General features: G+C 56.3%; 210 protein-coding genes, 2 tRNA genes and 5 pseudogenes (2 of these 217 only partly in view). 93 read left to right on the top strand and 124 right to left on the bottom strand.

Translation table 11 applies throughout. The annotated features are described in order from the left end of the window. From OZ656_RS10765 to OZ656_RS10735, 7 genes are all read left to right on the top strand, one after another. Window positions 1-277, top strand: partial view of a cytochrome c-type biogenesis protein gene (locus OZ656_RS10765; RefSeq protein ID WP_011784903.1) — the 3' portion only. The gene continues 212 nt to the left of window position 1, outside the view; only the last 277 of its 489 coding nucleotides appear in the window; its start codon lies off the left edge, out of view; it ends in the stop codon at window positions 275-277. A gap of 2 nt (window positions 278-279) precedes the next feature. After that, window positions 280-1,164, top strand: a complete 885-nt coding sequence (gene ccmI / locus OZ656_RS10760; protein ID WP_169054510.1) for a c-type cytochrome biogenesis protein CcmI — start codon at window positions 280-282, stop codon at window positions 1,162-1,164. Between the two features lie 39 nt (window positions 1,165-1,203). Next, window positions 1,204-2,007 (top strand): prolipoprotein diacylglyceryl transferase, encoded by an 804-nt coding sequence (gene lgt, locus OZ656_RS10755; RefSeq protein ID WP_136630492.1) that lies wholly within the window; start codon window positions 1,204-1,206, stop codon window positions 2,005-2,007. A 50-nt stretch (window positions 2,008-2,057) separates the two neighbouring features. Then, a complete protein-coding gene (locus tag OZ656_RS10750) occupies window positions 2,058-2,585 on the top strand; it encodes a MerR family transcriptional regulator (protein ID WP_011784906.1) in 528 nt (175 codons plus the stop codon). Between the two features lie 64 nt (window positions 2,586-2,649). Then, window positions 2,650-3,186, top strand: a complete 537-nt coding sequence (locus tag OZ656_RS10745) for a TetR/AcrR family transcriptional regulator (RefSeq protein WP_014420756.1) — start codon at window positions 2,650-2,652, stop codon at window positions 3,184-3,186. 23 nt (window positions 3,187-3,209) lie between these two features. Continuing rightward, window positions 3,210-4,364 (top strand): efflux RND transporter periplasmic adaptor subunit, encoded by a 1,155-nt coding sequence (locus tag OZ656_RS10740; RefSeq protein WP_008172291.1) that lies wholly within the window; start codon window positions 3,210-3,212, stop codon window positions 4,362-4,364. 1 nt (window position 4,365) lies between these two features. Beyond that, a complete protein-coding gene (locus OZ656_RS10735) occupies window positions 4,366-7,416 on the top strand; it encodes an efflux RND transporter permease subunit (RefSeq protein ID WP_011784908.1) in 3,051 nt (1,016 codons plus the stop codon). A gap of 15 nt (window positions 7,417-7,431) precedes the next feature. Here OZ656_RS10735 and OZ656_RS10730 read toward each other — a convergent pair whose 3' ends face one another. The 3 genes and pseudogenes from OZ656_RS10730 to OZ656_RS10720 all read right to left on the bottom strand — a co-directional run. Then, window positions 7,432-8,046, bottom strand: coding sequence for a substrate binding domain-containing protein (locus OZ656_RS10730; protein ID WP_227716182.1), 615 nt, complete (start codon window positions 8,044-8,046; stop codon window positions 7,432-7,434). Further along, entirely contained in the window at window positions 8,003-9,067 is a 1,065-nt protein-coding gene (locus OZ656_RS10725; protein WP_014420759.1) for a TolC family protein, read from the bottom strand. The genes OZ656_RS10730 and OZ656_RS10725 overlap by 44 nt, the downstream gene beginning before the upstream one ends. Before the next feature lie 275 nt (window positions 9,068-9,342). Then, a pseudogene (locus tag OZ656_RS10720) lies at window positions 9,343-9,453 on the bottom strand (IS5/IS1182 family transposase); the annotation flags it as partial. A gap of 641 nt (window positions 9,454-10,094) precedes the next feature. On the opposite strand from OZ656_RS10720, the gene OZ656_RS10715 reads away from it, so the two are divergent. After that, window positions 10,095-10,382 carry a hypothetical protein gene (locus tag OZ656_RS10715; protein WP_011784910.1) on the top strand — a complete coding sequence of 96 codons (288 nt, stop codon included), beginning with the start codon at window positions 10,095-10,097 and terminating at the stop codon, window positions 10,380-10,382. A gap of 340 nt (window positions 10,383-10,722) precedes the next feature. On the opposite strand, the gene OZ656_RS10710 is transcribed toward OZ656_RS10715, so the two are convergent. Together OZ656_RS10710 and OZ656_RS10705 are read right to left on the bottom strand one after the other, a co-directional pair. Further along, window positions 10,723-11,139 (bottom strand): MipA/OmpV family protein, encoded by a 417-nt coding sequence (locus OZ656_RS10710; protein WP_379945211.1) that lies wholly within the window; start codon window positions 11,137-11,139, stop codon window positions 10,723-10,725. An 87-nt stretch (window positions 11,140-11,226) separates the two neighbouring features. Further along, window positions 11,227-11,754: a hypothetical protein gene (locus tag OZ656_RS10705; protein ID WP_278350604.1), complete on the bottom strand. Its 528-nt coding sequence runs from the start codon at window positions 11,752-11,754 to the stop codon at window positions 11,227-11,229. 171 nt (window positions 11,755-11,925) lie between these two features. Here OZ656_RS10705 and nhaD point away from each other — a divergent pair, with 171 nt between their 5' ends. Continuing rightward, complete coding sequence (nhaD, locus tag OZ656_RS10700; protein WP_228223621.1) at window positions 11,926-13,179, top strand: sodium:proton antiporter NhaD; 1,254 nt, start codon at window positions 11,926-11,928, stop codon at window positions 13,177-13,179. A gap of 49 nt (window positions 13,180-13,228) precedes the next feature. On the opposite strand, the gene OZ656_RS10695 is transcribed toward nhaD, so the two are convergent. Next, the gene (locus tag OZ656_RS10695) at window positions 13,229-13,768 is read right to left on the bottom strand and encodes a porin family protein (protein WP_011784914.1); all 540 of its coding nucleotides are present in this window, start codon (window positions 13,766-13,768) and stop codon (window positions 13,229-13,231) included. A gap of 251 nt (window positions 13,769-14,019) precedes the next feature. Between OZ656_RS10695 and OZ656_RS10690 the strand changes: the two genes are divergently transcribed. Continuing rightward, complete coding sequence (locus OZ656_RS10690; RefSeq protein ID WP_121206494.1) at window positions 14,020-15,438, top strand: TrkH family potassium uptake protein; 1,419 nt, start codon at window positions 14,020-14,022, stop codon at window positions 15,436-15,438. Here OZ656_RS10690 and glgP (OZ656_RS10685) read toward each other — a convergent pair whose 3' ends face one another. From glgP (OZ656_RS10685) to glgC, 6 genes are all read right to left on the bottom strand, one after another. Next, window positions 15,439-17,889: an alpha-glucan family phosphorylase gene (glgP, locus tag OZ656_RS10685; RefSeq protein WP_379944480.1), complete on the bottom strand. Its 2,451-nt coding sequence runs from the start codon at window positions 17,887-17,889 to the stop codon at window positions 15,439-15,441. Window positions 17,890-17,956: 67 nt separating this feature from the next. Continuing rightward, the gene (locus tag OZ656_RS10680) at window positions 17,957-18,727 is read right to left on the bottom strand and encodes an SDR family NAD(P)-dependent oxidoreductase (protein ID WP_286896029.1); all 771 of its coding nucleotides are present in this window, start codon (window positions 18,725-18,727) and stop codon (window positions 17,957-17,959) included. A gap of 42 nt (window positions 18,728-18,769) precedes the next feature. Continuing rightward, entirely contained in the window at window positions 18,770-19,132 is a 363-nt protein-coding gene (locus tag OZ656_RS10675) for a PilZ domain-containing protein (RefSeq protein WP_014421476.1), read from the bottom strand. Between the two features lie 105 nt (window positions 19,133-19,237). Beyond that, window positions 19,238-20,710, bottom strand: a complete 1,473-nt coding sequence (gene malQ, locus OZ656_RS10670) for a 4-alpha-glucanotransferase (protein WP_286896031.1) — start codon at window positions 20,708-20,710, stop codon at window positions 19,238-19,240. Next, window positions 20,707-22,419 carry a glycoside hydrolase gene (locus OZ656_RS10665; RefSeq protein WP_153740067.1) on the bottom strand — a complete coding sequence of 571 codons (1,713 nt, stop codon included), beginning with the start codon at window positions 22,417-22,419 and terminating at the stop codon, window positions 20,707-20,709. The genes malQ and OZ656_RS10665 overlap by 4 nt, the downstream gene beginning before the upstream one ends. Continuing rightward, complete coding sequence (gene glgC / locus OZ656_RS10660) at window positions 22,409-23,674, bottom strand: glucose-1-phosphate adenylyltransferase (RefSeq protein ID WP_379944479.1); 1,266 nt, start codon at window positions 23,672-23,674, stop codon at window positions 22,409-22,411. Before glgC ends, OZ656_RS10665 begins: the two co-directional genes overlap by 11 nt. 177 nt (window positions 23,675-23,851) lie before the next feature. Between glgC and glgB the strand changes: the two genes are divergently transcribed. Genes glgB through glgP (OZ656_RS10645) form a run of 3 tightly spaced genes read left to right on the top strand, consistent with a single transcriptional unit; the run spans window position 23,852 to window position 29,795 of the window. Next, window positions 23,852-25,747, top strand: coding sequence for a 1,4-alpha-glucan branching protein GlgB (glgB, locus tag OZ656_RS10655; protein ID WP_114434094.1), 1,896 nt, complete (start codon window positions 23,852-23,854; stop codon window positions 25,745-25,747). Continuing rightward, the gene (gene glgA / locus OZ656_RS10650; protein WP_153740066.1) at window positions 25,744-27,210 is read left to right on the top strand and encodes a glycogen synthase GlgA; all 1,467 of its coding nucleotides are present in this window, start codon (window positions 25,744-25,746) and stop codon (window positions 27,208-27,210) included. Before glgB ends, glgA begins: the two co-directional genes overlap by 4 nt. A gap of 32 nt (window positions 27,211-27,242) precedes the next feature. Beyond that, complete coding sequence (gene glgP / locus OZ656_RS10645) at window positions 27,243-29,795, top strand: alpha-glucan family phosphorylase (RefSeq protein ID WP_379944477.1); 2,553 nt, start codon at window positions 27,243-27,245, stop codon at window positions 29,793-29,795. Between the two features lie 4 nt (window positions 29,796-29,799). On the opposite strand, the gene OZ656_RS10640 is transcribed toward glgP (OZ656_RS10645), so the two are convergent. After that, the gene (locus OZ656_RS10640; RefSeq protein WP_278350612.1) at window positions 29,800-31,005 is read right to left on the bottom strand and encodes a 1-acyl-sn-glycerol-3-phosphate acyltransferase; all 1,206 of its coding nucleotides are present in this window, start codon (window positions 31,003-31,005) and stop codon (window positions 29,800-29,802) included. A gap of 167 nt (window positions 31,006-31,172) precedes the next feature. Between OZ656_RS10640 and recQ the strand changes: the two genes are divergently transcribed. After that, window positions 31,173-33,050 carry a DNA helicase RecQ gene (gene recQ / locus OZ656_RS10635; RefSeq protein ID WP_278350613.1) on the top strand — a complete coding sequence of 626 codons (1,878 nt, stop codon included), beginning with the start codon at window positions 31,173-31,175 and terminating at the stop codon, window positions 33,048-33,050. On the opposite strand, the gene OZ656_RS10630 is transcribed toward recQ, so the two are convergent. Then, window positions 33,034-33,588 carry a YiiD C-terminal domain-containing protein gene (locus OZ656_RS10630; RefSeq protein WP_023010197.1) on the bottom strand — a complete coding sequence of 185 codons (555 nt, stop codon included), beginning with the start codon at window positions 33,586-33,588 and terminating at the stop codon, window positions 33,034-33,036. The genes recQ and OZ656_RS10630 overlap by 17 nt on opposite strands. Window positions 33,589-33,786: 198 nt before the next feature. Here OZ656_RS10630 and OZ656_RS10625 point away from each other — a divergent pair, with 198 nt between their 5' ends. Then, window positions 33,787-34,701, top strand: coding sequence for a transporter substrate-binding domain-containing protein (locus OZ656_RS10625; RefSeq protein ID WP_011784928.1), 915 nt, complete (start codon window positions 33,787-33,789; stop codon window positions 34,699-34,701). A gap of 24 nt (window positions 34,702-34,725) precedes the next feature. On the opposite strand, the gene OZ656_RS10620 is transcribed toward OZ656_RS10625, so the two are convergent. After that, entirely contained in the window at window positions 34,726-36,612 is a 1,887-nt protein-coding gene (locus OZ656_RS10620; RefSeq protein ID WP_014421464.1) for a methyl-accepting chemotaxis protein, read from the bottom strand. 156 nt (window positions 36,613-36,768) lie between these two features. On the opposite strand from OZ656_RS10620, the gene OZ656_RS10615 reads away from it, so the two are divergent. From OZ656_RS10615 to OZ656_RS10605, 3 genes are all read left to right on the top strand, one after another. Next, window positions 36,769-38,289: a bifunctional GNAT family N-acetyltransferase/carbon-nitrogen hydrolase family protein gene (locus OZ656_RS10615; RefSeq protein ID WP_199451697.1), complete on the top strand. Its 1,521-nt coding sequence runs from the start codon at window positions 36,769-36,771 to the stop codon at window positions 38,287-38,289. A gap of 160 nt (window positions 38,290-38,449) precedes the next feature. Next, entirely contained in the window at window positions 38,450-38,848 is a 399-nt protein-coding gene (locus OZ656_RS10610) for a hypothetical protein (protein WP_199451696.1), read from the top strand. A 46-nt stretch (window positions 38,849-38,894) separates the two neighbouring features. Then, window positions 38,895-39,527 carry a helix-hairpin-helix domain-containing protein gene (locus tag OZ656_RS10605; RefSeq protein ID WP_379944476.1) on the top strand — a complete coding sequence of 211 codons (633 nt, stop codon included), beginning with the start codon at window positions 38,895-38,897 and terminating at the stop codon, window positions 39,525-39,527. A gap of 46 nt (window positions 39,528-39,573) precedes the next feature. On the opposite strand, the gene senB is transcribed toward OZ656_RS10605, so the two are convergent. Beyond that, complete coding sequence (gene senB, locus OZ656_RS10600; RefSeq protein WP_379944475.1) at window positions 39,574-40,539, bottom strand: selenoneine biosynthesis selenosugar synthase SenB; 966 nt, start codon at window positions 40,537-40,539, stop codon at window positions 39,574-39,576. 167 nt (window positions 40,540-40,706) lie between these two features. On the opposite strand from senB, the gene OZ656_RS10595 reads away from it, so the two are divergent. The 4 genes from OZ656_RS10595 to OZ656_RS10580 all read left to right on the top strand — a co-directional run bounded on the left by OZ656_RS10595 (window position 40,707) and on the right by OZ656_RS10580 (window position 44,467). After that, window positions 40,707-41,588, top strand: a complete 882-nt coding sequence (locus OZ656_RS10595; RefSeq protein WP_379944474.1) for a putative selenate ABC transporter substrate-binding protein — start codon at window positions 40,707-40,709, stop codon at window positions 41,586-41,588. After that, window positions 41,588-42,238: an ATP-binding cassette domain-containing protein gene (locus OZ656_RS10590; protein WP_379944472.1), complete on the top strand. Its 651-nt coding sequence runs from the start codon at window positions 41,588-41,590 to the stop codon at window positions 42,236-42,238. Before OZ656_RS10595 ends, OZ656_RS10590 begins: the two co-directional genes overlap by 1 nt. 18 nt (window positions 42,239-42,256) lie before the next feature. Next, a complete protein-coding gene (locus OZ656_RS10585) occupies window positions 42,257-43,723 on the top strand; it encodes an ABC transporter permease (protein WP_114434084.1) in 1,467 nt (488 codons plus the stop codon). Window positions 43,724-43,888: 165 nt separating this feature from the next. Further along, window positions 43,889-44,467: a hypothetical protein gene (locus tag OZ656_RS10580; protein ID WP_379944471.1), complete on the top strand. Its 579-nt coding sequence runs from the start codon at window positions 43,889-43,891 to the stop codon at window positions 44,465-44,467. On the opposite strand, the gene OZ656_RS10575 is transcribed toward OZ656_RS10580, so the two are convergent. Both OZ656_RS10575 and OZ656_RS10570 read right to left on the bottom strand, forming a co-directional pair. Then, window positions 44,460-44,756 carry a hypothetical protein gene (locus OZ656_RS10575; RefSeq protein ID WP_022991245.1) on the bottom strand — a complete coding sequence of 99 codons (297 nt, stop codon included), beginning with the start codon at window positions 44,754-44,756 and terminating at the stop codon, window positions 44,460-44,462. The two genes, OZ656_RS10580 and OZ656_RS10575, sit on opposite strands and share 8 nt — an antisense overlap. Window positions 44,757-44,796: 40 nt before the next feature. Next, window positions 44,797-45,246 carry a hypothetical protein gene (locus OZ656_RS10570; protein ID WP_153740055.1) on the bottom strand — a complete coding sequence of 150 codons (450 nt, stop codon included), beginning with the start codon at window positions 45,244-45,246 and terminating at the stop codon, window positions 44,797-44,799. Window positions 45,247-45,379: 133 nt separating this feature from the next. Between OZ656_RS10570 and OZ656_RS10565 the strand changes: the two genes are divergently transcribed. Genes OZ656_RS10565 through OZ656_RS10555 form a run of 3 tightly spaced genes read left to right on the top strand, consistent with a single transcriptional unit; the run spans window position 45,380 to window position 47,586 of the window. After that, on the top strand, window positions 45,380-46,300 hold the full coding sequence (locus OZ656_RS10565) for an ABC transporter ATP-binding protein (protein WP_023010274.1): 921 nt from the start codon (window positions 45,380-45,382) through the stop codon (window positions 46,298-46,300). A gap of 33 nt (window positions 46,301-46,333) precedes the next feature. Beyond that, entirely contained in the window at window positions 46,334-47,095 is a 762-nt protein-coding gene (locus OZ656_RS10560) for an ABC transporter permease (protein WP_011784940.1), read from the top strand. Next, a complete protein-coding gene (locus tag OZ656_RS10555; RefSeq protein ID WP_011784941.1) occupies window positions 47,092-47,586 on the top strand; it encodes a DUF192 domain-containing protein in 495 nt (164 codons plus the stop codon). The genes OZ656_RS10560 and OZ656_RS10555 overlap by 4 nt, the downstream gene beginning before the upstream one ends. Here OZ656_RS10555 and OZ656_RS10550 read toward each other — a convergent pair whose 3' ends face one another. Continuing rightward, complete coding sequence (locus OZ656_RS10550) at window positions 47,587-48,378, bottom strand: enoyl-CoA hydratase (protein WP_228223603.1); 792 nt, start codon at window positions 48,376-48,378, stop codon at window positions 47,587-47,589. A 148-nt stretch (window positions 48,379-48,526) separates the two neighbouring features. Here OZ656_RS10550 and OZ656_RS10545 point away from each other — a divergent pair, with 148 nt between their 5' ends. From OZ656_RS10545 to OZ656_RS10535, 3 genes are all read left to right on the top strand, one after another. Then, window positions 48,527-48,676 carry a hypothetical protein gene (locus OZ656_RS10545; protein WP_206852046.1) on the top strand — a complete coding sequence of 50 codons (150 nt, stop codon included), beginning with the start codon at window positions 48,527-48,529 and terminating at the stop codon, window positions 48,674-48,676. A gap of 196 nt (window positions 48,677-48,872) precedes the next feature. Then, window positions 48,873-49,604 (top strand): THxN family PEP-CTERM protein, encoded by a 732-nt coding sequence (locus tag OZ656_RS10540; RefSeq protein WP_206852044.1) that lies wholly within the window; start codon window positions 48,873-48,875, stop codon window positions 49,602-49,604. A 180-nt stretch (window positions 49,605-49,784) separates the two neighbouring features. Continuing rightward, on the top strand, window positions 49,785-51,377 hold the full coding sequence (locus OZ656_RS10535; RefSeq protein WP_278350619.1) for a diguanylate cyclase domain-containing protein: 1,593 nt from the start codon (window positions 49,785-49,787) through the stop codon (window positions 51,375-51,377). A 1-nt stretch (window position 51,378) separates the two neighbouring features. Here OZ656_RS10535 and OZ656_RS10530 read toward each other — a convergent pair. Further along, window positions 51,379-51,465, bottom strand: a tRNA-Leu gene (locus OZ656_RS10530). Between the two features lie 89 nt (window positions 51,466-51,554). Continuing rightward, complete coding sequence (locus tag OZ656_RS10525; RefSeq protein ID WP_014421449.1) at window positions 51,555-52,184, bottom strand: class I SAM-dependent methyltransferase; 630 nt, start codon at window positions 52,182-52,184, stop codon at window positions 51,555-51,557. A 184-nt stretch (window positions 52,185-52,368) separates the two neighbouring features. Between OZ656_RS10525 and OZ656_RS10520 the strand changes: the two genes are divergently transcribed. The 4 genes from OZ656_RS10520 to cydC are packed head-to-tail and all read left to right on the top strand — an operon-like array spanning window position 52,369 to window position 58,098. Then, complete coding sequence (locus OZ656_RS10520; protein ID WP_011784950.1) at window positions 52,369-53,808, top strand: cytochrome ubiquinol oxidase subunit I; 1,440 nt, start codon at window positions 52,369-52,371, stop codon at window positions 53,806-53,808. A 2-nt stretch (window positions 53,809-53,810) separates the two neighbouring features. Beyond that, on the top strand, window positions 53,811-54,812 hold the full coding sequence (gene cydB, locus OZ656_RS10515) for a cytochrome d ubiquinol oxidase subunit II (RefSeq protein WP_014421447.1): 1,002 nt from the start codon (window positions 53,811-53,813) through the stop codon (window positions 54,810-54,812). Continuing rightward, complete coding sequence (cydD, locus tag OZ656_RS10510) at window positions 54,813-56,486, top strand: thiol reductant ABC exporter subunit CydD (protein WP_379944470.1); 1,674 nt, start codon at window positions 54,813-54,815, stop codon at window positions 56,484-56,486. Next, the gene (gene cydC, locus OZ656_RS10505) at window positions 56,479-58,098 is read left to right on the top strand and encodes a thiol reductant ABC exporter subunit CydC (protein WP_379944469.1); all 1,620 of its coding nucleotides are present in this window, start codon (window positions 56,479-56,481) and stop codon (window positions 58,096-58,098) included. The genes cydD and cydC overlap by 8 nt, the downstream gene beginning before the upstream one ends. On the opposite strand, the gene OZ656_RS10500 is transcribed toward cydC, so the two are convergent. Beyond that, complete coding sequence (locus OZ656_RS10500) at window positions 58,099-59,340, bottom strand: saccharopine dehydrogenase family protein (protein WP_379944468.1); 1,242 nt, start codon at window positions 59,338-59,340, stop codon at window positions 58,099-58,101. 158 nt (window positions 59,341-59,498) lie between these two features. Here OZ656_RS10500 and OZ656_RS10495 point away from each other — a divergent pair, with 158 nt between their 5' ends. Together OZ656_RS10495 and OZ656_RS10490 are read left to right on the top strand one after the other, a co-directional pair. Continuing rightward, window positions 59,499-59,828 (top strand): hypothetical protein, encoded by a 330-nt coding sequence (locus OZ656_RS10495; protein WP_222562451.1) that lies wholly within the window; start codon window positions 59,499-59,501, stop codon window positions 59,826-59,828. 24 nt (window positions 59,829-59,852) lie between these two features. Then, a complete protein-coding gene (locus OZ656_RS10490; RefSeq protein ID WP_288590089.1) occupies window positions 59,853-60,308 on the top strand; it encodes a hypothetical protein in 456 nt (151 codons plus the stop codon). A 30-nt stretch (window positions 60,309-60,338) separates the two neighbouring features. Here OZ656_RS10490 and OZ656_RS10485 read toward each other — a convergent pair whose 3' ends face one another. Then, the gene (locus OZ656_RS10485) at window positions 60,339-61,280 is read right to left on the bottom strand and encodes an electron transfer flavoprotein subunit alpha/FixB family protein (RefSeq protein WP_014421441.1); all 942 of its coding nucleotides are present in this window, start codon (window positions 61,278-61,280) and stop codon (window positions 60,339-60,341) included. Further along, the gene (locus OZ656_RS10480; protein WP_379944467.1) at window positions 61,281-62,030 is read right to left on the bottom strand and encodes an electron transfer flavoprotein subunit beta/FixA family protein; all 750 of its coding nucleotides are present in this window, start codon (window positions 62,028-62,030) and stop codon (window positions 61,281-61,283) included. It abuts the gene before it with no gap. Window positions 62,031-62,348: 318 nt separating this feature from the next. On the opposite strand from OZ656_RS10480, the gene OZ656_RS10475 reads away from it, so the two are divergent. Beyond that, window positions 62,349-64,001, top strand: a complete 1,653-nt coding sequence (locus tag OZ656_RS10475; RefSeq protein WP_022991232.1) for an electron transfer flavoprotein-ubiquinone oxidoreductase — start codon at window positions 62,349-62,351, stop codon at window positions 63,999-64,001. A 122-nt stretch (window positions 64,002-64,123) separates the two neighbouring features. Here OZ656_RS10475 and OZ656_RS10470 read toward each other — a convergent pair whose 3' ends face one another. The 7 genes from OZ656_RS10470 to OZ656_RS10440 form a co-directional block, all read right to left on the bottom strand. Next, window positions 64,124-64,585, bottom strand: a complete 462-nt coding sequence (locus OZ656_RS10470; RefSeq protein ID WP_011784960.1) for a peptidylprolyl isomerase — start codon at window positions 64,583-64,585, stop codon at window positions 64,124-64,126. A gap of 201 nt (window positions 64,586-64,786) precedes the next feature. After that, the gene (locus OZ656_RS10465; RefSeq protein WP_278350621.1) at window positions 64,787-65,353 is read right to left on the bottom strand and encodes a DUF1285 domain-containing protein; all 567 of its coding nucleotides are present in this window, start codon (window positions 65,351-65,353) and stop codon (window positions 64,787-64,789) included. Window positions 65,354-65,367: 14 nt separating this feature from the next. Further along, window positions 65,368-66,264 carry a radical SAM protein gene (locus OZ656_RS10460; protein WP_114434073.1) on the bottom strand — a complete coding sequence of 299 codons (897 nt, stop codon included), beginning with the start codon at window positions 66,262-66,264 and terminating at the stop codon, window positions 65,368-65,370. Between the two features lie 41 nt (window positions 66,265-66,305). Next, on the bottom strand, window positions 66,306-66,755 hold the full coding sequence (locus OZ656_RS10455) for a histidine phosphatase family protein (protein ID WP_022991229.1): 450 nt from the start codon (window positions 66,753-66,755) through the stop codon (window positions 66,306-66,308). A 30-nt stretch (window positions 66,756-66,785) separates the two neighbouring features. Then, window positions 66,786-67,847 carry an NAD(P)H-dependent glycerol-3-phosphate dehydrogenase gene (locus OZ656_RS10450; protein ID WP_153739888.1) on the bottom strand — a complete coding sequence of 354 codons (1,062 nt, stop codon included), beginning with the start codon at window positions 67,845-67,847 and terminating at the stop codon, window positions 66,786-66,788. Window positions 67,848-67,899: 52 nt separating this feature from the next. Further along, window positions 67,900-68,391, bottom strand: coding sequence for an STAS domain-containing protein (locus tag OZ656_RS10445; RefSeq protein WP_011784965.1), 492 nt, complete (start codon window positions 68,389-68,391; stop codon window positions 67,900-67,902). A 14-nt stretch (window positions 68,392-68,405) separates the two neighbouring features. Beyond that, the gene (locus tag OZ656_RS10440) at window positions 68,406-69,614 is read right to left on the bottom strand and encodes a PP2C family protein-serine/threonine phosphatase (protein WP_011784966.1); all 1,209 of its coding nucleotides are present in this window, start codon (window positions 69,612-69,614) and stop codon (window positions 68,406-68,408) included. Between the two features lie 112 nt (window positions 69,615-69,726). On the opposite strand from OZ656_RS10440, the gene OZ656_RS10435 reads away from it, so the two are divergent. Then, window positions 69,727-71,211 carry an HD domain-containing protein gene (locus OZ656_RS10435; RefSeq protein WP_011784967.1) on the top strand — a complete coding sequence of 495 codons (1,485 nt, stop codon included), beginning with the start codon at window positions 69,727-69,729 and terminating at the stop codon, window positions 71,209-71,211. A 6-nt stretch (window positions 71,212-71,217) separates the two neighbouring features. Here the strand turns inward: OZ656_RS10435 and OZ656_RS10430 are convergent, their stop codons facing one another. Continuing rightward, window positions 71,218-72,243, bottom strand: coding sequence for an NAD(P)/FAD-dependent oxidoreductase (locus tag OZ656_RS10430; protein WP_303292636.1), 1,026 nt, complete (start codon window positions 72,241-72,243; stop codon window positions 71,218-71,220). A gap of 8 nt (window positions 72,244-72,251) precedes the next feature. Between OZ656_RS10430 and OZ656_RS10425 the strand changes: the two genes are divergently transcribed. The 10 genes from OZ656_RS10425 (at window position 72,252) to OZ656_RS10380 (ending at window position 80,709) form a co-directional block, all read left to right on the top strand. After that, window positions 72,252-73,208, top strand: coding sequence for an acyl-CoA desaturase (locus OZ656_RS10425; RefSeq protein WP_183578390.1), 957 nt, complete (start codon window positions 72,252-72,254; stop codon window positions 73,206-73,208). Further along, a complete protein-coding gene (locus OZ656_RS10420) occupies window positions 73,205-73,675 on the top strand; it encodes a nuclear transport factor 2 family protein (RefSeq protein ID WP_011784970.1) in 471 nt (156 codons plus the stop codon). The genes OZ656_RS10425 and OZ656_RS10420 overlap by 4 nt, the downstream gene beginning before the upstream one ends. Then, window positions 73,672-74,454, top strand: a complete 783-nt coding sequence (locus OZ656_RS10415) for an SDR family oxidoreductase (protein WP_278350624.1) — start codon at window positions 73,672-73,674, stop codon at window positions 74,452-74,454. Before OZ656_RS10420 ends, OZ656_RS10415 begins: the two co-directional genes overlap by 4 nt. Window positions 74,455-74,479: 25 nt before the next feature. Then, on the top strand, window positions 74,480-75,745 hold the full coding sequence (locus OZ656_RS10410) for an NAD(P)/FAD-dependent oxidoreductase (RefSeq protein WP_278350625.1): 1,266 nt from the start codon (window positions 74,480-74,482) through the stop codon (window positions 75,743-75,745). Window positions 75,746-75,747: 2 nt separating this feature from the next. Continuing rightward, a complete protein-coding gene (locus OZ656_RS10405) occupies window positions 75,748-76,650 on the top strand; it encodes a DUF1365 domain-containing protein (RefSeq protein ID WP_153739894.1) in 903 nt (300 codons plus the stop codon). Then, entirely contained in the window at window positions 76,638-77,912 is a 1,275-nt protein-coding gene (locus tag OZ656_RS10400; RefSeq protein ID WP_153739895.1) for a cyclopropane-fatty-acyl-phospholipid synthase family protein, read from the top strand. Before OZ656_RS10405 ends, OZ656_RS10400 begins: the two co-directional genes overlap by 13 nt. Then, the gene (locus OZ656_RS10395) at window positions 77,909-78,433 is read left to right on the top strand and encodes a DUF2878 domain-containing protein (protein WP_379944466.1); all 525 of its coding nucleotides are present in this window, start codon (window positions 77,909-77,911) and stop codon (window positions 78,431-78,433) included. Before OZ656_RS10400 ends, OZ656_RS10395 begins: the two co-directional genes overlap by 4 nt. Then, window positions 78,430-79,170 carry a hypothetical protein gene (locus OZ656_RS10390; protein WP_153739897.1) on the top strand — a complete coding sequence of 247 codons (741 nt, stop codon included), beginning with the start codon at window positions 78,430-78,432 and terminating at the stop codon, window positions 79,168-79,170. Before OZ656_RS10395 ends, OZ656_RS10390 begins: the two co-directional genes overlap by 4 nt. Before the next feature lie 78 nt (window positions 79,171-79,248). After that, complete coding sequence (gene xthA, locus OZ656_RS10385) at window positions 79,249-80,061, top strand: exodeoxyribonuclease III (protein WP_228223580.1); 813 nt, start codon at window positions 79,249-79,251, stop codon at window positions 80,059-80,061. A gap of 18 nt (window positions 80,062-80,079) precedes the next feature. Beyond that, the gene (locus OZ656_RS10380) at window positions 80,080-80,709 is read left to right on the top strand and encodes a TetR/AcrR family transcriptional regulator (RefSeq protein WP_023010163.1); all 630 of its coding nucleotides are present in this window, start codon (window positions 80,080-80,082) and stop codon (window positions 80,707-80,709) included. Between the two features lie 3 nt (window positions 80,710-80,712). Here the strand turns inward: OZ656_RS10380 and OZ656_RS10375 are convergent, their stop codons facing one another. Further along, the gene (locus OZ656_RS10375; RefSeq protein WP_278350627.1) at window positions 80,713-81,132 is read right to left on the bottom strand and encodes a phasin family protein; all 420 of its coding nucleotides are present in this window, start codon (window positions 81,130-81,132) and stop codon (window positions 80,713-80,715) included. 343 nt (window positions 81,133-81,475) lie between these two features. Here OZ656_RS10375 and OZ656_RS10370 point away from each other — a divergent pair, with 343 nt between their 5' ends. Genes OZ656_RS10370 through OZ656_RS10340 form a run of 7 tightly spaced genes read left to right on the top strand, consistent with a single transcriptional unit; the run spans window position 81,476 to window position 86,307 of the window. Beyond that, the gene (locus OZ656_RS10370; RefSeq protein ID WP_222180197.1) at window positions 81,476-81,913 is read left to right on the top strand and encodes a YeeE/YedE family protein; all 438 of its coding nucleotides are present in this window, start codon (window positions 81,476-81,478) and stop codon (window positions 81,911-81,913) included. 3 nt (window positions 81,914-81,916) lie between these two features. Next, window positions 81,917-82,372, top strand: a complete 456-nt coding sequence (locus tag OZ656_RS10365) for a YeeE/YedE family protein (RefSeq protein WP_272998856.1) — start codon at window positions 81,917-81,919, stop codon at window positions 82,370-82,372. Further along, complete coding sequence (locus OZ656_RS10360) at window positions 82,353-82,781, top strand: TIGR01244 family sulfur transferase (protein ID WP_114434060.1); 429 nt, start codon at window positions 82,353-82,355, stop codon at window positions 82,779-82,781. The genes OZ656_RS10365 and OZ656_RS10360 overlap by 20 nt, the downstream gene beginning before the upstream one ends. Before the next feature lie 23 nt (window positions 82,782-82,804). Next, window positions 82,805-83,917, top strand: a complete 1,113-nt coding sequence (hemH, locus tag OZ656_RS10355; protein ID WP_272998829.1) for a ferrochelatase — start codon at window positions 82,805-82,807, stop codon at window positions 83,915-83,917. Window positions 83,918-83,936: 19 nt separating this feature from the next. Continuing rightward, window positions 83,937-84,677, top strand: a complete 741-nt coding sequence (locus tag OZ656_RS10350) for a 5-oxoprolinase subunit PxpA (protein ID WP_272998831.1) — start codon at window positions 83,937-83,939, stop codon at window positions 84,675-84,677. Then, entirely contained in the window at window positions 84,674-85,357 is a 684-nt protein-coding gene (gene pxpB / locus OZ656_RS10345) for a 5-oxoprolinase subunit PxpB (protein WP_153739900.1), read from the top strand. The genes OZ656_RS10350 and pxpB overlap by 4 nt, the downstream gene beginning before the upstream one ends. After that, complete coding sequence (locus OZ656_RS10340; protein WP_199451671.1) at window positions 85,354-86,307, top strand: biotin-dependent carboxyltransferase family protein; 954 nt, start codon at window positions 85,354-85,356, stop codon at window positions 86,305-86,307. Before pxpB ends, OZ656_RS10340 begins: the two co-directional genes overlap by 4 nt. 282 nt (window positions 86,308-86,589) lie before the next feature. Here OZ656_RS10340 and OZ656_RS10335 read toward each other — a convergent pair. Beyond that, window positions 86,590-86,680 (bottom strand) — tRNA-Ser (locus OZ656_RS10335). Between the two features lie 263 nt (window positions 86,681-86,943). Between OZ656_RS10335 and OZ656_RS10330 the strand changes: the two genes are divergently transcribed. From OZ656_RS10330 to OZ656_RS10310, 5 genes are all read left to right on the top strand, one after another. Then, a complete protein-coding gene (locus OZ656_RS10330) occupies window positions 86,944-87,645 on the top strand; it encodes a Bax inhibitor-1/YccA family protein (protein ID WP_153739902.1) in 702 nt (233 codons plus the stop codon). A gap of 100 nt (window positions 87,646-87,745) precedes the next feature. Then, window positions 87,746-88,156 carry a sulfurtransferase complex subunit TusD gene (gene tusD, locus OZ656_RS10325; protein ID WP_153739903.1) on the top strand — a complete coding sequence of 137 codons (411 nt, stop codon included), beginning with the start codon at window positions 87,746-87,748 and terminating at the stop codon, window positions 88,154-88,156. Window positions 88,157-88,158: 2 nt separating this feature from the next. Next, complete coding sequence (locus OZ656_RS10320; RefSeq protein ID WP_272998836.1) at window positions 88,159-88,509, top strand: DsrE family protein; 351 nt, start codon at window positions 88,159-88,161, stop codon at window positions 88,507-88,509. A 9-nt stretch (window positions 88,510-88,518) separates the two neighbouring features. Beyond that, on the top strand, window positions 88,519-88,806 hold the full coding sequence (gene tusB / locus OZ656_RS10315; RefSeq protein WP_278350629.1) for a sulfurtransferase complex subunit TusB: 288 nt from the start codon (window positions 88,519-88,521) through the stop codon (window positions 88,804-88,806). Window positions 88,807-88,809: 3 nt separating this feature from the next. Next, window positions 88,810-89,136 carry a TusE/DsrC/DsvC family sulfur relay protein gene (locus OZ656_RS10310; RefSeq protein WP_278350630.1) on the top strand — a complete coding sequence of 109 codons (327 nt, stop codon included), beginning with the start codon at window positions 88,810-88,812 and terminating at the stop codon, window positions 89,134-89,136. 22 nt (window positions 89,137-89,158) lie between these two features. Here the strand turns inward: OZ656_RS10310 and OZ656_RS10305 are convergent, their stop codons facing one another. The 3 genes from OZ656_RS10305 to nfuA all read right to left on the bottom strand — a co-directional run bounded on the left by OZ656_RS10305 (window position 89,159) and on the right by nfuA (window position 91,522). Continuing rightward, the gene (locus OZ656_RS10305; protein ID WP_278350631.1) at window positions 89,159-89,518 is read right to left on the bottom strand and encodes a hypothetical protein; all 360 of its coding nucleotides are present in this window, start codon (window positions 89,516-89,518) and stop codon (window positions 89,159-89,161) included. A 21-nt stretch (window positions 89,519-89,539) separates the two neighbouring features. Continuing rightward, on the bottom strand, window positions 89,540-90,751 hold the full coding sequence (locus OZ656_RS10300) for a DUF445 domain-containing protein (protein ID WP_194841878.1): 1,212 nt from the start codon (window positions 90,749-90,751) through the stop codon (window positions 89,540-89,542). Between the two features lie 183 nt (window positions 90,752-90,934). Then, on the bottom strand, window positions 90,935-91,522 hold the full coding sequence (gene nfuA / locus OZ656_RS10295) for a Fe-S biogenesis protein NfuA (RefSeq protein WP_011785011.1): 588 nt from the start codon (window positions 91,520-91,522) through the stop codon (window positions 90,935-90,937). 238 nt (window positions 91,523-91,760) lie between these two features. Here nfuA and metH point away from each other — a divergent pair, with 238 nt between their 5' ends. From metH to OZ656_RS10275, 4 genes are all read left to right on the top strand, one after another. Next, window positions 91,761-95,459, top strand: a complete 3,699-nt coding sequence (gene metH, locus OZ656_RS10290; protein WP_153739908.1) for a methionine synthase — start codon at window positions 91,761-91,763, stop codon at window positions 95,457-95,459. A gap of 15 nt (window positions 95,460-95,474) precedes the next feature. Then, the gene (locus OZ656_RS10285; RefSeq protein ID WP_014421407.1) at window positions 95,475-95,708 is read left to right on the top strand and encodes a DUF2970 domain-containing protein; all 234 of its coding nucleotides are present in this window, start codon (window positions 95,475-95,477) and stop codon (window positions 95,706-95,708) included. 351 nt (window positions 95,709-96,059) lie between these two features. Then, window positions 96,060-97,712 (top strand): nitrite/sulfite reductase, encoded by a 1,653-nt coding sequence (locus tag OZ656_RS10280; protein ID WP_278350633.1) that lies wholly within the window; start codon window positions 96,060-96,062, stop codon window positions 97,710-97,712. Next, entirely contained in the window at window positions 97,705-98,211 is a 507-nt protein-coding gene (locus OZ656_RS10275; protein ID WP_014421404.1) for a DUF934 domain-containing protein, read from the top strand. The genes OZ656_RS10280 and OZ656_RS10275 overlap by 8 nt, the downstream gene beginning before the upstream one ends. Window positions 98,212-98,260: 49 nt before the next feature. Here the strand turns inward: OZ656_RS10275 and sohB are convergent, their stop codons facing one another. Further along, window positions 98,261-99,322 (bottom strand): protease SohB, encoded by a 1,062-nt coding sequence (gene sohB, locus OZ656_RS10270; protein WP_226596380.1) that lies wholly within the window; start codon window positions 99,320-99,322, stop codon window positions 98,261-98,263. 232 nt (window positions 99,323-99,554) lie between these two features. On the opposite strand from sohB, the gene OZ656_RS10265 reads away from it, so the two are divergent. After that, window positions 99,555-99,869 (top strand): SCP2 sterol-binding domain-containing protein, encoded by a 315-nt coding sequence (locus OZ656_RS10265; RefSeq protein ID WP_011785017.1) that lies wholly within the window; start codon window positions 99,555-99,557, stop codon window positions 99,867-99,869. 85 nt (window positions 99,870-99,954) lie between these two features. On the opposite strand, the gene OZ656_RS10260 is transcribed toward OZ656_RS10265, so the two are convergent. The 4 genes from OZ656_RS10260 to OZ656_RS10245 all read right to left on the bottom strand — a co-directional run bounded on the left by OZ656_RS10260 (window position 99,955) and on the right by OZ656_RS10245 (window position 103,887). Continuing rightward, entirely contained in the window at window positions 99,955-101,661 is a 1,707-nt protein-coding gene (locus OZ656_RS10260) for a hypothetical protein (RefSeq protein ID WP_022991196.1), read from the bottom strand. A 210-nt stretch (window positions 101,662-101,871) separates the two neighbouring features. Further along, complete coding sequence (gene dnaQ / locus OZ656_RS10255; protein WP_011785019.1) at window positions 101,872-102,582, bottom strand: DNA polymerase III subunit epsilon; 711 nt, start codon at window positions 102,580-102,582, stop codon at window positions 101,872-101,874. Between the two features lie 52 nt (window positions 102,583-102,634). Then, window positions 102,635-103,078 (bottom strand): ribonuclease HI, encoded by a 444-nt coding sequence (gene rnhA / locus OZ656_RS10250; RefSeq protein WP_011785020.1) that lies wholly within the window; start codon window positions 103,076-103,078, stop codon window positions 102,635-102,637. Next, a complete protein-coding gene (locus tag OZ656_RS10245) occupies window positions 103,078-103,887 on the bottom strand; it encodes a class I SAM-dependent methyltransferase (RefSeq protein WP_278350634.1) in 810 nt (269 codons plus the stop codon). Before OZ656_RS10245 ends, rnhA begins: the two co-directional genes overlap by 1 nt. Before the next feature lie 122 nt (window positions 103,888-104,009). On the opposite strand from OZ656_RS10245, the gene gloB reads away from it, so the two are divergent. The 7 genes from gloB (at window position 104,010) to OZ656_RS10210 (ending at window position 113,162) form a co-directional block, all read left to right on the top strand. Beyond that, the gene (gene gloB / locus OZ656_RS10240; protein WP_278350635.1) at window positions 104,010-104,801 is read left to right on the top strand and encodes a hydroxyacylglutathione hydrolase; all 792 of its coding nucleotides are present in this window, start codon (window positions 104,010-104,012) and stop codon (window positions 104,799-104,801) included. Window positions 104,802-104,970: 169 nt separating this feature from the next. Then, a complete protein-coding gene (locus tag OZ656_RS10235) occupies window positions 104,971-106,713 on the top strand; it encodes a LysM peptidoglycan-binding domain-containing protein (protein WP_278350636.1) in 1,743 nt (580 codons plus the stop codon). Window positions 106,714-106,725: 12 nt separating this feature from the next. Further along, window positions 106,726-108,555, top strand: coding sequence for an extracellular solute-binding protein (locus tag OZ656_RS10230; RefSeq protein ID WP_278350637.1), 1,830 nt, complete (start codon window positions 106,726-106,728; stop codon window positions 108,553-108,555). Window positions 108,556-108,598: 43 nt separating this feature from the next. Further along, window positions 108,599-109,684, top strand: a complete 1,086-nt coding sequence (locus tag OZ656_RS10225; RefSeq protein ID WP_278350638.1) for a microcin C ABC transporter permease YejB — start codon at window positions 108,599-108,601, stop codon at window positions 109,682-109,684. Between the two features lie 2 nt (window positions 109,685-109,686). Further along, on the top strand, window positions 109,687-110,709 hold the full coding sequence (locus OZ656_RS10220; RefSeq protein ID WP_011785026.1) for an ABC transporter permease: 1,023 nt from the start codon (window positions 109,687-109,689) through the stop codon (window positions 110,707-110,709). Window position 110,710: 1 nt separating this feature from the next. Continuing rightward, entirely contained in the window at window positions 110,711-112,309 is a 1,599-nt protein-coding gene (locus tag OZ656_RS10215; RefSeq protein WP_278350639.1) for an ABC transporter ATP-binding protein, read from the top strand. A gap of 67 nt (window positions 112,310-112,376) precedes the next feature. Then, on the top strand, window positions 112,377-113,162 hold the full coding sequence (locus tag OZ656_RS10210) for an enoyl-ACP reductase (protein WP_014421393.1): 786 nt from the start codon (window positions 112,377-112,379) through the stop codon (window positions 113,160-113,162). A gap of 56 nt (window positions 113,163-113,218) precedes the next feature. Here OZ656_RS10210 and OZ656_RS10205 read toward each other — a convergent pair whose 3' ends face one another. After that, window positions 113,219-113,635, bottom strand: a complete 417-nt coding sequence (locus OZ656_RS10205) for a PilZ domain-containing protein (protein WP_278350640.1) — start codon at window positions 113,633-113,635, stop codon at window positions 113,219-113,221. 8 nt (window positions 113,636-113,643) lie between these two features. Continuing rightward, window positions 113,644-115,470, bottom strand: a complete 1,827-nt coding sequence (locus OZ656_RS10200; protein WP_278350641.1) for a DUF1631 family protein — start codon at window positions 115,468-115,470, stop codon at window positions 113,644-113,646. Between the two features lie 186 nt (window positions 115,471-115,656). Between OZ656_RS10200 and OZ656_RS10195 the strand changes: the two genes are divergently transcribed. Beyond that, entirely contained in the window at window positions 115,657-116,736 is a 1,080-nt protein-coding gene (locus OZ656_RS10195; protein ID WP_011785031.1) for a 3-deoxy-7-phosphoheptulonate synthase, read from the top strand. 16 nt (window positions 116,737-116,752) lie between these two features. On the opposite strand, the pseudogene cobA reads toward OZ656_RS10195, so the two are convergent. The 20 genes and pseudogenes from cobA to leuC all read right to left on the bottom strand — a co-directional run. After that, a pseudogene (gene cobA, locus OZ656_RS10190) lies at window positions 116,753-117,559 on the bottom strand (uroporphyrinogen-III C-methyltransferase); the annotation flags it as partial. A 41-nt stretch (window positions 117,560-117,600) separates the two neighbouring features. Next, a complete protein-coding gene (gene serS / locus OZ656_RS10185; protein ID WP_011785033.1) occupies window positions 117,601-118,875 on the bottom strand; it encodes a serine--tRNA ligase in 1,275 nt (424 codons plus the stop codon). 114 nt (window positions 118,876-118,989) lie between these two features. Next, window positions 118,990-120,324 (bottom strand): replication-associated recombination protein A, encoded by a 1,335-nt coding sequence (locus tag OZ656_RS10180; protein WP_278350642.1) that lies wholly within the window; start codon window positions 120,322-120,324, stop codon window positions 118,990-118,992. Continuing rightward, the gene (gene lolA / locus OZ656_RS10175) at window positions 120,324-120,974 is read right to left on the bottom strand and encodes an outer membrane lipoprotein chaperone LolA (protein ID WP_379944465.1); all 651 of its coding nucleotides are present in this window, start codon (window positions 120,972-120,974) and stop codon (window positions 120,324-120,326) included. The genes OZ656_RS10180 and lolA overlap by 1 nt, the downstream gene beginning before the upstream one ends. A 10-nt stretch (window positions 120,975-120,984) precedes the next feature. Next, window positions 120,985-123,585: a DNA translocase FtsK gene (locus tag OZ656_RS10170; protein WP_153739922.1), complete on the bottom strand. Its 2,601-nt coding sequence runs from the start codon at window positions 123,583-123,585 to the stop codon at window positions 120,985-120,987. A 22-nt stretch (window positions 123,586-123,607) separates the two neighbouring features. Further along, window positions 123,608-124,831 (bottom strand): O-succinylhomoserine sulfhydrylase, encoded by a 1,224-nt coding sequence (locus OZ656_RS10165; RefSeq protein WP_153739923.1) that lies wholly within the window; start codon window positions 124,829-124,831, stop codon window positions 123,608-123,610. 27 nt (window positions 124,832-124,858) lie between these two features. Next, the gene (purF, locus tag OZ656_RS10160) at window positions 124,859-126,382 is read right to left on the bottom strand and encodes an amidophosphoribosyltransferase (protein ID WP_153739924.1); all 1,524 of its coding nucleotides are present in this window, start codon (window positions 126,380-126,382) and stop codon (window positions 124,859-124,861) included. 34 nt (window positions 126,383-126,416) lie between these two features. Next, window positions 126,417-126,986, bottom strand: a complete 570-nt coding sequence (locus OZ656_RS10155) for a CvpA family protein (protein WP_014421384.1) — start codon at window positions 126,984-126,986, stop codon at window positions 126,417-126,419. 93 nt (window positions 126,987-127,079) lie between these two features. Beyond that, window positions 127,080-127,751 (bottom strand): SPOR domain-containing protein, encoded by a 672-nt coding sequence (locus OZ656_RS10150; protein ID WP_014421383.1) that lies wholly within the window; start codon window positions 127,749-127,751, stop codon window positions 127,080-127,082. A gap of 92 nt (window positions 127,752-127,843) precedes the next feature. Further along, window positions 127,844-129,166 (bottom strand): bifunctional tetrahydrofolate synthase/dihydrofolate synthase, encoded by a 1,323-nt coding sequence (gene folC / locus OZ656_RS10145; RefSeq protein WP_153739925.1) that lies wholly within the window; start codon window positions 129,164-129,166, stop codon window positions 127,844-127,846. Continuing rightward, window positions 129,147-130,076: an acetyl-CoA carboxylase, carboxyltransferase subunit beta gene (gene accD / locus OZ656_RS10140; RefSeq protein WP_014421381.1), complete on the bottom strand. Its 930-nt coding sequence runs from the start codon at window positions 130,074-130,076 to the stop codon at window positions 129,147-129,149. Before accD ends, folC begins: the two co-directional genes overlap by 20 nt. Before the next feature lie 38 nt (window positions 130,077-130,114). Next, on the bottom strand, window positions 130,115-130,927 hold the full coding sequence (trpA, locus tag OZ656_RS10135) for a tryptophan synthase subunit alpha (RefSeq protein ID WP_303292589.1): 813 nt from the start codon (window positions 130,925-130,927) through the stop codon (window positions 130,115-130,117). A gap of 17 nt (window positions 130,928-130,944) precedes the next feature. Continuing rightward, window positions 130,945-132,153: a tryptophan synthase subunit beta gene (gene trpB, locus OZ656_RS10130; RefSeq protein WP_197536003.1), complete on the bottom strand. Its 1,209-nt coding sequence runs from the start codon at window positions 132,151-132,153 to the stop codon at window positions 130,945-130,947. Continuing rightward, a complete protein-coding gene (locus OZ656_RS10125) occupies window positions 132,146-132,775 on the bottom strand; it encodes a phosphoribosylanthranilate isomerase (protein ID WP_023010109.1) in 630 nt (209 codons plus the stop codon). The genes trpB and OZ656_RS10125 overlap by 8 nt, the downstream gene beginning before the upstream one ends. After that, window positions 132,772-133,680 carry a tRNA pseudouridine(38-40) synthase TruA gene (gene truA, locus OZ656_RS10120; protein WP_023010108.1) on the bottom strand — a complete coding sequence of 303 codons (909 nt, stop codon included), beginning with the start codon at window positions 133,678-133,680 and terminating at the stop codon, window positions 132,772-132,774. The genes OZ656_RS10125 and truA overlap by 4 nt, the downstream gene beginning before the upstream one ends. 84 nt (window positions 133,681-133,764) lie before the next feature. Further along, the gene (locus tag OZ656_RS10115; protein ID WP_113880129.1) at window positions 133,765-136,938 is read right to left on the bottom strand and encodes a FimV/HubP family polar landmark protein; all 3,174 of its coding nucleotides are present in this window, start codon (window positions 136,936-136,938) and stop codon (window positions 133,765-133,767) included. Between the two features lie 313 nt (window positions 136,939-137,251). Then, window positions 137,252-138,367: an aspartate-semialdehyde dehydrogenase gene (gene asd / locus OZ656_RS10110; protein ID WP_114434042.1), complete on the bottom strand. Its 1,116-nt coding sequence runs from the start codon at window positions 138,365-138,367 to the stop codon at window positions 137,252-137,254. Window positions 138,368-138,493: 126 nt separating this feature from the next. Then, entirely contained in the window at window positions 138,494-139,567 is a 1,074-nt protein-coding gene (leuB, locus tag OZ656_RS10105; protein ID WP_114434041.1) for a 3-isopropylmalate dehydrogenase, read from the bottom strand. Window positions 139,568-139,585: 18 nt separating this feature from the next. Continuing rightward, window positions 139,586-140,233, bottom strand: a complete 648-nt coding sequence (leuD, locus tag OZ656_RS10100; protein ID WP_114434040.1) for a 3-isopropylmalate dehydratase small subunit — start codon at window positions 140,231-140,233, stop codon at window positions 139,586-139,588. Between the two features lie 17 nt (window positions 140,234-140,250). After that, entirely contained in the window at window positions 140,251-141,669 is a 1,419-nt protein-coding gene (gene leuC, locus OZ656_RS10095) for a 3-isopropylmalate dehydratase large subunit (protein ID WP_014421371.1), read from the bottom strand. 362 nt (window positions 141,670-142,031) lie between these two features. Between leuC and OZ656_RS10090 the strand changes: the two genes are divergently transcribed. The 8 genes and pseudogenes from OZ656_RS10090 (at window position 142,032) to istB (ending at window position 150,871) form a co-directional block, all read left to right on the top strand. Continuing rightward, on the top strand, window positions 142,032-145,046 hold the full coding sequence (locus OZ656_RS10090; RefSeq protein ID WP_008169784.1) for a Tn3 family transposase: 3,015 nt from the start codon (window positions 142,032-142,034) through the stop codon (window positions 145,044-145,046). Window positions 145,047-145,721: 675 nt separating this feature from the next. Further along, window positions 145,722-145,940: pseudogene (locus tag OZ656_RS10085) on the top strand (ISL3 family transposase); the annotation flags it as partial. A 168-nt stretch (window positions 145,941-146,108) separates the two neighbouring features. Continuing rightward, window positions 146,109-147,413 (top strand): annotated as a pseudogene (gene istA, locus OZ656_RS10080) (IS21 family transposase); the annotation flags it as partial. Window positions 147,414-147,496: 83 nt separating this feature from the next. Further along, a complete protein-coding gene (tnpA, locus tag OZ656_RS10075; RefSeq protein WP_379945195.1) occupies window positions 147,497-147,871 on the top strand; it encodes an IS66-like element accessory protein TnpA in 375 nt (124 codons plus the stop codon). Continuing rightward, a complete protein-coding gene (tnpB, locus tag OZ656_RS10070) occupies window positions 147,868-148,203 on the top strand; it encodes an IS66 family insertion sequence element accessory protein TnpB (protein WP_022990718.1) in 336 nt (111 codons plus the stop codon). Before tnpA (OZ656_RS10075) ends, tnpB (OZ656_RS10070) begins: the two co-directional genes overlap by 4 nt. 75 nt (window positions 148,204-148,278) lie before the next feature. Then, window positions 148,279-149,844 (top strand): IS66 family transposase, encoded by a 1,566-nt coding sequence (gene tnpC / locus OZ656_RS10065; protein WP_379945194.1) that lies wholly within the window; start codon window positions 148,279-148,281, stop codon window positions 149,842-149,844. 10 nt (window positions 149,845-149,854) lie between these two features. After that, window positions 149,855-150,103: pseudogene (locus OZ656_RS10060) on the top strand (IS21 family transposase); the annotation flags it as partial. 12 nt (window positions 150,104-150,115) lie between these two features. Next, window positions 150,116-150,871 carry an IS21-like element helper ATPase IstB gene (gene istB / locus OZ656_RS10055; RefSeq protein ID WP_303911303.1) on the top strand — a complete coding sequence of 252 codons (756 nt, stop codon included), beginning with the start codon at window positions 150,116-150,118 and terminating at the stop codon, window positions 150,869-150,871. Between the two features lie 89 nt (window positions 150,872-150,960). On the opposite strand, the gene OZ656_RS10050 is transcribed toward istB, so the two are convergent. After that, on the bottom strand, window positions 150,961-151,413 hold the full coding sequence (locus tag OZ656_RS10050) for an amidase family protein (RefSeq protein ID WP_379945193.1): 453 nt from the start codon (window positions 151,411-151,413) through the stop codon (window positions 150,961-150,963). A 142-nt stretch (window positions 151,414-151,555) separates the two neighbouring features. Here OZ656_RS10050 and OZ656_RS10045 point away from each other — a divergent pair, with 142 nt between their 5' ends. Further along, a complete protein-coding gene (locus tag OZ656_RS10045; protein ID WP_100732333.1) occupies window positions 151,556-153,235 on the top strand; it encodes an IS1634 family transposase in 1,680 nt (559 codons plus the stop codon). A 31-nt stretch (window positions 153,236-153,266) separates the two neighbouring features. Here OZ656_RS10045 and OZ656_RS10040 read toward each other — a convergent pair whose 3' ends face one another. The 18 genes from OZ656_RS10040 to OZ656_RS09955 all read right to left on the bottom strand — a co-directional run bounded on the left by OZ656_RS10040 (window position 153,267) and on the right by OZ656_RS09955 (window position 168,663). Continuing rightward, the gene (locus OZ656_RS10040) at window positions 153,267-153,689 is read right to left on the bottom strand and encodes an amidase family protein (protein ID WP_379945192.1); all 423 of its coding nucleotides are present in this window, start codon (window positions 153,687-153,689) and stop codon (window positions 153,267-153,269) included. Further along, complete coding sequence (locus OZ656_RS10035) at window positions 153,686-154,075, bottom strand: heme-binding protein (protein ID WP_046617722.1); 390 nt, start codon at window positions 154,073-154,075, stop codon at window positions 153,686-153,688. Before OZ656_RS10035 ends, OZ656_RS10040 begins: the two co-directional genes overlap by 4 nt. 167 nt (window positions 154,076-154,242) lie before the next feature. Then, a complete protein-coding gene (locus OZ656_RS10030; protein ID WP_293011216.1) occupies window positions 154,243-155,136 on the bottom strand; it encodes a transporter in 894 nt (297 codons plus the stop codon). Window positions 155,137-155,200: 64 nt separating this feature from the next. Further along, window positions 155,201-155,392 (bottom strand): 4-oxalocrotonate tautomerase, encoded by a 192-nt coding sequence (locus OZ656_RS10025; protein WP_104416001.1) that lies wholly within the window; start codon window positions 155,390-155,392, stop codon window positions 155,201-155,203. Window positions 155,393-155,401: 9 nt separating this feature from the next. Next, window positions 155,402-156,196 carry a 2-oxo-3-hexenedioate decarboxylase gene (gene dmpH / locus OZ656_RS10020; RefSeq protein ID WP_178974993.1) on the bottom strand — a complete coding sequence of 265 codons (795 nt, stop codon included), beginning with the start codon at window positions 156,194-156,196 and terminating at the stop codon, window positions 155,402-155,404. Then, window positions 156,193-157,230: a 4-hydroxy-2-oxovalerate aldolase gene (gene dmpG, locus OZ656_RS10015; protein ID WP_091701789.1), complete on the bottom strand. Its 1,038-nt coding sequence runs from the start codon at window positions 157,228-157,230 to the stop codon at window positions 156,193-156,195. The genes dmpH and dmpG overlap by 4 nt, the downstream gene beginning before the upstream one ends. 13 nt (window positions 157,231-157,243) lie before the next feature. Then, complete coding sequence (locus tag OZ656_RS10010; RefSeq protein WP_303911289.1) at window positions 157,244-158,179, bottom strand: acetaldehyde dehydrogenase (acetylating); 936 nt, start codon at window positions 158,177-158,179, stop codon at window positions 157,244-157,246. Window positions 158,180-158,215: 36 nt separating this feature from the next. After that, the gene (gene dmpE / locus OZ656_RS10005; protein WP_289009129.1) at window positions 158,216-159,001 is read right to left on the bottom strand and encodes a 2-oxopent-4-enoate hydratase; all 786 of its coding nucleotides are present in this window, start codon (window positions 158,999-159,001) and stop codon (window positions 158,216-158,218) included. After that, window positions 159,001-159,870: an alpha/beta fold hydrolase gene (locus OZ656_RS10000; RefSeq protein ID WP_289009127.1), complete on the bottom strand. Its 870-nt coding sequence runs from the start codon at window positions 159,868-159,870 to the stop codon at window positions 159,001-159,003. Before OZ656_RS10000 ends, dmpE begins: the two co-directional genes overlap by 1 nt. 7 nt (window positions 159,871-159,877) lie before the next feature. Beyond that, window positions 159,878-161,338: a 2-hydroxymuconic semialdehyde dehydrogenase gene (locus OZ656_RS09995; protein WP_379945191.1), complete on the bottom strand. Its 1,461-nt coding sequence runs from the start codon at window positions 161,336-161,338 to the stop codon at window positions 159,878-159,880. A 32-nt stretch (window positions 161,339-161,370) separates the two neighbouring features. Then, the gene (locus OZ656_RS09990) at window positions 161,371-162,294 is read right to left on the bottom strand and encodes a catechol 2,3-dioxygenase (protein WP_374813055.1); all 924 of its coding nucleotides are present in this window, start codon (window positions 162,292-162,294) and stop codon (window positions 161,371-161,373) included. Then, window positions 162,291-162,587, bottom strand: a complete 297-nt coding sequence (locus OZ656_RS09985; protein ID WP_374813057.1) for a 2Fe-2S iron-sulfur cluster-binding protein — start codon at window positions 162,585-162,587, stop codon at window positions 162,291-162,293. Before OZ656_RS09985 ends, OZ656_RS09990 begins: the two co-directional genes overlap by 4 nt. Before the next feature lie 20 nt (window positions 162,588-162,607). After that, window positions 162,608-163,522, bottom strand: a complete 915-nt coding sequence (locus OZ656_RS09980; RefSeq protein ID WP_374813059.1) for a LysR family transcriptional regulator — start codon at window positions 163,520-163,522, stop codon at window positions 162,608-162,610. An 18-nt stretch (window positions 163,523-163,540) separates the two neighbouring features. Continuing rightward, window positions 163,541-164,548, bottom strand: coding sequence for a ferredoxin--NADP reductase (locus tag OZ656_RS09975; RefSeq protein ID WP_374813061.1), 1,008 nt, complete (start codon window positions 164,546-164,548; stop codon window positions 163,541-163,543). A gap of 12 nt (window positions 164,549-164,560) precedes the next feature. Then, complete coding sequence (locus OZ656_RS09970; protein ID WP_374813063.1) at window positions 164,561-165,157, bottom strand: aromatic-ring-hydroxylating dioxygenase subunit beta; 597 nt, start codon at window positions 165,155-165,157, stop codon at window positions 164,561-164,563. Window positions 165,158-165,169: 12 nt separating this feature from the next. Next, entirely contained in the window at window positions 165,170-166,435 is a 1,266-nt protein-coding gene (locus OZ656_RS09965; protein WP_374813064.1) for a Rieske 2Fe-2S domain-containing protein, read from the bottom strand. Window positions 166,436-166,437: 2 nt separating this feature from the next. Then, window positions 166,438-167,160 carry a type 1 glutamine amidotransferase gene (locus tag OZ656_RS09960; protein WP_374813066.1) on the bottom strand — a complete coding sequence of 241 codons (723 nt, stop codon included), beginning with the start codon at window positions 167,158-167,160 and terminating at the stop codon, window positions 166,438-166,440. A 15-nt stretch (window positions 167,161-167,175) separates the two neighbouring features. Continuing rightward, window positions 167,176-168,663, bottom strand: a complete 1,488-nt coding sequence (locus OZ656_RS09955; protein ID WP_374813068.1) for a glutamine synthetase family protein — start codon at window positions 168,661-168,663, stop codon at window positions 167,176-167,178. 521 nt (window positions 168,664-169,184) lie between these two features. Between OZ656_RS09955 and OZ656_RS09950 the strand changes: the two genes are divergently transcribed. Next, window positions 169,185-169,595, top strand: coding sequence for a hypothetical protein (locus tag OZ656_RS09950; RefSeq protein WP_374813151.1), 411 nt, complete (start codon window positions 169,185-169,187; stop codon window positions 169,593-169,595). Then, entirely contained in the window at window positions 169,517-169,945 is a 429-nt protein-coding gene (locus tag OZ656_RS09945) for a recombinase family protein (RefSeq protein WP_374813143.1), read from the top strand. The genes OZ656_RS09950 and OZ656_RS09945 overlap by 79 nt, the downstream gene beginning before the upstream one ends. A 63-nt stretch (window positions 169,946-170,008) precedes the next feature. Here the strand turns inward: OZ656_RS09945 and OZ656_RS09940 are convergent, their stop codons facing one another. Both OZ656_RS09940 and OZ656_RS09935 read right to left on the bottom strand, forming a co-directional pair. Continuing rightward, on the bottom strand, window positions 170,009-170,320 hold the full coding sequence (locus OZ656_RS09940; protein ID WP_153634967.1) for a hypothetical protein: 312 nt from the start codon (window positions 170,318-170,320) through the stop codon (window positions 170,009-170,011). A 178-nt stretch (window positions 170,321-170,498) separates the two neighbouring features. Further along, window positions 170,499-173,243: an ATP-binding protein gene (locus OZ656_RS09935; protein ID WP_379945190.1), complete on the bottom strand. Its 2,745-nt coding sequence runs from the start codon at window positions 173,241-173,243 to the stop codon at window positions 170,499-170,501. A 72-nt stretch (window positions 173,244-173,315) separates the two neighbouring features. Between OZ656_RS09935 and tnpA (OZ656_RS09930) the strand changes: the two genes are divergently transcribed. The 3 genes from tnpA (OZ656_RS09930) to tnpC (OZ656_RS09920) are packed head-to-tail and all read left to right on the top strand — an operon-like array spanning window position 173,316 to window position 175,654. Next, entirely contained in the window at window positions 173,316-173,627 is a 312-nt protein-coding gene (tnpA, locus tag OZ656_RS09930) for an IS66 family insertion sequence element accessory protein TnpA (protein ID WP_114435617.1), read from the top strand. Continuing rightward, complete coding sequence (gene tnpB, locus OZ656_RS09925; protein WP_114435616.1) at window positions 173,627-173,995, top strand: IS66 family insertion sequence element accessory protein TnpB; 369 nt, start codon at window positions 173,627-173,629, stop codon at window positions 173,993-173,995. Before tnpA (OZ656_RS09930) ends, tnpB (OZ656_RS09925) begins: the two co-directional genes overlap by 1 nt. A 57-nt stretch (window positions 173,996-174,052) precedes the next feature. Beyond that, window positions 174,053-175,654, top strand: coding sequence for an IS66 family transposase (gene tnpC / locus OZ656_RS09920; protein ID WP_114435615.1), 1,602 nt, complete (start codon window positions 174,053-174,055; stop codon window positions 175,652-175,654). A 15-nt stretch (window positions 175,655-175,669) separates the two neighbouring features. On the opposite strand, the gene OZ656_RS09915 is transcribed toward tnpC (OZ656_RS09920), so the two are convergent. After that, the gene (locus OZ656_RS09915) at window positions 175,670-176,038 is read right to left on the bottom strand and encodes a hypothetical protein (RefSeq protein WP_379945189.1); all 369 of its coding nucleotides are present in this window, start codon (window positions 176,036-176,038) and stop codon (window positions 175,670-175,672) included. An 85-nt stretch (window positions 176,039-176,123) separates the two neighbouring features. Between OZ656_RS09915 and OZ656_RS09910 the strand changes: the two genes are divergently transcribed. Both OZ656_RS09910 and OZ656_RS09905 read left to right on the top strand, forming a co-directional pair. Continuing rightward, the gene (locus OZ656_RS09910; protein ID WP_008169784.1) at window positions 176,124-179,138 is read left to right on the top strand and encodes a Tn3 family transposase; all 3,015 of its coding nucleotides are present in this window, start codon (window positions 176,124-176,126) and stop codon (window positions 179,136-179,138) included. A gap of 324 nt (window positions 179,139-179,462) precedes the next feature. Beyond that, a complete protein-coding gene (locus OZ656_RS09905; protein WP_286714769.1) occupies window positions 179,463-180,350 on the top strand; it encodes a LysR family transcriptional regulator in 888 nt (295 codons plus the stop codon). Here the strand turns inward: OZ656_RS09905 and OZ656_RS09900 are convergent. The 10 genes from OZ656_RS09900 to OZ656_RS09855 all read right to left on the bottom strand — a co-directional run bounded on the left by OZ656_RS09900 (window position 180,344) and on the right by OZ656_RS09855 (window position 191,224). After that, window positions 180,344-181,441: an MFS transporter gene (locus tag OZ656_RS09900; protein ID WP_379945188.1), complete on the bottom strand. Its 1,098-nt coding sequence runs from the start codon at window positions 181,439-181,441 to the stop codon at window positions 180,344-180,346. The genes OZ656_RS09905 and OZ656_RS09900 overlap by 7 nt on opposite strands. Before the next feature lie 75 nt (window positions 181,442-181,516). After that, window positions 181,517-182,611, bottom strand: coding sequence for a chorismate synthase (aroC, locus tag OZ656_RS09895; protein WP_113880133.1), 1,095 nt, complete (start codon window positions 182,609-182,611; stop codon window positions 181,517-181,519). Between the two features lie 37 nt (window positions 182,612-182,648). After that, complete coding sequence (prmB, locus tag OZ656_RS09890; protein WP_113880134.1) at window positions 182,649-183,554, bottom strand: 50S ribosomal protein L3 N(5)-glutamine methyltransferase; 906 nt, start codon at window positions 183,552-183,554, stop codon at window positions 182,649-182,651. A gap of 75 nt (window positions 183,555-183,629) precedes the next feature. Then, the gene (locus OZ656_RS09885; RefSeq protein WP_113880135.1) at window positions 183,630-184,838 is read right to left on the bottom strand and encodes a patatin-like phospholipase family protein; all 1,209 of its coding nucleotides are present in this window, start codon (window positions 184,836-184,838) and stop codon (window positions 183,630-183,632) included. 4 nt (window positions 184,839-184,842) lie between these two features. Further along, entirely contained in the window at window positions 184,843-185,751 is a 909-nt protein-coding gene (locus OZ656_RS09880; protein WP_379945187.1) for a DUF4892 domain-containing protein, read from the bottom strand. Continuing rightward, complete coding sequence (locus OZ656_RS09875) at window positions 185,748-186,662, bottom strand: alpha/beta fold hydrolase (protein WP_113880137.1); 915 nt, start codon at window positions 186,660-186,662, stop codon at window positions 185,748-185,750. Before OZ656_RS09875 ends, OZ656_RS09880 begins: the two co-directional genes overlap by 4 nt. Window positions 186,663-186,674: 12 nt before the next feature. After that, window positions 186,675-187,025 carry a PilZ domain-containing protein gene (locus OZ656_RS09870; protein WP_008171779.1) on the bottom strand — a complete coding sequence of 117 codons (351 nt, stop codon included), beginning with the start codon at window positions 187,023-187,025 and terminating at the stop codon, window positions 186,675-186,677. Between the two features lie 65 nt (window positions 187,026-187,090). After that, window positions 187,091-188,122, bottom strand: coding sequence for a DNA polymerase III subunit delta' (gene holB, locus OZ656_RS09865; RefSeq protein ID WP_379945186.1), 1,032 nt, complete (start codon window positions 188,120-188,122; stop codon window positions 187,091-187,093). Next, window positions 188,115-190,205 (bottom strand): DUF3488 and DUF4129 domain-containing transglutaminase family protein, encoded by a 2,091-nt coding sequence (locus tag OZ656_RS09860; RefSeq protein WP_379945185.1) that lies wholly within the window; start codon window positions 190,203-190,205, stop codon window positions 188,115-188,117. The genes holB and OZ656_RS09860 overlap by 8 nt, the downstream gene beginning before the upstream one ends. Continuing rightward, window positions 190,202-191,224, bottom strand: coding sequence for a DUF58 domain-containing protein (locus OZ656_RS09855; RefSeq protein ID WP_379945184.1), 1,023 nt, complete (start codon window positions 191,222-191,224; stop codon window positions 190,202-190,204). The genes OZ656_RS09860 and OZ656_RS09855 overlap by 4 nt, the downstream gene beginning before the upstream one ends. Window positions 191,225-191,478: 254 nt before the next feature. Between OZ656_RS09855 and OZ656_RS09850 the strand changes: the two genes are divergently transcribed. Then, window positions 191,479-192,090, top strand: a complete 612-nt coding sequence (locus OZ656_RS09850; RefSeq protein ID WP_114434032.1) for a hypothetical protein — start codon at window positions 191,479-191,481, stop codon at window positions 192,088-192,090. Window positions 192,091-192,216: 126 nt separating this feature from the next. Here OZ656_RS09850 and OZ656_RS09845 read toward each other — a convergent pair whose 3' ends face one another. Together OZ656_RS09845 and OZ656_RS09840 are read right to left on the bottom strand one after the other, a co-directional pair. Further along, window positions 192,217-193,035 (bottom strand): DUF6160 family protein, encoded by an 819-nt coding sequence (locus OZ656_RS09845; protein WP_228223549.1) that lies wholly within the window; start codon window positions 193,033-193,035, stop codon window positions 192,217-192,219. Window positions 193,036-193,194: 159 nt separating this feature from the next. Continuing rightward, the gene (locus OZ656_RS09840; protein WP_228223548.1) at window positions 193,195-193,743 is read right to left on the bottom strand and encodes a hypothetical protein; all 549 of its coding nucleotides are present in this window, start codon (window positions 193,741-193,743) and stop codon (window positions 193,195-193,197) included. Window positions 193,744-193,959: 216 nt separating this feature from the next. On the opposite strand from OZ656_RS09840, the gene pabB reads away from it, so the two are divergent. Further along, a complete protein-coding gene (gene pabB / locus OZ656_RS09835; RefSeq protein ID WP_379945183.1) occupies window positions 193,960-195,309 on the top strand; it encodes an aminodeoxychorismate synthase component I in 1,350 nt (449 codons plus the stop codon). A 48-nt stretch (window positions 195,310-195,357) separates the two neighbouring features. Here pabB and thrH read toward each other — a convergent pair whose 3' ends face one another. Further along, window positions 195,358-195,972, bottom strand: coding sequence for a bifunctional phosphoserine phosphatase/homoserine phosphotransferase ThrH (gene thrH / locus OZ656_RS09830; RefSeq protein WP_011785066.1), 615 nt, complete (start codon window positions 195,970-195,972; stop codon window positions 195,358-195,360). A gap of 206 nt (window positions 195,973-196,178) precedes the next feature. Here thrH and OZ656_RS09825 point away from each other — a divergent pair, with 206 nt between their 5' ends. Then, the gene (locus OZ656_RS09825) at window positions 196,179-196,904 is read left to right on the top strand and encodes a phosphoadenylyl-sulfate reductase (RefSeq protein ID WP_081496559.1); all 726 of its coding nucleotides are present in this window, start codon (window positions 196,179-196,181) and stop codon (window positions 196,902-196,904) included. A gap of 73 nt (window positions 196,905-196,977) precedes the next feature. Here OZ656_RS09825 and cysB read toward each other — a convergent pair whose 3' ends face one another. Continuing rightward, window positions 196,978-197,955 carry an HTH-type transcriptional regulator CysB gene (cysB, locus tag OZ656_RS09820; RefSeq protein ID WP_014421354.1) on the bottom strand — a complete coding sequence of 326 codons (978 nt, stop codon included), beginning with the start codon at window positions 197,953-197,955 and terminating at the stop codon, window positions 196,978-196,980. A 260-nt stretch (window positions 197,956-198,215) separates the two neighbouring features. Here cysB and OZ656_RS09815 point away from each other — a divergent pair, with 260 nt between their 5' ends. Then, complete coding sequence (locus tag OZ656_RS09815; protein WP_379945182.1) at window positions 198,216-200,966, top strand: LuxR C-terminal-related transcriptional regulator; 2,751 nt, start codon at window positions 198,216-198,218, stop codon at window positions 200,964-200,966. A 250-nt stretch (window positions 200,967-201,216) separates the two neighbouring features. Here OZ656_RS09815 and dinG read toward each other — a convergent pair whose 3' ends face one another. From dinG to OZ656_RS09790, 5 genes are read right to left on the bottom strand one after another with little or no spacing between them, the layout of a single operon-like run. Further along, window positions 201,217-203,394 carry an ATP-dependent DNA helicase DinG gene (gene dinG, locus OZ656_RS09810; RefSeq protein ID WP_379945181.1) on the bottom strand — a complete coding sequence of 726 codons (2,178 nt, stop codon included), beginning with the start codon at window positions 203,392-203,394 and terminating at the stop codon, window positions 201,217-201,219. Next, window positions 203,394-204,152: a general secretion pathway protein GspB gene (locus OZ656_RS09805; protein WP_379945180.1), complete on the bottom strand. Its 759-nt coding sequence runs from the start codon at window positions 204,150-204,152 to the stop codon at window positions 203,394-203,396. Before OZ656_RS09805 ends, dinG begins: the two co-directional genes overlap by 1 nt. 3 nt (window positions 204,153-204,155) lie before the next feature. Further along, window positions 204,156-205,844, bottom strand: coding sequence for an ExeA family protein (locus OZ656_RS09800; RefSeq protein WP_379945179.1), 1,689 nt, complete (start codon window positions 205,842-205,844; stop codon window positions 204,156-204,158). A 6-nt stretch (window positions 205,845-205,850) separates the two neighbouring features. Continuing rightward, window positions 205,851-207,338, bottom strand: a complete 1,488-nt coding sequence (locus tag OZ656_RS09795; RefSeq protein WP_379945178.1) for a DUF3336 domain-containing protein — start codon at window positions 207,336-207,338, stop codon at window positions 205,851-205,853. Window positions 207,339-207,361: 23 nt separating this feature from the next. Then, on the bottom strand, window positions 207,362-208,144 hold the full coding sequence (locus tag OZ656_RS09790) for a VacJ family lipoprotein (protein WP_022991148.1): 783 nt from the start codon (window positions 208,142-208,144) through the stop codon (window positions 207,362-207,364). Between the two features lie 88 nt (window positions 208,145-208,232). On the opposite strand from OZ656_RS09790, the gene OZ656_RS09785 reads away from it, so the two are divergent. Further along, window positions 208,233-208,640, top strand: a complete 408-nt coding sequence (locus OZ656_RS09785) for a thioesterase family protein (protein WP_014421347.1) — start codon at window positions 208,233-208,235, stop codon at window positions 208,638-208,640. A gap of 6 nt (window positions 208,641-208,646) precedes the next feature. On the opposite strand, the gene OZ656_RS09780 is transcribed toward OZ656_RS09785, so the two are convergent. From OZ656_RS09780 to OZ656_RS09770, 3 genes are all read right to left on the bottom strand, one after another. Then, window positions 208,647-209,768, bottom strand: coding sequence for a beta-ketoacyl-ACP synthase III (locus OZ656_RS09780; RefSeq protein WP_379945177.1), 1,122 nt, complete (start codon window positions 209,766-209,768; stop codon window positions 208,647-208,649). Window positions 209,769-209,894: 126 nt separating this feature from the next. Beyond that, window positions 209,895-213,815: an ATP-dependent RNA helicase HrpA gene (gene hrpA, locus OZ656_RS09775; RefSeq protein ID WP_379945176.1), complete on the bottom strand. Its 3,921-nt coding sequence runs from the start codon at window positions 213,813-213,815 to the stop codon at window positions 209,895-209,897. 127 nt (window positions 213,816-213,942) lie between these two features. Further along, window positions 213,943-215,619 (bottom strand): long-chain fatty acid--CoA ligase, encoded by a 1,677-nt coding sequence (locus tag OZ656_RS09770; protein ID WP_014421344.1) that lies wholly within the window; start codon window positions 215,617-215,619, stop codon window positions 213,943-213,945. Between the two features lie 223 nt (window positions 215,620-215,842). Here OZ656_RS09770 and OZ656_RS09765 point away from each other — a divergent pair, with 223 nt between their 5' ends. Further along, window positions 215,843-216,328, top strand: coding sequence for a MaoC/PaaZ C-terminal domain-containing protein (locus tag OZ656_RS09765; protein ID WP_011785079.1), 486 nt, complete (start codon window positions 215,843-215,845; stop codon window positions 216,326-216,328). A gap of 13 nt (window positions 216,329-216,341) precedes the next feature. Here the strand turns inward: OZ656_RS09765 and OZ656_RS09760 are convergent, their stop codons facing one another. The 16 genes from OZ656_RS09760 to OZ656_RS09685 all read right to left on the bottom strand — a co-directional run. Further along, window positions 216,342-217,313, bottom strand: coding sequence for an AgmX/PglI C-terminal domain-containing protein (locus OZ656_RS09760; protein ID WP_278350655.1), 972 nt, complete (start codon window positions 217,311-217,313; stop codon window positions 216,342-216,344). Continuing rightward, entirely contained in the window at window positions 217,306-217,794 is a 489-nt protein-coding gene (locus tag OZ656_RS09755) for a biopolymer transporter ExbD (RefSeq protein ID WP_022991142.1), read from the bottom strand. Before OZ656_RS09755 ends, OZ656_RS09760 begins: the two co-directional genes overlap by 8 nt. After that, on the bottom strand, window positions 217,791-218,321 hold the full coding sequence (locus OZ656_RS09750) for a biopolymer transporter ExbD (protein WP_278350656.1): 531 nt from the start codon (window positions 218,319-218,321) through the stop codon (window positions 217,791-217,793). Before OZ656_RS09750 ends, OZ656_RS09755 begins: the two co-directional genes overlap by 4 nt. Window positions 218,322-218,361: 40 nt before the next feature. Continuing rightward, window positions 218,362-219,012: a MotA/TolQ/ExbB proton channel family protein gene (locus tag OZ656_RS09745; RefSeq protein ID WP_014421339.1), complete on the bottom strand. Its 651-nt coding sequence runs from the start codon at window positions 219,010-219,012 to the stop codon at window positions 218,362-218,364. Between the two features lie 26 nt (window positions 219,013-219,038). After that, window positions 219,039-219,410 carry a hypothetical protein gene (locus OZ656_RS09740; protein WP_235853344.1) on the bottom strand — a complete coding sequence of 124 codons (372 nt, stop codon included), beginning with the start codon at window positions 219,408-219,410 and terminating at the stop codon, window positions 219,039-219,041. Then, a complete protein-coding gene (locus OZ656_RS09735; RefSeq protein ID WP_114434023.1) occupies window positions 219,407-219,895 on the bottom strand; it encodes a tetratricopeptide repeat protein in 489 nt (162 codons plus the stop codon). The genes OZ656_RS09740 and OZ656_RS09735 overlap by 4 nt, the downstream gene beginning before the upstream one ends. Beyond that, the gene (gene bamD, locus OZ656_RS09730; protein ID WP_278350657.1) at window positions 219,892-222,711 is read right to left on the bottom strand and encodes an outer membrane protein assembly factor BamD; all 2,820 of its coding nucleotides are present in this window, start codon (window positions 222,709-222,711) and stop codon (window positions 219,892-219,894) included. The genes OZ656_RS09735 and bamD overlap by 4 nt, the downstream gene beginning before the upstream one ends. Then, window positions 222,708-224,348 (bottom strand): lipopolysaccharide assembly protein LapB, encoded by a 1,641-nt coding sequence (locus tag OZ656_RS09725; protein ID WP_278350658.1) that lies wholly within the window; start codon window positions 224,346-224,348, stop codon window positions 222,708-222,710. Before OZ656_RS09725 ends, bamD begins: the two co-directional genes overlap by 4 nt. Window positions 224,349-224,366: 18 nt before the next feature. Further along, the gene (locus OZ656_RS09720; RefSeq protein WP_278350659.1) at window positions 224,367-224,831 is read right to left on the bottom strand and encodes an AraC family transcriptional regulator; all 465 of its coding nucleotides are present in this window, start codon (window positions 224,829-224,831) and stop codon (window positions 224,367-224,369) included. Window positions 224,832-225,260: 429 nt separating this feature from the next. Next, complete coding sequence (locus OZ656_RS09715) at window positions 225,261-226,439, bottom strand: VWA domain-containing protein (RefSeq protein ID WP_278350660.1); 1,179 nt, start codon at window positions 226,437-226,439, stop codon at window positions 225,261-225,263. A gap of 22 nt (window positions 226,440-226,461) precedes the next feature. Continuing rightward, the gene (locus OZ656_RS09710; RefSeq protein ID WP_011785090.1) at window positions 226,462-227,304 is read right to left on the bottom strand and encodes a MoxR family ATPase; all 843 of its coding nucleotides are present in this window, start codon (window positions 227,302-227,304) and stop codon (window positions 226,462-226,464) included. A gap of 18 nt (window positions 227,305-227,322) precedes the next feature. Continuing rightward, window positions 227,323-229,470 (bottom strand): VWA domain-containing protein, encoded by a 2,148-nt coding sequence (locus tag OZ656_RS09705; RefSeq protein ID WP_278350661.1) that lies wholly within the window; start codon window positions 229,468-229,470, stop codon window positions 227,323-227,325. 39 nt (window positions 229,471-229,509) lie between these two features. After that, complete coding sequence (locus OZ656_RS09700) at window positions 229,510-229,854, bottom strand: hypothetical protein (protein ID WP_011785092.1); 345 nt, start codon at window positions 229,852-229,854, stop codon at window positions 229,510-229,512. After that, window positions 229,854-230,300 (bottom strand): YcgN family cysteine cluster protein, encoded by a 447-nt coding sequence (locus OZ656_RS09695; RefSeq protein ID WP_278350662.1) that lies wholly within the window; start codon window positions 230,298-230,300, stop codon window positions 229,854-229,856. The genes OZ656_RS09700 and OZ656_RS09695 overlap by 1 nt, the downstream gene beginning before the upstream one ends. Continuing rightward, window positions 230,297-230,590, bottom strand: coding sequence for a YcgL domain-containing protein (locus OZ656_RS09690; protein WP_011785094.1), 294 nt, complete (start codon window positions 230,588-230,590; stop codon window positions 230,297-230,299). The genes OZ656_RS09695 and OZ656_RS09690 overlap by 4 nt, the downstream gene beginning before the upstream one ends. Beyond that, window positions 230,587-230,686: the 3' end of an HRDC domain-containing protein gene (locus OZ656_RS09685; RefSeq protein ID WP_278350663.1), read on the bottom strand. 1,052 nt of this gene lie beyond the right edge of the window; 100 of the gene's 1,152 nt are visible here — the last part of the coding sequence; its start codon lies off the right edge, out of view; its stop codon occupies window positions 230,587-230,589. Before OZ656_RS09685 ends, OZ656_RS09690 begins: the two co-directional genes overlap by 4 nt.

The raw sequence follows: 230,686 nt of genomic DNA, 5'->3' as shown, positions 1-230,686 counted from the left end.
GGAGCGGGTAGCGCTGATGCTTCATGAGGGGCGTGCGGATAAGGAAATTCTTGATTTCATGGCTAATCGTTTTGGCGAGTTCGTTCTTTACAATCCGCGCCTTGACGGGCGCACGTGGCTGCTTTGGGCATTGCCGGCAGCGCTGGTAGCAGGAGGCGCCCTGGTTGTGATTGCCTTTGTCCGGGCACGCAGGCACCGGCGAGTGCGGCCGCTCTCCGAGGAGGAGCGTACCCGCCTGTCCTCTTTGATTCATCGTCATCGTGAGAGGTCGGAATGACTATGCTCTGGTTAAGTATCGGCACACTGTTGCTTATAGCGCTGTGGTTCCTGAGTCTACCGTTGCGAAGAGCAAGGGCGATCCATGACTGGCAGCAGCGGTTTGAGGCCGATGATCACGCTGAGGCGCAAAACCTGGCCGTCTATGAACGCCGGCTTTCAGCCCTGAAAAGCGCCCGCGATCGCGGCGAGATTGACGTCGCCCGTTTTGAAGAAGGCCGCCACGAGCTGGACCGCAATCTGCTGGAGGACACCGAGGCCCATCGCCGAATGCCTCTCAGGCGCCCCCTGTCAGGACGTTTGATGATTCCACTGGTGATAACGGCAGTCATGGCTGCCAGCATGATCGGCTATCGATGGCTGGGTGCCGATGGCGATCTGGCGCTGCATGCCGCCCAGCAGGACGTGCTCAACACGCCCGGTGCCTCAATGAAAACCCTGGTTGGTCGGCTCGAAGAGGAAGCCGGGACTCAGCCGGATAATCCCAAGGTCTGGTCCTTGCTGTTTCCGCTTTACCAGAAGATCGGTCAACCGGGTCAGGCGATTGACGCCCTGGAACGACTGATCGAACTGGAAGGCCGCAGAGTAGATCTTCTGGCCCAACTGGCTCAGATAAAATTCTTTGTGGCCGGGCGCAGCCTGACCGATGAAGTGCATGCGCTGATCGACGAAATACTCGACAAGGATCCACGTGAGCCAACGGCGCTGGGCATACTGGGGGTCGAGGCCTTTGACGACGGCCGCTATGAACAGGCGATCAATTACTGGCGCCGGGCATTGGCTGGCTTCGGCGATAACGAGTCCGCACAGGCCATGCGCAGCGGTATCGCTGTTGCCAGGCAACGATTGGAGGAGACAGCCAATGGAGCGGAACGTGTTACTGATTGAAACCCTAACGCACGTTCACACACGAAATCAGGGAAGCTTATGCTTCAGTATCCTCAAATAGACCCGGTAGCCATTGCACTGGGCCCACTGAAAATCCATTGGTACGGCCTGATGTACCTTGTCGGTTTTCTCGCGGCCTGGTGGCTGGGGCGTCGTCGGGCTCATCGACTCGGGTTGAACGCAGACGCTGTTGAAACATTGATTTTCTACTGCGCGATGGGCGTCATTCTCGGTGGCCGCGTCGGTTACGCGCTCTTCTACGGTTTTGACAAGCTGGCAGACAACCCGCTCTGGCTGCTCAAGATCTGGGAAGGGGGCATGAGTTTTCACGGCGGCTTGACCGGCGTCCTGATTGCAGCCTTGGTCTTCGCCCGCAAGCAGAACCTGCGGTTTTTCCAACTCACGGATTTTATAGCGCCACTGGTGCCAATTGGCCTGGGGGCGGGGCGCCTTGGCAACTTTATCAACCACGAGCTCCCGGGGCGGGTCAGCGACGTGCCCTGGGCCATGGTGTTCCCGAATATGGGGTCGGCGCCACGTCACCCGTCGTCATTGTACGAGTTTGCCCTGGAAGGTGTTGTGCTGTTTGTGGTGCTGTGGTGGTTCTCACGCCACCCTCGTCGGATGGGCGCAACGTCCGGCCTGTTCCTGTTGCTCTACGGAATTTTCCGTTTTGCGGTCGAGTTTGTTCGCCTCCCCGACCCGCAACTGGGGTTCATTGCCCTTGACTGGGTGACCATGGGGCAGTTGTTGACCTTGCCGATGATCCTTGGAGGCCTTGGGTTAGTCGCTTGGTCGAAAAGCCAACCGATCAATAACGTAAAGGTGGCGACGGGCGGATAAAGGTCGACTTCATTTATGCAATAACAAATTGAGAGAGTTTCAGAGTGGTCATGCTGGCGTTTTCTCCTCTGATATATCGGGATCTGTTTCATGCGAGCGATGTGGGCACGATGAAAGTCAATGAAATTGCAAACTTGGCGGATGTCTCTCCGGACACCGTTCGTTTCTATAACCGTGAAGGGTTACTTCGGCCACGAAAAGATCCCCGAAATGGCTACAACTTGTATAATTCGGAAGACCTGTGGCGCTTACGGTTTGTTCGCGTGGCAAACAAGCTGGGATTCAACCTGCGTGAAGTCAAAGTCATTCTAAGTCATGGGACGGAGGGTGGCTTGGCTGGCAGCGACCTGAAGGAGCTATTCACAGACCGCCTTTGCAGACTGGATCAGGAGTTAAAGGAGCTCAAGAGACTTCGTGACGACATGAAAACTACAGTCCAGGTTTGGAGACAGATGCCTGATGGAGCCCCCAATGGCCATTCTGTCCAGGAATTCAGTAGGGCACCTACTTCGGTATACGCCTATATTTTCGGTTTGAAAATAAGTGAACGTGCATTTATTTTAGGCCGACCAATTTGAAGCGTTGAGCAGACAAATGCGGCAAAGAGACGACTCGAAACGAATAGCCTTCCTGGAAGCTACCGTGAGGGAAGTAGCAGATCACGGTTTTTCAGCAACCTCGGTTGGCAAGATAGCCAAGGCTGCGGGTTTGTCACCAGCCACGCTGTACATCTATTACGAAGATAAAGAACAGCTTTTATTGGCGACATTTTATTACGTCAGCGATCAGGTCATTGATGCGGCGCTGGACAGTTTTTCTCGCGGGAAAGATCTGCGTGAAGGACTGCGACGCCAGTGGCACACACTGTTCCGGATCGGCCTTGAGCGTCCGGAACTATTCCGCTACCACGAGACGTTCACGCATTCTGCTTGGATGACTCCCGAGATCCAGGCACGAAACGAAAGCCGAGCCGCAAATCTTTTGAATGCAGTTGATCAGGGAAAGCAATCCGGGCTGATCAAACCGGTACCTTTTCCACTTCTCGAAACGTTTATGTTCCGCCCGATTTACCACCTCGTTCAACGATGCCTGCAAGGGTCGTTCGAAGGTACCGATGAGCATATCGAATTAGCGTTTAATATGGCTTGGGATGCGGTTGCCGATCGTCGGAATACCTAATTTTTTCTGGAGAGTGACGCGTTATGAAATTCAAGATGGTCAGTACCGCCATGCCCTTGAGAGGCCTACAAGCGCTTGCAATGCTTTCGAGCCTCCTGGTGATGGGATGTTCGGCGGAGGCGCCCCCTCTGACACAGCAAACTGTCTACCCGGTAAAGCTCATGACGCTGGAGCAGGCGCAGTCAGGCACGCTCAATCAGTATCCGGGCAGAGTCTCGGCGTCTGACCATTCAGAACTCTCTTTCAGAGTGGGAGGAGAGCTGACGGAGCTGGCCGTTAAAGCAGGCGACACTGTGGAAAAAGGGGAGGTCGTTGCCCGCCTGGACGATCGGGACGCAAGAACCCGCCTGGAAAACGCCCGGTCAAATTTCAATCTGGCACAGGCCACCTTCGAGCGAATGCGAATATCGTTGGAGCGCCAGGCCATCAGTCAGGCCCGTTTCGATGAGGCCGAGGCCGAGTACCTCTCTGCCAGAGCGCAACTGGCCAGCGCGGAGGACCAACTTTCCTATACCGTTCTCAAAGCGCCATTTGATGGCGTCATTTCACGGGTGCCGGTGGATGTCTTTCAGGTTGTATCAGCGCAGCAGGCCATTGCCGAACTGCAACGGCCCGGCTCTATCGACGTCTCGTTCCAGATGCCTGAACAACAGGTCCGCCGCCTTCAACCACAGAGATCCAGGAACGTTCGCGCCAATGGCAACACTATCGCGTGGGTACAGTTTCCCGAGCTTCCCGATAAACGCTACGCCGCGAGCTACAAAGAGCATGACAGCAATGCCTCTCAGGGGTCGCTCAGTTATGAGGTTACCGTAACGCTCCCTGAACCCGAGGACATCACAGTGCTTTCGGGGATGAGCGCGACCGTTCTGCTTGATTACGGCACATTGGCTGGAGAGAGCGCCCCGTCGTGGCTGATACCAACCGCGGCGCTTGTAACACCTGACGCAGAACCCGGCACTAGCGTGGTTTGGCGATACGTGGCTGCTGCCGATGGTGAGAATGGCGATAACACGGGCAGCGTCGAGCCGGTGGATGTCGAGCCGGGTAAGAAAATGAACGATGGCGTGCTTGTTCGGGGAGAGCTCAGCCCGGGCGACAGAATCGTGGTTGCCGGCGCTCACCGGATGAACAGGGATCGTTCGGTCCGTCCCTGGGAAAAAGAGGGCGGGCTCTGAGATGGTCGATTATTTTCTTGATCGGAAGTCCATCAGCTGGATGGTCACGCTGTTGCTTGGGGTTGGGGGCATGTTCGCGTTTCTGGGTCTTGGCCAGCTTGAATTCCCGGAGTTCACGTTACGTTCCGCCTTGGTGACCACCCAATATCCCGGAGCAACGCCTCTTGAAGTCGAGGAGGAGGTTACGCTGCCTCTGGAAAAAGCGATCCAGCAGATGCCGGGCATCGATGACATTACTTCGGTGAACTCGGACGGCTTGTCGCAGATTACTGTCCAACTCAAGAAGACGGTCAGAGAAGGGGAGTTAGACCAGTATTGGGATATCCTTCGGCGAAAGATTAATGATGCCCAGCCTGGTCTGCCACCAGGCGTGAACACGTCCATCGTGAACGATGACTTTGGCGATGTCTTCGGCCTGCTGCTCACGTTGCGTGGTGACGGCTACTCGCTGAAAGATCTTGGTGACCATGCGGATCTCATTCAGCGAGAACTGCGATTGTTGGAGGGCGTCGCAAAAGTCAGTATCGGTGGTCGTGTCGACGAGCAGATGATCGTGTCACTGGACCGTGACCGTATGCGTGCTCTTGGCATCTCGCCAGAATACCTGGCAAGCCTTCTGAATGCGCAGAATACGGTGGGCAACGCTGGCCACCTGCGCAGTGAAGGGCTGTCGTTATCCGTTCAGCCAACCGGTCAGCTTGATTCCGTTCAGGCACTTGAGCAACTGGCAGTTGGAAGCGCTGATTCGGGTATTATCCGGCTCAGCGATCTGGCCGAAGTTCGCAGGGTGACCAATGACTCACCCGCCTTGCTTTACCACTCTGACGGATTGCCTGCTTTGACCATCGGCGTGTCATTTGCAGAGGGCACCAACGTTGTTGATGTAGGTGAGAGTCTCAATGAGGCTTTGAAACGCCTGGAAAAACAGCAACCCATCGGCATGACACTGAACACAGTGTATAACCAGCCTGAAGTAGTCGAGGAGGCAGTATCTGCTTTTCTCATGAACCTTGCTCAGGCGGTGGGCATTGTCATTATTGTGCTTTTGCTGTTCATGGGGCTGCGAAGTGGCCTGCTCATGGGGCTGATCCTGCTGATTACCATCATGGGTACATTCGTGCTTATGGCAATACACGGTATTCAGCTCCAGAAGATTTCATTGGGTGCGCTGATCATTGCGCTGGGGATGCTGGTCGATAATGCCATCGTCGTCACCGAGGGCATGATGATTGGCCTTTCCAAGGGCAAGTCCAAAAGGCAGGCAGCCAAAGAAGTGGTCTCGCAGAACCGGTACCCGCTGCTCGGCGCTACCGTGATTGCCATTACGGCCTTTGCTCCTATCGGCCTTTCACCAGACACCACCGGAGAATTCATTGGCTCCCTGTTCTGGGTTCTGTGCTACTCGCTTTTCCTGAGCTGGCTGACGGCACTCACTCTGACCCCGTTTTTCTTTGATATGTTCTATCCCGACAAGCTCGAGAGTGTCGGGCAGTCATCCGATAACGACCCCTATAAGGGAATTGTTTTCGTCGTCTTCCGCCGCCTGCTGACCTACGCGATTCATTATCGCTTCGTGACATTAACACTTGCGATCGCGCTTCTGGCTGGGGTTCTATCGTTCTCGGGACAGGTTAAGAATGCTTTCTTCCCGAATGCCACAACGCCACTCTTCTTTGTTGACCTTTGGTTGCCCGAGGGCGCCGACATCTTGCAAACCGAAGAGACCGTAAAGCGGCTGGAATCGCGCGTGAATGACATGGACCAGGTCGTTCAGGTGACCAGTGTCACCGGTGGCGGAGCCCAGCGTTTTACGTTGACGTATTCACCGGAGCAGCGATACGCCAGTTTTGGCCAATTGATCGTAGAGACCCGGGATAAGGCGTCGAGAGAGGCCCGTATGGAGGAAGTCATTGAGCAACTGCGTACAGACTTCCCGAACGTGCATTACAAAGTGCAGGCTTTGCAGGTGGGGCCCTCAGCCAAAGCCAGTCTTGAAGCTCGTATCTTTGGAGAAGATCCCGAAGAACTCCGGAAAATCGGTGTGCGCGTGCAGGCAATTTTTGAAAATGAACCTCTGGCCGACAGCGTGCGCTTGTCCTGGGGTAATCGGGAAGCCGTGATCGTACCGGAGTTCCTCGAAGAACAGGCCCGGCGCCTTGGCGTATCTCGCGAATCACTGCACCAGGCGTTGTTGCTGAATAATCAGGGGCAGCAGGTTGGAGTGTACCGTGAGGGGAGCGACCTCATTCCGATCATTATGCGGTCAAGAGAGGAGCAGCGTTTTGACATCGAAAACCTTACCTCGATCAATGTCTGGAGTGAAGAGCAGGGCCGCTATGTCAGCGCGGGCAACGTCATCAATGCCATCAATACGGAACTGCGGGATCCGTTGATAAAACGCAGAAACAGGGAGCGGATGTTGGCGGTTTATGCCGAACCCATGCCTTTGTCGGGGGAGACGGCGGCGAGTGTGCTGGAGAGGATCCGCCCGCAGGTCGACGCGCTGGAGCTTCCCCACGGCTATTCGATTGAGTGGGGTGGAGAGTACGAGACCTCATCCGAAGCTCAGACTTCGCTTTTCTCCTCGCTGCCTCTTGGACTGCTGGGGATGTTCATTATTTCGATGCTGTTGTTCGGTAGCTTCCGACAGGCTCTGTCTATCTGGATGATTGTTCCTCTCATGATGATTGGAATCATTGGTGGACTGGTATTGCTCGGCGCGCCTTTTACATTCATGGCGCTGCTCGGGACTCTGAGTCTGATCGGTATGGTACTGAAGAATGCCATTGTGCTGGTTGAGGAGATCAATATTCAGTTAGAACAGCAGGATGATGCATTCACTGCGGTGGTTGAGGCCGCGGTAAGCCGGGTACGACCTGTGCTTATGGCGGCCGTAACCACCATGTTGGGAATGATTCCTCTGTTCAGCGATGCCTTCTTCGCGAGCATGGCGGTGGTTATCGTGTGCGGTTTGGGTGTTGCAACGGTATTGACGTTAGTGGTGCTGCCAGTGGTGTACTGCACGTTAATGAGAATTTCTTATCATCAATAACGCACCCGCTGTTTTTCAGGCGTCTTTTTTTCCTCCGGACAAGCGATCCGGAGGAAAAAAGCCTCCGGCAATCATTGCATTCATCAGTTCGCCTACTTTTGCACGCAGGTCATCCCTCAACAACCTCATTGCCGGCGTTATTGACTGTCGGGTAGGACAAATCAGCCACAGCTCGGATACCGGCGGCGCATAGTCCGGCATGATTGTGGTGACACGGCCTGCAAGCAGATCATCCGACATATCAAGACACGATTTTATCGCAAGACCGCGACCAGCGACGCACCACCGGCGAACCAGATCGCCATCGTTTGAGGCGCGATCGCCCGTCATTTTGACTCGATATTCCTCGTCTCCCCGTTTGAACGTCCAGAGGTCAAATGGGATGTCCTGCAACTGATAGAACAGTCCGTTGTGGTTCTCAAGGTCATCAGGATGAATGGGGCGACCATGACGCGAAAGGTAATCAGGAGATGCGCAAAGCAGGCGCGGCACATCGCAAATTTTGAAGCCATACAGGTTGGTGTCACTGGGCGCGCCGTAGCGAAGCGCCATGTCGACCGAATCCCGGTAAAAGTCCACGTTGGTGTCAGTAATCTGAACTCTGAGATTCAAACCTGGATGCGTTGCCATCAATTCGTCGATCCAGGGCACAACGCGGTAGCTGACCGAGCAATGACCACACCGGGTTGCGCAATAGGGCGTCACTGGGCGATGTGCCTGTTTCGCTAAGCGCTGTTTCCAGGTTGATGGATGGCAGCATGTCCTTGTAGGCAACGGACGTTCGAAAATCATTTGCCCTGATAGCCATATAGGCCGCTTTAAGGTCCGGGCGACGCTGCAATGTTTGCTCTGCAAGGTCGGACAGGGGTAAAAGAACCTGCGGATAGTCGGCGGAAATGACCGTGCTAGCCTGGCTTCGCCCGAGCAACAGGTTCAACGCCCTTTGCTGTTGCTGCAGGGATTCCTGAACTGCAATCAATGTCGCCCTGGCACTGGCCGCAGAGCTTTGGGCGCTGTCCAGATCTTCAAGGTCACCCAGTCCCGAGCGGTAACGCTGAAGAATCCACTGTTCGTTTTTTTCCAATAGCTCCGCGCGTTGCTTTTCGATGGCAACGGAGCGATTCAGATTCACCAGTTTCAACCAGCCCTGCATGACCTCGGCTGCGAGCGTATCCCGCGCAGCTTGGTAGAGAGCCAGCTGTTCAGCAACGTCACTGGCGGCAGCCGACGCCTCATCAGAAATCTTCGACCACAAATCCAGCTCCCAGCTGATGCTGACGGTGCCGGTGTAGGCAGTATCTAGACCGTCAGTGTTATTCGCGACGAATCCAGCCTCGACGTCGGGGAGTTGATCCGCCTGAGTCGCTCGGTATTGAGCACGGAGAATTTGGAGTGAAAGCCGTGTTTGCTGGAAATCAGGATTGGCCGCGCGCGCTTCGACAATAAGCGCGTCCAGGTCATGGCTGTTGACCAGCTCATTCAGGTAGGCTGTTTCGAGACCAACCTCCATCTCAAACTTGGAGACGACGTTCTGACGCTCGGAATCGGCCTGAGCGAGATAGTCCGTTCTCGTGGACAACGAACTGCAGCCTGCAATAACCAGGCAGCATAAAGCAGTCAGCACTACTTTCGAGCAGGGCAAGCGATACATAGGTAAAGTCCATTCGGGCGCGGTCAAATCTGCGGTAAACGACGGGATACAGACTATCTAGGAGGTGGTTAATGGAGGGTTAAGACCTTCATGGACCTGCCTATTATCTACGGCGACGACCAATGGATGCTCCATGAAGAACAGGGCCATGCGCGTGTCACGAAGACCAAAGAAGCATTCGAAGCAGCCGCCGCCCCGACGTGGCGGAAGAGTACAAGAACTACTGCGGTGAAGGACGCATAAAATGGCTTAAAAACGGCGAACCTGTCACTCCGCATGTTGCTGAGCGCCGCGAACAGGTAGAACAGGTTGGTGTTCTTCGACAGGCTGCGATCGCGGACTTTGGCATAACTTAACTGCCGCTTGATGGTGCGAAAGGGATGCTCCGAGTTCAAAAAGTCCGTCAACTGGACCAGAGTGTTCCAGTGCAATTCCACGAATCGGCCCGTTAGGCTGGCGCTATCTTCCAAGCTGAATGTTCGCTTTGCGACCAAACCCAACTTCGCATTCAGGCATCAATGCATCCCCAATAGCCATGAAATCTACGTTTGGTTGGCCAGATTGGGAATATGACTCGTGATCTGGAGGGGCAGGGCGGCTGTCGGTGTCCGGCGCTATCAACAAGACACATAACAAATGGGCTGAAAAATATTACCTGTCAGGTACGCAAACCAGAGTGCGTTTGAGGTGGTTGAACAATAATAACAACTGCTCTTTAAAGTTGATTCGGTTGCCGTACTAACCAAGATATTTGTACCCGGCATCTTGCAACGCTTCCTTCAGTGGCTCCTCGGGAGGTTCTTAGTAAATGAGCGTGGTTGACGGTGAGACATGCCCAGCGATTTTTCGCGCGACTTTAACTGACTTCTTTTTTCATGAATGATATGCGTTATTAACGTCCTCCGGCCGCTGTGGGAGCAGGCTCGCTCAATACCTGCCCAATGCCTCTGCATGTGGGCAAAGTGTTCCTGGAGAGTACTGGGGGAATAGAGGCTTTCTTCATTGGAAGATCACGCGATTTACCACGATGCTTTTTGACCTCAGGATAAAAATCCTTCGGTTTGATCTCGGCGCCGGCCTTGGCCATGATTTCAATTCGCTGAACAAGATGGTGGAAATCGTGAACACCAAAACTGATTCGACGCGGCTGATACGTGGATTTGGACCGCTTCAACGCATCGGCACACTTAGTGTAAGCCGAAGGCAACGCAAGGATTTCCGTAAGTTTGAAAGAGCGCTGACCAGAATCCGTACTCACAGGGCCAAGCTCGGCGACGTCTTTTATCTGGAGAAGCGCGATATCCTGGACTCGTAGTCCGAGCTTGAAGCTGATACGAGTCGGCGCCGTGTTCTTTTTCGGGTATCGATGCTTCTGGATAATGCCTAACAGGTGGGCGAACTGTTCGGGAGTAAGCGCGGGTGGCTGGCCGGTTTGCTCATCGGCTAAGCTCCTGGTAAGCCGCTAGGATGCAAGGAGAGAATGCAAAGATAGAATCCGTAATACTGTTATTTGAACGGATACCAGACTGCGCATAATGTATATTATGTTAAATAGGATGTTCGGATGCATAGCTCACGCACGTTATGGAAGCTGTCACTGCCACCTCTTTGGTACAGGCGTTGAGCGCATCCCTGCGTACGCCACCAAGCCAAACCTAAAAAACGTAAATGAAGCCAGCGCCTATTTCCGCCTCATAATCATTTCGAGTGATTGGGCTGTCGGATACATCACTCCCGAACGCTTCGTACAGAGCTTCTCCGAAGATCTGCCAGTTCTGGCCCAGGTAATTGCGGTAGCTGACATTAACCCCTGTTGATCTATACCCACTATCAACATCAGTTTCCGGCAGCCCCGAATCGATGGATTGTTGTGTGGTTACGCCAAAGTACCGGTTTGCGAGCTTGCTATCGTGGAAAGTCACGGCAGCACCCACTTCCCAGCCAGTACCATCAGCCTGGCACACCAAGCACGTTCCTGCGCCGAAAATTCCGAGCGTACCAATCTCTCCTGCTGATACGCGCCCATCCAAAAAGTAACGCCAGTCGTTTGTAAGCGCGTAACGTGCTTCCAGCAGTACTGCTACGCCGGAATCCGACTCACCTAAACCATCCAGCCTTCCATCTTCAGAGTCACTCTCTTCTTTGATTGGTTTTCGGCGTTACTGGTTTCCCTGGCGCTGATTCTGAAGCATTTGTTCCATCATCAACTGCATCTGGTCCATCCGTTGTTCCATGCGCTGCAGCCGCTGATCTTCGGTCATGGCCGGGTTGCCTTGCCGCATTCCCTGACCGCTGTTGCCAGGCCCCTGATTCTTCATCTGGCCCTGACCAGGATTTCGGTTGCCCATGCCGGGGCCCTGGCCGTTCATTCCCATGCCTTGCCCCATCATTCCCGCGCCCTGGCCCATCATGCCTGGACCCATTCCGGACTCTCGCATAATCTGCAGGTGTTCCTGCATGTGCTCCATATGTTCCTGCCGCAGGCGTTGACGTTCTTCTCTGGTCGTCGCATTCTGCATCTGCTGCATGGTCTGGTTCATTCGATCCATGTTCTGCTGCATTTGCTGAATCCGTTCCTGGTTCATCATTCCTGCCTGACTGCCCTGCCCGGATCCACCCTGGGCAAAGGTAGCGAGTGGCAGCGAAATCAGGGTGGCACAGACCAGCGTTCTCAAACTGTGTTTCATGACTTTCTCTCCCCGTTGTGACTGTTCCATCAATAACAGAAAGAGCGAATGCCCTTTTGATGTGCGTCAGATTCAAGTATAGGCAGTGTTCCGTAGTTTACTAATCTTGGAGGCTCCCGCTAATGGGTTTAGAATCGCTGCCTAATCTTCCCCGGGGTTCAGGATTCCAAAATGCCGATTCTTGAAGCTGTTCTGATTGCTGTTGCCATCTTGGCGCTGCTCGGCGTCATCTTTGAAGAAGTCATTCACGTCAACAAGGCAAAAACCACACTGTTCTTTGGCACGCTCAGCTGGGTTCTCCTGTTTCTGTTCAGTTCCGGTGTAGACGAAACCGCTGCAGTTTCCTCTGGCCTTTCGGAAAGCATTGCCGAGATCGCCGGGTTATGGCTGTTTCTCGTGGCGGCGATGACATTTGTGGCCTACCTGAACAAGAAAGGCATGATCGAAAACATGATCTACCTGATCATGCCTCGTCAGGTCACCGAGCGGCGATTGCTGTTTCTGACCGGTCTGTTCTGCTTCGTGTTTTCTTCCCTGGCCGATAACATCACAGCAACACTGGTTTCCTGCTCCCTGATTCTCTCTTTAAGCCTGGATCTGAAGAAGCGGTTACAATTTATTGTTTTGGTTGTATTTGCAGTGAACTCCGGCGGCGTTTCACTGATCACCGGCGATGTCACCACGCTGATGATCTTCCTGGCAGACAAAGTGGAAATCCTGACGCTGCTGACACTGGCCATTCCCGCTTCAATCACGGTGTTTTTGCTGGCCGTGCTTCTTTCTGGCGGTCTGTCCGGCACCGTTACCCTGAAAGCCAGTTCCAATGAAGTCCGAACCGTAGACGCGGTAATCGCGGGCCTGTTTCTGGTTACAATCATTGCCACCATTACTGGCAACGCGTTATTCAGTATTCCGCCAGTGCTGACCTTCCTTTTTGGTCTTTCCATCATGTTCCTGGTGTCCCGCTTCATGAGCGACGACTCGGATCTGGACCCGATTCTCGAATACATCCGGGTTATCGAGTTTGAAACCCTGCTGTTCTTCCTGGGAATCCTGCTTCTGGTGGGTATGCTAAAAGAAATTCATGCTCTGGATTCACTGGTGGCAATCTATGATGTCATGCCCCCGGTGTACGCCAACTATCTGATGGGCATTTTCTCCGCGGTCATCGATAACGTGCCTTTAACGGCCGCACTGCTGAAGTCCGGTATCGACATGAGCCCCGGGGAATGGATGGGGCTAACCTATGCAGTTGGCGTCGGTGGTTCGTTGCTGGTAATCGGTTCTGCGGCGGGAATTGTAGCCATGAGCAAAATTGAGGGGCTCACGTTTGTGGCTTACCTGAAGTACGCGCTACACCTTCTGGCCGCGTACACAGTGGGCTATGCCGGGGTCATTCTGCTTGGCTCTGTGATGAACGGCTAACGTCGAATGCCTGCGAGGTCCCGCCCCGCAGGCATTGGTTATCTCATCGTCAGAAGTTGACCTGAACGCCCAGGCCGATGCCATCTACGGTAATATCATCGTCATCGTAGTAACGCATGTATTCGAGGTTGCCTGACAGGTTCTTGGCGAACTTCACATTCAGGCCGGCACCGTACGAGAAATCGGAATCATCGTCTTCCACTGAGCCTGCCTCAGCTTCAATACGAGTGAAACCGAAAACAGCGTAGGGTGTTACCGGGCTCTCGTTCACCACGTTCACCGTGCCGTAACCACCGAAGAAGTTGTCGATTTTAACGTCAACGCCGGCAATCCGATCGTCATCCACACCAAAGCCCGCTCGGGCCTCAACACCGAAATAGTCCGTAGCCATAACGCCGACCTTGCCAGACAAGGTGCCGGTGTCGGCTTCTGCCAGGCCATCGAAATCGGTTTCCATGAAGGTGTAATTCAGGCCGGCGTAGAGCCCGCCAACACCGGATTTATACATATCCTGGGCAGAAGCAAGCCCAGCCAGGGCCAGCCCGGCGAAGGCAGTTGATGCAACAAGAACCTTTCTTGTGGTCTTCATAGTCTTTCTCCCTGTTCATACAGGCCTTCACGGCCTGACAGTAAACGTGCATCAGTCCGACGATTCCCGCCATAGGTGCGTTCCGTATTTACCCATTTTTTACGCCGATTTAATTCCGGGTTAATACTTCTGTCCGGGGCCTGTTTCCTTGCGGTTAAGCAAGCCCGCGGGTATGCTGACGCCGTCTTTTTGTCAGCTGGCTTGAGCGTGCCTTGAGAAACCTAGCCCCTGTCGTCTTCATTGTCAGCGTCATGTTTATACTTCTGAGTGTTTTCATGACGTTACCGGTACTGCTGTTGGCTGCCACCCCTTCCGGTGCACCCAATGCCATCGCGTTTGCCGAATCGGCGGCTATTGTTTGCGTGCTTGGTGTTCTGGGGCTGTTGCTGACCTACCGTGAACCCCGCGAACTGAAACCGCGCTATATGTTCGTGCTCACGGTCTCCAGCTGGTTTGTCATCGCCCTTCTATCTGCCCTTCCCTTTTACCTGAGCGATAACGACATCTCGGCGGCAGATGCGTTTTTTGAGGGCACTTCCGGTATCACCACCACGGGGGCTACTGTGTTCACCGGCCTGGACACGATGGACAAGGATCTGCTGCTCTGGCGCTCGATCCTTCAGTGGCTGGGCGGTATCGGGATTATCGGCATGTTCGTTGCCGTGCTGCCTTTCCTGCGGGTAGGCGGGATGCGCCTGTTCGCTACCGAATCGTCTGAGTGGACGGAAAAGGCTCTGCCACGCATGAAGACTCTCAGCCGGGGCCTGCTGTTGGTGTATCTGGTGTTTTCCGTGGTTGCGGTTGTCACCTACTGGCTGTCTGGTATGTCTTTGTTTGACGCGTTCAACCATGGCCTGACCAGCATTGCCACAGGCGGCTTTTCAACCTCAGACCTGTCCATGGGTAAGTTCAACGACCTTATCCTGCTGGAAGCCACCTTTTTCATGATCATCGGCAGCCTGCCGTTCTTCCTGTTTGTGCGGGAAATGCACGGCCAGCATGGGGTCCTGTTCCGTGACCAGCAGGTTCGTCTGTTCCTGGGGATTCTGTTCGCGGTGCCGGCCATGCTCACGCTCTATCGCTGGTGGGTATCCCCGGTACCCTTCGATCCGATTCACAATTACGCAGCCACGCTTTTTAATGTGACTTCCGTTGTTACGACCACGGGCTACGCGTCTGAAGATTACTCCGCCTGGGGGCCTCTGGCCTTTGTGGTGTTCTTCTTCCTCATGTTTGTGGGCGGCTGCTCAGGCTCAACCGCCGGTGGCATGAAAATCTTCCGGTTCCAGCTATCGCTGATCATTCTGCGAGAGCAGTTAATGCGGCTGTTGCACCCACGGGCCGTATTTACCCGTAACTACAACGGCCGTGCCGTCAGCGACGAAATCATCTCCTCGATGATTGCCTATACCTTCATCTTCCTGTTGTGTCTGCTGGTGATCACCGTGTTGCTGGCATCCCTTCAGCTCGACTTTGTCACTGCACTTTCCGGCGCCCTCACCTCACTGACCAACGTTGGTCCCGGCCTTGGCGATATCATTGGCCCCGCCGGGAACTTCTCGCCTCTGCCCGACGCCGCCAAGTGGATTCTGTCAGTGGGCATGCTGATGGGGCGTCTGGAAATCCTGAGCGTGGTGATCGTGCTCTCACCGGGCTTCTGGCGTGGCTGATCAGCGCAGCCAGAGAATGTGAGCGTCTTCCAGGGGCAGGTTTAGCCTGGGTTCATGAATGCGGATGCGTGGAGTGAAATGCTCTAGCGGGCGTGGTGGCACCGTGCAGTAATATCGGTACGTCTGTTCGGCTTCCTGTAGTGGCCCGCTGAACGCCATAGACTGCACCAGGCGTGGGCCGGAGTTTGAGGATTCTGCCACCAACTCTACGGCGACCAGTTCCGGGCTCAGGCCATCCAGATACACATCCAGATCGAAACGCAGTTTTTGGCCTTCCTCCCGGGCGTCCATTGCGCCAAACCTCAGGCGTGGCCAGTGTCGGGCTATGGTTTCTTTCACAGAAACAAGTTCGTCAGCACCTACAGCGGTGCGCTCCGCGCCCTGGGCCACCATGGGCAGATAGAAATCCGTGACATATTCCCGAACCATGCGGTTGGCCGAGTATCGTGCAGTTAATTCGTTCATGCTGGCCCGAACTCTCTCCAGCCAGTTGGCCGGTAAACCCTGTTCATTACGCAGGTAGAATTCCGGTACAACGTGATTCTCCAGCAACTGATAGAGTTCTTCGGCATCAGCCTCATCGTGTTTATCCGTCTGGCTCAACTCCTCGAAGGTGGCTCCCGGCCGAATGGCCCAGCCCAGCTCCGGCTGCCAGGCTTCCGCCCACCAGCCATCATACTGCGACAGGTTCAGGCCACCATTTACCAGCACCTTCATGCCGCTGGTACCACAGGCTTCCCAGGGGTGGCGCGGGCAATTAAGCCAAACGTCCACGCCCTGAATCAGTTCGCTAGCCACCGCCATGTCATAGTCTTCAATGAATACCGCGCGCCCCTCTACTTCCGGCAGGCGGGTGAACTGCTTCCAGCGTTTGATGATGTCCTTGCCTTCGTTGTCGTGGGGGTGGGCCTTCCCCGCCAATACAATCTGCAGGGGCCGGTCCCGATTGCTGAGGAGTCGGATCAGTCGTTCCGGATCTGTCAGCAGTAAGTCCGGGCGCTTGTAATTGGTAAAGCGGCGGGCAAAGCCTAACGTCAGAGACTCAGTATCCAGAAGCAGACCACACGCCGCTTCCTCGCTGTTGCCGTAGTTGTGCTCACAATGCTGGCTCTGCAATCGCGCGCGCAGGTAATACACCAATCGGTGTCGCTGGTTTCTGCGCATCTGCCAGAGATCATGGTCAGTAGTCCCTTTCAGCGGGCGAAGGTCCTTCATAGGCTGTCGCCAGCGGTCCTGGCCACAGGCCGACGTCCATAATTCGTCCGCCTCCGGAGAATCCCAGCTCGGGGTATGCACACCATTGGTAACGTATTCTGCTGGCACATCGGCCGCCGGCCAGCGCCCGAACCACGGCTGGAAAATGGATTGAGTGACCTGTTTGTGAATCTGGCTGACACCGTTAAAACGACCGCTCATACCTAGCGCAAGCCCCGACATGTTCAAATCGCTTGAACCGCCATTGGCAACAGTCAGTATGGTCTCCAGCGACTGGCCGATCTCCTGCAACCAGGGCTCCAGGTACAATCGGGCAAGTTTCGTCGGGAACCGGTCAAAACCTGCAGCTACCGAAGTGTGGGTGGTAAAAAGGTTGGTGGCTCTGGTTGCCAGCCGCGCCACTTCAAAACTGGTCTCATTCTGCTGTTGCCAGTGCACCGCGCGCTCAACCAGCGCCAATGCGCTGTGGCCTTCGTTAATGTGGCACAGAGCGGGTTGGCGCCCCAACTGTGCCAACAAGCGCCAGCCGCCAATTCCAAGCACCATTTCCTGTTGCAGGCGTTTTTCCGGATCGCCACTGTAGAGTTCGCTGGTAATACCCCGGTCGCCGGGCTCATTCCGGGGGTCATTGCTGTCGAGCAGCAACAATTCACAGCGCCCCACCTGTCCTTTCCAGGCCCTCAGGCGAACTGTACGGCCGGGAAAAGGTACGTTTACCCTTGCCCATTCTCCGTTGCTGTCCCGTAACGGAGTAACCGGGAGCATGGTCGGATCGTTATAGGGGTGAAACTCCAGCTGCTCCCCCTCAGCGTTCAGGGCCTGCCGGAAATAGCCCTGCTGGTAGAGCAAGCCCACGGCTGTGACCGGCACACCCAGATCGCTGGAAGCCTTCAGGAAATCGCCGGCCAGAACGCCCAGGCCGCCGCTGTATAACGGCAGGGATTCCGACACCCCATACTCCATGCAGAACCAGGCGACGCCAGTGGCCAGCTGGTTGCCGCAGTTTTCAGAATACCAGGTCGGGCACTGGTTGAAGGCTTCATGGCGATTCAGTTGTTGCTGGTACTGGGCCAGGAATTCGGGGTCTTCGGCCAGCTGTTGCAGCCGTTCTGCCGAAGCGCTGTTCAGCACCAGCCAGGCGTTATGGGTTGCCTCCCAGATCTCTTCATCGAGCTGCCGCCACAACTCATCACATCCGTGGTGCCAGCTCCACTGCAAATCCAGTGCAATCGCCATCAGCCCTGACATCTGTGCTGGCAGGGCCCTCATAGTATACGCGGCCAGAGTCATGGGGCTTCAGCCGTTAATGCGCGGTATAGCCGCCGTCGATAACCAGTTCGCTCCCGGTCATGAATTTGGACTCATCAGAGGCGAGGAAAACAATGCCCCAGGCAATGTCGTTCGGCTCGCCCATATGGCCAAGAGGATGTAAAGCGGCGGTGGCCTGCTTGGCAGCTTCCAGATCCTGGCCGGTGGTTTTCAGGTGGTTTTCGACCATCGGGGTCCAGATAAAGCCCGGATGCACGGAATTCACCCTTATGTTGTCCGGGGCGTAGAGCATCGCATCTGTTTTGGTCATCAACCGGACAGCACCCTTGGACGCATGGTATGGAGGTGCGTCCGGCGCGCCGATCAGGCCGTAAATGGAAGACAGATTGATGATGCTGCCGCCGCCGGCCTTCTTCATGTGAGGAATGGCGTGTTTGGTGCAGAAAAACACCCCTTTTACGTTAACCGCCTGTACCTTGTCCCATTCTTCCTCGGTCACTTCGTGGGTCGGCTTGTTGGCGCCGGACATGCCAGCGTTACTAACCACGACGTTTAGCGCTCCGAAGTGCCCGGCCACTCCGTCCAGAGCGGCTTTCACCTGCTGTTCATTGGTCACATCACAGTGCCAGTAACCAACCTTGTAGCCTTTGTCGCTGAGTGATTTGGCGAGGGTCTCGCCTTCGCTATCCAGGCAGTCAAGAATGCCAACGGCAGCGCCCTCTTCTGCCATCCGTTCAACCGTTGCTTTGCCAATGCCCAGTGCGCCGCCGGTTACCGCAGCTACTTTTCCTTCAAGTCGTGCCATGTCAGTCGTCCCTTACAGAATCAGTTGTTGTCATTATTGAAGTCAGTGCATTTGCTTGCGAACTCGCCCGGCAAGAAGGTCTGTAGACGCCTGTTCCTGCAGGCAGGCAATCAGTTCAGAAATTGTCAGCGCATCGTTCTCAACGCCGTCAAAATCAACCCCCAGACCGCCATCATCAGTCCTAACCACATGGGCGCTCAGCGTGCAGTGCCCCCGCTCCGAACGTTCCGGAAACCGGAAGGACAGCTCGATCGTCTGGTTCAGTCTCACATCCGAATAATCGGTCGCAATAAACAGACCACGTCGGGATGCATCCCGGATCATACCAGTCGCTACTGGCATGCCACGTTTGTAGACCAGAATGGGCAACCCGCCTTCTACCCGTTGGCTTAGCCGGTGTTCCATGCCGTTTCCTCCTGTCAGCTTGCCGAGTGGATACCGCAACTCCTCCACTTTACACCTGATTAAATATTAACCATCTTGATTCTGATCAAGAGGGTGATCACTCGGCTATCGACCGTATAGGTTCACAATATTTCTCAGCCCTGGCAGGTCGATCCTCGCTCGATAATCCTCGGGTAAGGTCCATTTCCAGTTACCCTGGATCGTGCCGGGCGTGTTGAAGCGTGCCTCGGATCCAAGAGCCAGAAGATCCTGTATCGGGACGATCACCAGTCGTGATACCGAGCCCATCGCAGCCTGTATCACGGGCCATGGCATATCCGGGCTGTTAATTCTCAGATACCGGTTAACATGCTCCCGGGTTCGCTCATCCAGGCTCTGGTACCAGCCCATTGTGGTGTCGTTGTCGTGGGTACCGGTATAGACCAGATCCCATTCCTTGTGGTTATGCAATAGATGGGGGTTGGCGGCGCTGCCATCAAAACCGAATTGTATGACGGTCATACCCGGTAACCGGAAACGGTGTCGAAGGGCTTCCACATCTTCCCCGATGATGCCGAGGTTCTCGGCAACCAGCGGCAAACGGGGTAACTCCCGGAAGCAGGTTTCCAGAAAATCATCGGCCGGGCCCGGCACCCAGTAGCCATCGACCGGGCGCGGATTCTCCGCCGGAATCTCCCAGTAAGCCTGCAGCCCCCGGAAATGGTCAATTCTAAGGAGATCGAACCGTTCCTGCTGGCTGGCCAGGCGCTGCACCCACCAGTGGTATCGGTCCTCCTCCATTCGCTGCCAGTCGAATAGCGGGTTTCCCCAGTGCTGACCCTCGGGGGAGAAATAGTCCGGGGGCACCCCGGCAACCACTCTGGGCTTACCTTCACCATCAAGCTTGTACAGGTGGGGTGCGGCCCAGACATCGGCGCTGTCGTGAGCGACGAAAATGGGGATGTCGCCAAACAGCCAGATGCCCCGTTCGGCCGCATAATGACGCACCGCTGTCCATTGTATGAAAAACAGGTACTGCTCCAGGCACACCCGTTCCAGTGTACTTTGGTGGGATTCTCTCAGGGCTTCCAGGGCGGCCGGCTTGTGATCCCGCAGGTCGTCGGGCCAGTCCAGCCAGTTCACGCCCGGAAACGCCTCTCTGGCTGTCATGAACAGCGCAAAATCATCCAGCCACTGATGGTGCTCCAGAAAATTCTGATAGGCCTGTGCGTTGAGCGCTTCTGACTCACGATAGCGACCGGCATGGAATCGCTGGCTGGCATGTTCCAGGGCTTCGGTACGGGTAAAGGCGGTAAGTTCCTGGCTATCGAGAAGACCGGGCGCCACCAGTTCCTCAAGGTCGATCAGAACGGGGTTCCCGGCATGGGCCGAGAGCGACTGGTACGGCGAAAGGTCTGCATGAGTGGGCCCCAATGGCAGTGTCTGCCACACCGTGATGCCTGCCTCGGCCAGAACATCCACAAACTGCCGGGCAGCGGCGCCCAGCTTGCCGGAAACGCCAGGTAATGCGGTCGGGTGCAACAGCACACCGGCACGCCGCCTTGCCAAAACCGGATTGGATGGCATTTCTACAGTCATGAATCAGCCTCATGCCCCGGCCGCATGGCACCGCCCTTGGCGGGCTCCCCTCCACCCTGGCTCAGGGGCTGGAACAGGCTGGACGGCGCCGGGTAGCCAATACGCTCATAAAGGTTGGCCAGGTGCCGGCGATACAGCTGCTCGAAATCCCGAACCACCGCTGCCGGGTTGTAATCGCCAAACCACCAGAACCAGTCCGAGCCTTCACACAATCCGAGCTGATGTGTGGCCGCCTGCTTCTGATCCATGTTGAGGGAGCCATTATCAAGCGCCCGGTCAAAATGCTGCTTGGCCTCACACAGCAGGTCCCAGGCCCGGTTTTTGTCGGAGTCGCCTATCCAGGTGGAAAAGGTTCCATAAATCCAGCTTCCAGCCACCAGTTCCGGGAGTTGCACAGGCTCTGTGTAATGCTCTTCCTGAAGGGTCGAATAAGTGGTCAGCCGCAGTTTCGGGTGTTTCTCAAGCACCCGGTACAGCTCGTCAAGAAAATGGAAGCCGTTCTCCGGGTAGTACTCCCAGGCATTCTCGCCGTCCAGAATCACCGAGATCACCGGGTTCTTGTCTTCTCTGGCGATGTTTTCCATGTGATGCACCAGGTCGCCAACCGCGTCCCTGGCGTGCCAGTCGGCATAGGTAAAACCAATCAGATCCGATAACCCATCGTCACGAAAAAAAGCCGTTACATTGGCATCAGTAAACCGGTACGGCTGATGGATGCTGGCAGCTTCAGGCAAGGATTTATTCGCCCTGGCCTTGTTGATGCTGTTATTGATGACTGAATCGCCGGAAGCGGTCCATCGAAAGCCTTGCTCGCCAAGCAACAGCAGCGTGGCCTGGCTCAACCCACCTTCAGAGGCCCAACAACCCGCAGGTTCGGTGCCGAAAAAGCGTTTGAAGGCTCGCCTGCCCTCGGCCAGATGCCAGATGGCCCGCTCTTTCCCCCCTGGATAGTGGTCATGCTCCGGAAGCGCGATGTCTGGCATCGCTTCTCGGGCGGCACTGAAATCCAGCAGCAGAGGCACGATGGGATGGGCCCAGGGGCTCATGGCCAGTTCCACCTGGCCTGTATGCGCCAGGTGACGGTAGCGAGGGCCTATGCTGGCCATCAATTCTGCGATCACGTCCAGCAATGCCTTGCGATCGTCCAGTGTGTACTGATGGGCCTTTTCCTGAAGGCTTTGTACCACGCCATGTTTGCGGCGCACGGTTTCCGCCATCCAGCCCAGGTGGTACCACACCAGCAGATCGGCAAGAAACTGGGTAGAAAGATAACGCTGAATGTCGGGCCGGGTTCGGTATAGATCGGCCACTTCCGCCAACCGAGCATAGGCGGGAAAACGCTTGATAATCCGCTCGGCGTTTGCCCTCAGGCACTTTTCCATCAAATCCAGAAATGCCGGTGAGCCAGGTTCCGGCAGCGCCGGATCAACCAGAGCCGCAAGCAGAGGATCGCCGATGGTTTGCCCTCCATGGCGCCATCGCTCAATGTGGTACAGATAGGTCTCAATCTGTTCCAGCAGCACCGGCGCGAAGTTCACCACCGCACGGGCATCCGGGTGGGCTTCCAGGTGCGCAGCCATGTCCACATAATCCTTGATGCAGTGCAGATAGACCCAGGGGAACAGGAACTGCCCATTGCTGTGATCCTGATAATCCGGCTGGTGCATATGCCAGCAAAGTACCACTGGCGTGCGGGGGTCAGAGGCCATGGGGATAATCCTGCCCGAGCATCTCGGGAGTGATCAGCACAACACCTTTAGACGACACGTGGAAGCGTTTTTCATCTGCTGTCCGATCAAAACCAACCCGGGTGCCTTCCGGAATCCGGCAGCCGCGGTCAATCACCGCTTTGCGAATGTGGCAATCGCGTCCAATGTCCACGTCCGGGAAGATTACAGAGTCCTCCACCTCACTGAAGGAATGCACCCGAACCTGGGAGAACAACAGCGAGTGTCGAACGTGAGCGCCAGAAACGATGCAGCCGCCGGCCACCATGGAATCGACGGCCGTGCCCCGACGGTTGTCATCATCGAACACGAACTTGGCCGGCGGTAACTGTTCCTGGTAAGTCCAGATCGGCCAGTCCGAATCGTACAGATTCAGTTCCGGGCTGATACCGATCAGTTCCAGGTTGGCCTGCCACAGGGAATCGATGGTTCCGACATCGCGCCAGTATGCCACCTTGTTGTTGACTGGATCCCGGAACGGGAAAGCCGTAACCCGAAGGCGCTTGATCACCGAGGGAATAATATCCTTGCCGAAATCATGGGAAGAGTTACCGTCCATCTTGTGATCCCGCAGCAGTTCATCAAACAGAACTTTCGTGCTGAACACGTAAATACCCATCGACACCAGCGCTGTCCCCGGTTTACCCGGCATGGCCTTGGGGTGGGCCGGCTTTTCCTCGAATTCGGTAATGCGTAAATCTTCATCCACCGACATCACCCCGAACGCCGAAGCTTCTTCGACGGGCACCTCAATACAGCCCACGGTAATATCCGCCTCCTGTTCCACGTGGGCAGCCAGCATGGTGCCGTAATCCATTTTGTAGACATGGTCACCTGCCAGAATCAACACGTACTCCGGCTGGTGGCTGCGAATGATGTCCAGGTTCTGCAGCACGGCGTCTGCTGTGCCCTCGTACCAGGAGGTCTCAATGCGCTGCTGGGCCGGCAACAGTTCCACAAATTCATCCAGCTCCCCCCGCAGGAACCCCCAGCCGCGCTGAATGTGACGGATCAATGAGTGGGATTTGTACTGGGTGATAACGCCTACCTGACCAATGCCGGAGTTGATGCAGTTGGACAACGGGAAATCGATAATCCTGAACTTACCCCCGAAGGGAGCGGCGGGCTTGGCTCGCCATTTTGTGAGGTCGTGCAGTCGTGAGCCCCTGCCGCCAGCCAGCACCAGGGCCAGGGTTTGACGAGTAAGGCGACTAACGAAACGCTTGGCGGTTTGCATAGCAGCTTCCCTGTTTAAACCGGATACGCGCCGACACAAATTTGACGTTTGTTCTTTCAGAAAAACACTATCATTGAATTATGACGTACAATTGTCTTAGGTCATATTTTGTACAAACGCAAAAACGATTCATGGTCTAACCTCTGATTTCCACTTTTGTTCAGGAATCTGTGGTCTATGGAAAGCCCCGCCCTGAGTGAGTTCGACCTGCACCTGTTTGCCGAAGGCAGGCACTGGCATATCTATAATGTTCTGGGTGCCCACCTCGGGAATCAGCGAGGAATCGAAGGCGCTCGTTTTGCCGTTTGGGCACCCAACGCCCAGGCCGTGAGTGTGATCGGCGACTTCAACGACTGGGACAGCGGCCGTCATCCCATGGCGGTTAACAAAGATTATGGTGTCTGGTCGGTATTCATTGGGGGAGTAAAGCCGGGAGACCTTTACAAGTTTGCCATCACAACCCGAAACGGCCACCACATCACCAAAACCGATCCGTATGGGCAGGCCTTTGAGCACCGGCCTTCCAATGCCGCAGTGGTGACCGAGCGGGGGCAATACGCCTGGAGCGACGGAGACTGGCTTGAGTGCAGAAACCGGTTCGACTGGCAGCGGAGCCCGATTTCTGTCTATGAGGTGCATCCGGGCTCCTGGCGCCATCACGGTTCCGGGCGCTGGCTGACCTATCGGGAGCTGGCCGATCAGTTGGTGCCCTACGTGTTGGAAACCGGCTTTACGCATATTGAGCTGCTCCCGATTACCGAGCACCCGCTGGACGAATCCTGGGGTTACCAGACTACCGGCTATTACGCCCCCACCAGCCGTTATGGCAGCCCGGATGATCTTAGATATCTGGTCGACCTGTGCCATCAGAACAACATCGGCGTGATTCTCGATTGGGTGCCGGGGCATTTCCCCGATGACGACTTCGCCCTCGCCGAATTTGATGGCACGGCACTCTATGAACATGAAGATCCCCGCCGCGGGCGTCACCAGGATTGGGGCACACTCATCTACAACTACGGTCGCCACGAAGTCCGGAACTTTCTCATAGGCAGTGCGCTTTTCTGGCTGGATACCTTTCACATGGACGGGCTGCGGGTGGATGCGGTTGCTTCCATGCTGTACCTGAACTACTCCCGGAATGAGGGAGAATGGCTGCCGAACGAACATGGCGGCCATGAGAATCTGGACGCGATCCGGTTCCTTCAGGATCTGAACCGGGTATGCCAGAGCCGGTTTCCCGGCGTGCTGATGATGGCGGAAGAGTCCACGTCCTGGCCCCGGGTGACGCGGCCGCCGGAGATTGGCGGTCTTGGATTCAATCTGAAATGGAACATGGGATGGATGCACGACACCCTGCACTACCTGCAACAGGACCCCGTGTATCGCCAGTATCACCACGACAAGCTCACCTTTGGTTTGCTTTATGCCTTTTCGGAAAATTTCGTGCTGCCGCTCTCCCACGACGAAGTCGTACACGGCAAATCCAGCCTGATTCAGAAAATGCCGGGGGATGACTGGCAACAAAGAGCCTCCCTGCGCCTATTGTTCAGTTACATGTTCTCCTACCCCGGTGCGAAGCTGCTGTTCATGGGTGGTGAATTTGGCCAGCGCCAGGAGTGGAGCGAACGTCGCGAACTGGACTGGTACCTGCTGCAATACCCCGAGCACCAGGGGCTGCGTAAACTTGTTCAGGATCTCAATGGGCTCTATCGCCGCTACCCGGCTCTGCACCGCAAGAGCTTCACCGGCGAAGGCTTCGAGTGGATTGATTGCCACGATTCCACCCAGTCTGTGATCAGTTTTCTGCGCAACCCGGGAACGCCCGAGCATGGGCCGCTGGTGATTGTTGCCAACTTTACTCCTATACCCAGGCATCACTATCGCATTGGCGTGCCAACAGGAGGTAACTGGCAGGAAATTTTTAATTCAGACTCCACCTGGTATGGCGGCAGTAACCTCGGCAATCCTCTACTCTTGCAAGCTGAGCCCACACCCTGGATGGCCCGCCCGTGTTCCGTGGAGCTTACGGTACCGCCCCTGGGCCTGGTTATGCTGAGGCCAGCGACATGACCCGGGTACTGTTTGCCACGAGCGAAGTCTTTCCTCTGGTAAAAACCGGAGGTCTTGCGGATGTTTCGGCAAGCCTTCCTGAAGCTCTCTGCCGCCTGGGCTACGACTGTCAGATCCTGCTCCCCGGCTACCCTGCAGCGCTGAAGGCTGCGCGAGAGTCCGGATCCCGCCGTAAAACCCGATTTCGCTACGGCCAGTACGATGTATCCCTGTGGCAAACCCGATTGCCGGGCACCGCCGTTACCCTCTGGCTGGTGGATTGCCCAGCCCTGTTCGACCGTGCTGGCGACAGCCCCTATCAGAACGAAGAAGGCGAGGACTGGTGGGACAACGCTCACCGGTTTCACCTGTTCGGACGAATCGGTGCCATGTTGGCGCTCGGGCAACTGGGCCTGGCCTGGCGGCCGGACATCGTGCACTGTAACGACTGGCAATCCGCACTGATCCCGGTGTTTCTGGCAGATAGTCAGGACGCCCCGAAAACTGTGTTCACCATCCACAATCTCGCTTACCAGGGGCTGTTTTCCCACGAAACCTTTCGTGCCCTGGGCCTGCCGGACTCACTTTGGCGATACGAGTTCCTGGAGTTTCACGGCCAACTGTCCTTTATCAAAGGCGGACTGGTATTCAGCGATGCCATCACCACCGTCAGCCCCAGCTACGCAGATGAAATTCAGACACCCTGGTTCGGTAACGGTCTGGACGGTTTGCTGCGCCACAAGTCATCCAGGCTTCACGGCATTCTCAATGGCATTGATACCCGCCAATGGAACCCGGAAGCGGATCCACACCTGGAGTTCCACTATGGCGCGGACTATCCCGCCAACAAATCACAATGCCAGGCAAGGCTGCAGCAGGAACTCGGGCTGGAGGTTTGCGGGGCTCCATTGCTGGGGTTCGTCGGGCGCCTGGTGGAACAGAAAGGGCTGGACTGGCTGCTTGGGGTCATCAAGCCGTTGCTGGAACGAGGATGTCAGTTTGCCCTGCTCGGCTCCGGCGAACACCACTACCAGGAAAGCCTGAAAACCATGGTTCGTGAATGGCCCGGGCAATGTTCACTCACCCTCGGTTACAACGAAGGCCTGGCGCACCGGATAACCGCCGGGGCCGATATTTTCCTGATGCCTTCCCGGTTTGAACCCTGCGGACTGAACCAGATGTACAGCCTAAGATACGGCACCGTACCGGTGGTGCACGGCGTCGGCGGCCTTAACGATACGGTGTTTGACCCCAATGAGGAAACACCGGAACAAGCCAATGGTTTTGTGTTTCGTGAGGCGACGCCAGATGCATTACATGCCGCCATTACCCGTGCGCTGGCAGCGCGGGAGGACCGGAAAACCTGGCGCAAACTGCAGGAAAACGGCATGAAAGGCGACTATTCCTGGAAGAACCGGGCCGGCGAATACGCGGCCCTGTACCGGAACCTCATTACCGTCAACGACCGGATATATGAAGACTGACACGGTGCCCCTGGCCCAAGGAGGTCATCACCATGCACACCGCAACTGAATTCCGGCTGGAAGCCCGCCCCAGACTACCAGAAGCACTGGAGCGACTTGATGCGCTGGCCAATGACCTTTTCTACAGCTGGGATCATGGCGTGCGCAGTCTGTTCGCGCGGATTGATCTCCGTCTCTGGCAAAAAGTGGAGCACAACCCGAAACTGTTCCTGCGACGGGTGGCCCAGGCCCGGCTCGATCAGGCATCGGAAGACCGCGCCTTTCTCGCCGAATACCGTCGAGTATTATCCGCTTACGACGCTTATCTTGAATCCGAACCCGGCACCGAAGTGCTGGAGGCACTGAACCCTGAAGATAGCCTTGTGGCCTACTTTTGCGCCGAGTTCGGGTTTCACGAGAGTTTCCCGATCTACTCCGGGGGCCTTGGCATACTGGCTGGTGACCATTGCAAGGCGGCCAGTGACCTGGGGTTACCCTTTGTCGCCGTCGGGCTACTGTATCAGCAGGGCTATTTCATTCAGACCATTGATGCCCAGGGGCACCAGATTGCCCGTTATCAGTGCCACTCCAGCGATGAGCTGCCAATCACGCCGGTAGAGGTAGATGACAAGGCACTGACCGTCTCTGTGCCCTTCCCGGGGCGCGAAGTGCATGCACGGGTCTGGCTGGCCAGGGTCGGGCATATTTCCCTGTACCTGCTGGACACCAACACCGCGGAAAACACAGATGAAGACCGGGAACTTACCTTACAGCTTTATGGCGGCGACTCCGCTACCCGCATCAGCCAGGAAATGCTGCTGGGCATTGGAGGCACCCGGGTTCTGACCGCACTGGGTGTTCAGCCTACGGTGTGGCATATCAACGAGGGCCACGCAGCCTTCCAGATACTGGAACGGTGCCGTATGGCCATGGCCGAAGGGCTGTCTTTTGGTGCCGCCCTCGAGTCGGTAGCCGGATGCACCTTGTTTACCACCCATACTCCGGTGCCGGCGGGCCACGATATCTTCCCCCGGGACCTGGTGGAGCACTTCCTGTCGCCTTTCCTGGACCACTCCGGGCTGGAATTCGATGCGGTTTTCGGGCTGGGCAGCAAAAACGGTGATCAAAGCTTCAACATGACGAGTCTGGGCCTTCGGGGCTCCCGGTTTCATAACGGCGTAAGCCGGATTCACGGCGGTGTAGCCGCTCGGATGGAAGGCGATATCTGGCCTCAGATACCGGCGGCCGAGAACCCTCTTGGCTACATTACCAATGGTGTTCATGTACCAACTTTCCTGGCGCCGGAATGGGCAAGTCTGTTCGATATCCAGGCGCCAACCTGGAAAAGTGAACTGAGAAACCCGACATTCTGGCAGTTCATCGACAAGATCCCGGACTACCATTACTGGAGCGTTCACAAGGCCCTGAAACAGCAGATGGCCGAGTTCATCGTGCGGCGCCTGAAACGCCAGCACAAGCGCAATGGCACGGGCCATTCAGTGACTGAGCGGATGGCCCGCAAGCTGGTATCGCCGGAAAATGACGCGCTGGTGGTCGGCTTCGCCCGCCGCTTTGCTACCTACAAGCGAGCTACGCTGATCTTCTCCGATCTGCCCCGCCTGGAACGGCTGCTCACCAATCCGGAGCAACCGGTTGTGCTGGTATTTGCCGGCAAGGCCCATCCCCAGGACAAACCCGGGCAACAGCTGATCAAGGTCATACACGACCTCTCCATGCAGTCCAACCTGATGGGGCACATTATTCTGTTGGAGGATTATGATCAGGCCATGGCGCGCCGGCTGCTGAGCGGAGTTGATGTCTGGCTGAATACCCCGGAATACCCCAAGGAAGCCAGCGGCACCTCTGGTGAGAAAGCAGCCGTTAATGGTGCCCTGAATCTGAGCGTGCTGGACGGCTGGTGGGGTGAAGGCTACGACGAAACCAATGGCTGGGCGATTACGCCGCGCGACACCGAACTGGATGTAGAATTTCGCAACCGCGAGGAAGCCCGGGACCTGTTGGACCTGCTGGAGCGGGAAGTGATTCCGCTCTATTACAACCGAGCCTCACAGGGCTACTCCCAGGGCTGGGTAAGCCGTTCCAAAGCGTCCATGAAAACCATTACGCCCCGGTTCAATGCCCAGCGTATGGTGATGGACTATGTTCGCAACTATTATCAGCCAGCCACCCGGCAGGGCGCACGGTTGAGAGACAACAATGCCGCACTGGCGCAGGAGCTGGCAGAGTGGAAAGCCCGGGTGCACGAGGCCTGGAACGGCGTGTCCATCCATGTGGACGGCTGCGTGTCAGATCGCTGTCACTGGGATGAATCCGTGGAGCTGAAAGTGTCGGTGGCGCTGAATGGTCTGGCGCCCGATGATGTACGGGTGGAATGCCTGGTCGAGCCTGAGTGCACCGGCACTCACACTGGCCCCGGGCCCGACGCATTTGTGCTGGAAGCCAGCGGAGAGAAAGACGGTAAGACCCTGTTCAAAACCCGGATCCAGCCACCCTACCCGGGGTTACAAACACTGCGATTGCGCATCTACCCGCACCACAAGGCGCTAACCCACCCGCTGGAGATGGGGGCCATGCTCTGGGCATGACAACTTAGTCGGTAGTCGGGTTCAGCGGTTTCTCGTTGTTATTCGCGGCCAGTGCATTGACCACCGGATTGGCATACATATCCAGCAAATAAGGGCGGATCGCCGGTTCGCAGGCCTCCAGCCGGCGCTCCATTTCTGCCGTGGCCGCGTCCATATCGGCCGGAGACCAGGTCTCGGCGGTTACCACGCTCTCGCTCACACTGCCCGGAGTCTCATGGGCATCCGGATGAACTCCCCGCATCTGGTACGCCACCAGGTTAGAGGCGTGCAGGTGGTAATTGGCGTGCATTTCATGGTCAATGCGTGCGGCCAGTGCTTTCGGGTTGTCCGGTGAATCGGCAATCGGGGCTCCGAAATGAACATGAACGTGGCCTTTATAGCCCGTCAGTCCTTTAACGATCTGGTCTGTGTCCTCGCCTTCGGCCTTCTGATAGGCGCCAGTCCGGCCCCGCACTTCCAGTTCTTTGGCCTTGTCGGCATCGCAGGGGTCGTATTCGTAGGCAATAGATACCGGCACGATGTGAAGACGGTTCATGGCTTCATCGAACGCCAGCCCGGATTTTTTCCGGCTCATGTAGAACATCTTGATGATGGCCGGGTCGGTAGCGTCAATGCCGTCTTTGGCGCGGCCTTCGCGCTGAGCAATCCAGATGCTGTGATTGGTATCAATGCTGTGATTGATGAAGCCGGAAAGCGTGAGGTAGGCGTCGCGCATTTCCCTTGGGCTGGTCATGTTACGGCGAACCACAAAACTCTTGTTCAGCCGCATCATTTCCGCAAACACCCGATTGGAGAGCAGGTTGTCGCCAATGGCAATCCGGGTTGTGTGGAAGCCGTTCTGGAATAGCAGGTAGTTCACCACCATCGGGTCGAAAACAATGTCCCGGTGATTGGAGATGAACAAGTGGGCACTGTTTTTGCTGAGGTTTTCCAGGCCGCTGTGGGTTACACGGGTGGTGGTATTTTCCACCAGTTCTCCCACGTATTTCGAAACTCCGGCCTGCATATCATCCACCCGGGTGTAATGCCCGAAATGGCTGACCAGCCAGCGGCGAATGAACATCCTCAGAACGCCCGGCGCCCACTTTGCAACGGTTGGCGACTTGAATCGCCCCACCATATCCAGGAATTCCCGGTCGTTAACCAACCTCTGGATGGTTGGCGCGGTCTCTTCATCCGAATAGGGACGGATTGCGTCAAATTCCTGCATGCAAGCCCTGTTATTGTTCGCAGCGTTGATCACAGTGTACGAAAGGGGCGCTATTGTATCCTTTCTCTTGCCGGTTTGCCTCCACCCGAATGGCCAGTTGACCAAACATCCGGAAGGATCTGGTAGAATCGCGCTGCTTAATCACTCCGCCACGAGCCGACCACTGAATGTACATGGACCAGGACTTCGACCAACTCGCCACTGAACCACCCACCGCTGCGGGCCGAAATCCGGAGCAGGTTCTGCACGAGGTATTTGGTTACGAGAGTTTTCGGCCCCTGCAGGGGGATATTGTCCGGGAAGTGGTCAACGGCGGTGATGCCCTTGTATTGATGCCCACCGGGGGCGGTAAATCCCTGTGTTATCAGGTGCCCGCTCTGGTCCGGCCCGGCACCGCCATTGTTATCTCACCGTTGATCGCGCTTATGCAAGATCAGGTGGCGGCGCTACGCGAGCTTGGAGTGAGAGCGGCGTTCCTGAATTCCACCATGGATTTCGAACAGGCCCGTGCCACCGAATACGCCCTGGCGACCGGCGAGCTGGACCTGCTCTATTGCGCGCCGGAACGGCTGATTCAGCCGCGAACCATTGAGCTGCTGCATAACGCGTCCCTGTCGTTGTTTGCCATAGACGAGGCTCACTGCGTCTCCCAGTGGGGGCACGATTTCCGGTCCGACTACCTTCAACTGAGCATGCTGGCCCAGGAATTTCCCGGCATCCCCCGTATCGCACTGACAGCGACCGCTGATGAGCGCACGCGAAAAGAGATTGCGGAACGGCTGTCGCTGACCACCGCCCGGCATTTCATCAGTGGCTTTGATCGCCCCAACATTCAGTATCGGATTACACCAAAGACCAACGCAAACAAACAGTTGTTGGATTTTATTAAAGCAGAGCATGAGGGTGACTGCGGTATTGTCTATTGCTTGTCCCGAAACAAGGTCGATGCCACCGCCCGATTATTGAGCAGCAAGGGCTATACCGCACTGCCCTACCATGCCGGGCTGAGCGCCGAAGACCGCGCCCGCAATCAGGAGCGTTTTCTCAGGGAAGACGGCGTTATTGTGGTGGCAACCATTGCCTTTGGCATGGGCATCGATAAACCTGATGTGCGTTTTGTCGCCCATCTGGACCTCCCAAAAAGCCTGGAAGCCTATTACCAGGAAACGGGCCGGGCGGGCCGGGATGGCAAGCCGTCCACCGCGTGGATGGTGTATGGCCTGCAGGATGTCATCAAACTCCGGCAGATGCTGGAGGCCTCTCAGGGTAACGATCAGTTCAAGCGGGTTGAGCGACAGAAACTGGATGCCATGCTTGGGCTGTGCGAAGTGACCCAGTGCCGGCGACAAGTGTTGTTGCATTATTTCGGAGACAATCTGGAGACTCCCTGCGGAAACTGCGATACCTGCCTGAACCCTCCGGAAACCTGGGATGGCACGGTGGCGGTGCAGAAGGCCCTCTCCTGCGTGTACCGTACCGGCCAGCGTTTTGGCGTCAACTACGTCATTGATGTACTTCGCGGGTCAGCGAATGAACGAATCCTGCAATCCGGCCACCAGGCGATCACCACCTATGGCATCGGTCAGGAACTGTCAGCGAACGAATGGAAGTCGGTATTCCGGCAACTCGTGGCGAACGGCTACCTGCGGGCAGACCCTGAGGGCTACGGCGCGCTTCAGCTAACCGAGCGCTGCCGCCCCCTGCTCAAGGGCGCACAGGCGATTGAACTCCGGAAAGACCCGGTGGTCCGCAACACCGCTGGTGGTAAGTCATCAACGAGCCGCCGGAGCGGCCAGAACGTGCGGGACCAGATTACCGACCACGCCGGGTGGGATGCGTTGCGGGCCTGCCGCAAAGAGCTGGCGGACAAGCAGGGCGTGCCGCCCTACGTGATCTTCCACGACACAACCCTGTTCGACATGCTTGAACGCCGCCCTTCCACCCTGGAGGAGCTGGCCGAGGTCAGCGGCGTGGGCGCCGCCAAGCTGGAAAAGTATGGCGATGTTTTCCTGCAGGCGCTACGCTCTATCAATCCTGAGGCTTGAACCCCTTCTTGCGCACCCGGTAATGGGCGATGGAGGTGGCAACGTGGTTGCCTTCTTCATCTCTCAGAATGCCTTCCAGAGTAAATTTAGCCCTGCCGGTGGCGTCTGCATCGGCAAGGATGGCAGCCACCGCCTCTGGTGGTAGTTCAAATTCCACGGTCACATCTGAATTGGCCGGCTGCAGAAACTCCAGAGTCATTTCCTTCAGAATTGGCGTATAGGCAGGGCCAAGGTCGAAGAGGGTCAACACCCCACCGGGAATCTCCGCCACCAGGAAATAGGCGCCAGCATACAGGCTACCAAAGTGGTTTTTATTGCCCTTGAGGCGCACGCGGGCTTTGACGTAGCCCGGGCGAAGCTCCTCAACACTGAAGTGATTACGGGGCGCGAACGGTATCGCCATACCAATAATGCGGTTAACCGCGGCATAACTGCCGGTCTTCTTGAGCCATTCCAGCGGTTGCAGCAGCGTCGCCTTGGGGTCACTGGAGCTTACCCATTGGCCGGCGGTGCCAATCAGAGAATCAATAAGAGCCATAAAGCCATATCCTGAAGTAAACAAAAGGCGATCTTTACAGTCAGATACGGCTACTTCAAGAATCTTTTACAGTTTTTTTGAAACCTGTACGTTTCGAATAACGCTTTCTGATCTAAGCTGTAGCCAATGTCTGTAACGTTACCGTTGCTTGCAGCCGGATAACAGGGAAAGGGCACGCAGTTGTACACATTCAATAAAATGATAACGCGCCTCTGGCCAGTTCTGGCGCTTGCGGCGTGCATTCACGTTCAGCCAACGGCTGCGTCCGAATCCGAATCCAAATCGGCTCCCACACGAGACTACATACTCTGGTATCGCAACTACGATAACCCGGCGATTCGCAATCTGGTTGAACTCGCATTGCGCAAAACCTCGGAGTACGGTGAGTTCCAGATTATCCGCAGTGAAGAAATAAGCCAGGGGCGCGCCCTTCGGGAACTGGCTAACCCTCAGAGCCGGATTCTGGATATTGCGAACGTGGCGACATCAGAAGAGCGGGAAACATTTCTGAACGCCATTCCGGTACCTGTGGACGGCGGACTGCTCGGATTCAGGGTATGCCTGGTGTTGCCGGAACAGCTCAGTCTGTTTGAGGGGGTATCCAGCCTGGACGACCTGCGCCAGCGAGATATCCGTATTGGCCAGGGCGCACACTGGCCAGACACCCCGATTCTCGAAGCTAACGGCATTACCGTGATCACCCACACCCGCTATGAAATACTCTTTGGTATGCTTCGCAATAAACGCTTCGACTGTTACGCCCGCGGTGTGAGCGAAGTGCTGTTCGACCTCGAACATAACAAAGCCGACGACCTGGTAATCGAGCCAAACATCCTGCTGGCCTACGCCATGCCATCCTACCTTTTTGTGGCCCCGGACGATCACGAAACCGCGCAACGCCTGCAACTGGGTCTGGAGCGAGCGATCCTGGACGGCAGCTTCGCGGTGTATCTGAAAAACTGGTTTGGCAGAGCGGTATCATCACTGGGCCTTGATCGGCGCACAGTAATCACGTTGGAGAATCCGTATCTCAGTGAAGAATCCAGATATGTCGGGCGTCGAACCCTGGAAAACCTGGAGCGCCGCGTTGAGCTACTGAGTGTCGGAGACTAGCGGGCCATCCCTGGCCGCCACGAATTACACCCGGAAACGGGTTACCTTGTCATTCAGCACACTGCCGATAGTCTCGATGTGGCCACTGTAAACATCGTTCTCGCTGGCCGCCTTGGCCGCTTCCTGGCCCTGGTCAGCAATGCGGGTGATGGACGCATTCAACTCTTCGGTCACCGATGTCTGCTCCTCGGAGGCCGTGGCGATCTGTGAGGTCATCTGACTGATGGCGGTAATCGCCTCCACAATCCGGTTCAGAGACTCCATCGCATCCTGCGCTTTTTCCATACTCACGTTGGATACCGCCGTAGAGGCTTTCATAACGTCTACCGCATCGTTGGCGCCTTTCTGCAGCCGCTCGATCATGTTGTTGATTTCTTCAGTGGAAGACTGGGTACGCTGAGCGAGATTCCGAACCTCATCGGCCACCACCGCAAATCCGCGCCCAGCATCCCCTGCCCGTGCCGCTTCAATGGCCGCGTTCAGTGCCAGCAGATTGGTTTGTTCCGCAATGCCCTGAATGACTTCAAGCACAGTCGTAATCGACGAAACATCCTTACCAAGGGTGTCGATAACCTCGGCGGCGGCGTTTATCTCACCCACCAGCTTCTGCACCGCATCCCGCGAGGCGGTGACGGTCTCCAGGGAACCCCGGCTTTCCTGGTCTGCATTCTCTGCGGCTTCCGCAGTTTGCTGGGCATTCTGGGCAATCTCACCCGCCGCCGCGGACATTTCGTTAATTGCCGTCGCGATCATATCGATCTCATGCTGCTGGTTTTCAACACTGGAGCGACTGTCGCTGGACGTCTGTCGGAGCGACTTTACGTTCTCCTCCAGTTCGTCGCTGCCCTCTTTTACTTCTTTTACAACCTGCTGGATGTTCTCAACAAAGCTATTGAAGCTGCGCGCCAACTGCCCAAACTCATCAGACGCAGAGTCATCAAGACGCTTGGTAAGATCCGCATCTCCGGAAGCGATGCGAGACATGGCGCCATTAAGCCTGCGAACCGGCGCAAGAAGGAAGCTAATCGCAAAGTAGAGCAAGACAAGCGCAACAATCAGCCCTACCCCGGCGATGATCAGGCCCATAGTCCGAGCCTCGACGATGGGAGCACTGATCAGGTTTTCATTCACGAACGTAGCCAGGTACCAGTCCACGGCCCGGGCTTCGCTGATGGGGTGAAAGCTGACACTCCACTCGGCACCCTCGCTCTCAAATCCCTGCAGAGAACCGTCCAGAACCGGCTGCTGACCGATCATGCCGCTGATGTTCTTGCCAACAATCTCGCTGTTGGGGTGAAACAGGACCGTGCCGGAATTGTTAATTAACGCCGCATAGCCCGTCTCTGCCAGGGTAATGGTCGATAGCATCTGATCGATTGTGTTGAGACTGATATCCATACCGGCCACGCCAACATAATTGCCCCGCTTGATTGGCGCCATGGCGGAAATAATGGTCTCGTCCGAGGTTGCGTCCAGGTACGGATCGGTAAACGACGCCTGCCCCAAACGCTGGGCTTTCTGGTACCAGGGGCGTACCCGGGGGTCATAATCGGGTGGAAGCGTGGCCTCTACTTCGGCACTTCGCATCAGCATGCGGCCATCTTCGGTGCCGGCGTACACGTCCTTGATGTTGCCACCTTCGGTCATGGCTTCCATAAGAACGCGGGCGTTATCGTCGTTGCGAGTCCGTTCCAGCGCCTTCGCCGTCGCTTCCGCCATATCCAGGCGCGTATTGAGCCAATCGGCAATACTCGACGTACTCTGGGCCACTGCATCGCTCATCAGCGCGCTAACGTAGCGATCAGTCGTTGAGCGGAGCCGAATATCGTTGGAAATTGTCAGGGCGCCCATAATCAACACGATCAGGGAGCCAATTGCGATCAGCAATTTCTGGGCGAATGATAGGTTCAAGCTGACGGCCTCCAATCAGGGTCAAAAACAAATTGCATTTATCATTTAGTGTAGTCGAAACATACTCACTAACGGCAGATCCTGCGAAGTCTTGAACACTCTTTGCTAGAATGCTGAGATCACAGCACATTCGCCATACACGACAGGGAGAACCCTATGGCCCATGAAGAGCTCCACCTGAATCTGCGTAACCTGACCCTTGATGACTACGGCCAGTTGCAAGAGTTGATGGATCGGGTTTACGACGACATTGGTGGCGCGTGGCCAAAAGACACCATCAAGGCGCTGGTAGAACAGTTCCCGGATGGCCAGATCTGTATCGAAGACAACGGCCAGTTGGTGGCGGTGGCGCTCACGGTATGCGTGAAATACGAAAGATTCAGCAACCCTCACGCCTACGACGACCTGATTCTGCGTAACGAAAAAATCTGGCACAACCCCAACGGCGATTCGCTTTACGGCCTGGATGTGTTTATAGACCCCGAATACCGGGGCTATCGACTGGGGCGTCGCCTGTATGAAGCACGAAAAGAGCTCTGTCGTTCCATGAACCTGCGGGCCATCCTCGCCGGCGGGCGGATTCCCAGCTACTTCAAGTACGCCGAGCAATACACTCCGGAAGAATACATTCAGCGCGTTGATCGCAAGGAAATCTACGACCCGATCCTGACGTTCCAGCTTTCCAACGATTTCCAGGTTACCCGGCTGATGCACAAATACCTGCCGGAAGACCAGAAATCCCTCGGATATGCGACGTTGCTGGAGTGGAGAAACATTCTCTATACGCCTCCCTCATCGGTACTCAACGTCAAAAAAACCCAGGTGCGCATGGGGGCGGTGCAGTGGCAGATGCGGGAATTCACCTCGGTGGAGGAGGTGCTCAAGCAGGTTGAGTACTTCGTGGACGCACTGTCGGATTATAAAAGCGACTTTGCCCTGTTCCCGGAATTTTTCAACGCGCCGCTGATGGGGCTGACCGACCAGATGGATCAGACCCGTGCCATTCGGTTCCTCGCCGGCTTTACCGAACAGTTCCGCAACGAAATGTCGGAAATGGCCGTCAGTTACAACATCAACATTATCACCGGCTCCATGCCGCTGATTGAAGATGACCGGGTCTACAACGTCTCATACCTGTGCCACCGTGACGGTCGTGTAGACGAGCAGCGCAAGGTCCATATCACCCCTCACGAACGTCGCGACTGGGTTATTGAGGGTGGTGATAAATTCCAGGTATTCGATACCGATGCCGGTCGTGTCGCCATCATGATCTGCTACGACATTGAGTTTCCGGAACTGGGCCGTATCGCCGCCAGTCAGGATGTGGACATTATCTGTGTCCCCTTCTGGACCGATACCAAGAACGGCTATTTGCGCGTGCGCCATTGTGCCCAGGCCCGGGCCATAGAAAACGAGTGCTACGTGGTGATTACCGGCAGCGTGGGCAACCTGCCGAAAGTGGAAAACCTGGATGTTCAGTACGCCCAGTCTTCGGTATTCTCGCCGTCGGATTTCGCATTTCCACATGATGCAGTGATGGCAGAAACTACACCGAACACCGAAATGATCATGTTTTCAGACATGGATCTGGAAAAGCTCAAACTGGTCAGAAACGAAGGTTCTGTCACCAATCTGAAAGATCGACGTGTTGACCTTTACGAGCTGAAAACCCGGTAATGGGCAGATTTAGCCCCGCACAGGGGGCCAAATCCTGATTATTTCCATGAACGGGCTGCGGTAGATAGCTGACGGCATTGCCAAAAGTTTCTGGCCCGTCTATTGTTTAATTAATGTTCAGTATATATCTGGCCGACCTCAATAGCAGAGCAAGCGTTCCATGAACGAAGAACTACCGGACCTGGTCGCGCGTTTCCGAATCCGACACGGCATTTTTCGCAAGGAAACCGTGGAAGCGCGACTTTATGAACTCGACAGTTACGGCTGCGTGATGAAAACGGACAAGCTGTTTGAACCCGGGGATACCGTGGTTGTCGACCTTGTTATGGATATGCCGTTTGAAGAAATCCGTGCCGAAGGCCTGACCGGCCTGGTTACCGAAAAGAGAAAACACTGTAGCAACTTCTTCTACTCACTTGATTTTGTTGAGCTAAATGCTCGAGACGAATCGCCGCTCTCTGACAAACTGCGGCGCATAAGAGAAGTTGTTCTCAAGAAACAGAGCCTGAAATCCCGGCGTGGGTCGAGCCCCGCTTCCGGTATGCGACAAATGGCCTGATGCCCGTTCACTTCACCCGCACTTCCCTTCCGTAAGGAGACACTCCATGGCAAAGAAAGCCAAGCCAAGCGTTGATAAGATCGTCAAGAAAGTAAACAAAGAGTTCGAGAAAACATCCGCCCAGATCGAAGGGCTGATTAACGACGCACTGAAGCAGTTCGACAACCTGCAGAACCAGGTTCAGGAGCCGGTACGCAAGCTCCTGAAAGACATGGATGAGCTGCGTGATCGTGAAATGAAGCGCTTTAACGACGAATTTGAGCGCCGCATGAATGAATTCCACGAACTGCAGTCGGCATTGCTGGAGCGCCTGGGTATCGCTTCCAGGGAAACTGGCAAGTCAGTGTCCAAGTCCGGCGAATCAACCTCGAAGGCCAGTGGTACCAAGAAAGCGGCTCCGGCCAAGAAAACCGCCGCTGCCAAGCCGGCCGCCAAGAAAACGAGCACTGCCAAGCCCAAGGCCGCAGCTCCGAAGAAAGCGGCCAAGCCGGCAGATAAGTCTGACCTTACCCGCGTGAAGGGCATTGGCCCGGCAACCGCAAAGAAAATGAAAGAGGCTGGCATTACCTCCATCGAGCAGATTGCCAACCCCAGCGATGCGGATAAGCAGAAACTGGAAGCATTCAAGAGCCTGAAAGGGTTCAGCGAGTTGTCTGCCGAAGCGAAAAAGGTACTCTGAAACCTATCCAACCCAATGCCTTGAAATAAGGGGTAGGCCCGTCGGCCTACCCTTTTTTGCATCGGACCAGGGCGAGTTCCAGGCTTTCCAGCTCGCTCTCCGGGGTAAACCCGGACGCGAGGGCATTTACCTTCGCCCGCAATTCCGCCAGGAATTCCGCGTCGGTTTCCGCACGTAACATCAGCCTCGCCAGAGCTTCATCGTTTTTGACCGGAAAATAGCCAGGATAGTCATCGCCCAGCAAACCGCGGTTGCCGGGAATATCAGAGGCCAGAATCGGTAAGCCCGCCCGACAGGCTTCCGACACCACATTCGCCCCACCCTCCATGATTGAGCTGATCACCATAAGATTACTCACGGCCATCAGGTGCTCCAGCTTAGGCTTGTCCAACTCACCCAGATAATGAAACCGAGGATTGGATCGGCTTTCTTCCAGCGCCTTTTCCCGCCAGGACTCGTTGTGAGCCTTGCCGGCGCAGGAAACCACGATGCGGGATTGCTCAGGAATGTGGTAGCACGCCCAGGCAGCACGCAGAGAGTCCTTTTCTTCACGCAGATGGCCAATAACGCAAACGTGGAACTGGTCCTTTTCTGCCCGGGCGCTGCCCGCCACTGACGGCTTGGGCGCCGATTGCCGCAGGCACAGCAATTTATCGCGGTAGCGTTCGGGAATATCCTCGGCCACCAGATCATGCAACCCGATCAACAGGTCAGCGGCGTCCATGGAGGCCCGTGTGATGTCCGGAAACTCGTGCTGAAAGCGGTATATGTCTGTGCCGGTGAGTACTACTATCAAAGGTTTCTCCGGCCATGTTTCCCGGTACCGCTTAACCGCGTCAGCACTTCGCCAGGCGTGCAGGGCAATCAGGCAGTCCGTTTCCTGGCCCTGATATTCCGTCACCACTTCCACCTGATGACTGGTGGCTTCCAGCAGACTCTTCCAACGCAGCGCGGTGGCCCGATTACCTGCTTTTGAATCCGGGCCGGCTGGAGTTACTATGGTCAATCGCATGACGGTCACTTGTTCTGATTTTGAAAAATTCTGCATGTGGCACTGCGCCAGGTAAAGCCTTCCCTCGTATACCGGTTCAGACTTGATGGAAATCACGTTATCCTGACTGGGTTTTCAAGTACATGGCAACGTTTTTCACCAACCCCCACCTTGCAAAGGAATGATTGATGATGGCAATCAGCAACCTCAGAAAATGGCTGGCGACGGGCCTGCTTTCCCTGGCAGCGGCTACCACTGTTCAGGCAGACACTTTCGTATTCACCGCCATTCCGGATGAAGATGAAACCAAACTGGTCGAGCGCTTTCGTGGCGTGGCTGACTATCTTCAGGAGCAACTGGATGTTGAGGTGCGTTACATCCCGGTGAAATCCTACGCCGCTGCGGTATCGGCCTTCCGCAACAACCAGGTACAACTGGCGTGGTTTGGGGGCTTGTCTGGTGTTCAGGCCCGTCGACTGGTTCCGGGTTCCGAAGCCATTGCTCAAGGCGTTGAAGACGAAGCCTTCGAGACCTACTTTATCGCCAACACGAGCACTGGAATTCAGCCGGCCGACAGCCTGGATGCGCTGGAAGACGAACTGCGCGGCAAAACCTTTACCTTCGGTTCAAAAGGTTCGACCTCGGGCCGCCTCATGCCCGAGTTCTACATTCGGGATGTCTTCAATGAAGCGCCGGATTCCCTGTTCTCCCGGGTTGGTTTCAGTGGCAACCATACCCGTACCCTTCGCCTGGTCGAGGCCGGAACCTATGAAGTGGGCGCCCTGAACTTCCAGGTTTGGGAAAAAGAACTGGAAAACGGCAACATCGATACTGATTCCGTTCAGGTAATCTGGAAAACGCCTTCCTACCCGGATTATCAGTGGACCATCCGTGGCGATGTCGACGAGCGTTTTGGTGATGGCTTCAAGCAGAAGGTCACCGAAGCCCTGCTGAAGCTGGACGATCCTGCCTTGCTGGAGAGCTTCCCCCGCTCCGGCTTCATTCCGGCGTCCAATGACGACTACGAGCCCATTCGTGCGACAGCGGAAAACATCGGAATTCTCGATTGATGTCAGGCTTTGATTTCCATGGCCTGACCGCCAGTTTCGATGGAGAGCGGGTTATTGGCCCGCTCTCCTTCCGAATCAATGAAGGGGAACACGTTGGTCTGGTTGGCAAAAGTGGTGCCGGCAAATCCACGCTTATCCGCTTGCTTTATGACCGGCTCGAAGGCAAGGCTTCGCTCGTTCCTCAGGGCCTTGGATTGGTCAATGCGCTTCCTGTCTTCCACAATGTATTTATGGGCCAACTGGACCAGCATGCCACCTGGTACAACACGCTTACCCTGATCCGGCCCTTCCGGCGGGACAAAGACGCCATCGGGGCGTTACTGACCGAACTGGGTATACCGGAAAAACTCTGGATTCCGGCGGCGGCACTGTCTGGCGGGCAACGGCAACGGGTAGCCATTGCGCGGGCGCTCTATCGGCAGGCGCCAACACTGTTGGCCGATGAGCCCATTTCCGCCCTGGACGGGCCAATGGCCCAGCAGGTGATGACGATGCTTACCAATCAATTCACCACCAGTATTGTTGCGCTGCATGATGTGGAGATGGCACTGGCACACTGTACCCGCATCATCGGTATTCAGGATGGCCAGATTGCCCTGGACCAGCCTGCCAGCGAGCTGACAGCCGCTGGCATTTCCGTTCTCTACTGACAGGCACCCACTCTCAGCATGTTCGCCTACCCAACCGTACGAGCCAGCTTTATTTTTCTTGCCGTTGCGCTGCTCGGGCTGCTGGTTGCGGACATTGCCATTACCACAGCCAACCCCTGGCAGGATCTTGGTCGCTTCTTTCTGGGCGTGGCCACACCCAATTTTTTCAGTACCGAAGGCTTGCTCACTGCCCTGCTGCGGACCGTAGCTTTTGCCTTCGTGGGCGTAACTCTCGGGAGTATCTGCGGCTTCCTGCTGGCGCTGGTGTACCGCTTTCTGCCAGTACGAATCTTCTGCGCCTTTATCCGTGCCATCCATGAGCTGTTCTGGGCGCTGATCTTTCTTCAGTTTTTCGGTTTCCACCCGCTCACGGGTGTGCTGGCCATTGCCATTCCCTATTCCGGCATCTTCGCCAAGGTCTATTCGGAAATCCTGGAAGAGGCAGACCCGGAACCGGGCCGTCTGCTGCCACCGGGAACCTCATCCATTGCCGCCTTTCTGTATGCCCGTATCCCCGATTGCTGGGTTCAGATGCGCACCTATACGGCCTACCGGCTCGAGTGTGGCCTGCGTTCCTCTGCCATCCTGGGCTTTGTGGGGCTTCCGACTCTGGGTTTCTACCTGGAATCCTCATTCTCCCAGGGTCTGTACTCAGATGCCGGCGCCATGCTGATTCTGTTCTATGTGCTGATCGCCACCATGCCGTTATGGGTTCGCCCCAAACTACTGCCGATCTATATTCTTGCAGCGCCTTTTTTTCTTGGGGACGGTCTGCCCATTGTCTGGGGCAACGTGGAACGCTTCTTTACTGAGGACATCATTCCTTCACCGATCCGGGATGGCGAAGGGCTTGCGGCTATCTGGGCGTGGTTATCCGATGTGATGATAACGGAAGCTTTGCCAGGCATCTGGAACACCGTGGTATTGACGCAGATAGCGCTGGTTGCCACCGGCATTCTGTCCCTGCTGGCCTTCCCCCTGATCTCGAATCATTTCGGTGGCCCGGTGCGGCGTACCTCCGGGCATGTGTTTCTGGTGATCGCCCGTTCGACACCGGAATACATTCTTGCTTATATTCTGCTACAGCTGTGGGGGCCTTCCATGCTGCCGGCCGTGGTGGCGCTGGCCCTGCACAACGGTGGCATTATCGGCCACCTGATTGGCCGGCAGACCAACACCATTCACCTGCGCCCGGACGCTCCGGTGGGTTTTTCCCGCTACAGCTGGGAACTGGTGCCCCGCATCTACCGCTCATTCCTGGCATTCCTGTTCTACCGCTGGGAAATCATCATGCGCGAAACGGCGATACTGGGCATCCTTGGTATCTACACTCTCGGCTTTTACGTCGACAGTGCCATTCAGAATATTCGTTTTGATCGTGCCATGGTGCTGATTTTGATTACCGCCCTGCTGAACATCGGTGTCGACGCCCTGGGCCGTTTCATTCGTCGCAAACTGGCCCTTCAGACCATGCCCACCTGCTGATCCCCTGGGACTGCCATCACATTTTTCAAAGCTAAACCGGTCTTCAGTGCCATTTTCGGGGTTTGCCCACTGCCCTACCGGTTACGCAACGTTACAATCACCCGATGATTCAGCTTGTCGCTCCGTTTTCAGAGGAATACCACGATGGTCAATGGATTGGTCACAATGACAGAACTGGGGCTGATTGCCCTGCTGGCGCTGTTAGCCGCGCGGGTGATTAACCTGTCCCGGACAGAATCCTTTGTTCCAGCCGGTGCCGCAGGCGCCGATCCGCAAGCCGATAATTCCGGGAGTTCCGCGCGCAGGGTCGCCAGTTCGGGCAATGAAGCGCGTCGCTACAAAGGCATGACGGCACCTGATCGAACTGAACTCTTTACCCAATTGCACATTTTGGCGGGATTGCAGGAGCGGGATTGCCGGGTGAAAGGCCTGGTACTGTCAGAATCGCCAGAGGCGGTTCGCACTTATGCTGCAGCCTGGCTCTACGGTGCCAGCTGTGCCCTGAGCCCGAAACCCGTTCGCCACTCTGAGGCGCTGGCAGGTATGGTTGCGGGCATTGTCAGCCGAAAGACGGGTATTCGGCAGCCAGAGGCGCTGCAGGCTATTTCGACGCTTACCGGTAGCAGCGTGCTGATGGCGTGTTACCGTGCCGGGCTGGAAGGTGCGGAATTCTGGCAAGCCAACCATTATGTGCCTGCCAACTCGAGCCTCTACGAGGCGGTGACCAGTAACGCGTTTATTTAGCGGTTTCGAGAGTCCAGTCGCTGCCCAGGTTAACGGCCTCCCGGCAGGAATCATCGTTGGCAGGTGACCCGGTAATTGCAGGTTTGGTGAATTCGCCATCATCGGTGTAAGTCATGGATTCCACATCCACCGCCCGCACTACCCAGGACTGGCCATTGGCTGAAACCGTAGCCCGGTGGGTCAGCCCGAACACGAAGCGACAGTAATCCAGCTTGAGCTGAACGAGATCCTGCTCGGCCTTGCGGATTTTGCGCAATAGCACCTTCTGAACGCTTTCCCCGTAATCCATCACTGTTCCCTGGAAGTCATCGAAATTTGACGGGATTTAACTATTTCTCAGCCCGGAACACCAGTGCCCAGGGCACATTTTCCAATACTTTCTGGCCATCCTGCAGGTCAATGCGCCAGATCATCTCCGCACCCGTAGTGCAAAACGGAGCTGTAAAGGTTGCCTGATAGCTCAGGGGCTCCTGGCGCTCCATGGGCACCGGATATTCGCCCATATACATGGATTGCCCTCTTAATACCGCCAGAAAGCGGTCCGGCGCTTCCGGTACGGTAATCGCCAGCCGGTATTCCATGCCCTGATCGCCTTCTTCGAGCGTGCTGAGTTCCACTCGCCAGGCGCCTTCGTCGGTCTCCCAGGTGCAGGCGCGGGAAAGCAGGTCGCATTCTGGCCGTTCCTCAGCGGTGCCGGCGGTTTCCAGCCACTGTGGGCCAAACGCCAGAGCCCCAATTGCAGCCAACACTAAACCCGGAACCATGATGGTTCGTACCATACCCTGCCTCACAACCAGATCTTAAACCGGCATTATGGGGATAATTCCCGACATAGCAAAGGTTTCTAAACTGCTGCCAGCATGAGAAAATGTCCGGCTTTCTGGTCTACCATCAACAGAACAGGACACGCCCGTGCAACCGGACATATCCGTTAAGCACCTGAACAAGATCTACGAAGATGGCTTCCAGGCCCTCAAAGACGTCAACCTGGAAATCTACCCCGGCGAGATCTTCGCGCTGCTCGGCCCCAACGGTGCTGGTAAAACTACCCTGATCTCTATCATCTGCGGCATCGTCAACAAGAGCGATGGCGAGGTAAAAGCCGCCGGTCACGACATCGTAAAGCAATACCGCAAAGCCCGGGAGGCCATCGGCCTGGTACCGCAGGAGCTTAATACCGACTCCTTTGAAACCGTTTGGGATGCGGTATCCTTCAGTCGCGGTCTGTTCGGCAAGGCACCCAGGCCTGCCCATATCGAAAAGGTTCTGAAAGACCTCTCCCTCTGGGACAAGCGCAACAACCGCATCATGTCACTGTCTGGCGGTATGAAACGCCGGGTGATGATCGCCAAGGCGCTGTCCCACGAACCGCGCATTCTGTTCCTGGATGAACCTACCGCCGGAGTGGATGTCGAGCTACGGCGTGACATGTGGGAGATGGTGCGCAAACTCCGCGAGAACGGCACCACCATCATTCTGACCACCCACTACATTGAAGAAGCGGAAGAAATGGCCGACCGCATCGGCGTTATCCGCCAGGGCGAGATCATTCTCGTGGAAGACAAGAACCGCCTGATGTCCAAGCTGGGCAAGAAAGAACTTCGCCTGCAGCTTCAGCAAAAACTGGATAAGCTGCCCGGGGAACTCACCCTGGAGCCAATCGAACTTTCGGAAGACGGCTACGAGCTGATCTATACCTTCGACTCTCAGCAACAACAGGCCGGCGTGGCCCGACTGCTACGCACCCTGGGAGATCTGGACATTGAGTACCGTGATCTGCAAACCCGGGAGAGTTCCCTGGAAGAGATATTCGTGGGCCTGGTGCACGAGTAGCCACCCGCCCGAACGGTCCGCACGGAGAGAACAATGAATCTTTACGGTGTTAAAGCAATCTACAAGTTCGAGATGGCACGCATGAAACGCACGGTCATGCAAAGCGTGCTGTCGCCCGTTATCTCCACCTGCCTGTACTTTGTGGTATTCGGCTCGGCCATCGGATCCCGCATGGGCGACATCGACAACATCAGCTACGGGGCCTACATCATTCCCGGCCTGGTGATGCTGTCACTGCTGATGCAGAGCATCTCCAACGCCTCCTTCGGCATCTACATGCCGAAATTCTCCGGTACCATCTATGAAGTGCTGTCTGCGCCGGTATCCTACGTGGAAATCGTGCTGGGTTATGTGGGGGCCGCAACCACCAAGGCCGTGATATTGGGTCTGATCATTCTGGCCACCGCGAAGCTGTTCGTTGACTACTCAATACTCCATCCTTTCTGGATGTTTTCGTTCCTGGTGCTTACAGCCATGACCTTCAGCCTGTTCGGCTTCATCATCGGTATCTGGGCGGATGGCTTCGAGAAGCTGCAGATTGTGCCAATGATGATTGTGACGCCACTGGTGTTCCTGGGCGGCACCTTCTATTCCATCGAGATGCTGCCCGAGATCTGGCAAACCATCAGCCTTTTTAATCCGGTGGTGTACCTGATCAGCGGCTTCCGGTGGGCCTTCTATGGGGTTTCCGATGTGCACGTGGGCATTAGTGTAGGCATGACCATGGTATTCCTGACCATGTGTATGACCGCCGTCTGGTGGATCTTCAAAACCGGCTACCGTCTGCGTTCATGATGACTCGTTTTTTCTCCCTGCTGGTTGTGAGTACCCTGCTTGCAAGCTGTGGCTCGGCAGGGGCCAAAGATTCCGGGCACCTCCCGGTGGCCCAGGCCTGTTTCGTCACAGAGACAGCGCGACATCCAGTGGTGCTGGAAGTGGCGAGTGACAGCAAAGACCGACAGAAAGGCCTCATGGGCCGGGAAGCTCTGGCAGAAAACGCCGGCATGCTGTTCATCTACGATTATGAGAGAAGCCCGGAGCAAGGCTTCTGGATGTACCAGACCCTTCTACCGCTGGATATTGCCTTTCTGGACAACGAGGGAGTGATCGTCAGCATTCGCCAGATGCACCCTTGTGCATCATCTCGTAGCAACGATTGCCCCAGCTACCCCGCAGGCGTCTCCTACTGGCGCGCCGTGGAAATGAACGCGGGTTATTTCAACAGCCGGCAAATCGAAGCAGGAGACCGACTGGTCCGAGACCAGCCGGCCTTCTGCAACCGCTGATTACTTGTGTTGCCAGTCTGGGTCCCGCTTATCCAGAAACGCAGAAATACCCTCCCGGGCATCGTTCGCTTGCATGTTTTCCGCCATCACATTCGCCGTGTAGTCATAGGCATGGGCCAGCGGCATTTCCAGCTGCTTGTAGAACGCCTCTTTACCAATTTTCAGGGTATGCCCGGACTTTGCTGCGATGGTGGTTGCCATGCCGTACACGGTCTCATCCAGAGCTTCCGGCTCGACCGCTCGATTAATCAGCCCGATCTGTTCTGCCCGGGCCGCATCAATCAACTCACCGGTCAAGAGCATCTCCATGGCATGCTTGCGGCTGACATTGCGGGACAGAGCCACCATGGGCGTTGAACAGAAAAGGCCAATGTTCACACCTGGCGTAGCAAAACGGGCACCCTTCTCGGCCACTGCCAGGTCGCAACTGGCAACCAGCTGACAGCCTGCCGCCGTCGCTACGCCAGCAACCCGGGCAATCACCGGTTTTGGCAGGTTCACAATCTGCTGCATCACCTTGCTGCATTGCCTGAAAAGCCGCAACTGGAAATCGTGGCTGTCGAACTGCTCGCGCATTTCACGAAGATCGTGTCCGGCACAGAACACCTTGCCGGCAGCGGCAAGTACCACTACGCGCACATTACCGTCCCCGGCAATCTGCTCAAGCACCTCTGAAAGCGCTTCCAGCAGGGCCATTGAAAGACTGTTACGCCGCTCCGGCTGATTCAGGGTTACTGTGGCCACACCGTTTTCAGCGTGCAGTCGCACCAATTCATCAGATGCCGCCGTCATACAACACTCCCCTTGGTTTTTATCGGTGATTTCTTTGTGTCAGTATTCCCAACGCCGCCGTCTCTGTCGAACCGACCTTCGGCGTATGGTTGCAATGCCGCGAAACGCCCTCAGGGTAATAACATGTACCCGACACAGGAGGTGATGCATGTCTCGCTCAACGTTGCTCAAAGCCATTGTTGGTCTTGCCATTATCGTTGGCGGTATCGTCGTGATTATCAAAGACGAACCGGCCGTCCCCACCGGCGACATCAACAGCATTGAACCCCTGCCAGAACAGGACAACCCGGACCGTTAACCTCTGGGTATGTCCGTTTTCTTTACAATGCAACTGATCAAATATCACCCAATCACATAGATGACACTTCTTTCACATTGTTAAACCGACAGTTTTTAAGATCAGGCACTCCCATTGCTGATTGTCTCACGGAGCTCAGGGATTACACCTTCGAGCGACGGTAAACAAATGACGAAGCCCACAGGGAGTGTCACCAATGAATAAGAAACTATTGATCGCCAGCGCCGCCGTGGCCCTGTTTGCCGCAGGCTCAGCACAAGCTGCCGTTATCCAGCTCACTGGCGTTAGCGGTCTTTGGACTACCACCAATCCAAGTGGCCCCGCTGTTTCAGGAGGCGGTACCAATGAAATCCGCTGGGGTACGCCCGCCAATCAGCAAAATCAGCAAAGCGGGTACCGGTTTGACGGGTCAGCTCCGCCCGCCGTCAATGTAAACGAGAACATTGATTTCGATCTTGGCACGTTCACTCATTTCAATTACCCGATCACTGGCACCTCTCTGAGCAACGCATCACTCACGGTAGAGACCACCTTACTGATCGACGGCATCTCCGAAACTGTGTCATCGATTTTCGAGTTCGAGCACTGGGAGACACCCAATGGCAGCAATCCCTGTGCTAACGGCCAGGCGAACGGATCAGGTGTCAATGTAAACGGCTGCGCCGACCGGGTAACCTTCGCCCTGAATGTGGGGGCCTCAGATTCCTTTCTGATTGACGGCGTGAACTACTTCGTCGACATATCCGGGTTCTTTTTCGATGGCGCTCTGGCCAGCGAATTCTGGACCAAGGAATACTACGACAACAGCGCTACGCTCAAAGGTATTATTACTTCGCGCCCGGTGTCTGTACCGGAGCCTTCTACCCTCGCACTCCTTGGTCTAGGTCTGGCTGGCCTGGCTGCGCGCCGCCGCAGCCGTTCAGCCTAAGCCCGGAGCGCCGTCCAGCCAGCCCCACCCATTGCTGTTTTATGACGGGGCTGGCGTCTCCCGGATGTAAAGTCTTGTGTTATGCGGACATTACATACTGTTCAGACAACGCTGATTGCCACAACATGGTCTAAAGTACATTTATTGCAATACTGAACTACCCGGAGACCCCAATCGCCCATGATCAGGTTCGCACGCTCGCTGATTGGGCGCTTTCTACTCTCACTATCCGCCCTGTTGCTGGTGTCTTTGTTTGCCTTGGTTATCTGGGAACGAACCTTTGTTATCCCATCATTGCTCACCGCAGAATCGCGACTGGCGGAGAAGGAGCTCGACAGGATCGTCCTGGCTATGGAAGACAATCATGACGGGCTGGCTGCAATAACCAGAGACTGGGCTAACTGGGATGACAGCTACGCGTTCATTCAGGGACAACAGGCCAACTATACGTCCTCTCATTTCAGCGCTGAGATGTTCGAAGACATTAACGTGCAGTTGATGGTCTTCATTGATATTCAGGCGAGCATCAGATGGGTCGCAGGGCTGGATCCTGCAACAGGTGAATACAGGACCTGCTCCTCCCTTTCCGACAATTGCGAGTGGGCCGGACGCTTTATCCGGGGCTTCGACGCCTTTGATTTCCAACAAGGATATCGCCTGATAGACACGGGGACAGGCGACACCCCCTCACTGATCAGTGCCGAGCCTATTCTCAGAACCGACCGAACCGGGCCTTCCATGGGACTGATTGCCATGGTCCGTCTGATCGACGAGCGGCTCGTTGAAACACTTGAACGACAAACTGGATTGGTAATCGACATCAATACGGTGGCGACAGAGGCTCAACGGCTGAATGAACCTGTCACCAGTCGTCAGGAAACTGTCCTCACAGCACAGAAACGTATCGAACCCCAGCGAGGGACTGAAGCTCTGCTGATTACCACTGACCTGCCCCGGGAGCAAACCAATCACTATCGAAGCGCATTCAGATACACCATGGCCTGGACCGTCCTCCTGTTATTAGGCGCCCTTCTGGTGGTTCTCAGCTTATTGTGGGTCCAGGTCATCCGCCCGCTAAAGCAGTTGACAGGTTTCACCCGTAAAACCCGAAGAGACACATTCTGGGAACAGCCCGCTCAGTTTCAGGCGGTTCCACGCGCCCTTAAAACCCGTCGTGATGAAATTGGAAGTCTCGCTCGTAACTTCCAGCGATTGTTGGCGGCACAGAAAACCCGCACCAGCAACCTGGTCAAGCTTTCTCATCAGGATCCACTGACCGGGCTTGCCAATCGTCGTCTGTACGACGAAAAACTGGCACAAGCCCTTTCGCAGAGCCAGTTAGTGTCAGTGTTAATGCTCGATATCGACCATTTCAAGCTCTATAACGACCATTTCGGGCACCAGATGGGTGACGATTGCCTGGTATCCCTGGCCAACCAGATGAAGGAATGCTTCGAGCAACCGGGCTTTGTGGTGGCGCGAACCGGCGGAGAGGAATTCAGTATTCTTTTACCCGGGCAATCCGTCGAAGACGCGGAACAGGATGCAGAGCGCCTCAGAAAACTCATCAAACAGCTACGGATTCCACACCCCAATTCGCCAGTGGCGCCGGTGGTCACAGTGAGTGTTGGCGTGGCATCAACCGCCAATGTCAGGGGACTCGGCCCGGAAATGCTGATGCGCAGAGCCGATGAGGCTCTCTACCAAGCCAAAGCAGAAGGCCGGGATCGAATAAAACGCTACGCTGCCACGGTGATTCAGAGTTCAGACTGAATGGTGCCCGGAGCCGGAATCGAACCGGCACGGCCTTGCGGCCGAGAGATTTTAAGTCTCTTGTGTCTACCAATTTCACCATCCGGGCTTCGGAGGGGAGATTCTTGAAGGGCGGAATTGTATAAGGGCCGATGACGTAACGCAATTCTGTTTCCCAACCGCTCTTCAATACGCTTTCTATGCCGCCACCGGCTTGATCGCCCTGCCCTTGTAGATGTAACCCGCGATTTTGGGCGCTTTGGGGATGTAGAGGTTTTCCAGCTCCAGGATTTCGAAACCCGCTTCCCTGATCAGGTCCGCTATATGGCGGTTCAGGTGGCAGCCACCGGCCAGCTTGCGCCAGCCAGGTGTGATTCGATGTTGCCATTTGCGGGTGCCATCGTGGGGGGATTCGCCATGCTCCAGGAACAACAGATTGCCACCCGGCCTGAGTACGCGTTTCATTTGCTGCAGCGCGGCGTGCCAGTCAGGGATGGTGCATAGGGTGAAGGTCAGCAGCACGGTGTCCACGCTGTTGTCCTCCAGGGGTATTTTCTCCCCCGGCAGATCCAGCCACTCTACTTTTATGGGGGAACGTTGCAGGTTGGGTAGCGCTTTTCGGCGCATGCCTTCTGAGGGTTCCAGGCCGTAAACCAGCTCAACCTGGTCCTGGTTGTAGAACTCCAGATTGATGCCAGAGCCCATGCCCACTTCCAGTACCCGGCCCCGGGCCTGCGGAACCACCTGGCTGCGCAGCTTCATCACCTGGCCCATGGAACAGGCCTTGTCTATGATGTGGGGGAGAATTCGTTCCTCGTAAAAGCTCATCTGGCTCACCATAATTGTTTTATATCAAGGGGTGCGACAAACTGCCCTATCGAAATCTGCTACGATTTGCGTAGCATCGTAATCATCTGCCGGTAATAACAACATAACAAAATAAACTATGGCAGCGGCTGAACGGGTTCGCTGACCCGTTTGTTATGACTTGTGCGAGTTACCGGAGGTTCCTATGGAACTAGATCCTCTCATCCTATCGCGAATCCAGTTCGCGTTTGTGGTGTCATTTCACGCCATTTTTCCGGTGTTTACCATCGGGCTTGCCTCCTACATTGCGGTACTTGAGGGCCTGGCCTTCAAAACCCGTAATCCGGTGTGGACCAAATTGTCGACCTTCTGGACCAAGGTATTCGCCGTGGTCTTCGGTATGGGCGTGGTCTCGGGCATTGTGATGTCATTCCAGTTCGGTACCAACTGGAGCGCGTTCTCTCAGGCCTCGGCTAACTTCCTGGGCCCCATCCTGAGTTATGAGGTGATCACCGCATTCTTCCTGGAGGCGGCGTTCCTGGGGGTACTGCTGTTTGGCCGCGACAAGGTACCCGCCGGCGTTCATCTGTTCGCCGCCATCATGGTGGCCACCGGCACCTTTATCTCGTCCTTCTGGATTCTCGCAGCCAACAGCTGGATGCAGACACCGGCCGGTGTCGAATTCCGTGAGGGCGTGTTCCATGTAGTGTCCTGGAGCGAGGCCATCTTCAATCCGTCCTTCCCGTATCGCTTTATGCACATGGCACTGGCGTCTTTCCTTACCGGTGGTTTTGTGGTGGCGGGTGTCAGCGCCTGGTACCTGTTACGGGGGCGTGAGGTCGAAGCCAATCGCAAGGCGCTATCCATGTGCCTGTGGTTGTTGCTGTTCATTGCCCCGGCCCAGGCGGTTGTAGGCGACTTCCATGGTCTGAACACTCTGGAGCACCAGCCCGCGAAGGTCGCGGCCATGGAAGGCAACTGGGAAACTTCCCGCAATGTGCCGCTGTTGCTGTTTGCCATTCCCGACCAGGAAAACCAGACCAACCATTTCGAGATTGGCATTCCCAGCCTGGCCAGCCTGATTCTTACCCACGAGTGGGATGGCGAAGTGCCGGGTCTGAATGAAGTCGCGGTCGAAGAGCAACCACCGGTGGCGATTGTGTTCTGGTCCTTCCGGATCATGGTCGGCATTGGTGTCCTGATGATTCTGTTTGCGCTCGCAGGCCTGGTTCTGCGTGCGGGTGGCCGCCTTTACAAGACCCGCTGGTATCTTCAGGGGATGCGCTTTATGAGTATCGCGCCCTTCTTTGCCGTGCTTACCGGCTGGTTTGTGACCGAGGTAGGTCGGGCGCCCTGGCTGGTGTACGGCATGATGACCCAGGCCGAATCGGTAACGCCCTCGCTCACCGGCGGCATGGCGCTGTTCACGTTGATCGGCTATATCGTTGTCTATGCCCTGGTGTTCAGTGCCGGCGTGTATTACCTCATGCGGGTGCTTTACGTTGGTCTTGAAGATGCTGACGATGAAGAGCATGCCTCTGATCGCCCTGCCCGTCCGCTCTCTGCGGCCCATGTGCCGTTCGAGATTGAATCCGGCTCACACGGCGTTCATCAGGCAAAACCGGCTAACGAAGGGGGGCACTGACCATGGAACTGTTTGATCTCGCCCTCATCTGGGCATTCATTATCGGCTTCGGCATCATCATGTATGTGCTGATGGACGGCTTTGACCTGGGCGTGGGTATCCTGTTCCCGTTCGCTCCGTCGGAAGAGGACCGGGACACCATGATGAATTCGGTGGCTCCGGTCTGGGACGGCAACGAAACCTGGCTGGTGCTGGGCGGAGCCGGCCTGTTGGCCGCCTTCCCGATGGTGTATTCCATCTTCCTGCCGGCACTCTACATTGGTGTGTTCCTGCTGCTGGCAGGGCTCATCTTCCGGGGTGTGGCGTTTGAATTCCGATTCAAGGCTCGTACCTCAAGGTACCTGTGGAACTGGTCGTTTGCCGGTGGCTCTACCATTGCCGCATTCGCTCAGGGTGCTGTGGTCGGGGCTTACATCCAGGGTTTCAATACCGTGAATGGCGCCTACGTTGGCGGCGCGCTGGACTGGCTGACACCGTTCACCGTGCTGACAGGCCTGGGGATGCTGGCCGGTTATGCCCTGCTGGGTTCTACCTGGCTGATCATGAAAACCGAAGGGCGCCTGCAAGAGTGGGCCTACCGGGTAAGTGCACCACTGCTGATTGCCGTGTTGGTGGTGTTCGGCATTATCAGCGTATGGACGCCCTTTGTTGACGACATGGTGCGGGAGCGCTGGTTCTCCAATCTGAGCGTGATCTGGATTCTGCCGGCCCTGACCCTGCTGTGTGCCTTCCAGATCTGGCGTTCGGTACGCAACCGGTTTGAAGGTATGCCATTCGTCGCCACCATGGGCCTGTTCATCACCACCTATCTCGGACTTGTGGTGAGCAAGTGGCCGTATGTGGTTCCGCCCAACTACACCCTGTGGGATGCGGCTTCCGCCTATGAGTCCCAGCTGTTCCTGCTGCTCGGCCTGCTGTTCGTCATTCCCATTGTTCTGGCCTATACCGCCTGGACCTACTGGGTATTCCGCGGCAAGGTGCGTGCGGGCGAAGGGTACCACTGAGTGGCAGATCCGGCCCGGTCAAAGGTCCGCGCCTGGCTATCCGGTCTGGCCCGCAATAGCCAGCGCTGGATCACCGCAACCGTTCTGGCCGGTGTTCTTGCCGGGCTGGCCACCATCGTACAAATGGTGTTGCTGGCCTGGCTGATTCACCAGGGTGTGATTGAAAAAACGCCGGTTTCCGAACTCACGCCCGTATTTCTGGCCCTGATTACGGTTCTGGTGATTCGGTCCGCAGGCCAGGGGCTGCAAACCCGCTTTGCAGCCCGCTGCAGCGAGCAGGTGCGGCGCGATGCCCGCCGGCAACTGCATCATCACTGGAAAGCCACCGGCCCGGTGAATCTGGCGGACACGTCCGCTGCGTCCCTGGCCCGCGAGTGGCTGGACCACGTGGAGGCGCTGCACGGCTATTTCGCCCGTTTTCTGCCGCAGATGACCCTCTCTGTGGTGATTCCCCTGGCCATCCTCGTTCTGGTGTTCTGGCTGGACTGGCTGGCGGGTATTTTCCTGGTGCTTTCTGCGCCGCTGATTCCGCTGTTTATGGCCCTGGTGGGCATGGGCGCAGAAAAGCTGAACCAGCAGCATTTCGAAACGGTCAGCCGGTTATCCGGCCAGTTTCTGGATAAGGTTCGAGGGCTGACGACGCTTCAACTGTTCGGGCAAACCGAGGCGGCCAGCCGCACGCTGGAAGCCCGTTCCGACCAGTACCGCAAGATCACCATGAAAACGCTGAAAGTGGCATTTTTGTCGTCAGCGGTACTGGAATTCTTTGCCTCTGTGGCGATTGCGGTATTGGCCATCTATATCGGCTTCGGATTGCTGGGTTATATCGAATTTGGCCCAAGCGACGAACTCACGCTGTTCAGCGGATTGCTTATCCTGCTGCTGGCCCCGGAGTTCTTTCAGCCCTTGCGCACGCTATCCCAGCACTATCACGACCGGGCAGCCGCCCTGGGGGCCGGTGCCGAGATTCTGGCCCGGCTGGAACAGTCTGTCGACAACGCAGAGCCGATCCGGCCAGACAACAGCATTAGCAATCAAGGCATTCAGATCTCCGGGGTCACGCTCCGTTACGGCGAGGGCCCGGTCATCTTCGATAACCTGGATATCCGCATCAAGGCCGGTCAGGTGATCGCCCTTACCGGCCCCTCTGGTGGAGGCAAATCGACCCTTTTGCATCTGCTGGCTGGCTTTATTCAGCCAGAGGCAGGTGCTGTGTCAGTATTCGGCGAGGCTCCCGGCAATCAGCCGTTCGGATGGCTTGGCCAGCGGGGCTTCTGGATTCAGGGCACCTGGGCCGAAAACCTTCGGCTAACCACCCCCGATGCGACGGATATTGCCATCGACTATGCATTACGACAGGTGGGCCTGGGTGAGCTGGTGGACAGCCGGGCTGACGGCATTCACAGCCGCATTGCCGAGGATGGTCTGGGGCTGTCCGGTGGTCAGGCCCGTCGTTTGAGCCTGGCCCGTATCTTCCTGGCGGACTATCCCTTGGTTCTGCTGGATGAACCGACGGCCGGGCTGGATGCCACCAGCGAGGTGTTCATTCTGGAGGCCCTGCATAGACTCAGCGAATCCGGCAAAACACTGGTGTTCTCCACCCATCATCAGGCGCTGCTGACATTGGCAGACCGCGTATTGATCGTAAATGACGGCGAGGTGCGCGATGCCTGAACTGAAGCCCTGGCTGCCGCTGATTTTCCGTCGCAAAGGTCGCCTTACGGTTGGTGCCGGCTTGCTACTGGGCACCCTGCTTTCCGGTATCGGTCTGCTAGCGTTGTCTGGCTGGTTTCTGACCGAAACCGCGCTGGTTGGCCTGTTGCTGGCGGCAGGGATACAGGCTTACATCAATCTTTATGTGCCGGGCGGTGGTATCCGTTTTTTTGCGGTGTCCCGAACGGTGTTCCGGTATCTGGAACGCGTGTACAACCACAACACGGTACTGCAGCTACTCACCGATATTCGGGTGGCCCTGTTTGACCGATTGGCGGCCCGGCCACGAACAGAGCGCAGTTACCGTTCCGGCGCGCAGTGGCTTTCCCGGCTCACAGCCGATGTCGATGCGCTGGACACGCTTTATCTCAGACTGATTGCCCCCGCCGCCCTGGCAGCCGTGGTTACCTTACTGCTTGCCGCAATGGCGTGGTTGCTGTTTGATGGCGTGGTAGCGCTGATTCTGCTGGCGATTCTGTCGCTATCGTTCCTGATGTCCACCTGGCTGGTGTATCTGCGCACCTGCGCTGCCTCCGGGCAATTGAGCGATCAACAGGAGAGCCTGCGGAGCGAGCTGATTGAACATCTTGAAGGCTTTGCGGAACTGACCGCCGCTGGCCGGACGGGTAAGCACACGGCCCGGCTGATGCGCCGAAGCGTAGAGCTTTCCAGGAATCAGGCCCGGATCGACAGCCGAACCGGCTGGCATCAGGCCGGCTCTCATCTGCTGATCAATGTCGCGGCAGTGGCGGCCTTGTGGCTGGGTTTTCACCTGTTTCAGGAAGGTGCTTTGAGCGGTCCGGTACTGGTGCTTCTGCCCATTGCCCTGCTGGGCCTGGCCGAAGTCTACGCCATGCTGCCGGATGCCTTTGGCAAGCTGGGGGCGACTCGCTCTGCCGCGCAGCGCCTGAACTCCGACCATGGTCTGGAAACGGCCGCGGCATCAACCGCTAACCCTGCTGGCGAACTGCCGGAGGGTCTCGCGCTTCAGGCCAGCGATATCACCGTGGGTTACCCGGGGTACTCGCCGTTGCTCAGTCACTTCACTCTGGAGCTTCACCCGGGCGACACCGTCGGTATCGTTGGCGTGTCCGGCAGTGGCAAATCCACTCTGGCTGATACCCTGGCCGGACTGGCAGAGCCATGCCGGGGAGAACGTCATTCCCAGCCCAGCGCCTACCTCACGCAAGCGACCGTGGTGTTTGAAGACACCGTGAAAGCGAACCTTCAGTTAGCGAACCCCAACGCCGGGGACGGTGATATGTGGCGGGTACTGGAGATAGTCGAACTGGCAGAACGGTTAGCCCAGAACGCTGAAGGATTGGGTACCTGGCTGGGCAGCGCCGGCAACCGTTTATCTGGCGGGGAGGCCCGGCGCCTGGTGCTGGCCAGGGTGTTACTGAGTCAGGCACCCGTGCTGATTCTGGATGAGCCTTTCACCGGTGTGGACGAGGCAACCCGTACACGGATTTCGCCCCAGATCAGCCGTTGGCTACAGGGGCGCACCGTGGTTTGTCTCGGGCACGGGCCGGAAGCCCTGCTGGCCTTCGACCGTATTCTGCACCTGGGTTGATCAGCGGGTTTCGACCACTTCAAACGTCAGACCGGCATTGGCCTGCAGGCGCTCGAGCAATTTGCCATCGAGTGCCGAGGCCGGGGTCCAGAAGCCGCCTTTCACATCGTCTTTCACATCAAAGGCCAGGCACAGACCGGCTTCACCAAGCATTTTTGATGTCGAGCCGTAACCCGGGTCGCGATCGCCCGTCACCTTGGTGATCATGGTCTTGCCATCGGTGGTTTTGCCGACGAAACGCAGATCGTAGAACCCTTTTTCCTGATCTTCGGGGCTCGGGCCCTCACCGGGCTTGGGTACGAGCTTCTCGACCACCCACCGTGTTGGCTTGATGGCGGACGCGGTGAAGAACGCTCCCAGCACACCCACCATACCGTAAGCGGTCAGGCGGCCTTTCGCGCCCTTGCCCGTCATGATGGCTTCGTCGTAGGTGAACTCTTTGCCGTAGCGGGCACCCTGCAACGCATTGGAGCGGTGCACCACACGGGTGTTGATGGCGCCCATCACAAACGGGGCCAGCCAGGCGTTGAAGTTCTGGTCGAACTCCGCAGATTTCAGGCTAGGCTGGCGCTTCTCGGAGCGATGCTCCGGCGGGCAGATAGAGAACGGGTTCGCCAGTTCCTTGCGTAACTTGGGGTCGGCTCCGGCTTCCTTGGCTACGTTGATCATGGAAGCCACCGTACCTCCAGAAAGTCCGCCCTTGGCGACTTTCACTCTCATGCGCACGTCCTGACAGGGTTTGCCGAAGGTTGCTTCCGCTTGCTGCTGCAGGAACCACACGCCCATGTCCGAGGGAATCGAATCAAAGCCGCAGCAATGCACAATCCGTGCACCGCTCTTTTTAGCCTTGGCCTCGTATCGCTCGATCATCCGGCGGATCCATTGTACTTCACCAGTGAGGTCGCAGTAGTCCGTGCCTGTCTCGGCGCAGACTTTTACCAGAGTCTCGCCGAAAAGAGCGTAAGGGCCCACGGTTGAGATGACCACCCGGGTCTGGCCGCACAGATCGCGCAGCGCAGGCTCGTCTGCTGCATCCGCCAGAATGACCGGTAGTGATGCGGCGCCTGCCCCCAGATCCGACTTGAGCTGGTTCAGCTTGCCTTCAGAACGGCCGGCAATGGCCCATTTGACCTCCTTGTCTGCACCATAGTTTTCCAGAAGGTAGCGAGCCAGAATCTGGCCGACGAAACTGGTGGCACCGAACACGACAAGGTCATAGTTCGCAGCTTTGGTGTCTGTCATGGTCTGTCCTTGTTCAAACGAATGTATGAATGGATGGTAACAGGTTTATTCTGTGGTGCTACTTTCCCGTGAACTCGTGAACCGGCGTCGGGCCGGCCAATCGTTTGTCCTGCGGACTGCGGCACACTCTGCCCAGTCATTAAAGGAGGAGAGCCCCTTTGAGCGTCTTTCTGATTATTATCAGCCTGTTTCTTCTGGCTTTCAGCGCGCTGCTGGCTTGGCAAGTGCTTGAGCAGCGAAAGATCATCAAGCAAATGCTGGAAAGCGAGGATATCAGCGACACACATCAGGATCCTGAGCTGGTGCTTACGTTACGGGTACGGGATCCGATTGCCTTGGCCAAACGCGAATCCCGCACCGGACGGGTGCTGGCCGACCGCCTGCCAGTAATGACCCGGAAAATGGTCTATCAGGAAGTGATGAAAGAGCTGGAGCGGGAACTGGACGAGCGGGACATTGAGGTAGATATGCACATTGAGTATCGCTAGGACAAGAGCAACAGGAGCCCTTCCATGCTGTTACTGATCGTTAGCCTGATGTGTCTGGCCGGCAGCGCAGTGCTGTTGTTTGCTGCGTTCCGGCTTGCCAATGGCAACCGGCGCAATCTGAGAATCCTGAATGCGCATCGAATTGGTGCCCTGAGTGCGATCCAGAAAAGCCGAATGGACCTGATGGAAGTTCGCAACCGCGCCCGGTTGCTGGAAGAAACGGTGTCCGGCGGTGCAACGGCGGTCGAGAAAGTCCACAAAGCCATCGCCAACACCACGTTTGGCCTGATTGACCTGTTTTCCAGGGACGATGAGTTTCGGGACAGCGCCCGCCGGATAAAACAATCCCACCATCAAAAGAGCGAGCAGGTTTACAAAGCGGTGAGAACCTCTAACCGGGCACTGCATATCCTCGCGGATACACTGATCATCGGCAAAGCGGAAAAACGCATTGTATCAAAAACAAAGAAGGCGCCCTGAGGCGCCTTCTTTTAGTGCAACTTCAGAAAGTTACAGAACTTTCTTCAGTTCCTCTTCCAGCTGCGGAACTGCTTCGAACAGATCTGCAACCAGGCCGTAGTCGGCCACCTGGAAGATCGGGGCTTCTTCGTCCTTGTTGATCGCAACGATCACCTTGGAATCAGACATACCCGCCAGGTGCTGGATGGCACCGGAGATACCAACCGCAACGTACAGCTGCGGAGCAACGATCTTACCGGTCTGACCAACCTGCATGTCGTTCGGCACGAAGCCGGCATCAACAGCGGCACGGGAAGCACCAACCGCAGCGCCCAGCAGATCAGCAACCTGCTCCAGCATCTTGAAGTTGTCGCCGTTCTGCATGCCACGGCCACCGGAGATAACGATACCGGCAGAAGCCAGGTCCGGACGATCAGACTGGGCTTTCTCTTCACCAACGAAGGAAGACAGGCCGGCATCTTTTACCACGTCCAGCTGCTCAACAGAGGCAGAACCACCTTCAGCGGCTACCGGGTCGAAGGCGGTCGGACGAACCGTCACAACCTTGATGCTGTCGCTTGCCTTAACGGTCGCAATGGCGTTACCAGCGTAGATCGGACGCACGAAGGTGTCTTCGGATTCAACGCGGATAATGTCAGAAACCTGGGCAACGTCCAGCAGCGCAGCAACACGCGGCATGAAGTCTTTACCGGTGGTGCCGGCAGAGGTCAGGATGTGGCTGTAACCCTTGCCTACTTCAGCAACCAGCTCAGACAGGTTTTCTGCCAGGAAGTGACCGTAAGCGGCGTTGTCGGCAACCAGTACCTTGTTCACGCCTTCTGCCTTGGCAGCGGCTTCAGCGACGGCGCCTACGTTCTCACCGGCAACCAGCACGTCGATGTCTCCACCGATGGCCTTGGCAGCCGCTACAACGTTCAGAGTAGCCTGTTTCAGGCTGCTGTTGTCGTGTTCAGCAATTACCAGGATGCTCATTTAGATCACCTTCGCTTCGTTCTTCAGTTTATCCACCAGCTCAGCTACGTCAGCCACCTTGATACCAGCCTGGCGTGCAGCCGGGGCTTCGACTTTCAGGGTGGACAGGCGAGCGGCAACGTCAACGCCCAGATCAGCCGGAGACATGGAGTCCAGCGGCTTCTTCTTGGCTTTCATGATGTTCGGCAGAGAAGCGTAGCGCGGCTCGTTCAGACGCAGGTCTGTGGTAACAACCGCCGGCAGGTTCAGAGCAACTGTCATCAGACCGCCGTCTACTTCGCGGGTTACGTTAACCTTGTCACCGTCAACAACCACTTCAGAGGCGAAGGTGCCCTGGCCCATGCCAGTCAGAGCAGCCAGCATCTGGCCAGTCTGGTTGTTGTCGGAATCGATGGACTGCTTGCCAAGAATAACCAGCTTGGGCTCTTCTTTTTCAACAACAGCCTTCAGCAGCTTGGCCGCTTCGAGGGACTGAACTTCTTCGTCAGTCTCGATGTGGATACCACGGTCAGCACCCAGAGCCAGGGCAGTACGGATCTGCTCCTGAGCAGCCTTCGGGCCAATGGATACAACAACGATTTCACTGGCAACGCCCTTCTCTTTCAGACGAACCGCTTCTTCAACTGCGATTTCGCAGAACGGGTTCATTGCCATCTTGACGTTGGCGAGATCAACGCCGGTGTTGTCCGGCTTGACGCGCACCTTCACGTTGTAGTCGATAACTCGTTTTACAGCGACCAGAACCTTCATAGATTCCTCGTTCTTCTACGATGGGTTTAATGAGTCTTCACAGTCAAAGGACCGGGTTGACCCGACCTGACAATGAGACGATACTAAAAATCGACTCAAAACACACGATATTTCGGTGTATACGTACAATGCCAAAGGTTAGTGCAGATTTCAAACAAACGTTTGTTTGATTCTTCAAATGCGTTATCCTTTCGGGACAAAGAGCCGTTTTGAGCGGTTTCGGGCTGTCGTCTATACGCATTTTTGCCGGTATGATGGCGTCCCTGATGAGGCCTGCGGGCAAACAATATCCATTAAAAGCTGTTTGAGGAGACCAACGTGGAACGCGAATCGATGGAATTTGATGTTCTGATCGTCGGCGGCGGCCCTGCGGGCCTGTCGGCAGCCTGCCGCGTCATGCAACTGGCGCAGGAAGCCGGCGAAGAACTGACCGTTTGTGTGGTTGAAAAAGGTTCTGAGATCGGCGCGCACATCCTCGCCGGCACCGTATTCGAGCCCACGGCCCTGAACGAACTCTTCCCGGACTGGAAAGAGAAAGGCGCCCCCCTGAACACCCCGGTTACCCGGGATGACATTTTCCTGCTGAAGAATCAGGAAAAGGCCACCAAAGTACCCAATGCCTTTGTGCCCAAGAACATGCACAACCACGGCAACTACATCATCAGCCTTGGCAACCTGTGCCGCTGGCTGGCTGAGCAGGCCGAACAGCTGGGCGTTGAAGTGTATCCGGGCTTTGCCGCTTCAGAAACCATCGTCGAAGATGGCCAGGTAAAAGGCATTATCACCGGTGACATGGGCGTTGCCCGTGACGGTTCCGAGAAAGACGGCTACATGCCGGGAATGGAGCTGCGCGCCAAGTACACCCTGTTCACCGAAGGCTGTCGTGGTCATCTGGGCAAGCGCCTGATCAACGACTTCAAGCTGGACGAAGGCAAGGATCCGCAGCACTACGGCATCGGTATCAAAGAGCTGTGGGACATCGACCCGGCCAAACACGAGCCAGGTCTGGTTGTTCACACCACCGGCTGGCCGCTGAACGAATCTGGCTCCACCGGCGGCTCTTTCCTGTATCACCTGGAAAACGGTCAGGTTTATGTTGGTCTGATCACCGATCTTTCCTACAGCAACCCGCACCTGAGCCCGTTCGAAGAGTTCCAGCGTCTCAAGTACCATCCGGAGATCAAGAAATATCTGGAAGGTGGCAAGCGTGTTGCCTACGGCGCCCGTGCTATCGCCAAGGGTGGCTACAACGCCTTGCCCAAGATGAGCTTCCCGGGCGGTCTGTTGCTGGGTTGTGATGCCGGCACCCTGAACAGCTCCAAGATCAAAGGCTCCCACACCGCCATGAAATCTGGCCTGCTGGGCGCGGAAGCTGTATTCGAAGCTCTCAAGGAAGGCAAATCCGGTGAGGAAATCACCAGCTTCCAGAAGCGTTTCGAAGACAGCTGGCTGTACAAGGAGCTTTACGCCGAGCGTAACTTTGGCCCGGCCATGCACAAGTTCGGCAATATCGTCGGCGGTGCCATCGCCTTCTTCGAGCAGAACATTCTGCGCGGCAGCCTGCCGATCACCTTCCACGACACAACTCCGGACTACGCCACCCTGAAGCCGGCGTCTGAGTGCAAGAAAATCGACTATCCGAAGCCGGATAACAAGCTGACGTTTGACCGCCTGTCCTCGGTGTTCATCTCCAACACCAACCATGAGGAAGATCAGCCGGTTCACCTGAAGCTGACCGACCCGGAAATTCCGCTGAAAGAGAACCTGCCGAAGTACGACGAGCCAGCGCAGCGTTACTGCCCGGCTGGCGTATACGAAGTGGTCGAGAAAGACGACGGCAGCGGCAAGAAGTTCCAGATCAATGCCCAGAACTGTGTTCACTGCAAGACCTGTGACATCAAGGATCCTGCCCAGAACATCACCTGGGTAACGCCGGAAGGCGGCGGTGGTCCGAACTACCCGAACATGTGATCCACGATCACTGTTTCAGAAAACCGGGGCTTGCCCCGGTTTTTTTATGCTCGCAGATTATTCCGGCCATAAAAAAACGGCCCCCGAAGGTGCCGTTTTCTGATCAACCATCAGAAGGCATATCAGTGCACGTGGCCGTGCTCTTGCTCTTCGTCGGTTGCTTCGCGGGTTTCTACCACTTCAACGTCGAAGTGCAGAGTCTGGCCCGCCAGCGGGTGGTTGGCATCGATGGTAACGGTTTCGTCGCCAACTTCTACCACGCGAACGACCTGGGGGCCGCCCGGAGTCTGTGCCTGGAACTGCATGCCTGGCTCGATGGTGTCTACGCCCTCGAAAGCAGAGCGCGGAACCGGCTGGATGAGCTCTTCGTTTACTTCACCGTAGCCTTCAGCTGGCTCTACGGAAACTTTAACCTGGTCGCCAGCGTTCTTCTCGGTCAGCGCACTTTCCAGTCCGCCGATGATGTTCTGTGCACCTTCCAGATACGCCAGTGGCTCACGGCCTTCTACGCGGGAGGAATCGAGTTGCTCTCCCTGGTCGTTAGTGAGCGTGTAATGGATGGTGACAACACGAGGTTGGGCCATGTGATCTCCTTGCGTGTCGCAATGACTGTGTATTTAGATTGTAGGCAATCGAAAGTGATCGTGAACAGCCAGACTGCACAGAGGGACTAACGACCACCGGGCCTCGTTAGAGAGCCAGGCTCGATAACAAGAAAGAAACCACAGTTTAACAAGTGACAGACTGCGTTTTCTACCTTATTCATTGGGGTGGTCAGGCGCTTTTCAACCGTCCTGCCCGATTTCCCAGAATTTTCCGTGACTAAGCACCCCGTACACGGTTTTTCCCGCCGCTTCGGTTTCCTCGGCCAGCTCGGCCAGGTTATAGAACGCCGAGGTAACCAGCCGGGCTTCAACACCGTGGCGTACTTGAATAACTGGCCGAGGTTCGCCAGTCTCAGGGTAAGAGCCAACATGTAATCGGTGTTGCTCGCCAATCTCCAGGGTTTCGCCCATGTTGGTGGCCAGGGTAATAACCTGCTCCGCGCCCTCGCCTTTCACTTCCAGGCCATGGGCCAGCAGTGGTGCGTCCTCAACCCGGATACGCCATTTCTCGACCGGCGTAACCAGGTAGTACTCGCCGTCGCTTTCCCGCCTGAGAATGGTAGAGAACAGCTTTACCGTGGCCGCACGGGCGATGGGCTCACCTTTGAAGACCCACTGGCCGTCGCGGGTGATCACCAGATCCATATCGCCGGAAAGTTCGGGGTGCCATTTATCCAGCGGTGGCAGATCCCTGCTCTTGCCGGCATCCTCGAGGGATCTGGCAATGTCGTCGGGTGTCCGGTTCATGTTTTTCTCCCTGATCAGAGCCCACGCATCCATTCTGCCCGCAGAGGCACAGCGCCAGGCTGGGTAATGGCCATGTTTACCTGCTGCAGCAGGCGGTCTTTATCGCGGCCCAGCGTACCTTTGAGCACGAGGTAATTGGAGGCGTGATCGCTTCGGAAAATGGTGTTGTCCAGTTCCAGGTGCTCCAGAAACACACGAATTTCCTCGAACAGGGCCTGCTGGCCCAGGGGCACGAAATCCGCCCCGAAACCCTCGCGGAATCGCTCTTCACCCTGCGGGAAGCTGACCACCAGGGTAGACAGGTAATCGGGCTGGGTTTCATTGCACAGTGTGGCAGTGTTAATGGCATGCTGCCTTGAAAGAGCTTCACCGCCCAGACCATTGAGCACCATCACCGAGCTCACCAGGCCCGCTTCCCGGATCTTCACCAGGGCCGACCGGGTGGATTCCCAGGTTTCACCTTTGTTAACGCGCCGAAGAATCTCGTCGTCGCCGGATTCCATGCCCACATAGAGGATTTTCAGGCCGGCTTCCCGGAGCTGCGCCAACTCTTCAACCGATTTTTTCGCCAGGTTTCGTGGCAGGCAGTAGCTGGAAACGCGTTCCAGGCCGGGAAAAGCTCGCTTCAAGTCAGCGATTATTTCCAGCAAGCGCCGGGTGGGCAGCACCATGGCATCTCCATCGGCCAGGAAAACCCGGCGCACGTCGCCAAATGCCGCTGCTGCTTTCTCGATGTCTGCCCTGATGTCTTCGGGCTTTCGAGCCCGGAATTTCTTCTGGGGCTGAGTATACATCTCACAGAAGGTGCACTGGTTCCAGGAACAGCCATTAGTCACCGGCAGAATCAGTGATTTCGCCTCGCTGGGCGGCCGGAAGACTGGCTCAATGTAATCAATGGGAAAACTGTACATAGGTTCGTTCAGTATCAGAAATGAGTGATGTACTGATTAGATCAGGGCAGAAACTGGGCTTTCAAGTCGGCGCAGCCTGGCCCCACTACAGGCATATCCAGCAGTACAGCCTGAGACGTCATAAAGGGAATGCCCTGCCGATGGCCATCAACCAACAGAGTGGAGAAGCTACCCACGAATGGCATGTGGGAAACCAGCATCAATGGTGAAACCTGGTTGTCCAGAAGCTCATCCAGACAACGGCCAGGGTCATCATCGGGTGTGATAAAGGCTTTTTCCTGGACCGGGCAATTCAGCACTTCCGCCACAATCGCGGCGGTTTGCCGGGCCCGAACATAGGGACTGGACCAGATCTGGGCGGGACGCCACGGGGAAGAGGCAATTTGCGCCGCCACGGCTGCCACGCCGCGGCGACCCGCCTCGGTCAGCTCACGCTCCTGATCCAGCGAATGCCAGCCGGCCTCACCATGGCGCATAACAATCAGATGCACGTGCCTCTCCTTCCGGATGACAATCCCGGGTCACTGGGTAATGGTGCGCGGCAGAATGAACTCCACATCAGAATTCTGCACGGCCATCATCAGGCTGTTGATCACCGCATTGATGGAAGCGCTTTCATAGAGAATCTCGTAAAGCCCCCGTACCAGAGGCATGTAGATGCCAATAGCCTCAGATTTTTCGCGTACCAGTTTCAGGGTATAGATACCTTCGGCCACCTGCCCCAGCTCCTGCACGGCTTCTTCCAGCTTCTGGCCCTTGCCAATGGCATAACCAACCCGGAAATTCCTGCTTTTACTGGAGGTACAGGTGGCAATCAGGTCGCCAACACCTGCAAGGCCCATAAAGGTCATCGGGTTGGCGCCAAGGCTAACCGCGAAACGGCTCATCTCGGCCAGGCCACGGGTAATCAGCATGGCTTTCGCGTTCTCGCCCATGTTCAGGGCTGATGCCAGGCCAGCAACAATGGCGTAGATATTCTTGAGTGCGCCCGCCAGCTCCACACCGTAGATATCAACATTGGCGTAAACCCGAAAGTATTCGCAGCCCAGCAGTTCCTGCACAGTGCGGCGCACATCCGGGTCTTTTGCGGCGATAACGGTGGCGGTCAGTTCACGGTTGACGATCTCGCCAGCCAGGTTCGGCCCGCTCAGAACACCGGAACGACACCTGGGAAGCTCCTCCAGCAGGATTTCGCTCATCAATTTAAAGCCGTGCTCTTCGATGCCTTTGGTCAGGCTGACGACGATCTGGCCATCGCGGAATTCGCTGCTGTGTTCGCGAATGACCGACCGAAACGCTTTCGATGGGATCGCAACCAGCACAATCTCCGCCTTGCGCACCGCCTCGGCCAGGTCGGTTGTTGGCTGAATGTCACCCTGAAGGGTAACGGCGGGCATATACCGGCGATTAATGCGGGTGCTGCGTATTTCCTCTGCCTGTGCTTCATCGCGCATCCAGAAATGCACAACGTGGCCGTTCTCGCTCAGTACTTTTGCCATGGCAGTACCGAAACTGCCGCCACCAAGTACTGCCACATCGTAGGAATTCGCCCCGTGATTACCGGGCGTCGGGTTATCAGGCATAAACGTTCCGTTCTGTTTCTGTCAGGGCCGGGCCCGGTGCAGGACTGGCTTTTCAGCCAGTTTCCTCGCATTCCAGGGCCCGCACCAGATTCTTGAATTCTTCCCTGTTCCGGCTATTCATGCCCATCAGTACTTTATGGGCATCAAGAACTTTATCGCGAACCTGCTGCTCGCTCGCCTTGAGCACGGGGATTTCTTCGAGTTCTTCAATTCGGGAAGCTGGCTCACGGACAATAATGAAAATCTTGTCGAAGCCCATGGACGTAATAATGCGGGTGATATCGGGGTTGGTGGAAATCAGCGTTGGCAGAAAATGACTTTGTTTCTGCGCCGCCAGCGCAATCTTGGCCAGCAGGCCAAGCGTCGTGCTGTCGATGATTTCGGTCTCGGTGAGGTCGATAACCACGGTTTTGAATGCCGGATCACGGGTTATGGACTCAACCAGATTGTCCAGCGTCGAACACAGGTTCAGCCGGATTTCCCCAATAAACTTCAGGACGTATATTCCCTGCTGTTCTGCTTGCAGGATTTTATAACCAGCCATTTTTCACACTGCCACTAAGTCGACGACGTGTTATCTGACCCGTTTATGGTATCAGTTACCGATACTATCGCGATATCGTCAGGCAGCTCCGAGATCTTATCCAGCCCCAGAGCGTCGCTCAGCGATGCGATAGTGTGACTACCTCCTGAAACGAGTTCAAGTAGCCTGTTCTCCTTTTCATCCAGAGATTTGGCCGGGATCACTTCTAACAGGCCATCAGAGAACAACAAAAGCCGGAATGGTCGGTCCAGCTTCACCTGGTAAAGTTCCCATTCCGGCGTTTCGAACAGCCCTACCGGAAGCCCGCTGCCTTCCAGAAAACGGGTTTCACCATCCTCAAACGACAGGATGGGCATGGGGAAATGCGCCCCGACCGCATAACTCAATGTACGTTCCGTTGTTGAAATAATGCCTACAAACACGGTGACATGCTTGCCAAGCCCGGTATCCAACAGCTCCGAATTAATGCGCTCCAGGAAACGTTCCGGGTGCAGGATGTCGTCACTGGACTGGCGCCGGAGATTCCGCTGCAAACGATTTGTGAGGTTTCGCAGTAACACGGTAACGAACGCGGAACTGGCGCCATGGCCTGAAACGTCGGCGATATAAACGAGGACCTTGTCTTCACTGATGCGAAAATAGTCGAGAAAATCGCCACTGAGATACAGGGACGGCTTGATGAGGTAATCCACACTGAGCCCGGAAAGCGTGAGCTGATGGTCTGGCAGCATTTTAAGCTGCACCTTGCGGCCGGCATTCTGATCGGCCCTTAGCTCGGCAATACCGTTGCGCAAGTCCCGGTTGGCTTCTTCCAGTTCCTGCCGGTACAACTGGTTCAGGCGGTTTACCCTGACCCGGTCAAACAACTTGCCGATAACGTCGTCCAGTGCATTGCGGTCGTCATTGCAGGGTTTGAGCACGACATCGGCGGCTCCGGCCCGCATGGCCTGGACCACATCGGCGCTGGACTGGCTGCTGGTGCAGGCCACTATCGGCGTGAAACTTTCTGTTTCATCAAGGCGCCGGGACAGGTCTCTGATCGCCTCTGGAGGGAGATCTGCAAAGATCACATCCGGGATATTGTCGTCGAACAATCCTCGGGCAGCGTTTACCCCCGCTGCACCAGTTACGTAAAACCCCCGCGCCTCCAGGTAACGGGACAGATCGGCTCGGGCCTGTTCATCGGCGTCAATTATCAGAATGCGCTCGGTGCGCGAGGTCATGTTGGCTGCCCTAAACTACCAGCGGTAAAGAAAAAAGGCTTTATATGGCCTATTCTGGCATGCCCCTGTGATATAACAAGGCCGCAATCATCATTTTGGGAGAATTGTAACCATGAGACGTGCCGTTAACGATCTGCTCGGAGCCTATGACAAACTGATCATGGACCCGGTGCATGGCGGTATCCCGCTCTACCGGCACGAAATCCAGGTGATTGACCATCCACTGTTTCAGCGCTTGCGAAACATCTGCCAGAACGACATTCTGAGTCTGGTTTTCCCCGGCGCCACCCATTCCCGTTTCCTGCACAGCATCGGGGTGATGCATGTGGGCACACGGATGTTCCGGGCCATGATCGATGCATACCTTCGGGAACGGCAGCTGAGTGAGCAGACCGATCTCAGCCTGAGCCAGCTCGATGCCATTGATTACCTGGCCAAGACCATCCGGCTTGGCTGCTTGCTGCACGACAGCGGTCACTCCAGTTTCTCCCATCAGTTCACCCAGGCCCGGAAGATTCGCGACCTGATGTCTCGCCCTGAACGGTTCCGGGATTTGTGGGAAGGCGTTGACTATTCGGCCTACCACGCCAGTGAACCGGAAGAGCTGGAGCATGAACACTACTCTGTTCGAGTCGCCCATGACGTACTCTCGTCTGTGGATCTGGAGAGCGCCGGGCTGGCTGCTATCGATGTCATCGGCATTATGGAAACCACCGATGTTACGCCCAGCGAAACCTTCTGCCGCCACGCCCAGACCTTCTGGGAATTTATTGCTGGTGATGATGCCATTGCCGGCACTATCCCGCCCCGGGATGTACCACAGCTGGTGATGGGTCTGCTGTCATCCATTGTTTCGGGGGAAATTGATGCCGACCGGGCCGATTATATGTTGCGGGACGGCTTCCACAGTTCGGTCACCATCGGCGGTTTCAATCTCGATCACCTGCTGAGCAACCTGCGGTTCGGCTGGGACGTTTCTGAACCCTGGATGGGGCTTGCGATTACCCAGAAAGGCCTGGGCGCCCTGGAAGACTTCGTGTACAGCCGCCACCAGATGTACCGCAAGGTATATGCGCACAAGACCGCTCTGGGCTTCGACTGGTTGCTGCGGGAGGCCATTAACGAAGTGCTGGAGGACCCGGAAAGCTTCGACTGGGTGGATACCTGCCTGAGCAACATGAAATGGTTTGCCGAGCTGACCGATAACTTCTTCTGGGAAGCCTTCCGCAAGGTGGCCCGCCGGGAGCCCAGGAGCTACTCGTTCTGCATTGTGAACCGGGTAAAGCTGGACCACGTCGACACCCGGGAAAATCTGGACAAGACCGAAATCCTGAACCACAGCCGCTGGCTGGCATCGGAGCTGGGCATTAACCCGGACAACGTGGTTACCTGCTCCATGAAGGCTCGCTTCTCGAACATTCAGGACAACTTCAACGGCATCAAGGTCTTGGTGAAAAACCCGATCACCCGGGAGCGAAGCCTGCGAAAAATCACCGAGGTGAGTGCCTTCTTCTCAAAATTCGGCGACGGCACCATCACCCATTTCTACCGGCGGCCGGAGGTCGCAGAAAAAGCTCCCTCCGACCTGACTGAGTAGCCGCAATTACTGATCAGAGCTCTGGCCCATTGCCTGCACCAGTTGCGAGGCGCTTTCCCAGGCGCCTTCAACCCGACCGCCCGCCAGCCAGTCGCCTGCCAGGCCAATGCCAGTATTCTGGTCGAACAGATAGCCGGGGTTATCGCCGGCTTCCGAGCGTGCGTACAGCCAGCGATGAGTTACCCAGTCATCCGGAGCCTCCCCATGCCCGGTCAGTGCCTTGAATTCCGCCAGCAGAGCTTCAGCAATGCTTTCCGGAGCGTCATCCACGTGCTCATGTGTCCACCCAGGGTTGGCGTGCAGCACCCACCACTGGCCCTCGTCTTCCCGGCCGGGTTTGGAGGAGTTGTTGGCCACCCAGAACAACACGTCCGAGTTGGGGCGCGCAGCATCGAACGGGAAATCAACGGAGCGATTAAAATGGGCAGCTACCGCCCAGCACGGCAGGATATTACCCACGTGTCCAGCCAGCCCTTCCGCCATCGCATCAAGCCCGCTGTCCCGCAACAGTTCCTGAGCCTGCGCCGGTGGCGCCGTGATCACGACCTGATCAAAGCCGTCGTAGTGCTGCCCATCGGTACCGGTGAGCTGCCATTTCGAATCTTCTTTCGACAATCGGACGATTCGAACACCGGATGCCAGCGTAATGTGTTCAGAAAGAGCCCGGGAAATGGCCGTCATTCGCGGAGTACCAACAAACCGGTGTTCCTCCGGAAACGCCTGCCAGCTGGCCCCTTCCGTCTGATAGCCGAACCGGGCATTCCAGCTCTGGTAGCTCCGGGGCCCGGCCCAGCGATCCAGAAACCGGGTGAAGCCGGGATTACGGGACGTGAAGTACTGGGCGCCGATATCGGCGGATCCGTTCGCCACGCGTTTGGACGCCAGACGACCACCGGGGCCGCGACTCTTCTCGAATACCCGGACATTATGGCCCGAATCGCCAAGAAGAATTGCGGTCGTCAGCCCCGCCAGCCCTGAACCAATAACCGCGATGCTGCGTATTGATGTGGTGTCTGATGTTACTTCACGCATGGTTGTATATGACCCGAGTAAATAGTTGGTTAACAAACATTCTGAGATGGTTCGATTCCGAAGCTGGATCAGATCACCTGGATACGGACTCCCGAGCCTTTAACTGGGTACGAGTCCTGCCCTTCATCGCTCTCCACCTTGCCTGTTTGCTGGCACTTTACACCGGCGTCAGTACTTTCGCAGTGGTTTTTGCCGTTGCGTTTTTCCTGGTAAGGATGTTCGCGATCACGGGCTTCTACCATCGGTATTTCTCCCACAAAACCTTCAAAACCAGCCGGCCTGCGCAGTTCGCATTTGCCATTCTGGGGGCCAGCGCGGCTCAGCGGGGTCCCTTGTGGTGGGCCGCGCACCACCGGCACCATCACCAACACTCGGACAACGAGCAGGATCTGCACTCACCACACCAGGGTGGGTTCTGGTGGTCCCATATGGGATGGTTCACCTGTGATGCGGGCTTTGCGATGGATGAACGCAGGGTGCGCGACTGGCTGAAATTCCCGGAACTCAGGTTCATCAACCGTTTTGACTCTCTGATACCCGCTGCGTTCGCGGTCGCTATTTACCTGTTTGGCGAGGCACTGGCCCTGTGGGCCCCCGAGCTCGGCACCAACGGGCTTCAGCTCCTGGTATGGGGTTTCTTCATATCAACCGTGGTGCTTTTTCACGCGACGGTTTCGATCAACTCCCTGTCACACGTCTGGGGTAAAAGACGGTTTGAGACCGATGACGACAGCCGCAACAATTTCTGGCTGGCTCTGATCACCCTGGGCGAGGGCTGGCACAATAACCACCACCGCTGGCCGCAATCGGTACGCCAGGGTTTCCGCTGGTACGAAATTGATGTCACCTGGTACGGCCTGTGGTTGCTTTCCAAGCTGGGCATCATCTGGGATCTCAATCCGATTCCGGCTCATATTCAGAAAGAGACCCGGAAACTGGACCACAAGAGGAGGAACCGCTCATGACGACGTCTGCCTCTGCCATTGAAGTCGGGGCACCGGATTCCGGATTGCCCGTGGTACTGGAACGTTTCTGTTCGCTGTATAACGCACTGGACAAAGGCAATCTCAACAAGCTCCAGCAGGTATACGGCGAGGATATCGAGTTTCAGGATCCTTTTGGTCGGGTACATGGCCTTGATCAGCTAACCGAATACATGGCGAGCGCCTACGGCAACGTTATCCGCTGCCAGTTCCGTTTCCACGAGCCGGTCATTCAGGAATGCTGGTGCAGCCTGCCCTGGGTGATGGAGCTTCAGCACAAGCGTGTTCGCGGCGGCAAGCCGGTGTTTGTGGAGGGTATCAGCCATCTGGAGATCCGGGACGGAAAAGTTCGTTATCACCGGGACTATTTCGACGCCGGCCAGCTTTTATATGAGAACCTGCCGGTGCTCGGCCGCATGATTCGCTGGGTTAAGGAGCAGGCAGGATGAGCCAATTACTGACGTCACCCAGCAACATCTGGTTAACCGGTGCCTCATCCGGTATTGGCGAAGCGCTGGTTCACGAACTCGCCGGTGCCGGTCACAAACTGATTGTGACCGGCCGCCGGCAGGAGCCATTGGATGAGCTGTTGCAAACCTTCCCGAACCAGATAGCCGCCGCCGCTGCGGACACCACCAGCAAGAATGACTTGCAGGGGGTCAAGTCGCAGCTTGACCACTTTGGCGACCTGGACATGGTCATTCTGAACGCCGGTACCTGTGAGTATCTGGAAGTCGCGGACTACAACAGCGATGTCATTGCCAACAACGTGACCACCAACGTGATCGGCACAGCACGCTGCCTGGATTTTGCCCTGCCGGCGCTGCGGGCGACCCGTGCCAAAGGTAAACCGGCGACGCTGGTGATTGTGAGTTCCTCGGCGTGGTGGTTTCCGTTCGGGCGTGCTGAGGGCTATGGCGCCTCCAAGGCGGCACTTACCTACTTTGCCCAGTCACTGAGAGCTGATCTGGCGGCCGAGGGGATTCGGGTGGTGGTGGTATCCCCGGGGTTTGTCAAAACGCCATTGACGGACCGAAACGATTTTCCCATGCCGTTCATCATCTCAGCCGGGGATGCGGCTAGACGAATCCGCACAGGGCTTGAGAAAGGCCGGAACGAAATCGCGTTCCCGAAACGCTTTACCTGGTCCCTGAAGCTGCTAGCCGCCCTGCCCCAGGGAGTCATCGACCGCATGGCCGCCTCCATGGCCCGTAAAACCGATCATTGAAGTTTGACCACAGGAAATACCTTGCATGAATCAGGAACGTCAGCGAATTGCCGTGATTGGCGCTGGAGTATCAGGTTTAACAGCCGCCTGGCTGCTGGCCGACAAGCACGATGTGCATCTGTTTGAAGCCGGCGACTATGCCGGAGGCCACACCAACACGGAACAGTTTGAAGCTGGTGGTCGCACCTGGCCGGTGAATACCGGTTTTATTGTGTTCAACGACTGGACCTACCCCAACTTCATCAAGTTGATGGATCGGCTCGGGGTGGCCTCTGAAGTGAGCAACATGAGTTTCAGCGTGGACTGCCATGCCAGTGGACTGCAGTACAACGGCACCAGTCTGAACACCCTGTTCGCCCAGCGCCGGAATCTGTTTAATCTGAATTTCCTGAAAATGATCCGGGAGATTCTCCGGTTCAATAAGGAAACCCGTGCCGACCTGGCCGCCGCCACGATTCCGGACGGCGAAACACTCGGGGAATATCTGAACCGCAACGGCTACAGCCGGTACTTCCGAAACTACTACATTGTCCCCATGGGCGCGGCTATCTGGTCTGCGCCGGAGATTGTGCTGGAACAGTTCCCAATCCGGTTTTTTCTACAATTTTTTAACAACCACGGCATGTTATCTGTGGATGACCGGCCCACCTGGCGAGTGATTTCCGGAGGTTCGGCTACCTACGTAAACCGGATGATGGACAAGCTGGGCGAACGCACCCATCTGAACAGCCCGGTAACTTCCGTAAAACGGGATGAGGAGGGCGTTACCCTGGTGGCCAACGGACAGGAACATCGTTTTGACCAGGTCATTTTCGGCTGCCACAGTGACCAGGCCCTGGCCATGCTGGACGACGCCACTGACGATGAGAGAAGCATCCTCGGAGCCATCGCATACCAGAAGAACGACGTGGTTCTGCACACGGACGCCAGCGTACTGCCCTCGAACCGTCTGGCTTGGGCCGCCTGGAATTACATGATCCCGGAACACAGCACGCAACCGGTTTCCGTAACCTACAACATGAAGGTTCTTCAGAACTTCGACGACGCTCCGGAAACCTTTTGCGTCACCCTGAACCGAAGCCGGGATATTAATCCGGAAAAGGTGATCAAACGGTTTGAATACGATCACCCCGTCTTCACTCTGGACGCCGTTGCCGCACAGGAGCGCTACGATGACATCGGTAACCGGAACCGCACCCACTTTTGCGGTGCCTACTGGTTCAATGGCTTCCACGAAGACGGTGTGCGCAGCGCACTGAGAGTTACCCGGGCATTCGGGGTGGAGCTCTGATTATGGCCAGTGAATGGCTGGAAGGCACCATAAGGCATCGGCGCAAGCTACCGGTTCAGCATGAGTTCAGCTACAACATCGGAATGCTCGCCCTCGACCTTGACGACTGGTCCACGGTAACCAGAACCAGTCCGTTTTTTTCCCTCGAACGTTTTAACTGGCTGGGGCTCTACCGGCGGGATTACCTTGACCCGGAAGTGCCCAGCCTGCGCCAGGCGGTATTCAACCGGGTTAAAAGCGCCACCGGCTGGGCTCCGGATGGGCCAATAGAGCTGGTTACCCACCCGCGCTACCTGGGCTACATTTTCAATCCGGTCAGCTTTTACCTGTGCTATGAAAGGGGCTGCAGGCCAGACGCCGGTGCCACCCCCCGTGTGATTGTCGCCCAGATTACCAACACCCCCTGGAAACAGCGCCATGTGTACTGCATGGAATGCACCCAGCCGGGGCCGGGCTCCGATAACGCCTGGCACACCGAGCGTTTTGCTTTCAGCAAACGCTTCCACGTTTCACCATTTAATGGCATGAATCAGCACTACCAGTGGCTGTTCAGTTTTCGCGGCAAGGACATGCGCGTTCACATGAATGTGGAAGAGGAAGGCCGCAAGCATTTTGATGCCACGCTGGTAGTCCAACGCACCCCTCTTGATCGTAAAACCCTGCACAGGAGCCTGAGACGGTTTCCCCTGGAAACCATCAAAGGCGTTGCCGGTATTTACTGGAATGCCCTGAAGCTGAAATTCAAAGGGGCCCCCTTTTACACCCACCCGGACAAACTCGATGCAACCGACAGCGCCTACCAGCGCGGTACCGAGGATCTGGGGCTGGATGTAACGGAAAAACCATCGGCACAACAAGACAACGCATTTGATTCGGCAGGAAGGGTAAGCTCATGGAGAACCTGAACACCTCGGTTGAACACCAGCGCACCGGAAACACGGGGCTTTCGTTGATCAGCCGTGTCGCAAAGCACCTGGCTTGCCAGCAACTGGCGCAGCTTGGTCATGGCAGGCTGGTGATCAGAGAGGCAGGAGGTGAGGACCTCGTATTCGGTGATGGCGATGACCGCTATCCGCAGGCCGAGTTAGTGATCCACAACCACAGCACCTGGCGGGATCTGGTGACCGGTGGCAGCATCGGTGCTGCCGAATCGTTTGTGGCAGGTGACTGGAGTTCACCAGATCTGACCGCCCTGCTTCGGTTCTTTACCCGCAATATCGACACCATGAACCGGTTTGAAGACCGGTTTGCCTGGATCAGCAAGCCAGCACTCAAGGCACTGCACTGGCTGAACCGCAACACCCCGGAAGGCTCCCGCAAGAACATCAGCGCCCACTACGATCTGGGCAATGACCTGTTCCGCCTGTTCCTGGACCCAACCATGATGTATTCCTCCGCCATTTACCCCCGCGAGGATGCAACCCTGGACGAAGCGGCCGTTCACAAGCTGGATACCATCTGCCGCAAGCTGGATTTAAGGCCGGAGGACCGGGTGGTGGAAATCGGTACTGGCTGGGGTGGCTTCGCCATTCACGCCGCCAAACACTATGGCTGCCATGTCACCACCACTACCATTTCCAGGGAGCAGCTGGAGCTGACCAAGGCGCGAGTGAAAGCGGAAGGCCTGGAAGACAAGATTACGCTGCTGTTCGACGACTACCGCGATCTGCAGGGGCAGTTCGACAAACTGGTGTCCATCGAGATGATCGAAGCCGTTGGCCCCCAGTTCCTGGACAGCTACCTGTCCCAAATCAGCCACCTGCTGAAGCCGGATGGCCTGGCGCTGATTCAGGCCATTAACATGCCGGAACAGCGTTACCACCGGGCATTGAAGAATGTGGATTTCATCCAGCGTTACATTTTCCCCGGCAGCTTTATCCCATCGTTTGGCGCTATTCTTGGCTCTATGAACCGGGGCTCAGACCTGGTACTGACCCATGCCGAAGACTTCGGCTTTCACTACGCCCGAACGCTGAGGGACTGGTGTGATCGGTTCATGGTGTGCCGTCAGGAACTGGAACAGCTGGGATACGACCAGGCCTTCCAGCGCCTGTGGCATTTCTATTTCGCGTACTGCGAAGCTGGCTTCAGCGAGCGGGCGATTGGCGTTGCCCATCTGGTCATGGCCAAGCCGGCCAACAAACGCGCGAATATTCTGAGTGTATGATCACTTCAAAAAACGCCCGTAACCTGCTGAACTTTATACTGTTCCAGACAGGCTGGCTGGCCTGCGTGCTGTACCCCGGGCTAGCTACGGTTGGGCTGATCCTGGTGTTCCTGGGGCTACATCTTGCTCTGGTCAGTCAACAGCGGTTTTCCGAACTGCAGTTTATTGGCTTTGGCGTGGTGCTCGGCGGACTGATGGATACATTCTGGTTCCGAACCGGGGTGCTGGCCCTGGATTCCGGAGAAGAGGTGCTGGCGGCCCCGCCCTGGCTCATCGCGATCTGGGCCATCTTCATGACCACCCTGTGTCATTCCCTGGGCTGGATTGGCCAGCACCAGTGGTTGCCGTGGGCTCTGGCCCCCATTGCCGGCCCCTTTGCCTATTGGTCCGCCAGCCAGCTCGGTATAGTGGCGCTGCCGGACCTGACAGTTTCCCTGGTCGCCATGGCCGTCGGCTGGTTCGTCCTGTTTCCGTTGCTGCTGTTCATTCGCAAGGCCCTGTATACGGAGCTGGAAACATGAAACTCGCTGGTTCGACGGCCCTGACCGTATTCCTGGCAGCAGCCGCGTTTCCCGTGGCTGGCGAGGTATTTGAATTTTCAGGTACAGCCAAACAGGATGGGAAGGTGCTTTACCAGGAGGATCATCGAGTCGAAGGCACGTGTTCCGAAGGCGTCTTCGCCCCGGTTAATCACCAGGTTTCCTACCGGACTCCGGAAAGCCGCGACGAGTTTGCCAGCAAAATGCTGTCTTACAATAGCTCCCCATTCCGTCCGCAACTGGAATTCCGCCAGCCGACATTCGGAGAAGCTTTGACCATCACCTACCCGCAGGAGCAGGCACTCAACATCGTCTGGCAGAGTCCAGCGGGAGACACCCGCGAATTCATGGTCCCCTTTGACCAGAGCCTGGTGGTGGATTCAGGTTTTGATTACTTTGTCCGGGCAAACTGGGAACGCGTCCAACAAGGCGAGTCTGTGGAATTCCGGTTTCTGGCCCCCACCCGGGGCGATCACTACGGTTTTGTTCTGGAGCCAGCCACTTCTGTAAAGGTGAACGCAGAGGTGACCGTGCAGATCCGCCCCACAAGTCTGGTATTACGGTTTCTGGTGGATCCCATCGTGCTGGGCTATAGCTCAGACGGCGCACTGACCGACTATCTGGGGTTGACCAACATCCGGCAAGATGCCGAATCCAACCACATTGCCCACATTCGCTATCAGGTTGCCCGCTTGCCGGATTGTGAACTGACACGGTAATCCGGTCGCAGCTGCCAGACGGCACCCGGCCTGGGGTGTGTTAAACTCCGAAAAAATTTTTCCGGAGATTCTGCGCCCATGATGTTTGTGTCGTTCAATGTGAACAGTATCCGCACCCGCCTGCATCAGCTCGAAGCCGTGATTCAGCAGCTTAATCCGGATGTCATCGGTCTTCAGGAAACCAAGGTCACTGATGAGGAATTCCCGGTCGAGGCCATTCGCGAGCTCGGTTATCACGTTCACTTTCATGGCCAGAAAACCCACTACGGTGTTGCCCTGTTATCCCGCGCGGAGCCGGAAGAGGTCCTCAAAGGCTACCCCTCTGATGGTGAAGACTCCCAGCGGCGCCTGATTACCGGCCATTTCACCGTTAACGGCGAACCCCTGACCGTCATCAACGGTTATTTCCCCCAGGGGGAAAGCCGGGACCACCCTGTAAAGTTTCCTGCCAAGGAAAAGTTCTACGCCGACCTGATGGCCTACCTGGACCAACTGGCCAAGAAACCCGGCCATATTTTGGTAATGGGCGACATGAACATATCGCCCACAGACCGCGACATCGGCATTGGCGCCGACAATGCCAAACGCTGGTTGCGTTCGGGAAAATGCAGTTTCCTGCCGGAAGAGCGGGAATGGCTTGGGCAAGTTGAACAACGGGGCTTTACCGATGTATTCCGCCATCTGCACCCGGACGAAGCCAACACCTTCAGTTGGTTTGACTATCGCAGCAAAGGCTTTGAGCGTGACCCGAGGCGAGGCCTGCGCATTGACCTGATCATGGCCAGTGACAGCCTCCTGCCCAAGGCAAAAGCAGCTGGTGTGTCCTACGATATCCGGGCCATGGAGCGACCATCCGATCACTGCCCGGTGTGGGCCTCATTCGACCTCTGATTGACCGGGCCATTACGGATGAAGAAAGTCAAAACCAGGGATCGGATCCTCGACACCAGCCTGCTGCTGTTCAACAGCCTTGGGGAGCCCAACGTCACCACTCTGCTGATCTCTGATGAGCTGGAGATCAGCCCTGGCAACCTGTATTACCACTTCAAAAGCAAAGGCGATATCGTTGAGGAATTGTTCCGGGCCTATGAGGCAGAGATGCTGGATCTTCTGGCGGTGCCCGAGGAAGCAGACGTGCCCATGGACCAGTTCAGCTTCTTCCTGCATCTGCTGTTTGAAGCCGTGGCCCGCTACCGTTTCCTGTACCAGGATCTGGTCAACGTCCTGTCCCGTTACGATCAGCTTCAGGTTCGATTTCGCAGGATTCTCAAAAAGAAGGAATTGGCGTTCAACACGCTGTGTGAGAGTTTTCGCCGGCAAGGCATCATGAACATCGGTTCGGATGAACTGGCTTCGGTGTGTGAGCAGCTTACCCTGACGGTGTGTTACTGGAGTAGCTTCGACACGCTTTCGCATCTGGATGACCGGGAGTCAGTGGATCCGGGCCGCGGGGTCTATCAGATGTTGCACCTGTTGCTTCCCTACCTGAACGAAGAAGAACAGGAACAGGTCCGGCTCACCAGCCGGACCTATCTCTAGAGATTATTCTTCCTCGTCGCGCGCAGTGTTCTTGCCGCGCAGCCTGGACAGCTCACTTTCCAATGCCTCGATACGGCGCTCCATAGCTTCGATTTCTTCCCGGCGATGGATGCCCAGGCGACGGAGTGCGCCAGAAACCCGCTGGTCGAACATATGCTCGAGCTTGTCCCAGGTACCGGTGGCCCGCTCACGAACCTCGCCTACCCGATCTTCCACGGTGCGGATCTGTTTCTCGACCACACCCCGGGTTTTGCTCTCCAGCTGTTCGCCTTCCTGAACCAGACGATCAAAGAACTTGCCGGCGTCCTCTTCCGCTTTGGTGTAGGCGCCAAGCCCAGCCAGCCAGATTTGCCGGGCGGAATCCTTGATCTTGCCCGCCAGTTGCGGATCATTTTCAGGATTTTTGTCGTCGTGCTCAGACATGCATACCTCATGGGAGTCGGGCATTAGCGGTAGCTGTCATTGTATTACAGCCGGGGCCGGATTGCAGTGGTGGCCCTGAGAACCGCATAACGAAAGGCCGCAGTATAACCACTGATGCAATATGAAAAAATGTTTTCAAACGAAAGCGCCTCTCACTTGAACTGTTCGAATTATGGTCAATACTTCCCAATACCGGCATCCCTGTTGATGTCGGTTTGTCTGGAAGTCTTTCATGGATACTACTCGCACGCCTCTGCCCGGCATTCCCTGCCGGGCTTTTTTTGTTATTATTCCTCCCCATTATATGGTTATTCCAAAACCGATATTTCGCGGGAGTCTATGAATGATTGATATTGCCTGGAGCCAGTTTACCCCTGGCGCTGCACTGACTGGCGGCCTGCTGATCGGCCTCGCCGCTGCAAGCTTCCTGCTTTTGAACGGCCGCATTGCAGGAATAAGTGGAATACTGGGTGGCCTGTTGGTGCCTGCCCGCCGCGATATACTCTGGCGGGTGGCTTTTCTCGCCGGGCTTGTAGGCACCCCAAGCCTGTGGCTGTTGTTTTCTGAACTTCCACCGATTCAGATTGACGCAGGTTATCCAGCCCTGATCGTTGCCGGATTGCTGGTGGGTATAGGCACTCGCTACGGCTCAGGCTGCACCAGCGGGCATGGTGTCTGTGGATTGTCTCGTCTGTCGCCTCGCTCACTGGTCGCAACCCTGAGTTTTATGGCAACAGGATTTTTAACGGTGTTCGTAATTCGCCACCTGATGGGAGTCTGAATGATGAAGTACTCTGTCACCTCACTTCTGGCAGGACTGATTTTCGGGTTGGGGCTCATGGTATCGGGTATGGCCAATCCGGAAAAAGTGCTCGGTTTTCTCGATATCGCCGGGCTTTGGGACCCGTCACTGGCTTTCGTGATGGGAGGCGCAATCATCGTCGGACTGGTCGCTTTCGCCGCGGCGCGCAGGCGTACCCTGTCGTTCCTCGGATTCACCATGAAAATGCCGGCGAACAACCGTATTGAGCCCAGACTTGTTATTGGCAGCATGATGTTCGGTATTGGCTGGGGCATTGCCGGTTTTTGTCCAGGGCCCGCCCTGGTGGCTCTTGGTGCCGGAGAAATCAAAGCCGTGGTCTTTGTTGCGTCCATGGTGGCCGGTATGATGGCATTCGAAGTGATCGAGCGGATTAAACGACCGTCGTTGGGAGACACGCGTGGATATCAGAAAAATTGATGACAGTATTTCCGTAGCGCCACAAATCGCTATTGAGGACGTCGCCGAAATTGCGCGTCTGGGGTTTCGGACCCTGGTCGCCAATCGGCCCGACCATGAAGAATACGGCCAACCGGCCATGGCCGACATTGAGGCCGCGGCGAGAGAACAGGGCCTTGAATGGGTCTACATGCCGGTTGAGTCTGGCAATATTACCGACCAGGACGTCGAACGTTTCGCGCCCATGATCCGTGATGCCGAGAAACCCGTACTAGCCTTCTGTCGTTCCGGCACCCGCTGTACGGTACTATGGGCTCTGAGCAGTGCCCGCGACCACCAGCCTGAGGAAATCCTGTCCCGGGCACGGAATGCAGGTTACGACATTACCGGGCTTATTCCCCGCCTGATGCAGCAGGCCGGCAAGCGTTAATTTTCATCTCACGGAACGTCTCAATGCCTTACAACGGGATCGATAACTACCGCCACAATGAGCCGGATCGGCTCGGAGTGCTGATCACCAACCTTGGAACCCCCGACGCCCCTACCACCCCCGCCCTGAGGAAATACCTGGCGGAATTCCTCTGGGATCCGCGGGTTGTCGAGGTACCGCGCCCCCTGTGGTGGCTGATTCTGCACGGCGTCATCCTCCGCATTCGCCCCCGGAAAAGTGCGGAAGCCTATGCCGGTGTGTGGGAAAAGGACGGTTCTCCCCTGCTGATTCACACAGCGAAACAGGCTGAGGGTATCCGTGAGGCCATGAAACAGCGCTTCGGCACCAATGTGGTGGTAGGTTTCGCCATGCGTTATGGCAACCCTTCCATCCCCCGGGTACTGGACGAGATGCAACAACAGGGCGTGCGCAAGCTGCTGGTACTTCCGCTGTATCCCCAGTATTCAGCCTCGACCACGGCCTCAACGTTCGATGCCATTGCAAAAGACTTTACCCGGCGGCGCTGGCTGCCCGATTTCCGGCTTGTTTCCCATTACCACGATTTCCCGCCGTACATCGAAGCCATGGCGCGCCATATTGAATCCCACTGGGCCGAACATGGCCGCAAGGAAAAGCTGATTCTCTCCTACCACGGCGTACCGCTGAAATACCTGCTGAAGGGCGACCCCTACCACTGCGAATGCCATAAGACATCACGGCTGCTGGCGGAGCGTCTTGGCCTCGGTAAAGACCAGTACATGACCACTTTCCAGTCCCGGTTCGGGCGGGAGGAATGGTTGCAACCCTACACCGATGAAACCCTTAAAGCCTTGCCCGGAAAGGGGGTAAAATCCATTGATGTGTTCTGCCCGGGGTTCTCCTCGGATTGCCTGGAAACCATTGAGGAGATCAATGAGGAAAACCGGGACTACTTTATGGCAGCCGGCGGCGAAAGCTTCAGCTATATCCCCTGCCTGAACGCCACCCCGGGGCACATTGATGCGCTGGTGCAACTGGTTGAGGACAATCTGCAGGGATGGGCTATTCCCGAGAATTCGCCGGAATCCCTGGAACAGCGGGCCAGACTGGCGGAAGAGCGCAAACAGGCCACCTTCCCGGGCCGCAGCGACATCTAAGGAAAGACAGGACAGTGCCATGAAACTGAATTGCGATCTGGGGGAAAGCTACGGCGCCTGGCAAATGGGCCAGGACGACCTGGTTATGCCCCTGATCGACATGGCCAACGTGGCCTGTGGCTTTCATGCCGCAGACCCTATGGTAATTCGCAAAACACTGGCACTGGCAGCCACTCACCACGTGGCTATTGGCGCTCACCCGTCCTATCACGACCTGCCCGGCTTCGGTCGGCGCTCGATTCACCACACATCGGAAGAGATCGAAGCCCTGATGCTGTATCAGCTCGGGGCGCTCGAAGGCATGTGCCGGAGTGAAGGCCTGACGCTAAGCTACGTCAAACCCCATGGCGCCCTGAATAACGACATGATGCGGGACAATAGACTGCTTCGCGCCGTGATGGAGGCCGTACGCACCTTCCGGACCGATCTGGCACTGATGATTCCGGTCACCAGTAATTACCGCGAACATCAGCAGATGGCGGCCGACGTTGGCCTGCCCCTGCTGCTGGAAGCCTTTGCAGACCGCGCCTACGATGACGAAGGCCAGTTGGTTTCCCGGCGCCAGGCCGGCGCCGTACACGAGAATCCGGACATCATCGTTGGCCAGGCGCAGTCCTTTGCGGAAAAGGGCGGCGTATTCAGTACCACCGGCAACTGGCTTGAGCTTCCGGCCGACAGCCTGTGTGTACATGGCGACAATGACGCCGCGCTCGACGCAATCAAAGCCATCCGCCAGGCGCTCGGTAAATCCGGCCGATGATCGAGGCGGTTTCGGAAGATACCATCCTGATTACCCTGGCCCAGGCCATCGATGACGCCCTGCCTGCCCGCATTGCCAACCTCGTCGACAACATTTGGCGTGCGGGTTTTCACTGGCTGGTGGATATGGTGCCCTCATACACGACATTGATGGTGGTCTACGACCCGGTAGTCGTCGATTTCCGACAGGTAAGCGCCGAGATCTGGCCCCTCGTTCACAGGCTGAGCACACAGGCGCACACGGCGGAATTGAAAAGCCGCCTGGTGGAACTGCCGGTGTATTACAGTGCCGAGACCGGGCCTGACCTGCAGTGGCTGGCCTCGGAAAGCGGCCTGGATTGCGAGGAAGTGATTCGTCGACACAGCTCGGTTGAATACCGGGTGCATGCGCTTGGATTTGCCCCCGGCTTCGCCTTTATGGGGCAGGTTGACCCCAGCATCGCCGCACCCCGGAAAACCACTCCTCGCAAACAGGTACCCGCCGGAAGCGTTGGCATTGCCAATCGGCAGACAGCAGTTTACCCGCAGGTTTCTCCGGGCGGCTGGCAGCTGATTGGGCGCTGCCCGACACGCCTTTTTGATCCAACGAACCTGTCGCTCCTCAAGGTGGGCGATCGGGTGCGCTTTACCCCCATCAGCCGGGAGGCGTTTCTGGCCGCCGGTGGGGAGCTCATTTCATGAGCTGGCTGGAGGTCATTCATCCCGGCGTGCAAAGTTCTGTGCAGGACAGTGGTCGCCGGGGTTATCGCCACCACGGGCTGGCCGCAGGCGGCGCCCTTGATCTGATCAGCTTTACCTGGGCCAACAAGCTGCTGGACAACCCTCGCCATGCTGGCTGCCTGGAAATAATGTTAGGGGGATTCCGCGCCATTGCCCACGGCTCGCTCCGGATTGCCATCACTGGCGCCAGAACCAGCGTGACCGTGACCGGCGAACCCGTTGAAATGTGGCGAACCTTGAACCTGAACGACGGCGACGAGCTGGCCATCAGCCATTCGGCTCACAACCGGCTTATCTACCTGGCCGTGGCGGGAGGACTGGATTCGCCGCAGCAGTTCGGCAGTCACACGGTGGTTGTTCGGGAAAAGCTTGAGGGCCGGGGCCCGATAAAGGCAGGAGATAAACTGGTACTACGGGAACCGCAACGAAAAGTGCCAAGCCGGGAAGTGCCCGCGCACCAGCGCCCTGATTTCAGTTCAGAGGTGGTTCTCGGCCTGATACCGGGCTATCAGTACACTCAGTTTCAGCGGTCAGATATCCTGCGGCTGACAACCAGCGGCTACACCGTTAGCGATCAATCTGACCGTATGGGTTTCCGGCTTCAGGGTGAAGCCCTGGACTGCCCTCCGCCCGGCATCATCTCCGAAGGCATTGCACACGGATCTGTTCAGATTCCCGGCGATGGTCAGCCTATCGTGCTGCTGAACGATGGCCAGACGATTGGTGGCTACCCGAAGCCTGGCGTGGTACCGATCCTGGATTGCAGCCGCCTGGCCCAGCAACTACCCGGTGACCGTGTCCGGTTTGAATTATGCGATCTGGCTACGGCGCAGAATCAGCGCCGGCTTTTTGAGCTTCACTACCAGAACACTCGCTGGTGTCAGAATGGCCAGGCACTTGAGTGGCTTTGATTCCCCCGGCATGTTCAAGGTCGGGAACGGCCTGACAAAAGGTGCACTCTTCCGTATCTACGGCCGCGCCACCGGTCTCGACATAACGCACGCGATGGCTCGCCCTGCCTCGATTGGCTGACACTGCGAAGCGGCGGTTTTTGCGATCTGACTGTTCCTGACTTTCCGGTTCTTCAGCCATGGATGAAATCTCCCGGATATGAAGCGTGGTGTTTGGAATCCAACGGAGGGATTGGTGTAACCAGGATATTGGGGTATCAAGAGGAAAAACAAGAAGAAAAATGGCGGTGGGCCAGGGATTCGAACCCCGGGACGGCTATTAACCGTCGGCGGTTTTCAAGACCGCTGCATTCAGCCACTCTGCCAGCCCACCGTCTTGTCGAAGCATCGGGAAACGCTTCGGATAGCTGCCTTGTCGACAGCGGGAGGAATGATACCGGATTTGCCCCCTCTGTCAACGCCCTGCAATAAAAACAAAGCAAATTCCGTGGCTTCTGGTCAGAGCTTAGACAAGATTACCGCGTTTTAATGGAATCCATTTGGTGTTTCTCTGTCGTAAATGATTGAAAGTTGCGGTTTCGACATTATGATGGTCTACAGTATCCAGTTGCACTAGAGCACTAAACGGAGATGACAATGGAAGACAGACGTTTCGGCGTTCAGAACAACCAGGCGGCCTACTCGCCGGCCAGCGAAACCAGTCGCGCAGCGGCAGGTATCAGCGACGACGCCATGAAGGTGTTGCGCAACACCTACATGTTGCTCGGTATGACCCTGGCGTTTTCAGCCGTTACCGCGTTCCTGAACATGAATGGCACGCACCCGGGCTTCCTGATTACCATCGTGGGCTACATCGGCCTGCTGTTTGCCACCTATAAGCTGAAGAACAGCCCCTGGGGCATCGTCACCACCTTCGCACTGACCGGCTTTATGGGTTATACCCTTGGCCCGATCATCGGTGCGTTTGTTGCTGCAGGCGCCTCACAGATTGTTGCTCAGGCACTGACGTTGACTGCCGTCGCGTTCGTGGGCCTGTCCGCAACCGCCATCATCACCAAGAAGGACTTCAGCTTCCTGTCCAGCTTCCTGACCGCTGGTGCATTCGTGCTGATTGGCGCCATGCTGCTGGCGTTCTTCATGGAGAGCTCAGTTCTGCACCTGGCCGTTTCCGCAGGCTTCACGATCTTCGCTTCGATCATGATCCTGTTCGAGACCAGCCAGATCATCAAGGGTGGCGAGCGTAACTACATCATCGCCACCGTAGGCCTGTATGTGTCCATCTACAACCTGTTCGTCAGCCTGCTGCACCTGCTGTCAGCGTTCAGCGGCGAAGATTGATCAGTACACTCAGCCCAACGCCTTGAGAAAACCCCGGCCTATGCCGGGGTTTTTGCTTTAGGTACACTTGCAGGGTTTCCATCAGTCAGCATCCAGATTCATGCCTCAGCCACTCAGTTACACACTCGTGATTACCGGTGCCCCCTGGGCAACACAGGCTCCCCAGACTGCCCTGTCATTCGCTCAGGCCCTGCTGAAAGCGGGCCACCGTATCGACCGGGTGTTCCTGTATGGCGATGGCGTACACCTGGCGTCAGCCCTGAGCGCTCCTCCCTCCGATGAGCAACACTGGCCGCGACTGTGGTCTGAATTCCTTTCCGGGAACAACATCACAGCGGTCGCCTGCATTGCTTCAGCCCTGCGCCGCGGCATTGTCGATAAGACCGAACAGGCCCGTTACGAGCTGACTGCCAGCAATCTCAGGGCACCCTTCGAAATTGCCGGTCTTGGCGAGTGGGTAGAGGGAAACCTGAAGTCCAACCGGGTTCTTTATTTTCACGGGACACACTGACCATGACCACCCTGATTGTGATCGATCAGCCACCCTATGGCTCCTGGGCAGGACGAGACGCGCTGGACATGACCTTCTCCCTGGCGGCCTTCGACCAGCCCGCCGCCATGCTGTTTCTGGGGGCTGGCGTCAACTGGCTGTGCAAAGGCCAGGCCGCCGACGCCGTCGGCCAGAAATCTGTGGCGAAGAACCTCTCTGCGGCCGCCCTGTTCGGCGTTGAACAGATACTGGTGGATGCCCAAGCATGCGCGCAATATGGACTGGAGTTCGACGATTTGCTGCCAGGAAGCACGCCGTCGGAATCGATTTCCAAAACCCTGAGCCAGTTTTCCCGCGTTGTTTTTGCCGGATAGGACCCTGTCATGCCTGAAAACACGACCGCAACCCTGCACATCATCAACAAAGCTCCGGAACACGCCAGATTCCGGCATTGTCTGGCATCTGCTCAACAGGGTGACACGCTACTGCTGATTGAAGATGCCGTGTTGGCGCTGCTCGATCGCGGAAAGCAGTTGCCAGGGGCTTCTTATGGCCTGGAGGCTGACGCAAATGCGCGCGCCGTGGCCAATCGCGTGCCCGCAGATCAACTGGTCGACTACGCCGGTTTTGTGCAGCTGACCGTTAATCATTCACGAATCATCAACTGGTAAACCATGAGTACTTCGAATTCGCCTGAGAGAAACAACGAGGGTTTTCTGGAGGACGCGGCCACCTGGACCGATGAGGTAGCCTGGGAAATCGCTCAGGAAGACGACATTGAGTTAACGGAAAAACACTGGGAAATCATATATTTTCTAAGGAATTTTTATAAACAGCATGAAATTTCACCGCCATCGAACCGTTTGTTCGTGAAGGCCGTGAGAGAGGCGCTGGGGGACGAGAAAGGAGACAGCATCTACCTGATGACACTGTTCCCCGGAACACCCGCCAAAACTGCCTGCCGGATTGCCGGACTGCCTCGTCCTACGAATTGCCTCTGAGCCAGTGGAAAATATCGCGCTGTTACTTGTCGCGCTTTTCGGCTGACCGCGCCTGATTGGCTTGCTGTTCTTCGGCAGCGGCCCCCAGAAAAGTGCTCAGCCCGTTTTCAAACAGGTTTGAACCAAACTTGAGGAACTGGCGAGTGGATTCCCTGGTGGCACCATCCCAGGCGCTTTGGGGTATCTGCCGGATAGATTCAGCAACACCCTTCTGAACGCCGCTGGTCACCTTCGGCTCAATCTCATTGGCGGTATCAATCAAATCCTGAATGCGCTCAGCCAGCCATGGCTTTACCACCCAGAACCAGAACCCGAAGAGAACAGCCGTTACGGTGAACGCTGTCAAAAAAATCTGTGTGAGGATCTGTGCCCAAACTGGCATACGCTATTCTCCCTGGTGTGGTTAGCCCAGTACGGCCCGGGGCAAGCCGGTCATGGCAAGAAACTGAACGAGCCCGGCCACAGCACCAAACAAGCCACCCACGAACATCAGCTGAATTTCTTCCTCCCGGAACGCCGGCCTGAGTATGTCCTGGAATTCTTCCGGTCGCAGGGCCTTCATCTGGCTGGCCAGCACCCCCGCGACGACTGGTGCACGCTCACGATTGAAAGCGGGATCACTGAATACATCCCGCGTGGCCAGCACCGCTTTCTGATTCATCACACGCTTGAGCTCGGTGTAACCGGTCATGCCCACAGACACCTGGGCCGCCAGCTTCATGACCATGGAATTGTCGAGCATGGGGCGCAGGTGTTTCTGGATGATGGCGCGGGTACGGTCACCATGCTGACCGTTGATCATTGCATCGGCGACTTTCTCGACCGTGATCAATTCCTCCGCCACCAGACGCGCCCATATATCGCTGATTTCATCCTGCCGACGCAGGAACAGCCCCTGCAATTGCCAGAACAGCACTCTGCGCGGACGTACCGGAGCGAAAATCAGGTTGATGGCAATCCAGTTAGTCACGAAGCCTATAAAGAACCCGCCCACCGGCAGTAACCAGGGCTGGGGGTAGAACACGGAAACCGGCGCCAACGCGGCACCCATCACCGCTCCGATGATAGCGCCCCGATTAATAACCGACCTGAGCTCAACCGCACCGGCCTGCTGGAAGATACGATTCATCAGGTCCGGATGGTTCTGCAACTCCCGACTCAACAGCGCCTTGAGATCGACCAGCTCATCAAGATCGTCACCAAAATCCTCCACCAGCTCCTCTACCCGATTGGGTAGCTGTTGCCGCGCCCACTGATAGATCCGGGCCCGAACAAACAGCGGCAGATTATCCCAGAGTACCGGCTGGATTTCGTACATGACCTCGTCAATGTACTCATCCATGCGGGGCGTCACCTGAGCCACCACCTGTTCCACAATGCGGTTGGGCTCCAGCTTCTGGTACACAGAATTCAGGTCGCCAAACTTCTGCAGGGTGCGATCAATACAGATGTGGGCCATTTTCTCGGCCTTGCGCGGAATTACCCCTTGCCAGCCAATAACCCCAACGCCGATGAACCGGACAGGATGAAAGGACATCTGAATGGCGAGCCAGTTAGTGAACCATCCCACCACGGCAGCCATTACAGGCACGGACACAAGAGCAAGGTCAGTCAAGCGTTACCCCGAAATAGAAAAAGCATTCGCTCACACGGCACGGATAATACCCGGCCTTTGATTCTGTTTATGTGACCGATAATGAAGTATTGCGCTTAACAGGCCATTGGCCGTGTAGCCAGGCAAGGCAGGTGTTTCTGGCAGCCGCCAGAGAAGGGGCGACTGCCGGAGGAAGGGTGCAACTTATTGATAGTAAGCGTTTTCGGTATTCGAGTGGTCTGTCACATCACGCACCGCGGAGATTTCAGGTACGCGTTCCTTCAGTGTCTTCTCGACACCCTGCTTCAGCGTCAGGCTGACCGCAGAGCAGCCCTGGCACCCGCCACCAAAGCGCAACACCGCAACCGATTCGTCAACAATCTCAACCAGCGAAACATCACCGCCATGAGCTGCCAGGTTGGGATTGATTTCAGAGGCCAGCACGTAGTTCACACGCTCCGGCAGGGGCGCATCATCAGCCACCTGCGGCACCTTGGCATTAGGCGCCTTGATGGTCAGTTGCCCGCCCATCTGATCCTTGGAGTAATCGACATATGCGTCTTCCAGGAACGGCACCGAATTATGGTCCAGATACAGAGTAAACTTCTCCAGGTTGACCTGCTCATCGGTTGGCACAACTTCATTGGGCGGACAGTATGCCAGACAGGTCTCTGCGTTGCGGGTGCCGGGCTGGGTCACGAAAATGCGTACGCCCATACCTTCAACGTCCTGCTTTTCAATCAGTTGCGCAAGATAATCCCTTGCGGAATCAGTCACAGTTACCAGAGCCATGCTTCCTACCTGTTATCAAGTGTGACTGACATTTTATGAGAGATCGCCGGAACATAAAAGACCAAGTAAAATAGTCGGGCATTAATGGGGTAATCAGTTTCCCTTATCCCAACGGCGGACAGGCAAAACGGAACTTGATAATGATCATCCGTACTAAGACGCCTTTCAGCATTTTTGCTATGATCCCGCGCCAAAACGTAAAACACGACGTTAATAACGACACCCGGAAGAGTTTTCTATGACCGATCGCAATACACGCCTGGAACAGCTGCACCAAGCCCTCAAGGAGCGGATTGTCATTCTTGATGGTGGCATGGGCACCATGATCCAGAACCAGAAACTGGATGAGGCCGCATTCCGGGGCGATCGGTTCAAGGATTACGAACGGGAAGTCCAGGGCAACAATGACCTGCTGAACCTTACCCAGCCTGCCCTGCTCCGCAACATCCATGCAGATTATCTGGATGCCGGCGCCGACATTATCGAGACCAACACCTTCAACTCCACCAAGCTGTCACAGGCCGACTACGGTCTGGAAGAGCTGGCCAGGGAACTGAACGTGGCTGCGGCGAAGCTGGCACGGGAAATCGCCGACGAGTTCACCGCCAGGAATCCCGACAAGCCGCGGTTTGTGGCCGGTGCCGTGGGCCCCACCTCCCGCACCGCCTCTATTTCACCGGATGTGAACAATCCCGGTTACCGGAACGTGGATTTCCAGACTCTGGTCGACAATTACTACGAGGCGGTCTCCGGCCTGGTCGAGGGCGGCTCAGACCTTATTCTGATCGAAACCATTTTCGACACTCTGAACGCCAAGGCGGCAATCTACGCGACCCAGCAGTTCTTTATCGACAGTGGTATTGAGCTGCCGATCATGATTTCCGGAACCATCACCGATGCCTCTGGCCGAACACTTTCCGGGCAAACCACCGAAGCTTTCTACAACTCGGTTGCCCACGCAAAGCCGATTTCCGTGGGTCTGAACTGTGCTCTTGGCGCGGACGCGCTGCGGCCTTATGTGGAAGAACTGTCGAACAAGGCCGAAACCTACGTATCAGCCCACCCCAACGCCGGGCTGCCCAACGAGTTTGGCGAATACGACCAGACCCCGGAGGAAATGGCCGAGATCATTGAAGGCTTTGCCAAAGACGGCTTTCTCAACATCATTGGCGGCTGTTGCGGTTCGCGCCCGGACCATATTGAAGCCATCGCCAGGGCCGTGGCCAAGTACCCGCCGAGACAAATTCCTGAACGCCCGAAAGCACTCAGGCTCTCCGGCCTGGAACCGTTCACCGGTGACGAAAACACCCTGTTCATCAACGTCGGTGAGCGCACCAACGTAACCGGTTCCAAGCGCTTCCTGCGGCTGATCAAGGAAGAGCAATATGAAGAAGCCCTGAGCGTTGCCCGGGACCAGGTTGAGAACGGTGCGCAGATCATCGATATCAACATGGACGAGGGCATGCTGGATTCCAGGGAAGTGATGGTTACCTTCCTGAACCTGGTGGCCTCTGAACCAGACATTTCCCGCGTACCGATCATGATCGACTCGTCCAAGTGGGACGTGATCGAAGCGGGTTTACGCTGCATCCAGGGCAAGGCCGTGGTGAACTCCATCAGCCTGAAAGAAGGCGAAGAGGAGTTCATCAAACGTGCCAGGGACTGCATGCGTTACGGCGCTGCGGTGGTGGTGATGGCCTTTGACGAAGACGGCCAGGCCGATACCTTCGAACGCAAGACTGAAATCTGCAAACGCTCCTATGATGTGCTGACCGGCATCGGCTTCAACCCGGCCGACATCATTTTTGACCCCAACATCTTTGCCATTGCTACCGGTATTGAGGAGCACAACAACTACGCAGTGGACTTTATCAACGCCACACGCTGGATCCGGGAGCACTGCCCCCACGCCTCTATCTCCGGCGGCGTAAGCAACGTCTCGTTCTCATTCCGCGGCAACGATGCGGTGCGTGAGGCCATCCACTCGGTTTTCCTGTATCACGCGGTCAAGGCCGGCATGAATATGGGCATCGTGAATCCCGGCCAACTGGTGATCTATGACGAGATCGAGCCTGACTTGAAAGAACTGGTGGAAGACGTGGTTCTGAACCGCCGGGATGACTCCACCGATCGCCTGCTCGAAGCGGCCGAAAAGTTCAGAGGCAAAGGCGGCCAGGCCAAAGAGGAAGACCTTGCCTGGCGTGAATGGCCCGTTGAGAAGCGCCTGGAGCATGCCCTGGTTAAAGGCATTACCAGTTACATTATTGACGACACGGAAGCCTGCCGGCAAAACGCCAGCCACCCCATCGAGGTAATCGAAGGCCCGCTGATGGCCGGCATGAACGTGGTTGGCGATCTTTTCGGTGACGGCAAGATGTTCTTGCCCCAGGTGGTCAAAAGCGCCCGGGTGATGAAGCAGGCCGTGGCGCACCTGATTCCGTACATCGAAGCTGAGAAAACCGAAGACCAGCAGGCCAAGGGCAAGATACTGATGGCCACGGTCAAGGGCGACGTACACGACATTGGCAAGAACATTGTTGGCGTCGTCCTGCAGTGCAACAACTACGAGGTAATCGACCTTGGCGTAATGGTGCCCTGTGAAAAGATTCTGGAAACAGCCCGAAAAGAAAATGTCGACATGATTGGCCTGAGCGGCCTGATCACACCGTCACTGGATGAGATGGTGCACGTGGCCCGGGAAATGCAGCGCCTGGATTTCAGAATTCCCCTGATGATTGGTGGCGCGACAACTTCCAAAGCCCACACCGCGGTCAAAATCGAGCCCCAGTACAAGAACGACATCGCCCTTTACGTGTCTGATGCCTCCCGCTGTGTGAACGTGGCGTCCCAGCTGTTGAGCAAGACCGCCAAGCCGGCTTTCGTGGAAGCAGCCCGCACCGAATATGATGAAATCCGGGAACGCCGGAAGAACCGTGGCGACCGCACCAAGCTGGTGTCGCTGAAAGAAGCCCGTGCCCGTGCACCGGAAATCGATTTCGAGAACTACCAGCCGCCCAAGCCTGCGTTTACCGGTGTCCGGGTGTTCGAAGAGTATGATCTGAACGAACTGGTGGACTACATCGACTGGACACCGTTCTTTATTTCCTGGGACATCGCCGGCAAATACCCGGCCATTTTTGACGACCCGAAGCGTGGCGACGCCGCCCGTACCCTGTTTGACGATGCCCAGAAACTACTGAAACAGATGATCGGGGAAAAGCGGATCTCCGCAAGAGGCGTTATCGGGTTCTGGCCCGCCAATCGCCGGGGTGATGACATTGTGGTGTACACCGATGAGTCCCGAACCGAAGAGCTGACTACCCTGCACCATTTGCGTCAGCAGGATGAGAAGGCTCCGGGCAAGCCAATGATGGCGCTGTCCGACTTCGTGGCGCCGGAGAGTCTGCATCTGGGCGATTACGTGGGCGGCTTTGCGGTGACCACCGGCATCGGCGTCGACGAACTGACCACTGAGTTCAAAAACGCCCACGACGACTACAGCGCCATTATGGTGCAGGCCCTGGCAGACCGCTTGGCCGAAGCCTTTGCCGAACGCATGCACGAACGGGTGCGCAAGGAATTCTGGGGTTATGCCACCGATGAACAGATGGCCAACGAGGACCTGATCAAGGAACGCTATCGTGGTATCCGCCCGGCCCCCGGCTACCCCGCCTGCCCGGACCACACTGAAAAGGCCACACTGTTCAAACTGCTGGACGCCACCGCTAACACCAGCCTGCAGCTAACGGAGCATTTTGCCATGTATCCAACCGCAGCAGTCTCCGGTTGGTACTTCGCCCACCCGGAAGCCAAGTACTTTGCCGTTGGCAAAATTGGCGTTGATCAGGTTGAGGACTATGCTGAACGCAAAGGCCTGACCAAGGCTGAGGCTGAACGCTGGTTGATGCCAAGCCTGGCGTACGATCCGGCGGAATAACCTGAGGCGTATTCCATGAATGACGTGACCGAAAACAACAATAACAATGAACGCCCCCGCAGCCCGGGGGTTCTGAAGATCATGCAAAGCATCCTTGCCGGCGCTTTCGGTGTGCAGTCTGACAAGCGCCGCCAGGAAGACTTTTCACACCACAGCCCGCTGCCCTATATCGTTGCCGGCGTTCTGTTTACCGTCGCGTTTGTGGGCGGGCTGATCATCGTGGTCAAACTGGTATTGGCCGGGCAGTAGCCTACTGCCCGGATACCCAGACCACCGCAAAGGCCACTGCCAGCAGCACGAGCAATACCGCCGCCACTGCATCGGCCTGACTGTCTGATTGCACGGATTTTTTCATGGCACTTCCTCCTTCCTACCCGAAGTTGTTGTTTTTCTGGCTTTCCCGATCAAGTAAAGCAGCAAATTGACATTCGTCCAGTTCCGGCGGCGATCACTTATCACCTGAATCGATAATGTTATGTTGAAATAATCATTTTGAGAATAAAAACACGATGGTATCCTGCCTCGCAGGAATAAGGCCCGGTCCATGAAACCCGGCCGTAAATTTTAGCTCTTCTGATGTAGCAGGCAGGACGTTCCACTATGTACGTTTATGATGAGCACGACCGGCAGATAGCCGCAGAGCGTGTTGCCCAATTCCGTGACCAGACCGAGCGCGCCCTTGCTGGTGAGCTGTCTGAAGAGGAATTCCTTCCACTTCGACTGCAGAACGGGCTTTATGTTCAGCGTCTCGCACCCATGCTCCGTATCTGTATCCCTTACGGCATGCTTCGCTCCGAGCAGCTCCGCCGTTTGGCACGCGTAACCCGGGACTATGATAAAGGCTACGCTCATTTCACCACCCGCACCAACATCCAGCTGAACTGGCCGAACCTGGAAGACGTGCCCGATATTCTGGCTGAGCTGGCGGAAGTGGAAATGCACGCAAATCAGACCAGCGGTAACTGCATCCGGAACACCACCACGGACCCGTTCTCCGGTGTCCAGGTGGACGAAATCGCTGACCCACGCCCCTATTGCGAGATTATTCGCCAGTGGTCGACGTTCCACCCGGAGTTTGCGTTTTTGCCACGTAAATTCAAGATTGCCGTGAATGCCTCCGAGCATACGGATCGGGCAGCTATCCGGGTTCATGACATCGGCTTGCAGCTGGTGCGCAATGACCAGGGAGAACTTGGCTTCCGGGTTCACGTTGGTGGCGGACTTGGTCGTACCCCCATGGTTGGCCCGGTCATCCGCGACTTCCTGCCGGAGCTGGATCTGCTGACTTATCTGGAAGCCATTGTCCGGGTTTACAACCGTTACGGCCGCCGGGACAACAAGTTCAAGGCGCGTATCAAAATTCTGGTCAAGGCGCTGAGCCCTGAGGGCTTTGCCGAAAAAGTTGAAGCAGAGTGGGCCCACATCAAGGACTCACCTTCCCAACTGACGCCGGAGGTAGTGAGCAAATTCCAGGGCTACTTTACCGAGCCGGCATACGAAGCACTGGACAATGCTACCGACCTGCTGGCGACACAGCGCTTCGAGAACCGTGAGTTTGACAAGTGGTTGACCCACAACGTCAACAGTCACAAAAAGCCGGGCTACGCTATTGTAACCCTGACGCTCAAGAAGACCGGTACGCCCCCGGGGGATGTCACCGACTTCCAGTTGGAGCAGATTGCCGACCTTGCGGATGAGTACAGCTACGGTGAAGCCCGGGCCACTCACGAGCAGAATGTGGTGCTGGCAGACGTCCGCCAGGATCGACTGTTTGAGCTCTGGCAAAAGCTTGTGCCTTTGGGCTTCGCAACGGCGAACCTGAACACACTGAACGACGTTATCTGCTGCCCCGGCGGCGATTTCTGCGCCCTGGCCAACGCCAAGTCGATTCCTGTGGCTGAAGCAATCCAGCGTCGTTTTGATGACCTGGACTTCCTGTACGACCTCGGCCCCATCGACCTGAACATTTCAGGCTGCATGAACGCCTGTGGCCACCACCATGTGGGCAATATTGGTGTTCTGGGCGTCGACAAGAAAGGCGAGGAGTTCTACCAGATCAGTCTGGGCGGGTCTTCACACCATGATGCCACCATCGGCAAGATCCTGGGGCCCTCCTTCGCGCGCGAGGAGATGCCTGAAGTGATCAGCAAGCTGATCAATGTTTACGTGGAAAACCGGACAGAAGAAGAAACCTTCCTGGACACCTATCGCCGGGTCGGTCTGGAACCTTTCAAGGAGCGGGTATATGCCTGATGTAGTTGCCGCTGACGGCACGATTCGTAATGACGACTGGGTCGTGGTACCCCGTCCTGCGGCGGGTGAATCCATGGATATTCCCGAGGATAACCCCGCATTGATTCCTGCGGATCTGTGGCTGGCCGGCCATGAGCACTTTGCCGGAAACCCCTCCGTAGGTGTCTGGTTTGATAGCCACGACGAGCCGGAACTGTTGGGTGAGAGAGTCAATGAGCTGCCGCTGATTGCGGTGAATTTCCCGCGCTTTGTCGATGGTCGCGGTTACAGCATTGGCCGCTTGCTGCGTGAACGATTCGGTTACCGCGGCGAACTGCGAGCCATTGGCGATGTGCTGCTCGACCAGCTTCAGTTCATGAAGCGCTGTGGCTTTGACAGCTACGTACTGCGCGCTGACAAGGACATTGCAAAGGCACCGAAGTGCCTGAGCTTCTTCACCCAGACCTACCAGGCTGCGACCGACACGGACCAGCCCCTGTTCCGCCGCCGGGCCTCCTGAGACCAATCACCAGCGCATGAGTCGTCATGCGCTGGCGTTCAGTTCTGGTTTACTGCATTTTTTGATTCCGAAACGCACTCAACACTTTCCAGACGGTATGTTCGAGCGCCGCGCTGGTAGCCAAACCGAGCTTTTCCGGCAGTGTACGTTTGCGCTGGAAAGACACTGAGATCACGTCTCCCCGCTCACAAGCCTCAATCAGGTATTCGTCAGACGTTTTGATCTCATCGATCAGCTTCACGTCCAGGGCACGCTTGCCGAACCAGATATCTCCATTGGCAACCGCCTGAATATCCAGATCCGGACGCCGCTCACTCACATACTCCTTGAACAGGACATGGGTATCCTCCAGGTCCTCGAGGAATTTCTGGCGCCCCTTATCGGTGTTCTCACCAAAGATTGTCAGCGTTCGCTTGTGTTCACCCGCGGTGAGCACCTCGAAGTCAACGTCGTTCTTTTTCAGGAACCGGTGGAAGTTCGGGAGTTGCGCCACCACCCCGATGGAACCGAGCACGGCAAACGGCGAAGCAATAATGCGATCAGCCACGCAGGCCATCATATAGCCGCCACTGGCCGCAACCTTGTCGACGCAGGCGGTCAACTTGATGCCTTTGCTGCGAACACGATCCAGCTGGGCTGCCGCCAACCCATAGGCATGAACCAGACCACCGCCGCTCTCCAGGCGGATAACCACTTCGTCCGTTTCCGGATTGGCAACACTCAGAACCGCCGACACTGAACGCCGCAGGGTATCGGTATCGCTGGCTTTAATGTCACCGTCGAAATCGAGCACGTAAACCCGCGCCGTTTTCTCTTCGGTAGCGTCAGGTTCTGGCTGCTTCTTCGCGGCTTTCTTTTCAGCCTTGTCCTCTTTTTTCTTTTTCTTCTGCCAAGCCTTTCGTTCCTGGTCTGTCATCAACCTGGCCTGGATTGACTCTCTGAGCCGGCGATACTGATCGTTCAGCTTGCGTATTTTCAGCTCACCCTCACCTTCGTGATCGTCCCGGTCTTTCTGGGTTGCCGAGACAATGATGGACACGAGCACAATCGCCGCCACCACGAAAGTCGCCACCTTGGCGAGGAACAGGCCGTATTCGGTCAGAAATTCCAAAATGCAGTCTCCACACGTATTTGCAAACCCCGAAGTGTACCGCCTCGGCACAGGCCTGATAAGCCCGCGATAAAATTAAAACAAGCGTTCGATCAAGCTTGACACGAACCGGCTCTAACCATAAAGTCGGATTGCGAGGTTGGCGCTACCCCGGCTGCTGTACAGGCTGCCTCTGCCAGGGATCACTAGTCGTCACCACCATGACAAGACAACCATCAAAAAGGGTAAAACAATGTCTGTAGCTCAGGTATTTGAAAAACTCGAACAGAACTTCAACGCAGACGCAGCACAGGGCCTGGACCTGGTATTCCAGTTCGACATCGAAGACGACAAGACTTACCACCTCGTGATCAATGACGGCACCTGCAAGCTGCACGAAGGCGCACACGACGATCCTTCTGTTACCCTGATCATGAACTCTGAAACCCTGCAGGGTATCGTCTCTGGCGAGACCGACGGCATGCAGGCGTTCATGGCTGGTCAGCTACGCGCCGAAGGCGACATGATGCTGGCAACCAAGCTGGGTGAACTGTTCAACATGGGCTGAGCCCGGTTAAACACCAGCTATAAAAAAACCTGCGCAAACCGCAGGTTTTTTTTATGCCATTCAGAAATTCGGGCCACCCTGGCGTCTACAGACCGACGTCATCCAGCGAACTCTGGGCCAGCTTGAGCAGGTCTACATTCCTGTCTTCCCGCCGACCGACGCCTTCAATGTAGTACTCGAGCGAGGTGAGCGCATCCGCCAGCGCTTCCAGAACCTGAGACGCAGGGGCTTCGCGCGCATCCAGCAGGCGCTCCTGAATAGACGTCGCGACCCTGGCAATGACGTCCGCTGCGATGGGGTCGTCCACCATTTGCAGGCCACCCCAGATACTGCGCAGTGTCCCCGGCAGATTGGCCAGATGAAGCTTGTCGTAATCGGATTCGATAAATGCTGTGATCGCTCGCTTGGCAAGGGTCAACGCACTACGGGCCTCATCCGCCACAACCCAGATGGCTTCCTGCAGGTACACGGATTCGTCCCGGCTCCGGTCTGCACCAGCAAGGGCATCGGTCTCTGAGGTAATGCCACGGGTCACAATCTGCATGACGGCATCCTCTACCCCCAGTACGGAATCCGCCAGACGATAGAGCTCCTCCTCCGCCGGCAGGCGGTTTTCCTCTTCCCATTTACGCAGTTTGGCCGCTTCTTCACGGGAAATACTGGCCAGGCGGTTCAGATCGAGCATCACCAGCGTATTGGCCAGGCGCTCCAGAGTATCGGCAATCGAGGCAAGTTCGGCCAGATCCGGTTCTATTCCGCGCTCGATGATGTCCAGCTTGTCCTTCAGCTGATTAAGCTCTTCCTGCAAGGCTTCAGACAGGGATTTGAGCACATCCGTGCCAGGGCCATAGAGGCGCCGGGAATGAGCCTCAAGAAGTGCGTCCGGGAATTCGGCAGGACCGAGCTGATAAGCAGAGAGTACCCGCGTCACCTCAGGGTTGGCTGAGCCACTGCGGTAAAGCAGATAGACCAGATCTTTGATCAGCGATTCGGGGGCGTCCTTGGCGGTAGCTACCTTGCCGACATATACCACTTCCCGCGCGTATTTCTCGATTCGCATCAGCAGACGCTTGCGGGCCTTGCTAAAGCCCATGGCACGATCCAGCATGGTATCGGAGACCAACGCCAGCAGGCACCACATCTGCCCCATAGGCGCTCCCTGACACAGCCGTGCGAGACCACGGGCAGCCCTGGCAATGAGCTTCTTGCTAACCGCTTCGTTGCGCTCGCGGAGAATGCCGAGCAGTGCCACCTGGAAGGTCAGGCGCATGCGACGGGCCAGGATTTCATATTCAGACTCAGCATCATCCATGGGCCTGAGTCCCAGATCGCTGCAAAAGTCCGGGCGCTCCTTGATGTCGATATCAAAGAAGCAGGATTCGGGATAAGGTTTCTCGCGACGGGCTTCACGCAGATCATTGATCACGGGCAGCAGCAGCTCGGGATGATCTTCACGTTGCTGATGGTAGTACTCGACGTAACGGCGGAGAATGAACAGCGCGCTGTTAAGTGCTGTCAGCAGTATATTCTTGTCGTCGTTGGCACCAACTGGCACATCATTGGCGAGATTAACCGCCTCCTGGCAAAGCAGGGTTCCGCCCCGGAGCTCCACCAGAATGAAGATTCCCCGAAGCTGGTTCAGGTAATCAACACAATTCTGCAGATCTTCCCCGCTCTCGCGGTTTTCCTGAAAGCGCTCAAGGCTGGATTCTGCCTGCTTGATGGTCTGTTCGATTTCACTTTTGACCAGATCAAACGACTGCGATTTCGTCGCCAGAGACGATTGAACCATAAACGCTTCCTGTTAATTTGCGGAGACTACCGCATCCTGTTCATGAACTGCAGCCTGCATACGGGCAGGTCCTTCCTGTTCAGCGAGGCAGCCCTTGCCCATACCTGAACGGTTCGCAAAAAACTGGCGAACTTATCATTACTTATAACACAAAACTCAAGTAGCTCAAGAAAGCCGGAATGTAACAAATGGTACAGCTGAACGTGGTTCTCATTCTGTTGCCTGCAACCGGGACCACACCGTTTCGCCGGCCTGCTTCTCCATCATCGCCATGAACTCATCATGGGCAGAGGCTTCATCACTCGTGGCCCGAACCACCGCCAACGGCGCGCGCTCACCGGAGATCCGGCGAATACCGCCATCGCCACCTTCATCGCCGGAGCCGGCATCCAGGGACAGCGCGGTCTGACCGCCGGTCATCAACAGATAGACGTCTGCCAGTATCTCGGCGTCCAGCAATGCCCCGTGAAGGTCACGGTTGGAGTTATCCACTCCATAGCGCTTGCACAGGGCGTCGAGATTGTTCTTCTGGCCCGGGTGCTTTTTCCTGGCAATGGCCAGTGAATCGACAATGCCGCAGTGGTCTGCTGTTTTCCGAACCGGTTTCAGGCGGGCGAATTCGGAGTCCATGAAGCCCACGTCGAACGCGGCGTTATGGATGACCAGCTCTGCGCCCTTGATGAACTCAAAGAACTCGTCGGCAACCTCCGCAAATTTTGGCTTGTCGGCCAGAAATTCATTGGTGATACCGTGAACGGTGATAGCCTCCGCTTCTACCTCCCGCTCAGGGTTAATGTATACGTGATAGTTGCGACCGGTCAGCTCGCGCTCGATCACTTCCACGCAACCAATTTCGATAATGCGGTGACCTTCGTTCGGATCAATACCCGTGGTTTCGGTATCCAGTACGATCTGTCTCATGCAACTGCGCTCTCACTCACTGCTCATTAATCGGTTTTCCAGGGGCCAGGGTTCAGGCCCCGTTCAGTTCGCGGACTCCGCGGTTGGCCAACTCATCCGCCAACTCGTTATCAGGATGCCCTGAATGACCCTTCACCCAATGCCAGTTAACGGTGTGCCTGGCAGTTTCAGCATCGAGCTCCTGCCACAGATCCGCATTCTTGACCGGTTTCTTTGCCGAGGTTTTCCAGCCATTGCGCTTCCAGCCGCTCATCCATTCGGTAATGCCCTTGCGCACGTATTGTGAGTCGGTATACAACTCCACCTGGCAAGCGCGCTTGAGCTCCCTTAAGCCTCGAATGGCCGCCATCAGCTCCATTCGGTTGTTGGTGGTCTGCAACTCACCGCCGTGCATGGTCTTGCACGCATCGCCATAGCGCAACACAACACCCCACCCCCCGGGGCCCGGGTTACCTTTACAGGCTCCGTCGGTATACATCACTACCTTACCAGCCATTACTGCTCCTGTTCTGTTCTACGCCTGTTCACCCTGCCTGAGCTATGGCTGGCACAGCCACTGGATACCCCCACGGTTCCGGGCAAAGCAATTACCTTGCTCTTGCGCCAGGATGCCTTGGTCCGGATCCGGGCGTATTCGCGTTTGCGCGCAAGGATACAGTAATAGGCGCCCGTGGGCAGTAAATGAGGGCGGCTACTGGCGGCCAAACGCTGCCGTCTTCCGGATGCCCCGTGTTTTCGCTGCAGCGGAAGGGTACAGAAATAGGTGCCACTGTTTTCCAGCTCGAACCCCAGCAACCTGAGCCAGTCCTCCATTCGTGATCGCATCAGGAACCGACCACCCCAGGGGCCAAACCGATGGCGGGAAACCAGTCTTCGTACGCCCCAGAGACTGAGGGGGTTGAACCCAACCAGAGCGATGCGCCCCTCACCTCGCAATACACGGGCGGACTCGCGAAGTACCTGGTGCGGATCCGGAGAGAAATCGGCCGTATGATGAAGGATCACAAGATCCATGGAATCACCGGGAAACGGCAGCTCGTCGGCGTCACAAACCGCCACGCCCTCCGGCATATGGGCATGCCAGGCCGGGCAGGTAATAATCTTCTGGGCAAAATCGGTACCACTCGCCAAAGGCAATCGGTGACTCAGGCCAACCTGAAGTTGTCTTGCCCCGGTAAGGCCTTGCAGCTCCTTATCAAGTACTGCTCTCTGGCTGGCCAGCAGGGAGCGGCCAAGGGGGGTCTGCACCCAACGTTCAAAACTCTCATGTCGTGCTGAATAGTCAATCACGCCGCTGGTTGTCACGCTGGCTCCCCTACCCGGTCCACTAAAGGCTTGATTGCTCGAGCAACCTGCCGCTCCTTGGGCTGTACTCGTTGTTGCATTATCATAACAGGCACATTCATTGAACACATGGGGTGGCCACCTTGCGCATTCATCCGGTTCCGGCATTCTCAGACAACTATATCTGGTGCCTTACCAACCTTGAGTCCGGCAAGACCCTGATAGTCGATCCCGGCCAGGCAAAGCCGGTGCTGGATTATCTCAGTGACAGCGGTTTCTCAGCAGACACTATCCTGATCACCCATCACCACCCGGATCACACCGGCGGTGTGAAAGAGCTTCAGCAACAGTATCCGGACATCCGTATTGTTGGCCCGACTGATTCGCCCTTCAAGGGTGCCACAAACACGGTCCATGCCGGCGATGAAGTCGTCTGGGAAGGCATCACGTTCAATGTCCTGGCAGTTCCCGGCCATACACTGGATCATATTGCCTATTACAGCGACACCCAGGTAAATGACAAACCCGTCCTGTTCTGCGGCGACACACTGTTTGTCTGCGGCTGCGGACGACTGTTCGAAGGCACACCGGAGCAGATGCACACCTCGCTCCTGACCCTGCGCGATCTACCCGATGACACTGCGGTTTACTGCGCCCATGAATATACGCTGGCTAACCTCCGCTTCGCTCGTCATTGGTTACCCGAGGACCAGGCACTGGCCGAGTTCGAGAGCGCCTGCAAAACCCTTCGGGAGCGGGGCGAGCCTACCGTACCGACCACCATCGGCCAGGAAAAGCAGTTGAACCCATTCCTTCGATGGGACGATGCCATGGTTGTAGAAGCCGCCGAGAACTACAGCACCACGCACCGCCTGGCCACCGGCTCGGATTGTGCGGTTTTTGCAGCGGTGCGGCACGGGAAGGACCACTTCTGAGCGTGCGGGCGGTCACTGCTTAACAATTTATCTCACAGCCGTAACATGGCGCAGCTTGACCGCCCGGAAAACGCTCCCATAGAATTTCGAACAATTCTCGAACGTAACTTGTTAAATCTGCCGGCTATTTTTACAGATACCTGCCGGCACCACCCGGAACCCTGTGTTTATGCCGGTTAAACGACTGCCCTTCATCCTTCTCGCGTCAACCCTTTTCAGCGGCTGCAGTACCAGTCAGATCGCCGAAAACTGGCATACACCTTCGGCCTGGTTCGGGACCGAGGAAGAGAATCAGCAAAAAGACCCCCTGGACTCACAGCAAGTGGTTGTAGCCAAGGGCGATGAGGACCTCAAGGCTGACGTCGCTGCCGGCAATGGAGAGGACAGTGCCAGCGGGGCACCATTAGATGACGCCATCTCCCCGGAACTTCAGGCCAAGGCCCAGCAAGCTCGGGAAAAACTGGACAATCCCGCCCGGCAATCCGACGCATCCACCAGAACAGACGATCTGTGGTCACGACTTCGCGCCGGTTTCACCATGGATCACTCCGTCGACAATGCCAGGGTACAGGCTCAATTGGACTGGTACGTGCGCCACCCCCGTTACATCGATCGCGTGGTGGAAAGAGGCTCCCGGTACCTGCATTACATTATCAATGAAACCGAAAAACGCGGCCTGCCCAGCGAACTGGCTCTGTTGCCAGTGGTAGAAAGCGCCTTTGATCCTTTTGCCTACTCCCACGGTCGCGCTGCCGGGCTTTGGCAGTTCATCCCGTCTACCGGCAAATACTTCGGGCTGACCCAAAGCTGGTGGCATGATGACCGACGGGACGTGATTGCGGCTACCGATGCTGCCCTGACTTACCTGGAGCGCCTGGCCAACCGGTTCGATGGCGATTACACCCTGGCCCTGGCCGCTTATAATTCCGGGGGCGGGACCGTATCCAGCGCCATGCGTCGTAACCGCAACGCCGGAAAATCCACAGATTACTGGTCTCTGACATTACCGACGGAGACCCGCCACTATGTGCCCAAACTGATTGCCCTGGCAAAAATTTTCGACGATCCGAAAGCCTACGGTATCGACCTGCCACCATTAAAAGACGAACCGTATTTCGAAGTGGTGGATACCGGCTCCCAGCTGGATCTGGCCCAGGCCGCAGAATTAGCCGGCGTGGATATTGATGAAATCTATTTACTGAACCCGTCCTACAATCGCTGGGCAACCAATCCGGATGGCCCCCATCGCTTGCTGGTACCCAAGCAACAGGCGGAGGCATTCCAAACCGCGCTTGCAAAGTTCCCAAGTGAACAGCGTGTATCCTGGCAGAACTATAAAGTCCGCAAGGGTGACAGTCTGAACACCATTGCCCGCAAGTTCTCCACTACCCCATCGGTCATTCAGCAGGTCAACAAGCTCAACAGTGACCTGATCCGGATCGGCCAGCAACTGCTGATTCCGTCCTCCACCAAGGGCTCCGACGCCTATGCCCTAAGCCAGGCCCAGCGACTGGAGCGAACTCAGGATCGCAAGCGTAGCGGCAACAAGGTACGGTACACCGTGCGCCGGGGCGATACTTTCTGGGATATCGCCAGGGAGCACCGGGTTTCGGTTCGGGAAGTGGCTGCCTGGAATGGCATGGCACCGGGAGACCCCCTGATTCCGGGCAAAGAACTGGTGATCTGGTCGAAAACTTCGAAGCCGACCATGGTAGCTTCGAATACCCGGGGCAAGGCAATGGTGCGCAAGGTGGGATACCGGGTTCGCAGCGGCGATTCCCTGTCTGCCATCGCCAGCCGGTTTTCGGTGAATGTGCGTGACATCGCATCATGGAACGATCTTAATACGGACCGTTATCTCCAACCCGGCCAAAGTCTGGTACTCTACGTGGACATAAGAAACAGTCCGTAACGTGCGAGAACCATGACAAAAAAACCAGAAGCACCCTTGCTGACCAGAATTACCGCGACGCTGGCTCTGGCAGCGTCCGCCTGTTTCGCCTTAGCCGATGAAGGCGTCACCGAGAATCCCAGTCCGGTGCATGGCATCGCCATGCACGGTGAACTGAAATACCCCCCAGGCTTCAGTCACTTTGACTACGTCAACCCGGAGGCCCCGAAAGGCGGCGAACTGAAGTTGTCTGTGGTTGCCAACGGCTTCGATAGTTTTAACCCTTTTGTTATCCGGGGCATCTCGGCGGCGGGTATTAATGCCTACGTGTACGATACCCTTCTGGAGTCCTCTGCCGACGAGCCGTTTTCCGAGTACGGGCTGATTGCCGAATCCGTTGAAGTCCCGGAAGATCGCAGCTTCGTCATCTTCAATCTGAATAAAGAGGCCCGCTTTCAGGACGGTGAACCAATCACCGCTGAAGACGTGAAATTTTCCTACCGGATTCTGACCACCGAAGGTCACCCGTTTTACCGCAACTACTACGCGGATGTAGACAAGGTGACCATTGAAAACAGTCACCGGATTCGCTTTGACTTTGCGCAAACCAACAATCGGGAACTACCCCTGATTCTTGGTCAGATGCCCGTCCTGCCAGAACATTTCTGGCAGGATCGGGAGTTTGAAAGCAGCGGCCTGACCATCCCGGTGGGCAGTGGCCCTTACCGGATTGCCTCTTTTGACGCAGGCCGCTCCATTACCTACCAGAGAGTCGACGACTACTGGGCCAAAGATCTGGGTGTACGCAAGGGCCGTTTCAACTTCGACACCATTTCCTACGAGTACTACAACGACGACACCGTCGCCCTCGAGGCATTCAAGGCGGGCAACTTCGATTTCCGCCAGGAAACCTCAGCCAAGAACTGGGCAACCGCCTATACCGGCCGCCAATTCGAGAGCGGCGATATCGAGAAGGAAGCCATCGAACACCACCGCCCCACAGGCATGCAGGGTTTTATCTTCAATACCCGCAAACCGGTGTTTCGGGATCCTCTGGTTCGGGAGGCGCTGGCCTACGGTTTTGATTTCCAGTGGGCCAACCAGAACCTGTTCTTTGGCCAGTACACTCGCACCAGCAGTTATTTTGAGAACAGCGATCTTGCCTCGTCGGGCTTGCCTGAAGGGCGAGAGCTTGAAATTCTTGAAGCCTATCGGGATCAACTAAGCCCCGACGTTTTCACAGAGGCCTATGTACCACCGGATACGGGTAACGGCGTCAGCCTGCGGGACAATCTGCGTACCGCACTGAAACTTCTGACCGAAGCCGGGTATCAGATCAAGAATGGCAAAATGGTCCATCAGGAGACCGGCAAACCACTGGCATTCGAGATCCTTCTGTTCCAGAAAAGCTTTGAACGAGTGGTTCTACCCTTCAAACAGAATCTTGGAAAGCTGGGCATCGATGTGTCGGTGCGCCTGGTCGACAGCAACCAGTATGTTCAGCGGGTTCGGAGTTTTGATTTCGACATGATCACCCAGGTGCTGCCTCAATCTGATTCTCCGGGCAACGAACAACGGGACTACTGGCACTCGAGTAATGCCGATGTACCCGGCTCCCGCAATTTCATGGGCGTTAGCGATCCCGTCATCGATGAGCTGGTCAACATGGTCATTCAGGCGCCGGACCGGGAAGAGCTTGTACGCCGGGTGCACGCACTGGATCGTGTGCTGCTGAATGGCCATTACGTGATCCCGCACTGGCATTTGCGCAAGGATCGGGTGGCCTACTGGAACCACCTGAAACGCCCGGCCAACACGCCCAAGAACGGCATCGACCTTAACAACTGGTGGACTGAACGCTGATACCGTTCGCTATCACGACGCTGTAGTAAGGACTGCTCCCTGAATGGGCATTTACATACTCCGCCGCCTCGCCCTGATCATCCCCACCCTGGTGGGGATCATGCTGTTGAATTTTGTCATTGTTCAGGCCGCTCCCGGTGGCCCCATTGAACAGATTCTCGCGGAGATGGAAGGCCACGGCAGCAGCGCTCTGGCGCGAGCCGGTGGTGGCGATGTCGGCAGTGAAGTGGCGAGCAGTTCCGGAGACAGCCGGGCCTCCCGGGGCCTGCCACCCGAACTTCTTGAAGAACTTGAGGCCATGTACGGCTTCGACAAGCCTGCGCACGAACGCTTTTTCAAAATGCTGGGCGATTACGCCACCTTCGATTTCGGCGATTCCTTTTTCCGGGACAGAAGCGTCGTCGAACTGATTCTGGACAAGATGCCGGTCTCCATTTCCCTCGGCCTCTGGTCTACGCTGATTATCTACCTCGTCTCCATTCCACTGGGCATCCGTAAGGCGGTCACTGATGGCTCCCGGTTCGATGTCTGGACCAGTTCCGCGATCGTGGTCGGCTACGCCATTCCCGGATTCCTGTTTGCCATCCTGCTGATCGTACTGTTTGCCGGCGGTAGCTATTTCGATCTGTTCCCGCTCCGGGGCCTGACCTCGCCGGGTTTTGACGAGATGACCTGGTACCAGAAGGTTACTGATTATTTCTGGCATCTCGCCCTGCCAGTGACCGCAAACGTGATCGGCGGGTTCGCTACCCTCACGCTGCTGACCAAGAACTCGTTTCTGGACGACATCAGCAAGCAGTATGTGGTCACCGCCAGGGCCAAGGGCCTGGAAGAAAAGCAGGTGCTTTACGGCCATGTGTTCCGTAATGCCATGCTGATTGTCATTGCCAGTATGCCCGGCGTTCTGGTGGCGCTGTTCTTTACCGGGTCGTTGTTGATTGAGGTAATCTTCTCACTGGACGGCCTCGGCCTGCTTGGTTTTGAGGCTGCCCTCAACCGGGATTATCCGGTCATTTTCGGCACTCTCTACATCCTGACGCTGATGGGGCTGGTGATGAAGCTGATCAGCGACCTCACGTATGTCGCTGTTGATCCGCGCATCGATTTTGAAAGCCGGGAGGGTGCGTAATCATGGCAACCCTCTCTCCGATTCAGCGCAGACGACTCAATAACTTTACCGCTAACCGGCGCGGTTTCTGGAGTCTCTGGATTTTTCTGGTGCTGTTTGGCCTTTCGCTATGTGCCGAACTGATCGCCAACGATAAACCCCTGGTAGTTTCCTACCACGGCGACTGGTACTTTCCCGTCATTCAGCAGGTGCCCGAAGAAACTTTTGGTGGGTTTCTGCCCACGGAAGCCGATTATCGCGATGACTTCATCGCGGGCGAAATCGAAAGCAATGGCTGGATGCTCTGGCCTCCCATTCGCTTCAGTTATAACACTATCAACTACGATCTGACTGTTCCCTCACCTGCGCCGCCCAGTGCCGAGAACTGGCTGGGAACCGACGATCAGGGTCGGGATGTGGCCGCCCGGGTGATCTATGGATTTCGCATTTCGGTGTTGTTCGGCCTGACGCTCACCATCGCCAGTTCCATCGTTGGCGTTGCCGTTGGCGCACTTCAGGGCTACTACGGTGGCAAGATCGATCTGTTTGGCCAGCGCTTTATCGAGATCTGGTCTGGTTTGCCCATGTTGTACCTGCTCATCATTCTGTCTTCGATTGTTCAGCCCAATTTCTGGTGGTTGCTGGGCATCATGCTGCTGTTCAGCTGGATGGGGCTGGTGGATGTCGTGCGGGCTGAGTTTCTCCGCGCCCGTAACTTCGAGTATGTGAAAGCCGCCAGAGCACTCGGCCTGGACAATCGCAGAATCATGTTCCGGCACATTCTGCCCAATGCCATGGTGGCAACCCTCACGTTCATGCCGTTTATTCTCACCGGCGCCATAACCGGGCTCACGTCTCTGGATTTCCTGGGGTTCGGCCTGCCCTCGGGATCGCCATCACTGGGAGAACTGATTGCCCAGGGTAAAGCCAACCTTCATGCCCCCTGGCTGGGTATTTCCGCATTCGTGTCACTGGCCGTCATGCTCACGCTGCTGGTGTTTGTGGGTGAAGCGGTGCGCGATGCCTTTGACCCGAGAAAGAACTGATATGAGTAACCTGCTTTCCATCTCGGACCTGTCCATCACCTTCGACAACGGCCCACGGGTGGTTGACGGGCTGTCGTTCAGCATCGACAAAGGCCAGACTCTCGCGCTGGTTGGCGAAAGCGGCTCCGGCAAGTCGGTATCTGCCCTGTCGATACTTCGGCTGCTGGATGAACGTCATGCGGCTTATCCCGCCGGACAGATCCTCTACAAGGGCGAAGACTTGCTGCAGGCGAAGGAAAAGCGCCTGCGCCAGATTCGTGGCCGGCACATCAGCATGATCTTCCAGGAGCCGATGACCTCGCTCAATCCGTTGCATACCGTCGAAAAGCAGATTGGCGAGACCCTGGAACTCCACAAAGGCATGCGCGGCCCCCAGGCCCGGAAACGCTGCCTGGAATTACTGGAACTGGTCGGGATTCCGGCCCCGGAGACCCGCCTGACGAGCTACCCACACCAATTATCGGGTGGGCAAAAACAGCGGGTAATGATTGCCATGGCTCTGGCCAATGAACCTGATCTGCTGATTGCGGATGAGCCCACCACGGCACTGGATGTGACGGTTCAGAAACAGGTGCTGGAGTTGCTGAAATCATTGCAGCAGAAGCTGGGCATGGCAGTGCTGTTAATTACCCACGATCTGAGCATCGTCCGCCGGTATGCCGATTACGTGGTGGTGATGGAACGGGGAAAAATGGTCGAACAAGGCGCGACAGAAGCGCTGTTCAGGTCGCCCTCTCATACCTACACCCGTAAACTCATTGACGCGGAACCACCGGAGCACCCTCTGCCTGCCGCCAACGGCACCGAAACCCTGATGACCGTAGACAACGTGAATGTGCATTTCCCCATTCGCAAGACCCTGCTGGGCAAGGTAAAAGAAAGCTTCCACGCGGTACAGGATGCCAGCTTCGAGCTGCGTGCCGGTGAAACCCTCGGTATTGTCGGCGAAAGTGGCAGTGGCAAAACCACACTGGGCCACGCCTTGTTGAAACTCACTCCGAGCACAGGCAAGTTCAGCCTCTGCGGTACCGAGCTGTCCGCCCTTTCCCAGAAGGCTTTCCGGCCATGGCGCCGGCGCGTTCAGATTGTCTTCCAGGATCCGTTTGGCAGCCTCAGCCCGCGGATGTCCGTTGAAGAAATCATCCGTGAAGGACTGGAAATCCACGAGCCCGGGAGTTCCGGGCAGCACGAAGCCAGAGTTATCCAGGCCCTTCAGGATGTGGGGCTGGATCCGGACGCACGGCATCGGTATCCACACGAATTCTCCGGCGGCCAGCGCCAGCGTATTGCCATAGCACGCGCGCTGGTTCTCCAGCCAGACCTGATGATTCTGGATGAACCCACCTCCGCCCTCGACAGAACGGTACAGAAGCAGGTGATCGAGCTTTTACGGGAAATTCAGGCCCGATATAGGCTAAGCTACATCTTTATCAGTCATGATCTGGCCGTTGTTCGCGCACTCAGCCACAAACTGCTGGTACTCAGGCAAGGCCGGATTGTGGAATACGGCGATGCAGAGGCCATTTTCCGGGAACCACAACAGCCGTATACCCGGGAACTGCTGAATGCCGCTTTTTTCTATCAGTCTACGACCAATTGAGCGTTACCCGGCCCTGACAGGTCGGGGATAATGCGCCGAAACCACGGAACACAGGGAGCAGAAACCCATGGGAATCCTCAGTGGCAAAAAAGCACTGATTGTTGGCGTCGCCAGCAAACATTCCATTGCCTACGGCATTGCCGAGGCCTTCGCTCGTGAAGGCGCCGAAATGGCCTTCACCTATCAGAACGAGAAACTGCAGTCCCGCGTTGAGAAGTTTGCGGAACAGTGGGGCAGCAAACTGACCTTCCCCTGTGACGTCGCCAGCGACGAGCAGATTGACCAGGTATTCGAGCAACTGGGCAAACACTGGGACAACATCGACATCATCATCCATGCGGTTGGTTATGCGCCGGCCCATGAGCTGGATGGAAACTACGTGGACGTCACCACCCGTGACGGATTCCGGATTGCCCACGATATCAGCTCATACAGTTTCGTGGCCCTCGCCAAGGGCGCGCGCAAGATGATGCACGAAGGCAGCAGTCTGCTGACCCTGAGCTACCTGGGCGCCGAGCGGGTGCTGCAGAACTACAACGTGATGGGACTGGCGAAGGCATCCCTGGAAGCCAACGTACGTTATATGGCCGCCAGCCTGGGCAAGGAAGGCATCCGGGTGAACGGTATTTCTGCGGGTCCGATCAAGACTCTGGCCGCTTCGGGCATCAAGAGCTTCCGCCGCATGTTGGCCGAGAACGCCAAGCAGGCCCCCTTGCGTCGTAACGTGACCACAGAAGAAGTTGGCAACGCCGCCGCCTTCATGTCGTCCGACCTGGCCTCTGGTATCACCGGTGAAATCCTGTATGTGGACGGTGGTTTCAACATCACCGGCATGGCGGAGATGGACGCCTGATGGATTGCTAACATCAGCCATCGCAAAAGAGCCGGCGCGATGCCGGCTCTTTTCGTTCAGCTTTCCGAGAGTGCTCTGGCAACCGCCTCGATCCAGTCCAGATAGTCAGTTTCATCTGACTCAAGTACCCGGACGCCAATCAGATACCCCCACTCCGCCTCGCGACACCACATGACCTCGACACTCAGCCGGAAGTGCTCTGCGTGTTCCCCAAGACTTACCTCCGCAACCAAAATCGACCCGATGCTAAGCGATGCCTCGCACAACAGACTGATTCCACGGGCCGATATGTCGCGCACCTGACATTCCAGCCTTCCGGATACACCATCCAGTGTCGACGGCTCAGACTCCGGTTCGGGCGATTCCGGGAGTATCCAGGCTCGCGCCCGCGCCGTTAACCGGTATTCCTCACGAAGGTCTTTCCCTGACGGTAAGTCGTCCTCTATTCCGAAGCCATAATCATCATCGATCATCGTTCACCTCAGTTCCGACCAACACGGATACGCCCGACAACGCGGCTCAGGGTGTCATCAAACTCGGCCGAACTGCCAAGCACGCGAATTCGACCTTCCACGATTCCGTTAACCAGTTCGTCCTGGAGAAATTCCCGGCGATTGAGCCCCAGACGATCCACAAACACATATTTCCGCGAGGCAGAAATCTTGACGGCGAGCTTGAGCCGGACAGGGTCGTCATCCCGGGTTTCCTGGGTAAGCACAATCCAGCCACCGAGAGCGATACCTTCAACCTGTTTGGTGGCCACCAGCACGGCCTCTTTTCGCAAACGCTCCTGCTCCGCCTTCTCATTTGCCACCCGTTGGCGCTCAACCTCTTCACGCTCCCGTTCAAGTTCCTGCTGACGTGCGAGCTCTTCTTCCCGACGGCGCTGCTCGGCCGCTTCCCGTTCCTTCCGAAGCGCTTCGGCCCGGGCACGGGCTTCCTTGGCCGCCTTTTCTCGTTGTTCCAGCTGCCTGGCGCAGACTTTCGATAGCACTTCGAGGGTTTCTACAAGTACCTGACCGAAGGCCGTTGGTTCTGGAAGCGGCCTGAGCGCACCGCGGCCAAGCTCGGCCTGGAACTCGGCCCACGACTGCAGTCCGAGTTTAACGCCGGCACCATTGGTCCAGAGCACTTCCCCGCTATCAGACAACAAAGCAAAGAAAAAACGTCGCTGTTCCCTTGCCCCTTCACCCTCTACAAACCACTGACCGACCAGAGGTTTGGCGTGGTCGACCGAGACCGGCTCATTTGCCAGCCAGGTGCTGTCCCAGGAAAAATCTGAACCGGTGGCAAGCGCGGGCTCCAGTTCAGGTGTCTCTCCTCGAATTCGAGCCACAATTACCGCCTGGATCTCGTGCAATGCCTGTTCGGGAGCACCCTCACCCAGAGCGCGAGTCCAGACTTCGCGGACGCGGTCGCCGAGTTGTTCCCCGACGTGATACAACCGGTTACGATCCCGATCAGAAAGCTGGGGGTCGCCCACCCAGACCAGCCACTCCAGTAATTTGTTGGCGTGCCGATGCACTTCACTGTCCGCGCCTTCGGCCCAGACACTCTGTTTCAACACCTTGTGCCAGTCGGTCAGGATAAAGCGGGTAATGGCCGGCGGTAGCTGACGGCCCGTCAAGGCGCGGCCGATCAGAGCCCTGGCCACCTGATCTGACAAACGCTGGCGTGAAGCCCCCTGCTCGGTTTCCAACAACCGTTCCCGGAGCCGCGCCACCTGATCATCCCGCTTTCGGGTATCGGCAAGCCATTGGCTGCAGTAGTGCTCCAGCGGATCGCGGCTGCCGGCCTCAAAGCTGCCGGATACAGTAATAACCAGGCTATCGAGCTGATCCAGCAATACGCGGGATGATCGACCACCGGTATCACTCCAGCCACGCCATTCCTGAAGGTTATCAAGCCAGTCCAGAAGCACCCCGCTGAACACCTCCGCACCACACAGATCCAGTTGCCATGCCAGCCAGAACCGCAAGCGCGCTATGCGCCCCACCAGGGCGGCATGCAGGCCTGAGGTTTTCAGGAAGACATCCATGATCCGGTCGGAGAGGTAGGCCGCATTCACCTGTCGGACGGTCCACTCAATCTGAACCGAACGCAGCACTTTGGTTACCCGCTCATCCCGCTGTTCCGTCCAGCAGGACATCAATAAGGGACGCCAGTCCGGTTCCTGCTCCAGAGAAGACTTACTGGCGGGGTATGGCAGATCGGGCACCCGGATCCCGGACAGAACCTGGATAATCCTTTCTGAAACCACCTTTCGGGAGGGAGATACAGCCTGTGGTTTCGTTGATGAGGGCGACATCCGTTACCTGTAGTCCTGAAGCGTTGAGAAGCGTTGAAAAGGGCCTGCAAATAACGCAGTATAACCAACTCGCCGGGGTTTACCGCAAGCGTGTGCCGGCACCATTCGCAATTATCTTCAATCATCCGGACAAAAGAACGAATATACCGGATGAGGTAACGACAAGATTCGGGGAAGCACAACAAGATGTCGGGTAAGAAACTGGAAAACCTGAACGTGGCCAGCCAGGAAACACTGATCACTCCTGAAGCACTGAAGCAAGAGATGCCACTGTCAGACAAGGCAGCCGAAACCGTTGCCAATGGTCGGCAAGCCATCTACGACATTATGGATGGCAAGGATCATCGTTTGTTCATTGTCGTAGGCCCCTGCTCGATTCACGATGTAGAAGCTGCCCGCGATTATGCCGCCCGACTGAAAAAGCTCGCCGATGAAGTCAGCGATACATTGTTGATCGTCATGCGCGTGTACTTCGAGAAGCCACGCACCACCGTAGGCTGGAAAGGCCTGATCAACGATCCGCACCTGAATGATACCTTTGATATCGAGCAGGGACTGCACATTGGTCGCCGCCTGCTGCTGGACATCAATGAGATGGGCCTTCCGGCCGCCACTGAAGCCCTGGACCCAATATCTCCCCAATACCTTCAGGACACCATAGCCTGGTCTGCTATCGGTGCCCGTACCACCGAGTCCCAGACCCACCGGGAAATGAGCAGCGGCCTGTCCATGGCCATCGGCTTCAAGAACGGCACCGATGGCAGCCTCGACGTTGCGGTAAACGCCATGAAGTCAGTCTCTCATCCCCACAGCTTCCTGGGCATCGACCAGCAGGGCAAAGTTGCCATTATTCGCACCAAGGGCAACAACTACGGCCACGTCGTGCTTCGTGGTGGTGGCGGCAAGCCAAACTACGACTCCGTCAGCGTAGCCCTGTGCGAACAGGCACTGGATAAGGCCAAGCTGCGCAAATCCATCATGGTGGATTGCAGCCACGCCAACTCCAGCAAGGATCCGGCTATTCAGCCATTGGTAATGCAGGATGTGACTCACCAGATTCTGGAAGGCAATCAGTCTATCCAGAGCCTGATGGTGGAAAGCCACATCAACTGGGGTAGTCAGTCTATTCCGGAAAACCTGGCTGACCTGAAATACGGCGTATCCATCACCGACGCCTGTATCGACTGGGAAACCACCGAAAAAGCCATTCGCGACATGCGTGAGAAGCTTAAAGACGTTCTGCCCAAGCGGACCGCCTCTGCCTGAAGTCTGAAGCCGGGCCTCAGCGCCCGGCTTCTGCTCCCAGCCAGTCCAGACGGTTTCGAAGAGAAACCACATTGCCGATAATCACCAACGTCGGCGCCTGAGCCCCCTTCTCCTGAACCCGATCCACAATCGTTTCCAGAGTGCCGGTAATCACCTCCTGTTCCGGCGTGGTGCCGCGGGATACCAGTGCCACAGGCATATCCGCCGGCATGCCGTGTGCCATCAGTTCCCGACTGATGATCGGTAAACCGACCAGGCCCATGTAAAACACCAGCGTCTGGTTATTCTGGACAAAATCCTTCCACGGCAGATCACAGGTGTCATTCTTCAGGTGCCCGGTAATAAACCGCACCGACTGGGCGTGATCCCGATGGGTCAGCGGAATACCGGCATAAGCAGCACAACCTGAGGCGGCAGTGATACCCGGCACAACCTGGAAACGGACGCCGGCCGAGGCCAGGGTTTCAATCTCCTCGCCACCACGGCCAAAGATGAACGGATCGCCGCCTTTAAGGCGTACCACCCGATAGCCTTCCCGGGCCAGATCCACCAACCGTTGATTGATCTGATCCTGCGGCAGCGTGTGGTTCGAACGTTGTTTGCCAACGTGGATCTTCTGGGCGTTTTCAGGAATAAGAGCCATGATTTCCGGGGAAACCAGGCGGTCGTACAACACCACCTCCGCCGACTGGATCAAACGCCAGGCTTTCAGGGTAAGCAGTTCCGGATCACCAGGGCCGGCACCGACCAGGGCAACTTCCCCGGCCGAGTTGTTGGGGTTATCCGTAACCGGGTTGGTCCGGTACCTTGCCGGTGCAGAGCCGACGGGTACGCCCTTTACTGGTGCATCCCTGGATTGATCATTCATTGAATACGCTCGACGCCTCCCATGTAGGGTTTGAGTACCTCGGGCACCAAAATACTACCGTCCGCCTGCTGATAGTTCTCCATCACCGCAATCATGGCGCGACCTACGGCCAGGCCGGAACCATTGAGGGTATGTACCGGTTCGGGCTTTCCAGTGTCCGGATTACGCCAGCGGGCTTGCATACGCCGTGCCTGAAAATCACGGGTGTTGGAACAGGAAGAAATCTCACGGTATTTGCCCTGCCCTGGCAGCCAGACTTCCAGGTCGTAGGTCTTCGCGGCGGAAAAGCCCATGTCTCCGCCACAGAGGGTGACGACACGGTAAGGCAGTTCGAGCAGTTGCAGGATCTTCTCGGCGTGTCCTGTCAACTCCTCCAGCGCCTGCGTGGATTCATCCGGACGAACGATGTGCACCAGCTCCACTTTGTCGAACTGATGCTGACGAATCATGCCCCGCACATCCCGGCCATAAGACCCTGCCTCACTCCGGAAACACGGCGTATGGCAAACCAGGCGCAACGGCAGTTCAGCATCATCCAGTATGGTATCCGCAACCAGGTTGGTGGCCGGCACTTCCGCGGTAGGAATCAGGTACAGAGGATTGTCGCCGGCTGTGCGGAAAAGATCTTCTTCAAATTTCGGCAGCTGGCCCGTACCGAACAGAGTGTTGGCATTCACCAGGTAAGGAACATAGGCCTCGGTGTAACCATGCTGCAGAGTATGCTGATCGAGCATGAACTGGGCCAGTGCACGGTGCAGGCGCGCCAGCTGTCCGCGCATAACAGCAAAACGGGAATGGGCCAGCTGAGTGGCCTTCTCAAAGTCCAGGCCTTTCAGCTGCTCACCCAGGGCCACGTGATCCTTAGGCTCAAAATCGAATTCACGGGGCGTACCCCAGACACGCGTCTCGACGTTGTCGTCTTCACTGGCGCCCGGTGGCACGTCGTCGTCGGGAAGATTGGGTATACCGGCAAAGAAGGCATTCAGGGATTCCTGCACGGAACGCAGTTCGTCCTCGGCGTCACCACGTTGCTGCTTCAGGCTTTCGACTTCTTCCAGCAACGGTTTGATATCCTCACCGGCCGCCTTGGCTTTGCCGATGGATTTCGACCGTTTGTTCTGCTCGCTCTGCAAGTTTTCCGTACGAACCTGAATGGCCCGGCGGCGTTCCTCAAGCTGCTCGAAGGTGGCAATATCAAACTCGAAATTCTTGATAGCCAGCCGACGGGCGATCTCTTCAGTCTGTGTACGGACACGTTTCGGATCGAGCATGTTGTTCCTGATTTCCGGTTAACGAATGAATGGTTATGCGGGCATTATACCTGCCGTGAATGCGCTGACCACCACCGGCCGGGCACAGGCAGGAAAATTGGCAAGGGATGGGGCTTAGTACCGCTTTTTCGAGCTGTTGGCATCCAGCGAGTCCAGTCGTTCGCGCTTCTCAGCCAGCTTGATTTCCAGCCCCCGCTGGACCGGTTGGTAATAGCGGCGCTGATGGATCGCCTCCGGCAGGTAGGCTTCTCCTGCCGCATAGGCATCCGGCTCATCGTGGGCGTATCGGTACTCTTCTCCGTGCCCCATGCTTTTCAGCAATTTGGTGGGCGCATTACGCAGATGTACCGGAACTTCATAGTCCGGATCGCTGCGGATATCCGCGATGCATTGATTGTAAGCTTTGTAAACGGCATTGCTTTTGGGGGCAAGGGCCAGGTACGTAACGGCCTGCGCCAGTGCCAGCTCACCCTCCGGGGAGCCCAGACGTTCCTGAGCATCCCAGGCCTGCAGCGTAATCTGGAGCGCCCTCGGGTCGGCATTACCGATGTCTTCACTGGCAATACGAACCAGGCGCCGGGCGACATACAACGGGTCGCAACCGCCGTCGAGCATCCGGCACAACCAGTAAAGTGAACCGTCCGGGTTGGAGCCACGCACCGATTTGTGCAGCGCCGAAATCTGGTCGTAGAAGACATCCCCACCTTTATCGAAACGGCGGAGACTGGTCTGCAGTACCTGTTCGAGAGTTTGAGCGGTAACCCGATTATTCCCGTCATCGTCCGGCTCAGCGAGGTCGGCGGCCACTTCCAGAATGTTCAGCGCTCGCCGGGCATCGCCACCGGACGCTTCCGCCATGGTCGCCAGCACCGACTCATCTACCCGAAGCTGGCCAGCGAAGCCCTGTTCGCTCTCAAGGGCACTGTCCAGCAACCGTCGTATATCCGCTGCCTCCAGGTTTTTCAGGACATAAACACGGGTACGGGACAGCAAGGCACTGTTCAGTTCGAAGGATGGGTTTTCGGTGGTTGCGCCCACGAAAATAAAGGTGCCATCTTCGATGTGGGGAAGGAATGCATCCTGCTGGCTTTTGTTGAAGCGATGCACTTCATCCACGAACAAAAGCGTATCCCTGCCCTGGGACTGTTTACGGTTGCGAGCGCGCTCCACCACCTCGCGAATTTCCTTAACGCCACTTAGGACTGCAGAGATGGTTTCGAAGGAAAGGTCGCCGACATTGGCCAGCAGGCGAGCAAAGGTGGTTTTTCCGACTCCGGGCGGACCCCAGAGAATCATGGAATGCAGCTGCCCCTGCTCCACAGCCCGGCGCAGGGGTTTTCCAGGGCCGACCAGGTGAGCCTGGCCGACATAGCCTTCGAGAGAGGTCGGCCGCATACGAGCGGCCAGGGGCTGAAAGCCGGTCTCAGTCTGAAACAGGCTGTCCTGCATCAGGCACCATCCCGAATCACGTCAACCCCCTCCGGATAATCGAGGCGGAAGACACTGGAATCGAGTGCCTGATTCAGTTCAATATGGTCGAAGCTGAGAATGCTCATCTGGGACAATGAATCCCGCATGCGCATTTCCTGCAGCTCTCCGTCATAGAAGCTCAGTCGCAGAGAGGTAAACAGAGAATCCTGGCTACGGGGTACCAGAGTGAACTCACGGGTGCTTTCGCCAAGATCCCGAACGCTCACTTCGTAACTCTCATCCAGGTTCTCTACTTCTCCGCTTAACAGCAGTGCCGGCGTGGTCTGAACCCGCTCATCAAGGGAATGAATGGTTACCTGTTCCAGATCCGGATCGTACACCTCCACTTTATCGCCATCGCTGACAATAAACTGGGACAGGGGTGCTCCGGTCTCCCAGTAGAACAAACCAGGCCGCTTGGCTTTGAGCGATCCACGGGTTTCCTGAACCTGGCTGCCATTCTCATTGACCACAATCTGTATAAAGTCCGCCTGATAGGTTTCGTAGCTTTTCAGAATCGAGGTCAACTGTTCGGCTGCGCCCCGGGATGCCTGTGCACTATCAGCCTGGGACACGCCAGACCACGTTGCTGCCAGTACCAACAGGATTCCTGAAAACATTCTGATCATCTGATAACTCCTAGTCTCTGGGAGGCGGCGGTGCAAGAACTTCTCTGGCACCGTTGTGGCCCGCCGGGCTGACTACCCCCGAAGCTTCCATGGCATCCACCAGATTGGCGGCACGGTTGTAGCCGATCTTGAATTTACGCTGGACCGACGAAATAGACACTCGCCGGTTTTCAGTGACAAAAGCCACCGCTTCGTCAAACAGGGCATCACCCTCTTCGCCACCACCGGCGCCGCCTTCGCTAAGCGTGGGTACGCCTGGAAGGTGCTCGCCCTCGGCGCCATTCAGTACATCATCCACGTACTCTGGTTCGCCCCGCGCTTTCCAGGCACTGACCACACGGTGTACTTCGTCATCGTCGACAAAGGCACCGTGAACCCGCACCGGCAAACCTGAGCCTGGTGGCAGATACAGCATGTCGCCGTGGCCCAGCAACTGTTCAGCCCCGCCCTGATCGAGAACGGTACGGGAGTCAATCTTGGACGATACCTGGAACGACATCCGGGTGGGAATGTTGGCCTTGATCAGGCCGGTAATCACATCCACGGACGGACGCTGGGTTGCCAGAACCAGATGAATACCGGCCGCCCTTGCCTTCTGGGCAATCCGGGCAATCAACTCTTCCACTTTCTTGCCGACAATCATCATCATGTCGGCAAATTCATCGATCACCACCACAATGAACGGCAGGGTATCCAGCTCCGGGCGTTCCTGCTCATCATTGGCCAGGTATTCGTCCGGTTTCCAGAGCGGGTCCAGCAGCGGCTCTCCCTCCGCCCGGGCATCTTTCACCTTTTTGTTGTAGCCGGCGATATTGCGCACCCCCAGGCTGGCCATCAGCCGGTAGCGGCGCTCCATCTCGGCCACACACCAACGCAGGGCATTGGCGGCCTCTTTCATGTCCGTGACCACTGGCGCCAACAGATGCGGGATCCCGTCGTAAATGCTCAGCTCAAGCATCTTCGGGTCAACCATGATGAACCGGACCTCGTCCGGAGTGGCCTTCAGCAACATGCTCAACAACATGGCGTTCACCCCCACCGACTTACCGGAACCGGTGGTGCCGGCGACCAGCAGGTGGGGCATCTTGGCCAGGTTGGCAACCATGGGGTTGCCCCCAATATCATTCCCCAGAGCCAATGTCAGTGGAGAGGAGGATTCGGTGAACACTTTTGCACCCAGCACTTCGCTCAGGCGTACAATTTCACGCTCCTCGTTGGGAATCTCGATGCCGACCACGGATTTGCCCGGAATCACCTCGACCACCCGCACACTGAGCACGGCCAGGGATCGGGCCAGGTCTTTTGCCAGGTTGGAGATCTTGCTGACCTTGACCCCGGGCGCCGGTTTGATCTCGAAGCGGGTAATCACGGGGCCGGGATTAACCTCGACTACCTCAACTGACACCCCGAAATCGCTTAGCTTCTCTTCGAGCAAACGGGACATGTGCTCCAGAGACTCTTCCGAATAACCTCTTTCTTTGTGCTCCTCGGGAGGGTCCAGCAATGAAATCGGCGGAATCGGGCTTTCAATGTCTTCGAGCAGAGAGCCCTGGCGGTCATCACCCTTTTTCGGCGCACCGCCCTGCTCTTCTTTCTTGAACGGCGATATTTTCAGGGAACGGGCTTTTGCCTTTTCAGCCGGGGGAGGCGATGGCTCTGCCTTTACATCCCGAGAGCTGAAACTCTCCAGGTGCTCTGGTTCCGCTATGGATGCAGGCAGCCCTTCGATAGCCGGCTCTTTCCGTTCGCGCTGGGGCTCCCGAGCCCTGGTATCCTCCGCGGGTTTTGCACGACGACCAAATATCCGCTGCCACCAGCTCTGCTGGCCTGACTTTCGGTCATTTTTACCCTTCTCGCGAGCCCGTACTTTGTCACGCACAACCGGGGGTTCCGGTTCCGGCTTTGGTGCTTCCGCCCTGGCTGCCGGGTTTCCCTGGCCGGCGCTCTTTTCAGCCTTCTTCCCTGCCCCGGCGAATAGCGATTTGGCGCCCAGGGCAACCTTCAGGGTCAAGCCGCCCACCTGATCCATCAACCGGAACCAGGAAAGGCCGATAGTCACCGTCAGGGCAAACAGAAAGATGGCAATCAGCAATAGCGTGGTCGCCGGAAGATTAAAAAACCGCACCATGGCTTCAGACACCGCAGTGCCCAGAACGCCGCCAGAGGAGGCTCCCAGGCCAAATACGGAGTAGAGAGAAAGCAGGCTGGTGGCAGACAGCAGAATAAGAACAAAACCGCCAAAGCGGACCATGAACAGCGGCCAGTGCATATCCAGCGGTTGATGCCGACGACGAATCAGCATGATGGCGTAACCCGCAACCATCACCGGAAACAGCCAGGACACATGGCCAAAGAAGTCCATGAACAGGCTCGCCAGCCAGGCACCGGTGCGACCTGCGTAATTCTGCACACGGATATCGTGGCCAATGCTGGCCCAGCCAGGGTCAGCCGGATTGAAGGTAAACAAGGCCATGGCGAGATAGACGCACAGCACAATCAACGCAATGACCGCGCCTTCCCTGGCCCCCTGAGCCATCAGGCGACGAAATCGCTTCTGCTTGTCGGTCAGTTCTGTGGCTACTGCTTTCTTCGCTTTCGCGGATTCCGCCATGAATGCTCAAACCGTCCGGTTGTTAGTCTTTCAACGCCTGGAAACCTCTGTCCAGATCGGTTTTCAGATCCTTGATGGATTCGATACCGACTGACAGGCGAATCAGGTTCTCGGTAATGCCTGCCCTCGCCTTGTCTTCGGGAGAGAGGCGTCCATGAGTGGTTGTCGCCGGATGGGTGATGGTGGTTTTCACATCCCCCAGGTTGGCGGTGATGGAAATCATCCGGGTCGCGTCAATAAACTTCCACGCCTGCTCCCGCCCCCCCCTTACCAGGAAGGAGAGCACGCCACCAAAGCCGCCCTGCTGTTTTTTCGCCAGCTCGTGCTGTGGATGGCTCTGCAAGCCTGCGTAGTAAACTTTTTCCACACAGTCCTGCTGTTCCAGCCACAAAGCCAACTCTAACGCATTGTCGCAGTGGGCGCGCATACGAATCGGTAAGGTTTCCAGGCCCTTCTGGAACACCCAGGCATTGAACGGACTCATGGTCGGGCCCGCCGAACGGATGAAGCCATAAATCTCGTCCAGGTACTTGCCCGGCCCAACCACCACGCCACCGACGCAACGGCCCTGGCCGTCGAGATACTTGGTGGCCGAATGGATAACGATGTCGGCGCCCTGCTCCAGGGGCCGCTGCAGCACAGGTGTGCAGAAGCAGTTGTCGACCACCAGCAACGCATCGTTTTCACGGGCGATGGCAGACAAGGCCGCAAGATCCGCCACTTCACACAACGGATTGGACGGGGTTTCCAGAAACAGCATCCGGGTGGCGGGGCGAATCTCCGCATTCCACTCATCCAGCTCGGTCAGACTGACAAAGCTGGTTTCTACGCCAAATCGGGCCATGTACTTCTGAAACAGTACGTTGGTCGTCCCGAACACACCTCTGGAGCAGATCACATGGTCGCCAGATTTCAGCAAGGACATGCAGGTGCTGAGAATCGCAGCCATACCCGAAGCGGTCGCAACACCACGCTCTCCCCCTTCCATGGCGGCAATTCTGGCTTCAAATGCCTGCACGGTCGGGTTGGTAAACCGGGAGTAGATATTGCCGGGCTCCTCGCCGCCAAAACGGGCAGCCGCCTGGGCCGCGCTGCCATAGACAAAGCTGGAGGTCGGGAAGATGGCATCGCTGTGTTCGAGCTGCCCGGTACGAATCTGCCCTGCCCGCACGGCCAGGGTGTCGACTGACATGCCGTCCAGGTCCGATTCGGGAATCCAAACGTGTTCGTCTCGGCCGAACGTCATGGCAGCCTCCTGGCGTAATTGCGGGTGTCAGTCTTCATCATTGTGCAGGTCAATAATGGCGTTGTCGTCATTGGCCACCTGGCTGGTTGAGCGCGTCTCATCCTTACGAAGATCCTCAAGCCTGGTCAGGTACGCTTCATCCACGTCGCCGGTAATGTAATCCCCGGTGAACACTGAGCATTCCCAACCGTTGATGTCTTCGTTGACATCGTTGACGCAGGAAATCAGGTCTTCCAGGTCCTGATACACCAACCAGTCGGCGCCGATCAGATCCCGAACCTCTTCCACCGTGCGGTCATGGGCAATCAGCTCGCTGGCCGAAGGCATGTCGATGCCGTAAACGTTGGGATAGCGCACGGGGGGCGCAGCCGACGCGAAATAGACATTACGTGCTCCGGCATCCCGGGCCATCTGAACAATTTCCTTACAGGTAGTGCCCCGTACGATGGAATCGTCCACCAGCATGACGTTCTTGCCACGGAATTCCAGGTCAATCGGGTTGAGCTTCTGGCGTACCGATTTCTTACGCATTTTCTGGCCGGGCATGATAAAGGTACGGCCAATGTACCGATTCTTGATAAAGCCTTCGCGATACTTCACGCCCAACTGATGGGCCATTTGCATGGCGGACGTACGACTGGTGTCCGGAATGGGAATGACCACGTCGATATCGTGGTCGGGCCGCTCGCGCAGGACCTTGTCTGCCAGCACCTCGCCCATCCGGAGCCGGGCCTTGTAACAGGAAACGCCGTCCATGATCGAGTCCGGACGGGCAAAATAGACATGCTCGAAAATACACGGATAGAGCTTGGGTGATTCGGCGCACTGTTCTGAATACAAGGTGCCATCGGTTTCAATATAGACAGCCTCGCCCGGAGCAATGTCACGAACGATGCTGAAACCGGCAGCATTGAGGGCGACGCTTTCCGACGCGATCATGTATTCCTTCTGGCCCTCTTCATTTTCCCGGACACCGTAGCAGGCGGGCCGGATACCGTTCGGGTCCCGGAAACCGACGATGCCATAACCGGTGATCATGGCGATAACAGCATAGGCACCTTTGCAACGTTTGTGCACGGCGCGTACAGCGGAAAAAATCTCGTCCTTGGTGGGGTTCAGCTTACCCAGTTTCTGCAGTTCGTGGGCGAACACGTTCAGCAGAACTTCAGAATCCGAGTTGGTGTTGATGTGGCGCAGATCGGTTCGGAACAGATCGCTGCTCAGCTCATCGGCATTGGTCAGGTTGCCGTTGTGCGCCAGGGTAATGCCGTAGGGGCTGTTCACATAGAAAGGCTGGGCCTCCGCTGAACTTGAGCTACCCGCCGTGGGATAACGCACATGCCCGATGCCCACGTTACCCACCAACCGGCGCATATGGCGAGTATGGAAAACATCCCGCACCAGTCCATTGTCTTTACGTAAAAAGAATCGGTTGTCCTGGAAGGTAACAATACCCGCCGCATCCTGGCCACGGTGCTGAAGAACAGTCAGTGCATCATAAAGAAGCTGATTGACGTTGGAAGTACTGACGATACCGACAATGCCGCACATGGCTGGATATATCTCCGAGTGTTAAAACTGAATGTTAACGGGATGCAGACGCGGGTTCCACGCCTTCAGGTTCTGCGGACGCCTCCGGGGCTGTCTGTGCGCCCTGCTCCGGACCGAGGAAGCGGGCAAATTCGTCGCCGAGCGTGCGCCTGGACCAATCCTCAACTACCGCAAGGCGTTCAATCATGACCGACGTTCTCCACCAGGTATCCTCGGCCAGCGGCGTGTAGCGCGTGAAGGCAATGGCGACAATCACAACCACAACCCCTCTGAGAAGACCAAACCCCATGCCGAGCACCCTGTCCGTTGCTGACAGGCCGGTCGCACGCACCAGGTGGCCGATCATATTGTTGATGATCGCGCCAACGATCAGGGTGCCAAAGAAAAGGATGGCAAACGCTGCAATCAACCGCACCAGCGGTGTTTCCACGGTGGACTCCAGAAGAGATTGCATCTGGGGGTGAAACGTCCGGGCGATGATAAATGCACCAACCCAGGTAACCAGCGACAGCGCTTCACGGACGAAGCCCCGCTTCAGACTGATAAGCGTGGAGACGGCAATGAGGGCAATGATGACCCAGTCTATCCAGATCAGCGCTTCCATGGAAAACCCGGTGGAGAAAACGAAAGGCGGATTCTAACAGGAAACCGGGTGACACCAAACTGCCGAAGCCAGATTAAATCCGGCAACGGCCAGTTATTTGTCGCCGGTGGTGACCAGGCTGTTCAAGCCGAAGGCTTTATCAAGGGCCGCCTTGGCTTTCTGGGCATCGTCTTTGTTGACGAACGGGCCGCTGAATACCCGGGTCAGGGTGCTATCGCCGCGATCAACCTGTTGCAGGTGGGCGCCGTACCCCATGTCGAGAACCTTGTCCCGCAAACGCCGGGCGTTGTCCTGGTTACCAAAACTGCCAAGCTGCACCACCCACGCACCTTCAAGTGAACCCGTAAACTCGGCCTTATCGCCAGGTTCTGCAGCGCCTGTGGAGGCAGCATCTTGTTTTTCGGCTGGCGCCGCAGGCTCCGGCTCAGCGGAGGATTCTGCCGGTACTGGTTCCACCTGTTGGGAATTTGGCTCCGGGGCGGGCTCCTCCTCGGCAACAGCGTTTTCCTCGATGATCCGAAAACCGGCCGCCGGCTCGTCGTTAACGGGCGGCGCGGAACTCCTGGGTGCCTCTGCGCCGACGGTCTTGTTATCCGGATACTGAGATTCAGGCATCTCAACTTCGGGGAACGGAGGTTCCTCGGGAATGGTGATGGGGGTTGACTGTCTTTGGGAATGGGGCTCGTCAAAAATCATCGGCACGAAAATAACCGCGAGTGAAACCAGCACCAGTGCGCCAATGATCCGCTGCTTCAGTCCATCCACCTGAGAGGGCTCCCGTTAACAACCTGTTTGATCACGATACTAACCGGCCACTCGCCAGAACTCAAAGCTTCCCAGGGGCCTATGGACAAACTTTAAGACGCTTCCGAAGCCGGCAGAAGCTCTTCCCTGGCCAGAGCAACCGTGAAGAACGAACCGAACACCACGACCCGATCACCGGACACTGCCTCGCCCATGGCCGCTGCGAGAGCCTCAGACACAGAATCAAAAACGCCGGGCGTTCCCCGAAATGGCACGCTTGCGATACGCTTCATCAGGCTGTCGGAATCAAGCCCTCTGGCAACATTCAGGCCCGCCAGGTACCACTGATCAACGACGGACGACATGGCACCGACCACACCCTCCACATCCTTGTCTCCCAACGCGCCGTACACAGCCAGGATACGCCCGTGGCCATCACCATCACATCGAAGGCTACGGAGGTTGTCAGCGAGCCAGGCAGCAGCATGGGGGTTGTGACCAACGTCTATAATGACATCCGGATCGTGATGAATGGTTTCAAACCGGCCTGGAACCCGCACGCTATGTATCGCATGCTGAAGGCTTTCCAGTGAAAGCTCCGGTACGAGTTGCCGGGAGAGCACCGCCGCAGCCGCCACACTCTGGACAGGCAAGGGGCCGGCTGGCAACTCTATCTTCTCGTCGCCAATAGTGAGCACAACCTGTCCGGGAGCACCGGGCGCAAGCGTATAATCGCGGCCGGTGAGCTTCAGCGCCACCTTCTGCGCCGCGGCCTGTTGAAGGACCGAGGATGGAGGATTTGGATCCGCACAAACGGCGGGTATACCCGGTCTGAGGATCCCCGCTTTTTCAAAACCAATGACTTCCCGGTTATCCCCCAGAAAACCAATATGATCGATATCTACTGACGTGATCACCGCGTAGTCCGGGTCCAGCACGTTGACTGCATCCAGGCGACCTCCCAACCCGACTTCCAGCACCCAATTCTCAACGCCGGCGTCTGCAAATGCGACAAAAGCGGCCAGCGTTCCGAATTCAAAATAGGTCAGAGTCACCCCGCGGCGAGCCGCCTCCACCCGCTCGAAGGCGGTCACCAGGGCCGCATCGGAAATCTCCTGGCCACCAATCCGAACCCGCTCGTTATAGCGGAACAGATGGGGGGACATATAAGCCCCGGTGCTCCTGCCGGCTGCCAGCAAAATCGACTCAAGTGCCGTAACCGTGGTGCCTTTGCCATTGGTCCCTGCCACGGTAATGATGCGAGCCTGAGGCTTGCGCGGGAACAACCGCCGCAGAACCACCAGTACCCGGTCCAGGCCGAGATCTATTTCTGTGGGATGAATGGCTTCAAGCCAGTGCAGCCATTCTTGAACAGACGCCCCGAGGGCCGGAGGCCCAACGGGGGCTGAGGAGGATTCAGTGCCCTTCTGGTTCATCAACGTCCGGCTTTTCAGTAACTTCAAATTCGATGGGGGCTTCGGTGCCGGGCTTTTCCTGGGCAGTAAACTTGGCCAACAGATGGGCGATGCGCTCACGCATCTGATGACGATGCAGAATCATATCAATCGCACCATGTTCCAGCAGAAATTCGCTGCGCTGGAAACCTTCCGGCAGTTTCTCGCGCACGGTTTGCTCGATAACCCGTGGGCCCGCGAAACCGATCAGAGCGTAAGGTTCAGCAATATTGAGGTCACCCAGCATAGCGAGGCTGGCCGATACACCACCAAAGACCGGATCGGTCATCACTGAAATGTATGGTATGCCTTCCTGCTTGAGCTTCTCCAACACCGCCGCGGTCTTGGCCATCTGCATTAAAGACAGTATGGCTTCCTGCATGCGGGCACCGCCACTGGCGGAAAAGCAGACCAAGGGAATCCGGTGCTCAAGAGCCACATTCGCTGCCTGGACAAACTTCTCGCCAACCACCTGACCCATCGAACCGCCCAGGAAGTTGAACTCGAACGCGCAGGCAACCAAAGGGACACCCATGGTTGTGCCACGCATGGCAATCAGCGCATCTTTTTCGCCGGTCGCTTTCTGCGCCGCCGCGAGTCGGTCCTTGTAGCGCTTGCTGTCTTTGAACTTCAGCCGATCTGACGGTTCGAGGTGAGCTGCCAGCTCCTCACGCCCGTCTTTGTCCAGAAAGATATCCAGTCGACGACGTGCAGACACCCGCAGATGGTGATTACACTTGGGGCAAACGTCCAGGTTCTTCTCGAGCTCCGGCTTGTACAGGAATGCGCCGCATTTGGGGCATTTCTTCCATAACCCTTCCGGCACTCCGGTACGTTGCCGTGATTCCGAGCGAATCTTGCTCGGCATGATTTTGTCCAGCCAGTTACTCATGCTCTCGTCCTGTCCTTTGATGCCTGGATAATGCCCGCTCAGTGAGCGAGGCTGTCCAGCGCTTCGCGCATCGGGTGCAGCAGATCCGTCAGTGCGTTACGCAAAGCGTCAGGATCTGTCTGATGTCGGGCTATTGTATCGACCAGAACACTGCCAACAATTACACCATCGGATACTCTGCCTACTGCAGCGGCAGTTTCCGCATCCCTGATACCAAAGCCCACACCCACCGGTAACGCCGTGAGCTCGTGCACGTGGGCCACTTTCTTCGCGACTTCATCAACATCAATGGTTGCGGACCCGGTCACGCCCTTGATAGAAACATAGTACACATAGCCGGATGAGTGCTCACTGATCGCCTTGATCCGGTCATCCGTGGTTGTCGGCGCCAAAAGGAAAACCGGATCCAGATGGCGGTCGGCAAACAGCGGTGCTACCTGATCAGCCTCTTCGGGAGGCAGGTCAACCGTCAGAACGCCATCGACACCTGCGTCCGCTGCCGCATCTGCAAACGCTTCATAGCCCATGGCCTCCATCGGGTTCAGATAACCCATCAGCACCACCGGGGTATCCGGATCGGTCTTGCGGAACTCCTTGACCATCGCCATCACCTGACGCAGCGACGTACCGTGCTTGAGCGCCCTTTCACAGGCCAGCTGAATCACCGGACCATCAGCCATCGGGTCCGAGAACGGCACGCCCAGCTCGATAATATCAGCACCGGCAGAGACCAGGGTATGCATCAGGCTGACCGTCTGATCCGGATGTGGATCGCCCGCTGTAATATAGGGAATCAGCGCCTTGCGGCCCTGCTCTTTCAATGTTTTCAATACGCCTTCAATTCGGCTCATGCCTGCTCCTGATACCTTCAGATCTCAATGCCATCAAGCTGGGCAATGGTGTGAATATCCTTGTCGCCGCGACCAGAGATGTTGATAACCAGCATTTGGTCCTTGTCCATGGTGGCGGCAAGCTTCACGCCATAAGCCACAGCGTGGGCGGTTTCCAGCGCCGGCATGATACCCTCAACCCGCGTCAGTTTACGGAAGCCATCCAGGGCCTCGTCATCAGTCACCGACACGTAATTGGCGCGGCCAATGTCTTTCAACCAGGCATGTTCGGGCCCCACTCCGGGATAGTCCAGACCAGCACTAACGGAATGTGTTCCGGCGATCTGGCCATTCTCATCTTCCATCAGGTAGGTCCGGTTACCATGCAGCACACCGGGGCGGCCGGCACAAAGCGGAGCCGCATGTTGTCCGGTTTCAATACCCAGACCACCGGCTTCAACACCATAAAGCTCCACGGACTCATCCGCCAGGAACGGATAGAACATACCAATGGCGTTAGAACCGCCACCGACGCAGGCCACCAGTGCGTCCGGCAGTTTACCCACTTTTTCCATGGCCTGTTTACGGATTTCTCGCCCAATCACCGACTGGAAATCACGCACCAGTAAAGGATAGGGATGCGGCCCTGCCACAGTGCCGATGATGTAGAAAGTATCATCCACATTCGCGACCCAGTCGCGCATGGCATCATTCATGGCATCCTTAAGGGTTTTCGTACCGCTCTGAACGGCATGGACGGTCGCGCCCAGCAGTTTCATGCGGTACACGTTCAGGGACTGACGCTTGACGTCTTCTGCCCCCATGAATACGTGACATTCAAGGCCCAGACGGGCACAAACCGTGGCGGTGGCTACACCATGTTGACCGGCGCCAGTTTCTGCAATGATGCGCTTCTTGCCCAGAAAACTGGCCAGCAGGGCCTGGCCAATGGTGTTATTCACCTTATGGGCACCGGTGTGGTTGAGGTCTTCGCGCTTGAGCCAGATTTGTGCGCCACCGGCTTCCCGAGTCAGGCGCTCTGCGAAATACAGCGGGCTGGGACGGCCAACATAATCGGCGAGGTCATTATCAAAAGTCGCCTGGAATTCCGGATCCTCCTTCAACCGAAGGTACTCCTTTTCCAGGGTCATCAGAGAATCCATCAGGGTTTCTGAAACAAACCGTCCACCAAAGGCACCGAAGTGACCTCTCGCATCAGGAAGCGCCTTCAACATTTCTTCAGTCAGTTTTACAGACACGGTGAACCTCTTTGAAAAATTGAGACAATTTGGTGGCGTCTTTCTTACCCTTGCTCTCTTCCACCCCACCGCTGACGTCAACAGCCCAGGGGCGTACCTGCTCAATCGCGCGGGCTACGTTATCAGATGACAACCCACCGGCCAATATCAGGGGCAAGGGCCTGCTTTCAGGAATCAGTGACCAGTTGAACGACTGGCCGGTACCGCCATAGCGGTTTGGATCCCAGGCGTCCACCAACAAACCGGAAGCCTGATGATAATCGGCAAACGCCTGTTCGATCTGTCCGGGCTCACGCACCCTGACGGCCTTGATCCAGCGCCGGCCAAAAGACTGGCAGAACTCCGGACTCTCATCGCCATGGAACTGCAGGAGATCCAGTGGCACAGCATCCAGAACGGCTTCGACATAATCCCGCTCAGGATTCACGAACAGTCCAGTAACCGCCACGAACGCAGGAACCTTGGCGGCCAGGATTCGGGCCTGCTCCAGATCGACCGCTCTAGGGCTCGGCGCATAAAACACCAGACCTATGGCATCGGCGCCACAGGCTACCGCGGCTTCCACATCCTGCGGGCGCGTCAGGCCACATATTTTTACGCGGGCTGTCATGCAGGAGCCTTTCCCTGTTTCGGGTGTATGTGAGTTGGTGTGATCGGCGCGTTGCTGGCCGGGTCAAACCAGGGAGTAACGAACGCCGGTCCACACAATGCCTTGGGAATCCCGAAGGACTCAGGATAACCGACATCCACCAGGTAGAGCCCGTAAGGAGGGGCGGTCACACCGGCAAGTTTGCGATCACGGCGTTCCAGAATATCACCAATCCAGCCTTCAGGCTGCTGACCATTACCAACCGCCATCAAGGCACCGGCAATATTGCGTACCATATGATGAAGAAAGGCGTTGGCCTGCACATCTATTACGACAAACTCTCCGCATCGGGTTACCGAAATCTGCTCCAGAAACCGAACCGGAGTCCGGGACTGGCAACCGGCAGCGCGAAATGAGGAGAAGTCATGCTCGCCGACCAGTGCCTGGGCTGCACGATGCATTCTTTCGGCATCCAACGGACGAAAGGTCCAGGACACCTGTCCACGCTGGATCCCCGGGCGCACCGGATGATTGTAGATCACATACCGGTAACGTCGGTAAATCGCGGAAAACCTGGCGTGAAAATCGCCCTGACCGTTCCCTGCCCAGTGCACAGAAATGTCATCAGGTAATGCCGTGTTCATTCCCATGACCCAGGAACGAAGGTTTCGAACCGATGGCGTGTCAAAATGGGCTACCTGAAAACTGGCATGCACGCCGGCGTCGGTGCGGCCTGCACACACCAGGTCGACCGGATGGTCGGCAACGCGGGCCGCGGCCCGGGAAAGTTCTGCCTCCACCGAACGCACGCCACTCTTCTGCAATTGCCAGCCATGAAAGGCCTGACCGTCGTACTCAAAGATGATGGCAACCCGTCCATTACCAATGGCGTTATCTGTGGTGAGAGGCTGAGGCGTGAGGAACAAGTGCTGACCCGATTGCTGTCCACTGAAAAAGCAAAACGCCGGCTCAATGGCCGGCGCTTGCCGCGGTTAGTTGATTATAACGAATCAGGAGAGATTTTTAAGAAGCTCTTGTGCTTCTGCCTTCTGTTCTTCGTTACCCTCAAGAGCAACTTCCTCCAGAATATCCCTGGCACCGTCGCTGTCACCCATTTCGATGTAGGCCCGTGCCAGATCAAGTTTGGTGGCGGCTTCATCGGTACCGGCGAGGAAATCAAAGTCATCCTCGTCGTCCAGAGCGCTCTCATCAATATCCAATCCGCTATCACTACGAGTGGAGCTTTCGTCCAGAGAGTCTGACGCCACCGGCACGACTTCGTCCTCCAGCTCTTCAGGAGCCGGTTCGGCCTCAGCAACCTCTTCTGTCTGCTCCGCCAGCTCTTCCGGATTCTGCTGGTCAACGCCCGGCTCATCAGCCTCGGATTCGCTGAGTGCATCTTCCAGCCCAAGCTCATCTTCCAGGGATGGTTCGTCTTCCTGAGGACCAGCAGGTTCTCCGTTATCAGAGAACTCTTCCATCAGCGCGAGATCTTCATCAGATACATCCAGTTCCAGGTCATCCAGATCGGATTCTCCAAGCTCCAGTTCAGAAGGCTCATCGTCCTCGCCGGCAACCTTATCCAGCTCCGCATCAAGCTCGTCCAGGAAGGACTCGTCAAGCGAATCAGACTCCAGGTCCAGATCCGATACCTCGGTGTCTTCCTGCTTAACTGGCTCTTCTTCCGTCGGCTCAAGGTCGTCATCAAGATCGAAGCCCAGCTCAAGATCGTCTTCCTGATCCGAAACGGTACCAGACTGATCCGCCTCAACCGGCTCCGCTTCATCGGTTTCCAAGGAGGGCTCATCTGAACCGGCGAGTGCGTCGTCTTCAAAGGCCGACTCGAAATCCAGACTGAAGTCCTCTTCTTTGGATTCGGAAGTCCCGGTTGCCTCATCCAGACCGGAATCCAGATCAAGTGAAGCGTAATCAGTTTCGGTGGCGGACTCGTCTTCAGACTCCGGTTCTTCACCAATGCCGGACAGATCGTACTCAATCATGTCATCCCGGCCATCGGATTCTTTGCTGACATCGGACTCCAGCTCACCGAACTCGTTTTCATCAGCGGGCTCTGAAGTGGCTTCAAATTCGTCAGCTTTCAGCTCGTCAGAGATATCCCAGTCATCCGAAGCATGCTCGGTGGCCGGCTCTTGCTCTGGCTGACTGCCGAACGAATCCGAGCGCAGTTGGGATTCAAGGTCGTCGATGCTGGGCATCGCTTCAGCTTCAGCAAGGCGCTCCCGGAGGGATTCAGCTTCCTGGATAGCTGCCTCATCATCCAGCGCTTCAACTTCACGGTACTGCTTTTCAAACGCGTCGCGGTCCTGATTGTCCGCATACACAGACAACAGCTTCAGGCGCAGATCAGTACGGCTGGGCTCACGTGAAATGGCGTTCTCGAGCACCTGGGCTGCCTGATCGTGACGACCGTAAGCAACATAGGTTTCTGCTTCGGCAATGGCATCACCGGCTTCCGCTTCTGCCTCATCCTCATCTTCGAGACTGAGGTCGAACGAATCACCGCCTTCGCCTTCATCACTGTTCAACTGGTCGTAGAATTCTTTTTCGCGATTGGCATTGCGTCGTGCCACGAGCAACAACAACAGAAGCAGAAGGATAAGACCACCACCGAGGGCAATCTGATACATCGGATTGTTCAGAATACCGTCAATAATGTTACCCGGAAATGCCTTTTCAGGCGCCGTTACTGGTTGCAGCGGCTTTGGCTGCTGGGTCTGCGGGACGGCCGCGGGCTCGGATTCAGATGGAGATTCCTGCTCGGTAACGGCAGGCTGCTCTGCCACCACCTCATCAGCAGCACCCCCTTCGACATCACCACCAAACGGTTCTTCACCTGCAATATCGGCTTCGTCCGGGACCATGGCGCTATCTTCTTCCGCCATCGGTGTGTCGGCCGTTTCACCTTCAAGGACTTCATCGGCCTGACCACCACCGAACGGATCTTCACCGGTGCCGGCACCCAGATCACCTTCTACTGGTGTTGTCGCCGGTTCAACGTCAGACTCTGTCTCAGCAGTATCGGTCGGAGCTGGAGACTCTTCTTCCGACACCATACCCTGCATATCCGCAAGCTGGCTGTTCTTCAGTTCCAGCAACCGCTGCAGGGTCTCAACCTGGTCCTGTAGATCCTGGACACGGGTATTGAGTTCGTCATTTTCGCGTTTTGCGGCCTCCAGCTCTTCCATCGCAACTGCGGAACCGGCATCAACACCGCCCGGCAGATCGCCGTCACCACCGGCAGAACCACCGTCTTCGGTAGACCGGGATTCCGATTCATCGGCAACCAGCAGGCGCAACTCATCACCCGCTGCCGCCTGAGTAGCACCCTGTCCTGCCGCAGCCTGGGCGGTATCCGTTGCATCAACGGTTCTCGGAGACTGGAATTCCTGGTTCTGCTGTGCAACTACCCGATTGGCTTCAGCGCGGCTACGGCTCCGAATCTGATCCAGAGAGGGAATCCGCAACACCTCACCACGCTTCAGGCGGTTAATATTCCCGCCAATGAACGCGTTAGGATTCTGATCCTGAATCGCGAGCATAACCTGCTGCATGGAAACCGAACCATCCGGACGTACCTGCTGGGCAATGGTCCAGAGTGTGTCGGATGGCCCTGTCGGACCAAACGTATCTGCCTGATAGCCACGCGACACGGAGCCTTCTGCTGCCGCCTGGCGGCGGACAGATTCCTGGCTGCGCGCCGGCTGCTGTCTGGTGGCTGTCGTGGCCGGAGCACTGACTTGCTCCTCAATACCAGATTCCTCGGCGTAAACCGGAGGATCGACCAGCACGGCATATTCCCGCATCAGGCGACCATTGGGCCAGGTCAGCTCGAGGAGGAAATTCAGATACGGCTCGCGTACCGGCGCCCGGGAGGAAACATTGATGGCCAGATTGCCATCCGTCCCGGTAACCACTTCAAACCTTAATTGACTCAGAAACTGGTGGCGGTCCAGGCCGACGCGCTCATAGGCGGCCTCCGGTGCCACATTGACGAACACTTCACCGGGATCAACACCGCGACTCTGATTCAGTGATATTTCTGCATCCAGTGGCTCGTTCAGCCAGGACTGGAGCTCAATTTCTCCAAGTCCAAGCGCCTGAGCCATTCCAGAGCCGAGCCCTCCCGCCAGCGCCAGGGCAACCGCAAGCTTGCGTACCTTCATGCTTATTCCTTTCCAGTCTCCGTTATTCTTTACTGCCGTATCTCAACAGAATCGGACGAGGTTGGATGACTTTCGCCTTGTTATTTCTCGTTTTTATATCGCAATTATACCGTTCGGTTTGGCAAGTATTGTTGATAAAACCCGTTTTATCAATCAATCAGCTGCAATCCTTGCACCGTTTTTTTATCTATCGGGCGGAACTCCTTAGCGCCCTTGAAAATAACAGGGGCGGACGCTGAAATCAGCCTCCGCCCCTGACCGGCTTGCAAAAAACCGGACACAGTTGGCATTAATTACCGCTGTGTAACACTTTTTAACGTTCCTGAAGGATTCGCAGCATCCGACGCAGCGGTTCTGCAGCACCCCACAGCAACTGGTCACCCACCGTGAAAGCGGAAATGTATTCCGGCCCCATGGACAACTTGCGAATTCGACCAATCGGAATGCTCAGTGTGCCAGTGACCTTGGCCGGAGTGAGTTCCTGCATGGTGGCATCGCGATCGTTGGGAATAACTTTCACCCAGTCGTTGGCCTTGGCCAGAATGCCTTCAATTTCGGAAACTGACAGGTCTTTCTTCAGCTTGATGGTCAGCGCCTGACTATGGGAACGCATGGCGCCAATGCGCACGCAGATACCATCGATAGGGATCGGGTTGTCACTCCGACCAAGAATCTTGTTGGTCTCGACGCCCGCTTTCCACTCTTCCTTGCTCATGCCGTTATCGAGCTGCTTGTCGATAAACGGAATCAGACTGCCCGCCAGCGGCACACCGAAATGCTCAGTGGGGAAATCGCCGGAACGCATGGTATCAGTCACCTTGCGATCGATGTCGAGGATGGCGGAAGACGGGTCAGCCAGCTCAGATTTGACGCTCTCATTCAACGCGCCCATCTGGTTCAACAGCTCCCGCATATTCTGGGCACCAGAGCCGGACGCTGCCTGGTACGTCATCGGAGACACCCACTCGATCAGATCCTGCTCCAGCAGGCCGCCCAGGGCCAGCATCATCAGGCTCACGGTGCAGTTACCGCCGATATAATCCTTTACGCCCTTATCCAGGGCCGCATCGATCACGTTACGGTTAACCGGATCCAGCACGATCACAGAGTGATCGACCATACGCAGAGTGGATGCCGCATCAATCCAGTAACCGTCCCAGCCTGCATCACGCAGCTTCTGGTAAACCTCGGTGGTGTAATCGCCGCCCTGACAGGTAACGATCACATCCATCCCCTTGAGGATGTCGATATCGAACGCGTCCTGCAATGGAGGAACGCCGTCTTTGCCTACGTCCGGGGCCGGCTTCCCTGCCTGGGAAGTGGTGAAAAACACCGGATCGATGTCGGCAAAATCATTTTCTTCACGCATGCGCTGCATGAGGACCGAGCCCACCATGCCGCGCCAACCTACAAGTCCAACTCGCTTCATGTGCGACCTTTGAACCTCGTTTTATGCCCGCCCGCTACCGTTATCGCTGGCAGGGACAGGATGGATGATCCCGCAACGGCTGCATCCTGCCGTTGTCGGGTCTCGATTGAGCAAACCAGTGGTGCTTTAAAGCGCGTTCAGAACCGCCTCACCCATGTCGCGAGTGGATACCTTCTGACCGCCTTCCGACATAATGTCGGCGGTACGCAGCCCCTGGTCCAGCACCTTGCTGACCGCCGCCTCGATGGCCTGGGCGGCTTTTTCCTCATTCAGGCTGTAACGCAACATCATTGCAGCACTGAGGATGGTAGCCAGCGGGTTGGCAATGCCCTGCCCGGCAATATCCGGCGCCGAGCCGTGACACGGCTCATACATACCCTGCTTTTCGGAATTCAGTGACGCAGAGGGAAGCATGCCGATAGAACCGGTGAGCATTGCCGCTTCGTCAGAAAGAATATCACCAAACATGTTGCCAGTCACAATCACGTCGAACTGCTTGGGCGCACGGACCAACTGCATGGCTGCGTTATCCACGTACATATGGGAAAGCTCCACATCCGGATATTCCCGCTTCAGGTCTTCCATGATTTCCCGCCACAGCACGGTCACTTCCAGCACGTTGGCCTTGTCAACCGAGCACAGCTTCTTGCCTCGTTGCTGGGCCGCCTCGAAGGCAACCCGGCCAATACGCCGAATCTCGGACTCGGTGTACTGGTAGGTGTTGTAGCCCTGGCGCTCACCGCTTTCCAGCTCACGCACACCACGAGGCTGTCCAAAATAAATACCACCGGTGAGTTCGCGGACGATCAGAATGTCCAGCCCGGAAACCACCTCCGGCTTCAGGGACGAAGCAGACGCCAGCTGCGGATACAGAATGGCCGGACGCAGGTTGGCAAACAGCTCAAGGTTGGAACGCAGCCCCAACAGTCCCTTTTCCGGGCGCTTCGCCATCGGGAGGCTGTCCCACTTTGGCCCCCCTACAGCCCCCAGCAGAATCGCATCGGCCTTACGGGCCTTCTCCAGGGTTTCTTCAGGCAGCGGCGTATCAGTCTCATCAATCGCCGCACCGCCAACGAGGGCAGATTCAAAACTCAGCGCCAGCCCGAACTGGTCGTTCACCTTATGCAGAACCTTCTCCGCTTCTGCCACAATCTCCGGACCAATGCCGTCGCCCGGCAGGAGCAATACATTACGGGACATAATCCAATTCCTTGTTAATCAGTTTGCAGTATTAAACAACCAGGGAGCGGTCTTGCGCCGGGATTCTTCATAAGCGCGAATGGTATCCGCATCTTCCAGGGTCACGCCGATGTCGTCCAGACCGTTCAGCAAACAATGACGGCGGAAATCATCAACATCAAAACTGAACGACTCACCACCGGGTGTCGCCACCGTTTTAGCCTCGAGATCGACCGTCAGCTGATAGCCTTCATTCTCTTCGGTTTCCCGGAACAGCTTATCAACCACTTCTTCATTTAAAACAATAGGTAAAAGGCCATTCTTAAAGCAGTTATTGTAGAATATATCGGCAAAGCTCGGAGCAATAATCACCCGGAAACCGAAATCATCCAGCGCCCAGGGCGCGTGCTCACGGCTGGAACCGCAGCCAAAATTGGTCCGGGCCAGCAACACGCTGGCGTTCCTGTAACGCTCCTGGTTCAACACGAAATCCGGGTTCAGCGGACGGTTGGAACAATCCTGATCCGGCTTGCCTTCATCCAGATAACGCAGCTCATCGAACAGGTTCGGGCCAAAGCCCGTGCGCTTGATGGACTTCAAAAACTGCTTGGGAATAATCATGTCCGTGTCCACATTGGAACGGTCCATGGGGGCAACAATGCCCTGGTGTTGCGTAAATGCTCGCATGGTCTCTCTCCTGTGGCTCAGTTCATCAATTCACGGACATCAACGAAGTGACCAGTCACCGCTGCCGCGGCGGCCATGGCCGGGCTTACCAGGTGAGTACGCCCACCAAAGCCCTGACGACCTTCGAAGTTCCGGTTTGAGGTAGACGCACAATGCTCACCCTGCCCCAGCTTGTCGGCGTTCATGGCCAGACACATGGAACAACCCGGATCACGCCATTCCAGACCCGCCTCGATAAAGATTTTGTCGAGACCTTCCTGCTCCGCCTGGGTTTTGACCAGACCGGAACCCGGAACCACCATCGCCTGCTTGAGGCTGGCCGCGACCTTGCGACCCTTTACCACCGCCGCAGCTTCCCGCAGATCCTCAATTCGGCTGTTGGTGCAGGAACCGATAAACACGCGATCCAGCTTGATATCGGTAATCTTCTGATTCGGCTGAAGGCCCATGTACTTCAACGCGCGGACGATCCCCTCGCGCTTGATGGGATCCTCTTCCTTCGCAGGATCCGGCACCGCGCCCTCTACACCAACCACCATCTCCGGCGACGTGCCCCAGCTCACCTGAGGCTGAATGGCGGAGCCATCAAGCTCAACCACTTTGTCGAACACCGCATCATCGTCGCTGTGGAGCGTGCGCCAATATTCAACCGCCTTGTCCCAGGTCTCACCCCTGGGCGAAAACGGACGACCTTTGACATACTCGATGGTGGTGTCATCCACTGCCACCATACCCACCCGGGCACCGGCTTCGATGGACATATTACAAATGGTCATCCGGCCTTCCATGCTCAAACCACGGATCGCCTCGCCACCAAATTCAATGGCGTAACCGGTACCACCGGCGGTACCAATCTTGCCGATGATCGCCAGCACCACATCCTTGCCGGTAACACCCGCGCCCAGCTTGCCGTTCACCTTTACCAGCATGTTCTTCATCTTCTTCTGGACCAGGCACTGGGTCGCCAGAACATGCTCCACTTCAGACGTGCCGATACCATGAGCCAGACAGCCAAAAGCGCCGTGAGTAGAAGTATGAGAATCACCGCAGACAATGCTCATGCCCGGCAACGTCGCACCCTGCTCCGGCCCAATCACGTGCACGATACCCTGACGCTGATCCTTGATCTTGAACTCGAGAATCCCGAATTCGTCACAGTTCTTGTCCAGCGTCTCCACCTGAGTGCGGGACACCGGATCCACAATGCCGTCGATACCTTTGTCACGATCCGTGGTCGGAACGTTATGATCCGGAGTGGCAATATTGGCATCAATCCGCCAAGGCTTGCGGCCAGCCAGACGAAGGCCCTCAAAGGCCTGAGGTGATGTCACTTCGTGCAACAATTGACGATCAATGTAAATCAACGCGGAACCATCGTCCCGCTGCTTGACCAAATGGTCGTCCCACAATTTGTCGTATAAGGTCTTGCCCGCCATGATTCTCTCTCACTCTCTGGGGGTTTCTGTTTCTGCTTCGAATGATGACATCATACCCCTGCGCCACGAATAACCTCAATTCATGTTTTTTATGCTTTGCATTCCAAACAGGAATCAACAATAGTAGAGCCATACTTCGGCGCAGGTCACGAACGGGCGGGTAAGGCTTTTCAAAACACGCCTACAAGCACATCCCTGTGGGCTCGTTTCGGGCCGTCCTTGGGGTTCTAGGGATTTTCCGTCCAAAAACGACAAAGTGCTCTGGAAGCCCCGCCATCTATGGCCTCTAGAGGGGTATTACTTTTTCCATATCCCTATTTTGGCTCTGATTGGGTAAGATTTGGCCTTTTTAGGCTAAATCCATGGCATTCGATGAACGTGTTCAAATCTTGTCCGAGGCGGAACAAGAACAGTTTTATGGACCTCCCGCTTTCACCTCAGCAGACCAACGCTTCTTTTTCTCGCTGAACGATAAGGAACTGGCTATCGCTACAAGCCTACGTCACCGGGGTCAGCGCTACATGCTGGTTGTACTGCTGGGCTATTTCAAGGCCAAGCCGGCGGTGCTTCATCCCGGTTTCCACCAGATCAAGCAGGATCTCAAATACGTTTATCAAACCATTCTACCAGGGCCGGGCTGTAGACCCTTTAATCTCACGCCAAAAGAGAACGAACGGATTTACCAACGTATTTTCCAACTCTGCAACTACCAGCGCTGGAATGCCAAAGACCACGGAGCTGCGTTGAGCGCCTACTTATCCCAGCAAGCCAGAGCCTGGACGGCTCCAAGACACCTCTTCGATGCGGCCATTGAGTATTGTTCGAGACAGAAGATAGCGATCCCTGCCTACAGCACGCTGCAAAAGATCATCAGTCAAGTGGTGGGAGATGAACAGGAAGACATGGCCAACCGCCTTGAGCGTGCAATGTCACAAGATCTTAAGCATGCACTGGCGGATCTCGTAAACGGCGAAGGTGCACTACCGTTCCGGCAGTTGCGACAATCGGCTCGTAACTTCACTGGAACCGAACTTGAGAAAGAGCTGGTTGTCTATCGCAACATCCAGCATTGGATGTCAGAAGTGGACCTGCTCTTGAGCCTGCTTTCACTGTCGCAGAAAAATCAACAACACCTGGCGGAGAAAGTCGACTACTACGGCGCCAAACTGAAACGGCAAACCATAAGCAACCAACGGCTGTATTTGTTGTGCTATTTGCAAACGCGATGGCAACAAGCACTCGAACGTATTGCCGATGGTTTTGTGCATCATGTCAGGCAGACCAAACAGAAGGCAAAGGAGTACGCAAAAGAAGCGGTGTATCAGGATTGGCAAAAAGCGGCCAAAAATGTCAGCAAGGCGGCCGAAGTGCTCCATCTATTCATTGATGACGAAATTGATCTGCAACTACCGTTTGCAACAGTAAGACAAAAAGCACTGAACCTCCTGGCCAAAAAGGATCTGGAATCGGTATGTCTCTTCTTGAACGAGCAGCGGCGATCAGTCGATGAAGCCATGTGGCAATACTACGACGAGAAAGAAAGCCTGCGTAAAGGTTTACTGCGAGAGTTATTTCGATGTCTGCGCTTTGAAGGCAGCGATGGCACTCAGCACTTAGCGACTGCCTTGGCGAAAGCACAAGGCGAAATCGACACCCTGGCCCAATTGCAAACCGCCGATACCCGGTTTCTACCGAAAAAAGTACACGAATACCTGCTGGATCGTGACGGTAACATCCTGTTAGATCGTTATGAGTGGTTCCTCTATCAGCAGATTCCTGATCGCCTGAATGGCCAACTAACACTGCCTGAAGTCATTAAATACCGGGCGCTTGATGCTGATCTGATCGACGGGGAGCATTGGCGAAAACATAAATATACGCTGCTGCAACAGAGCCAGCTAACCGATTTGGCCAAAGAGCCTGAGAAACTGATAAAGCAGATGGCCACTGAATTGGATACCCGTTTATTCGAGGTCGGTGAATATCTTGAACAGGAAGACAACCGGAATATCATCTTGCGCAATCCGCAGGGTAAACACTTCTGGCGCTTACCTTCGGCCAGCAAACATCATCTGGTCAACAATCCCTTCTTCCAGCAAATCCCTACAACGGGTGTCGCGGATGTACTGCGCATGGTGGATCGTGACACCGGCTTCATAGACTGCTTCGCGCATGTGCTGGGTTCCCAATCCAGAAGCCGTTCCCATGAATATGATCTGTTGGCAATTCTGGTCGGCAATGCAACCAATCAAGGCATTTACGGTATGGCACAGATCTCTGATCGTACCTATGATCAGCTCAGCACCATCCAGGCAAACTACCTACGTTTGGAAACCTTGAATGATGCCAACGACAACATCAATAACGCGACCGCCAAGCTGCCCATCTTCAGGCACTACAACATCCAGGAGGATGTTTTACACGCAAGTGCCGACGGCCAAAAGTTCGGAGCCCGGCGCGAGACGTTCAAAACCCGTTACTCGTCGAAATACTTCGGTACACAAAAAGGCGTTTCTGCTATGAGCCTAATCGCCAATCATACGGCCATTAATGCCAGGGTAATTGGTGCCAACGAGCATGAATCTCACTACATCTTTGATTTGTTGATGAGCAATACGTCAGACATTATTCCGGATGTGCTCTCAACCGACACCCATGGTGTGAACCATGTGAATTTCGCGTTGCTCGATCTGTTCGGATACCAGTTTGCCCCGCGCTATGCCCAGGTCGGTAAAGTGATCAATGACATGTTTGATGTCAAGGAAGACAAAGACCATAGAATACAGCTACGCTTGAAAAAGCCCATTAACACGCATCGAATTGCGCAGCACTGGGATACCATCCAACGGATCGCAGTATCGCTTAAACAACGGAAAACAACACAAGCCACCTTGGTGAGAAAGCTCTCGGGATACAAGCACAATCACCCGTTGCTGGAAGCCCTGACTGAATACAACCGCCTGGTGAAAGCGAATTATCTACTGTGCTACATCGATGATGCCAGTTTAAGAAACTATGTTCAGCGCGCGCTGAATCGTGGAGAGGCCTATCACCAACTGCGTAGGGCAGTGAGCAGCGTAAATGGGGATCAGTTCCGGGGCAGTTCAGACGAAGAAATCCAGCTATGGAATGAGTGCGCTCGTCTAGTCACCAATGCCATCATCTATTTCAACTCCAGGATACTCAGTCAGCTGCTGACCAGCTTCGAATACCATGGAGACGCCCATAGAATAGGAATCGTCAAACAGGCCTCCCCTGTGGCTTGGCACAACATTAACCTCAAGGGGACTTACCATTTCGAATTGAGCGAAAAATTGCCAGAACTGGAGGAGCTTATGCGCTCAATCGAGGGATATTTACCTGTCAGGGAAAAGTAATACCCCTCTGGAGGCCACGGCCAGAGAGGCCTCCAGAGCACTTTGTCGTTTTTGGACGGAAAATCCCTAGAACCCCCTCATGGGACATTCCTTTTTATGATTTTTCGAGCACTTGTTGACGCATGTTAATATTTCGACATTAGTTAGTTTTTACACCCCGTTCAATAACATCTGTGCAAAACCGTTTTGCAAAAATGCTGCGCGGGGAGGGTAGTCGGATTCGAAGGGTTCGGAAATTCCATTGTTTTCCGGACTTAGCAAAGTTCGTCATATCGAAAGCCACGTATCTACGGGTGCAATTGGGGGTTAGCCCGGAGGATACTGGCAGCAGTTCACCTGTGGCACAAAAGCTTTCTCGTGGATCTTTGGCTTTGTCTCGATATAGCCGGCAGCGCCCGTGCTGATCCAAGCCAAACCGCTTGTTGAACTTACCCTGGCTACTTTTAGGGTTGGTGCGTGATTTTATCTGTGACAACGGCGATGAACTGACCAGCTTTCAATCAAAGCCCAAGTGTTCGGGCCACGGCAATTTTCCGCCATTGAGATAACGGGGTTGGCATCAAGTAATCAGGCTCTTCGCATTTAAGGGTGTAGAAAAAATCTGACCGGCTGGAAAAGGAGTCGGGGATCTTAGAAAATGTAAGCTCCTACACCAACAAAAACCAAGCCCCCGACGTGAACAATCTTACCTTTTCTAGCCCTGATCTTTCCAGCTTTTGCCAACTCAATAACCTCGGCCTGACTGCCACTGGACAACATCTTTGTGCAGAACGCGCCGTCATCGAATGCCGTTTCACCAAAGCACCTGAGCCGTGCCCCAAGTGCGGGGCTGCTGGTGCTTCACGCGGTACTGTTGATAGGCATCTTGCTCACACACTGCGTATTCCAGACCAAGCCTGCCACTGATTCCAGACGAAGCCTGCCACCCATTCCACGCGAATGCTGCCACTGATTCCACGGCAAAGCTGCCACCCTGGCAGCGCGCCTTGGCATCCCATCAGGAGCCAACCGACGCGGGATAACTAACCGGTATTCTGGCCCTTTCCAACCGGAGGGGATCAGATGCCTGCCAAGAGGTTATCCATGCGTAAAATCAAGGAAGTCCTGCGCCTCAAATGGGGCAAGGGTATGAGCAATCGCCAGATTGCGACGAGTTGCGGCATTGGCCGCCCCACCGTCGCTGAGTACCTGCGCCGGGCTCAGGAAGCCGGAGTGAGCTGGCCCCTGCCCGCGGATCTGGACGACACGCGGCTGGAACGGATGTTGTTTCCGCCGCCACCGGATATGCCGGCCCAGCTCCGGGGCATCCCCGACTGGCTGGCTATCCACAAGGAGCTCAGACACAAGCACGTCACCCTGTTCCTGCTCTGGCAGGAATACCGTACCGCCCATCCTGATGGCTACCAGTACAGCTGGTTCTGCGAGCACTACCGCGCCTGGCAAGGCAAGCTGGATATGGTCATGCGCCAGGACCACAGGGCCGGAGAGAAGCTGTTTGTCGATTATGCGGGTCAGACGGTGCCGGTGATCGACCGCGTCAGCGGGGAGATCCACGGAGCGCAGATCTTTGTGGCGGTGCTGGGTGCTTCCAACTACACCTACGCCGAAGCCACCTGGACCCAGGGTTTACCGGACTGGATTGGCTCCCATCAGCGCGCCCTCCGGTTCCTGGGTGGCGTGCCGGAACTGGTGGTGCCCGACAACCTTCGGTCCGGGGTGAGCAAGGCTCACCGCTACGAGCCCGATACCAATCCCACTTACCAGGATATGGCCTCCCACTACGGGATCGCGGTGTTGCCAACGCGGGTTCGTCGCCCGCGCGACAAAGCCAAGGTAGAGGGCGGAGTGCTGGTGGTGGAACGGTGGATTCTGGCGGCACTGCGCCACCGGCAGTTCTTCTCCCTGCGCGAACTCAATGCCGCCATCAGCGAACTGCTGGTGAAGCTCAACAATCGTCCCTTCCGCAAGCTGCCCGGTTGCCGCCGGGAGCACTTCGAGCAACTGGATCGGCCGGTGCTTCAACCCCTGCCGGCAGAGCCCTACGTCTATGCCGAGTGGAAGAAGGCCCGGGTTCACATCGATTACCACGTGGCTGTCGACGGGCATTACTACTCGGTACCCCATGCCCTGATCAAGCGCGAAGTCGATGTGCGCATGACCCACAACACGATCGAGTGTTTCCACCGCGGCGAACGGGTGGCCAGTCATCAGCGTTCCAATCTGAAGGGGCGCCACACCACGGTATCCGCGCACATGCCGGAGTCCCACCGCCAGGCGGGGGAGTGGTCGCCGGAACGGCTACTGAAGTGGGCCGCCAAAACCGGGCCGGCAACGGAGAAGCTCATCCGGACTGTGATGGCGTCCCGCAGTAACCGTCCGGTAAACCCATCTTGAGCCAGGCGCTGCGGCCGTCAGGATAGTGTCCACTTATTTTTAAGTGGACACTTAACATGACCAATATAAGCGTAACCAAGCCCTACCAAAAACGTCGTCGTTACTCTAAAGAGCTGAAGGCTCGTATCGTCGCCGAATGTTTGAAGCCCGGGGCGTCTGTTTCCCGGATTTCGCTGGATAACGGTCTCAACGCCAACATGGTCCGGCGCTGGATGAGCGAAGCGCGAAGAGCGGGTAAAACACCGGAAACACCTGGATTCGTTCCGGTCCGTCTGCCAGCAGTGGCCTCTGCACCGAGCAACCAATCCGTTTCAGACAAGCGTAGCACCATCCGCATCGAGATTCCCCGCGCCGGTGGTGCGGTTGTGGTGGAGTGGCCTGCGGAGCAGGCCCATCAGTGTGCGGCTTTGCTTCGGGATCTGTTGGGATGATCCGCATTGATGAGATCTGGCTGGCCACCGAACCGCTGGATATGCGGGCCGGACCCGACAAGGCCCTGGCGCGGGTTATTCAGGTATTCGGTTCGGCTAAACCCCATTGCGCCTACCTGTTCGCCAACAAGCGAGGCAATCGGATGAAGGTGCTGATCCATGATGGCCTGGGCATCTGGTTGTGCGCCCGCCGGCTGAACCGGGGTAAATTCCACTGGGGCGAAACCTGGCGTGGTGACCAACTGCGCCTGACCGAGGAACAGTTGTCTGCCTTGGTTCAGGGCCTGCCCTGGCAGCGCATTGGCGCGGAGGGCGTCATCTGCATCCTGTAATCACAAGTGCTGTGATGCCGCTATAGCCAGAACCGCGAATCGCCTGCCGAACAGGGACTTGGCATACTAGGCGGCATGACTCAGCGCCCCGATATCAACCAACTCTCAGCCGATCAGCTCCGCGCTCTGGCGACGGAACTGATGGACTCTCTGGACGCCAAGGATCAAGCCTTGGGCCGGAAGGAGCGGGAGTTGGTGCGCCGCAATGCCATCATCGAGAAGCTGACCCACGAAGTCGCCATCCTCAAACGTCACAAGTTCGCCCGCCGCAGTGAGCAACTCGATGCCGTTCAGGGCAAGCTCCTGGACGAGCTGATCGACAGTGACCTGGCCGCCATCGAAGCCGAGCTGGACCAGGCGATGACTGAGGAGCAGAAGGCCGCTCGACCCAAGCAGAAGCCTAAGCGCACCCCGCTGCCACCGGAGCTGCCCCGTACCCTGATCCACCATGAACCGGTCAATACCCAGTGCCAGTGCGGCTGCCAGCTCAAGCGTATTGGCGAGGACGTGAGCGAAAAGCTGGATTACGTCCCGGGCGAGTTCACCGTGGAGCGGCACATCCGGGGCAAGTGGGCCTGCGAGCAGTGCGAGACCTTGATCCAGGCACCGGTACCACCGCAGGTGATCGACAAGGGCATCCCCACCGCCGGCCTGCTGGCTCAGGTGTTGGTGGCCAAGTACGCGGACCACCTGCCACTGTACCGCCAGGAACGCATCTTCGGCCGTGCCGGCCTGGAAATACCCCGTTCCACACTCGCCGAATGGGTGGGTGCCTGCGGTGTGCAGTTGCAGCCCCTGGCAGAGGCGTTGAGAAACGCCTTGCTGGAACACAACGTTCTGCACGCCGATGAAACGCCGGTCAGCATGCTGGCTCCGGGCAAGAAAAAGACTCACAAGGCCTACGTCTGGGCGTACTGCACCACACCGTTCTCGGACCTCAAAGCCACCGTTTACGACTTCGCGCCCAGCCGAGCGGGTGAACACGCCCGCACCTTCCTGGGTGACTGGCAGGGCAAATTGATCTGTGACGACTACGCCGGCTACAAGGCCGGGTTCGGCAACGGCATCACCGAAATCGGCTGTATGGCCCACGCCCGACGCAAGTTCTACGACCTGCACGAGGCCAACAAGAGCGAGCTGGCTGCGAAGGCTCTGGAATACATCGGCGGCCTCTACGAGATCGAACGGGAAACCAAAGACCTGCCGCCGGATAAGCGTCGAGACATCCGACAAGCCAGAGCCAAACCACTGGCTGAGGCACTGCATCAATGGATGCTGGCGCATCGCCAGAAAGTGCCGGATGGCTCCGGCACGGCTAAAGCCCTGGACTACAGCCTAAAACGCTGGGCAGCGCTGACGCGCTACCTGGACGATGGTGCGGTGCCCATCGACAACAACTGGGTGGAAAACCAGATCCGGCCCTGGGCACTGGGCCGCAGCAACTGGCTGTTCGCGGGATCACTACGCAGTGGTCAACGTGCGGCTGCGGTGATGACCCTGATCCAGTCTGCCAAGCTGAACGGGCATGATCCCTATGCCTATCTGAAGGATGTTCTGACCCGACTGCCGACGCAGAAGAACAACGCCATCGACGAGCTATTGCCCCACAACTGGAAGCCGGCTACACCTGACAAGGTGTGATGGGCGGACGCTTACGTCCCGCAAACACCCGCAGCAGGCCTATCGGTCCTGCCTGGGCATATTGCGCCTGGGCAACGCTTATGGGGACGAGCGCCTGGAGGCGGCCTGCCGGCGGGCACTGATGTTGGGCAGCTGCCGCTACAAGAGCATTGAATCCATCCTCAAGCACCGTCTGGACGAGCAACCACTGGAGGAGCAGCAGGAGCTGGCCTTGCCTGAAACACACGGCAACATCCGCGGCCCCGCCTACTACCACTGACAGGAGAACACCATGTTGAAGCATCCTACCCTGGACGGACTCCAGACCCTCAAACTGAGCGGCATGGTGGCGGCACTGGCCGACCAGATGGCCACCCCGGACATCGATGAACTGGCCTTCGAGGAGCGCCTCGGTCTGCTGGTGGACCGCGAAATCACCGAGCGGGAGAACCGGCGGCTGACCAGTCGTTTGCGCCGTGCGAGACTCAGGCACGCTGCCGCACTGGAAGACATCGACTACCGCAATCCCCGCGGATTGGACAAAGGGCTGATCCAGTCACTGGCGACCTGCCAGTGGGCAAAGGAGCACCTCAACATCCTCATCATCGGACCCACCGGTGTGGGCAAAACCTGGTTGGCCTGCGCCCTCGCACACAAGGCCTGCCGCGAGGGTTACACGGTCCAGTACCTGCGCTTAACCCGACTGTTGCGAGACCTGATGATCGCCAAGGGCGACGGCCGTTATCCCAAGCTGCTGGCCAACCTCGCCAAGGTCGATGTTCTGCTTCTGGATGACTGGGGCTTGATGAAACTGAACGCCGAGAATCGGCGTGACCTGCTGGAAGTGCTGGAGGACCGCCACGGCAGGCGTTCGACCATCGCCACCAGTCAACTGCCCATTGAGGAGTGGCATGCTGTGATTGGCGATCCGACGCTCGCTGACGCCATCCTGGATCGCCTGGTCCACAACGCCTACAAGATCAATCTCAGGGGAGAATCCATGAGAAAACGCCAGGCCAAGTTGACGAGCACCACCGGTTCCGAGTAACAATGCAAACCCCGCGTCGCTACGCTCCGATGGGTGGCAGCTTTGCTCCGGTTTGGGTGGCAGGCTTCACGTGGAATGGGTGGCAGGCTTCAGCGGTTTACGCAACCGGGGCTGCAGTTTTCCCAAAAGAATGCAGCTGGTACGCCGAATGTCAGGTCAGCCAACTCGGAAGCGCTTGTGTGCACCACCCGCTGCTTGCTGACAACCGGATCAAGAGCGCGAAAAGCATAGTCCAGATCATCAACCCGCCGGGCCATTAATCCCGGTGTATCCAGCGTGTGGGACAGCGGAACAATCTGTTGGGTGGGCCAGCGCCCGGCTGTCAGCTTCAACCCTGCTACGCCTGTCATGCTGGCTGGCACCCGGATGGACCCGGCGGTGTCGGTCCCCAACGCCAGCGCCGCTGTTCCGTTAACCAGCGACACCCCGGCACCCGAACTGGAACCACCCGGCACACGGTGAACCTGTTTGTCCCAGGGGTTTGCCGGCGTTCCCCAGTGGCTGTTGGTACCAAGCCCGCCGAACGCCCCCGAGTTCGACACTTCCAGCCCGATTTCGGCCTGAAATCGGCACTCATGGCATGAGAATTCAGTAGCTTAGCCATCTCTTGCCGAATTCTTTGTAGTGACACGTTTTTCTCTTGATGTCTTGCCAGACATAGATTGGGCGGTCTATCGTAGTGACATGTTTGTCAAAGTCACCAAATCCGGTCCGCGCCGCTACGTGAAGCTCGTCGAGTCTTATCGCGACGAGGCCGGCAAGCCGCGCCAACGCGTGATCGCGACGCTGGGACGCCTGGAAGCCGTCACCGCCGGGGAGTCCAGCGCGCTGATCAATGGCCTGCTGCGCGTCACCGGCCAGCCAACGCTCGAGGAAGGCACCGGCGAGACCGACTTCGCGCCGGCGCGTTCCGTGGGTGATACCTGGCTGCTGACGTCACTCTGGAAAGAGCTCGGCCTGGATGACGCCTTCCGGCGTGTCTTGCGTAGCAAGCGCCAGTTCGATGCCGAGCGGCTGCTGCGGGTCATGGTGTTCAATCGGCTGTGTGATCCGGAATCCAAGCTCGGGGTGCTGCGCTGGCTGGAAGATGTACTGGTGCCCGACGTCGACACGGCCTCGATCAGTCACCAGCATCTGCTGCGCACCATGGATACCCTGTCGGACTGCAGCGAAGCTCTCAATGACGTTCTGGCACAGCAGCTCAAGCCACTGATCGACCAGGAACTCTCGATCGTCTTCTACGACCTCACCACGATTCGGGCAGAAGGCAGTACCTCACTCGACGGTGATCTCCGTCAATACGGTCCCTCGAAGGAGGGCGGCATCGCCCGCCAGTTCATGCTCGGTGTCGTGCAGACGGCGGAAGGCTTGCCCATTCACCACGAAGTCTTCGATGGCAATGTCGCGGAAACCCGCACGTTGCTGCCGACCATCGAAACGGTGGTCAAGCGCTTCAACGTGAGTCGAGTTGTGCTGGTCGCCGACCGTGGCCTGCTCTCGCTGGACAATCTGGCCGCCCTGTCCGCCGTACGTATCGAGGGTCGCCCTCTGGAATTTATCCTGGCGGTGCCGGGACGCCGTTATGGCGAGTTCGATGCGCTGCTGAAGGCGTTTCACCAGACGCATTGCCAGGACGCCGAACGCGAAGCCTACGGCGAGATGGCATGGCAGGACCATCGGCTGATCGTGGCGCACCGGCCGGAGGTCGCGAAGGCGCAGACGGCGGCACGCGATCAGAAGATCGAGGCGCTGCAGGCCGATGCGCGCCAGTGGTTCGAGAAACTGGACAATCAGGATGCCGGGCGGCGCTATCGTGGCAGAAAGCTCTCGGATGCCGGCGTCACCGCCAGGTTCTACAAGGCCGTCACCGACGCTCACCTCGGGCATATCCTGAAGGTCGATCTGACCGCCGAGACGTTCAACTATGTCCTGGATCAGCGGGCGCTCGATCGCGCCAGGATGATGGACGGCAAGCTACTGCTGGTCACCAACATGGCCGACCACGACCCGCAGGAGATCGTAGAGCGCTACCGGGCGCTGGCAGACATCGAGCGCGGCTTCCGGGTGCTGAAGAGCGACATCGAGATCGCACCGGTCTACCACCGGCTGCCGGATCGTATCCGCGCCCATGCGCTGATCTGCTTCCTCGCGCTGGTGCTTTACCGGGTGCTACGAATGCGGTTGAAGGCCAGCGATCACCCCTTGTCACCGACGCGGGCACTGGAAATTGCCCGCAAGATTCAGTTCCACCAGGTCCTGCTGCACCGTCGCGAGACGGCGAGCGGCTTGACCAAACTGAAGCCTGAACAACGCGACCTTTTCGAAGCGATTGGCCTGCCGGCACCGACTGCATCTCGCTTGTAGTGCCAATTTTGAAAACGCGTTTTCAGGTTAATCAGTGGTTTACGCTTCTATCTGTCGAACTCGGGAACGCCAGTTCCACACAATGGGTTTTCCCCATCACCGGTGCCAGCTGGGCGCTTAGCGCTTTGATCACAGGCCCTGCTGCCTGCCATCTTTCCGGTAATGGCCGGGCACAGCCGGCGTGAATGGGCAGTCCCGGCACACCGAACAGGTCTTTCACCGATACCGGCAAGCCCATCAAAGGGCCGGTAAAGGCACCGGCCTTCCGGGCCCGGTCACTGGCTTTTGCCAGCGCCAGTGCCTGCTCCGGGCACCATTGAATGTAGGAGTTGTCGTCACTGGCGCGATAAGCCTCGATGGCGGAGGCGACCAGCTTCTCGCTGGTGAGATTTCCAGCCTCCAACGCCTGTGCCAGTTCACTTAAAGGACTTGCCAGTAATGGGGCCGCTGTCATTTCGTGTTCCGTAACAGTTGGATTGCCTGAGCCGCTACACGGGCACACTCAACATCCTGATCTTCCGAACCTCCGGATACACCAATACCGCCAACCAGCATCTGGTCCCGAAACAGGGGCACTCCGCCGCCGACGACAGTAAAGTCCTCGGTTGAGGTAAGACCATTCAATACCCGGTCAGGGGCTGATGCCAGCAGGCCTTCCAGCTCCACCGTTTCGGTGGCCATTCCGGCAGCCGTAATCGCTTTTTTGCGGGCAAGCTCGGAGGACACCAGAAATGAGTCCGTCATTTTCAGGTAACCCAGCAAACGTCCGGACGAATCCGTGACAGCTATAGTCGCGCGAATGCCTAAATCTTCAGCCTTACCCACTGCTGCCTGGAGCATGGTCAGAACAGCTGTTTCAGTCAGTCTGGAAGTTGTTTGGAGAAATTCGTGTTGGCGTGATTCCGACATAATGCACCCATTGCCTTTGTTACGACCATCAACCCTGAGCCGGCGCAAAATACGCCGGCACGGGTTGTCTGTTTGCCGATCGCGATAACCTGTCGGGTTTAAAAGGCTTTGGTTAAATGCAGACGGAACAGGTTGCCTTCGGGGCGATTTTTGTTGGCATACTCGGTGTACACCGCGCCGCTGAGCTGGGCGCCAATCGCTTTGACCGGGAAGGTGACCTCGGCACCAATGGCGTGTTGTTCCACCTTGGCATTGGTAGTTTGTGGGCCGCTGTCTGACTCCAGCTGCCAGCCGTCATAACCGGCCAGGGCGACTTCGACACCGTTGTTTAACACTTTGCCGAGCGCCCATTCGACAATCCAGCTATCGCCCGGCGTTACGTCAGTGTCATCCTGTTCAGTTTTGATCTCATAGCGAGACAAGGCGGAGAACGACCAGTCTCTGGCTTCATCGAAATACCACGTACCGCCCAGGGTCAGCATGGTGGTGTCAAAGCCCTTGCCGTCAGAAGCTGGATTTCCAGCTTCAAAGTCACCCGTATCAAACCAGTAACCCGCAGCAAATACCGAATCCCACTGCTTCCCATGCCAGCCCAGAATCACGGGCCCCAGGAACACGGTGCTAATGCCAGATTCTGTTTGATCAGCGCCAAGAGCCTCAAAATCAAAGTCATTCCGCTGGGCAATAATGATGGTTTCCATGCCATAATCCGCGCCCAGGAATTTCTTGTCGGTTACATAGATGAAGCGGTTGGCAAACGCCGTAACCGAACCCTCGTTGTCCAAAGGCACGTCATTACTGTCGTCATCCTGGATACTATCAATCTCGTACTGCACCAGGTAACCGCGATAATACAGCCCTTCCGGTGGTAGCGATGGGCCTTTGGTGCCTTCAATACCGCCCACGTAATGGCCGTTCACAGCCAGGGCCGGGGTTGCAGAAAGAGCAAGGCCGAGCGTACCGGCGGCAGCAAGCAGTTTGGTCGTTCTCATAATGTTCACCATTTTCGTATTTGTAGTGGTTTTGAGTGAGGGGCCTGCCGGCCCCGAGTGGACGTCAACGCCCGAGTTTTTCCGCCGATCGCCCGCCAATGCCGAAGTGCTGCTTGGGCATTTCGTTGATGATCACCCGCACACTTTCGATCGGCGCATCCAGCGAACGCACGATAGCCTCGCTGACTTCCTTGATCAGCGCTTCCTTTTGCTCATCGGTCCGGCCTTCCAGAATGTTGATCTGCGCAATCGGCATAGAGCCTCCTTATTCGAAGCGGGCCGAGACGGTACCCAGACCCTGGTAACGAACGGTGATGTTGTCGCCGGCTTCCACGGCGATCGCGGCGGTAATGCCTCCGGTCATGATGAAGGTGCCGGCCGGGATGTGTTCACCTCGTTCCGCCAGCAGGTTGGCCAACATGGCAACACTGGAAGCAGGATGGCCAAGCACGGCGGCGCCGGCGCCAACGTCCACCACTTCCCCGTTTTTCTCGACCACCACGCCCAGGGTTTTGAGGTCCACGTCCGAGACATCAACCATCTGGCCCCCGGTGATAAAGCGGGTGGAACTGGCGTTGTCCGCCACCACACTCACCAGATCGAACTTGAAGTTTTCATAGCGTGAATCGATCACTTCCACGGCGGGAATAACGAAGTCGGTGGCCGCCAGCACATCACCAATGTGGCAACCCGGACCGTGCAGTGGCTTCTTGGTAACAAAGGCCACTTCCGCTTCGATCTTCGGATGGATCAGCTCTTTGGTGTTAACCACACCACCGTCTGGCACACTGAAATAATCCGCCAGGAAGCCGTAGATGGGAGTATCCACGCCCATTTGCGCCATCTTGGCCCAGGAAGTCAGGCCCATTTTCATGCCCACGACCTTGTTGCCCCGTTCCTCTTTGCGACGGCGGATTTCCCACTGCACGTCGTAGGCGTCCTCGAAGTTCATGTCCGGGTAGTCGTTGGTGACCTTGGTGATGTCGTGGGCCTGTAGCTCTGCATTTTCCACGTGCTCGGCCAGCGCCAGCATCTGTTCGTTGCTCAGTGTCTTGCTCATGCCTTTTGCTCCTCTTGCGCTTTCAACAGATCCAGCGCCACGTCCACAATCATGTCTTCCTGGCCACCCACCATGCGGCGCTTGCCCAGCTCAACCAGAATATCCACGGTCTTAAGGCCGTATTTCTTGGCCGCCACTTCCGAATGGCGCAGGAAGCTGGAGTACACACCGGCATAGCCCAGCGCCAGGGTTTCACGGTCCACCCGGACCGGACGATCCTGCAGCGGGCGAACGATGTCGTCGGCGGCGTCCATCAGGGCGTACACGTCGGTGCCGTGATCCCAACCCATCTTGTCGAAAGCGGCGATGCACACTTCCAGCGGCGCATTGCCGGCACCGGCGCCCATGCCGGACAGGCTGGCATCAACGCGGTCACAGCCCTCTTCCACCGCGACGATGGAGTTGGCCACACCCAAGGCCAGGTTGTGGTGGGCATGAATGCCGGTTTGGGTTTCCGGTTTGAGCACGTCTTTCAGGGCGCGGAAGCGGTCCCGAATATCGTTCATGTTCATGGCACCGCCGGAGTCGACCACGTACAGGCAGGTGGCCCCGTAGTCCTCCATCATCTTGGCCTGTTCCGCCAGGCCCTGCGGGGTCTGCATGTGGCTCATCATCAGGAAGCCAACGGTGTCCATGCCCAGCTTGCGGGCGTGTTCGATGTGCTGTCGGGAAACGTCCGCTTCGGTGCAGTGAGTGGCCACGCGCACAATGCGGGCGCCGGCCTGATAGGCGTTTTCCAGGTCATGCACGGTGCCGATACCAGGCAGCAGCAGGGTGGCAATTTGCGAGTGTTCCACCACTTCAGCGACCGCTTCGATCCACTCCAGATCGGTGTGGGCACCAAAGCCGTAGTTGAAGCTGGAACCCTGCAGGCCATCGCCGTGGGCCACTTCGATGGAATCGACTTTCGCCTTGTCCAGGGCACGGGCAATGTCCTGCACGTTCTTGATGGAGTACTGGTGGCGAATCGCGTGGCTGCCGTCGCGCAGGGTCACGTCGGAGATGTAGAGTTTTTTACCGGGGTTATGAGTCATTGTTCGTTCCTCCTCAGTTGACCAGCGATTCAGCGATACGCTCGGCGGTGCCCAGCGCGGCGGAGGTCATGATGTCCAGGTTGCCCGCATACGCCGGCAGGTAATGGGCAGCCCCTTCGATCTCCAGGAAGATGGAGGTCTTCAGGCCGCTGAAGCGGCCCAGGCCCGGGACGTTCATGGGCTGGTCTTCGGGAATTTCGTCGAACTGGACTTTCTGCTTCAGGCGATAGCCGGGCACATAACTGGCCACGGCCGCGGCCATTTCTTCCACGGACTGCTCTACCTTCGCCTGGTCGGCTTTGTCGGACAGCACATAGACGGTGTCGCGCATGAGCAGCGGCGGCTCGGCCGGGTTGAGGATGATGATCGCCTTTCCCCTTTCGGCACCACCGACCACTTCGATGGCCTTGGAGGTGGTTTCGGTAAACTCGTCGATGTTGGCCCGGGTACCGGGGCCGGCAGACTTGCTGGAGATCGACGCAACGATCTCCGCGTAATGTACCTTGGCCACGTTGGACACGGCCGCCACCATGGGAATGGTGGCCTGGCCACCGCAGGTGACCATGTTGACGTTGCCTTCTTTCAGGTGCTTCTCCAGGTTCACCACCGGGACGCAGTACGGGCCGATGGCCGCTGGCGTCAGGTCGATCATCTTGATGCCTTCCTTGTAACCACGCAGGAACACATCGTTATGACGGTGGGCGCCGGCGGAGGTGGCATCGAATACCACATCGATGTCGGCAAACTCCGGCATCTTCACCAGGCCTTCCACGCCTTCGGCGGTAGTGGCCACGCCCATACGGTTGGCACGAGCCAGGCCGTCGGATTTTTCGTCGATACCGACCATCACGCCCATCTCGATGTTCTGGCCGTTGCGCAGAATCTTGATCATTAAATCGGTGCCGATGTTGCCCGAGCCGATGATGGCGGCTTTGATTTTCTTACTCATAGCAATGTCCTCTTTGTTCTTGTCGCCAGCCAGGGGTCATGAGAAACAGACCGACGCACTGCCAATGCCACCGATGTCAACTCGCATGTGATCACCGGCTTTCACCGGCTCCAGTGGCACCAGCGAACCGGACAGAATCACCTCTCCGGCTTTCAGTGAAATACCGAACTCACCGAGAGTGTTGGCCAGCCAGGTAACGCAGTTCACCGGCGACGCCAGAGCCGCCGCACCGGCGCCGGTGCTGATAATCGAGCCGTTCTTTTCCACCACCATGCCGCAGGTCACCAGATCCACCTCACGCGGTGAAACGGCTTTGTCGCCCAACACAAATAAACCGCAGGAGGCGTTGTCGGCGATGGTGTCCTGAATGGCGATCTTCCAGTCCTTGATGCGGGAATCGACAATTTCGAAGCACGGCATCACGCACTCGGTGGCTGCCAGCACGTCGGCATTGGTGACGCCCGGGCCCGTCAGATCCTTCTTGAGAATGAACGCAATCTCGCCCTCAGCGCGGGGGGCAATCAGGCGGTCACTGATGTTCACTTCCTCGCCGCTGTTGAACACCATGTCGTCGGTCAGGTAACCAAAATCAGGCTGGTGCACGTTCAGCATGTTCATCACGGCTTTGCTGGTAACACCGATCTTCTTGCCGATGATGCGGGCACCGGCCTGCTGCCGGCGCTCCAGCATGCGCAGGGAGATGTGGTAGGCGTCCTCGATGGTGATGTCGTCAGCGCGGCTGGTCAGCGGTGGTACCGCTTCTCGGTTTACCAGCGCCTCGTAAAGTTCATCGCCAAACGCCTGGATCTTTGCCTGTTCCATTATTTACCTCCGGCGGCTTGATCCGCTTCGTGCAGGAAATCGTTCACCAGCCGTGCAAAACGGCCGGCGTGTTCAATCTGGGTCCAATGGCCGCAACGGCCGAAGACATGGAGCTGCGCCCGGTCAATCAATTCGGCGAGCTTGTAAGACGCTTCCAGCGGAATCACTTCGTCTTCCCGGCCGTGCAGAATCAGGGTTTCGTGAGGCAGTTTGCGGATGTCCTCTTCCGGACTGGCCAGATTGTCCACCCAGCGCTGGCGCGGCGCCGGGAACATGGCGGCAAAGGATTCCTGGAAGCCAGGGCGCACACTGGCCTGGTAGCGCATTTCCGCCAGCTCGTCGGTCAACAGATTTTTGTTGTAAGCGAACACATCCATCAGCCGGCGCATATTCTCAATGGAAGGCTCATAGCCCCAGACCTCATCCAGGCCTTTGGTGATCGGAAAGCTCACACCCACCGAGCCCATCAACACCAGGCGGCGCACCCGTTGCGGGTGTTCAATGGCCAACGCCAGTGCCAGGCCGCCACCGAAGGAATTGCCCACCAGGTCGACCTGTTCGAGCCCCAGCTCGTCCATCACCCCGACGGCATGTTTAACCCAGCGTTCACGGTTGTAGGTATTATCTTCCGGGCGTTCGGTGTAACCGAAGCCGAGCATGTCAGGCGCCAACACACGGCGGTTCTTCGCCAGCTCCGGAATCACCAGCCGCCAGTTGGCCCAGGCAGTAACACCTGGCCCGGAGCCGTGGATCATCATTACCGCGACATCACTCTTAGCATTGTCGGCACCATGGTCATGCACGTTGGTGCGGTAGCCGGCAGCGGTTATCTCACGCCCGATTTCCGGGCTATTCTGAGGTGCAGTCATGGTCAGCTCACAATTTCACGCAGATATTCTTCATTTCGGTGTAGAACTCCAAGGAGTGCACACCACCCTCACGGCCAATACCGGACTGCTTGCTGCCACCAAAGGGTGTGCGCAGGTCCCGCAAGAACCAGCTGTTGACCCAGATAATGCCGGCTTCAATCTGGCCAGCTACCCGGTGGGCGCGGGTAATATTCTCGCTCCAGATTGCCGAGGCCAGGCCGTAAGGAAGACTGTTGGCCAACTCAATGGCCTCTTCTTCCGTATCGAACGGACAGACGTGAACACAGGGGCCAAAAATCTCATCGGTAATCACCGCAGAATCTTCCGGCAAACCGGTCCAGATTGTGGGCTGGACCCAGGCACCACCGGCCAGTTCTTCCGGCATCTCCGGAACACCACCACCGGTCACAACGGTGGCGCCGTCATCAACCGCCTTCTGATAGTAGGAAAGGACTTTCTCGCGATGTTTGAGACTGACCAGCGGACCCAGGTTCGCTTCGGCATCATCCGGCGGACCGATCTTAAGGCCTTCCGCGGCTTCCTTCAGCCGTCCCACAAACTCGTCGAAGATGGAGCGCTCGACATAAACCCGCTCGGTGCCCAGGCATACCTGGCCACAGTTGGCAAAGGCCGAGCGCATGGTGCCCTCGATCGCCTTATCCATGTCGCAGTCGGCAAAGACCAGGCCGGCGTTCTTGCCACCCAGTTCCAGGGAGATATCCCGGATTCCTTTGGCAGCGGATTTCATGATGATTTCACCGGTGGTGGTTTCACCGGTAAAGGTGAAGCCGTCTACGTCCTGGTGTTCAGTCAGGAAGGCGCCGGCGGAATCACCACCGAAGCCGTGAACGACGTTGTACACGCCGTCCGGTACGCCGGCGTCCTTCATCACCTCGCCCAACAAGGCCGTGGTGCTCGGAGTTTCCTCTGAAGGCTTGACCACGACGGTGTTACCGCAGGCGAGGGCTGGCCCCACTTTCCAGGTCATCAGCAGCAAAGGCAGGTTCCACGGGCTGATCACACCGATGACACCTTTGGGTCGACGCACCGCGTAGTTCAGCGCACCGGTGCCATCCGGAGTGGGCATTTCAAAGGATTCGGTGGGCACGTTCTTGATCATGTCCGCGAATACCTTGAAGTTGGCCGCACCCCGGGGGATGTCGATGTGACTGGCCATGGACTTCGGTTTCCCGGTGTCCTGGCACTCCGCCTCCAGAAACTCGTCAAAGCGGTCGTTGATGCCATCGGCCACCTTGTGCAGAATCCGGGTGCGCTCCTCCAGCGTCATCTTGCCCCAGGGACCGCGCAGAGCGGCACGGCCCGCTTTTACGGCCGCGTCCACTTCTTCCCGGCCGGCCTCGTGAACCTTGGCGATCACCTTGCCGTTCACCGGGTTGACGTTGTCAAACAGCTTTCCGCTGGCAGAACCCACGTACTCGCCGTTGATGTAGTGCTTGATCTCTTTCATTGCTGCTTAGTCCTGTTTCAATCGGTTCGGGATCAGGTCAAAACGGTCAGGAAGCGTTCGTTCAGCACACGATCGTGATAGAAGATCGCTTTACCCAACTCTTCTGCGTCCCATGTAACGGGCGGATGGTCCGGATAGTGGTAATCGCCTCCGGCGAATACCTCGTTGCGGTTACCGGATGGATCGAAGAAATAGATGGTTTGCCCATGAGTGAGACCGTGTCGCGTTGGGCCAATATCGATAGAAGTGTCCGTCATCGACAACAGGTCAGCAGCCTTTAGCACGTCGTGCCAAGTTTCAAGAAAGAAAGAAGCGTGATGAAATTTTCCGGGCTCATCACAGTGAATAAAAGCGACATCATGAGCCTTCATGCTAAGCGTCAAAAATTGGGCAACACGAGTGCCATCAGCAGCCAAAACTTGTTCAGCTAGATCAAAGCCCAACACTTCTCGGAAAAGCTTTAAGGTCTCTGACAGGTTAGGGCCGTACAAAAGACAATGATCGAACCGAGAAGCTGCCATCCCTACCAGCCCTCTCGGCCAAGCTTCAGGATTACGATTTCCAATTTCCCATTTACCGGTCTGCTTCTTAGTAGCAAAAAGCTCAAAAAAATGGCCGGTAGGCGCCCTGAACCGAACACGTCGTCCGCAGTCCTTCAGTTCGCCGGCCGGGATATCTTCGACTTGCAACCCAAAGTCCAAAAGCTGATCTCGAAGTTGATCGACCACCTCTTCGCTCACACACTTAAACCCCATAAAATCCATTCCAGGTTCATCAGCCTCCCGCAATACGACCGAAAATTTATCAACCTCCGTCCAAGCTTTTAAGTAAACACGGCCCTTATCATCGCGATCCATTTCGATTAGACCCATAAGATCCACGTAATGTTTAACTGCTTCATCAATATCAAGAACACGAATTTCTACATGTCCAGGTCTGATAACACCCTTTCTCATAAATCACCCATTTTTTTAACTGCAACAAAGAAAATGTCGCCTTTTGGATAACACCGACACGCTAAAACTATATTATTTTTTCTTTCTTTTAAGGAACATACCTTTAGACTCATCTTTCCCGTTTCATAGTCCCCCTTTACTACCTTGACCTTGCACACACCACACCCGCCGCCACGGCAACCAACCTTTATAATGTGACCCAAGCACCTCTCCGAGGCTTTTAGTAGAGTTTCACCATCAACAACAGTAAAGCTCTTAAAAATAGTAACCTCAAAAGCTTTATACCTATTCATAATCGAATAAACTCTTGTCTTTAAATCTCTTCCAATCCCCTAGCCTTAACCGATAACATTTCAGCAAGTGCTATCTGCCAATCACTTTTCATATCCAACCGACTAACTAACCACAGCTCAGAAACCAAATCTTTAGGAGCATCCTTGACGCATATAAGCTGTGGATACCTGTGCGCCAAAAATCTTGGAAGAATAGCAAGACCACCATGATCTGCGGAAAACTTTGCGCAAGTCTCAAGATCATCAAAAAACAATCTAGGCTGACCGGAAAACCCTAATTGATCCCAACTTATGTACCCGAAAACGAATTCATGGGTTTTATAAGAAAAGTCAATACTGGTTTCGATCAAATCGGACTTCTCGAATAACGCTTCCTCCCCATATTTTGAAACGACTTCCTTCACATAAATATCTGCACCATATACACCCAACCCGTAAGTCCCAAGCTTTCTAATCTTAATATTACTCATGTTATCTACAGGCCGAGCAAGCCGAAGCGCAAAGTCAAATCCCTCACGTTCTAAATTCACGAAACGAGCGTCACTAGAAATATTTAACCTAAACCCTGGATACAACTGCCTAAATTCAGAGAACACCTCTGAAAACATTGCAGAAAGAGAATAAGGCAACGATATTTTTATATTTGCCTCTTTATTACCAGGAGTTAGGCCAAAAAACTTTCGAGTTGCCAGCTCCATTTCAAGAGCCGCATCACGTATACCTTCAGCTCCTGGCGCTAAAACCCACTGATTATTTTCCCTAACAAACAGCGAATACCCCAAAGCCCCTTCTAAAGATTGAATCTTTCTCCGTAATGTCGAAGCATCAATACCTAAATTTTCTGCGGCGGATTGATAATCGTGATCCCTGTAAAGCGCCAAAAAGGCCTTGATATAATCCCAGTTAGCATTTTCATAATTCGAGCAGTGGGCCATATACCACCCCTATTTATCTTATTCGTCAAAGGAGACCTCAATATATTTTGATCTAGGCCTAGAACGGCATGCTAGAATCCACCCGTCCTCTTCGTCTGAAGAATCCAGGACAGCATTACTTTCCAGAATAACTTCACCGTGTAAAAGATTACAAATACAGGAACCGCAGTTCCCAACCCCACACGAGTTAGGAACATTCATTCCATTCCTTAACATTTCAGCTAAGATAAAATCATTCTCGGAACAAAAAATATCTTTCTTTTCTCCATTCAATAAAACTCGAACGGTTATATCTTTATCAGAGCTAGAGCTACCATTACTAATTTTATCCGGCAAAACACCTACAAAGGACTCTATAGCTATATCGCTTTTCGGAACGGCGGCTTTTTCCAGACACTTTTCGACACTTTCCATGAACGCAGAAGGCCCACATAAAAAATACTGTGACTCATTCACCTTATCAATGTATTCAAAAAAAGCAGAATCTGTTGGAATTCCATTTTCTTCGTCTAACCAAAGATCAATGGACAGCCTATCCGGAAAATCTTTTTGGAGCTGGAACAACTCCTCGGAAAAAATAACCGAATTTTTGTCAGAATTAGCATAAAACAGCCTAATTTTTGAATTATGTGCCAAAAGATTAGTTTTAATAATTGAGAATATTGGAGTTATACCACTACCACCTGCAAAAAATACGAAGTTAGTGTCCCAAACCTTTGGAAAGAAATCTCCGGCTGGAGACAAGCTTTCCAAAACATCGTCAACCATTAGGTTGTCACACAACCAGTTTGAGCCCTTCCCACCCTTTTCTCTTTTAACCGTGATCCGAAAAAGATCGTCAATATTTGGCGAGGAAGACAATGAATATGACCTAAACAAAATTCCTTCTTCGTGAGGAATTTTAACTGGCAAATACTGGCCCGAGATATAATTAATGTCGCCTTCACCCAGAAATTTCAGAAAAAAGGAATATGAATCCTTAGTTTCCGCCACCTTATCAACAACCCTAAATCTTAATACGTCCATAATCTTATCCAATCACAAAAAAAACGAATGATTACCCTGTGGTGCAGTACAATCGTTCAAGTTGATCTGCTTCATGCTGAGTCTGAGGTCACCACCACTGAAGTTAACAACATAACCATACCACCCACTTATAATTTGGGAGGTTTCGTTACGACTCTCATGAAGAACGAAGCTCGATCTCGCGAAAAAACAATCTTCAAATAGATCAGAACTCCATATTTCCGGAAAACTAACAACTCGGTTAGTTCTGGAAACAGGAATTTGCGAATATGCAACTCCAGTTTGAAGCCTAACTATTCGGTCCTTTAACCGTCTTAAATCATGAAACTCAAGTGTTATCTCTTCTGCTGGGGAGTTTGCGGGAGAACTCCCTGGGATCCAGTAACAGCCGTTTTCACTAAACAACGAGAGCCAGTCGTCGAACTTTCTCTGGTCCAAAAGTCTTGCCTCCCTAAGAACAAACGCTTCAAGCTCTCCGTTACGCGAAGGTTCTCCTAGCTCTTCCGGATTCGCTAATAGGTCCGAATAGGTTTTTATTTTCTTATAATATTCAAGATCTATTTTACTGGGATCACAGAACTTGCTATTAGATTCATTTATTTCGTTCATCTATAGAGTCCATTATTTAAAATCAGTTTCTTTAGTCATCAGCTCTTTCCAAATTTGAAAATAGCTACGACTATGAATTTCAGATGTTGGTTTATCATCAATGATATCGGTGTAACCCTTATCCTCGATGGATGACATATGCCGACTGATATCCACCCATTCAATTTCAGGAATGGTCTCGAGCCCTTCCTGACATGACTCAAAGTTGGCAGCGTCGTCTACCTCGCCCATGATGGGAAAATCTTCTTGTGTTCGCATACGGACTGCATTTAGCTCATCATCTTCATGATCCAACAAAGTTGCATACCAGTGCAGTACTGTTTTGTTAACGGATATAGGATCAATCACCTGAATCTGATTCCCGATCAGTAAGAGATTTGGAAATATGTTAAGATTCATTCCCGCACCAACTGCCATATCAAGATAGTCTTTAGGATCTCTCTTAAATTTACGAACATTATGTTCGAATGCTTCTCGACCCGGCTGTGGTCGCTGTTGATCCCATGCGGACTCTTTGTACATCTCCGGTCTTTGATCTATCACCGAATGTCCGTTTCCTAATGAATAGATCTTCATACCAGTTTCATCTGCATTTCCAAAATATTGCATGTCCCCACCGCCATGCCTTAGGTTTGTCATTTGAATTAACGATTGGTGAGAGAAAGGCACATGATATCCATCACCCGCATTATCAAAAACCAACTTCCAATTACAGGCAATTTCATACCGTTGAGCTGATTTGGAAACCCTGATTGATCCCCCCTGATCTAACCACTCGTCCAAATATTTTCGTGCATGTCCTAAATATTGATCTAAAGGAATAGCGGTTTCATTGCTCGTTCCGAAAACAAAACCACGATAGCTCTCTACTTTCGAAAGCGTGGTCATTGAAAAACTTTCTTTTTCGAATTGTCCTCCGTAAGCATTTGATCCAGGTATTACGAATGCTTTTCCGTTATTTTTAAATTTCCAACCATGGTATGGGCAAGTGAAAGTCTTTGAGTTCCCCGAATCATTCCTACAAACTTTAGCACCACGATGTGGACAACGATTTAAAAGAACCTGAAAACTTTCCTCTCCCTTCCTGATAACAATTAATGGTCGGCCCCCGATCCTAATCAGTTTATAATCGTCTTTTTTCGGAATTTGGCTTTCATGCAATAAGAAAACCCAATTATCACGAAAAACTCTTTCCATTTCCTTTTGAAATATTTCTGGGTCAGTATACACTGACCGGTGCACGCGACGTGGCTCAATAAGCTGGCTTATTTCTTTCATTATTAACCTACCAATTTACCTAAATTTATTTGCTTTTGTAGAACCATCTTTACCAATTTTCGTATCAGTTCAGGCGGTTTGTATCCTAAAATTTCTGCTCTAAAATGTTCGAGCTCACTTTCCTGAATGTTTCGATCGGCAAGATGGACCCTGAGAAAGTCGGTCTCCACCGTTTCTTTGCTTAACTCCGGATGGCCCTGAATTCCAAGCGCATATGGCCCCGGAGTAAAAATCTCAATAGACGTTGACTTAGATTCAGCAAGTATTTCAGAGCCAGGAGGGCAGTTGATAACACACTCCCCATGACTCTCAATTAAGCCTAGGTCTTGCTCGACAATTCCAACTACCTTTCGCAATGAGTCTTTAAATCTCAGCCTGTCTACACCAAACCTAAATTTTTTATTGAGATTTCTTCCAACATGGCCGCCAAGTGCTATAGCTAATGACTGGCATCCAAAGCAAATTCCCACAATCGGTTTTTCTTTAACGATTGCTTTTCTAATTAAGGTAAATAAATTTAAAAATCGCTCTGCGTCGTCATTTACAGAATATTCACTTCCGCTTATTACGAACCCATCATAGCGATCAATAACATCCTCCATTTCTGAAAAAGCGCTTACTAAATGCCAATCTGAGTTCGGCATTTCAAAAGCTTTTAACATCTCCTCTTTATAATCAAATCGTTCTTCTTCGGAGCACCAAACTAAAGCAAATCTTTTTTTCATACCGGATCTCAACTTCTATATTAAATTGAAATATTCCTTATGTTCCCAGGACGTCACTTTCCCAGACGGGTTCGCTGCTTCCTCACCCTCGGCTTCCACAAATCGCGCCCATTCATGTCTACGAAGCCTTATCCAATAGTTGATAAATGTTTCACCAAAGCAATCTCGAAAAAGAGATGACTTTTCCAGAGCGTCAAGAGCTTCTTTCAATGTGGCCGGCAGCATCGTTACTTTTGCATCGTATGGTGTTTCCTGTAGCTCCCCTGGATCCTTTTTGTTTTTAATTCCATCGATACCAGATACTATTTGTGAAGCCATATACAGATAAGGGTTCGCCGCAGGCTCTCCGATCCGATTTTCCACGCGGCTCGCATTATCTCCAACTGCGGAAATAACACGAATCATCGCTGCTCGGTTATCTTTTGCCCAAGCTTTTCGATCTGGCGCTAACGAATATGGTTGACGCCTCCGATATCCGTTAATGGTAGGTGTTGTAAAGCTTGAAGCAGCGCTACCATTTTCCAATAAGCCACCGGCGTAAGCCCGCCCTAATGCGGATAAAACTTCCCCCTCGCAGGGAACGAAAAGGTTCTTCCCGGTATGACTATCGACCAGCGATTGATGCATGTGCCACCCTGAAGCAAAGAAGCTATCTATCGCCGGCTTACACATAAATGATGCATGGTAATCGTTACGGTCACATATTTGTTTTATAGCTGACTTTATGAGCAACACAGCATCAGCCGCTTTCAATCCTTCCATTACGTCAAATGTTGTTTCCATTTGACTTGGAGCCCATTCATCTTCCATTGATCGTAAAGGCAGGTTTAGTTCGAGAAGACCTTTTCGAACTTTAGATATAATTTCGTCGACCTGATCAAGGTGATTTTCTAATAGATAGGAATAACCTTGCGCGATGGGTTGAACCTTGAATGGCTCTGGCTGAACGCCAGGTGCACCTAGGTTTTCGGGGTTAAGAGAGCGATCAATGATTTTGGTGAGATACCATTCGAGCTCAATTCCACACTTAAAGGTATAGCCCTCTTCGCTCAGCAGCTTCAGGGATTTTTTCATAATGCCACGGGGACATAGAGGAAACGGCTCTCCTGATTTCCAGTGAAGATCGGCAATCATCCAGCCTGTCTTATCTGCCCAAGGTAAAACTTTAAATGTAGTTGGGTCCGGAACCATAACAACACTTGGGCTTCCACTTAGCTCCGCAATTTCAAATCCGCCTCCGGGAGTAAATGGATTGAAAACAATAGAACTTGCCAAATCAAAAAAGAATGGAGCCATGGTTATTTCTGACCCCTCAGCGAATGCTGCTTTCAGAGCCTTTACCGTCAGGGCCTTGCCCCGTAGAAGTCCGTATTGGTCGGCCCAAGAAAGCCTTACCACTTCAATTCCCGAAGCCTCAATTTCGGCGATGACTTTATCCGCGGCTTCCGCTTGCTCTGTGGTCCAAAGGTTATGTCTTTCTATAAAGTTGTTTTTTTCGTTCATTTTGATTCCTTTATTTTTTAGTTTGGAAAAATTGACCCATGTCAATGTTAAAACTTTAGTGAACTTCTACATCTCACTCCATGACATCTGTGCACAACTGTTTTGCAAAAATGCAGTGGCGGTTTTCGGATACCGAGACTAAGAGATCCAGGTTTTGCGTCTCTTGGTCCATTTAAAACTGAAAGATCCCGGCTGAGAGGAAATTCAACTGGGTACAATGCCATCCGACGTTCTAGGGAGACTCTGAATAAGCCCCCGAAATCAGCGATAATACGGTCATCGTTAACCGCATAGGATCGTTGCGAGCATGGATCAGATCATCTTCTCCGAAGCCGAGTACAAAACCAAAAAGCCCAGAACCCGCCGCTAGATCTTTCTGGAACGGATGGATTAGCTGATTCCTTGGAAGCAGCTGGAGAAGAAAGTAGCCCGTTATTACCCCAAGGGTCAGAGCGGACGGCCTCCGTACCCGTTGTCTGCCATGCTGCGCGTCCGCTGCATGCAGCTGTTTATGAGGAGATTTGGAGAGCTTTACCACCATCGCCATTAGCCAGTTACCCATCGAGGAATGGCATGGCGTAATCGGTGACGCCATTCAGAATCAGCTCGTACACAACGCCGACAAGATCACTCTGCGGGAAGCAACCATGCGAAAACAGCAGGCAAAGTTGACGGCCACCGAGACTTCGGAGAAAGAAGAGAAACCCCGCGTCGCTACGCTCCGATGGGTGGCAGCCTTGCTCCGGTCCGAGTGGCAGGCTTCACGTGGAATGGGTGGCAACCTTCAGCGGTTTACGCAGCTGAACAGATCCTCCAAGGAAAGTTCACCGGATCCCAACGTGAACGACCTGAACTGTCGCAGTGCCTCCGTATGTTCCGAAAGGGAGATGTCTTGGTTGTCTGGAAGCTGGATCGTCTTACCCGTTCATTAAAGGACCTAGTTGTTCTCGTTGAGGAGCTTCACGAGCGTGGGGTAGGTTTCAAATCTCTGACCGAATCCATCGACACGACCAGTTCAGGTGGTCGCCTGGTGTTCCATATCTTCGGGTCCCTGGCTGAGTTTGAGCGTGACCTGATTCGGGAGCGGACGATAGCAGGACTTCAAGCTACCCGAGCCCGAGGGCGAAAAGGTGTCCGAAAACCAGCAATGTCGGATACCGACACCAAAAAAGCCGCAGCGATGTTGCTAGACCCAATGATTCAGCCCATTGATGCTTGGCCAGCTACAACTCTCAAGGGATCAGTTCTTCCGTTCAGTCGTGAGGGCCTGGCGGAAAGATAGTTTCCCGCTCCAATGTTCGCTTTTGTTTAAGAGCGGGCCTTCTCCATGAAAGCCCATTGAGTTTTATTCGAAAAAACGAACCAGGGCAGTGTATTCGACCCGGTTTACAGGCACGTCGTCTTGCTCTGCCGCCGATTGTACTTCGGCAAGTATAGAGTCCCGTAGCCAAAAGGATCTGGATTTGCCCTCGCGCGGGGAGGCAAGGTACTGGATCTTCTTGGTTTTTCTGTCCGCGATTAGTTTCTCCATTGCTTCATCGAACACTTCTTGCATTAAAACGTCATCTTGCACGGCCTTCATTTTGATTGCTCTGTGAAGGTCATCTGGCATTTTTACTTGTTGAAGGGTTCTCTCAGCTTTTTTCGCGGTCGTCATCTACTGCCTCACTGTTTGCACACCGGCGTGGCAATCATGGCGGCGTCCGGTGCTGCAACTGGTTAGAGAATTCAATCCAATTAATTACGATTGAATTTATAGTTGTGTACGAAACCAATTAATTTTATATGAATTAATCCGTTTGCGATATACAACCCAGCGCCAAAGGGCATGCAGGCTAGATGGTTTCAGGTAATGCAGTAAGTAGCGGGGATGGCTGGCTCTGATGTGCGAGAGGCAGTGTTATTTTAAAGGTGGCCCCATGGTCAGTGGGTTCCAGAACGATAAGCCCACTCATTTTTTCGATTAGCGTCTTGCAGATAGATAGGCCGAGGCCAAGGCCGCTTGATTTGTTGGAGTGGATGAACGGCTCAAAGATTTGTGAGCCAAGATGTGCAGGGACACCTGGGCCATTGTCGGAAACTGAGAGGGTTACAAATTGTCCTTCTTCATCAATTGCTCCCTGGATAACGATGCGGGGGTCGGCCACTGGTATCTCCAAAATGGCGTAAAGGGCATTATCGATCAGATTCCCGAGAACATGCATAAGCGCGGAGTCAGACGCCACAACCTCTACTTCGACGTCCCTCACAGAGAGCGTCACCTGGCTCATACGATCTGCGTTCAGTTTTGCTGCCCGCTCAATTACCTCCACCAATGATGTCGGTCTGAGCTCTAAAGATGGCGTCGCGGTAGGGGCAAGGAAATCTCTGAGTTCGCGCACCATCAGCTGAATACGTTGAAGCCCCTCTGTGGCGTCGGCCAAAGCTTCAACCCGCACGGCATCGTCACTGTGCTTAGCGGCCACACGAGCAGCAGACAGGGCGTAATTCAGAGGGTTCCCAATTTCATGGATGAGTGCGCCGGCAAAGTGGTTGAGTGTTCTCCAGCGCTCGGAGTGGATTAGCTGAGCCTCACTGGCTTTGAGTTCGCCGATGGCCTTTTCGAGTTCCCTGTTTTTGCTTTCCAGCAGTCTTTCGAGGCGAGTGCGCTGCACCAAATTGAAGACGCGCGTGGTGAGCTCTGGGCCCGAAAACGGCTTTGATAAAAAGTCATCAACGCCAAGCTTTAGAGCCTGCTCTTTAACATTGCTCTTTGTGTTCGCTGTGAGAAGTATTACGGGAATTGATCGCAGCTCTTTGCTTGCTTTCAACTCTGCAAGTATGTCGATGCCATCTTTGTCTGGCAGCATGTGGTCGAGAAGCACAGCCGAGGGTTGGCATTCACGTATGGTTTCAACCGCGGATCCCCCGTCGGCAACACAAATAATGTCGTAGCTGCTTTGGAAGAGGTCTATTAGGACTGCAGCGATGTCGTCCTCATCATCAACGATTACGAGTTTCGGGCGGGCGATGACGCCTCTATCCGAACTTTTCATGAGGTCGGCAAGCGATTTACGGAGAGCGATTGCATCAAACGGCTTTCCTAGAAATGCATCGGATCCCGCATCGATCGCCGCCTGTTTTGTTAGTGGATCGTTTTTAGCGGTCAGCATAATGATCGGGACTGTTTGGCCATTCGGCTGGCGCCTGCACCAGGCAACAAACTCTGCACCACTCATTCCAGGAAGCATCTGATCACTGATCACGCAGCTTGGCCTGGTCTGCTCAAACAGCTTCTGGCCCTCGTAGGCGTCTACGGCGATCTGTACCTCGAATTCCGACGCCAACACTGTTCTGATATAGGCGGCCATATCTGGCTCATCATCAACAACGAGACACAATGGCTTATTGCCGGCGCTCACGGCAGATCGTTGTTCGAAGCTGTTGAGACAGTCAACTTCTGCACTTCGGAAGAGGTCAACTCTTTCATCCTCTGTCGAGAAGGTTTCATCGATTACCTGGTTTGTAATAGGGAAGGAGACAGTAAACGTAGCTCCAAAATTGGGTTTGCTGGAAACATCGATGCTTCCGCCATGGGCTGAGACGATCTCTCTAACGAGGGCCAATCCTATACCTGTTCCGTGGTACCGGCGGGTCTGCGAACCGTCGGCTTGACGGTATCTCTCGAAAATTACTTTGTGGTCTTTCGGGTCAATGCCAATGCCATTATCTTTCACGGTAAGCACCGCCTTGCTCCCTTGCCTGACCAGGGACACGCTGACTTCTCCGTTTTTTGCTGGCGAAAACTTGTAGGCGTTCTGTATGAGGTTAAAGCAGACACGTTCCAGCTGCATTTCACTGCCCATCACGGGAATGACCTCATCACCAATGTTTACTTGGAGTTTCCGCCCACTTTGAGAGTGGAATAGAGCCGAGAGTTGGTCCGCCGTGGATTTAACGACGCGATCAAAGGCTAGTGGTGAGAGTTTCGCGTGCTTTTTGCCGGACTCAAAGCTCATCACTTCAAGAACATCATTCACCAGCTTAATCAATCGGGAGCCATTTCTGACGATTCGCTCGATAACCTCGCGGGAATGCTCGGACAGTTGGTTGCCCTCGTTTTCCAGCAGGTGTTTAGCAGGACCAACGATGACTGTAAGGGGCGTGCGGAGCTCGTGGGAGACGTTAGCAAGGAATTCTGATTTCAGGCGGTCCATTTCCTTCAGCTCGGAATTCTTCCGCTGAATTTCCTGCTCTTGGCAAAACGTATAAAAACGCTCTCGCTCTGAAAAGTAAGCAGCAATGTTGGCAACTACACCGGTGAGAAATATGAAGTAAGAATTATTAATCACGATGCGCCAAGCACCGTCAGGGATTCCGGAGGCTGCGCTTACAGCCAAATAGCTTGCAAGGGTTAAACAGGTGTAGAACAGCGCTTCTTTGAATGAGAGCCCCAACATAAATCCGATGCCGAGCAACACAAGATTGATGCCGGCATAGTAGGTCGAAGTCGCTCCATCAGTCTGATAGATAATGATCACTACCGTTAAAATAACCGATGAAGTGAAGGCTGTTGTGACCAGGAATAGAGTAAGCGCCAATAAATCCGCACCTGTAGCTGACGCCCGAGTTTCGCCACACTGATTCCTGCTTTCACATTAAGGAGGAATCTGATGACTACCCCTGATTTACACCAGTTCTGGCAACAGACGCTGTCGGACTGGCAGGCTTCGGGCTTGTCCGGTGCAGCCTACTGCAAACAAGAGTCGCTTGTTTATCATCGGTTTGTCTACTGGCGGCAGAAGCTGACCGGCCGTGCCGAATCCAGTGATGAACCGGTTCAAGCTCGATCCGGATTCACTCGCGTGACTCCGACTCCGGATGCCGGAGTCGGTTTGACCGTGTCACTGCCCGGCGGCGTATCGATCACCGGTCTGCATGCCGGTAATATCGATTTGCTGGGTGCCGTCTTGAGACAGCTGTGATGCGTCACCGCTATCTGCGCCCTTCCTGGGATCTGCCGGAGATCTACCTGTACCGAAAGCCCATCGACTTCCGCAAGCAGGCCAACGGCCTGGCCCTGCTGGTGGAACAGGAACTGGGGCACAGCCCATTCTCCGGTGCACTTTACGCCTTCACCAACCGGCAGCGGAACAAGATCAAATGCCTGATGTGGGAAGACAACGGCTTTGTGCTCTATTACAAAGCCCTGGCTGAGGAGAAATTCAAGTGGCCAGGGCCTGCGGATGAACTGATGCCGCTGACCGGTGAACAGATCAACTGGTTGTTGGACGGCTACGACATCAGTCTGTTGCGGGGCCATAAAACCCTGCACTATGAGAGTGTCGGATAGCCCTTTTTGCATTACGTTTTAGGTGTGCCAGGGCATTGTTTTTGCTATAATTCCGCCATGAAATCAACGCCTGATAACGCCCTCAAAACCCCGGATCTCAACGGTTTATCGACCGCTGAGATGGTGGCGCTTATCAGCGGCCTTCAGCAGCAACTCGCCTCCAAAGAAGACGCCATCCAGCGACGAGACGCTCGCATCGAGATCCTCGAAGAACTGCTGCGCCATAAGAAGATCCAGCAGTTCGCCGCCAGCAGTGAAAAGCTGCCCAATCAGATCCTGCTGTTCGATGAGGTCGAGCTGGAAGTCGAGATTGATGTACTGCGCGATGAGCTGCCCGACGATGTCGAAGAGGAAGAGACACCCCGCCGTTCCCGCAAGCGCCGCCAACGTGGTTTCTCCGATACGCTGCTGCGTGAGCGTATTGAATTAACCCTCAGCGACGAAGAAAAAGCCGGTGCCAGCAAGACCTTCTTCACCAAGGTGAAGGAAGAACTGGAGTTCATCCCCGCTCAACTGAAAGTGCTGGAGTACTGGCAGGAAAAGGCCGTGTTCGAGCAGGACGGCGAAGAGCGCATTGTTGCGGCCGCCCGTCCGGCGCGCCCGCTGGGCAAGTGCATCGCCACCCCGTCACTGCTGGCTTACCTCATTACCTCCAAGTACGCCGACGGCCTGCCGCTGTACCGTCAGGAGCAGATGTTCAAGCGTCTGGGTCACGAGGTCAGCCGCACCAGCATGGCTCACTGGATCATCCGGCTGAATGACGTCTTCCAGCCGCTGATCAACCTGATGCGGGAAACCCAGAATAGCGGTGACTACCTGCAAGCCGATGAAACCCGGATCCAGGTGCTCAAGGAAGACGGTAAGACCGCCCAATCCGACAAATGGATGTGGGTCACCCGGGGTGGTCCACCGGGAAAACCTTCGGTTCTGTTCGAGTATGATCCATCACGAGGTGGCAAGGTACCGGTGCGTCTGCTGGATGACTTCCAGGGCATTCTGCAAGCCGATGGCTATTCCGGCTATGGGCAGGTCTGTGCCACGAACAAGCTGACGCGGATCGGATGTTGGGATCACGCGAGACGTAAGTACGTGGAGGCGTCCCGGGCGGCACCGGCCAAAGGCAAAAAAGGCCAACCCTCAAAGGCGGATGTAGCCCTGAGCCACATCCGCAAACTGTACGCCATTGAAAAGGCCGCCCGGGATCTGAGCGACGCGGAGCGATATCGGGTTCGCCAGGAAAAGAGTCTGCCGTTGTTGAACGCCTTTAAAGCCTGGCTGGAGAAAAATGCCCCCAAGGTGATGAAAGGCCTGCTTACCCGTCAGGCCATGGATTACACCCTGAACCAATGGGACTACCTGGTCGGCTACTGTGAGCGCGGTGACCTGAAGATCAGCAATGCCGGAGCCGAGAACGCCATCCGCCCGTTTGCCCTCGGCAGAAAAGCCTGGCTCTTCGCCGATACCTCACAAGGGGCGAAAGCCAGCGCCACCTGCTATTCGCTCATCGAAACCGCCAAGGCCAATGGCCTGGAGCCTTCAGCTTATATCCACCATGTGTTGGAACGCATTGCTGAGTCCGACACGCTGGAGAAGCTCGAAGCGTTGCTGCCCTGGAATGCCGAGTTGCCGGCTTCGAAAAAAGTGGCTCAATACGATTAGGGCAAGCGGGTCGATTTAACGGCGCTTACGGAATAGATAGGGCTTCACGGATGGCAAGGTGGTAATGCAGTACATCGCCATAAGAAAAGCGACTTCTGCGACACGCAGGAACGCAAACTGCACAAACTGCACAAACTGCTCAGGGTAAACAACGTAATCCAGAGGGATGCCGAGAGTTACGATCACAATCGAGATCAGGCAGCCAATTCGATTGAGGTAAGCTCGATCAGCCAGGTTTTTCTGTTTATAAGCGGGGCGATAATGCTCTAAGTGAGATACATCACCGAAAGCAGGGCTGAACTGCGTGAGGCTACGCGTGAGCGACTTGGGGGTTCTAGGGATTTTCCGTCCAAAAACGACAAAGTGCTCTGGAAGCCCCGCCATCTATGGCCTCTAGAGGGGTATTACTTTTTCCATATCCCTATTTTGGCTCTGATTGGGTAAGATTTGGCCTTTTTAGGCTAAATCCATGGCATTCGATGAACGTGTTCAAATCTTGTCCGAGGCGGAACAAGAACAGTTTTATGGACCTCCCGCTTTCACCTCAGCAGACCAACGCTTCTTTTTCTCGCTGAACGATAAGGAACTGGCTATCGCTACAAGCCTACGTCACCGGGGTCAGCGCTACATGCTGGTTGTACTGCTGGGCTATTTCAAGGCCAAGCCGGCGGTGCTTCATCCCGGTTTCCACCAGATCAAGCAGGATCTCAAATACGTTTATCAAACCATTCTACCAGGGCCGGGCTGTAGACCCTTTAATCTCACGCCAAAAGAGAACGAACGGATTTACCAACGTATTTTCCAACTCTGCAACTACCAGCGCTGGAATGCCAAAGACCACGGAGCTGCGTTGAGCGCCTACTTATCCCAGCAAGCCAGAGCCTGGACGGCTCCAAGACACCTCTTCGATGCGGCCATTGAGTATTGTTCGAGACAGAAGATAGCGATCCCTGCCTACAGCACGCTGCAAAAGATCATCAGTCAAGTGGTGGGAGATGAACAGGAAGACATGGCCAACCGCCTTGAGCGTGCAATGTCACAAGATCTTAAGCATGCACTGGCGGATCTCGTAAACGGCGAAGGTGCACTACCGTTCCGGCAGTTGCGACAATCGGCTCGTAACTTCACTGGAACCGAACTTGAGAAAGAGCTGGTTGTCTATCGCAACATCCAGCATTGGATGTCAGAAGTGGACCTGCTCTTGAGCCTGCTTTCACTGTCGCAGAAAAATCAACAACACCTGGCGGAGAAAGTCGACTACTACGGCGCCAAACTGAAACGGCAAACCATAAGCAACCAACGGCTGTATTTGTTGTGCTATTTGCAAACGCGATGGCAACAAGCACTCGAACGTATTGCCGATGGTTTTGTGCATCATGTCAGGCAGACCAAACAGAAGGCAAAGGAGTACGCAAAAGAAGCGGTGTATCAGGATTGGCAAAAAGCGGCCAAAAATGTCAGCAAGGCGGCCGAAGTGCTCCATCTATTCATTGATGACGAAATTGATCTGCAACTACCGTTTGCAACAGTAAGACAAAAAGCACTGAACCTCCTGGCCAAAAAGGATCTGGAATCGGTATGTCTCTTCTTGAACGAGCAGCGGCGATCAGTCGATGAAGCCATGTGGCAATACTACGACGAGAAAGAAAGCCTGCGTAAAGGTTTACTGCGAGAGTTATTTCGATGTCTGCGCTTTGAAGGCAGCGATGGCACTCAGCACTTAGCGACTGCCTTGGCGAAAGCACAAGGCGAAATCGACACCCTGGCCCAATTGCAAACCGCCGATACCCGGTTTCTACCGAAAAAAGTACACGAATACCTGCTGGATCGTGACGGTAACATCCTGTTAGATCGTTATGAGTGGTTCCTCTATCAGCAGATTCCTGATCGCCTGAATGGCCAACTAACACTGCCTGAAGTCATTAAATACCGGGCGCTTGATGCTGATCTGATCGACGGGGAGCATTGGCGAAAACATAAATATACGCTGCTGCAACAGAGCCAGCTAACCGATTTGGCCAAAGAGCCTGAGAAACTGATAAAGCAGATGGCCACTGAATTGGATACCCGTTTATTCGAGGTCGGTGAATATCTTGAACAGGAAGACAACCGGAATATCATCTTGCGCAATCCGCAGGGTAAACACTTCTGGCGCTTACCTTCGGCCAGCAAACATCATCTGGTCAACAATCCCTTCTTCCAGCAAATCCCTACAACGGGTGTCGCGGATGTACTGCGCATGGTGGATCGTGACACCGGCTTCATAGACTGCTTCGCGCATGTGCTGGGTTCCCAATCCAGAAGCCGTTCCCATGAATATGATCTGTTGGCAATTCTGGTCGGCAATGCAACCAATCAAGGCATTTACGGTATGGCACAGATCTCTGATCGTACCTATGATCAGCTCAGCACCATCCAGGCAAACTACCTACGTTTGGAAACCTTGAATGATGCCAACGACAACATCAATAACGCGACCGCCAAGCTGCCCATCTTCAGGCACTACAACATCCAGGAGGATGTTTTACACGCAAGTGCCGACGGCCAAAAGTTCGGAGCCCGGCGCGAGACGTTCAAAACCCGTTACTCGTCGAAATACTTCGGTACACAAAAAGGCGTTTCTGCTATGAGCCTAATCGCCAATCATACGGCCATTAATGCCAGGGTAATTGGTGCCAACGAGCATGAATCTCACTACATCTTTGATTTGTTGATGAGCAATACGTCAGACATTATTCCGGATGTGCTCTCAACCGACACCCATGGTGTGAACCATGTGAATTTCGCGTTGCTCGATCTGTTCGGATACCAGTTTGCCCCGCGCTATGCCCAGGTCGGTAAAGTGATCAATGACATGTTTGATGTCAAGGAAGACAAAGACCATAGAATACAGCTACGCTTGAAAAAGCCCATTAACACGCATCGAATTGCGCAGCACTGGGATACCATCCAACGGATCGCAGTATCGCTTAAACAACGGAAAACAACACAAGCCACCTTGGTGAGAAAGCTCTCGGGATACAAGCACAATCACCCGTTGCTGGAAGCCCTGACTGAATACAACCGCCTGGTGAAAGCGAATTATCTACTGTGCTACATCGATGATGCCAGTTTAAGAAACTATGTTCAGCGCGCGCTGAATCGTGGAGAGGCCTATCACCAACTGCGTAGGGCAGTGAGCAGCGTAAATGGGGATCAGTTCCGGGGCAGTTCAGACGAAGAAATCCAGCTATGGAATGAGTGCGCTCGTCTAGTCACCAATGCCATCATCTATTTCAACTCCAGGATACTCAGTCAGCTGCTGACCAGCTTCGAATACCATGGAGACGCCCATAGAATAGGAATCGTCAAACAGGCCTCCCCTGTGGCTTGGCACAACATTAACCTCAAGGGGACTTACCATTTCGAATTGAGCGAAAAATTGCCAGAACTGGAGGAGCTTATGCGCTCAATCGAGGGATATTTACCTGTCAGGGAAAAGTAATACCCCTCTGGAGGCCACGGCCAGAGAGGCCTCCAGAGCACTTTGTCGTTTTTGGACGGAAAATCCCTAGAACCCCTCCTTGGCCCTCAACGGTTTTGAAAAGCCTTACCCGCCCGTTCGCTCCCCCAACATGAGTCGGGAAGTCCTGAAACCTGCACCCAAGTATGAGGAGCAGATTCAGGAACCCCCTCCCAAAAATGTCGGAGGCCATGGATGGCCGGAGAGAAGCGCACACGGACGTGCTTGTAGCGGTTTTTGGGAGGGGGTTCCTGAATCTGATCCCTGCACCAACGTGGAATCCACCCATCAATTGGAGCAGCAACTATGGACGCAAACTCCCTGAAAGCATTCCTGACAATCGTCGACCAGGGTTCCTTCTCAGAAGCCGCTGAAACCCTGCACCTGACACAGCCAGCCATCAGCAAACGCCTGGCCGCCCTGGAAACCCAACTGGACACCCGACTGATCGACCGCAGTAACCGGGAAATCCGCCTGACCGAAGCCGGCACAAGACTCCTCCCCCATGCCCGCAAAATCCTCGACGAAATCCACAACGCCCGCATGGCCCTCACCACCAGCGCCGACAGCATCGGAGGCGAACTCCACGCCATCGCCAGCCACCACATCGGCCTGCACCACCTGCCCAACTGGCTGCGCCGCTACCGCCGGGAATACCCTCAAGTAGATCTGCACCTGCAATTCATGGAATCCGATGCCGCCTACGACCAGATGAACAAACGCAACGCAGAACTGGCCTTTGTGACCCTCAGCGACAGCATGAATCCGGAGTTCTCCATCCTTGCCCAGTGGCCAGACCCAATGGCCTTCGTGGTTGGGAAAGAACACCCTCTCGCAACACTGGCGAGTCCTGAACTTTCTGACCTCGCGCCACACCCGGCGTTGCTACCGGACACCAGCACCGCCACCTACCGGGTGGTCAGCCGTCTGTTTCTGGAAGCCAACCTCACCCTGAGACCCCTGATGCCAACCAACTACCTGGAAACCATCAAAATGATGGTAAGCGTTGGCCTTGGGTGGAGCATTTTGCCGGTTAGCATGCTCGATAACAGCCTGAAAGTGCTTGAAGTGCCCCACCCTGTTACCCGGGTTCTGGGTGCCGTGGCGCTCTCCCGCCGACAACTGGGTAGTGCCGCGCAGGCATTGCTGCAGATAGTAGAAGAGGAAGAAACGCGACCAGAGTCCAGTCAATGATCGTGCTGGAGCTGAGGTGGCGGCTGCAAACCCCGCCAAGTTACGATAATCGCAAGGGCCATTGCGGCGGCACCACCCCAGAACGCCGCGGAGGTACTGAAACCATCCACCAGGAAACCTGATAACCATGCACCGAGCGCCCCGCCGGCGCCAAAGGTCAGGCCACTGTAAAGAGCCTGACCCTGGCCATGATGGTGCTTACCGAAGAAGCCCTGAATGTATTGGACGGATACTGCATGCAATGCGCCGTAAGAAGCCGCATGCAACAGTTGGGCAAAGATCAGCACCGGCAATACCGACGTAAGCTCGGCAATCAGGCCCCAGCGGATCATCGTCAGCACCAGCGCCCCCAGCACCACCTGCCGTACACTAAAACGCCGGGATAGCCTGTGCATAATCAGAAACAGGCCGATCTCCGCGATGACTCCGAGTGACCACAGTAACCCGATGGCCAGTTTGCCGTATCCATGTTGTTCCAGGTGGATACTGAAGAAGGTGTAGTAGGCACCATGTGATACCTGAAGCAGAAAATTCATCGCGAAAAAAGCGATCACAGCCGGATGGGTGACAATTGCTTTGAGGCTACCGACAGGTGCAGATTGCTGCTTGCGCTCGCCACGCTCGGAAGGCACCAGAAATGCCGAGACGGCAATCCCTGCAAATACCGGCAATAACAGCCACGGCAAGTACTGAATCTCCACCAGCTCCAGTAGCCCGCCGACCAGAGCCACTGCGCCGATAAATCCTACAGAGCCCCAAAGACGAACCTTGCCGTACTTGTCCCGATGCTTGCCGAGTACCCGCAGGGTAATGACTTCATACAGCGGCAAAATGGCGTTCCAGAAAAAGGTGAACACCAGCATGACCAGCAACAGACCGTAGAATCCGGGTTCCAGAAACACGCCGGCGAAAAACAGCGAGCCGAAAATAGCACCAAAACGCACCAGGCGGACCCGGTGGCCGGTCCGGTCACCGATGTACCCCCAAACACTGGGTGCCACGATCTTGGTTAGCTGGATGGTCGCCATCAATGTGGCGATCTGGAGATAGGAGTAGCCCTGCCCCTCAAGATAGAGGGACCAATAGGGCAAAAGCCCTCCAAGGAGGGCAAAAAACCAGAAATAGAGGTTCGACAGCCGCCAGTAGATGGTAGCGCCTCCCCTGGATCAGAGCTGGCCGAGGACAGGCGTGGTGACTTCTACATCGCCGTTCTGGCCGCGATGACGCAGGTAATGATCCATCAGGACGATCGCCATCATGGCTTCGGCGATGGGCGTCGCGCGGATACCGACACAGGGGTCGTGCCGACCAGTGGTGATCACCTCTACCTGGTTGCCGTCTACATCAATGCCCTTGCCGGGCAACCGCAAGCTTGATGTTGGCTTAAGGGCAATACTGGCAACAATCGGCTGGCCGGAGGAAATGCCGCCCAAAACACCACCGGCATTGTTGGAAAGGAAGCCTTCTGGCGTCATCTCATCCCGGTGCTCTGTTCCTTTCTGCTCGATGCAATCAAAACCGGCACCAATCTCCACACCCTTGACCGCGTTGATGCTCATCAGGGCGTGAGCAAGATCGGCATCCAGACGATCAAAAATCGGCTCACCAAGACCTGGAGGGACCCCCTCCGCAACCACATTGATGCGGGCGCCAATCGAATCCCCTTCTTTACGCAAAGCATCCATGTAGGCTTCCATCTCGGAGACCTTGTCTGCATCCGGACAAAAGAACGGATTCTGGTGAACCTGCTCCCAATCCAGCTTGTCTGCCTTGATCGGCCCTAACTGGGAAAGATAACCCCGCACTTTGATCCCGAGGCGCTGCTCAAGAAACTTCCGGGCGACGGCGCCGGCAGCAACCCGCATGGCGGTTTCCCTGGCGGAAGAGCGACCACCCCCACGATAATCCCGGGCACCGTACTTGTGGTGATAGGTGTAGTCTGCGTGAGCAGGACGGAACTGGGCAGCAATCTTGGAATAGTCCTTGGAACGCTGGTCGGTGTTTTCGATAATCAGACCAATCGGTGTGCCCGTGGTTTTGCCCTCAAACACACCAGACAGAATCCGAACCTCGTCCGCTTCACGACGCTGGGTCGTATGCCGGGAGGTACCGGGTTTGCGGCGATCCAGATCTCGCTGCATATCTTCTTCCGACAGCTCCAGGCCCGGAGGGCAACCGTCGATAATGCAGCCCAGGGCCGCGCCGTGACTCTCACCAAAGGTGGTGACGGTGAACAGCTTTCCGAATGTATTTCCCGACATAATTCAGCACTTTATACAGGTTTTGTAATTTGAAATCTTAGCTTCTTCGGGCCTGCCATTCACGCAGATCCCGGGCAGTGACCAGGAATACCCCATCACCACCGTTCTCGAATTCCAGCCAGGTTAACGGCAAATCCGGATAGGCATCATCCATGGCACCCCAGGAATTGCCAACCTCCACAATCAGGAGTCCGTCGTCGGTAAGGTAATCGGCAGCCTGGGCAACAATGCGGTGCGCAATGTCCAGCCCGTCGTCTCCCGCGGCCAGACCCAATTCGGGCTCATGGTGATACTCGGCCGGCATGTCTGCCAGATCTTCCGCATCGACATAAGGCGGATTACTGACGATCACGTCGTAGCGGCCTTCAATATTGTCGAAAACATCCGACTGAATCGCGCGCACGCGGCTCTCCAGTCCATGAAGTTCAATATTGGACTCTGCTACGGCTAGGGCATCCGCGGAAATATCAGACAGATCCACTTCCGCCTCATCAAAAACGGTCGCCGCGCCAATACCGATACAGCCGCTGCCGGTACACAAATCCAGAATTCGTTGAACCTGCGTTGAGCCCAACCAGGGCTGGAGGCCGTTCTCCAGCAGTTCGCCGATTGGTGAACGGGGGACCAGAACGCGCTCATCAACGTTGAACGGCATTCCCATAAACCAGGCTTCACCAAGCAGGTAAGCAATCGGAATACGCTCGTTGACCCGACGCTCCACCCGCTCGAGAATCAGTTCCCGCTCTGAACGTGTCAGTCGCGCATCCAGGAACAGATTGTTATTTTCCAGCGGCAGATGCAGGCTGCGCAATACCAGCTGAACGGCCTCATCCCAGACGTTATCAGTGCCATGGCCAAAGTAGATTGGCGAAGCCGCAAAACGGGAAACTGTGAACCGGAGCAGGTCACGGATGGAGTGCAGGTCGTCAACGGGACTGGTCAAAACTTAGCTTCCTGATCTGGCTAATGGTGCGCGGCATTATACGCGCATTGCGGCGCGGGCTGCAGCTCTTGTGGCTCAGAGAGCCAGTGGGCCGGAGCTGCTGCGGCTTTGTTCAAACCGGTCCAGAGCGGCCAACATCCGCTCCCGGCCCAGTTGTATCAGCTCCGGGGCCTTGTGATAGTCGTAGCTTCTGCAGGCATTCTTGGGAATGTTAACCAACAGATCCGGTGGGTAGCCGGCAATCTTGTACTGCACTAACGCGCTTTGCATGGTCTCGATGGTCAGGTTCATTACGTCGAATTTGCCAATGCCCAGCTTGTCCCAGTCAATGGTCTCGTGCTCGTCACGATGCCTGGACCGCCCCGATTCGTCTTCACGCTTTTTCTCGGGTGCTGTTTTCTTTGCCATTTCCCGGCTTATTTTCTGTTCCGGCGACTCGCCCCTTTCCGGTTTTCGGGAACCCAGCGTTTTCAGGGTATCCCAATCAAACCAGCGGGACGCCTTTTCGCGAATGGCATCGACCCATTCCTCCATATCGCTACTGGTTTCTTCCGGAGCAAACGCAGCGTCTGGAATGCGCCTTTGTTGATCATCCTCACCGCTCAGGTTAACGGCCATCACCAGATCTGCATGGGCTGAGATGGTGGGAATAATAGGCAATGGATTGAGCAGTGCGCCATCCACCAGTACCCGGCCGTTGAGCACCAGAGGCGTCACCACGCTGGGTATGGCAATGGAGGCGCGGATAGCCTGGTCCAGCGGGCCTTCCTGAAACCAGATTTCCTTGTGGGCCAGAAGATCTGTTGCTACGGCGGTGTAAGCAATGGGCAGATCCTCAATACGCGTATCGCCCAGAATATCCCGCACCACCGAAAAGACTTTCTCTCCACGAATAGCGCCGACGGAAGTGAAGGTCACATCCAGCAACCGCAAGACATCAAACTGGCCGAGCCCGGTCACCCAGTCCTTGTAGTCTTTCATCTTGCCGGCACCGTACATGCCACCGATCAGGGCGCCCATGGAGCAGCCGGAGATGGCAACAATCTCGTACCCCCGCTCCTGCAGGACTTCAATCGCGCCAATATGGGCGTACCCACGCGCCCCACCGCTCCCAAGGGTCAGCGCAACGGTTTTGCCCTTGCCCGGCAACGGCTCCATGCGTTCGGTGCTGGCCGGCGCTGATGCCGGAGAAATGCCAGAACTGCTCACCACCGACGTGACGCCGTCCTGTGCGGCTGCCGTGCTTCCGGAAGATTCCTTTTCCGGGTTGTCCTTATCTGCCATTTCCTTACCTCTTGATAACCAGCACTTCGACCCGGTTACCCTGCCGGGCCGGGTCATTCATCTGGATGGCCGGCCCAACCGGAACAATGCGTATCTGACTTCCCGATATCCCCGATTTACCCAGCAAGGCAGCCAGGCTTTCCGCCGCAGCGCGGGAACGTTCCAAAGCTGCCTCGAGCGACTCACTCTGTTCGAGATCGGTGAACGAGGCCAGCACCACTTCGGCATCATCGCGAGCCCAGTCATTCAGGGTTCGCCGATCATCCGCTGACCACTCAAAACGAAACGTCAATCCACCGGACCAGGGGATCACCAACGGCCCCTGAATCGGGCCAGCTCCAATGGTATATCCGGGAATGGCCGCACCGAAACCAACATTCAGATGCTCAACCCAGACATACTCCCTCAGGTTACCTCTTGTCACAGTGTAGACAAGGGTCAGCCATTGCTGTCCGTCCTCAGCCGTTGTCGCCGCAACCAGGTAATCCTGGGTGGCGTCCCGCCCCAGCAGTCGGGATTGCTGGAAAATCTGGTTGGCCCAGACATTACTGCGGCCACAGGCGATGCCTGCACACTCAAACAGAATCTTTGCACCACCGGCAGACAGCTGCTGGAAGTAATGGGCCCTCGCAGCCTGACGATTCGCATCCCTGGAGATTTCAAACAGCTGGCCCTGCCCCTGCACCGGCAGACGAGCCATGGTCTCGGAACGGATTTCATCGCGAATTTCCCGAACCGGGCTGAAGAGCACCAGATGGCCAGCAGACTGAATCTCGACGGTGGATTCAAGCGTTGACTGCGGGAACGGAGCTGGCGCTTCTTCCGGCCAGGCCGCCATTGCAGGATTGGTGAGACAAAACAACATGAGGCCGGCCAGCGCACCGACCGTCGAAGAAATACCACGATCAATCATGCAAGAAACCTGTTAATCGTTTCGGCAACGGGAGTGACCTCACCGTCAAGATGACAATGATGCCCACCGGGCACATCGACTGTTTCAAGGTTGGGAACCAGGTCGGCACGGCTGTCGAGCCCGCTGCGGGAAACCAGCAACCCTTCTTCTGCCCTTACGAATAAAGTGGGGGTCTGGATGGCAGACAAAGACGCCCTCACCTGTTCTTCGGTCATCATCAGCGGTGTCGGATGCCGTAATCTGGCATCCGTGCGCCATATGAACCCGCCAGCTTCCGTGCGCATGTTCCTGGGCACCAGCGTTCTTGCCGCCTCGGGACTGAGAGGGCTCAGCCCGCCCTCCCGGATTCGGGCCGCGCTCTGAACGTCCGGATAGACCGCCGGGGCAGCAGAACCGGCCCTGCGTTTCTGTAATGCCCGCCGCAACTGGGGGATCGTCTCACGGGCTGGCCGACTGAGAGCGCCCAGACTGTCAATCATCACCAATCTACGCACCCGTTCGGGGAATGCGGCGGCGTAGAGTGCGCAGACGATCCCGCCCAGAGAATGGCCCACCAGGTCCAGAGGATAACGCTCGCTTTCCGGAAAGTGCCGCTCCACCAGTTCGGAAAGGTCCCCAACGTAGTCCATTAACCAGTAGCTGTAACCCGGCGGCCGGTGGCCCGAGTGTCCGTGCCCGGCCATATCCACCGCATGTACCGTGGTGTTCTCGGCCAACAACGGCGCCAGTCGGGCAAAGGACATGGCGTTGTCGAGCCAGCCGTGCAGAAGGATAGCCGGTGGTCGAGAGCTTTCCTCGCTGGAGTTCGGCCAGGTCAGACCCGAAAGAGTTATGTTATCCAAGGGCCAGTGCATTTCATGGCAACCGGCCTGTGGTTCTGGAACGCTACCGGGTAACGAGGTCTCCGTCATTCGGTAGCGGCCTTACATGGTGTGAGTGGGGCGATCAGAACTCAGTGAGCCAGCCAGGTAGGATTCAATCTTGGTGCGGGCAGTTTCGTCATCGCCATTGAACTGGACGCCGATGCCTGCGGCACGGTTTCCCTGAGCGCCCTTGGGGGTAATCCAGATGACCTTGCCAGCTACCGGAATTTTCTCCGGCTCATCCATCAGGTTAAGCAGCAGAAATACCTCATCGCCCAACTGATATTGTTTCTGAGTAGGAATAAACAGGCCTCCCTGACGGATATAGGGCATGTACGCCGCATAGAGAACCGCCTTGTCCTTGATCGTCAAGGTTAGAATACCGCTGCGTGCTCCGAATCCGGGCCCCATATCAAATACCTTTTACGCAAATTTACTGATATTTCGCAATGATAGCAGTTGATCCTGAACAACGCTCACGTTGTCTGCCGCTTCCGGGGCATCAACTCCCGCCAGGCCAGTAGAAGCTGGGTGGCTTCAAGCTCCGGGCTGGCATTATATACGCCCGCGCTCCGGCTTTCCCGAACCCGGTCCAGCAACTGATGAGCGCGCCACGGCGGGTTGGACCTGGCCAGATAGCCCAACATGTCTGCCGCCTCCGGGTCCTGAACCTCGCCCCCGGCACTGCACCGAGCCAGGTCGGCAGCCCAGCTTTCAAACAACCATAATGTATCGTCCAGCCCCAGCGTTTTGAAGCGGCGGGCGGCATCTCCCACCGTCATCTGGCCTTTCATGAACTGCCGAAATGCTTCAAAAGCTTCATCCCTCTGTGGAAGAAACTCACCGGTGGCATACTCCAGCGCCAGCCTGGGGGCACTACCCGCCAGCATCAGGCTTTTGGCCAGAGTGTCTGGCGACGGACGGGCAGATTCATCCAACTCGGATACCCGGGCAGACAGCCATCGCCCGGCATCCTCGGCATCAGGTAACGGTATGGTCAGGGCCTGGCAGCGGGATCGTATGGTGGGAAGTACCGGCCGCCCGGATTCCTGGAGCAGCAACAGGGTCACATCCGGCAAAGGCTCTTCCAGGGTTTTCAGCAATGCGTTGGCGGCGTTGATGTTGAGCTGATCCGCCCGGTCGACTATGGCCACCTTGCGGTGTGCAACCTGCGGCGAGGCCACGGCAAACGTCGACAGCGCGCGGATCTGATCCACTTTCACCATCCGGGACTTTTCCGGTGAATACACCCGGACATCGGGATGGCTGTTCGCCGCGATCAACTGACACTGGCGACACTGACCACACGCAATCGGTGCTCCGTTGTCGAGCCCGACCTGCTGGTCGCACAACAGCAGCCCAGCGACCGCTTCTGCCCACGCCCTTTTCCCGACGCCCTGCTCACCAACGACCAGCAGCGCATGAGGCAACCGATCCTGGGCAAGGCGTTGCTGAACCGTGTTCCAGGCGCGGCCGAGCCAGGGCATGTCCTTCGCAATATCAGTCATGTCGGAGCGTCCGTGAAGCGGGTTCAGGTTTACGGCGCAACTGCCGTTTCATCGTTTTCAATAGCCGGGCAAGCCTGCGCGCTTCGTGCGCGGAAACTTCCTGAGTTGAGGCCGTATAGTAATGGCTGTTAACGGCCCGGGCAAAGAGGCGGGCCGAAGATTCGACTTCCGGGCGCGCATCCGCCAGGCGTTCTGCCAGCGTCGTGGGGGTTTCACCGGTACGGACCGGCACGCCCACCTGTTCGCACAGCCGATGCCAGGCCAAAACCACCCGGCCGAAAGCATCCTTACGGGCGCCGCGGCGAATCGAAAGAGCCGAGACGACACCTGCGATCAGCAGGGCGACGCCAACCAATCCGGCCGTCAGGTAGCCAAGTTCCTTGAGTCCGAAATTGCCCGGCAACCGGGACATCAGATCCATCTGACTCTGCCCCTGGTAACCTACAACCCATCGCTGCCAGTGATAATTGATGCGATCGAGCTGGAGCGACGCCCATTGCAGGATCGCGACATCACCGTATCGCTGAGGCGACGTCAAATCGTTTTCCAGGAACGAGCCCTCATCGGCCACCGCATCCCGCAACCCGGATTCAATCCTGCTTGGCGCAATGGCAGCTGTCGGGTCCACCCTCACCCAGCCCCGGCCTTCCAGCCACACCTCCACCCAGGCGTGGGCATCGTACTGACGGACAATCAGGTAATCTCCGCCAGCCCCGTCGTCGCCGCCCTGATAGCCGACCACAATTCGGGCAGGAATCCCGGCTGCCCGGAAGACAAAGGTCGCCGCACCGGCATAGTGAGCACAAAAGCCCCGTTTTTCATCAAACAACAGCGCATCAATACCGTCGTCTGGCATGGTGGGCGGGCGCAACGTATAGAAATAGGCTTGCTCCCGAAAACGCCGGAGCAACGTGTTGACGACTTCCCAATGGGACAGTTCTTGAGACAGTTCTCGTGCGAGCTCCCGGGCCCGGGGGTTGCCGGATCGAGGAAGCTGGAGATAGCGCCGGGTTTCTGCCGGAGAAAGAGCTTCAGCCGGCGCTGGCACAGCGGAAACCCGGGCCAGGCGATAACGCACCGGGCTGTCGGCGGGGCGCTGAAAGCGGAACAAATCCTCCGGCGTACTTACCACGTTGCCCGAGACGGCTACCGAGTTCTCCAGAGCAAACGCCCAGCGCTGGTCTGTCGGCTCCAGCAGGATATCGTATTCATTACTTCGCAACGGCCCGACACCACCGTCGTTGTCTACCCTGGCTGGCCGCCGGAAACCGTCGGGGTCGTTCTGGCGCCAGGTTTCGTCGTCCAGATAGTCGAGAATCAAACCCCGCCAGTAACGCTCCCGATACGGCGGTGGCTGGCCCCCGAAAGTTACCCGGAACGCCCTTTCACTGCTCTGGGCCAGATTGGAAATATCACCCGGGCGCATAGTGTCGGAAATGCCGCTGCGTGCCTCTCCAGAAACAAGTGGCACACTCCAGAGCGGCGCCATGCGCGGAAAAAACACGAAAAGCAGCACAACCACCGGAAGGGTTTTCAGCACCAGTAAACCCAGGCGCTTCCAGCCAACCCTCAGGCTCCCGGGAAGATCCGGCGCGTTAAGAATCTGCAGGCCCACCATCAGGCAGCCAATAGCCGCGAAGGTCAGTAACGCCCAGGCAATGTCCTGCTTGAACAGGAAGTTCACGGCCGCGAGATAAACCTGAATAAAGAAAAGCACATAGAAATCCCGGGCGGACCGGGTTTCGAGCCATTTCAACCCAACGGCCAATACGAAGAACGAGGCGGCGGTATCCACTGTGAAGCGGCCTTGCACGGTGGCCACGTAGACGCCAATCAGAACGAGCATGATACCGGTGCGCAGCAACCGCCCTGGCAGTTTTACCCGGCCCTTTTGCGCCAGCCAACGCCAACCCGCCAGCACGGCACAGGCTGCAATGAGCCACCAGGGCAGCCGGTCCCACTGGGGAACCAGAAGCAGCGCAAAACTGGCAATCAGCCACAACAGTGCGTTACCGGGGATGGCTTCGATCGGTGCCTGTTCTGCCGGTTTTGCGGAGAAAACTCTGGCCATGATCGTGCTCATGCAGATACTCCCGCTTTCCCATTCTCGGCCTGACGGGTACCAAAAGGCTGACCGTCAGGATCCCTCGGCGGTTGCTCGCCCCACACCGCAAGCGCGCGCAGACAACGTTCTCCATGCAGTGAACCACTGTCCGGCTCAATGGTATCGCCGGGCAAACTGAGACCAAACCTTGCGTTTTTCTGAACCCGGTCTGCCACCATCCAGGCCAGATAACTCAGCCGCAACTCGGTATCAACACCCGGAAAGGCATGAAAATCCAGCCAGTGCGGACTGCCCTGCTCACCCTGCCAGTCAGCCACAATCATCTGGCCCGTGCGTGCAAAGCGTTTCCACATCACCCGCTGGCTCATATCGCCTTCACGCCAGGGACGAAGATCGGCATTGTCCTGGCCGGCCACGGGCGCGGACGAAGCGGCTTCGCTACCATCGTGAACAGTTCCGGCGGTATCCGGTGCGGGTAAGGGCCTGGGAAACGCTACTCCGGAAGACGCCGGACGCAACCAGGACCAGGCCTTTAACAGCCCGAACGGAAAACGGGTTTCGATACGGATCCGATCCGGACGAAGATAGCCGCGATGGGCAGACGGCACTGACAGCACCACGTCCCGGGATTCACCCGCCGAAACATGCACGCTCTCAACCGATGAATCCTCAACCGACAGGCTCAGGCCAAGCCCTGGGTCCTTACCTGCAGTCACCCGCAGCACAAACGGAATGTCGTCACCCGCCCGACCTTCACCAGGACGGACCAGGGCAACAGAAAGACCGGACAGATTTCTGTGGGTCTGGTGCATGGCTCCCACAAACACGGCTCCGAGAATAAACGTAAGCAGATAGATAAGGCTGTTCTGGTAATTGATTCCGGTAATCAGCATGACCAACAGCAACAAGCCGTACACCACGCCGGCCGCGGTGGGCAGAATGAAGATGTTCTTCTGGCTGAGGGTCTGGCTGTCTGCTCTCGGAATTCGGCGATTGATCCATCGTCGCCAACGGGCGTTTAAAGAATTTCGCATCATGCTCCTGCGACTGGGTTCAGGCCCAAAAGTTCAAGGAATGTGGTTGCAAGTAATCCGGACATAAAACCACAAAAATAATGGTTCCTTAACTATTTACCCTCGAGCACCGGATTCTGATCACACACCAGGCACTTTACGGTTGAAAAACTGTCGGACAAACCGAATACTCAAAAGTGATAGTATGAAGCGTATTGACTGAAGCAGTACACTCAGCAGCGCCTCTTTTGAACCGATTCAGCATGAGGCATTCACAAATGCGTCGCAAACTGCTTGCAGCCGCGATCACGGCCACCACATTCACACCGGCCTGGGCCGGCGTACAAACCATGACCTCCGACGAAATGGTAGAAACCTACGTGGAGGATTCCGCCGTTATTGTTGTCCCACGCCAGCAACAGAAGTCCGAGGCGGATCGTGAAAAGATTATCCGTGCCCTCACCATCTCGCCAGGTGAGCCCGTTCTGAGCGAAGCTGAAGAGGAAGCGTATCGGGAAGCTCTTCAGCGTTATCTGGATGAGGGCAAGAAAGATGCGCTCTCCGATGCCGAAGAGGAGTTCCTGCGCAGAGCCCTGCTGCTTCCGGTCGACGAACTGGCCAGAGCACAGCCACCTGCGGACTTCACCCCGAGGACACTGCCCATTATCTTTGGTCAGCAACCGGAAATTCCGGACGAGCCCTTCACCCAGACGTTCCTGAATGATCAATTGGGCATTGGCTTCGATGGCCAGAATCTGAATTTCAGTATCGGTAATCCCCCGGGCATTGATCAGATCCAGATCCCCGAAGCAATCAACGAAGGCCCCATTACATTGACTCCACGCCCGGGCGGAGGGTTTGACCTTTCCATTCGGGTACCCGATCAATAATTACCCTACCCCTGAAACCAAAAGCGGCGACCAGAAAGGTCGCCGTTTTTTTGTCCGCTGATTCAGTCAGACAAAAAACGCCCCGCAGTGCGGGGCGCTATCACCACGTTAAGGTGTCAGGTCAACTTACTGGTGACCGTATACCTTCATAGTGGTGTTTTGTACCAGCAGGTTGTCTACACGGAAGGAACCGATGGACTCACCGCCGATCTCAACCGCGCCAACACCGATGTCAGCTGCAAACGTCGGGATGCTGATTTCCAGGGCGTCGCCACCGGTGGCAGCAGAGGTGCCCTTGCCTACAGTGATCTGCGCTTGAGCAAACAGAGCCGGCAAGCCGCCAGCTGGACCCTGCTCAAAGAACTGTGAACCGTAAACGGTCAGATCACGCACGTTAACACCCAGGAAGTCCACGTCCATATCCATATCAGTCACGTTGAAGCCAACGTTCATGATCAGGTTGTCAGTGGCGGTATCCACACGGATGTTCAGCAGGCCGAGGTTACCCTCGATACCGATGTTGCTGGCCAGCAAAGTGGAGTCACCGCTGCCGTCAGTGGCGTTCAGAGAGGCAGAACCAACAGCCATGGCAAAGTCAATCGGGTTGCCAGAGATGCTGTGAACATCAATGACCGCGTCACCGTCGGCTTCCACGTCGATGTCGATAACCAGGTCATCCAGCATGCCGGATACGCCAGTTACCGCGCCGTTGGCATCACGCTCAACGGAGCCGCCACCGATGGAGATGTCGTTAACTGCCAGGTAACCTTCGTCAGTGTAGCGGAACTCACCGATGGAAACTTCGGTTTCCAGTTCGATGGTCACACCGGCCTGACCGGTCACGTTACCCATGGTGGTGTCGTCAAGCGCTTTCAGATCAGCTTGAGCAGCAAAAGGAACTGCAGCAACGGCCGTTGCCAGTGCGATTTTTTTCAGGCCTTTCATAACGTTCTCCTAATTGGAACAGTTTGTTGTTATTTCCATCTCATGCAGACTGTTTGGTGTACTTTTGTATCTGCACGGCTACAGAGTACTGCAGAGGTAACTGAATGTTCCGTGACCACCTTCACGTAATCGATACTTGGATTGTCGGACACGAAAGTATTACTCAGCAGGCTCCCCGTCGACCTTGATGTTGAAAATTCTGTTCTCCATTTCCACAACCACCTGCTCGCCAAAAAACGCTTTACCTTCATCAATGGTGAAAGGCACCAGTTGGGCCAGCGTGGGCCCGAAAATATGCTCCATCTCGACCACCAGTACCCGGTCCGCCTCCGACTCTTTATTGGGATTGGCCGTTGTGTAGAACACTGCCGTCGCGCCGATCTTGCCTTTCTTTACCAGTGCAACGAGCGAACGCCGGAGTACCTCAAGGGCAACATCCGCCGGCATTTCCTCAATCTGCTTGATGCGAATGGTTTTGGTCTTGTCTCCCGTGTCGGTTACCACGGCGAACGGCTTTACCCCACCTGTCACCACGATCCGGCTTTCAAGGTCATCTACCCCCTTCTGGTACATCCGCTCAAACTGTTCCTGGATCATCTCCTTGATTTCAGCTTCAGACGGCTGCTGGGCATTGGCGTATCCGGGTGCCATCAGCAGGGGAACCAGAAACATCAGGAAGGTCATCAAACGGGATTTTAGCTGTGTCATACCTACTCCACTTTCCTATACAAGCTCGCGCAACAGGAGCGCACGGCTTTTACATTGTTTTTATGCTGGGGGTGCCCTGCTATCTCGGTTAGAATAGCCACCGGCTTTTTCTCCCCGTCCCAACAGGACGCTATTTCATTAGATCAGTGCCGCCGCAAACGCTACAACGCTGTTTTTGTGGCCTGTTTATCATTTCAGCAAGATTCCGGAGGACCCTTGGGCCGGGCAACAACGCGGGAACTTACCCGGGCGACCTACCACCAGCTTATGATGCATGCCTGCCGGGCATCCGATTTCGTTTTTCTTGGTAGCACAGGCGATAGCCCCCGTCGCGGCACCTTATGTGGCTTCTCGGCCATGGCCGTGTGCTCGAAGGAACTGCCTGGTGACAGTTCGCCCCCCATTGATACCGCCAGTCTCGCTCGGGAAATGGAAGAGCTTGCCGCACCATTTCAGGTAGAGCGCGGTACCGACCCGAATCTTCTCCCTGGCGGTTGGATCGGCTATCTGGGGTACGAGCTGGGCTACGCCCGCGAACGGCGGCTGGCTCAACTGCACGACGCCTCCACCGTTCCGTTAATGCAAGCCGGCCTCTATCTCTGGACCGCAAGTTTTAACCGAAATAGCGGTCGCTACTGGCTCTGGATTCATCCGGCATGCCCTGCTTCGATTCAGGATCAGATTGAACAATGGCTGTCGGCTCCGGCAAACCGCCAGATGCACTGGCACATGGAAGCCCCGTTTGCTCCGGCGCAAACGCCGGAAGAATTCAAGTCGGGTGTCGAAGCCGTCAAGCGCTACATAGAAGCTGGCGATTGTTATCAGGCCAACCTGTCCCAGGCATTCTCTGGCAAATACTGCGGCGATCCATGGCTCGCCTTCGAGAAGCTCACGGAAGCCAACCCGACGCCCTACAGCGCCTTCCTGAGAGCCGGAGACGACTCGATTCTTTCCATATCGCCAGAGCGGTTTCTGAAAATAGACCAGGGCGTAGTCGAGACCAGCCCCATCAAAGGTACACGCCCCCGGGGCTCCTCGCCGGAATCCGATATCAAATTGGCAAATGAACTTCAGGCATCCGAGAAAGATCGGGCCGAAAACCTGATGATTGTGGACCTGTTGCGGAATGATCTCAGCCTCCACGCTGAGGCCGGAAGCGTGCAGGTTGAGCAGCTGTTTGCCCTTGAATCCTACGCCAATGTCCACCACCTGGTCAGCCATATCAAGGCCACCCTAAAACCGGAAGTCAGCCCGCTTCAGGCGTTGTTAGATGCCTTTCCTGGCGGCTCCATCACCGGCGCTCCGAAAATCCGGGCGATGGAAATTATTCGCGAACTGGAACCTCACTGGCGAGGGCCCTATTGTGGTTCTGTCTTCTATTACGGACTTGATGGCCGGCTGGACAGCAACATCGCAATACGAACCCTGCTGTGCGAGTCCAACGGTACGATTCGTTGTTGGGGGGGCGGAGGCATTGTGGCGGATTCTGACCCGGAGGCCGAGTATCAGGAAACACTCACCAAGGTCAAACCACTGATGGACTTTCTGGAAAAGCTGAAGCTCTGATCTGCACCACAGCCGCACAGCCGCGGCACAGATCAGCGATTCGAAGGATCAGGCGCTGTGAATCGCGCTCGCCTTCAAAAATTCCTGTTTCAGATCGTCAAAATTGTGCACCGCCGGGAACTGCGGGAACTCATCAATAACGTTCTGGGGCGCGTGGAACAGAATGCCCGCCTCTGCCTGGCCGAGCATGGTGGTATCGTTGTAGGAGTCACCAGCGGCAATTACCCGGTAGTTCAACAACTGGAATGCACGCACAGACTGGCGTTTCGGATCCCGCTGACGCAGCAGGTAATTGGTGATCTGACCACTCTCCGCCACTTCCAGTTTGTGGCACAACAACGCCGGATAGCCGAGCTTCTTCATCAGCGGCATGGCGAACTCATAAAAGGTATCCGACAGAATCACCACCTGGAAACGCTCACGCAGCCAGTCGAGGAATTCCCGGGCGCCCGGCAGCGGGTCCAGAGTACCGATGACTTCCTGGATTTCCGGCAGCCCATAGCCGTGCTGGTCCAGAATACGCAGGCGCTGCTTCATCAAGACATCGTAATCAGGGATATCCCGGGTGGTTGCCTTGAGTTCTTCAATGCCGGTTTTTTCTGCAAAGGCGATCCAGATTTCCGGGATGAGTACGCCCTCAAGGTCAAGACATGCGAGTTCCACAACGGTCTCCTGAACGATAAATAAAAAGATGAGGCACCTGCGCCCCGGTTGGTGGGCGTATGATATGAAAAAGCGCGGCCAAATGCATCGTGTATCCGGTGTTGCCCATCTTTGATGGCATAAAGATATAGATCCTCATTCCTTCAGGGCATTAAAGGTTTACTGCTAAGCTAGCCACACAAGTTATTGGTACAGACTGGATGATTATGACTGATATCGACTCTCTCAGGGCCGAACTGGATGGTCAAAGCCCCAGGGCGATCCTGAAAGCCGCCCTCGCCCACTATGGCAACATTGCCATTTCGTTCAGTGGCGCCGAGGACGTCGTGCTGATCGAAATGGCTCACAAACTGACCGACAATCTCAGGGTGTTTACCCTGGATACCGGCCGACTGCACCCGGAAACCTACGAGTTTGTAGATCGGGTGCGCAAACACTACGGCATCGATATTGAAGTCCTGTTTCCGGATGCCAAAGAAGTTCAGGACATGGTCAACCGCAAAGGCCTGTTCAGTTTTTACGAAGAGGGTCATTCGGAATGCTGTGGTATCCGCAAGGTTAACCCGCTGCGCCGCAAGCTTGCCACGCTGGATGCCTGGGTTACAGGCCAGCGTCGGGACCAGAGCCCCGGTACCCGGAATGAAGTGCCGGTGGTCCAGCTGGACACCGCCTTCTCAACTGATGCAAAGCCACTGATAAAATTTAACCCGCTGGCAAACTGGAGTTCCAAAGAAGTCTGGGATTACATCCGCATGTCTGAGGCGCCCTATAACCGGCTACACGAGCAGGGCTTCGTCAGTATTGGTTGCCAGCCTTGCACACGCCCGGTGCTCCCTGGCCAGCACGAGCGCGAAGGACGCTGGTGGTGGGAAGAAGCCACACACAAGGAATGCGGTCTGCATGCCGGCAACCTGATTGGCAAGTCTGGCTGAACGGCCCGAAGCTGCGCCCACAAAAAAGCCCGCGTCGCCTTAACGGCCCGCGGGCTTTTCATTGGCCCCAACCTCAGTAGGTAGGCAGCTCGATATCCTTGAACAGCTCCTGAATCTCGGAACGGCTACCCTGGTGGGCCACGGCCTCATCCACCTTTTCCTTGGTGAGATGGGGCGCGAACCGTTCCATGAAGTCGTACATATAGCCCCGCAGGAAGGTGCCTTTACGGAAGCCAATACGGGTGACCGAGGGCCTGAAAAGCTTGCTGGCGTCCAGCGCCACGAGATCGGTATCCACCTTGGGATCGAACGCCATACTGGCAATAATGCCGACCCCCAGCCCCAATCGCACGTAAGTCTTAATGACATCGGCATCAGCTGCAGTGAACACCACTTTCGGGGTCAGTCCCCGTGACTGGAATGCCTCATCCAGCTTGGACCGCCCGGTGAACCCGAATACGTAGGTAACCAGCGAATACTCCGCCAGTTCCTCCAGTGTGAGTTCCTGGCCCTTGGCCAGAGGATGATCCTTGGGAACGATCACGCAGCGATTCCACTTATAGCAGGGCATCATGATCAGGTCGTTGAACAGGTCCATGCCTTCAGTGGCAATGGCAAAATCCACCGCACCGTTGGCGGCCATCTCTGAGATCTGCATCGGCGTGCCCTGGTGCATGTGCAAGGACACATCCGGATACTCCTCAATAAAGCCCCGGATGACCGGCGGCAAGGCGTAACGCGCCTGGGTGTGGGTGGTCGCGATGCTCAGGTCGCCTTTGCGCTGATTACTGAACTCCTGGGCAATCTTCTTGATGCCCTCTACCCGACGCAGAATCTCCCCGGCCTCCCGGATAATGATCTCGCCGCCGGGAGTAATGCGAGTCAGGTGCTTGCCGCTGCGGGCAAAAACCTCGAGCCCCAGCTCGTCTTCGAGCAAACGAATCTGTTTGGAGATGCCCGGCTGTGAGGTGAACAGACTCTGGGCGGTGGCGGACACGTTGAGGTCGTGGTGCGCAACTTCCCAGATATAACGCAGCTGTTGTAATTTCATTAATTCTGTCGCTCCCTGGATTTCCGGCCCTGAGTCAGTGCCTCAGGCTCAACTCGTGAACGCTGGTGGATTCATAACCGGATAATACGCATAAAGGATCAATTTTTCATTCTTTTTTGGTATACAAGGCAATCTGTATTCAGTGTAGACCAAATCTCTGGTTTCGCTGGCCCGACAACACCTTGCGTCAACACAGCCCTTGACTTGTGTGTGACAAAGCACACAATCGCTAATCAAACGTGCCCAGATCCCGGGAAGCCATGCTGCTGACAACCAAATTCCTCCGGCCAACACCCGATTCCAGAGCCGTTCAACGTCAACGGCTGGACGCCCTGCTGCAACCGGAATCCGGCAAACGACTGAATCTGGTTATTGCTCCGGCGGGTTATGGCAAGACCACACTGGTCAGCCAGTGGTGCGCCGGCAACAGCATGCCCACCGCCTGGCTCTCACTGGACGAGCAGGACGACAAGCCAAGGCAGTTCTGGCAGTACGTGATTGGCGCCTTCGAGCATGCCGGCCTGATCGGACTGGAGGACTGCAAGAAGCTGTTGGCCAGGCAGGACGACGACGAGCTCACACCCGCCATTACCAGCCTTTTGAATGTTCTCGCGGCAGATGGCAATGCCTGGTCTCTGGTGGTGGATGACTACCACGTTATCAGTAACGACACCCTTCATCGCCAGCTCGCGTGGTTTCTGGACTATCTGCCACCCGGTATCCTGGTGACCCTGGCGTCACGAACTGAGCCACCGCTGCCACTGGCCCGCTGGCGAGTCCGCCGCCAGGTTCAGGACATCCACCCCGGTCTGCTGGCGTTTTCCGAAGAGGAATGTCAGGAATTCTTCCGCAGTACGATGGCCATGGAGCTGTCCGAGGACGACATTCGGTCGATATGCCGTAAAACCGAAGGCTGGGTCGCCGCCATGCAGCTCTCAGCATTGGCCGGCAAGAAAGAAGCCGTCCTGCCCGGTCAGGCCCTGGGCTCACCGGACAGCCGACTGATTTCCGATTATGTCCTTACAGAAGTGCTTGAGCAGCTTCCCGAAGATCTGACGGACTTCCTGCTGGAAACGGCTTGTTGTCCGCGCTTATGCGCCCCTTTGTGCAATTCCGTCAGGCAACGCCAGGACAGTCAGGAAAAGCTGTCCAGCCTTCTGTCCCAGAATCTCTTTCTGATCCCGCTGGACAACAGCAACGAGTGGTTCCGTTACCACGACCTGTTTCGGGAAGCCCTGTTACAGCGAATCCAGAGTGCCGCCCCCTCCCATGCCTCGGAACTGCAATCCCGAGCCATTGACTGGCTACTGCGCCATGGCCATGTCCAGGAAGGGATTGTCCAGATTGTCCGGCGCAACGATACAGACCATCTGGCGGCGGTTCTGGCGGAACACGGCAACAACCTGATTCATGGCGGCTATCACCTTCCTGTACTTGAATGGCTGGATGCTATCCCTGCTCACAAGATTCAGGACAGCCCACAACTGCAGATGCTCAGGATCTGGGGGCTGTTTTTCGCAAACCGGGTGGAAAGTCTGGACCCGCTTCTGCTGGAAGTTGAGGATCTGCTGGACCGCCGCGTTGCCGATTCCCACCCGGATGCTGAAGGCGCACTGGCGTTGCACAGCGAGATTTCCCTGGTGAGATCCTACCTGGCCCGCACCCGCAACGACGAAAAAAACGCCTCGGATCTGACCCGGCAGGTATTGAAGGACATTGATCAGATCAGTATTCCCCTGAAGTCAGTCACCTATTACGGCCTGGGCCTGGACTATTTCGGGAAGGGCGAACTGAATGACGCCGAGGAAGCTCTGGAATCAGCCGTTCATTATGGCCAGGTAGAGCGGAAAGCCAGTACCGTTCTGTCGTCCGGCGGCCTGCTCGCCTGGATTCAATACCACCGCGGTGATACCGACCTGGCGCTGGAAACCACCGGCCGAGTGCGGCAGTGGGTGGACGAACATTATTCGGACCCCAGCCAGCCGCGACTGATTTCCTGCTGGCAGAACAGTGCGCTGACGGAAATCTATCGCGAGCGGAACCAGATCAGCACGGCCGAGGGGTACCTGGCCCCCTTGCTCGATCATGTAAAGAAGGGCACCGAACCTGGCCAGCATGTGGTGATCCAGTATGTACGCGGGCACCTGGCCTTTACCCGGGGTGACCTGGAAACCGCAGTTGAGGCATTGGAAGATGCCGTGACTACCGGCCGGCGCCGGAGGGAACACATCGTCTTCGAGCCGCCTGCCGCGTCCGCCTTGTTGGCACGCTGCTACCTGGCCTCCGGCCACGCCGACAAGGCTCGCACCTGTTTACAACCCGCTCTGGACCAACCAGCAACCAACCCGCTTAACCGGGAGCAGAACCAGATTGCCCTGGCCCGGGTACAGAATGCACTGGGCGAATATCAGCAGGCTCAGGACACCCTGTCCGCCCTGATACCAGCCGCAGAACGCAACGCGCACAATCGACACCTGGTAGAGATTTTACTGGTGTACGCCGAGGCGCTGGCCCACGAGGGCCGCAATGACGAGTCCGATGCCATGCTGGAGAAAGCACTGGACCGGGCCGAAAACGCAGGCTTTCTGCGCCTGTTTGCGGAAGAGAGCACTGCACTACGGGACATGCTACTGGATTTTCCCAGACTACGAACCCCGGGGCGGTGGAACCGGGAACTGCTCGGGATGCTCAGGGATCTGGCCGCCGGACAGCCTGGCGAGGCGTCTTTTAATGGCTCCCAGGAAGCCAATCACCCCATCGATACTGCCCGCCCGGGGGGCGAGACTGTAAATGTCCTGACAGAACCGTTGAGCCAGCGTGAGCAGGAAGTTCTCGTGCTGATCCACCAGGGGCTGGCCAACAAAGAAATTGCTGAGCGCATGTCCGTTGCCCCGGCTACCGTGAAAGCGCACATCAGGAACCTGTACGGCAAGCTCGGCGTGAGCCGGCGCACCGAGGCGCTGGCGAAAGCACGGGAGGTGGGGTTGCTGGAGGATGCCGCAAAAATGTGATGACCATCACATTTGACACCAATTAAGCCTGGCCACTACGCCCTTTGGACGATCCGTTTACGCCCCTTTAAGCCCTATCATTTAACCATGGTGAGGTTAACGCCTTACCTCGAAATCTGAAATTCAGGCCTTCAGACTTCTTGTTCCGCGTTGTTTCGACGCCCGGGTTCGTTAAGAACCCCTTCCATGAGAGCCACCCCTTGCGGGCTGGCTCTTTTTTTATGGGTCAGTTTACAGGCTTGCGAGAAATCTAGTGTTCAATGATGCGGCGAAACGGCGGGAGTGCATCCAATAGCAACTGCCCGTAGCGTCGAGCCACAATCCTGCGGTCCAGAATGGTCACCCGCCCCGTGTCCTGTTCCGTTCGCAGCAGGCGGCCAACGGCCTGCACCAGTTTGACAGAAGCGTCCGGCACTGTGATTTCCATAAAGGGATTGCCTCCACGTTGGGTCACCCACTCGGCCAGACTGGCTTCAATGGGGTCATCCGGTACCGAAAAGGGCAATCGGGTGATCACCACGTGGTGCAGATAGCGCCCCGGCAGGTCAATGCCCTCTGCAAAGCTGGCCACACCAAACAGTACACTGGGCTTACCTTCGTCAACCCGGCTGCAATGCACCCTGAGCACCTCATTCTTGGCCATATCGTCCTGGGTCAGGATAAGTTCCGGGTACTCAGGCGCCAGCGCATCACGAACCTGCTGCATCTGACGGCGCGACGTAAACAGCACCAGTGTCGCCTTTTCTCCGGCCCAGAGCTCCGGTAAACGCTTGACCAAGGCATCGGCGAAACCATCGTCGGTAGGCATCGCGACCATGGCCGGCACTTCCACCGTCGCCATTTCGGCGTACCGGAAAGAACTGGGCACTACCAGATAACGGCTGGCCTCAGGCAATCCGGCTCGTGAACGAAGGCGATCAAAGCGCCCGAGCGCCGTCAGCGTGGCGCTGGTGAGCACCGCTCCGTAAGCCCTCGACCACAATCTCGAATAAAGCAGGTTATCGGCCAGTACCGGCGAGCTGAACAAGGTAATGTCTTCAGCATGGTCCCAGCGCTGGCGCACTGCCCACCTTGCCGCCGGTGGGCCTTTACGGGCAGGAGCTTCGACCACCGGCTCCTCTTCATCACTGACGATGGCGACACCTTCGCTCCAGGCAATCCACAACCGCAGCTGATCTTCCGCCCTGGCATGAAAGGAACCTACTACCGGGTACCAGGAATCTGCTGTGTCCCGGTCCAGCTCCGGATCCTTGCGCTCATCGAATGCGCTCTGGAGTTCATCGACCAATGTTCCGAGGTGCCGACAAAGCCCTGCCGTGGCGATTCGTGTTTCCCCAGCCAGTTCGGCCAGCTTCTCGGGCAAGGCACCATCCGGATACCGCCACTGGGCACTGCGGCGCTCTTCGTTAAATTCCCAGCCGGTATTCTGCTCAACCTCTTCGTACACGCGAGTGAGTGCCAGATCCAGATCCCGACCCGCGGCACTGATCTTTTCAACCGCTTTGGCGGCCTGGGAGCCCGCTGGAAGCCAGGGCTGCATCTTGACCAGCGCCTGGGAAAGCTGTTTCAGCCATTGCCGGGTGGAGTTCAACGGCACCGACGCGGCGAAATGGTTCAGGGCCTTGTCGGGCAGATGATGGGCTTCATCGAAGATGAACAGCGCGTTCTCCGGCTCCGGAAGAATGGCGCCACCGCCCAGGGCCAGATCCGCCAGCACCAGGTCGTGATTGGCCACCACCACTTCGGCATCGTCCAGATCCTTGCGGGCATCAAAGAACGCACAACTGTCAAAGTAGGCGCAGTGCCGGTTGGTGCACTGGCGATGATCAGTCGTCACCTGACGCCAGATTTCATCGGGAATCTGTTCCGGCCAGTGATCCCGGTCGCCGTCCCAGTCCCGGGAACCATAACTGGCAAGCATGTTTTCAAAGGTGGCCCGGCTACGGGCTTCGTCGTCTACCGGCTGATCCAACAGGAACAAGGGCATGGTATCGCTGTCGCCGTGGCCTTCATCGTGCAGCCGCGCTTCCAGTCGGGACATACACAGGTAACGCCCACGGCCTTTGGCCAGGGTCCAGCTGAAATCCAGCTTGCTGTGTTTACGCAGGTCCGGCAGATCTTTCAGAACGATCTGATCCTGAAGCGCCACAGTGGCGGTGGATATCACCAGAGTCTTGCCAAGGGCTTTGGCCACTGGAATGGCGGCGATGAGGTAGGCAAGCGTTTTACCGGTACCGGTACCAGCCTCCACCACGCAGGTGGCCGGAGGGGAGGTGCGCTGGCCATCGTTATCGGTGATCTCACCCATGTACCGGGCAATTTCCGCAATCATCAGCCGCTGGCCATAACGGGCACGGATATCCTTGCCCGCCAACACATCCCGATAGGCTTTCTGAATCTGCTGTTTAACGTCCTCGGTCAGCGCCATTATCTCGGGCTCACCCAGTCACGCACGGTACCTACACGGAAAAACTGGCCGTTCTTGCTAAGCACCACGCCGTCTTCGGTAATACGTTCCACCAACAGCGGCCCAAAGCCATCTCCCGGTTTCAGGTAATGACCATTAATCATCACCCGACTGGCGGAAGGATCAGATGCAAAAATATGACTGTTAAAGGTCAAATCAGGGACACTCTTCTGAAAAGAAAGGGGCAGTTCCACGAGATGAGGCACCCTGCCCTGCGGCACCCGTTCCGTCAAGGCCGATTGCGGCACAGGTTCAACCTCAGACCGGCGGGGAACAATCACCACCGGTGCCTCCCGGGGCTGCGGCTTGACGTCCGCCTCACGTGCCCTGGCATCATCAGGCGCCTCAGTGACCACGCCTGTACCTGTTGCCTGAGACAGGTCCTGCCCTCCGGAAACCCGGACCGGATCCGCTATTTCAGTCTCTGGAAGCGGCTCAGGCTCAGGCTGAGCCGCCGGCACATCGGGTACCGGTTCGGACTGTTCCTGGGCTACAGCAGGAGCCCCCTGCACCGTCACGATCTTTGCGTCTCGCTCCGGCCAGAACAACCAGGCAAGCACACCCGCGTTCACCAGCAACGCCAGCGCAACCCACACCACAGCCGATACCGGCTTACGTTTGGGGCGGTAGACCATCTGTACCGGCTGCCCGAGATCCGGCGCTTTGCCCTGTCGGCGCTCAGCTTCGGATTTTCGGAGCGCATCGAGAATATACGACATACGCTACCCGCTCCTGGCCATCTCTGCTGACACCAGCCGTGGAATATTGTCGGCCAGATCGTTGTTCATCTGAATAATGGTCATGGCGCCGGCAATACCATCCACGGTGAGCCCACGTTTCTCCTGGTACCAGCGCACCTGTTCCGTCATATCCATCCGCTTGACCCGGGCCGCCTCCTGCTCACCGCTGCTCAGGCGCTCTGCCAGCTCCATCATACGGGCACCGATCCATAACTGCTGGCCAGAGTCATCGCCGTAGAAACCATCGCCGGTCATGAATTCGGGAATTCGCCAGAGCACCCGGAAATCACCGTACCAGTAGTCTTCAATCTCCCGGAATGGCACTTGCTGGCTGCCCCGGGGCGTCGCAATCACGGCCAGATCACCATCCAGTCGTTCCACGACGACCTGGCGAGTGCGGCCATTTTCATCCCTTAACTGAAGGATGGCCGGCCGATTGATGAACTCCAGGCTTCTGCGACTGCCTTGGCGTTCCAGACAGGCCAGCCCCACCGTTGCGGCGTAATCACAGGCGATCGGGTTGGCCGACCGTTCATAGCTCTTGCCCCACAGACCAAACAAAGCGGTGAAGGCCTCAGCCAACGACTGGGTGTGCTGGTTGAACACGAACCCCTGCGATGTTGGCTCCGGCGCCACGATTTCCGGCTGGTCAGAATCTGATACCGTTTGCGGCTCAGGCTCTGCCTCCCGTTCAATCACACCTGCAACGGACCGTTCGGCCTTGGGCTCGGCGAGTGCCGGGGTGGGTGAACCAGGAAGTTCAAGCAGCCACAAGGTGCCAATGATGGCCAGTATGACCGAGGCGACAACCAACCATACATGACTGCCCCGGCTACCGAACGTCCGCCCGGACGGAGCCATCGCCAGGCCGCCATTGACCTCTTTTGCCGCTTTGCGAATGTGGGTGACGGAGATCAGATGATCTCCCTCCGCATAGGCTCCGAGCAGTGCCCGGTCGCTGATCAGATTGATAAGCCGGGGTACGCCCTGACTTTCCCGATACAGTCTACGGACCGCCCCGGGGGTAAAAATATCACCCCGCATACCGGCAACATTAAGCCGGTACTGCAGATAGGCAGGCAATTCCTGCCGGTCTATTGCATCCAGGTGGTAGCGTGCCGTGACCCTTTGATTGAGCTGGCGAAGTTCCGGCAGAGCCAGGATGTCCTGCAATTCCGGCTGGCCAAGCAGGACAATCTGAAGCAGTTTCTTTTCCGAGGTTTCCAGGTTGGTCAGCAAGCGCAGCTGTTCGAGCACCTCAGCAGAGAGGTTCTGGGCCTCGTCAATAATCAACACCTTGTGCCGGCCAGCGGCGTGGGCTTTCAGCAAATCCTGATTGATGCTGTCGACCAGGGTCTTGATACTGGCATCAGGTTGGTGCGCTATTTCAAGTTCGTCACAAACGGACGACAGCAGCTCCCTGGCAGACAGGCGCGGATTCAGTACCAGCGCAATATCCACATGTGCCGGCGCATTTTCGATGAAGCAGCGACAAACCGTGGTTTTACCGGTGCCCACCTCGCCGGTGATCACAATGAAACCGCCCTGCCCCTGCACACCGTACATCAGGTGCGCCAGAGCTTCCTTGTGGCGATCGCTGAGGTAGAGATATCGGGGGTCGGGAGCGATTGAAAATGGCGGCTCACGAAAGCCGAAGAAATCGTAGTACATGGTTCCTCAGGGCCTGGCCGGGCTGTCACCGCTTACCAGTTTGAGTTCCGCTGCGCGCCGGTTTTGCTGTTTCAGGCGGCGAACGCAACGCTCCAGGGTTTTCGAGATCCGCGCGTGGGAGCGAATCATGGATATTTTCGGCCAGGTAGCCCGCTCTCCTTCCAGAATCATCTCACGAACATACTCGGGGCTCGGGTTGGCAAGCATACGCCGAAAATGTCGCAGCGAATAGTTCGGCGCGATGGTCACGTCACCGGAGTAACGCTGAGCCATAATGGTATACATCTGGCCGGAAAGCTGCCGCAGAATCTCTGGCCGCACCCGCTTTCTCAGGTAATCGAATACGCCTTGCCCGTGGAACTGTATCTCGGATTTCAGCAAGTGTGACGGCAGATTGGTCAGTGACAGTTTTTCATCCTGGCCACGATCAGTCAGAAACGGCACCACGTGAGGGTTGGTCTGGCTGACAATGGTGAAATTTACATCATAAAGATGCATCAGTCGTTCAATGGGCAGATCGCTCACAACAGAGCCGTCCACAAACTTGAGCCGCGGCATGTAAGGCAGCGAATTGCCATTGAGATCTTTCTTCATCAGCGTCACCGGCGGGAAAATACCCGGTACTGCGGCACTGGCCAGGGCGGCACTCCACACCAACAGGTACGGTGACGTGTAACCGCACAGCAAGCGGGCTTTCTGATGCGCCTGCACCGGAGACACACTGATATTAATACTGCGCCCCGTGCGCTGGTAGGCTTCCTCAAAGGTATAGTCGCCAATATTCTCACGCAGGCATCGGCGCAATGTGTCCTGGTCCATCAGACCGGTTCCGCGCATGGCGCTTAACAACCCCCGCCATTTCCATGCTTTCAGGTTATGGCTTTCAGGCACCAGCATTTCAGGAATTTCAGCATCGGTATGAACCCCCAGAATGCCGGCGATAATGGCGCCGATGCTGGAGCCGGCAATCACCTGCGGCAAAAGGCCTTTCTCCCACAGCGCCTTGATAACCCCGAAATGGAACATGCCCAGACTGGCGCCACCACTCAACAGTAAGGTGGGCCGCCCGTAGCTTGTCAGGGTGTCGCGGAAAAACTGCAGTTTGTCATACACCGGAAAGCCAGGGACCGGGTGGTCACAGAGGTAATCCAGCGACTCACAGACCTGAGTGATGTATTCTTCAATCAGGTGTTTGGTACCGACGCGGGAGCGGGTGTACAGCGCCGGATTCCCCATGTTGCCAAGGTCGTGATGCAACCCTTCCCTGAGCGCGCGCTTCAGGCGCTCGAAATCATTCTGTTGGCGATACTGCTTGAGATTGGACAGGCGATCATAGATCAGCTCGTAATGGTAAAGATCGGAGGCAAAATCCTCTTTCCATTCAGCATTGCCCTCAAGAAAATCCAGCTCCAGTGCGGCCGCTTTCCACTGTTCATAATTCGTGGCCTGCGCCAGCATTTGTCGGAAACGGGTTATTCTCGGGTCCTTGATCACCTGTCGCCTCCCGGCTTGTACACTCAGAAATCGTCGAGCATCAGATCGTCATCATCACTCGCGAAAGGATCTTCGGTGATCTTACCATCGTTAATCAGGAATTCACGACGCTGCAGGAAGGCATTGCGCATAAACGTGTACCGATCCCCGGAAATGAAATTCTCCGCCGGGATCAGATCTGCCCGCTTGTCCACAATCTGGAGCATTCGCAGGTAATACCATTCGGGGTTCTCGACCGAGTCCCACGCCGAAGGCAGCATGAATCCGTCCGCCGCCATACCCGTGAAATACCGGGGCGTGGACGGCCCTAGCAACGGCAGCATCAGGTAAGGACCGGAATCCACGCCCCAGGTTGCCAGGGTCTGGCCGAAATCCTCCGGCCGCTCGGGCAGCTCGAAGGCGTTGGCAACATCAAAGAAACCACCAAGACCGAAAACCGTGTTGTAAGTAAAACGGCCAACCGCCACAACCGCAGACTCACCCTTCAGCTGCAGAAGGCTGTTGGTGAAGTTACGGATTTCGGTCAGATTATTGAAAAAATTGGTAATCCCCCGGTCCACCAGATCTGGAGTGACAGTGCGATAGCCCTTGGCTACCGGCCGGAGAAACCACCGGTCAATAGCATCATTAAAGGCGAAGACCTTTCGGTTCCAGTTTTCATAGGGATCGCCGGTTTCAACCGGCATAGTCTGTTCACCCGGGGGCTCCTGGAGATTCTGGGCCGTGGCCGGATTAAAGACCGCCAGGGCCGGGAAAACTGCGATGACCATCCAGGATGACCAGCGCCGGGACTTACGCTCTTTCATGTCGCTCTCTTGGGTTGTTTAACCTGTTCAGTTTCGTCAACAATACCGGCGCTTTATTATTATTTTTCAACCTTCCGGAGGAAATCCGATGTCAGTACCGGGAAATCCCGTCAGCTCCCTCACCATGGCACTGCGATGGGGTGATATGGATGCATACGGCCACGCCAATAACACAGTTTACTTTCGTTTCTTTGAAGAAGCCCGGATTGTCTGGCTTGCCTCACTGGAACTCGGTGGTGCCGAAGATGCCACCGGGCCGGTCATTATAAAGACCAGCGCCACATTCCTGAAGGAGCTGACTCACCCCGCCAATGTGGTGGTGGAAACTTACGCGGACAAAGCCGGAAATACCAGCCTGGACACTTACCACTTGTTGAAAGACAAGGATACCGGAGATATCTACGCGGAAGGCTATGCGAAAATCGTCTGGACGGACCGGGCGACACGCAAATCCACCCCGCTGCCAGACACCTTGCGGGCGCTGGCAGCGAGATAAACAGGCTCAGCGGTGGCGAACCACGACGCTGCCAATGGAATAGCCGGCGCCGAATGAGCAGATCACGCCCAGATCGCCGGCTTTCAGATCGTCCTTGTGTCTGTGGAACGCGATGATGGAACCAGCGGAACTGGTGTTAGCGTATTCGTCCAGAATCACCGGAGCCTCTTCCACACTGGCATCGCGACCCAGAACCTTGCGCGCAATTAACTGGTTCATGTTCAGGTTGGCCTGATGCAGCCACATCCGGGTGAGATTATCCGGGCTGAGGGAAAGGGATGCCAGGTGGCCCTGAATGGTCTCGGCCACCAGGGGTGAGACTTCCTTGAATACCTTCCGCCCCTGCTGGACAAACAGTTTGTCTGGCTTGCCAATGCCGGATTCATCGGCACGATTGAGGAAGCCGAAGTTGTTCCGGATGTTATTGGAAAACTTGGTTTTCAGACGAGTACCCAGAATTTCAAAACCCTGGCCGGCTTTGGTGTCTTCCTCACGCTCAACCAGTATCGCCGTGCAGGCATCACCAAAGATAAAGTGGCTGTCCCGATCCCTGAAGTTCAGGTGGCCCGAGCAGATTTCCGGGCTGACCACCAGCACCGAACGTGCTGCACCATTTTCGACCGAGTTGACCGCCGCCTGCAGACCGAAGGTGGCGGAACTGCACGCCACGTTCATATCGTAGGCAAAGCCTTCAATACCCAGGGCTTCCTGCACTTCAATGGCGATGGCCGGATACGGCCTTTGCAGGTTGGAACAGGCCACAATCACGGCATCGACATCAGCCGCCGTTTTGCCCGCCTGGGCCAGGGCTTCCTTGCTTGCAGCCACGGCCATATCGCACTGAACCGACGGTTCATCATTGCTGCGTTCGGGAATGTAGGGGGTCATGCGGTGGGGATCAAGAATACCATCCCGATCAATAACATGGCGGCGCTTAATGCCGGAGGCTTTTTCAATAAAGGCAGAGGACGAGGGTTGCAGGGCGGCAACCTCACCGCGGGCAATTTCGTCGGCATGCTCGTTGTTGAACAGCTCCACGTACTGATTGAAGGCTTCAACCAGTTCATCATTCTCGATAATGGCGGGCGGCGTATACAGGCCGGTTCCGCTGATGACGGCTTTAATCACAATAACCCCACGTCACAATTATAAAAACGGTTTCTGACATCACAATGTCAGAAATACTAACACAGTCCGGCGGAATTGCCCGTGGGACTATCGTCCAGTGGCCCTGTTATGGTGCATCCGGCAAGGTTATATGCGGGTCTTTTCCCATTGTTTATCCAGCCGCTTCGCCGAAACCGTCATTACCGTGCCCAGTTGTTGGGCAAAAAACGACACCCGGAACTCCTCCAGCATCCATCGGTAGGTTTCCAGTTCGGGATCTCGCACGCCCTGCCGCTTCTGCTGCTCCAGTTTGGCGGCATACCGGGCCCATAATGGCTCAATGGTGTGGAGAAATTCCCGCTCACGGCCCATTTCCCGCGGCATTTTTTCCAGCCGGATGTCCGCCGCTTCAAAGTAGGTGCCGAACCGTTCCAGCCACTGAACCGGGGTATTGACCAGGAACCCCGGATACACCAGATGCTGCAGCTGGAACTTGAGGTCGGCCATGCTTGCTGCCAGCGCCAGATTAATCTTGCCCTTGAGCTGTTTCGCGACTTTCTGGTAGCCGTTCATGGCCTGAAACAGGCGCTCATCAGCAGCCTCCAGAGCCGGAATGAAGTCACCCCGGTGGCGGTCGAACAGCTCTGAGAGCGCCTGTTCGGTTCTGGGCAGTTTATCCGCCAGGAAATGCTGCATAACTGTCGACAGCACCAGATCATCCAGCAGTCCCTTTGCCTGGCCGATCGGTGCAAACATCAACGCCGACTGTTTGAACCGGGGCAGCTTTCGTTCAAGATCCGCCAGGGTATTACCGAACCGGTTCACAATCAGCCGCGCAACGCCGCGACGATGGGTATCCTCTGCGGTGAGCTTGTCCAGACACCGAGTAGCACGAACCTTATTACCCAGATCTTCCAGAGCCGGGTACACCGTGACCTGCATACCGCCTTTTTCCGTTTGAACGTGCTCAGGAAGGGTTCCAAATTGCCAGGCTATGTATTCACCCGCCTGTTTTTGCCCGGGCTCATCTCTCGTCGCCGACGCCAGCGCTTCTTCGGCCCGACCCTCCAGTCTGGCCTGGAGTTCCCCCGCATCACGACTTTCGGCGATGACCTTGCCTTTATCGCCAGTCACCCGCAAGTTCATTCTAAGGTGGCGGGGAAGCTCCTCTTCCGGCCAGGCATCCGGATCAATCTGGACCCCCGTCATGCGACGCAGCTGTTCGCCCAGTTTGATCGCCAGAGGCTCATTGCCCGGCTGCAGGTTGGCCAGCGCGGCGTCGACGAAGTCCGGTACCGGCACAAAATTTCGGCGCAGCGCTTTCGGCAGACCTTTTACCAGGGCAATGCATTTTTCCCGAAGCAGCCCCGGTACCAGCCATTCCAGGCGCCGGGCGGGGATCTGTCGCAGAGCCATCAGGGGCACATTCAGCGTTACGCCGTCGCGCTCACTGGTGGGCTCAAATTCGTAGCTCAAAGGGTATTTCACCCCCTCCCATTCCAGATAGTCGGGATACTGTTGGGCCGAGGACTCATCCAGAGGCCTTTGCAGAACGTCAGCCTCGGTCAGCTCCAGCTTCTTCAATTCCTCAGCGGATAACCCTTTCCACCAGGACTCAAAATGCCGGCCACTGACGATATCCGCGGGCAGTCTCTGGTCGTAGAACGCCACCAGCACTTCATCATCCACCAGAAGATCCCGCCGCCGGGTTTTCTTCTCCAGATTCTCAACGGTATCCAGCATTTCGCGGTTACGGGCAATAAACGGCGCCCTCGACTGGTAATCCCCCTCAACCAGGGCGCGGCGAATAAACAGATTCCGGCACTCCGCGGGGTCTACCTTGGCGTAAGGAATGCGGCGCTTGGGGACCACATCCAGGCCATACAGTGTGACCTTCTCGTACCCCATCACCTGGGCACGCTTCTGCTCCCAGTGGGGCTCAAAAAAGTGGTGCTTTACTACGTGGCCGGCCAGCGGCTCCACCCATTCGGGCTGAATGGCCGCCACCATTCTGGCAAACACCTTGCTGGTTTCGACGATCTCGGCCGCCACAATCCACTTGGGCGCCGTCTTGCCGACTTTGGAGCCCGGGAAAATCATTACCTTGCGGTTTCGGGTGGCCAGATACTCCCGCTTTTCCACTTTCACCGCCACCTGACCAAGCAAGCCGGCCAGAATGGCTTTATGCACTGCGTCGTAGTTGGCCGGCTGGCTATTCAATGTCAGCTTCTGTTCGCGGCAGATCAGGGTGAGCTGACGGTGAATGTCCCGCCACTCACGCATTCGCATCCAGCTCAGGAAGGTTTTCTGGCACAGTTTCTTGAGCTGATTCTGGGACAACTCCTGGCGCTGTTCTTCGAACCAGTTCCAGATATTCAGCAGGGTGGCGAAGTCCGATTCCTTGTCGTTGAACGGGGCGTGCGCCTGGTCGGCCGCCTGCTGCTTGTCCTGAGGTCGTTCCCTGGGGTCCTGAACGCTCAGGCCGGCAATCACAATCAACACTTCCGCCAGACTGCCCTGCTCCGCTGATGTCACCAGCATACGGGCTAACCGAGGATCCAGTGGCAAGCGGGCCATGGTGCGCCCAAGCCTGGTAACTCGGCGTTTGTCATCGACGGCGCTGAGTTCTTCCAGGAGCTTGTAACCATCGTTAACCTGGCGACGATCCGGCGCCTCAAGGAACGGGAAGTGCCGGATCTCGCCCAGTCCGGATGTGGCCATTTGCAGGATAACGGAGGCCAGGTTGGTTCTCAGGATTTCAGGATCGGTGTATTCCGGGCGGTTCAAAAAGTCCGTTTCGTCGTACAGACGGAAACAGATCCCCGGCGCCACACGCCCACACCGGCCTGCCCGCTGGTTGGCACTGGCCTGGGAAATCGGTTCAATGGGCAGACGCTGTATTTTCGAGCGCACACTGTACCGGCTGATGCGGGCAACGCCGGTATCAATCACGTAGCGAATACCGGGCACCGTCAGCGAAGTCTCAGCCACGTTGGTGGACAACACAATCCGCCGCCCCTTGTGGCCCTGGAACACCCGATTCTGTTCCTGGTTACTCAGGCGGGAATACAGCGGCAACACTTCGGTGTGACGCAGGTCGGCGTGGCGCAGCGCCTTGCTCAGGGCCCGGATCTCCCGCTCGCCTGGCAGAAAAACCAGTACATCCCCCGGAGGCTGTTTTTCCTGCCGTTCATGCTGTTCAATCTCGTCCAATGCCGAGAGCACGCCGTCGGTCCAGCCCTGATCCCGGTCGTCCTCGTCCCCAACCAGGGGTCGATATCGAATATCTACCGGAAAGGTACGACCGCTGACTTCGATCACGGGCGCTTCGTTGAAAAACTCGCTGAAGCGCTCCACCTCGATCGTGGCCGAGGTAATGATGACTTTCAGATCCGGGCGCTTCGGCAACAGTTGCTTGAGATAGCCGAGCAGAAAATCGATATTCAGGCTGCGCTCGTGGGCCTCATCGATAATCAGCGTGTCATAGCGATCCAGAAAACGGTCGTGCTGCACCTCCGCCAGCAGGATGCCGTCGGTCATTACCTTGACCCGGGACGACTCCGAGGTGTTGTCGGTAAACCGCACCTGATACCCGACCTGCTGGCCTACCGTCTCACCCAGTTCTTCGGCAATCCGGCTGGAAACACTGCGCGCGGCAATCCGCCGGGGCTGGGTATGGCCAATCAGGCCGCGGATGCCGCGCCCCAGGTTCAGGCAAATCTTCGGAATCTGAGTGGTTTTACCGGAGCCGGTTTCACCGGCAATGATCACCACCTGATGGTTGTTGATGGCATCACTGATGTCCTCGACCCGATCGCTGACCGGCAACCCTGCGGGAAAGGTCGCAGGCTTGTGCAATGCCTGACGCTTACGCACCTTGTCGAGCCCCTGATCCAGCCATTGCGCCATCTTTTCCAGGTCCTTGTTACCAGGGTTACCCTTGCAACGGCTTACACAGCGAATGATACGGGCGGCCTCCTGCTGGTTACAGGCTTCCAGCTGGCTCATCATCGCTTTGACGGCGGCCCGGGGGTCAACAGGAGTTTCGGAACGAGTGTTGTCAGTCATTAACAGCTGCAGGCTCATCAATGGATAGGTGGAACGTCAGGGCGAAACAGTCTAACGAAAACCGGAGCCAAGAAACACAAAGACCCCGCCGAAGCAGGGTCTTTGGTTGGCATGAGGGCCTCGCCTGTTACTTGGCGTTGGCCTCGTCCCGCAGTTCGCGGCGCAGGATCTTGCCCACGTTGCTCTTGGGCAGTTCATCGCGGAATTCAAAGTGCTTGGGCACTTTGTAGGCGGTCAGACGCTCCCGACAGAACTCCTTGAGTTCGTTGGCGGTTACACCTTCTTTGGTGGGCACTACATAAACCTTCACCGCTTCGCCGCTCTTGGCATCGGGGATCCCCACGGCGGCACACTCCACCACTTTCGGGTGTGTGGTTACAACATCTTCGATTTCGTTCGGGAACACGTTGAAACCGGACACAATGATCATGTCCTTTTTACGATCCACAATGCGGATATAGCCGTCTTCCTGGATCAGGGCCACATCGCCGGTTTTCAGGAAACCGTCATCGGTGAACGACTTCTGGGTATCATCGGGACGCTGCCAGTAACCTCGCATCACCTGCGGGCCCTTCACGCACAGTTCGCCCGGCTCGCCGACCGGTGTTTCGTTGCCGTCGTCGTCAATGGTTTTAACCACAGTGGACGGAATCGGCAGACCGATGGTGCCGATCTGGATGGCGCTGCGGGGATTGAAGGTAACCACCGGAGAAGTCTCGGTCATGCCGTAGCCTTCGCTGATTTCGCAACCCGTTACACGCTGCCACATTTTCGCGGTATCGCTGGTCAGGGCCATACCACCAGAGGCAGTCAGCTTGAGGCCAGAGAAGTCCAGATCCTGGAAATCCTCATTGTTGCACAGGGCCACAAACAAGGTATTCAGGCCAATAAAGGCAGAGAACTTCTGCTTCTGCAGCTCTTTAACGAATCCGGGGATATCACGCGGGTTCGGAATCAGAACGTTATGGGCACCTGCTTCCAGCATAATGCCGCAGTTCAGGGTGAAGGAGTAAATGTGGTACAGGGGCAGCGGTGCAATCACCACTTCCTTGCCCTCTTCCACCTGATCTTCCAGCATCGGCCGGACTTGCGTCAGGTTGGCCACCAGGTTGGCGTGAGTCAACATGGCACCCTTGGCAACACCAGTGGTACCGCCGGTGTACTGCAGCACGGCCAGATCATCCAGCTTGATGTCGACCGGGGTAAACTTTTCACGGGCACCGGCGCTGAGTACCGCCGGCAGCTTATGAGCACCCGGAATGTTGAACGCCGGAACCATCTTCTTGAGGTGCTTCACCGCGGCATTCATCAGGGTACGCTTGATGGGGGAGTGCATATCGGCAATCTCGGTCACGATCACGTGCTCGATGCCGGTATGGGGCAAAACCTTCTCCGCGTTGTCGGCCATATTGGCCAGAACAACCAGTGCCTTTGCGCCAGAATCGTTAAACTGGTGCTCCATCTCACGAGTGGTGTACAGGGGGTTGGTGTTCACCACAATCAGACCAGCGCGCATGGCCCCGAACACAACCACCGGATACTGGGTTACGTTCGGCATCTGCACCGCAATGCGGTCGCCCGGTTTCAGGTCAGTTTTGTTCTGCAGCCAGGCCGCGAAGTTACGGCTCTGAGTATCAAGATCCCGATAAGTCAGGGTAACGCCAACTGCTGTAAACGCAGGCTTGTCTGCAAACTTCTGTACCGCCTGCTCAAAAACATCCACCATGTTCTTGTATTTATTGAGATCGATTTCCCGGGGGATGCCAGCTGGGTATTTGTCTTGATAGAACTGCTCAAAATCCATCACCATCTCCTGTCTGATTGGCGCTGTGGGGTACTACCGGATGGGTTCAGAAGCCCCCTGATTGTAATGTTTTGCCAAGACCGAACACTCGGGAAAATCAACCCGACTAAAGTATCAGCCTCAAAAAAGTGGGGAGAGAATAGCAGTTTTGTTAACGATGAGGTAGTTTTCAGATCAGCAAACGGTACAACCGTACTCGAACACTGAATCACCGGAGCCTGTGATGAGCGACACCCTGGATACGCTGGAAAACATTACCTACGACGAACTGAACGAGGGCGATTCAGCCACCTTCACACGCACCCTCACCGAAGATGAGCTGGTGCTGTTTGCGGCGGTATCCGGCGATGTAAACCCGGTGCACCTGGATTCCGAGTTTGCGGCAGAATCCATGTTCCGGGAACGCATTGCCCATGGTATGTGGAGTGGCTCACTGATTTCTGCCGCCCTGGCCACAGTAATGCCCGGCCCCGGCACCATCTACCTGGAACAGAGCCTGTCCTTCAAACGACCGGTCAAGCTGGACGACACACTGACTGTCACCCTGTCTGTGCTTCGCAAGGAACCTAAAAACCGTGTGTCTTTTGGCTGCGATGTGCGCAATCAGAACGGTGATCAGGTGGTTACCGGCGAGGCCAAGGTGATTGCCCCCACCGAAAAGATTTCCTTGCAAAAACCCCGCTTGCCGAAAATCACCATCGAAAACTGAGTTTCGGCTGGCATTACCCCGGAAGGAAATCGATGGGGAATCGTACCTTCCGGGTTTCCACATTGGCTGCCCCGAAATTGAACATCTGTACACGCAAAGCAATGCGCTTCTCCAGCATCGGGTGGTCCAGCTCCGAGCCCACCACGTCACAGGCTGAGACACTGCCATCCGGCTCAATCACCAGTTCCAGGGTAACCTTACCCTCAAGGGTTGGATCCTGCCTTAACTCCCGCTGGTACAGGGAATAGAGCACGCTCTTCTGGGCATCAAATACCTGCCGGATATTGCTCATGGCACGCTCGCCCACTGACGGCCGGGCGGGTTCCGGCTGGCTTGCCACCTGAGGCGCGGTTTCCCGGGGAGCGGCTACGTCACTGGTTTCATGCTTAGCCAGTTCGACTTCCCGAACTGGCCCTTCGCGGGTTTCAACACCGCCGCTGCCTTGCAGTACCGAATCTTTCGGCGTTTCCGGTGCCAGGCCAACCGCCTGACTGTTACTGACATTCGCGACACGCTGCACCTCAGGTGCCGGAGTGTCCACAGACGTCAGAGCACTGAGCCGGTCTTTCATGGCAAACAGGCCAGAACGTGAGGCGGTTTCCCGAGCCTGCTCGGTCGTCTGCGGCGCTGGCTTCGGCTCCGATTTCGCCACCGTCGGTTCAGGAGGAATCTGTTGCGGCTCCTCAACCTGCTTCGGTTCCGGTTCCGGTTCCGGCTCTGGCTTGGGCTGTTCAGGCTCTGGCTCCACAACCGGATCTGGTGGCTCAACCGGCTTCGGTGGCTGTACCAGCTTCGCGAGCCGTGGCCGCAACTGCTCAGCCTGTTCACGCTCGGGTTCCGGTACCTGCAAGCCCGGGATAATGAGGGCAGGAATAAGAAATAGCGCCAGCATCAGCCCGGTTATCAGGCCGAAGCGGCCTGACTCTGCTCTGTCCCTGGACCAGGGCAGCCGGGACGGTTGCGGCAGTTCCCTGCGATCAGCCATTACGAACCTCCGACTCCACCGCCAGGCGCACCTGCCGGAACTGCTCATCGACACAGGTCTGCATGATCTTTCTCAGCAACCGGTAATCGGTATCCTTGGCCGCCATGATTGTGACCTCAAGACCATTCTCTGGCACCTCAGCCCAGCGGTTCCTTCGGTACGCCAGCTCTTCGGACAAGCCGGCAATGCGGGTATCTGTGGCTTCGATGCCGTCCAGGCGCGCCACTTCCCGGCCCTGGACCAGAATGGACTGGCCCACCACCTGTACGGTCAGGTTCTCCACCGCTTCCTGTTTGGCAGTCGAACTGGGCAACGGAACGTCCGCGGTGTTCTGCATGACCTTCACATCCGAGGAATTCACCATCAGGAAGAACACCAGGATGGTAAAGATATCCATCAGCGACACCAGATTCAGGCCACCAGCCTTGTGCATCCGACCATAGTGACGCTGGCGCAGCCGGGCTCGTCTCGACAACTTCACGCGCCTTCTCCTTTGCCTTCCATCGGTCGCGCGGCCAGATTGCGATCCTCACCAGCATCCATCAAAGACACATCCGGAAAGAGCTCTGCTTCCACAACGCTCGCTGCCACCACCGCCTGGTAAGAGCGCACCGTATCCATAACCGACACCAGAGTCTGGTAGTCAACGTCTGGTCCGACTTCCAGGATCACGTCCGTCTTGTCGGGCATCCGGGATTTAATCCGCTGCAACAGTTCACTCAGTCGTGAATAGGCCTGGCCCTGCCCGGTAACAGGCAACACGTCAATGAGGCCGCGGTCGCTGTCCGCCACCTCAATACCCTCCGGGAGCACCGTCACCACCAGCTGGAACGATTCGGCATCCGGCGCCTGCCCCGCTTCCATGCCCGGAAAGTTAAGCTCGATCATCCGGATCTGGCTGAACACCATGCCCAGAAGCAACACCGGCACCAGCACAATCATCAGATTGAGAAAGGCGGTAATGTCGAGGTCTGCCGAGGCCGTCAGTCTGCGATGTCGACGTCTCATGTTCGGCTACTCCTGATCAGATCCTGGAATGCCGGCACCATCAGGCGGCCGCCGCCGGCCGGTTTGCGGACTCAGACACCATGTTAAGGAGCTTGACCCCCGCCATTTCAAAACTGTCGACAATCTCGTTGGTGCGGGTCTGCAGTACCGCATGGAACAGGAGCAGCGGAATGGCCGACATCAGGCCAAAAGCAGTGGTATTCATGGCCACGGAAATGCTTTCCGATAACAGCGATGCCTTCTGCGCGGGGTCTGCGGCGGCAACCGCGGTGAATGCCGCAATCAAGCCAATGATGGTGCCAAGCAAGCCCAGCAGCGTCGCAATGTTGGCCAGGGTGGCGAGATACTGCGTGCGCTTTTCCAATCGGGGCAGCACTTCCATCAGCCCCTCTTCCATCGCGTATTCGATGTCTTCACGCCGGCAGTTATTGATCAACCGGGCAATGCCAGCGCCAAGCACTGAGGCAATTGCGCTGTCTGAGCTGGACGCCGCCTTCATGGCGCGCTGGTAATCACGTTTTTGCAGGGCGGGCAGAATGCCGCGCTCAAATGCCACCCGGTTTCGACGGCGAACCGCTCCGAGATACAGGAAACGTTCCAGAGTGATCGCCAGCCCGAGTGCAAGCACAATGGCAATCGGGTACATGAAGGGACCACCCTCCTGGAAAAAGCGGATAACGGTATCAAGCATGGTGTAGTTCTCCATATACTGCGACGTTACGGTTGCGACTCGACTGGTGCGGCGCCCTGCCCTGCAGAAAGCGTTAGTGTCAGCACAAGGGGGTTCAGGGTTTCGCGAAACTGGCGATGGTTCTCCAGAACCGGTTGAGGTACCGGATGCAAGAGTTCCGGTGCCTGTTGATTGAGTTCGGTTCTCGGGCGCCGGGGCAGGCTCGGCGTTTGCCAGGGCAATATGTACAGAATTCTCGGATCGTCTTCGCCGGTGCCAGCGGAGAGCCCCCGTACCTGCAGAACGTTCTGTTGGCTCTGCCCCGCCTCACTGTTGCCTTCTGCGGAATAGCCGATGGCCGGCCAAAGCAGCAGAACAGACAGGGGGAAACCGCAGCACGTTAACCTGGACAGCATCATTGCAGCCTCCGTTCAAGATCTGCGATCCAGCCGGCAACCTGCGAGCCTTCCTCCCCCACCAGGGACTGATATTGCTGGTAATGTTCCAGCGCCTTGTCGAGGTCCAGCAGGTAGAGCTCCGATATCACCGCCAGGTTGTAATGCAGTTCCGCCACCTTCGGCGTCACCTTCAACCCCGCTTCCAGCATCTCAGCGGCTTCCTGGAAGCGCTCCTGCTCTTTAAGAAGCAGTGCCAGATTGTTGCGGACCCTCACGTTGGCAGGATCCGCCGCAACCGCCTGGTGCCAGGCCTCCAGCGCCATCTTCCGGTCACCGGCTTCGTAGGCCTGCCGGCCCTGCCGCTCCCACTCTTTTGACTGTTCCGGCTGATACACCTGCGCCAGTTTTTCAGGTGCCGGCGCTTTGGAAGCGCAGCCAGCCAACCCCGCAAGAACCAGAAGAAGTAAAAACCGGAAAACCTGGGGTATCCCTCTCAACCTCATCATGAGCCTCCCTGATTGGTGTCCGTCGTCCAACTCATCCAGCGAAGCTGTCGGTCGTAGCGCCCGGGATGCATGGTGGCCAGGGCCTCCAGGCTGCGCTGAATCCACTCATCGAACCCCTCCGCGGGGATACGTTCGTGGTTGCGGGCGTGCAGCGCCATGGCCTCTTCCTCAAGTGGAAACGCTTCCTCTTCCAGGAGCATCTGATACTGCATGGCTTCCATTTCGTTCAGTTCCGCAGGTACTTCAGAGGACATGAGGTCAGACGCCAGTGTTCGATAGAGTTCAGCACGGCGATATAAAACCTCCGAACGTACTCCAACGCCGGCAAAGGACTCTGCCTCCTGGAGATACTCCTGAGCCTGCTGCATGGCCGCCTGCTTTCGTGCAAGTGACTGCTCCAGCGGGTGAACCAGTGCAATGCCGGCAAAACGCTCTGCCGTCTGGGCACCAAAGAACAGTGCAGCATCGGCAGCCCATTTCAGGGTATCCTCGGAATGCCAATGGCTGGCTCGTTCCCGAGCCAGCAGTTGTTCACGTACGGCAATCACCGAGTCTCCCGATTCGATCAGCCGTTGGCGCATGGTCTGCTGTTGAACATGCTCCTCGGCGGAATCGGGCGTGGGTGCAACCGCCAGCCAGTTTTTGTAAAGCTGGTTTCTGGAAGCGCTGTCACCCTCTGCGTGGAAAATGGCCGCAGCACGCAGCCTGGTGGGCCACGGGTCCGCAAGCGTTTCTGAGCGACTCAGCAGCTCCTCCGCGGCTTTTAATCCCTGGCCAGATTCCTGATAGGCGAGAACCAGCTTCTCACTGGTTTCAGGCGTAAGCTCATGACTCGGATAATCCATCCGGAAGCGTTGGAGTTCATTGATGGCAGCCAGCCAGTCGGATGCCCGAAGCAGAGTATTCGCGGCGTCATAGCGAGCCTTGATCGCAATTTCAGAGCCCGGCATAACGCCCTCAACCCTCTGGAAATGCGCCACGGCCAAAGTTGCGTCGCCGGCACGAGCAGCCTTTTCACCCTGCTGATAGATAGCGGACGCGAGTTGTTCCAGAAGACTGCGCCTTTGGCTTTCTGCATCCGGGCTGGCTTCGTCAGCCAATGGCAAAGCCTGGCGCCACGCACGTTCAGCGAGCCCAAACTCGTTGTTTTTCTGTCGAATACGCGCGGTCACCAACCACGCGGCGTAACGCTCGGTAACCCCCGCCCGCTCCCAGGTCAGTGTAGAACTGGCGTATTGCAGGGCACGCTCGAATTCGCCCAGGTCGTACCAACGGTTGGCAAGGTCGGCACGGAGCCCCGACAGACGTTCATCCGGGCCAAACGCCTCTGCATATTGCTGCTCTTCGTTGCTCAGGACGAGCAGCGTCGCAGTTCTGCTCTCTCCTGATGCCAGCTCAAGATCCTCACGAACAATTCGGATAGCGGCCCAGGCCGAATCCCGGGAATCCCCGTGGCGATGGTCGTAGGCTGCGGCCCGGAAATTCCTGACGGCTTCAGCCCGATCGCCAGCCAGTAACCGGGCATCGCCTGCGAGATGGAGCAGTTCCCCGGCTTGATCCGAGCGAGGTGCAAGCCGCTCGTAATAATGGGCGGCTTTGGCCCAGGCTTCACTGGCGACAGCCGTTTGGTTCCGGCTACTGAGGTCTGTACCGGTGGCGTAGTAGTGATCAGCGAGGAAGCGGGTGTATTGCGCCCAAAGCCCCTTCTGCTCAGGAGTCATCGTCTGGAATCGGGCCTCTGCCCCCAAACGCTGGACGTAATCATCCCGCGCCGCCAGAGCTTTTGAGGTTTTACCGGCCAGTTGCCAGTAGGACACACTCTGGGCCAGGAAATCCGGGCTCGCTGTGTGGCCCGGAAACTCGGACACAAAAGCGTTGTTGACTGACACCGCCCGTTCATAACGGCGTTCCACCGCATGCAGATCCGCAAGCCGATCGTATAGGAGATGCTGCCATGCCGATGACTCACGTCCATCCCGCCAGTCTGCAAGGGTCCGGGCATCGCCCTGGCGGGAGGCCATCAAGGCCAGCACCCGGAAGGTGTCCTCCAGCATATCCATGGACTGCGCCGGCGGGTTGGCCAGCGTGGATTGGTCTGGCAATTGCTGATCCAGTACCGCCATGAATGTCGCTGCCGCGCGGGTCCAGGCGGGCTCACCCTGTTTAAACTGACTCCAGCCGAGCATGTAGCGGGCTTTGGCGGCAAGCTCCTGATGGCTGTCGTGCTCCAACAACTGTCGGTAACCGGCCTCTGCCTCCGCGTAGCGGCCGGCAGAGAACGCGGCTTCCGCAATTCGAAAACGGGCTTCGGGCACGAGTTCAGAGTTCGGATAAAGGCCAACGAGCTGTTTCAGTCTTGCGATGGACTGCTCGGGTTGCCCGGTCAGCGCGTGAGCCTTGGCCATCTGGTACAGCAACTCGTCGAGACGCCCGGAAAAGGACCCTTTAGCCAGAATGCTTTCGTAGCTCTCGAGCACTTCTTCATAGATGGCCGCTTCCCGCTGTTCAGGAAAACCGACGTCCTCTCCCGACCGGTCACGGATATTGTTAAGCCGGTTCAGGGCATCAATCCGTACTTCAGGCTCGTCCGAGGACTCAAACAGCTTCTGATAACGGCGAGCCACTTCCAGAGGCGAAATCGCCGGCAGTGGCCGGCTCTCAAATTTCAGAAACACCGGGCGCATATCCCCCAGGGTTTCACCATCCCGCCCCAACTCCACGCGGAACGATTCCTGCGCAGAAACCGGCGCATGGGCCAACGTCATAACCATTACAAGGAGTGCCGCGAAGGACTTCGGAGCAAAAGGCAGATTCACTGTGCACCCTCCCCGAGATTTTCCAGAGCCAGATACTCGTAGAGATGTGCGATTTGCTGCTCGGTTTTGTCCAGCGCGTGAGTCATGCGCTGGGTCTGCTTTTTAACAAACGCCAGTGCCAGTGCATCCAGTTCTCGCGCAGCCTGCTCCCGGAGACTAAGGGTCTTGTAACGTAAATCCTTGGTGGCGTCTCTCAATGCACCAGCGTCGTCCAGAACCGTTTCCAGGCGCTCAGGCATTTGGACGACCTGCTGATTCAGCGCGTTCATGCGGCGGCCGGCTGCTGCCAGAGACTGTTTGAGCTGGCGCAGTTCTGTAGCCTGGGCAGGCGTCGCCGCCTGCTCCGCCAACCGATCCAATCGCGCTTCCAGATCCCCCTGTTGTTGCTCAACGGACGCGATTTGTGCCCCCGGAGCCTTTGAACCGGCTGAGCTCATAAAGCCTTCAAGGGCCTGGATGAAAACCTGCAGGTTGTACTTGCTCGCATCCAGTGTTGCGACCATCTCATCGAGGCGCGCCACCCTCCGCACCGCTGTCTGGGCGCCGGGTTCTTCCATAAAGCGAAGAAGATACGCCATTCGTGGTTGGGTCAGCGTTCGGTTATCGGCCAGAAACCACTGAATGTCGTCACTCCGGGCATCCTGAACCAGGGTTTTGTAGGCACCGTCTGCCGTGATCCTCTCGGACAGCTTACCCAGAGTTACCCGTTCTCCCTCATACGCAGCATTGGCGGCGAGCCAGGATTCTCCGGCCTGGCCCGGATACCCGGAAAGATCGTAACCACGTCCCATGCCAATCCACGCATCTGAAACGCCGGGAAACGCCAGCGGAAATTTCTTGGCTCGGTGCCAGCTCTGCATGGCGGCCCGGTGGTTACCTTTACGCGACAGCGCAAGTCCATGAAGATAGAGGGCCTGAGGTGTGTGATAACTTTGCAGAGAGACCTTCTCCAGGAAATCGATCGCTTTGTCGTAATCATCGCTACCCAGCGCCAGATACCCGGCCCGGAGATTGAGTTGATCGAGCAGTGCCCGGCTCCGGTTCGAGTCGGCGTCTTTGGCAGCCATGGCCATGGCAACCCGGAGCGAAACCAGGGCCCGTGACGAATCGAGATCATCGTGGGCGAAATCCGCCGCCAGGTTCATATAGCCCACAGCCGCCCAGTAGCCATCTTCCATACGCGCAAGGTATTGACCGGCCGCGTCGGTCTTCCCTTGTATTCTGACCAGCTCCGCCAGACCAAGAAGCGCTTTTTGAACCACTTCGCCATAGCCGGTTCGGCGCGCCTGTTGGTACCAGTTTTCCGCACCGGTGAGATCGCCCTCTTCCTGTGCCATTTCAGCCAGAGCTAATGCCGCTTCGCCTCGGTGAGACGCACCGTTAAATACACCCTCAAACCCAGCCCTGGCCTCGTCGTGCTGCCCCGACGCCAGCATAAGCCGGGCCTGGAGGTAATCGGCCGATTCGCCTTCAAGCTTCATGGCCAACCCGACAACCGACGAAGCCTCACCGGTATCCAGCGCAAAGCGAACCACGCCGGTTGCCAACGAGTTATCCATGGCAGTTGCTACCGGCGCGGCAACACCTGCCAGCATCGCTGCCATGACACCAATACTGTTTCGGAGGAACAGAGACATGCGCCCATTCATGGCCGGTTATTTCCACTCAACAAATGAGACTTCCGGTTCATAGTCCGGTGCCTTGGCGTTCAGCGTCATCTGTAGGCGCAAAGTGCCGGGCTGTTTTCGGAAATCGTGGACAATCTCCCGGCGCACGAAACGATTGTTGGCCGCCCGGGCGTTGATCACTGCCTTGAGACTGTGCTTTCCGTCCGCCAGATTGCCAATAAACAGTTGATGTACACCGCCCTGGCCCAGGGAGCTCCGTTCATTTTCTGTGTACAGATGAGCGGTAACCGGCTGCTCATTGACGAACAGTTCTACCGAATCCAGCTCAAGGGCCTGCCGGTTCGCCAAAGACAGAAAGACCGCCACCCGGGTATTCACCGGGTGCAGCAGTTTCTGCTCGAGGGCATGCACACTTGCGGTATGCCGGGTAATGTCAGCGTTCAGACGCTCGATCTGCTCATCGAGCGACGATGCGTGGGAGGTTGCCGCCATCGCGGCAATGATCATTCCGGATATACAAAGCCCCCTGATCCCTGGGGCAATCCGGCACTTTTGTGGTTTTTGTCTGCCGAACATCACTTTCCTGCCTTGCCGGGCCGCGCTGGTGCGCGGCTCAGGTAACATTTCGAAATAAAGAGTAACACCCGCTAACAACCAAGAACGGTATCCATTTCACCAAATGAGCATTTGGCCGGGTATCGGCAACGAAAAGTGTCGACTAATTTGACAGAAATAAAGGGAAGGGAGACTGATTACAAAGGACCGACCGGCCCCATGACGATGCAAGCTATTGATATTAATACTTTATACAGGGGCATGGCCCCGGATTTGCTCTATCAGAGTTGGCGGGAGCGCCTTTCAGGCAACCCCCGCTTGAATATGCCGAGCTTTGCCGATGCCCTCAACCGCATCGGCTTTTTTTTACTTACTCAACTGCCTCATGGCCGATTCGAGCCCCTCAATGGTCAAAGGGTACATATGATTATTGACCAATTGCTGGGTAATGCCCAGTGAACCACCCGATCCCCAGTAGCTTTCCGGTAACGGGTTGAGCCACACCACCTTCCGGAAATGCTCGGTCACACGCTGGAACCAGGTCGCGCCTGCTTCCTCATTCCAGTGCTCGATAGAGCCACCGGGATGCGTAATCTCATAGGGTGCCATGGTGGCATCCCCGACAAAGATCACCTTATAGTCCGGCGTATATTTATGCAGGATGTCCCAGGTGCTGAGCGTCTCGTTCATGCGCCGGATGTTATTCTTCCACACGCTTTCATAAACGAAATTATGGAAGTAGAAATACTCCATGTGCTTGAACTCAAGACGTGCCGCGGAGAACAGCTCTTCGCACACCCGAACGTGAGGATCCATTGAACCACCCACATCAAAGAAAATCAGAACCTTCACGGCATTGTGCCGCTCGGGAACCATTTTCAGGTCCAGGTATCCGGCATTGCGGGCCGTTGAGCGGATGGTGTCATCCATGTCGAGCTGGTCTGCGGCACCCTGTCGGGCAAATTTACGCAACCGGCGCAGGGCGACCTTGATGTTGCGGATGCCCAGGGTGATGCTGTCGTCCAGATCGCGGAATTCACGCTTTTCCCAGACTTTGACCGCCCGGCCGTGGCGACCTTTGTTCTGGCCGATGCGGAAGCCTTCCGGGTTATAACCGTTGGCGCCGAACGGTGAGGTTCCGCCAGTACCAATCCATTTGTTCCCGCCGGCGTGACGTTCCTTCTGCTCTTCCATGCGCTTCTTGAAGGTTTCGATCAACTCTTCCAACCCGCCGAGAGTCTCAATCTTGGCTTTCTCTTCGTCGGTCAGGTGTTTCTCGAATTCAGCACGCAGCCAGTCGTCCGGAATCAGCGTCTCGAGCAGATCATCGAGATTCTCGATGCCTTCAAAATAGGCCTGGAAGGCGCGATCAAACTTGTCAAAGTGCCGCTCATCCTTAACCAGGCACACCCTGGCCAGGTAATAGAACTCCTCCATGTCTGCGAATGCCAGGCGCTGCTGAATGGCCTCCAGCAGGTCCAGGAATTCCCGCAGACTGGCCGGCACCTTGGCCCGCCGTACTTCGAGGAAAAAATCAATCAACATAAAGCAAGGCTCTTGTCGGTGATCAGTTTCGGCGACGCGCCATGAAAGCCAGCTTCTGCAGCAAATGAACGTCCTGCTCATTCTTCACCAGGGCACCATAGAGCGGTGGCAGAGCCGAGCTGGAGTCTTTCTCCTGCAGGGCTTTGGCAGAGAGCTCATCCGCCATCAGTAACTTGAGCCAGTCGATCAGCTCGGATGTCGACGGCTTCTTCTTGAGCCCCGGCACTTTGCGAACGTCGAAGAACACTTCCAGCGCATCCCGCACCACCTGCTGCTGAATCCCCGGGAAGTGGACATCCACGATGTTTTTCATGGTGTCGTGATCCGGGAAACTGATGTAGTGGAAGAAGCAACGGCGCAGGAAGGCATCCGGCAGCTCTTTCTCGTTGTTACTGGTGATCACCACAATCGGGCGCTTCTTCGCTTTTACGAACTCCTGGGTTTCGTAAACAAAGAACTCCATTCGGTCCAGTTCCAGCAACAGGTCGTTCGGGAATTCGATATCCGCCTTGTCGATTTCGTCGATCAGCAGAACCACCTGTTCGTCCGCCTCAAAGGCTTCCCAGAGCTTTCCTTTCACAATGTAGTTACGAATGTCTTTGACCTTCTCGTCGCCGAGCTGGGAGTCACGAAGACGGGACACCGCATCATACTCGTACAGGCCCTGTTGGGCCTTGGTGGTCGACTTGATGTGCCAGGGAATCAGCGTCATTCCCAGCGCCGCGGCCATTTCCTCCGCCAGCAGGGTTTTACCGGTGCCGGGTTCACCCTTGATCAACAACGGACGCTGCAGCGCGATGGCTGCATTGACTGCCATTTGCAGGTCATCGGTGGCTACGTATTTATCGGTGCCGGTAAACTTCATGTGTCTGATTCCTGTTGGTTACTTTTTCGGATTCTCTTTCTTGTCCACCGGTTTGGGCTTTTCGCCCTCCGGTGACTCTTCATCATAATCGGGCAAATCGTCGAATTCGGAGAGGTCAAAGTCTTCCAGACCAAACTCGTCCTCATCAATGTCGAACTCGGATTCACTGATCTCATCGGCTTCCGACGGATCTGGCTCGGCCTCAGCGCCAACCGTATCGTCTGCCACGGGAATTTCGTCCTCGTCCGGCTCCAGTTCAGCCGATGGCAGCTCTTCCGTTACTTCGGGTACGGCCTCGTCCGGAACCTCGTCCGGTTCGCTGTCAGCTTGCGAGAGTTCCGGGATATCTTCAGGTTCCGGTTCCGACTCTTCGGCAGACGCCAGCTCTGGATCTGTTTCCAGCGCAGTTTCAGTTTCAGGTTCAGCCTCCGCTTCCACCGACTCTGCCGCTGCCGGAGGCTCTGGCTCCACCACCGGTGCTTCTTCCGATTCTTCAGCCAGGTCTTCCAGCGTTTCACGCTCGGCCGCTGCCGCCTGCTCCTGTTCTGCCCTGGCCTTTTTCTGGCGCCATGCAAACAAACCAAGGCCCACAATAGCAACCAGCAAGGCTGCGCCAGCACCCCAGGCCCAAACCGGGATACCCAGAAGGGTACCCTTCTCCGGCTCCGTGTCAGCAATCGGCTGTTCGGCCGGCGCTTCGGGCTTCGGCTCAACGACCGGTGCAGGCTCTGGCACTGGTTCCGGCTCGGATTCCTGAACCGGAACTTCGACCGGAGGCTCAGCTTCCGATTGCGGCTCCGGTTCTGAAGAGTTGGCTCCGCCATCAAAATCCGGCAGCGGCTCCGCCTGTTCAGACAGGTCTGGCACCATGGGTTCGGTCACGACCTCCAGAGGTGGCTCTTCCCCTGGCACGGTAAACGTCGTCATGGCGCTGAATTTGCGGGAGAAAGTTCCGCCATCCGCCACCACATCAACCTGATAGCGGCCAGGTGCAGGCAATCTGGGTACGGTGTCCCGATATACGCCGTCTTCCGGCGGCGTATCGGGAGACAATACCTTGGTACCTTTCCGGCCGTCACTGGCGGTTATCGACAGGCTAACGTCCATCACCGAGAGAAAATCAGACCCCGTAATCTTTTCGGCTTCTTCATAAAAGGCCACTTCAATGGCCAGAGGCTGCTCTTCGGTAAACTCGGCGGGAATCGGATTCACGGCCATGCGCAGATCACTGACCACCGTCACGCGGCTCCCCTGGCCAAGATCGCCAATGATACGCCAGCGGCCCGAGACCGGTTCAGTAACGGTGATCAGATCGTAGCCCGGCTCAGATGCCCAACGAACATTTTCCGGAGCGTTCTCCCGGGTGAAAGGCTCACCATCAGGCTGTGCAAGCGCCAACGGCTCTTCGCCAGAAGCATCCTGACCGGAGAAAATCAGCGCCGTAAACTCGCTGATGCCCTCATCGACGGCAAAGCCATCGCCTTCAATGGGCACCTGTTCTTGCGGCACTGCGGTGTTCAGCGCATTGGCAAAGGCCAGGTTCAAGGCCTCGGCGGATTGTGCCAGCTGGAAGCTGCCACCAGTTTCGCGGGCCAGGTTACGCAGAAACCGGATATCCGCCTTCTCAGACAGACCAACCGTGTGGATCGTGGCGCCCTTGTCTTTCAGCGCTGGCAACAAGGAATCGAGAATGCGTTTTTCCTCGGCCCGACTGGCGTCTTCGCCACCGGGCACGTCGACCTTGCCATCGCTGAGGACAATAAGATGGGTGTTCTCGAGGGTACCGCCAGACAGCCAGTCGTTGGCGGCTTTCTCCATCGCCAACCCCAGGTTCGTGTGCAGCGCTACCGAATTGATCTGCTCGGAACGCTCAACAGCAGTATCGCGCCAGGCCTGGTCAACCACACCGTAGGGCACCAGCATGTTGACGTACTGCCCGAAAGTCCAGAGACCGGCACTGGCCCCTTCTGGCAGGGTCCGGGCCAGCAGCCGGACCGCTGGGCGGCGGAGATTCTGTGGATCGGTTTCCTTCATGGAGCCGGAAATATCCACCACAATGCGCACATCTGCATTGCCGGGCAGAGACAGTGCCGGGTCCTGCGCAGATACTTGCCAAGAAAACAGCAGCAGAACTGCAGCCACCCAAATGCGTTTAAACCCCTTCATTGAACTGCGCCCTTATCTTTTGTTGTTCTAAGAAACCGTTTACTTGCGTACCAGCCGATACCGAACCAGATCAAGTATCCAGACCAGCAGCATGACGATCGCCGCAATGCTGAAGTTGAACAGAGCGCGACCGGCAGCATCGGTGTCACCCAGAATCAGCTCATAGCCCGCAAACAGCCAGGCCGGTATCCACCAGCCGGCCACGTCTGGCGATTCCACGGGGGTCAGCACCAGCACCACAAGCGCAGACAAAAGCAACGTCCGCAGACCATAAAAGGGCAATACCCGGAACAGTGATTTCATCATGTAGAAAAACACAACGAAAGCGACTGCATAGGCCGCCCAGAAAACTCCATAAGCCAGTGAAGCGTCCGTATCCATCATTACAGAATCCAGTGAATAATGTGTTCTTCCCAATCCTCTTCCGGCACAGAATCCTCCGACACCACGTTACCCCGCACCGAAACACGGGCTTGATGAACGGTTTCAGGGTCTCCGCTGCGAAGCGGGTGCCAGTCCGGCAAAGGCCTTCCCTCGGCGAGGGTCCGGTACGCACAGGTGTATGGTAACCAGTGGTAGCTGAGAACCGTATCGGCGGTCAGTACCGTACACCCCGGTACCTTTTTCAATCGTTGCTCATAGACCGTACAGCCACAGGTTTCGAGGTCCATGTAACGGCACACAAGATCGGTGTGATACACCTCTCCCGTATCCTCATCCTCCAGCTTTTGCAAACAGCACTTACCGCAGCCATCACACAGGGACTCCCATTCCGGCTGCGTCATGTCTGCCAGTCGTTTGCGCTGCCAGAAGGGAATCTGTGCAATCATTTCCGGTGTTGCTCGATCTTGCGCTTGAAGTCCACGATGTAGGTGTCCTGCTCTTCCGGCATCTGCAGGAAGAAGTCCTTTTCTTCGATTGCCGCCAGCACTTCCTTTCCGGTTGTGCGCGCGAGCTTCTTGTCTGGCGTCAACAGCAGATCCATCGAGTGGATGGGCGAACCAAAGATACCTCTCAGCGCCTCCGGTAAATCGTCCCACTTTTGCCCGCGGCGAACAAAGAGATAGGTGTCGCCTTTCTTGCTGCTGCGAAACACTGATACAAATTCACGTTCAGTCATTGGCTGAGCAGTTCCTCAATATCTTGCTTTACCGGCGCGATAATCTGCGCGCGCCAGCCCTCAAAAAACGCCTGGCCTGCCAGGGTGCCATCTTGG

This window comes from Marinobacter sp. LM1, from assembly GCF_042763285.1.
Classification (GTDB): Bacteria; Pseudomonadota; Gammaproteobacteria; order Pseudomonadales; family Oleiphilaceae; genus Marinobacter; species Marinobacter nauticus.
This window is presented reverse-complemented; position numbering and strand designations above follow the sequence as displayed.

Bases quoted from the DNA above. Each gene is read 5' to 3' on its own strand.
- cydB (WP_014421447.1), top strand. From the start codon at position 53,811: ATGGAACTGTTTGATCTCGCCCTCATCTGGGCATTCATTATCGGCTTC.
- OZ656_RS10575 (WP_022991245.1), bottom strand. From the start codon at position 44,756: ATGGATTACGGGGAAAGCGTTCAGAAGGTGCTATTGCGCAAAATCCGC.
- OZ656_RS10415 (WP_278350624.1), top strand. From the start codon at position 73,672: ATGAGCCAATTACTGACGTCACCCAGCAACATCTGGTTAACCGGTGCC.
- tnpC (WP_114435615.1), top strand. From the start codon at position 174,053: ATGAAATCAACGCCTGATAACGCCCTCAAAACCCCGGATCTCAACGGT.
- recQ (WP_278350613.1), top strand. From the start codon at position 31,173: ATGTACATGGACCAGGACTTCGACCAACTCGCCACTGAACCACCCACC.
- OZ656_RS10195 (WP_011785031.1), top strand. From the start codon at position 115,657: ATGTCGGGTAAGAAACTGGAAAACCTGAACGTGGCCAGCCAGGAAACA.
- leuD (WP_114434040.1), bottom strand. From the start codon at position 140,233: ATGCGAGCATTTACGCAACACCAGGGCATTGTTGCCCCCATGGACCGT.
- OZ656_RS10410 (WP_278350625.1), top strand. From the start codon at position 74,480: ATGAATCAGGAACGTCAGCGAATTGCCGTGATTGGCGCTGGAGTATCA.
- OZ656_RS10465 (WP_278350621.1), bottom strand. From the start codon at position 65,353: ATGAACCGGACACCCGACGACATTGCCAGATCCCTCGAGGATGCCGGC.
- OZ656_RS09725 (WP_278350658.1), bottom strand. From the start codon at position 224,348: ATGTCTCTGTTCCTCCGAAACAGTATTGGTGTCATGGCAGCGATGCTG.
- glgB (WP_114434094.1), top strand. From the start codon at position 23,852: ATGGAAAGCCCCGCCCTGAGTGAGTTCGACCTGCACCTGTTTGCCGAA.
- OZ656_RS09980 (WP_374813059.1), bottom strand. From the start codon at position 163,522: ATGGCCCACTGCTCGAATTATGAAAATGCTAACTGGGATTATATCAAG.
- trpA (WP_303292589.1), bottom strand. From the start codon at position 130,927: ATGAGCCGAATTGAAGGCGTATTGAAAACATTGAAAGAGCAGGGCCGC.
- OZ656_RS10235 (WP_278350636.1), top strand. From the start codon at position 104,971: ATGCCGGTTAAACGACTGCCCTTCATCCTTCTCGCGTCAACCCTTTTC.
- tnpA (WP_114435617.1), top strand. From the start codon at position 173,316: ATGACTACCCCTGATTTACACCAGTTCTGGCAACAGACGCTGTCGGAC.
- dmpE (WP_289009129.1), bottom strand. From the start codon at position 159,001: ATGGAACAGGCAAAGATCCAGGCGTTTGGCGATGAACTTTACGAGGCG.
- OZ656_RS10380 (WP_023010163.1), top strand. From the start codon at position 80,080: ATGAAGAAAGTCAAAACCAGGGATCGGATCCTCGACACCAGCCTGCTG.
- OZ656_RS10550 (WP_228223603.1), bottom strand. From the start codon at position 48,378: ATGACGGCGGCATCTGATGAATTGGTGCGACTGCACGCTGAAAACGGT.
- OZ656_RS10595 (WP_379944474.1), top strand. From the start codon at position 40,707: ATGATGGCAATCAGCAACCTCAGAAAATGGCTGGCGACGGGCCTGCTT.
- OZ656_RS10450 (WP_153739888.1), bottom strand. From the start codon at position 67,847: ATGCCTGATAACCCGACGCCCGGTAATCACGGGGCGAATTCCTACGAT.
- OZ656_RS10535 (WP_278350619.1), top strand. From the start codon at position 49,785: ATGATCAGGTTCGCACGCTCGCTGATTGGGCGCTTTCTACTCTCACTA.
- OZ656_RS10340 (WP_199451671.1), top strand. From the start codon at position 85,354: ATGAGCTGGCTGGAGGTCATTCATCCCGGCGTGCAAAGTTCTGTGCAG.
- glgP (WP_379944477.1), top strand. From the start codon at position 27,243: ATGCACACCGCAACTGAATTCCGGCTGGAAGCCCGCCCCAGACTACCA.
- OZ656_RS09885 (WP_113880135.1), bottom strand. From the start codon at position 184,838: ATGGCAGATAAGGACAACCCGGAAAAGGAATCTTCCGGAAGCACGGCA.
- asd (WP_114434042.1), bottom strand. From the start codon at position 138,367: ATGAAGCGAGTTGGACTTGTAGGTTGGCGCGGCATGGTGGGCTCGGTC.
- holB (WP_379945186.1), bottom strand. From the start codon at position 188,122: ATGACTGATATTGCGAAGGACATGCCCTGGCTCGGCCGCGCCTGGAAC.
- OZ656_RS10665 (WP_153740067.1), bottom strand. From the start codon at position 22,419: ATGGCCTCTGACCCCCGCACGCCAGTGGTACTTTGCTGGCATATGCAC.
- OZ656_RS10400 (WP_153739895.1), top strand. From the start codon at position 76,638: ATGGAGAACCTGAACACCTCGGTTGAACACCAGCGCACCGGAAACACG.
- OZ656_RS10460 (WP_114434073.1), bottom strand. From the start codon at position 66,264: ATGTACAGTTTTCCCATTGATTACATTGAGCCAGTCTTCCGGCCGCCC.
- OZ656_RS10500 (WP_379944468.1), bottom strand. From the start codon at position 59,340: ATGACAGACACCAAAGCTGCGAACTATGACCTTGTCGTGTTCGGTGCC.
- OZ656_RS10590 (WP_379944472.1), top strand. From the start codon at position 41,588: ATGTCAGGCTTTGATTTCCATGGCCTGACCGCCAGTTTCGATGGAGAG.
- OZ656_RS09955 (WP_374813068.1), bottom strand. From the start codon at position 168,663: ATGAACGAAAAAAACAACTTTATAGAAAGACATAACCTTTGGACCACA.
- OZ656_RS09870 (WP_008171779.1), bottom strand. From the start codon at position 187,025: ATGGGGCCCGGATTCGGAGCACGCAGCGGTATTCTAACCTTGACGATC.
- OZ656_RS10395 (WP_379944466.1), top strand. From the start codon at position 77,909: ATGATCACTTCAAAAAACGCCCGTAACCTGCTGAACTTTATACTGTTC.
- OZ656_RS10695 (WP_011784914.1), bottom strand. From the start codon at position 13,768: ATGAAGACCACAAGAAAGGTTCTTGTTGCATCAACTGCCTTCGCCGGG.
- OZ656_RS10625 (WP_011784928.1), top strand. From the start codon at position 33,787: ATGATAACGCGCCTCTGGCCAGTTCTGGCGCTTGCGGCGTGCATTCAC.
- OZ656_RS10435 (WP_011784967.1), top strand. From the start codon at position 69,727: ATGAGACGTGCCGTTAACGATCTGCTCGGAGCCTATGACAAACTGATC.
- tnpB (WP_022990718.1), top strand. From the start codon at position 147,868: ATGATCCGCATTGATGAGATCTGGCTGGCCACCGAACCGCTGGATATG.
- OZ656_RS09905 (WP_286714769.1), top strand. From the start codon at position 179,463: ATGGACGCAAACTCCCTGAAAGCATTCCTGACAATCGTCGACCAGGGT.
- OZ656_RS10425 (WP_183578390.1), top strand. From the start codon at position 72,252: ATGACCCGAGTAAATAGTTGGTTAACAAACATTCTGAGATGGTTCGAT.
- OZ656_RS09825 (WP_081496559.1), top strand. From the start codon at position 196,179: ATGACTGATATCGACTCTCTCAGGGCCGAACTGGATGGTCAAAGCCCC.
- OZ656_RS10370 (WP_222180197.1), top strand. From the start codon at position 81,476: ATGATTGATATTGCCTGGAGCCAGTTTACCCCTGGCGCTGCACTGACT.
- OZ656_RS09880 (WP_379945187.1), bottom strand. From the start codon at position 185,751: ATGATTGATCGTGGTATTTCTTCGACGGTCGGTGCGCTGGCCGGCCTC.
- rnhA (WP_011785020.1), bottom strand. From the start codon at position 103,078: ATGGCTGGTAAGGTAGTGATGTATACCGACGGAGCCTGTAAAGGTAAC.
- cysB (WP_014421354.1), bottom strand. From the start codon at position 197,955: ATGAAATTACAACAGCTGCGTTATATCTGGGAAGTTGCGCACCACGAC.
- lgt (WP_136630492.1), top strand. From the start codon at position 1,204: ATGCTTCAGTATCCTCAAATAGACCCGGTAGCCATTGCACTGGGCCCA.
- OZ656_RS10165 (WP_153739923.1), bottom strand. From the start codon at position 124,831: ATGACGTTCGGCCGAGACGAACACGTTTGGATTCCCGAATCGGACCTG.
- OZ656_RS10375 (WP_278350627.1), bottom strand. From the start codon at position 81,132: ATGTCTGAGCACGACGACAAAAATCCTGAAAATGATCCGCAACTGGCG.
- tusB (WP_278350629.1), top strand. From the start codon at position 88,519: ATGCCTGAAAACACGACCGCAACCCTGCACATCATCAACAAAGCTCCG.
- OZ656_RS10480 (WP_379944467.1), bottom strand. From the start codon at position 62,030: ATGAAGGTTCTGGTCGCTGTAAAACGAGTTATCGACTACAACGTGAAG.
- OZ656_RS10000 (WP_289009127.1), bottom strand. From the start codon at position 159,870: ATGACTGCACCTCAGAATAGCCCGGAAATCGGGCGTGAGATAACCGCT.
- OZ656_RS10675 (WP_014421476.1), bottom strand. From the start codon at position 19,132: ATGGAACACCGGCTAAGCCAACGGGTAGAAGGCGGGTTGCCCATTCTG.
- OZ656_RS09940 (WP_153634967.1), bottom strand. From the start codon at position 170,320: ATGACGACCGCGAAAAAAGCTGAGAGAACCCTTCAACAAGTAAAAATG.
- OZ656_RS10040 (WP_379945192.1), bottom strand. From the start codon at position 153,689: ATGACAGCGGCCCCATTACTGGCAAGTCCTTTAAGTGAACTGGCACAG.
- OZ656_RS10715 (WP_011784910.1), top strand. From the start codon at position 10,095: ATGCTTTTTGACCTCAGGATAAAAATCCTTCGGTTTGATCTCGGCGCC.
- nhaD (WP_228223621.1), top strand. From the start codon at position 11,926: ATGCCGATTCTTGAAGCTGTTCTGATTGCTGTTGCCATCTTGGCGCTG.
- tnpB (WP_114435616.1), top strand. From the start codon at position 173,627: ATGCGTCACCGCTATCTGCGCCCTTCCTGGGATCTGCCGGAGATCTAC.
- dmpG (WP_091701789.1), bottom strand. From the start codon at position 157,230: ATGACTCATAACCCCGGTAAAAAACTCTACATCTCCGACGTGACCCTG.
- OZ656_RS10320 (WP_272998836.1), top strand. From the start codon at position 88,159: ATGACCACCCTGATTGTGATCGATCAGCCACCCTATGGCTCCTGGGCA.
- OZ656_RS10540 (WP_206852044.1), top strand. From the start codon at position 48,873: ATGAATAAGAAACTATTGATCGCCAGCGCCGCCGTGGCCCTGTTTGCC.
- OZ656_RS10225 (WP_278350638.1), top strand. From the start codon at position 108,599: ATGGGCATTTACATACTCCGCCGCCTCGCCCTGATCATCCCCACCCTG.
- OZ656_RS10735 (WP_011784908.1), top strand. From the start codon at position 4,366: ATGGTCGATTATTTTCTTGATCGGAAGTCCATCAGCTGGATGGTCACG.
- OZ656_RS10215 (WP_278350639.1), top strand. From the start codon at position 110,711: ATGAGTAACCTGCTTTCCATCTCGGACCTGTCCATCACCTTCGACAAC.
- OZ656_RS10705 (WP_278350604.1), bottom strand. From the start codon at position 11,754: ATGAAACACAGTTTGAGAACGCTGGTCTGTGCCACCCTGATTTCGCTG.
- serS (WP_011785033.1), bottom strand. From the start codon at position 118,875: ATGCTCGATCCGAAACGTGTCCGTACACAGACTGAAGAGATCGCCCGT.
- OZ656_RS10545 (WP_206852046.1), top strand. From the start codon at position 48,527: ATGTCTCGCTCAACGTTGCTCAAAGCCATTGTTGGTCTTGCCATTATC.
- OZ656_RS10740 (WP_008172291.1), top strand. From the start codon at position 3,210: ATGAAATTCAAGATGGTCAGTACCGCCATGCCCTTGAGAGGCCTACAA.
- OZ656_RS09855 (WP_379945184.1), bottom strand. From the start codon at position 191,224: ATGATGCGAAATTCTTTAAACGCCCGTTGGCGACGATGGATCAATCGC.
- OZ656_RS10155 (WP_014421384.1), bottom strand. From the start codon at position 126,986: ATGGAAGCGCTGATCTGGATAGACTGGGTCATCATTGCCCTCATTGCC.
- OZ656_RS09910 (WP_008169784.1), top strand. From the start codon at position 176,124: ATGGCATTCGATGAACGTGTTCAAATCTTGTCCGAGGCGGAACAAGAA.
- OZ656_RS10305 (WP_278350631.1), bottom strand. From the start codon at position 89,518: ATGCCAGTTTGGGCACAGATCCTCACACAGATTTTTTTGACAGCGTTC.
- folC (WP_153739925.1), bottom strand. From the start codon at position 129,166: ATGAACCAGAAGGGCACTGAATCCTCCTCAGCCCCCGTTGGGCCTCCG.
- OZ656_RS09785 (WP_014421347.1), top strand. From the start codon at position 208,233: ATGTCAGTACCGGGAAATCCCGTCAGCTCCCTCACCATGGCACTGCGA.
- OZ656_RS09975 (WP_374813061.1), bottom strand. From the start codon at position 164,548: ATGGACGTATTAAGATTTAGGGTTGTTGATAAGGTGGCGGAAACTAAG.
- OZ656_RS10350 (WP_272998831.1), top strand. From the start codon at position 83,937: ATGAAACTGAATTGCGATCTGGGGGAAAGCTACGGCGCCTGGCAAATG.
- OZ656_RS10220 (WP_011785026.1), top strand. From the start codon at position 109,687: ATGGCAACCCTCTCTCCGATTCAGCGCAGACGACTCAATAACTTTACC.
- OZ656_RS10750 (WP_011784906.1), top strand. From the start codon at position 2,058: ATGCTGGCGTTTTCTCCTCTGATATATCGGGATCTGTTTCATGCGAGC.
- leuC (WP_014421371.1), bottom strand. From the start codon at position 141,669: ATGGCGGGCAAGACCTTATACGACAAATTGTGGGACGACCATTTGGTC.
- xthA (WP_228223580.1), top strand. From the start codon at position 79,249: ATGATGTTTGTGTCGTTCAATGTGAACAGTATCCGCACCCGCCTGCAT.
- OZ656_RS10420 (WP_011784970.1), top strand. From the start codon at position 73,205: ATGACGACGTCTGCCTCTGCCATTGAAGTCGGGGCACCGGATTCCGGA.
- purF (WP_153739924.1), bottom strand. From the start codon at position 126,382: ATGTGCGGCATTGTCGGTATCGTCAGTACTTCCAACGTCAATCAGCTT.
- OZ656_RS10405 (WP_153739894.1), top strand. From the start codon at position 75,748: ATGGCCAGTGAATGGCTGGAAGGCACCATAAGGCATCGGCGCAAGCTA.
- OZ656_RS10275 (WP_014421404.1), top strand. From the start codon at position 97,705: ATGCCTGATGTAGTTGCCGCTGACGGCACGATTCGTAATGACGACTGG.
- OZ656_RS10025 (WP_104416001.1), bottom strand. From the start codon at position 155,392: ATGCCGATTGCGCAGATCAACATTCTGGAAGGCCGGACCGATGAGCAA.
- ccmI (WP_169054510.1), top strand. From the start codon at position 280: ATGCTCTGGTTAAGTATCGGCACACTGTTGCTTATAGCGCTGTGGTTC.
- OZ656_RS09735 (WP_114434023.1), bottom strand. From the start codon at position 219,895: ATGATGAGGTTGAGAGGGATACCCCAGGTTTTCCGGTTTTTACTTCTT.
- OZ656_RS09770 (WP_014421344.1), bottom strand. From the start codon at position 215,619: ATGGATTTTGAGCAGTTCTATCAAGACAAATACCCAGCTGGCATCCCC.
- OZ656_RS10430 (WP_303292636.1), bottom strand. From the start codon at position 72,243: ATGCGTGAAGTAACATCAGACACCACATCAATACGCAGCATCGCGGTT.
- OZ656_RS09850 (WP_114434032.1), top strand. From the start codon at position 191,479: ATGCGTCGCAAACTGCTTGCAGCCGCGATCACGGCCACCACATTCACA.
- senB (WP_379944475.1), bottom strand. From the start codon at position 40,539: ATGCGATTGACCATAGTAACTCCAGCCGGCCCGGATTCAAAAGCAGGT.
- OZ656_RS09960 (WP_374813066.1), bottom strand. From the start codon at position 167,160: ATGAAAAAAAGATTTGCTTTAGTTTGGTGCTCCGAAGAAGAACGATTT.
- OZ656_RS10330 (WP_153739902.1), top strand. From the start codon at position 86,944: ATGGAAGACAGACGTTTCGGCGTTCAGAACAACCAGGCGGCCTACTCG.
- malQ (WP_286896031.1), bottom strand. From the start codon at position 20,710: ATGACTGTAGAAATGCCATCCAATCCGGTTTTGGCAAGGCGGCGTGCC.
- OZ656_RS10260 (WP_022991196.1), bottom strand. From the start codon at position 101,661: ATGGTTCAATCGTCTCTGGCGACGAAATCGCAGTCGTTTGATCTGGTC.
- OZ656_RS10310 (WP_278350630.1), top strand. From the start codon at position 88,810: ATGAGTACTTCGAATTCGCCTGAGAGAAACAACGAGGGTTTTCTGGAG.
- OZ656_RS10555 (WP_011784941.1), top strand. From the start codon at position 47,092: ATGATGACTCGTTTTTTCTCCCTGCTGGTTGTGAGTACCCTGCTTGCA.
- OZ656_RS10630 (WP_023010197.1), bottom strand. From the start codon at position 33,588: ATGGCTCTTATTGATTCTCTGATTGGCACCGCCGGCCAATGGGTAAGC.
- OZ656_RS09915 (WP_379945189.1), bottom strand. From the start codon at position 176,038: ATGGCGGGGCTTCCAGAGCACTTTGTCGTTTTTGGACGGAAAATCCCT.
- OZ656_RS10170 (WP_153739922.1), bottom strand. From the start codon at position 123,585: ATGGCGGAATCCGCGAAAGCGAAGAAAGCAGTAGCCACAGAACTGACC.
- OZ656_RS09740 (WP_235853344.1), bottom strand. From the start codon at position 219,410: ATGATGCTGTCCAGGTTAACGTGCTGCGGTTTCCCCCTGTCTGTTCTG.
- tnpC (WP_379945194.1), top strand. From the start codon at position 148,279: ATGACTCAGCGCCCCGATATCAACCAACTCTCAGCCGATCAGCTCCGC.
- dmpH (WP_178974993.1), bottom strand. From the start codon at position 156,196: ATGAGCAAGACACTGAGCAACGAACAGATGCTGGCGCTGGCCGAGCAC.
- OZ656_RS10125 (WP_023010109.1), bottom strand. From the start codon at position 132,775: ATGACAGCCCGCGTAAAAATATGTGGCCTGACGCGCCCGCAGGATGTG.
- glgA (WP_153740066.1), top strand. From the start codon at position 25,744: ATGACCCGGGTACTGTTTGCCACGAGCGAAGTCTTTCCTCTGGTAAAA.
- aroC (WP_113880133.1), bottom strand. From the start codon at position 182,611: ATGTCGGGAAATACATTCGGAAAGCTGTTCACCGTCACCACCTTTGGT.
- OZ656_RS10210 (WP_014421393.1), top strand. From the start codon at position 112,377: ATGGGAATCCTCAGTGGCAAAAAAGCACTGATTGTTGGCGTCGCCAGC.
- OZ656_RS10030 (WP_293011216.1), bottom strand. From the start codon at position 155,136: ATGAGAACGACCAAACTGCTTGCTGCCGCCGGTACGCTCGGCCTTGCT.
- OZ656_RS10490 (WP_288590089.1), top strand. From the start codon at position 59,853: ATGCTGTTACTGATCGTTAGCCTGATGTGTCTGGCCGGCAGCGCAGTG.
- pxpB (WP_153739900.1), top strand. From the start codon at position 84,674: ATGATCGAGGCGGTTTCGGAAGATACCATCCTGATTACCCTGGCCCAG.
- OZ656_RS10470 (WP_011784960.1), bottom strand. From the start codon at position 64,585: ATGGCCCAACCTCGTGTTGTCACCATCCATTACACGCTCACTAACGAC.
- OZ656_RS10265 (WP_011785017.1), top strand. From the start codon at position 99,555: ATGTCTGTAGCTCAGGTATTTGAAAAACTCGAACAGAACTTCAACGCA.
- OZ656_RS10090 (WP_008169784.1), top strand. From the start codon at position 142,032: ATGGCATTCGATGAACGTGTTCAAATCTTGTCCGAGGCGGAACAAGAA.
- OZ656_RS10525 (WP_014421449.1), bottom strand. From the start codon at position 52,184: ATGAGCTTTTACGAGGAACGAATTCTCCCCCACATCATAGACAAGGCC.
- OZ656_RS09845 (WP_228223549.1), bottom strand. From the start codon at position 193,035: ATGAAAGGCCTGAAAAAAATCGCACTGGCAACGGCCGTTGCTGCAGTT.
- OZ656_RS10010 (WP_303911289.1), bottom strand. From the start codon at position 158,179: ATGAGTAAGAAAATCAAAGCCGCCATCATCGGCTCGGGCAACATCGGC.
- tnpA (WP_379945195.1), top strand. From the start codon at position 147,497: ATGACCAATATAAGCGTAACCAAGCCCTACCAAAAACGTCGTCGTTAC.
- OZ656_RS10560 (WP_011784940.1), top strand. From the start codon at position 46,334: ATGAATCTTTACGGTGTTAAAGCAATCTACAAGTTCGAGATGGCACGC.
- OZ656_RS09840 (WP_228223548.1), bottom strand. From the start codon at position 193,743: ATGACACAGCTAAAATCCCGTTTGATGACCTTCCTGATGTTTCTGGTT.
- OZ656_RS09990 (WP_374813055.1), bottom strand. From the start codon at position 162,294: ATGAGAAAGGGTGTTATCAGACCTGGACATGTAGAAATTCGTGTTCTT.
- OZ656_RS10280 (WP_278350633.1), top strand. From the start codon at position 96,060: ATGTACGTTTATGATGAGCACGACCGGCAGATAGCCGCAGAGCGTGTT.
- leuB (WP_114434041.1), bottom strand. From the start codon at position 139,567: ATGTCCCGTAATGTATTGCTCCTGCCGGGCGACGGCATTGGTCCGGAG.
- OZ656_RS09995 (WP_379945191.1), bottom strand. From the start codon at position 161,338: ATGAAAGAGATCAAGCACTACATCAACGGCGAGTACGTGGGTTCTGCC.
- OZ656_RS10605 (WP_379944476.1), top strand. From the start codon at position 38,895: ATGGCAAAGAAAGCCAAGCCAAGCGTTGATAAGATCGTCAAGAAAGTA.
- dnaQ (WP_011785019.1), bottom strand. From the start codon at position 102,582: ATGAGACAGATCGTACTGGATACCGAAACCACGGGTATTGATCCGAAC.
- OZ656_RS09690 (WP_011785094.1), bottom strand. From the start codon at position 230,590: ATGACTGAACGTGAATTTGTATCAGTGTTTCGCAGCAGCAAGAAAGGC.
- OZ656_RS10585 (WP_114434084.1), top strand. From the start codon at position 42,257: ATGTTCGCCTACCCAACCGTACGAGCCAGCTTTATTTTTCTTGCCGTT.
- OZ656_RS10615 (WP_199451697.1), top strand. From the start codon at position 36,769: ATGGCCCATGAAGAGCTCCACCTGAATCTGCGTAACCTGACCCTTGAT.
- OZ656_RS09805 (WP_379945180.1), bottom strand. From the start codon at position 204,152: ATGTCGTATATTCTCGATGCGCTCCGAAAATCCGAAGCTGAGCGCCGA.
- metH (WP_153739908.1), top strand. From the start codon at position 91,761: ATGACCGATCGCAATACACGCCTGGAACAGCTGCACCAAGCCCTCAAG.
- OZ656_RS09715 (WP_278350660.1), bottom strand. From the start codon at position 226,439: ATGTTGATTGATTTTTTCCTCGAAGTACGGCGGGCCAAGGTGCCGGCC.
- OZ656_RS10035 (WP_046617722.1), bottom strand. From the start codon at position 154,075: ATGCTCCAGGCAGCAGTGGGTAAGGCTGAAGATTTAGGCATTCGCGCG.
- OZ656_RS10285 (WP_014421407.1), top strand. From the start codon at position 95,475: ATGAATGACGTGACCGAAAACAACAATAACAATGAACGCCCCCGCAGC.
- OZ656_RS10485 (WP_014421441.1), bottom strand. From the start codon at position 61,280: ATGAGCATCCTGGTAATTGCTGAACACGACAACAGCAGCCTGAAACAG.
- OZ656_RS09720 (WP_278350659.1), bottom strand. From the start codon at position 224,831: ATGGCGGCAACCTCCCACGCATCGTCGCTCGATGAGCAGATCGAGCGT.
- OZ656_RS09750 (WP_278350656.1), bottom strand. From the start codon at position 218,321: ATGAGACGTCGACATCGCAGACTGACGGCCTCGGCAGACCTCGACATT.
- OZ656_RS10610 (WP_199451696.1), top strand. From the start codon at position 38,450: ATGAACGAAGAACTACCGGACCTGGTCGCGCGTTTCCGAATCCGACAC.
- OZ656_RS10230 (WP_278350637.1), top strand. From the start codon at position 106,726: ATGACAAAAAAACCAGAAGCACCCTTGCTGACCAGAATTACCGCGACG.
- OZ656_RS10205 (WP_278350640.1), bottom strand. From the start codon at position 113,635: ATGATCGATGATGATTATGGCTTCGGAATAGAGGACGACTTACCGTCA.
- OZ656_RS10640 (WP_278350612.1), bottom strand. From the start codon at position 31,005: ATGCAGGAATTTGACGCAATCCGTCCCTATTCGGATGAAGAGACCGCG.
- OZ656_RS09710 (WP_011785090.1), bottom strand. From the start codon at position 227,304: ATGAAGTTTACCGGCACCGATAAATACGTAGCCACCGATGACCTGCAA.
- tusD (WP_153739903.1), top strand. From the start codon at position 87,746: ATGCCTCAGCCACTCAGTTACACACTCGTGATTACCGGTGCCCCCTGG.
- OZ656_RS09965 (WP_374813064.1), bottom strand. From the start codon at position 166,435: ATGAAAGAAATAAGCCAGCTTATTGAGCCACGTCGCGTGCACCGGTCA.
- istB (WP_303911303.1), top strand. From the start codon at position 150,116: ATGTTGAAGCATCCTACCCTGGACGGACTCCAGACCCTCAAACTGAGC.
- hrpA (WP_379945176.1), bottom strand. From the start codon at position 213,815: ATGACTGACAACACTCGTTCCGAAACTCCTGTTGACCCCCGGGCCGCC.
- OZ656_RS09860 (WP_379945185.1), bottom strand. From the start codon at position 190,205: ATGAGCACGATCATGGCCAGAGTTTTCTCCGCAAAACCGGCAGAACAG.
- OZ656_RS09700 (WP_011785092.1), bottom strand. From the start codon at position 229,854: ATGATGGATACGGACGCTTCACTGGCTTATGGAGTTTTCTGGGCGGCC.
- OZ656_RS10200 (WP_278350641.1), bottom strand. From the start codon at position 115,470: ATGTCGCCCTCATCAACGAAACCACAGGCTGTATCTCCCTCCCGAAAG.
- OZ656_RS09695 (WP_278350662.1), bottom strand. From the start codon at position 230,300: ATGATTGCACAGATTCCCTTCTGGCAGCGCAAACGACTGGCAGACATG.
- OZ656_RS10730 (WP_227716182.1), bottom strand. From the start codon at position 8,046: ATGGCAACGCATCCAGGTTTGAATCTCAGAGTTCAGATTACTGACACC.
- OZ656_RS10680 (WP_286896029.1), bottom strand. From the start codon at position 18,727: ATGGCACGACTTGAAGGAAAAGTAGCTGCGGTAACCGGCGGCGCACTG.
- nfuA (WP_011785011.1), bottom strand. From the start codon at position 91,522: ATGGCTCTGGTAACTGTGACTGATTCCGCAAGGGATTATCTTGCGCAA.
- OZ656_RS10580 (WP_379944471.1), top strand. From the start codon at position 43,889: ATGACAGAACTGGGGCTGATTGCCCTGCTGGCGCTGTTAGCCGCGCGG.
- OZ656_RS10520 (WP_011784950.1), top strand. From the start codon at position 52,369: ATGGAACTAGATCCTCTCATCCTATCGCGAATCCAGTTCGCGTTTGTG.
- OZ656_RS10570 (WP_153740055.1), bottom strand. From the start codon at position 45,246: ATGGTACGAACCATCATGGTTCCGGGTTTAGTGTTGGCTGCAATTGGG.
- OZ656_RS10445 (WP_011784965.1), bottom strand. From the start codon at position 68,391: ATGGCTGGTTATAAAATCCTGCAAGCAGAACAGCAGGGAATATACGTC.
- OZ656_RS10045 (WP_100732333.1), top strand. From the start codon at position 151,556: ATGTTTGTCAAAGTCACCAAATCCGGTCCGCGCCGCTACGTGAAGCTC.
- OZ656_RS10725 (WP_014420759.1), bottom strand. From the start codon at position 9,067: ATGTATCGCTTGCCCTGCTCGAAAGTAGTGCTGACTGCTTTATGCTGC.
- OZ656_RS10390 (WP_153739897.1), top strand. From the start codon at position 78,430: ATGAAACTCGCTGGTTCGACGGCCCTGACCGTATTCCTGGCAGCAGCC.
- OZ656_RS09800 (WP_379945179.1), bottom strand. From the start codon at position 205,844: ATGTACTACGATTTCTTCGGCTTTCGTGAGCCGCCATTTTCAATCGCT.
- OZ656_RS10365 (WP_272998856.1), top strand. From the start codon at position 81,917: ATGAAGTACTCTGTCACCTCACTTCTGGCAGGACTGATTTTCGGGTTG.
- hemH (WP_272998829.1), top strand. From the start codon at position 82,805: ATGCCTTACAACGGGATCGATAACTACCGCCACAATGAGCCGGATCGG.
- OZ656_RS10440 (WP_011784966.1), bottom strand. From the start codon at position 69,614: ATGACCTCGCGCACCGAGCGCATTCTGATAATTGACGCCGATGAACAG.
- glgC (WP_379944479.1), bottom strand. From the start codon at position 23,674: ATGCAAACCGCCAAGCGTTTCGTTAGTCGCCTTACTCGTCAAACCCTG.
- OZ656_RS09875 (WP_113880137.1), bottom strand. From the start codon at position 186,662: ATGACGGAGACCTCGTTACCCGGTAGCGTTCCAGAACCACAGGCCGGT.
- accD (WP_014421381.1), bottom strand. From the start codon at position 130,076: ATGAGTAACTGGCTGGACAAAATCATGCCGAGCAAGATTCGCTCGGAA.
- dinG (WP_379945181.1), bottom strand. From the start codon at position 203,394: ATGGCGCTGACCGAGGACGTTAAACAGCAGATTCAGAAAGCCTATCGG.
- OZ656_RS09790 (WP_022991148.1), bottom strand. From the start codon at position 208,144: ATGAAAGAGCGTAAGTCCCGGCGCTGGTCATCCTGGATGGTCATCGCA.
- OZ656_RS09970 (WP_374813063.1), bottom strand. From the start codon at position 165,157: ATGAACGAAATAAATGAATCTAATAGCAAGTTCTGTGATCCCAGTAAA.
- OZ656_RS09815 (WP_379945182.1), top strand. From the start codon at position 198,216: ATGCTGCTGACAACCAAATTCCTCCGGCCAACACCCGATTCCAGAGCC.
- OZ656_RS09705 (WP_278350661.1), bottom strand. From the start codon at position 229,470: ATGAAGGGGTTTAAACGCATTTGGGTGGCTGCAGTTCTGCTGCTGTTT.
- OZ656_RS10690 (WP_121206494.1), top strand. From the start codon at position 14,020: ATGTTTATACTTCTGAGTGTTTTCATGACGTTACCGGTACTGCTGTTG.
- OZ656_RS10180 (WP_278350642.1), bottom strand. From the start codon at position 120,324: ATGCAGGACAGCCTGTTTCAGACTGAGACCGGCTTTCAGCCCCTGGCC.
- OZ656_RS10115 (WP_113880129.1), bottom strand. From the start codon at position 136,938: ATGAAGGTACGCAAGCTTGCGGTTGCCCTGGCGCTGGCGGGAGGGCTC.
- cydC (WP_379944469.1), top strand. From the start codon at position 56,479: ATGCCTGAACTGAAGCCCTGGCTGCCGCTGATTTTCCGTCGCAAAGGT.
- OZ656_RS09765 (WP_011785079.1), top strand. From the start codon at position 215,843: ATGAGCGACACCCTGGATACGCTGGAAAACATTACCTACGACGAACTG.
- glgP (WP_379944480.1), bottom strand. From the start codon at position 17,889: ATGGCGATTGCACTGGATTTGCAGTGGAGCTGGCACCACGGATGTGAT.
- lolA (WP_379944465.1), bottom strand. From the start codon at position 120,974: ATGATCAGAATGTTTTCAGGAATCCTGTTGGTACTGGCAGCAACGTGG.
- OZ656_RS09745 (WP_014421339.1), bottom strand. From the start codon at position 219,012: ATGCTTGATACCGTTATCCGCTTTTTCCAGGAGGGTGGTCCCTTCATG.
- OZ656_RS09760 (WP_278350655.1), bottom strand. From the start codon at position 217,313: ATGGCTGATCGCAGGGAACTGCCGCAACCGTCCCGGCTGCCCTGGTCC.
- OZ656_RS09985 (WP_374813057.1), bottom strand. From the start codon at position 162,587: ATGAATAGGTATAAAGCTTTTGAGGTTACTATTTTTAAGAGCTTTACT.